This is a genomic window from Xenorhabdus cabanillasii (assembly GCF_003386665.1).
GTDB lineage: Bacteria > Pseudomonadota > Gammaproteobacteria > Enterobacterales > Enterobacteriaceae > Xenorhabdus > Xenorhabdus cabanillasii.
The window spans coordinates 115,344-346,029 of sequence record NZ_QTUB01000001.1; the positions used below are offsets into that span (position 1 = coordinate 115,344).

The 230,686-nt window shown below is 43.9% G+C and carries 201 protein-coding genes, 16 tRNA genes, 7 rRNA genes and 10 pseudogenes (2 of these 234 only partly in view); 158 read left to right on the top strand and 76 right to left on the bottom strand.

Going from position 1 to position 230,686, the window contains the following annotated elements; all coding sequences use genetic code 11:
- The 3 genes and pseudogenes from BDD26_RS00560 to BDD26_RS00570 all read right to left on the bottom strand — a co-directional run.
- Nucleotides 1-746: the 5' portion of an IS110 family RNA-guided transposase gene (locus BDD26_RS00560; protein ID WP_211305439.1), read on the bottom strand. Its footprint begins 16 nt before the window's first position; the window shows 746 of its 762 coding nt (coding positions 1-746); its start codon is at nucleotides 744-746; the stop codon falls past the left edge of the window.
- An 80-nt stretch (nucleotides 747-826) separates the two neighbouring features.
- A pseudogene (locus BDD26_RS00565) lies at nucleotides 827-1,258 on the bottom strand (transposase); the annotation flags it as partial.
- A 79-nt stretch (nucleotides 1,259-1,337) separates the two neighbouring features.
- Nucleotides 1,338-2,166 (bottom strand): annotated as a pseudogene (locus BDD26_RS00570) (IS110 family RNA-guided transposase); the annotation flags it as partial.
- A 110-nt stretch (nucleotides 2,167-2,276) separates the two neighbouring features.
- Here BDD26_RS00570 and trmL point away from each other — a divergent pair.
- Nucleotides 2,277-2,780 carry a tRNA (uridine(34)/cytosine(34)/5-carboxymethylaminomethyluridine(34)-2'-O)-methyltransferase TrmL gene (trmL, locus tag BDD26_RS00575; RefSeq protein ID WP_115825282.1) on the top strand — a complete coding sequence of 168 codons (504 nt, stop codon included), beginning with the start codon at nucleotides 2,277-2,279 and terminating at the stop codon, nucleotides 2,778-2,780.
- 67 nt (nucleotides 2,781-2,847) lie between these two features.
- Here the strand turns inward: trmL and cysE are convergent, their stop codons facing one another.
- The 4 genes from cysE to BDD26_RS00595 all read right to left on the bottom strand — a co-directional run bounded on the left by cysE (nucleotide 2,848) and on the right by BDD26_RS00595 (nucleotide 5,785).
- Complete coding sequence (gene cysE, locus BDD26_RS00580; protein ID WP_115827467.1) at nucleotides 2,848-3,669, bottom strand: serine O-acetyltransferase; 822 nt, start codon at nucleotides 3,667-3,669, stop codon at nucleotides 2,848-2,850.
- 58 nt (nucleotides 3,670-3,727) lie between these two features.
- Nucleotides 3,728-4,747, bottom strand: coding sequence for an NAD(P)H-dependent glycerol-3-phosphate dehydrogenase (gene gpsA / locus BDD26_RS00585; RefSeq protein WP_115825283.1), 1,020 nt, complete (start codon nucleotides 4,745-4,747; stop codon nucleotides 3,728-3,730).
- Nucleotides 4,747-5,217 (bottom strand): protein-export chaperone SecB, encoded by a 471-nt coding sequence (secB, locus tag BDD26_RS00590; protein ID WP_038263535.1) that lies wholly within the window; start codon nucleotides 5,215-5,217, stop codon nucleotides 4,747-4,749. Before secB ends, gpsA begins: the two co-directional genes overlap by 1 nt.
- Before the next feature lie 130 nt (nucleotides 5,218-5,347).
- A complete protein-coding gene (locus BDD26_RS00595; RefSeq protein ID WP_038263532.1) occupies nucleotides 5,348-5,785 on the bottom strand; it encodes a rhodanese-like domain-containing protein in 438 nt (145 codons plus the stop codon).
- Nucleotides 5,786-6,163: 378 nt separating this feature from the next.
- Between BDD26_RS00595 and envC the strand changes: the two genes are divergently transcribed.
- Together envC and BDD26_RS00605 are read left to right on the top strand one after the other, a co-directional pair.
- Nucleotides 6,164-7,471 (top strand): murein hydrolase activator EnvC, encoded by a 1,308-nt coding sequence (gene envC, locus BDD26_RS00600; protein WP_115825284.1) that lies wholly within the window; start codon nucleotides 6,164-6,166, stop codon nucleotides 7,469-7,471.
- An 83-nt stretch (nucleotides 7,472-7,554) separates the two neighbouring features.
- Complete coding sequence (locus BDD26_RS00605; RefSeq protein ID WP_115825285.1) at nucleotides 7,555-8,562, top strand: divergent polysaccharide deacetylase family protein; 1,008 nt, start codon at nucleotides 7,555-7,557, stop codon at nucleotides 8,560-8,562.
- A gap of 43 nt (nucleotides 8,563-8,605) precedes the next feature.
- Here the strand turns inward: BDD26_RS00605 and tdh are convergent, their stop codons facing one another.
- Nucleotides 8,606-9,631: an L-threonine 3-dehydrogenase gene (gene tdh / locus BDD26_RS00610; RefSeq protein WP_115825286.1), complete on the bottom strand. Its 1,026-nt coding sequence runs from the start codon at nucleotides 9,629-9,631 to the stop codon at nucleotides 8,606-8,608.
- Between the two features lie 25 nt (nucleotides 9,632-9,656).
- Nucleotides 9,657-10,853 (bottom strand): glycine C-acetyltransferase, encoded by a 1,197-nt coding sequence (kbl, locus tag BDD26_RS00615; protein ID WP_038263523.1) that lies wholly within the window; start codon nucleotides 10,851-10,853, stop codon nucleotides 9,657-9,659.
- A gap of 237 nt (nucleotides 10,854-11,090) precedes the next feature.
- On the opposite strand from kbl, the gene rfaD reads away from it, so the two are divergent.
- Genes rfaD through rfaC form a run of 3 tightly spaced genes read left to right on the top strand, consistent with a single transcriptional unit; the run spans nucleotide 11,091 to nucleotide 14,068 of the window.
- Nucleotides 11,091-12,029, top strand: a complete 939-nt coding sequence (rfaD, locus tag BDD26_RS00620) for an ADP-glyceromanno-heptose 6-epimerase (protein ID WP_038263518.1) — start codon at nucleotides 11,091-11,093, stop codon at nucleotides 12,027-12,029.
- A 9-nt stretch (nucleotides 12,030-12,038) separates the two neighbouring features.
- The gene (gene rfaF, locus BDD26_RS00625) at nucleotides 12,039-13,091 is read left to right on the top strand and encodes an ADP-heptose--LPS heptosyltransferase RfaF (RefSeq protein WP_115827468.1); all 1,053 of its coding nucleotides are present in this window, start codon (nucleotides 12,039-12,041) and stop codon (nucleotides 13,089-13,091) included.
- On the top strand, nucleotides 13,091-14,068 hold the full coding sequence (gene rfaC / locus BDD26_RS00630) for a lipopolysaccharide heptosyltransferase RfaC (protein ID WP_115825287.1): 978 nt from the start codon (nucleotides 13,091-13,093) through the stop codon (nucleotides 14,066-14,068). Before rfaF ends, rfaC begins: the two co-directional genes overlap by 1 nt.
- Here rfaC and BDD26_RS00635 read toward each other — a convergent pair.
- The 6 genes and pseudogenes from BDD26_RS00635 to BDD26_RS19865 all read right to left on the bottom strand — a co-directional run.
- The gene (locus BDD26_RS00635) at nucleotides 14,048-14,938 is read right to left on the bottom strand and encodes a GNAT family N-acetyltransferase (RefSeq protein WP_115825288.1); all 891 of its coding nucleotides are present in this window, start codon (nucleotides 14,936-14,938) and stop codon (nucleotides 14,048-14,050) included. The two genes, rfaC and BDD26_RS00635, sit on opposite strands and share 21 nt — an antisense overlap.
- 96 nt (nucleotides 14,939-15,034) lie before the next feature.
- Nucleotides 15,035-16,001 (bottom strand): annotated as a pseudogene (locus BDD26_RS00640) (polysaccharide deacetylase family protein).
- Nucleotides 16,002-16,037: 36 nt separating this feature from the next.
- Nucleotides 16,038-17,060 (bottom strand): glycosyltransferase family 9 protein, encoded by a 1,023-nt coding sequence (locus tag BDD26_RS00645; RefSeq protein ID WP_115825289.1) that lies wholly within the window; start codon nucleotides 17,058-17,060, stop codon nucleotides 16,038-16,040.
- Between the two features lie 110 nt (nucleotides 17,061-17,170).
- Nucleotides 17,171-18,275: pseudogene (locus tag BDD26_RS00650) on the bottom strand (glycosyltransferase).
- Nucleotides 18,272-19,402 carry a glycosyltransferase family 4 protein gene (locus tag BDD26_RS00655; RefSeq protein ID WP_115825290.1) on the bottom strand — a complete coding sequence of 377 codons (1,131 nt, stop codon included), beginning with the start codon at nucleotides 19,400-19,402 and terminating at the stop codon, nucleotides 18,272-18,274. The pseudogene BDD26_RS00650 and the gene BDD26_RS00655 overlap by 4 nt, the downstream one beginning before the upstream one ends.
- A pseudogene (locus BDD26_RS19865) lies at nucleotides 19,399-19,545 on the bottom strand (putative lipopolysaccharide heptosyltransferase III); the annotation flags it as partial. The gene BDD26_RS00655 and the pseudogene BDD26_RS19865, both read right to left, overlap by 4 nt.
- Nucleotides 19,546-19,688: 143 nt before the next feature.
- Between BDD26_RS19865 and waaA the strand changes: the two are divergent.
- The 3 genes from waaA to coaD are packed head-to-tail and all read left to right on the top strand — an operon-like array spanning nucleotide 19,689 to nucleotide 22,221.
- Nucleotides 19,689-20,966, top strand: coding sequence for a lipid IV(A) 3-deoxy-D-manno-octulosonic acid transferase (gene waaA, locus BDD26_RS00665; RefSeq protein ID WP_038263495.1), 1,278 nt, complete (start codon nucleotides 19,689-19,691; stop codon nucleotides 20,964-20,966).
- Nucleotides 20,966-21,742, top strand: a complete 777-nt coding sequence (locus BDD26_RS00670; protein WP_115825291.1) for a glycosyltransferase family 2 protein — start codon at nucleotides 20,966-20,968, stop codon at nucleotides 21,740-21,742. The genes waaA and BDD26_RS00670 overlap by 1 nt, the downstream gene beginning before the upstream one ends.
- Entirely contained in the window at nucleotides 21,739-22,221 is a 483-nt protein-coding gene (gene coaD / locus BDD26_RS00675; protein ID WP_115825292.1) for a pantetheine-phosphate adenylyltransferase, read from the top strand. Before BDD26_RS00670 ends, coaD begins: the two co-directional genes overlap by 4 nt.
- A 52-nt stretch (nucleotides 22,222-22,273) precedes the next feature.
- Here coaD and mutM read toward each other — a convergent pair whose 3' ends face one another.
- Nucleotides 22,274-23,083: a bifunctional DNA-formamidopyrimidine glycosylase/DNA-(apurinic or apyrimidinic site) lyase gene (gene mutM / locus BDD26_RS00680; RefSeq protein ID WP_115825293.1), complete on the bottom strand. Its 810-nt coding sequence runs from the start codon at nucleotides 23,081-23,083 to the stop codon at nucleotides 22,274-22,276.
- A 117-nt stretch (nucleotides 23,084-23,200) separates the two neighbouring features.
- On the opposite strand from mutM, the gene rfaL reads away from it, so the two are divergent.
- Entirely contained in the window at nucleotides 23,201-24,463 is a 1,263-nt protein-coding gene (gene rfaL / locus BDD26_RS00685) for an O-antigen ligase RfaL (RefSeq protein WP_115825294.1), read from the top strand.
- A 60-nt stretch (nucleotides 24,464-24,523) separates the two neighbouring features.
- Here rfaL and BDD26_RS00690 read toward each other — a convergent pair whose 3' ends face one another.
- The 7 genes from BDD26_RS00690 to radC all read right to left on the bottom strand — a co-directional run bounded on the left by BDD26_RS00690 (nucleotide 24,524) and on the right by radC (nucleotide 30,647).
- A complete protein-coding gene (locus BDD26_RS00690) occupies nucleotides 24,524-25,705 on the bottom strand; it encodes a glycosyltransferase family 4 protein (protein ID WP_115825295.1) in 1,182 nt (393 codons plus the stop codon).
- Nucleotides 25,702-26,808 carry a glycosyltransferase family 4 protein gene (locus BDD26_RS00695; RefSeq protein WP_115825296.1) on the bottom strand — a complete coding sequence of 369 codons (1,107 nt, stop codon included), beginning with the start codon at nucleotides 26,806-26,808 and terminating at the stop codon, nucleotides 25,702-25,704. Before BDD26_RS00695 ends, BDD26_RS00690 begins: the two co-directional genes overlap by 4 nt.
- Before the next feature lie 16 nt (nucleotides 26,809-26,824).
- Nucleotides 26,825-27,814 carry a glycosyltransferase family 9 protein gene (locus tag BDD26_RS00700; RefSeq protein WP_038263476.1) on the bottom strand — a complete coding sequence of 330 codons (990 nt, stop codon included), beginning with the start codon at nucleotides 27,812-27,814 and terminating at the stop codon, nucleotides 26,825-26,827.
- Between the two features lie 185 nt (nucleotides 27,815-27,999).
- Nucleotides 28,000-29,112, bottom strand: a complete 1,113-nt coding sequence (locus BDD26_RS00705) for a glycosyltransferase family 4 protein (protein WP_115825297.1) — start codon at nucleotides 29,110-29,112, stop codon at nucleotides 28,000-28,002.
- Nucleotides 29,113-29,276: 164 nt separating this feature from the next.
- The gene (rpmG, locus tag BDD26_RS00710; protein WP_010847629.1) at nucleotides 29,277-29,444 is read right to left on the bottom strand and encodes a 50S ribosomal protein L33; all 168 of its coding nucleotides are present in this window, start codon (nucleotides 29,442-29,444) and stop codon (nucleotides 29,277-29,279) included.
- An 11-nt stretch (nucleotides 29,445-29,455) separates the two neighbouring features.
- Nucleotides 29,456-29,692, bottom strand: a complete 237-nt coding sequence (gene rpmB, locus BDD26_RS00715) for a 50S ribosomal protein L28 (protein ID WP_038239873.1) — start codon at nucleotides 29,690-29,692, stop codon at nucleotides 29,456-29,458.
- Nucleotides 29,693-29,954: 262 nt separating this feature from the next.
- Entirely contained in the window at nucleotides 29,955-30,647 is a 693-nt protein-coding gene (radC, locus tag BDD26_RS00725; RefSeq protein WP_115825298.1) for a RadC family protein, read from the bottom strand.
- Nucleotides 30,648-30,904: 257 nt separating this feature from the next.
- Between radC and coaBC the strand changes: the two genes are divergently transcribed.
- From coaBC to slmA, 3 genes are all read left to right on the top strand, one after another.
- Complete coding sequence (gene coaBC / locus BDD26_RS00730) at nucleotides 30,905-32,134, top strand: bifunctional phosphopantothenoylcysteine decarboxylase/phosphopantothenate--cysteine ligase CoaBC (RefSeq protein WP_115825299.1); 1,230 nt, start codon at nucleotides 30,905-30,907, stop codon at nucleotides 32,132-32,134.
- The gene (gene dut / locus BDD26_RS00735) at nucleotides 32,112-32,570 is read left to right on the top strand and encodes a dUTP diphosphatase (RefSeq protein WP_038263464.1); all 459 of its coding nucleotides are present in this window, start codon (nucleotides 32,112-32,114) and stop codon (nucleotides 32,568-32,570) included. Before coaBC ends, dut begins: the two co-directional genes overlap by 23 nt.
- A gap of 154 nt (nucleotides 32,571-32,724) precedes the next feature.
- Entirely contained in the window at nucleotides 32,725-33,324 is a 600-nt protein-coding gene (gene slmA, locus BDD26_RS00740) for a nucleoid occlusion factor SlmA (protein ID WP_115825300.1), read from the top strand.
- A 269-nt stretch (nucleotides 33,325-33,593) separates the two neighbouring features.
- On the opposite strand, the gene pyrE is transcribed toward slmA, so the two are convergent.
- Together pyrE and rph are read right to left on the bottom strand one after the other, a co-directional pair.
- A complete protein-coding gene (pyrE, locus tag BDD26_RS00745) occupies nucleotides 33,594-34,235 on the bottom strand; it encodes an orotate phosphoribosyltransferase (RefSeq protein ID WP_115825301.1) in 642 nt (213 codons plus the stop codon).
- 85 nt (nucleotides 34,236-34,320) lie between these two features.
- Complete coding sequence (gene rph / locus BDD26_RS00750) at nucleotides 34,321-35,082, bottom strand: ribonuclease PH (protein WP_051502323.1); 762 nt, start codon at nucleotides 35,080-35,082, stop codon at nucleotides 34,321-34,323.
- 139 nt (nucleotides 35,083-35,221) lie between these two features.
- Between rph and BDD26_RS00755 the strand changes: the two genes are divergently transcribed.
- Nucleotides 35,222-36,085 carry a YicC/YloC family endoribonuclease gene (locus tag BDD26_RS00755; RefSeq protein ID WP_115825302.1) on the top strand — a complete coding sequence of 288 codons (864 nt, stop codon included), beginning with the start codon at nucleotides 35,222-35,224 and terminating at the stop codon, nucleotides 36,083-36,085.
- A gap of 136 nt (nucleotides 36,086-36,221) precedes the next feature.
- Here the strand turns inward: BDD26_RS00755 and BDD26_RS00760 are convergent.
- Nucleotides 36,222-36,430, bottom strand: a pseudogene (locus BDD26_RS00760) (IS1 family transposase); the annotation flags it as partial.
- A gap of 267 nt (nucleotides 36,431-36,697) precedes the next feature.
- Between BDD26_RS00760 and BDD26_RS00765 the strand changes: the two are divergent.
- From BDD26_RS00765 to BDD26_RS00780, 4 genes are all read left to right on the top strand, one after another.
- Nucleotides 36,698-37,339, top strand: coding sequence for a lysophospholipid acyltransferase family protein (locus BDD26_RS00765; RefSeq protein ID WP_038261706.1), 642 nt, complete (start codon nucleotides 36,698-36,700; stop codon nucleotides 37,337-37,339).
- Nucleotides 37,336-38,280 carry a phosphatidate cytidylyltransferase gene (locus BDD26_RS00770; RefSeq protein ID WP_115825304.1) on the top strand — a complete coding sequence of 315 codons (945 nt, stop codon included), beginning with the start codon at nucleotides 37,336-37,338 and terminating at the stop codon, nucleotides 38,278-38,280. The genes BDD26_RS00765 and BDD26_RS00770 overlap by 4 nt, the downstream gene beginning before the upstream one ends.
- 417 nt (nucleotides 38,281-38,697) lie before the next feature.
- Nucleotides 38,698-39,675: a 6-phosphofructokinase gene (pfkA, locus tag BDD26_RS00775; RefSeq protein ID WP_115825305.1), complete on the top strand. Its 978-nt coding sequence runs from the start codon at nucleotides 38,698-38,700 to the stop codon at nucleotides 39,673-39,675.
- Nucleotides 39,676-39,943: 268 nt separating this feature from the next.
- On the top strand, nucleotides 39,944-40,927 hold the full coding sequence (locus tag BDD26_RS00780) for a sulfate ABC transporter substrate-binding protein (protein ID WP_176551347.1): 984 nt from the start codon (nucleotides 39,944-39,946) through the stop codon (nucleotides 40,925-40,927).
- Nucleotides 40,928-41,011: 84 nt separating this feature from the next.
- On the opposite strand, the gene tpiA is transcribed toward BDD26_RS00780, so the two are convergent.
- Nucleotides 41,012-41,779, bottom strand: a complete 768-nt coding sequence (gene tpiA, locus BDD26_RS00785) for a triose-phosphate isomerase (RefSeq protein ID WP_115825306.1) — start codon at nucleotides 41,777-41,779, stop codon at nucleotides 41,012-41,014.
- A gap of 132 nt (nucleotides 41,780-41,911) precedes the next feature.
- Nucleotides 41,912-42,532, bottom strand: coding sequence for a DUF1454 family protein (locus BDD26_RS00790; RefSeq protein WP_115825307.1), 621 nt, complete (start codon nucleotides 42,530-42,532; stop codon nucleotides 41,912-41,914).
- Between the two features lie 79 nt (nucleotides 42,533-42,611).
- Between BDD26_RS00790 and BDD26_RS00795 the strand changes: the two genes are divergently transcribed.
- Nucleotides 42,612-43,058 carry a DUF805 domain-containing protein gene (locus tag BDD26_RS00795; protein WP_038261688.1) on the top strand — a complete coding sequence of 149 codons (447 nt, stop codon included), beginning with the start codon at nucleotides 42,612-42,614 and terminating at the stop codon, nucleotides 43,056-43,058.
- A 123-nt stretch (nucleotides 43,059-43,181) separates the two neighbouring features.
- On the opposite strand, the gene fpr is transcribed toward BDD26_RS00795, so the two are convergent.
- Nucleotides 43,182-43,928 carry a ferredoxin--NADP(+) reductase gene (gene fpr / locus BDD26_RS00800; protein ID WP_038261685.1) on the bottom strand — a complete coding sequence of 249 codons (747 nt, stop codon included), beginning with the start codon at nucleotides 43,926-43,928 and terminating at the stop codon, nucleotides 43,182-43,184.
- A gap of 380 nt (nucleotides 43,929-44,308) precedes the next feature.
- Between fpr and emrD the strand changes: the two genes are divergently transcribed.
- Entirely contained in the window at nucleotides 44,309-45,496 is a 1,188-nt protein-coding gene (gene emrD, locus BDD26_RS00805; protein WP_115827469.1) for a multidrug efflux MFS transporter EmrD, read from the top strand.
- Between the two features lie 139 nt (nucleotides 45,497-45,635).
- On the opposite strand, the gene glpK is transcribed toward emrD, so the two are convergent.
- A complete protein-coding gene (gene glpK / locus BDD26_RS00810; RefSeq protein ID WP_038259710.1) occupies nucleotides 45,636-47,159 on the bottom strand; it encodes a glycerol kinase GlpK in 1,524 nt (507 codons plus the stop codon).
- 62 nt (nucleotides 47,160-47,221) lie between these two features.
- Nucleotides 47,222-48,019: an MIP/aquaporin family protein gene (locus BDD26_RS00815; RefSeq protein ID WP_115825308.1), complete on the bottom strand. Its 798-nt coding sequence runs from the start codon at nucleotides 48,017-48,019 to the stop codon at nucleotides 47,222-47,224.
- A gap of 323 nt (nucleotides 48,020-48,342) precedes the next feature.
- On the opposite strand from BDD26_RS00815, the gene zapB reads away from it, so the two are divergent.
- Nucleotides 48,343-48,585, top strand: a complete 243-nt coding sequence (zapB, locus tag BDD26_RS00820) for a cell division protein ZapB (protein ID WP_038259707.1) — start codon at nucleotides 48,343-48,345, stop codon at nucleotides 48,583-48,585.
- A 93-nt stretch (nucleotides 48,586-48,678) separates the two neighbouring features.
- Here the strand turns inward: zapB and rraA are convergent, their stop codons facing one another.
- The 7 genes from rraA to priA form a co-directional block, all read right to left on the bottom strand.
- Nucleotides 48,679-49,188 carry a ribonuclease E activity regulator RraA gene (rraA, locus tag BDD26_RS00825; RefSeq protein ID WP_038259705.1) on the bottom strand — a complete coding sequence of 170 codons (510 nt, stop codon included), beginning with the start codon at nucleotides 49,186-49,188 and terminating at the stop codon, nucleotides 48,679-48,681.
- 108 nt (nucleotides 49,189-49,296) lie between these two features.
- Nucleotides 49,297-50,214, bottom strand: a complete 918-nt coding sequence (locus tag BDD26_RS00830) for a 1,4-dihydroxy-2-naphthoate polyprenyltransferase (RefSeq protein WP_115825309.1) — start codon at nucleotides 50,212-50,214, stop codon at nucleotides 49,297-49,299.
- 109 nt (nucleotides 50,215-50,323) lie between these two features.
- Nucleotides 50,324-51,655 carry an ATP-dependent protease ATPase subunit HslU gene (gene hslU / locus BDD26_RS00835; RefSeq protein WP_115825310.1) on the bottom strand — a complete coding sequence of 444 codons (1,332 nt, stop codon included), beginning with the start codon at nucleotides 51,653-51,655 and terminating at the stop codon, nucleotides 50,324-50,326.
- An 11-nt stretch (nucleotides 51,656-51,666) separates the two neighbouring features.
- On the bottom strand, nucleotides 51,667-52,197 hold the full coding sequence (gene hslV, locus BDD26_RS00840; protein WP_038259702.1) for an ATP-dependent protease subunit HslV: 531 nt from the start codon (nucleotides 52,195-52,197) through the stop codon (nucleotides 51,667-51,669).
- 128 nt (nucleotides 52,198-52,325) lie between these two features.
- Nucleotides 52,326-53,174 (bottom strand): cell division protein FtsN, encoded by an 849-nt coding sequence (gene ftsN, locus BDD26_RS00845; protein WP_115825311.1) that lies wholly within the window; start codon nucleotides 53,172-53,174, stop codon nucleotides 52,326-52,328.
- A gap of 74 nt (nucleotides 53,175-53,248) precedes the next feature.
- Nucleotides 53,249-54,274, bottom strand: coding sequence for a DNA-binding transcriptional regulator CytR (cytR, locus tag BDD26_RS00850; RefSeq protein WP_038259699.1), 1,026 nt, complete (start codon nucleotides 54,272-54,274; stop codon nucleotides 53,249-53,251).
- A gap of 308 nt (nucleotides 54,275-54,582) precedes the next feature.
- The gene (gene priA / locus BDD26_RS00855) at nucleotides 54,583-56,781 is read right to left on the bottom strand and encodes a primosomal protein N' (RefSeq protein WP_115825312.1); all 2,199 of its coding nucleotides are present in this window, start codon (nucleotides 56,779-56,781) and stop codon (nucleotides 54,583-54,585) included.
- 222 nt (nucleotides 56,782-57,003) lie between these two features.
- Here priA and rpmE point away from each other — a divergent pair, with 222 nt between their 5' ends.
- Nucleotides 57,004-57,219: a 50S ribosomal protein L31 gene (rpmE, locus tag BDD26_RS00860; protein ID WP_038259716.1), complete on the top strand. Its 216-nt coding sequence runs from the start codon at nucleotides 57,004-57,006 to the stop codon at nucleotides 57,217-57,219.
- A 242-nt stretch (nucleotides 57,220-57,461) separates the two neighbouring features.
- Nucleotides 57,462-58,022, top strand: a complete 561-nt coding sequence (locus tag BDD26_RS00865; protein ID WP_115825313.1) for a Panacea domain-containing protein — start codon at nucleotides 57,462-57,464, stop codon at nucleotides 58,020-58,022.
- A 476-nt stretch (nucleotides 58,023-58,498) separates the two neighbouring features.
- Here the strand turns inward: BDD26_RS00865 and metJ are convergent, their stop codons facing one another.
- Nucleotides 58,499-58,816 (bottom strand): met regulon transcriptional regulator MetJ, encoded by a 318-nt coding sequence (metJ, locus tag BDD26_RS00870; RefSeq protein WP_038259696.1) that lies wholly within the window; start codon nucleotides 58,814-58,816, stop codon nucleotides 58,499-58,501.
- Between the two features lie 291 nt (nucleotides 58,817-59,107).
- Between metJ and metB the strand changes: the two genes are divergently transcribed.
- The 3 genes from metB to ppc all read left to right on the top strand — a co-directional run bounded on the left by metB (nucleotide 59,108) and on the right by ppc (nucleotide 65,514).
- Entirely contained in the window at nucleotides 59,108-60,268 is a 1,161-nt protein-coding gene (metB, locus tag BDD26_RS00875) for a cystathionine gamma-synthase (RefSeq protein WP_115825314.1), read from the top strand.
- 2 nt (nucleotides 60,269-60,270) lie between these two features.
- On the top strand, nucleotides 60,271-62,706 hold the full coding sequence (locus BDD26_RS00880) for a bifunctional aspartate kinase/homoserine dehydrogenase II (RefSeq protein WP_038259694.1): 2,436 nt from the start codon (nucleotides 60,271-60,273) through the stop codon (nucleotides 62,704-62,706).
- 171 nt (nucleotides 62,707-62,877) lie between these two features.
- Nucleotides 62,878-65,514, top strand: a complete 2,637-nt coding sequence (gene ppc / locus BDD26_RS00885; protein WP_115825315.1) for a phosphoenolpyruvate carboxylase — start codon at nucleotides 62,878-62,880, stop codon at nucleotides 65,512-65,514.
- 187 nt (nucleotides 65,515-65,701) lie between these two features.
- On the opposite strand, the gene metF is transcribed toward ppc, so the two are convergent.
- Nucleotides 65,702-66,589 carry a methylenetetrahydrofolate reductase gene (gene metF / locus BDD26_RS00890; protein WP_115825316.1) on the bottom strand — a complete coding sequence of 296 codons (888 nt, stop codon included), beginning with the start codon at nucleotides 66,587-66,589 and terminating at the stop codon, nucleotides 65,702-65,704.
- A 340-nt stretch (nucleotides 66,590-66,929) separates the two neighbouring features.
- On the opposite strand from metF, the gene BDD26_RS00895 reads away from it, so the two are divergent.
- Together BDD26_RS00895 and BDD26_RS00900 are read left to right on the top strand one after the other, a co-directional pair.
- The gene (locus BDD26_RS00895; protein WP_038259689.1) at nucleotides 66,930-67,280 is read left to right on the top strand and encodes a type II toxin-antitoxin system RelE/ParE family toxin; all 351 of its coding nucleotides are present in this window, start codon (nucleotides 66,930-66,932) and stop codon (nucleotides 67,278-67,280) included.
- A gap of 1 nt (nucleotide 67,281) precedes the next feature.
- Nucleotides 67,282-67,581 (top strand): helix-turn-helix domain-containing protein, encoded by a 300-nt coding sequence (locus tag BDD26_RS00900; RefSeq protein ID WP_038259688.1) that lies wholly within the window; start codon nucleotides 67,282-67,284, stop codon nucleotides 67,579-67,581.
- Between the two features lie 37 nt (nucleotides 67,582-67,618).
- On the opposite strand, the gene argE is transcribed toward BDD26_RS00900, so the two are convergent.
- The gene (gene argE, locus BDD26_RS00905; protein WP_038259687.1) at nucleotides 67,619-68,776 is read right to left on the bottom strand and encodes an acetylornithine deacetylase; all 1,158 of its coding nucleotides are present in this window, start codon (nucleotides 68,774-68,776) and stop codon (nucleotides 67,619-67,621) included.
- Nucleotides 68,777-68,905: 129 nt separating this feature from the next.
- Here argE and argC point away from each other — a divergent pair, with 129 nt between their 5' ends.
- From argC to oxyR, 5 genes are all read left to right on the top strand, one after another.
- Complete coding sequence (gene argC / locus BDD26_RS00910; protein ID WP_115825317.1) at nucleotides 68,906-69,910, top strand: N-acetyl-gamma-glutamyl-phosphate reductase; 1,005 nt, start codon at nucleotides 68,906-68,908, stop codon at nucleotides 69,908-69,910.
- A gap of 37 nt (nucleotides 69,911-69,947) precedes the next feature.
- Nucleotides 69,948-70,721 (top strand): acetylglutamate kinase, encoded by a 774-nt coding sequence (gene argB / locus BDD26_RS00915; protein ID WP_115825318.1) that lies wholly within the window; start codon nucleotides 69,948-69,950, stop codon nucleotides 70,719-70,721.
- Nucleotides 70,722-70,785: 64 nt separating this feature from the next.
- Nucleotides 70,786-72,027, top strand: coding sequence for an argininosuccinate synthase (locus BDD26_RS00920; RefSeq protein WP_051502199.1), 1,242 nt, complete (start codon nucleotides 70,786-70,788; stop codon nucleotides 72,025-72,027).
- A 34-nt stretch (nucleotides 72,028-72,061) separates the two neighbouring features.
- A complete protein-coding gene (argH, locus tag BDD26_RS00925) occupies nucleotides 72,062-73,441 on the top strand; it encodes an argininosuccinate lyase (protein WP_038259683.1) in 1,380 nt (459 codons plus the stop codon).
- Nucleotides 73,442-73,627: 186 nt separating this feature from the next.
- Nucleotides 73,628-74,545 (top strand): DNA-binding transcriptional regulator OxyR, encoded by a 918-nt coding sequence (oxyR, locus tag BDD26_RS00930; RefSeq protein ID WP_115825319.1) that lies wholly within the window; start codon nucleotides 73,628-73,630, stop codon nucleotides 74,543-74,545.
- Here oxyR and sthA read toward each other — a convergent pair.
- Nucleotides 74,537-75,934, bottom strand: coding sequence for a Si-specific NAD(P)(+) transhydrogenase (gene sthA / locus BDD26_RS00935; RefSeq protein WP_115825320.1), 1,398 nt, complete (start codon nucleotides 75,932-75,934; stop codon nucleotides 74,537-74,539). The genes oxyR and sthA overlap by 9 nt on opposite strands.
- A 210-nt stretch (nucleotides 75,935-76,144) precedes the next feature.
- On the opposite strand from sthA, the gene fabR reads away from it, so the two are divergent.
- Together fabR and BDD26_RS00945 are read left to right on the top strand one after the other, a co-directional pair.
- Nucleotides 76,145-76,855 (top strand): HTH-type transcriptional repressor FabR, encoded by a 711-nt coding sequence (gene fabR / locus BDD26_RS00940; RefSeq protein WP_051502198.1) that lies wholly within the window; start codon nucleotides 76,145-76,147, stop codon nucleotides 76,853-76,855.
- Nucleotides 76,856-76,879: 24 nt separating this feature from the next.
- Nucleotides 76,880-77,254, top strand: a complete 375-nt coding sequence (locus BDD26_RS00945; protein WP_038259678.1) for a YijD family membrane protein — start codon at nucleotides 76,880-76,882, stop codon at nucleotides 77,252-77,254.
- Nucleotides 77,255-77,367: 113 nt separating this feature from the next.
- On the opposite strand, the gene trmA is transcribed toward BDD26_RS00945, so the two are convergent.
- A complete protein-coding gene (trmA, locus tag BDD26_RS00950; RefSeq protein ID WP_115825321.1) occupies nucleotides 77,368-78,468 on the bottom strand; it encodes a tRNA (uridine(54)-C5)-methyltransferase TrmA in 1,101 nt (366 codons plus the stop codon).
- A 204-nt stretch (nucleotides 78,469-78,672) separates the two neighbouring features.
- Here trmA and btuB point away from each other — a divergent pair, with 204 nt between their 5' ends.
- The 10 genes from btuB to birA all read left to right on the top strand — a co-directional run bounded on the left by btuB (nucleotide 78,673) and on the right by birA (nucleotide 89,215).
- Nucleotides 78,673-80,487 (top strand): TonB-dependent vitamin B12 receptor BtuB, encoded by a 1,815-nt coding sequence (gene btuB / locus BDD26_RS00955; protein WP_038259676.1) that lies wholly within the window; start codon nucleotides 78,673-78,675, stop codon nucleotides 80,485-80,487.
- Entirely contained in the window at nucleotides 80,432-81,295 is an 864-nt protein-coding gene (gene murI / locus BDD26_RS00960; RefSeq protein WP_115825322.1) for a glutamate racemase, read from the top strand. Before btuB ends, murI begins: the two co-directional genes overlap by 56 nt.
- Before the next feature lie 371 nt (nucleotides 81,296-81,666).
- Nucleotides 81,667-83,211, top strand: a 16S ribosomal RNA gene (locus BDD26_RS00965).
- An 82-nt stretch (nucleotides 83,212-83,293) separates the two neighbouring features.
- Nucleotides 83,294-83,369: transfer RNA gene (locus tag BDD26_RS00970), tRNA-Glu, on the top strand.
- Between the two features lie 189 nt (nucleotides 83,370-83,558).
- A 23S ribosomal RNA gene (locus tag BDD26_RS00975) occupies nucleotides 83,559-86,568 on the top strand.
- Between the two features lie 96 nt (nucleotides 86,569-86,664).
- Nucleotides 86,665-86,780, top strand: a 5S ribosomal RNA gene (gene rrf, locus BDD26_RS00980).
- Between the two features lie 51 nt (nucleotides 86,781-86,831).
- A tRNA-Thr gene (locus BDD26_RS00985) sits at nucleotides 86,832-86,907 on the top strand.
- Between the two features lie 34 nt (nucleotides 86,908-86,941).
- Nucleotides 86,942-87,057: ribosomal RNA gene (rrf, locus tag BDD26_RS00990) — 5S ribosomal RNA — on the top strand.
- The 16S, 23S and 5S rRNA genes sit together here with 2 tRNA genes alongside, the layout of an rRNA operon.
- 161 nt (nucleotides 87,058-87,218) lie before the next feature.
- Nucleotides 87,219-88,259 (top strand): UDP-N-acetylmuramate dehydrogenase, encoded by a 1,041-nt coding sequence (gene murB, locus BDD26_RS00995; protein WP_038263847.1) that lies wholly within the window; start codon nucleotides 87,219-87,221, stop codon nucleotides 88,257-88,259.
- Complete coding sequence (gene birA / locus BDD26_RS01000) at nucleotides 88,256-89,215, top strand: bifunctional biotin--[acetyl-CoA-carboxylase] ligase/biotin operon repressor BirA (protein ID WP_115825323.1); 960 nt, start codon at nucleotides 88,256-88,258, stop codon at nucleotides 89,213-89,215. The genes murB and birA overlap by 4 nt, the downstream gene beginning before the upstream one ends.
- Before the next feature lie 30 nt (nucleotides 89,216-89,245).
- Here birA and coaA read toward each other — a convergent pair whose 3' ends face one another.
- Nucleotides 89,246-90,196, bottom strand: coding sequence for a type I pantothenate kinase (gene coaA, locus BDD26_RS01005; protein ID WP_115825324.1), 951 nt, complete (start codon nucleotides 90,194-90,196; stop codon nucleotides 89,246-89,248).
- A gap of 426 nt (nucleotides 90,197-90,622) precedes the next feature.
- Between coaA and BDD26_RS01010 the strand changes: the two genes are divergently transcribed.
- The 37 genes from BDD26_RS01010 to BDD26_RS01190 all read left to right on the top strand — a co-directional run bounded on the left by BDD26_RS01010 (nucleotide 90,623) and on the right by BDD26_RS01190 (nucleotide 108,231).
- A tRNA-Thr gene (locus BDD26_RS01010) sits at nucleotides 90,623-90,698 on the top strand.
- Nucleotides 90,699-90,713: 15 nt separating this feature from the next.
- Nucleotides 90,714-90,798 (top strand) — tRNA-Tyr (locus BDD26_RS01015).
- A gap of 99 nt (nucleotides 90,799-90,897) precedes the next feature.
- Nucleotides 90,898-90,972, top strand: a tRNA-Gly gene (locus tag BDD26_RS01020).
- 6 nt (nucleotides 90,973-90,978) lie between these two features.
- Nucleotides 90,979-91,054: transfer RNA gene (locus BDD26_RS01025), tRNA-Thr, on the top strand.
- A 109-nt stretch (nucleotides 91,055-91,163) separates the two neighbouring features.
- Nucleotides 91,164-92,348 carry an elongation factor Tu gene (gene tuf / locus BDD26_RS01030; RefSeq protein WP_115825325.1) on the top strand — a complete coding sequence of 395 codons (1,185 nt, stop codon included), beginning with the start codon at nucleotides 91,164-91,166 and terminating at the stop codon, nucleotides 92,346-92,348.
- A gap of 265 nt (nucleotides 92,349-92,613) precedes the next feature.
- A complete protein-coding gene (bfd, locus tag BDD26_RS01035) occupies nucleotides 92,614-92,808 on the top strand; it encodes a bacterioferritin-associated ferredoxin (RefSeq protein ID WP_072022064.1) in 195 nt (64 codons plus the stop codon).
- Between the two features lie 76 nt (nucleotides 92,809-92,884).
- Entirely contained in the window at nucleotides 92,885-93,358 is a 474-nt protein-coding gene (gene bfr, locus BDD26_RS01040) for a bacterioferritin (protein WP_115825326.1), read from the top strand.
- 301 nt (nucleotides 93,359-93,659) lie between these two features.
- Nucleotides 93,660-93,971, top strand: coding sequence for a 30S ribosomal protein S10 (gene rpsJ / locus BDD26_RS01045; RefSeq protein ID WP_001181005.1), 312 nt, complete (start codon nucleotides 93,660-93,662; stop codon nucleotides 93,969-93,971).
- A 32-nt stretch (nucleotides 93,972-94,003) separates the two neighbouring features.
- Entirely contained in the window at nucleotides 94,004-94,636 is a 633-nt protein-coding gene (rplC, locus tag BDD26_RS01050; RefSeq protein ID WP_038269600.1) for a 50S ribosomal protein L3, read from the top strand.
- 16 nt (nucleotides 94,637-94,652) lie between these two features.
- On the top strand, nucleotides 94,653-95,258 hold the full coding sequence (rplD, locus tag BDD26_RS01055) for a 50S ribosomal protein L4 (protein ID WP_038269603.1): 606 nt from the start codon (nucleotides 94,653-94,655) through the stop codon (nucleotides 95,256-95,258).
- Nucleotides 95,255-95,557 carry a 50S ribosomal protein L23 gene (gene rplW / locus BDD26_RS01060; protein WP_038269605.1) on the top strand — a complete coding sequence of 101 codons (303 nt, stop codon included), beginning with the start codon at nucleotides 95,255-95,257 and terminating at the stop codon, nucleotides 95,555-95,557. Before rplD ends, rplW begins: the two co-directional genes overlap by 4 nt.
- 19 nt (nucleotides 95,558-95,576) lie before the next feature.
- Entirely contained in the window at nucleotides 95,577-96,401 is an 825-nt protein-coding gene (gene rplB, locus BDD26_RS01065) for a 50S ribosomal protein L2 (RefSeq protein ID WP_038269607.1), read from the top strand.
- 14 nt (nucleotides 96,402-96,415) lie between these two features.
- The gene (gene rpsS, locus BDD26_RS01070) at nucleotides 96,416-96,694 is read left to right on the top strand and encodes a 30S ribosomal protein S19 (RefSeq protein WP_011148791.1); all 279 of its coding nucleotides are present in this window, start codon (nucleotides 96,416-96,418) and stop codon (nucleotides 96,692-96,694) included.
- A gap of 14 nt (nucleotides 96,695-96,708) precedes the next feature.
- Complete coding sequence (rplV, locus tag BDD26_RS01075) at nucleotides 96,709-97,041, top strand: 50S ribosomal protein L22 (protein ID WP_115825327.1); 333 nt, start codon at nucleotides 96,709-96,711, stop codon at nucleotides 97,039-97,041.
- Between the two features lie 17 nt (nucleotides 97,042-97,058).
- Nucleotides 97,059-97,760, top strand: a complete 702-nt coding sequence (gene rpsC / locus BDD26_RS01080; RefSeq protein ID WP_038269612.1) for a 30S ribosomal protein S3 — start codon at nucleotides 97,059-97,061, stop codon at nucleotides 97,758-97,760.
- A 12-nt stretch (nucleotides 97,761-97,772) separates the two neighbouring features.
- Nucleotides 97,773-98,183: a 50S ribosomal protein L16 gene (rplP, locus tag BDD26_RS01085; RefSeq protein WP_012990491.1), complete on the top strand. Its 411-nt coding sequence runs from the start codon at nucleotides 97,773-97,775 to the stop codon at nucleotides 98,181-98,183.
- Nucleotides 98,183-98,374 (top strand): 50S ribosomal protein L29, encoded by a 192-nt coding sequence (gene rpmC / locus BDD26_RS01090; RefSeq protein WP_010847484.1) that lies wholly within the window; start codon nucleotides 98,183-98,185, stop codon nucleotides 98,372-98,374. Before rplP ends, rpmC begins: the two co-directional genes overlap by 1 nt.
- The gene (gene rpsQ, locus BDD26_RS01095; RefSeq protein WP_010847485.1) at nucleotides 98,374-98,628 is read left to right on the top strand and encodes a 30S ribosomal protein S17; all 255 of its coding nucleotides are present in this window, start codon (nucleotides 98,374-98,376) and stop codon (nucleotides 98,626-98,628) included. The genes rpmC and rpsQ overlap by 1 nt, the downstream gene beginning before the upstream one ends.
- 174 nt (nucleotides 98,629-98,802) lie before the next feature.
- Complete coding sequence (gene rplN, locus BDD26_RS01100) at nucleotides 98,803-99,174, top strand: 50S ribosomal protein L14 (protein ID WP_004246955.1); 372 nt, start codon at nucleotides 98,803-98,805, stop codon at nucleotides 99,172-99,174.
- Between the two features lie 10 nt (nucleotides 99,175-99,184).
- The gene (gene rplX / locus BDD26_RS01105) at nucleotides 99,185-99,499 is read left to right on the top strand and encodes a 50S ribosomal protein L24 (protein ID WP_038269614.1); all 315 of its coding nucleotides are present in this window, start codon (nucleotides 99,185-99,187) and stop codon (nucleotides 99,497-99,499) included.
- A 13-nt stretch (nucleotides 99,500-99,512) separates the two neighbouring features.
- On the top strand, nucleotides 99,513-100,052 hold the full coding sequence (rplE, locus tag BDD26_RS01110; RefSeq protein WP_038269616.1) for a 50S ribosomal protein L5: 540 nt from the start codon (nucleotides 99,513-99,515) through the stop codon (nucleotides 100,050-100,052).
- Nucleotides 100,053-100,064: 12 nt separating this feature from the next.
- Nucleotides 100,065-100,370 carry a 30S ribosomal protein S14 gene (rpsN, locus tag BDD26_RS01115; RefSeq protein ID WP_010847489.1) on the top strand — a complete coding sequence of 102 codons (306 nt, stop codon included), beginning with the start codon at nucleotides 100,065-100,067 and terminating at the stop codon, nucleotides 100,368-100,370.
- A gap of 33 nt (nucleotides 100,371-100,403) precedes the next feature.
- Nucleotides 100,404-100,796 carry a 30S ribosomal protein S8 gene (rpsH, locus tag BDD26_RS01120; protein ID WP_038269618.1) on the top strand — a complete coding sequence of 131 codons (393 nt, stop codon included), beginning with the start codon at nucleotides 100,404-100,406 and terminating at the stop codon, nucleotides 100,794-100,796.
- A gap of 13 nt (nucleotides 100,797-100,809) precedes the next feature.
- Complete coding sequence (gene rplF / locus BDD26_RS01125) at nucleotides 100,810-101,343, top strand: 50S ribosomal protein L6 (RefSeq protein WP_038269620.1); 534 nt, start codon at nucleotides 100,810-100,812, stop codon at nucleotides 101,341-101,343.
- A 9-nt stretch (nucleotides 101,344-101,352) separates the two neighbouring features.
- Entirely contained in the window at nucleotides 101,353-101,706 is a 354-nt protein-coding gene (rplR, locus tag BDD26_RS01130; RefSeq protein WP_038269622.1) for a 50S ribosomal protein L18, read from the top strand.
- Between the two features lie 14 nt (nucleotides 101,707-101,720).
- Entirely contained in the window at nucleotides 101,721-102,221 is a 501-nt protein-coding gene (gene rpsE, locus BDD26_RS01135) for a 30S ribosomal protein S5 (RefSeq protein WP_115825328.1), read from the top strand.
- Between the two features lie 5 nt (nucleotides 102,222-102,226).
- Nucleotides 102,227-102,406, top strand: a complete 180-nt coding sequence (rpmD, locus tag BDD26_RS01140) for a 50S ribosomal protein L30 (protein ID WP_008913894.1) — start codon at nucleotides 102,227-102,229, stop codon at nucleotides 102,404-102,406.
- Nucleotides 102,407-102,409: 3 nt separating this feature from the next.
- On the top strand, nucleotides 102,410-102,844 hold the full coding sequence (rplO, locus tag BDD26_RS01145; RefSeq protein ID WP_038269625.1) for a 50S ribosomal protein L15: 435 nt from the start codon (nucleotides 102,410-102,412) through the stop codon (nucleotides 102,842-102,844).
- 7 nt (nucleotides 102,845-102,851) lie between these two features.
- The gene (gene secY, locus BDD26_RS01150) at nucleotides 102,852-104,183 is read left to right on the top strand and encodes a preprotein translocase subunit SecY (RefSeq protein ID WP_115825329.1); all 1,332 of its coding nucleotides are present in this window, start codon (nucleotides 102,852-102,854) and stop codon (nucleotides 104,181-104,183) included.
- Between the two features lie 32 nt (nucleotides 104,184-104,215).
- A complete protein-coding gene (rpmJ, locus tag BDD26_RS01155; RefSeq protein ID WP_012768118.1) occupies nucleotides 104,216-104,332 on the top strand; it encodes a 50S ribosomal protein L36 in 117 nt (38 codons plus the stop codon).
- 147 nt (nucleotides 104,333-104,479) lie between these two features.
- Nucleotides 104,480-104,836 carry a 30S ribosomal protein S13 gene (rpsM, locus tag BDD26_RS01160; protein ID WP_038269629.1) on the top strand — a complete coding sequence of 119 codons (357 nt, stop codon included), beginning with the start codon at nucleotides 104,480-104,482 and terminating at the stop codon, nucleotides 104,834-104,836.
- A gap of 15 nt (nucleotides 104,837-104,851) precedes the next feature.
- The gene (gene rpsK, locus BDD26_RS01165) at nucleotides 104,852-105,241 is read left to right on the top strand and encodes a 30S ribosomal protein S11 (RefSeq protein ID WP_002919257.1); all 390 of its coding nucleotides are present in this window, start codon (nucleotides 104,852-104,854) and stop codon (nucleotides 105,239-105,241) included.
- Between the two features lie 34 nt (nucleotides 105,242-105,275).
- Nucleotides 105,276-105,896 (top strand): 30S ribosomal protein S4, encoded by a 621-nt coding sequence (gene rpsD, locus BDD26_RS01170; protein ID WP_038269632.1) that lies wholly within the window; start codon nucleotides 105,276-105,278, stop codon nucleotides 105,894-105,896.
- Nucleotides 105,897-105,921: 25 nt separating this feature from the next.
- A complete protein-coding gene (locus BDD26_RS01175) occupies nucleotides 105,922-106,911 on the top strand; it encodes a DNA-directed RNA polymerase subunit alpha (RefSeq protein WP_038269634.1) in 990 nt (329 codons plus the stop codon).
- Between the two features lie 40 nt (nucleotides 106,912-106,951).
- Entirely contained in the window at nucleotides 106,952-107,344 is a 393-nt protein-coding gene (gene rplQ / locus BDD26_RS01180; protein ID WP_038269636.1) for a 50S ribosomal protein L17, read from the top strand.
- A gap of 193 nt (nucleotides 107,345-107,537) precedes the next feature.
- Entirely contained in the window at nucleotides 107,538-107,951 is a 414-nt protein-coding gene (gene zntR, locus BDD26_RS01185; RefSeq protein ID WP_038269638.1) for a Zn(2+)-responsive transcriptional regulator, read from the top strand.
- A gap of 79 nt (nucleotides 107,952-108,030) precedes the next feature.
- Complete coding sequence (locus BDD26_RS01190) at nucleotides 108,031-108,231, top strand: alternative ribosome-rescue factor A (protein ID WP_115827470.1); 201 nt, start codon at nucleotides 108,031-108,033, stop codon at nucleotides 108,229-108,231.
- A gap of 47 nt (nucleotides 108,232-108,278) precedes the next feature.
- Here the strand turns inward: BDD26_RS01190 and trkA are convergent, their stop codons facing one another.
- From trkA to def, 4 genes are all read right to left on the bottom strand, one after another.
- Nucleotides 108,279-109,655: a Trk system potassium transporter TrkA gene (gene trkA / locus BDD26_RS01195; protein WP_038269640.1), complete on the bottom strand. Its 1,377-nt coding sequence runs from the start codon at nucleotides 109,653-109,655 to the stop codon at nucleotides 108,279-108,281.
- 97 nt (nucleotides 109,656-109,752) lie between these two features.
- The gene (rsmB, locus tag BDD26_RS01200; RefSeq protein WP_038269642.1) at nucleotides 109,753-111,042 is read right to left on the bottom strand and encodes a 16S rRNA (cytosine(967)-C(5))-methyltransferase RsmB; all 1,290 of its coding nucleotides are present in this window, start codon (nucleotides 111,040-111,042) and stop codon (nucleotides 109,753-109,755) included.
- Between the two features lie 103 nt (nucleotides 111,043-111,145).
- Nucleotides 111,146-112,093 (bottom strand): methionyl-tRNA formyltransferase, encoded by a 948-nt coding sequence (gene fmt, locus BDD26_RS01205; RefSeq protein ID WP_115825330.1) that lies wholly within the window; start codon nucleotides 112,091-112,093, stop codon nucleotides 111,146-111,148.
- Nucleotides 112,094-112,118: 25 nt separating this feature from the next.
- The gene (def, locus tag BDD26_RS01210; protein WP_115825331.1) at nucleotides 112,119-112,631 is read right to left on the bottom strand and encodes a peptide deformylase; all 513 of its coding nucleotides are present in this window, start codon (nucleotides 112,629-112,631) and stop codon (nucleotides 112,119-112,121) included.
- A gap of 131 nt (nucleotides 112,632-112,762) precedes the next feature.
- Between def and dprA the strand changes: the two genes are divergently transcribed.
- The 5 genes from dprA to BDD26_RS01235 all read left to right on the top strand — a co-directional run bounded on the left by dprA (nucleotide 112,763) and on the right by BDD26_RS01235 (nucleotide 116,159).
- Nucleotides 112,763-113,839, top strand: coding sequence for a DNA-protecting protein DprA (dprA, locus tag BDD26_RS01215; protein WP_115825332.1), 1,077 nt, complete (start codon nucleotides 112,763-112,765; stop codon nucleotides 113,837-113,839).
- 106 nt (nucleotides 113,840-113,945) lie between these two features.
- Nucleotides 113,946-114,506: a DNA topoisomerase family protein gene (locus BDD26_RS01220; protein ID WP_115825333.1), complete on the top strand. Its 561-nt coding sequence runs from the start codon at nucleotides 113,946-113,948 to the stop codon at nucleotides 114,504-114,506.
- On the top strand, nucleotides 114,499-115,068 hold the full coding sequence (gene tsaC / locus BDD26_RS01225; protein WP_038269652.1) for an L-threonylcarbamoyladenylate synthase type 1 TsaC: 570 nt from the start codon (nucleotides 114,499-114,501) through the stop codon (nucleotides 115,066-115,068). Before BDD26_RS01220 ends, tsaC begins: the two co-directional genes overlap by 8 nt.
- A 6-nt stretch (nucleotides 115,069-115,074) precedes the next feature.
- Nucleotides 115,075-115,893, top strand: coding sequence for a shikimate dehydrogenase (gene aroE, locus BDD26_RS01230; protein WP_115825334.1), 819 nt, complete (start codon nucleotides 115,075-115,077; stop codon nucleotides 115,891-115,893).
- Complete coding sequence (locus tag BDD26_RS01235) at nucleotides 115,890-116,159, top strand: DUF1488 family protein (RefSeq protein ID WP_038269656.1); 270 nt, start codon at nucleotides 115,890-115,892, stop codon at nucleotides 116,157-116,159. Before aroE ends, BDD26_RS01235 begins: the two co-directional genes overlap by 4 nt.
- Here BDD26_RS01235 and BDD26_RS01240 read toward each other — a convergent pair.
- The gene (locus BDD26_RS01240; protein WP_115825335.1) at nucleotides 116,126-116,680 is read right to left on the bottom strand and encodes a gamma carbonic anhydrase family protein; all 555 of its coding nucleotides are present in this window, start codon (nucleotides 116,678-116,680) and stop codon (nucleotides 116,126-116,128) included. The two genes, BDD26_RS01235 and BDD26_RS01240, sit on opposite strands and share 34 nt — an antisense overlap.
- Before the next feature lie 487 nt (nucleotides 116,681-117,167).
- Here BDD26_RS01240 and BDD26_RS01245 point away from each other — a divergent pair.
- The 6 genes from BDD26_RS01245 (at nucleotide 117,168) to BDD26_RS01270 (ending at nucleotide 122,395) form a co-directional block, all read left to right on the top strand.
- Nucleotides 117,168-118,712: ribosomal RNA gene (locus BDD26_RS01245) — 16S ribosomal RNA — on the top strand.
- Between the two features lie 82 nt (nucleotides 118,713-118,794).
- Nucleotides 118,795-118,870 (top strand) — tRNA-Glu (locus BDD26_RS01250).
- A gap of 189 nt (nucleotides 118,871-119,059) precedes the next feature.
- A 23S ribosomal RNA gene (locus BDD26_RS01255) occupies nucleotides 119,060-121,969 on the top strand.
- 96 nt (nucleotides 121,970-122,065) lie between these two features.
- Nucleotides 122,066-122,181 (top strand): 5S ribosomal RNA (gene rrf / locus BDD26_RS01260).
- Between the two features lie 53 nt (nucleotides 122,182-122,234).
- A tRNA-Asp gene (locus tag BDD26_RS01265) sits at nucleotides 122,235-122,311 on the top strand.
- A gap of 8 nt (nucleotides 122,312-122,319) precedes the next feature.
- Nucleotides 122,320-122,395 (top strand) — tRNA-Trp (locus tag BDD26_RS01270).
- Nucleotides 122,396-122,550: 155 nt separating this feature from the next.
- Here BDD26_RS01270 and hdfR read toward each other — a convergent pair.
- The gene (gene hdfR / locus BDD26_RS01275; protein ID WP_038268551.1) at nucleotides 122,551-123,387 is read right to left on the bottom strand and encodes an HTH-type transcriptional regulator HdfR; all 837 of its coding nucleotides are present in this window, start codon (nucleotides 123,385-123,387) and stop codon (nucleotides 122,551-122,553) included.
- Between the two features lie 116 nt (nucleotides 123,388-123,503).
- On the opposite strand from hdfR, the gene BDD26_RS01280 reads away from it, so the two are divergent.
- Nucleotides 123,504-123,842 (top strand): MaoP family protein, encoded by a 339-nt coding sequence (locus BDD26_RS01280; RefSeq protein ID WP_038268549.1) that lies wholly within the window; start codon nucleotides 123,504-123,506, stop codon nucleotides 123,840-123,842.
- Nucleotides 123,843-123,898: 56 nt separating this feature from the next.
- On the opposite strand, the gene BDD26_RS01285 is transcribed toward BDD26_RS01280, so the two are convergent.
- Nucleotides 123,899-125,425 (bottom strand): YifB family Mg chelatase-like AAA ATPase, encoded by a 1,527-nt coding sequence (locus tag BDD26_RS01285; protein ID WP_115825336.1) that lies wholly within the window; start codon nucleotides 125,423-125,425, stop codon nucleotides 123,899-123,901.
- Between the two features lie 562 nt (nucleotides 125,426-125,987).
- On the opposite strand from BDD26_RS01285, the gene BDD26_RS20705 reads away from it, so the two are divergent.
- The 6 genes from BDD26_RS20705 to ilvA all read left to right on the top strand — a co-directional run bounded on the left by BDD26_RS20705 (nucleotide 125,988) and on the right by ilvA (nucleotide 132,568).
- Complete coding sequence (locus BDD26_RS20705) at nucleotides 125,988-126,080, top strand: IlvGEDA operon leader peptide (protein WP_145956602.1); 93 nt, start codon at nucleotides 125,988-125,990, stop codon at nucleotides 126,078-126,080.
- Between the two features lie 138 nt (nucleotides 126,081-126,218).
- Nucleotides 126,219-127,865, top strand: coding sequence for an acetolactate synthase 2 catalytic subunit (gene ilvG, locus BDD26_RS01295; protein WP_115825338.1), 1,647 nt, complete (start codon nucleotides 126,219-126,221; stop codon nucleotides 127,863-127,865).
- Nucleotides 127,862-128,119, top strand: a complete 258-nt coding sequence (gene ilvM, locus BDD26_RS01300) for an acetolactate synthase 2 small subunit (protein ID WP_038268543.1) — start codon at nucleotides 127,862-127,864, stop codon at nucleotides 128,117-128,119. The genes ilvG and ilvM overlap by 4 nt, the downstream gene beginning before the upstream one ends.
- A 24-nt stretch (nucleotides 128,120-128,143) precedes the next feature.
- Nucleotides 128,144-129,070 carry a branched-chain amino acid transaminase gene (locus BDD26_RS01305; protein ID WP_038268541.1) on the top strand — a complete coding sequence of 309 codons (927 nt, stop codon included), beginning with the start codon at nucleotides 128,144-128,146 and terminating at the stop codon, nucleotides 129,068-129,070.
- Nucleotides 129,071-129,167: 97 nt separating this feature from the next.
- Nucleotides 129,168-131,018: a dihydroxy-acid dehydratase gene (gene ilvD / locus BDD26_RS01310; RefSeq protein WP_038268539.1), complete on the top strand. Its 1,851-nt coding sequence runs from the start codon at nucleotides 129,168-129,170 to the stop codon at nucleotides 131,016-131,018.
- 2 nt (nucleotides 131,019-131,020) lie between these two features.
- A complete protein-coding gene (gene ilvA, locus BDD26_RS01315; protein ID WP_115825339.1) occupies nucleotides 131,021-132,568 on the top strand; it encodes a threonine ammonia-lyase, biosynthetic in 1,548 nt (515 codons plus the stop codon).
- Between the two features lie 56 nt (nucleotides 132,569-132,624).
- Here the strand turns inward: ilvA and ilvY are convergent, their stop codons facing one another.
- On the bottom strand, nucleotides 132,625-133,521 hold the full coding sequence (ilvY, locus tag BDD26_RS01320) for an HTH-type transcriptional activator IlvY (RefSeq protein ID WP_038268537.1): 897 nt from the start codon (nucleotides 133,519-133,521) through the stop codon (nucleotides 132,625-132,627).
- Between the two features lie 185 nt (nucleotides 133,522-133,706).
- Here ilvY and ilvC point away from each other — a divergent pair, with 185 nt between their 5' ends.
- Nucleotides 133,707-135,185, top strand: coding sequence for a ketol-acid reductoisomerase (gene ilvC / locus BDD26_RS01325; RefSeq protein ID WP_115825340.1), 1,479 nt, complete (start codon nucleotides 133,707-133,709; stop codon nucleotides 135,183-135,185).
- Nucleotides 135,186-135,251: 66 nt separating this feature from the next.
- Here ilvC and BDD26_RS01330 read toward each other — a convergent pair whose 3' ends face one another.
- Nucleotides 135,252-136,367, bottom strand: coding sequence for a class II histone deacetylase (locus tag BDD26_RS01330; RefSeq protein ID WP_038268532.1), 1,116 nt, complete (start codon nucleotides 136,365-136,367; stop codon nucleotides 135,252-135,254).
- Nucleotides 136,368-136,699: 332 nt separating this feature from the next.
- Here BDD26_RS01330 and rep point away from each other — a divergent pair.
- A pseudogene (rep, locus tag BDD26_RS01335) lies at nucleotides 136,700-138,731 on the top strand (DNA helicase Rep).
- A 115-nt stretch (nucleotides 138,732-138,846) separates the two neighbouring features.
- Here rep and gppA read toward each other — a convergent pair.
- Nucleotides 138,847-140,346: a guanosine-5'-triphosphate,3'-diphosphate diphosphatase gene (gene gppA / locus BDD26_RS01340; protein WP_115825341.1), complete on the bottom strand. Its 1,500-nt coding sequence runs from the start codon at nucleotides 140,344-140,346 to the stop codon at nucleotides 138,847-138,849.
- A gap of 42 nt (nucleotides 140,347-140,388) precedes the next feature.
- Nucleotides 140,389-141,672: an ATP-dependent RNA helicase RhlB gene (rhlB, locus tag BDD26_RS01345; protein WP_038268526.1), complete on the bottom strand. Its 1,284-nt coding sequence runs from the start codon at nucleotides 141,670-141,672 to the stop codon at nucleotides 140,389-140,391.
- A gap of 119 nt (nucleotides 141,673-141,791) precedes the next feature.
- Here rhlB and trxA point away from each other — a divergent pair, with 119 nt between their 5' ends.
- The 19 genes from trxA to BDD26_RS01440 all read left to right on the top strand — a co-directional run bounded on the left by trxA (nucleotide 141,792) and on the right by BDD26_RS01440 (nucleotide 159,766).
- Complete coding sequence (gene trxA, locus BDD26_RS01350; protein ID WP_038268524.1) at nucleotides 141,792-142,133, top strand: thioredoxin TrxA; 342 nt, start codon at nucleotides 141,792-141,794, stop codon at nucleotides 142,131-142,133.
- Between the two features lie 689 nt (nucleotides 142,134-142,822).
- On the top strand, nucleotides 142,823-144,082 hold the full coding sequence (gene rho / locus BDD26_RS01355) for a transcription termination factor Rho (protein ID WP_038268521.1): 1,260 nt from the start codon (nucleotides 142,823-142,825) through the stop codon (nucleotides 144,080-144,082).
- Nucleotides 144,083-144,431: 349 nt separating this feature from the next.
- Entirely contained in the window at nucleotides 144,432-145,520 is a 1,089-nt protein-coding gene (gene wecA, locus BDD26_RS01360) for a UDP-N-acetylglucosamine--undecaprenyl-phosphate N-acetylglucosaminephosphotransferase (RefSeq protein WP_115827471.1), read from the top strand.
- A 33-nt stretch (nucleotides 145,521-145,553) separates the two neighbouring features.
- The gene (gene wzzE, locus BDD26_RS01365) at nucleotides 145,554-146,609 is read left to right on the top strand and encodes an ECA polysaccharide chain length modulation protein (RefSeq protein ID WP_115825342.1); all 1,056 of its coding nucleotides are present in this window, start codon (nucleotides 145,554-145,556) and stop codon (nucleotides 146,607-146,609) included.
- Between the two features lie 173 nt (nucleotides 146,610-146,782).
- Nucleotides 146,783-147,913 carry a non-hydrolyzing UDP-N-acetylglucosamine 2-epimerase gene (gene wecB / locus BDD26_RS01370; RefSeq protein ID WP_038268517.1) on the top strand — a complete coding sequence of 377 codons (1,131 nt, stop codon included), beginning with the start codon at nucleotides 146,783-146,785 and terminating at the stop codon, nucleotides 147,911-147,913.
- On the top strand, nucleotides 147,910-149,172 hold the full coding sequence (wecC, locus tag BDD26_RS01375) for a UDP-N-acetyl-D-mannosamine dehydrogenase (RefSeq protein WP_038268515.1): 1,263 nt from the start codon (nucleotides 147,910-147,912) through the stop codon (nucleotides 149,170-149,172). The genes wecB and wecC overlap by 4 nt, the downstream gene beginning before the upstream one ends.
- Entirely contained in the window at nucleotides 149,169-150,251 is a 1,083-nt protein-coding gene (rffG, locus tag BDD26_RS01380) for a dTDP-glucose 4,6-dehydratase (RefSeq protein ID WP_115825343.1), read from the top strand. The genes wecC and rffG overlap by 4 nt, the downstream gene beginning before the upstream one ends.
- Nucleotides 150,252-150,269: 18 nt before the next feature.
- Nucleotides 150,270-151,145 (top strand): glucose-1-phosphate thymidylyltransferase RfbA, encoded by an 876-nt coding sequence (gene rfbA / locus BDD26_RS01385; RefSeq protein WP_038268510.1) that lies wholly within the window; start codon nucleotides 150,270-150,272, stop codon nucleotides 151,143-151,145.
- Nucleotides 151,129-151,905 (top strand): dTDP-4-amino-4,6-dideoxy-D-galactose acyltransferase, encoded by a 777-nt coding sequence (gene rffC, locus BDD26_RS01390; RefSeq protein ID WP_115825344.1) that lies wholly within the window; start codon nucleotides 151,129-151,131, stop codon nucleotides 151,903-151,905. The genes rfbA and rffC overlap by 17 nt, the downstream gene beginning before the upstream one ends.
- Nucleotides 151,892-153,040: a dTDP-4-amino-4,6-dideoxygalactose transaminase gene (gene rffA, locus BDD26_RS01395; protein ID WP_038268506.1), complete on the top strand. Its 1,149-nt coding sequence runs from the start codon at nucleotides 151,892-151,894 to the stop codon at nucleotides 153,038-153,040. The genes rffC and rffA overlap by 14 nt, the downstream gene beginning before the upstream one ends.
- Nucleotides 153,040-154,320: a lipid III flippase WzxE gene (wzxE, locus tag BDD26_RS01400; protein ID WP_115825345.1), complete on the top strand. Its 1,281-nt coding sequence runs from the start codon at nucleotides 153,040-153,042 to the stop codon at nucleotides 154,318-154,320. The genes rffA and wzxE overlap by 1 nt, the downstream gene beginning before the upstream one ends.
- Complete coding sequence (locus tag BDD26_RS01405; protein ID WP_115825346.1) at nucleotides 154,317-155,402, top strand: TDP-N-acetylfucosamine:lipid II N-acetylfucosaminyltransferase; 1,086 nt, start codon at nucleotides 154,317-154,319, stop codon at nucleotides 155,400-155,402. Before wzxE ends, BDD26_RS01405 begins: the two co-directional genes overlap by 4 nt.
- Complete coding sequence (wzyE, locus tag BDD26_RS01410; protein ID WP_115825347.1) at nucleotides 155,399-156,814, top strand: ECA oligosaccharide polymerase; 1,416 nt, start codon at nucleotides 155,399-155,401, stop codon at nucleotides 156,812-156,814. The genes BDD26_RS01405 and wzyE overlap by 4 nt, the downstream gene beginning before the upstream one ends.
- Nucleotides 156,801-157,538: a lipopolysaccharide N-acetylmannosaminouronosyltransferase gene (wecG, locus tag BDD26_RS01415; protein ID WP_038268498.1), complete on the top strand. Its 738-nt coding sequence runs from the start codon at nucleotides 156,801-156,803 to the stop codon at nucleotides 157,536-157,538. Before wzyE ends, wecG begins: the two co-directional genes overlap by 14 nt.
- Before the next feature lie 251 nt (nucleotides 157,539-157,789).
- On the top strand, nucleotides 157,790-159,175 hold the full coding sequence (thrP, locus tag BDD26_RS01420) for a bifunctional threonine/serine APC transporter ThrP (RefSeq protein ID WP_038268495.1): 1,386 nt from the start codon (nucleotides 157,790-157,792) through the stop codon (nucleotides 159,173-159,175).
- Between the two features lie 148 nt (nucleotides 159,176-159,323).
- Nucleotides 159,324-159,400: transfer RNA gene (locus tag BDD26_RS01425), tRNA-Arg, on the top strand.
- 79 nt (nucleotides 159,401-159,479) lie between these two features.
- Nucleotides 159,480-159,555: transfer RNA gene (locus BDD26_RS01430), tRNA-His, on the top strand.
- Between the two features lie 15 nt (nucleotides 159,556-159,570).
- Nucleotides 159,571-159,657, top strand: a tRNA-Leu gene (locus BDD26_RS01435).
- A 32-nt stretch (nucleotides 159,658-159,689) separates the two neighbouring features.
- Nucleotides 159,690-159,766 (top strand) — tRNA-Pro (locus tag BDD26_RS01440).
- Between the two features lie 816 nt (nucleotides 159,767-160,582).
- Here the strand turns inward: BDD26_RS01440 and hemY are convergent.
- The 4 genes from hemY to hemC are packed head-to-tail and all read right to left on the bottom strand — an operon-like array spanning nucleotide 160,583 to nucleotide 164,713.
- Nucleotides 160,583-161,788 carry a protoheme IX biogenesis protein HemY gene (gene hemY, locus BDD26_RS01445; protein WP_115825348.1) on the bottom strand — a complete coding sequence of 402 codons (1,206 nt, stop codon included), beginning with the start codon at nucleotides 161,786-161,788 and terminating at the stop codon, nucleotides 160,583-160,585.
- A 2-nt stretch (nucleotides 161,789-161,790) separates the two neighbouring features.
- Entirely contained in the window at nucleotides 161,791-162,978 is a 1,188-nt protein-coding gene (gene hemX, locus BDD26_RS01450) for a uroporphyrinogen-III C-methyltransferase (RefSeq protein ID WP_115825349.1), read from the bottom strand.
- A gap of 20 nt (nucleotides 162,979-162,998) precedes the next feature.
- Complete coding sequence (gene hemD / locus BDD26_RS01455) at nucleotides 162,999-163,775, bottom strand: uroporphyrinogen-III synthase (RefSeq protein WP_115825350.1); 777 nt, start codon at nucleotides 163,773-163,775, stop codon at nucleotides 162,999-163,001.
- The gene (gene hemC, locus BDD26_RS01460) at nucleotides 163,772-164,713 is read right to left on the bottom strand and encodes a hydroxymethylbilane synthase (protein WP_115825351.1); all 942 of its coding nucleotides are present in this window, start codon (nucleotides 164,711-164,713) and stop codon (nucleotides 163,772-163,774) included. Before hemC ends, hemD begins: the two co-directional genes overlap by 4 nt.
- Before the next feature lie 670 nt (nucleotides 164,714-165,383).
- Here hemC and BDD26_RS01465 point away from each other — a divergent pair.
- Nucleotides 165,384-167,975: a class I adenylate cyclase gene (locus BDD26_RS01465; protein ID WP_038267184.1), complete on the top strand. Its 2,592-nt coding sequence runs from the start codon at nucleotides 165,384-165,386 to the stop codon at nucleotides 167,973-167,975.
- 86 nt (nucleotides 167,976-168,061) lie between these two features.
- Here the strand turns inward: BDD26_RS01465 and cyaY are convergent, their stop codons facing one another.
- Nucleotides 168,062-168,379 carry an iron donor protein CyaY gene (cyaY, locus tag BDD26_RS01470; protein WP_038267187.1) on the bottom strand — a complete coding sequence of 106 codons (318 nt, stop codon included), beginning with the start codon at nucleotides 168,377-168,379 and terminating at the stop codon, nucleotides 168,062-168,064.
- Between the two features lie 79 nt (nucleotides 168,380-168,458).
- Here cyaY and lptM point away from each other — a divergent pair, with 79 nt between their 5' ends.
- From lptM to BDD26_RS01515, 9 genes and pseudogenes are all read left to right on the top strand, one after another.
- Nucleotides 168,459-168,665: an LPS translocon maturation chaperone LptM gene (gene lptM, locus BDD26_RS01475; RefSeq protein WP_170140432.1), complete on the top strand. Its 207-nt coding sequence runs from the start codon at nucleotides 168,459-168,461 to the stop codon at nucleotides 168,663-168,665.
- A gap of 40 nt (nucleotides 168,666-168,705) precedes the next feature.
- Nucleotides 168,706-169,530: a diaminopimelate epimerase gene (gene dapF, locus BDD26_RS01480; RefSeq protein ID WP_115825353.1), complete on the top strand. Its 825-nt coding sequence runs from the start codon at nucleotides 168,706-168,708 to the stop codon at nucleotides 169,528-169,530.
- A 48-nt stretch (nucleotides 169,531-169,578) separates the two neighbouring features.
- On the top strand, nucleotides 169,579-170,283 hold the full coding sequence (locus BDD26_RS01485; protein WP_170140356.1) for a DUF484 domain-containing protein: 705 nt from the start codon (nucleotides 169,579-169,581) through the stop codon (nucleotides 170,281-170,283).
- Nucleotides 170,280-171,194: a tyrosine recombinase XerC gene (xerC, locus tag BDD26_RS01490; RefSeq protein WP_038267197.1), complete on the top strand. Its 915-nt coding sequence runs from the start codon at nucleotides 170,280-170,282 to the stop codon at nucleotides 171,192-171,194. The genes BDD26_RS01485 and xerC overlap by 4 nt, the downstream gene beginning before the upstream one ends.
- Nucleotides 171,194-171,910 carry a 5-amino-6-(5-phospho-D-ribitylamino)uracil phosphatase YigB gene (yigB, locus tag BDD26_RS01495; RefSeq protein ID WP_038267200.1) on the top strand — a complete coding sequence of 239 codons (717 nt, stop codon included), beginning with the start codon at nucleotides 171,194-171,196 and terminating at the stop codon, nucleotides 171,908-171,910. Before xerC ends, yigB begins: the two co-directional genes overlap by 1 nt.
- 65 nt (nucleotides 171,911-171,975) lie before the next feature.
- Entirely contained in the window at nucleotides 171,976-174,141 is a 2,166-nt protein-coding gene (gene uvrD, locus BDD26_RS01500) for a DNA helicase II (protein WP_483409847.1), read from the top strand.
- A 210-nt stretch (nucleotides 174,142-174,351) separates the two neighbouring features.
- Entirely contained in the window at nucleotides 174,352-175,302 is a 951-nt protein-coding gene (gene corA, locus BDD26_RS01505) for a magnesium/cobalt transporter CorA (RefSeq protein WP_115825356.1), read from the top strand.
- Nucleotides 175,303-175,524: 222 nt separating this feature from the next.
- Nucleotides 175,525-175,844 (top strand): annotated as a pseudogene (locus tag BDD26_RS01510) (type II toxin-antitoxin system RelE/ParE family toxin).
- On the top strand, nucleotides 175,834-176,139 hold the full coding sequence (locus BDD26_RS01515; protein ID WP_115825357.1) for a helix-turn-helix domain-containing protein: 306 nt from the start codon (nucleotides 175,834-175,836) through the stop codon (nucleotides 176,137-176,139). The pseudogene BDD26_RS01510 and the gene BDD26_RS01515 overlap by 11 nt, the downstream one beginning before the upstream one ends.
- A gap of 73 nt (nucleotides 176,140-176,212) precedes the next feature.
- Here the strand turns inward: BDD26_RS01515 and rarD are convergent, their stop codons facing one another.
- Entirely contained in the window at nucleotides 176,213-177,103 is an 891-nt protein-coding gene (gene rarD / locus BDD26_RS01520; RefSeq protein WP_115825358.1) for an EamA family transporter RarD, read from the bottom strand.
- 300 nt (nucleotides 177,104-177,403) lie between these two features.
- Nucleotides 177,404-178,210, bottom strand: coding sequence for a hypothetical protein (locus BDD26_RS01525; protein WP_115825359.1), 807 nt, complete (start codon nucleotides 178,208-178,210; stop codon nucleotides 177,404-177,406).
- A gap of 255 nt (nucleotides 178,211-178,465) precedes the next feature.
- Between BDD26_RS01525 and BDD26_RS19340 the strand changes: the two genes are divergently transcribed.
- Nucleotides 178,466-178,642, top strand: a complete 177-nt coding sequence (locus tag BDD26_RS19340; protein WP_147298993.1) for a SymE family type I addiction module toxin — start codon at nucleotides 178,466-178,468, stop codon at nucleotides 178,640-178,642.
- 117 nt (nucleotides 178,643-178,759) lie between these two features.
- Here BDD26_RS19340 and BDD26_RS01530 read toward each other — a convergent pair whose 3' ends face one another.
- The 5 genes from BDD26_RS01530 to BDD26_RS01550 form a co-directional block, all read right to left on the bottom strand.
- On the bottom strand, nucleotides 178,760-179,662 hold the full coding sequence (locus BDD26_RS01530) for a hypothetical protein (RefSeq protein WP_115825360.1): 903 nt from the start codon (nucleotides 179,660-179,662) through the stop codon (nucleotides 178,760-178,762).
- A 10-nt stretch (nucleotides 179,663-179,672) separates the two neighbouring features.
- On the bottom strand, nucleotides 179,673-184,112 hold the full coding sequence (locus tag BDD26_RS01535) for an RHS repeat-associated core domain-containing protein (RefSeq protein ID WP_115825361.1): 4,440 nt from the start codon (nucleotides 184,110-184,112) through the stop codon (nucleotides 179,673-179,675).
- Between the two features lie 13 nt (nucleotides 184,113-184,125).
- Nucleotides 184,126-184,545: a DUF1795 domain-containing protein gene (locus tag BDD26_RS01540; protein ID WP_115825362.1), complete on the bottom strand. Its 420-nt coding sequence runs from the start codon at nucleotides 184,543-184,545 to the stop codon at nucleotides 184,126-184,128.
- Between the two features lie 38 nt (nucleotides 184,546-184,583).
- Nucleotides 184,584-186,488, bottom strand: a complete 1,905-nt coding sequence (locus BDD26_RS01545) for a type VI secretion system Vgr family protein (RefSeq protein WP_115825363.1) — start codon at nucleotides 186,486-186,488, stop codon at nucleotides 184,584-184,586.
- Between the two features lie 530 nt (nucleotides 186,489-187,018).
- On the bottom strand, nucleotides 187,019-187,504 hold the full coding sequence (locus BDD26_RS01550; RefSeq protein WP_115825364.1) for a thioesterase family protein: 486 nt from the start codon (nucleotides 187,502-187,504) through the stop codon (nucleotides 187,019-187,021).
- A 205-nt stretch (nucleotides 187,505-187,709) separates the two neighbouring features.
- On the opposite strand from BDD26_RS01550, the pseudogene BDD26_RS01555 reads away from it, so the two are divergent.
- From BDD26_RS01555 to BDD26_RS01605, 10 genes and pseudogenes are all read left to right on the top strand, one after another.
- Nucleotides 187,710-187,858 (top strand): annotated as a pseudogene (locus tag BDD26_RS01555) (phospholipase A); the annotation flags it as partial.
- 68 nt (nucleotides 187,859-187,926) lie between these two features.
- Nucleotides 187,927-189,753, top strand: coding sequence for an ATP-dependent DNA helicase RecQ (gene recQ / locus BDD26_RS01560; RefSeq protein ID WP_115825366.1), 1,827 nt, complete (start codon nucleotides 187,927-187,929; stop codon nucleotides 189,751-189,753).
- 65 nt (nucleotides 189,754-189,818) lie between these two features.
- Nucleotides 189,819-190,814 (top strand): lysophospholipase L2, encoded by a 996-nt coding sequence (gene pldB, locus BDD26_RS01565; protein WP_038264613.1) that lies wholly within the window; start codon nucleotides 189,819-189,821, stop codon nucleotides 190,812-190,814.
- Nucleotides 190,815-190,868: 54 nt separating this feature from the next.
- On the top strand, nucleotides 190,869-191,669 hold the full coding sequence (gene yigL / locus BDD26_RS01570) for a sugar/pyridoxal phosphate phosphatase YigL (RefSeq protein WP_115825367.1): 801 nt from the start codon (nucleotides 190,869-190,871) through the stop codon (nucleotides 191,667-191,669).
- A gap of 154 nt (nucleotides 191,670-191,823) precedes the next feature.
- Complete coding sequence (locus BDD26_RS01575) at nucleotides 191,824-192,585, top strand: IS5 family transposase (RefSeq protein WP_115825368.1); 762 nt, start codon at nucleotides 191,824-191,826, stop codon at nucleotides 192,583-192,585.
- A 325-nt stretch (nucleotides 192,586-192,910) separates the two neighbouring features.
- Nucleotides 192,911-193,951: an IS630 family transposase gene (locus BDD26_RS01585; RefSeq protein WP_115825370.1), complete on the top strand. Its 1,041-nt coding sequence runs from the start codon at nucleotides 192,911-192,913 to the stop codon at nucleotides 193,949-193,951.
- Between the two features lie 471 nt (nucleotides 193,952-194,422).
- Nucleotides 194,423-195,796 (top strand): MFS transporter, encoded by a 1,374-nt coding sequence (locus tag BDD26_RS01590; protein WP_370700719.1) that lies wholly within the window; start codon nucleotides 194,423-194,425, stop codon nucleotides 195,794-195,796.
- Nucleotides 195,797-195,944: 148 nt separating this feature from the next.
- A complete protein-coding gene (locus BDD26_RS01595) occupies nucleotides 195,945-196,961 on the top strand; it encodes a LacI family DNA-binding transcriptional regulator (RefSeq protein ID WP_038268277.1) in 1,017 nt (338 codons plus the stop codon).
- 2 nt (nucleotides 196,962-196,963) lie between these two features.
- Nucleotides 196,964-197,942 (top strand): annotated as a pseudogene (locus tag BDD26_RS01600) (nucleoside hydrolase).
- 709 nt (nucleotides 197,943-198,651) lie between these two features.
- Nucleotides 198,652-199,005, top strand: coding sequence for a DUF805 domain-containing protein (locus BDD26_RS01605; protein ID WP_115825372.1), 354 nt, complete (start codon nucleotides 198,652-198,654; stop codon nucleotides 199,003-199,005).
- A 205-nt stretch (nucleotides 199,006-199,210) separates the two neighbouring features.
- Here the strand turns inward: BDD26_RS01605 and BDD26_RS01610 are convergent, their stop codons facing one another.
- The 4 genes from BDD26_RS01610 to rsgA form a co-directional block, all read right to left on the bottom strand.
- Nucleotides 199,211-200,416, bottom strand: coding sequence for an MFS transporter (locus BDD26_RS01610; protein ID WP_115825373.1), 1,206 nt, complete (start codon nucleotides 200,414-200,416; stop codon nucleotides 199,211-199,213).
- Nucleotides 200,417-200,470: 54 nt separating this feature from the next.
- On the bottom strand, nucleotides 200,471-203,815 hold the full coding sequence (gene mscM / locus BDD26_RS01615) for a miniconductance mechanosensitive channel MscM (RefSeq protein ID WP_115825374.1): 3,345 nt from the start codon (nucleotides 203,813-203,815) through the stop codon (nucleotides 200,471-200,473).
- A 24-nt stretch (nucleotides 203,816-203,839) separates the two neighbouring features.
- Entirely contained in the window at nucleotides 203,840-204,775 is a 936-nt protein-coding gene (gene asd, locus BDD26_RS01620; protein ID WP_244922627.1) for an archaetidylserine decarboxylase, read from the bottom strand.
- Between the two features lie 143 nt (nucleotides 204,776-204,918).
- On the bottom strand, nucleotides 204,919-205,989 hold the full coding sequence (gene rsgA / locus BDD26_RS01625; RefSeq protein ID WP_038268256.1) for a small ribosomal subunit biogenesis GTPase RsgA: 1,071 nt from the start codon (nucleotides 205,987-205,989) through the stop codon (nucleotides 204,919-204,921).
- A gap of 110 nt (nucleotides 205,990-206,099) precedes the next feature.
- Here rsgA and orn point away from each other — a divergent pair, with 110 nt between their 5' ends.
- The 3 genes from orn (at nucleotide 206,100) to BDD26_RS01640 (ending at nucleotide 207,296) form a co-directional block, all read left to right on the top strand.
- Entirely contained in the window at nucleotides 206,100-206,651 is a 552-nt protein-coding gene (gene orn, locus BDD26_RS01630; protein ID WP_115825375.1) for an oligoribonuclease, read from the top strand.
- Between the two features lie 383 nt (nucleotides 206,652-207,034).
- Nucleotides 207,035-207,110, top strand: a tRNA-Gly gene (locus tag BDD26_RS01635).
- Between the two features lie 110 nt (nucleotides 207,111-207,220).
- A tRNA-Gly gene (locus BDD26_RS01640) sits at nucleotides 207,221-207,296 on the top strand.
- Nucleotides 207,297-207,574: 278 nt separating this feature from the next.
- On the opposite strand, the gene BDD26_RS01645 is transcribed toward BDD26_RS01640, so the two are convergent.
- Complete coding sequence (locus tag BDD26_RS01645) at nucleotides 207,575-210,967, bottom strand: indolepyruvate ferredoxin oxidoreductase family protein (protein ID WP_115825376.1); 3,393 nt, start codon at nucleotides 210,965-210,967, stop codon at nucleotides 207,575-207,577.
- 354 nt (nucleotides 210,968-211,321) lie between these two features.
- On the opposite strand from BDD26_RS01645, the gene BDD26_RS01650 reads away from it, so the two are divergent.
- Nucleotides 211,322-211,397, top strand: a tRNA-Gly gene (locus BDD26_RS01650).
- Between the two features lie 275 nt (nucleotides 211,398-211,672).
- Here the strand turns inward: BDD26_RS01650 and BDD26_RS01655 are convergent.
- Together BDD26_RS01655 and BDD26_RS01660 are read right to left on the bottom strand one after the other, a co-directional pair.
- A complete protein-coding gene (locus BDD26_RS01655) occupies nucleotides 211,673-212,581 on the bottom strand; it encodes a DMT family transporter (RefSeq protein ID WP_115825377.1) in 909 nt (302 codons plus the stop codon).
- 320 nt (nucleotides 212,582-212,901) lie between these two features.
- Entirely contained in the window at nucleotides 212,902-214,182 is a 1,281-nt protein-coding gene (locus BDD26_RS01660) for a tetratricopeptide repeat protein (RefSeq protein ID WP_244922628.1), read from the bottom strand.
- 542 nt (nucleotides 214,183-214,724) lie between these two features.
- Here BDD26_RS01660 and BDD26_RS01665 point away from each other — a divergent pair.
- Nucleotides 214,725-216,158: a 4-hydroxyphenylacetate 3-hydroxylase family protein gene (locus BDD26_RS01665; RefSeq protein WP_038261356.1), complete on the top strand. Its 1,434-nt coding sequence runs from the start codon at nucleotides 214,725-214,727 to the stop codon at nucleotides 216,156-216,158.
- Nucleotides 216,159-216,778: 620 nt separating this feature from the next.
- On the opposite strand, the gene queG is transcribed toward BDD26_RS01665, so the two are convergent.
- Complete coding sequence (queG, locus tag BDD26_RS01670) at nucleotides 216,779-217,936, bottom strand: tRNA epoxyqueuosine(34) reductase QueG (RefSeq protein WP_115825378.1); 1,158 nt, start codon at nucleotides 217,934-217,936, stop codon at nucleotides 216,779-216,781.
- A 258-nt stretch (nucleotides 217,937-218,194) separates the two neighbouring features.
- Between queG and tsaE the strand changes: the two genes are divergently transcribed.
- The 10 genes from tsaE to BDD26_RS01715 all read left to right on the top strand — a co-directional run bounded on the left by tsaE (nucleotide 218,195) and on the right by BDD26_RS01715 (nucleotide 228,985).
- Entirely contained in the window at nucleotides 218,195-218,674 is a 480-nt protein-coding gene (gene tsaE, locus BDD26_RS01675) for a tRNA (adenosine(37)-N6)-threonylcarbamoyltransferase complex ATPase subunit type 1 TsaE (RefSeq protein ID WP_038261362.1), read from the top strand.
- Nucleotides 218,671-220,062, top strand: coding sequence for an N-acetylmuramoyl-L-alanine amidase AmiB (amiB, locus tag BDD26_RS01680; RefSeq protein WP_115825379.1), 1,392 nt, complete (start codon nucleotides 218,671-218,673; stop codon nucleotides 220,060-220,062). Before tsaE ends, amiB begins: the two co-directional genes overlap by 4 nt.
- Before the next feature lie 82 nt (nucleotides 220,063-220,144).
- The gene (gene mutL, locus BDD26_RS01685; RefSeq protein WP_115825380.1) at nucleotides 220,145-222,145 is read left to right on the top strand and encodes a DNA mismatch repair endonuclease MutL; all 2,001 of its coding nucleotides are present in this window, start codon (nucleotides 220,145-220,147) and stop codon (nucleotides 222,143-222,145) included.
- Nucleotides 222,138-223,079 carry a tRNA (adenosine(37)-N6)-dimethylallyltransferase MiaA gene (gene miaA / locus BDD26_RS01690; RefSeq protein WP_038261371.1) on the top strand — a complete coding sequence of 314 codons (942 nt, stop codon included), beginning with the start codon at nucleotides 222,138-222,140 and terminating at the stop codon, nucleotides 223,077-223,079. Before mutL ends, miaA begins: the two co-directional genes overlap by 8 nt.
- A 123-nt stretch (nucleotides 223,080-223,202) precedes the next feature.
- Nucleotides 223,203-223,505 (top strand): RNA chaperone Hfq, encoded by a 303-nt coding sequence (gene hfq, locus BDD26_RS01695; RefSeq protein WP_038261374.1) that lies wholly within the window; start codon nucleotides 223,203-223,205, stop codon nucleotides 223,503-223,505.
- Nucleotides 223,506-223,600: 95 nt separating this feature from the next.
- Entirely contained in the window at nucleotides 223,601-224,881 is a 1,281-nt protein-coding gene (hflX, locus tag BDD26_RS01700; RefSeq protein ID WP_038261376.1) for a ribosome rescue GTPase HflX, read from the top strand.
- Between the two features lie 138 nt (nucleotides 224,882-225,019).
- On the top strand, nucleotides 225,020-225,175 hold the full coding sequence (locus BDD26_RS19425; RefSeq protein WP_170140344.1) for a hypothetical protein: 156 nt from the start codon (nucleotides 225,020-225,022) through the stop codon (nucleotides 225,173-225,175).
- Nucleotides 225,176-225,201: 26 nt separating this feature from the next.
- Nucleotides 225,202-226,431 (top strand): FtsH protease activity modulator HflK, encoded by a 1,230-nt coding sequence (hflK, locus tag BDD26_RS01705; protein WP_115825381.1) that lies wholly within the window; start codon nucleotides 225,202-225,204, stop codon nucleotides 226,429-226,431.
- A gap of 2 nt (nucleotides 226,432-226,433) precedes the next feature.
- A complete protein-coding gene (gene hflC, locus BDD26_RS01710) occupies nucleotides 226,434-227,444 on the top strand; it encodes a protease modulator HflC (protein ID WP_115825382.1) in 1,011 nt (336 codons plus the stop codon).
- Between the two features lie 242 nt (nucleotides 227,445-227,686).
- Nucleotides 227,687-228,985, top strand: coding sequence for an adenylosuccinate synthase (locus BDD26_RS01715; protein ID WP_038261385.1), 1,299 nt, complete (start codon nucleotides 227,687-227,689; stop codon nucleotides 228,983-228,985).
- Between the two features lie 225 nt (nucleotides 228,986-229,210).
- Here the strand turns inward: BDD26_RS01715 and BDD26_RS01720 are convergent, their stop codons facing one another.
- Nucleotides 229,211-230,128 (bottom strand): LysR family transcriptional regulator, encoded by a 918-nt coding sequence (locus tag BDD26_RS01720; protein ID WP_115825383.1) that lies wholly within the window; start codon nucleotides 230,126-230,128, stop codon nucleotides 229,211-229,213.
- 192 nt (nucleotides 230,129-230,320) lie between these two features.
- Here BDD26_RS01720 and BDD26_RS01725 point away from each other — a divergent pair, with 192 nt between their 5' ends.
- Nucleotides 230,321-230,686, top strand: partial view of a hypothetical protein gene (locus BDD26_RS01725; protein ID WP_038261392.1) — the 5' portion only. It continues 357 nt past the right edge of the window; only the first 366 of its 723 coding nucleotides appear in the window; it begins with the start codon at nucleotides 230,321-230,323; the stop codon falls past the right edge of the window.

A 230,686-nucleotide genomic window follows, 5' to 3' on the forward strand; every position in this document is an offset into this window, starting at 1 on the left:
GCTTTTTTCATATCATAATCAACCTCATCTGTCAGAATACGCCAGATAATTCGGGTCAGCTTGTTAGCTAAAGCAACGATGGCTTTCATGGGACCACATCGGGTAATCCGTGTTCTTAGCCACTCGCCTAAAGGATCATCCCGTTTTTGCACGCCCTGCATCATCGCTCGGGCACCATGAATAATTAACGTTCGGAGATGACGGTTGCCATGTTTGCTCAGAGAAGAAAGACGGCTTTTCCCGCCCGAACTGTGTTGCCGGGGAACCAAACCACACCAGGCTGACAACTGCCGGCCATTAGTAAATTGGGATGCGTTGACGTCACTCACGAAAGCCGCCGCAATCAGGGGACCAACACCGGGAATAGTCAGCAAGTGCCCATACCCTGCTTGCTGACGGGAAAGTGCCGTAATTTCGTTATCCATTTCATGAATGCTGACGTTCAAATTCTGCAGATCTTCCCACAGCGTATGCAATAAACGACGCAGCACACAAGACAGAGCATTATCACCTTCTTCCAGAATATCAGGGAGGTGTTGTTGGAGTTTCTGAATCCCCACAGGCACAATTATTCCCTGCTCAGCGAGAAAGGCCCTGATTTGATTAGCAAGAGCAGTACGCTGTTCCACCATGAGCTGACGGGCACGGCGCAGTGCTTTGATATCTTGCTGTTCTACGGTTTTGATGGGAACAAAATGGAGACCGGGCCGACAGGCCGTTTCACAGATAGCCAAGATCGTACTCATGAGATGTTCTCCCGAAATTCAGTGCATCGGATAAAAGATGGCACTATTTTCCACTGAAAAAGGGGGCGTCCATCACATCAACCCATTGAGGTTTTTCCTCGTTTTGCGATTCCCTCAAACACCTTATGACGGGGAATACGGATGTTATGGCACACTTTCAAACTTGTGGAATCAATAAAAGCGATGCCTGTGGGGTCTCCTTTTAATTGAGTCAGATAACTGCATAGCGGTACCAAGACGGCAGGGGCGGCACTGATGAAACGGGTATAACTGAGCAAAGTGGGGAAATCCTGATGGTGATATTTCCAAATATGCTCCAGATAAAAATGCTTAAAATTACGGTAATGCGACAGGTGGAAGAGGATCAGAATGGTCATGATTTCACTGGGATACATATGACCTTGTCGGCGACGCAGACGGGAGCCATTATCAAGACAAAATTGCGTCCATTGTGGTATAAAAAAACGGCAAAAATCATCGACATCACAGAAGATTTCAACTAAGTTATTCATGGCCTGTTCCCCCTCGGAGCGGTTTTTGGTGGGCACCAAAACATTGCTCCGGGAACAGGCCTCTCGTCAACTTCTTATCCAGAATTCGGGTTAAATAGCTATCCCCGCGTTTTGTAATACCCAGTAACCTGACTTTGCCTGCTGCTATGTTCTCTTGGGACCAGCCCCAGATAGCTGGCAAAATGGCGGCCATTTTTGAAGTCATTGCTGTCGCCCAAGGCGACCATCAGAGCCGAGTCTCCCAGCGGACCGATACCCGGCAGTGTCAGTAACCGCCCGATATCTTCCTGTTGCGCATTCAGGTGGTCGAGACGCTTATCCAGTTCCTTCAGACGCGGCTGCTGTTCTTTGAGTTCAAACAGCAGTTCCTGAAACAGTTCGCGGCTCATTGGGGTCAGGTCATTTTCCACGTTTTCCAGATGGTCAGGCAAACATTGCTCCACCTTATGAGCGCTTTCCGGGATGGCAAGGCCATATTCCAAGCCCAATCCCCGGCACTGATTAATCAGCGCCGTTCTGTTTTTCATTAACTGCTGGCGAACCCGAGGCAAACACTGAATATCCTGTGGTGCCTGTGTTTTTTCCGGGACATAACGCATCCCCGGACGACTGTCTACTTCCACAATAGCCATAGCATCATTGTTATCATTTTTGCTGCCCATTCTGAATGGGGCGACATATTGGGGACTGATTTGTTTCACTTCGTGACCAAAGCGTTTAAATTGGCGACTCCAGTAGCTTGCACTGCCATACTCCTCCATCACAATTTTTGAAGGAGGCTGTTACGCAATAAAAGCGATCCGTTTATTGCGTGAAACCCCCGTATTTTTAATCACTTTGCCAAGCGGGGACGTAATATGTACTTGAAACACTCGCTTTGCCAGATCAATTCCGATAACTTGTTCCATTGGACACCTCTTCATATTTTTGCTGATGTCTTCAGCATGGCTCACTGAAGCCATTTTGAGGAGGTGTCCATTTCATTAATTCGGGTTATTTATAAAAATTTACTCAAACCATGCCATACATCGTCCTATTCGAACCAGAAATTCCGCCTAATACGGGTAATATTATCCGCCTGTGTGCCAACACAGGCTGTCAGCTCCATTTAATCCAGCCTTTAGGTTTCACATGGGATGACAAACGATTGCGTCGTGCGGGGCTGGATTATCACGAGTTCGCTAACATCAAACAGCACCACAATTACCAAGCATTTCTGGAAAGTGAAGGATTCAGTCCAATCAATTCACGATCTCCTTCCGGAGCACGTCTATTTGCTTTAACCACAAAAGGCACTCCAGCACACAGTAATGTGAGTTATCGTGATGGTGATTATTTAATGTTTGGTCCAGAAACCCGTGGATTGCCAGCTTACGTGCTAGATAACATGCCTCCTGAGCAGAAGATAAGGATCCCCATGCTGCCGGATAGCCGCAGCATGAATCTTTCTAATTCTGTGTCGGTAGTCGTGTTTGAAGCGTGGCGACAACTGGGTTATCCAGGTGCGCTGTTACGGGATTAAAATATAGCACTCAGCGCCATTAGACGCTGAGTGCTGTTAATTCTGTATTACCAAAAGAGAAGAGTTTTTAAATCCCATCTCCATTCTCAAACCCATTATTCATTCCGTTGAAATGCTGGTTCATATCCAGTGATGGCTTCTCGCTTTCCGGTTTACCAACAATTCGCGCTGGTACACCTGCCACGGTGGTATGCGGTGGCACTGGTCTTAATACAACTGAGCCCGCACCAATCTTCGCACCGCGCCCAATTTCTATGTTGCCGAGAATTTTTGAACCGGCACCAATCATCACCCCTTCACGCACTTTAGGATGACGATCCCCACACGCTTTGCCTGTACCACCGAGAGTCACGGATTGCAGGATAGAAACATCATTCTCAACTACTGCGGTTTCACCAATGACAATTCCTGTTGCGTGGTCAAGCATAATGCCACAGCCAATTTTCGCGGCGGGGTGGATATCCACGCCAAAAGAAACGGAGATCTGGTTTTGCATGTAAATCGCCAGAGCTTTGCGATCTTGCTTCCACAGCCAATGTGCGATGCGATATGCTTGCAGCGCATGAAAACCTTTCAGATAAAGCAGAGGGGTGGAGTATTTGTCGACAGCAGGATCGCGTAATCGGACTGCTTTGATATCACGAGCTGCCGATTCGATCATCTTTGGTTCACTGCTGTAAGCATCTTCAACAACTTCTCTGACCGCAATCGCCGGCATAATCGGTGTCGCCAGTTTATTTGCCAGCATATAGCTCAAGGCACTGCCAAGATTTTCATGCTTGAGTAATGTCGCGTGAAAAAAACTGGCTAACATTGGTTCACAATCCGCCAGAGCTCTTGCCTCATTTTTTATATTTTTCCAGACTTCACTCAGTTCTTCTCGAGACATATCAATCATTCTCATGTGATTGTTTTCTACCCTCTCTGAGGAGGCGATTTTAATCTAATTAAGCGCGGGAATTTTCTCCTTCATCCCTTGTAGCTCTTCCCAATAATGCCTGAGCTGCTTCGATTACATTTTTATTGCGATACAATATCTGGTAGATTTGCTCTGTGATAGGCATTTCAACCCCGACCCGTTTGGCTAATGCCCGGACTTCTTTTGTATTACGATACCCTTCAACAATCTGCCCTATTTCACGCTGTGCAGCGTCAACATTGATTCCCTGTCCCAACATCATACCGAAGCGGCGGTTGCGGGATTGGTTATCAGTACAGGTCAGCACTAAATCACCTAATCCAGCCATTCCCATGAATGTGGATGGATCAGCGCCTAAGGCAGCACCAAGGCGGCTCATCTCCGCTAATCCACGGGTAATTAATGCAGTGCGAGCGTTGGCACCGAACCCCATGCCATCTGAAATCCCGGCTCCAATAGCAATCACGTTCTTGATTGCACCACCCAGTTGCACGCCAATAAAATCAGGGTTTTTGTACACACGGAAGCTTTTACCACAATGGAAAAGCTGCTGGAGTTCTTCTCCAAATTCAGGAGTTGTCGCAGATACCGCAATTGCTGTCGGTAAACCAGCAGCCAGCTCTTTCGCAAATGTCGGGCCAGAGACTACCGCCAATGGGATTTCATTACCTAATATCTCACGCGCCACATCCTGCAATAAACGACCCGTTTCCGCTTCAAGGCCTTTAGTGGCCCAAACAATACGAGAGTCTGGCTGTAAATGCGGTTTTATCTGCTGTAAAACATCGCCAAAGACATGGCTGGGAACCACAATCAGAATATTACGGCTGGCTGATACAGCACTTTTTAGATCGGTTTCAAGCTGTAAGTTATCAGGGAAAGAAACATCCGGTAAAAATGCCTGATTACAACGGGCTTGTTGCAAGGCATGGACATGTGCGGGGTTATGGCCCCAAAGCACAACATTATGTCCATTACGGGCCAGTGTAATGGCTAAAGCGGTGCCGTATGAACCGGCACCGATTACTGTCATAGAAGCAGTATTCATTAAGCTTCCTGTGTTGCCTCATCAGACTGAGAATCAGCCTGCTGTTGCAGGTAATTCATGAACAAAGCATCAAAGTTAACGGGTGCCAGGTTCAATTGTGGGAATGTACCACGACCCACCAGGTTAGTGATGCATTCACGGGCATATGGGAACAAAATATTCGGGCAATATGCACCTAAGCAGTGCGCCAGTTGAGTTCCTTCAATACCATCAATAGAGAAAATACCAGCCTGCTGAACTTCGCACAAGAACGCGGTTTCTTCTCCTAGTGTCGCCGTGACAGTGACACGCAGAACAACTTCATAGACTCCCTGAACTAACTCACTGGAAGCGGTATCCAGATCTAATTTAACCTCTGGCTGCCATTCCTGTTGGAAAATTTGAGGTGCCTTAGGTGATTCGAAAGAAATGTCTTTCGTATATACACGTTGGATCTGGAAAGCCATTTCAGTATTGTTTTGTTCTGACATAATAATTTTTACCTTTTGATACGTCCTTATTAAACCTTGATAATGTAAGTATACTCTTCATCTTTCAGGTTGCAGCTTTGTTGGCCGCATCTAAAATCTATTGGGTATATACTGCTTACATCTCCATTCGTTATTTCTTGCCTCGGGATAATGGTAGGTTTTCACCTGTCCACCCGGCAATTCCCTCTTTCAGGGTATAAACTTGTTCAAAGCCTGCTTTCACCAGATTCTCAGCCGGTGTTTTAGATTCCAGTCCATTCGCTGAAACAATGATCACAGGCTGTTTTTTATGTTTTTCCAACTCACCCAGATTATTTTCTTTAATCTCAGATGGTGTCAGGTTAACAGAACCAATGATATGCCCTCTGCGGAAATCGTCACGAGAGCGTAAATCAACGACGATAGCATCTTCCTTATTGATTAAATGGATGACCTGTGTGCGAGTGATATCTTTACTCTTGGAGAATACACTTTTTACTGTCAGGACAATGACAGCCACCAACAGGGCGATCCAAACAAGGCTCAGGATCGTGTTCCGGCTAATAAATTGCATGATTTCTTGCAGCATGGAGGGCAACAACTCCCATTAGTTAATAACAAAAATCTAAGGTAACAGAGTATACCTGTGTGTTGTGTCAATTACAGCCAATTAGCATCAACCTAATGCAGATTTTGCGGAGAGTTTCGAGAAAAAATAAAAAATCCCCGCTAATCACTTGATTGTCATACATCATTAAAATATTTCATGCCAAACTGGACATATGCGGGATCTTCGATAATAAATGAGCTAAGTTAACTAAAATTTATATTATGGTTCGAAAAGATAAAAAAACAGGCCGTTCTCTGGTCAGAGGCAATTCCACATGAAATAATCGGACGCGACAGGCATATGCATATATAGGCAAGCACTATAAATATAGTAGAGCGTGGCAAGGTATTGAATCAAATGGCTGATAATAAGGATTTCAAAAGCTGTAATCATCGGCAGAAGCGGAAACAGTGGCAACCAAGAAACGGAGCTTTACTGTTCTGTGCCTTATTGTTTGTTTTTTTCTGCACGGAAGCCTTTGCCAATCAAATTTCAGAAAATAAAAACCAACTCAGAGATATTCAACAGGATATTGCTGAGAAAGAGAAAAGCGTCAAACAACAACAACAACAACGCACAGAGCTCCTCAACCAGCTCAAGGAGCAAGAGGGGACAATTTCAGAAGTCGGGCGTTCCCTCCATAGTACACAAGTCCACCTGAATAAGCTGGGGAATGAAATTTCGTCATTGACGAAAGGTATTAACCGTTTGCAAATGCAGCAAAAAGAGCAGCGTCAGCTACTTGCCAGCCAATTAGATGCCGCATTCCGGCAAGGGAATCATCAGGGTTTAGAATTATTGTTTAATGGCCCGGAAACACAGCGTAAAGAACGCATACTCGCTTATTACAGTTATCTGAATCAGGCTCGTCAGGAAACTATCACTAAACTGCAAAAAACAACCGACAGGCTTAACCAACAAAAAAAGCTGCAACAAGAAAAACTGATTGAACAACAAGCGTTACTCAGCAACAAAAAGCAACAAAAGCAAAAAATGGAAGTTGTCCGTTCTGCCCGGCAAAAAACGCTGACTGTACTTGAATCTTCATTGAAGAAAGATCAACAAAGTCTGGCTGAGCTTCGGCAGAACGAAACTCGCCTGCGTAACAAAATTACTAAAGCAGAACGGGAAGCCAAAGCCCGTGCTGAACGTGAAGCGCGTGAAGCTGCACGTGTCCGTGCGCAAATAGCAGTCAAACAGAAACAGGCTCAACAAAAAGGCTCCAGTTATAAACCAACAGAAGATGAACGCGCACTTATGGCGCGAACAGGTGGGCTTGGCCGCCCTGCCGGGCAAGCAACCTGGCCTGTACGTGGCCGAATTATTCACAGCTTCGGGGAAACAATACAAGGCGAGTTACGCTGGAAAGGTATGGTTATTGCCGCAGCCGAAGGCACGGAAGTTAAAGCAATTTCAGATGGCCGGGTATTACTGGCAGACTGGTTACAGGGCTATGGTCTGGTTGTCGTGATTGAACACGGTAAGGGAGATATGAGCATTTATGGCTATAACCAAAGCCTGTTGGTTAGTGTTGGTCAGCAAGTCCGGGCAGGCCAGCCGATAGCTCTGGTTGGTAGCAGCGGGGGGCAACAGCAACCTTCATTATACTTTGAGATCCGTCGTCAGGGACGTACTGTCAATCCATTACCGTGGTTAGGAAGATAAGAAAAGGAAATATAACCGTGCAATATCTGTTAATAAAGTACGTTAACTCATTCACTCTATTATTTGGGATATTGCGCTTTCGGATGCCAAAGTTATGGGTTCTGCCGTTTATCACTATCTTGTTATTTACTCTGAATGCCCATGCAACGCGTTTAGCCATTGTCATTGATGATTTTGGCTACCGTATTCACAATGAAAATAAGATATTGCAGATGTCTGCTGCAATTTCCATTGCCGTACTCCCTGATTCCCCATATGGCCGAGAAATGGCGCAAAAAGCCTACAAGCAAGGTAGAGAGGTCTTGATCCATCTGCCAATGGCGCCAATTAGTAAACAACCATTGGAAAAAAATACCCTGCACCCTTCCATGAGCAGTGAGGAAGTTGAAGATATTATTCACGGTGCCATAAAAAAAGTTCCTCATGCAATTGGTATAAACAACCATATGGGCAGCGCGATGACCTCCAACCTCACTGGCATGAAAAAAGTGATGAATGCATTATCTCAATATCATCTCTATTTTCTGGACAGCGTAACTATCGGTAATACTCAGGTCACTAAAGCCTCAATAGGAACACCTGTACAAGTGCTCCGCCGGAATATCTTCTTGGACGATATACAGACAGAAGCAGAAACGTTGCACCAACTCAACAGGGCTATTGCTCTGGCTCGTAAACAAGGCCATGCTATCGCCATTGGGCATCCTTATCCAACTACTATTCGGGCATTACAGCAAAGATTAGCGACTTTGCCAGATGATATTGAACTGGTAACACCCAGTATGCTGCTTAATCATTCCTTAACCAGTAAACGAAGCAACTCACTAACCAAACAAAAATGTATGAAATCTCCTGAAACCAAATCTGTAACGGTATTAGAATCCAAATTGGATTATTTCAGGATGGTTGGGGAAACATTGGTTCCCGGTGCAATTGTTGATGCCTTAAGTCAGAGGCTTGAAAAATTGCAGAACCGCACATCAAAACAAGAAAAGTTGCATAACACGGGTCATCTGAGACCACAAAAAGATAAGACAATAGAAAATAAAACAGACGCCCATAAAGAGATGAGCGTCTGCCCAGATTTTTAGCAACCTGTTTTAACAGCTTGCTTAAAATTTTTCAGATATTCAATTAATCCCAATTCAGGATAACTTTACCAGATTGCCCTGAGCGCATGATATCAAAGCCTTTCTGGTAATCATCTATCGGGAATTGGTGGGTGATAATTGGGGTTAAATCCAAACCGGACTGAATAAGTGTCGCCATTTTGTACCATGTTTCGAACATTTCACGTCCATAAATGCCTTTGATAAATAGTCCTTTAAAAATGACCTGACTCCAATCGATCGCCATATCTGAAGGAGGTATACCCAACAAAGCGATACGCCCGCCATGATTCATAGTGCTTAATAAGGTACGGAATGCAGGAGGAGCGCCAGACATCTCCAAACCAATATCAAAGCCTTCGGTCATGCCCAGTTCTGACATAACATCCGTCAGATTCTCCTTACTGACATTCACAGCACGAGTAACGCCCATTTTACTTGCTAAATCAAGGCGGTATTCATTCACATCGGTGATCACAACATGACGTGCACCGACATGCTGACACACAGCCGCAGCCATGATACCGATAGGACCGGCTCCCGATACCAGTACATCTTCTCCTGCTAAATCAAAGGAGAGTGCAGTATGAACAGCGTTGCCAAATGGGTCAAAAATCGCAGCCAGTTCATCCGGAATATTGTCTGGAATTTTAAAAGCATTGAATGCCGGAATAACAAGATACTCGGCAAATGAGCCGGCCCGGTTTACCCCAATTCCTGTTGTGTTACGGCACAAATGTGTGCGTCCACCACGACAGTTGCGGCAATAACCACAGGTAATATGACCTTCACCAGATACACGGTCGCCAATTTTGAATCCTTTAACTTCCTGACCAATTGCGACCACTTCTCCCACGTATTCATGTCCTACCACCATCGGCACTGGAATAGTTTTCTGAGACCAATCATCCCAGTTGTAGATGTGCACATCCGTTCCACAAATCGCAGTTTTACGGATTTTAATCATCACATCGTTATGCCCCAGTTCCGGTGTGGGCACATCCGTCATCCAAATGCCTTCTTCTGGCTTTAATTTTGACAACGCTTTCATAGTGATACCTTATGTAATAGATACCTTATACAATAACATTCAACTGCTTACCGATACGTGTAAATGCAGCCACAACACGTTCAATTTGTTCTTCGGTATGAGCAGCAGAGATCTGGGTACGAATACGTGCCTGACCTTTAGGAACCACAGGGTAGAAGAAGCCAATTACATAAATGCCTTCTTTCAGCAGCTCAGAGGCAAATTCCTGCGCCAGCTTTGCATCCCCCAACATAACCGGGATGATGGCGTGATCTGCACCCGCCAGTGTAAAACCAGCAGCCGTCATTTTTTCACGGAACAAGTTGGCATTTCTCCAGAGACGTTCACGCAGATCGTCTCCCTCTTTCAACATATCCAACACCTTGATGGATGCCGCAACAATAGCCGGAGCGAGGGAATTAGAGAACAGGTAAGGACGTGAACGCTGACGCAGCCATTCCACCACTTCTTTACGTGCGGCAGTATAACCACCGGACGCTCCACCTAATGCTTTACCGAGTGTGCCAGTGATGATGTCAACACGCCCCATGACATCACAATATTCATGAGTACCACGGCCGTGCTTGCCAACAAACCCTACCGCATGAGAATCATCAACCATGACCAGCGCACCAAACTCATCCGCCAGATCACAGATAGATTTCAGATCCGCAATGACACCATCCATTGAGAACACACCATCAGTCGCGATCAGGATATTCTGAGCACCTTCTGCTTTTGCCTTCTCCAACTGTGCTCTTAATTCCTGCATGTCATTATTGGCATAGCGATAACGTTTCGCTTTACATAGGCGAATACCATCAATGATAGAAGCGTGGTTCAGTGCATCTGAAATAATGGCGTCTTCTGGACCGAATAATGTTTCAAACAGACCACCATTAGCATCAAAACATGAGGAGTATAGAATGGCATCTTCCAGGCCTAAAAATTCAGCTATTTTGTTTTCTAATTCTTTATGGGAGTCTTGCGTACCACAAATAAAACGCACGGATGCCATACCAAAGCCGTGGCTATCCATTCCTGCTTTTGCCGCAGTGATCAGGTCAGGGTGATTAGCCAACCCTAAGTAGTTATTAGCACAGAAATTAATGACGTTGTTGCCATCAGCAACGGCAATATCGGCATTTTGCGCAGAAGTAATGATACGTTCACTTTTGAATAGCCCTTCCGCACGGGTTTGTTCCAACTGATCACTAATTTTCTGATAAAACAACGCTGTCATTTTTCTCTCCTGAGTACCTGAAGTAAGTGAAAGGCATGGTGTATCTTACTTATAGATCCTGCCAGTGACGACACAGTCACAAAGATAATATCAACTTTGTAAAGCTGATCACGGCTTTGAGACTATGATGCAGCAGGATTTCAGGATATTCCCCTATTTCACCTGCTGTCGTCAGTGGGGTTAAGTGATATGATACGCATTAAAATAAAGTGAACTGACTATTTAGAGGTGGGCCAAATGATTATTGTCACTGGCGGCGCAGGGTTTATTGGCAGCAATATTGTCAAGGCACTGAATGACGAAGGCTATAAGGATATTCTGGTTGTTGATAATCTGAAAGACGGTACAAAGTTCGTAAATCTGGTTGATTTGGATATCAGCGATTATATGGACAAGGAAGATTTCATTGCCAGTATCGTTGCAGGTGATGATTTGGGCGATATTGATGCTATTTTCCATGAAGGTGCTTGTTCATCCACAACTGAATGGGATGGAAAGTATATGATGGACAATAACTATCAGTACTCTAAAGATGTATTGCATTACTGCCTTGATCGTCAGATCCCATTCCTGTACGCCTCTTCTGCCGCAACTTATGGTGGCCGCAGTGATAATTTTATTGAAGAACGCCAGTATGAGAAACCTCTCAATGTTTATGGCTATTCAAAATTTCTTTTTGATCAGTATGTTCGCGATATTTTGCCACACGCAGATTCTCAAATTTGTGGCTTCCGTTATTTCAATGTATACGGGCCACGTGAAGGACATAAAGGCAGTATGGCCAGTGTCGCCTACCATTTGAACACCCAAATTAACCAAGGCCAGAACCCGAAATTATTTGCAGGCAGCGAACATTTCCAACGCGATTTTATTTATGTTGGTGACGTTGCAGCGGTAAACCTGTGGTTCTGGAAAAATAGTGTTTCCGGCATTTTTAACTGCGGTACAGGCCGGGCTGAGTCTTTCCAGGCCGTTGCTGACGCCGTTATTGAATTCCATAAGGAAAAATCCCCTGCCGTAGAATACATTGAATTTCCAGAAAAGCTAAAAGGTCGCTATCAGAGCTTTACTCAGGCTGATCTGACAAAACTTCGCGCAGCAGGTTATGACAACTCATTCAAAACCGTTGCTGAAGGTGTTACCGAATATATGCAATGGCTCAATCAGGATAATTAATTGACCTTTATGAAGATATTGGTGATCGGCCCATCGTGGGTGGGTGACATGATGATGTCTCAAAGCCTCTACCGCACCTTGAAAGCTTTGTACCCAGATGCAGAAATTGATGTGATGGCACCAGCATGGTGCCGACCATTACTGGCAAAAATGCCGGAAGTTAATCAGGCGCTGGCAATGCCGCTGGGACACGGGACATTTGCGCTTAGTGAACGTCGCCGTCTTGGGATAGCACTGCGTGAAAGTGAATATGATCGCGCTTATGTACTCCCTAACTCCTTCAAATCTGCTTTGGTGCCTTTCTTCGCCAATATCCCTCTGCGTACAGGCTGGCGTGGTGAAATGCGCTATGGTTTGCTGAATGATATCCGCGTCCTGAATAAAAGTGCTTTTCCACTCATGGTTCAGCGTTATGTTGCTCTCGCTTATGATGGGAAAACTGTACGCAGTGCTGAAGATCTTCCCCAACCATTGCTATGGCCTCAATTGGCTGTCAGTGATGAAGATATTGCAGAATCCACAACAGCTTTTAACATCGCCGATCATCGTCCTATTATCGGTTTTTGCCCCGGTGCAGAGTTTGGCCCGGCTAAACGCTGGCCACATTATCATTACGCAAAACTGGCTGAACAGTTAATTACTCAAAAAGGTTATCAAATCCTGTTATTTGGTTCAGCTAAGGATAATGAAACTGGTGAAGATATCCGGGCACTTCTGAGTGGAGAGGCACGGGAAAACTGCCTTAATCTTGCAGGCCAAACCTCTCTTGAACAAGCGGTCAATATTATCGCAGCGTGTGATGCCATTGTTACAAATGACTCAGGTTTGATGCATGTCGCATCAGCCCTGAACCGCCCTCTGGTAGCATTATATGGGCCGAGTAGCCCCGATTTCACTCCACCACTGTCAGACAAAGCCGAAGTGATCCGTCTGATTACGGGTTACCATAAGATCAGAAAAGGTGACAGTGCGGGTGGTTATCATCAGAGTCTTATTGATATTCAACCAGAGCAGGTTTTAGCCTCATTGGAAAAACTTTTACAGGCGGAGAACCAGAGTTAATGCGTGTTTTACTGGTAAAGACGTCTTCAATGGGCGATGTGTTACATACCCTGCCTGCACTGACAGATGCCATGCGATACATCCCGGGGATTCAATTTGATTGGGTCGTTGAAGAGGGATTCGCCCAAATACCCGCATGGCATAGTGTGGTTGAAAATGTTATTCCTGTTGCCATTCGTCGCTGGAGAAAAAATTGGTTCAGGAAAGATATCCGTGAAGAACGCGCACGTTTCAGGGAACAATTACAGCAACGAAAATATGATGCAATTATTGATGCTCAGGGGCTATTAAAAAGTGCCTTTTTGGTGACACGTTTAGCCCATGGCCCAAAACATGGCTATGACAAAAAAAGTATCCGTGAGCCACTGGCCAGCTTTTTCTACGATCAACGCCATTCTGTGAGCAAACAGCAACATGCTGTAGAACGAATTCGTGCATTGTTTGCAGAGAGTCTCGGTTATCAAAAACCGGTAGAATCAGGTGATTATTCTATCGCCCGTCACTTTCTGAACCAGCAGTCAGAACGTGGAAATGATTATCTGGTATTCCTGCATGCCACCACTCGTGATGAGAAACATTGGCCAGAAAACCACTGGCGGCAACTGATCGCAGAGATTCAACCAATGGGTATGCGCATCAAGCTACCTTGGGGAGCAGAACATGAATACCAGAGAGCATTACGGCTGGCAGACGGTTTTTCTCATGTTGACGTGTTACCAAAATTAACATTAGCAGAAGTCGCACAGGCTCTTGCTGGCACAAAAGCTGTGGTATCTGTTGATACAGGGTTAAGTCACCTCACTGCCGCCCTGGATCGTCCAAATATTACTCTGTTTGGCCCGACAGACCCTGGTTTGATTGGTGGGTATGGAAAAGAACAGCATACCTTGAAATCAGTGGATAATACGATGCAGAGTATTACTCCGGCAGAAGTCATGCTGTTCTTGCAAAATATATTAAATAAGAACCTTGCCTAGTGGGAATGTCTCACACCAACGGCTTTTATATTCAAGAGTAGGATTACCCAATGAGTAACGCATAGTCTTATCTGTTGCCTGACATAATGCTTTTGCTTCCTGGATATTAACCCACATCAAAATGCTACCAACACTGAGATGTGCATACTCAGGATCATATCCTCCATTAATAGCATCAAATGAAATCCATTCAGGACTATCGGCCCGTAATACAAAATCGTACGCACAAGGTGAACCATTAATAAGTAACACGTAACCAAATATATGCTCTCGAAGCTCTGTGTATATTTCAAGCAAACGCTGACGTTCTTCTGGCGAATGATTATAATCCCAACGCTTTTGATATAAATTGGTGTAGATATCGACCAAACTTTCAGCACTGAATTCACTTGAAGGACGAATTTCTCCGCCTGCGCGCGTGAATTTGTTTATCTCATTTTTGCGGTTCCGGCGGGTTTTGTAGGAGAAATTTTCTTTAATCAGGCAGATTTGACGCTTACTAAAAGGAGCATTATAGCTGGCATTTATAAAATTATTTTTATGAATAGGAGTTAATCTTTTTGATTTTATAGGTAAAAATAACTTCGCATCGGCTGCGACAGGGAAAATCACTTCATCATAAGGGAGTGGATATGTACCCTGGATTTTTTCTACTAATTTTTGGTTTTTAACAAAGAAGCAAGCTCCCTTAACGACAGTTCCTTTTTCTTTAAAATAGAAGGAGAGCGGGTTGCCTTCAATATGCCTAGTTAAAAAAGAGACGATGTTGGGATGTGTTAATACACAACCGCCAAAAAGAGCGTGAACTTCTTTATATTGTTCGAAATTACATTTTTTCCATCCCCAAAAAAATGATTTGATTTTTCCCATATCCTATTCCGTAAAATGGCTTTTTAATGTTAAGTTAATTTTTTTACTACTTTATAAAAAATGTTTTTTATTTCCAATAATAGTTTGGACTGTTAATTATAAAAATGCATTACTTTTATAGTTATAAAATTCCGACAATGTCATACCATGGACCAGTGGTTTCAAGAATCCAAACAATCCTTCTAAATCTTGGTAAAGCAAATCAATTTTTTTCTTCCGTCTGAAAAGTCGGACTTCCTCCCGGCATAAACTCTGATGAATGCAACATGAATTCAACATAGTCATTACCAGATGCCAAAGTTTGCCGGACGACAGCTTTCATCTGTTCCAGATTACCCCCTTTTGGGCGCAACCAATTAACTGATGGAGAGCGCTTTTTCCCTCGCACATGATCATATTTTTGTTTAATAAAATTCATGATCGGAGAATGCTTATACTGAATACTCATTGGTACTTGTAATAATGAAGAGTCGCCTTCTTTAGCAATATCCTGCAAATCCATAAAATAAGCATGAGATGGAAAACGGCTATAATCTGTTCCGCCATTTCCATTCGGATCTCCCTTGGTAAAACGCCAGTTAACCTTCGGAGTAACAGAGCAATCTACCTGATAACCATATTCGGCCAATAATTGAGCATAATATTCGTTAAATGCCCAGCGACCAGCCCGGTGACTCAGCATTTTGGTCTGAAGTTTTTCTTCAAGAAGATTTGTTATCAAATCAATTTTTGCTTTTATCTGATTTTTAGGATATTCAATCAGATAAGGCTTATAGTGCATATCATCGTCAGTCAGAGGAACAATAGGTGGATTGTTCCAGGCATGCAAATGCATACCGATTTCACCTGTGTTTCTGGCAATTACATCCTTGGCAAATTCGATATAACTATCATCCATCGCCATTTCATAGTTTGTTAGCCAGACGGGTTTGAATCCAAAACGCTCACATAGGCTTTGAAACCTGGGCAGATATTGCGTATTTTCGGTAGAAATTTTATCGCTATTTTGCCAAAGGTTATCACCTTCAGTATCAATTGTGATGATGAATGCTGGTTTGGTCATGAAAAAGATACCTTATTACAGAAACATGAAACATTATTACTCAGTGAAAGTATACAAGGATAAAAAGACATCTATCTTTTCTAAGATAACCTCCAGCGGTATTTCACTGATTTTACTATTGATATTTTCCTGTACTAATTGGACAGCATTTTTATTTCCCGGCCCCCACACATCATTGTTGATAAAATTGCCATGTTTATCATTACCATATAGTGCGATTGTATTTTTCTCATACGCCGCCGCAACATGCACAATTGAGGTATCTGGTGAAATAATCAAATCAGCATGTTTTATTATTTCTACAGCACCGAGAAAATTGCAAAATGGGTTGAAAATACAGTTATCCAAATACGAAATCATACTTATTTTTTCGGGGCTACCAATCAATACAATATTGACTGACTGATATGAATAACCAATATGAGATGTTATTCCAATCAATTGTTCTTTAGAAAGATCTCTCTTTTCATCAGCAGCAAAGGGATTAATAACAACAGTTACCTTTCCTGGCAAATGAGAGTAAAAGTCACGCACTTTATCCTTGATACCATCAGGAACACAGATGTCATACTGCATATTATAATTATAAATCTCCATATGATTCATTAAAGATTTATATCTTTCTGTAATATGTAAATTATAACCTAAGTAGGTTATGTTTTTGTTATAAATATTTATTTTATCTTTATTAAACCCAATTACATGATTAGAATTAATCAGTCTTATAAACAAAAGATAAATAACAGGAATTTGATCACCCATATCAATAATGAGATCATACTTTTCCTGTTTCAATTTCAATCCTAACTTAAGTATATCTGTATTTTTATCAGGATAGAAATATACCTTATCTATATGTGGATTATTTTCTATCACACAATAATTAGTTCGACCTGATAATACATGTAATTCATATCCTTGCTGAGACAATGCTTTTAAAACCGGTGTGGATACAATCATATCACCAATTTTATTATCATCTCGTAAAAAAAGAACCTTTTTGACACCTGTAAGAGAAAATTCTCTTTTATCCCATTTATCAATAAAAATTTTACTCATATTAAATCTTATTTTTTTTGAAAAAATAATTTTTTCTTCTATTTAATTCACGTAATTTTTTAAATTTTTTTTCAGTCATTGGAATATCTCAAATAATAACATCAAAAATTTTACTGCTTTATCAAGGAAAAATATTCACCAAGTACAACATCCAAATCAAATTTCTTATACATATTTTCCGTAATGAAAGGAGGATTCTGATAAACCAAACGCATTTTTTTCTGCTAATGATTCTGAAGTAAGTTCTGATTTATATTGTTCTAATTCTCCCACCATAATCTCACTGATCCCACCAGGGCAATTTGTGCTGACAACTGGAGTCTGGCAGATCAAAGCCTCAATTAATACATTGCCTAAACCTTCGCTATCTGAACTCAAAACAACAGCTTTAGCTTCACGTATCACGGGCAGAGGATTTGTTAAAAACCCAATTAGTTTAACTCTGGATTGTAAACCAAGTTCCACAATTTTCTGTTTAATTTTATCAGTCATTTTTTTATCGCCATGACCTGCAATTAATAAGTTGCAAGGAATAGCAGCCATGGCAAATGCTTCTAACAAACGATCATGGCGTTTCACCTCGTGAAATCGTCCAAGATGGAGAATATAATCTTGACCTGAATATGGATTGTTTTCCAATGAATTCAGTTTAATTTCAGTTATGTTGAATGGGTTGTAAATAGTGACCATTCTTCTGGCAGTAACAGATAGATTTTTCTGTAAATCCAAGCCAACTGCATCAGAAACACAAATTAAATTACGATCCTGATAAACACGCTGAATTTTATGTTTCTTAAGCCAACGTGCCAGACCTGTTTTATTTTCGAGGTAAGATTTAGAAAATACACCATGAATACAAAACCATACATTCAAATTTTCTAATACCTTAGATTTTGCAACTATACGATCGGTTTTGTGTAAATTGGATATTACCAGCGCAGGAATTCCTTTTTGCCGCAAGATTTTTTCCAAAACCTTATCCATTGATTTCGCTCTACGAAAAATTTCAGTCTGTCTTCTAAAAGGACCTGCATATTTATCAGCATCAATAACCAAGTCAACATGTTCAGGAATCGAATATTCGCATTTATCAGACAATGATAGTAATGTGATATCAAAACCTTTCTGTTGCAATCCACGGCACAGGCGTACTACGACATTTTCAGCACCACCACCCGGCAATCCATCAATGATAAACAGGATATGCCCTTTCATAAAGAAAGCACCCTGCTATACAGCTCAGTAAGCTGCTGAGATAAATAAGCCGGAGTATAACCCGTTATCTTTTCTTTTGCTGACATAGCGATTTTACTGGTCAAATGATCTGAAGGTATAAAGGAAATCCTCTCAGATAATCCCTTTATATCTAAAGCATCACATACAAAGCCATTTACTTCCGAGTCAATGAACTCAGCTCCGCCACAGGTTTTACTGGTTATAACCGGTAAGCCACATGCCATTGCTTCCAGTATGACATTCGGGAAAGGATCATATAACGTCGGTAGTAATAGACCATCAGCCATTTGATAAAATGGCAGTGTCTTTTTTTGTACGCCTAAAAACCTAATGCGAGTATAGCAGCCAAGAGAATGAGCTAGTTGTTTATATTTATTTTCTTCCTTGTCCTGCCCGATCACCAATAGATAGGCTTCTGTCTTGCTAATTGCTTCAATTGCAGCTTTCAGCCCTTTTCTTTCAAAACCCGACCCAACATATACGAGACATTTAGCCCGTGCTGGGATGGCATATTGCTGTCGCAAGATAACTCGTTCCTCTTCTCCGGCAGGAAAAAACTGTGATCGATCAATAGCATTATAAATCACAGAAATTTTCTCTTCTGGTAGATCAAAATCTTCCATAACTTCCTGTTTGACCATCTCAGAGTTACAGATAACTTTCTTCAACTCTGGAGACAAATACATTCTTTTTTCTGCATCCATGACATAACGGTGGTATCGGCTGACAAAAAGCAGTTTACTTTTCCAGGCTGGCAGAATTCTCGATCTTTGTTGCAACCACCGCTGATGTACACCATCGCCAGCCCGGTAAATATCACATCCCGCTATTCGTTCATGGCTTTGGACGATATCGAATTGTTCCTTTTGCCAAAGAGCTCTGGATGCTTCGGCAAACCCTTTCTCACGGCTAATGCGTCCCCATTTCAACGGATTGGCCAAGTGCACATGCCAGTTTGGATTTATACTTCCCTGCCAGGAGCGGGTAATAACATTTAATTGTAGATTTTCATTACCCAATGCTTCTAAAGCTCTGGAAATGAAACGTTCAGCACCACCATCAGGGCGATATTTTTGCCGGACAATGGCAAGACGAACAGGTTTCATGATAAATATCTCCGAGCAATTTCAATCACAACATTTGTCGCGATCAAACTTAAATAGCGATTATCTGTTTTAGTATCAATTTCATCAGGGTCCGGTAATTTACCGTAATTTCCTGCCCAGATCACTTCCCCATTGCCCTGCCATGCAAAGCATCATCCTTAATAGATACTAAATCCGTCAGACAGGTTCTTTTTAAGGGAATACGAACAACCTATCCGCATTTTGCACACTTTCTTCAAGCCGATGTGATACTATAGCCGCAATCTATTTCAGTGAATTTGATAGAATGTTGCTTCGCTTATATCAGGTACTTCTCTACCTTATCCAGCCTATTATCTGGTTGCGCTTATTACTGCGCAGCCGTAAATCTCCGGCGTACCGTAAACGCTGGAGTGAACGCTATGGTTTTTGTGCCCAAAAAGTTACTCCCGGAGGAATATTACTCCATTCGGTTTCAGTTGGAGAAACATTAGCTGCTATTCCTCTCGTCAGGATCTTACGGCATCACTATCCTTTTCTGCCAATTACTGTAACAACCATGACACCAACTGGCTCCGAAAGGGTACTTTCCGCACTAGGGGATGATGTTAACCACGTTTACCTGCCGTATGATTTGCCTGGTTCTATGAGTCGTTTCCTTGATAACGTTAATCCCAAGTTAATGATTATTATGGAAACCGAGTTATGGCCTAATTTGATAGCCCAATTACACCAACGTGGTATACCGCTGGTTATTGCCAATGCAAGGCTTTCAGCCCGTTCCGCCGCTGGTTATCAGAAAATTAACAGTTTTATTAAAGCCATTTTAAACAAAATAACGTTGATCGCTGCACAAAATCAGGAAGATGGCGAACGTTTTATTGAATTAGGGCTGAAACGTAGCCAACTGGCTGTCACAGGCAGTCTCAAATTCGATATTTCTGTTACACCTGAATTGGCCGCTAAAGCGGTGACTCTGCGTCGTCAATGGGCTGCTCATCGGCCCGTATGGATTGCAACCAGCACCCATGATGGTGAAGAAACCATCATACTGGATGCACATAAAAATTTATTGAAACAACATCCCGATTTGCTGCTGATTTTGGTTCCCCGCCATCCTGAACGTTTTGCTAAAGCGGAAGAATTAACCCAAAAAATAGGATTAAGCTCGGTATTAAGGAGTTCTGCTACCATACCCGATGCCAATGTTCAGGTTGTTATTGGTGATACTATGGGTGAACTGATGCTGCTGTACGGTATTGCGGATTTAGCCTTTGTCGGAGGCAGCTTAATCGAACGTGGTGGTCATAATCCACTGGAAGCTGCGGCTCATGCAATCCCTGTTATTATGGGGCCACATACTTTCAATTTTAAGGATATCTGTGCCAAGCTGGATAAAGCTGATGGGCTTATTACTGTGACAGATAGCCAATCTTTGAGTACCGCTGTTAATAGCCTGCTGACGGATGAAGACTACCGTCTTTATTACGGTCGTCATGCCGCGGAAGTCTTACACGAGAATCAGGGTGCACTACAACGATTGTTAAAATTACTGGAGCCCTATCTTCCACCACGGAGCCATTGATGAGCACGAGAAAACGTCTGTCCGTCGTCATGATTGCCAAAAATGCCGCCGACTTGATTGGTGATTGCCTGTTATCTGTCGGCTGGGCAGATGAAATTATCGTTCTGGACTCTGGTAGTACTGATGCAACTTGTCAAATAGCCAAAGAAATGGGAGCCAAAGTTTACACTAATACTCAATGGCCTGGTTTTGGCCCTCAGCGGCAACTCGCACAGTCTTATGCCAGTGGTGATTACATTTTCATGATTGATACAGATGAACGAGTCACTCCTGAGTTAAGGGCTTCAATCGAACAAGTTCTGGAAAATCCCGACGATAATAAAGTCTATGCCTGCGCGCGTCTTAATCTATTCATGAGCCGGTTTATGAAACACAGTGGCTGGTATCCTGATAAAGTTATTCGTCTCTATTGCCGTGAACGTTATCAATATAACGATAATCAGGTTCATGAATCACTGGATACCCGAGGCGGGCGTATCATGACATTGAAAGGTGATTTACGTCATTTAACTTGCCGCAATCTGATGGAATTCCAGCAGAAGCAATTGAATTATGCGAAAGATTGGGCCAAACATCGCTACGGGCAGGGTAAAACAACCCGTTATTCTTCCATTATCAGCCATACATTGGGAGCATTTTTCAAAACGTGGCTGTTAAGAGCGGGTTTCCTTGATGGTAAACAGGGGTTAATGTTAGCGATTGTCAATGCTCAATACACATTCAATAAATATGCAGCACTCTGGGAGCTGACCCAAGCAGAGAGTCAAAGACAATGAAAAAAAAAGCAATTTACCCCGGTACTTTTGATCCTATTACCTATGGTCATCTCGATATAGTGACCCGTGCCGCAAATATGTTTGATCATGTTTTACTTGCCATCGCCAGTAGTGACAGAAAAAACCCTATGTTCAACCTTGAAGAACGTGTCGCATTAGCAAAAGAAGTCACTGCTCATTTGGATAATGTTGAGGTTGCAGGATTCAGTGAGTTGATGGCTAATTTTGCTAAAAAACAACAGGCGACGATCTTAATTCGTGGGGTACGTTCAGTTTCTGATTTTGAATATGAGTGGCAACTCGCCAATATGAATCGACATTTTATGTCTGAGCTGGAAAGCGTCTTCCTGTTGCCTTCTCAAAGTCTGTCCTTTGTTTCATCATCCTTAATCAAAGATGTTGCTCGCCATGACGGTAATGTTTCATCATTCCTGCCAGAGCCTGTTGCTCTGGCAATGTTAAAGAAATTAGGTAAATAATACTCTTCGGGGGGCAATTAAGCCCCCAAAGAGACAAAGACAAGTTGGTAAGTTAATTCTGGCACTGCCGGCAAAAAAATGTACTGCGCTGCCCTAATTTTATACTCTCTATTTTTTCTCCACACATTGGACAAAGCTCGCCTTTCTTGCCATAAACAAATAATTCCTGCGCGAAATACCCTGGTTTTCCATCGGATTGCAGAAAGTCTTTCAGCGTAGTTCCCCCCTGTTCAATAGAACGACGTAAAATCTGCTTTATCGTATCTGCTAATAGATAAGCCTCTTCCTGTGTCAGGGAATGCGCAGGGCGTTCAGGCAAAATATGAGAAACATACAAAGCTTCATTGGCATAAATATTGCCAACACCAACAACCACTTTGTTATCCATCAACCAAGGTTTAATAGCCGTTTTCTTATTACGCGAAAGAGTGTAAAGGTATGAGCCATCAAATACATCAGACAGGGGCTCAGGGCCCAAATGAGCCAGTACAGAACATTTCTCAAGAGCATCGCTCCATAGCCAGGCTCCGAAACGCCGTGGATCTGTGTAGCGGAGAATTTTACCGTCTGTCATCACCAGGTCGATATGATCGTGTTTTGCAGGAGGAGTTTCATGCAGTAAGACACGTAAGCTACCGGACATCCCAAGATGAACAATGATCCATCCATCAGCCAATTCGAGCAACAAGTACTTTGCCCGACGCTGTACACTGAGCACTGGCTGATCGGATAATTTCATGATCTGTTCAGAAACAGGCCAGCGCAAACGTGAATTTCTCACTTCAACATATTGAATCACATTACCAGCCAAATGTGGCTCAATTCCCCTGCGACTGGTTTCGACCTCTGGTAATTCCGGCATATTGACTCCTTGAATAAACTATCTACAGCATCCTATTTCAGCAGATTACGATACCGTTTTCATGTATTATTTACAGTCAAATCCAGTCAAAATCATTGAAAGAGTAGGCCAGCCATCATGCTTCTTGATATCAGAAATAGGCTAAACATAATCGAAAATAAAAAGTCCCTGTGGAACTTATCTATTATTGGACTATATATTATTCTTGTTTATCTGCCAGATATAACAAGATATAAAAATCTTGTCATGATCCTCATCTGCATAACAGCACTGTGTTATCTGGTAAAGGATTTTCGCCAGGTAGTAAACTCACTACGAAATTCGCTTTGCTTATCCATTTTGCTGTTTATATTAGCAATGTTCTACTCTATTGGAATTTCCATTGATCCTGCATTGAGTTTCAAAGAGATGAACAAGCCTATTTTAAATGGCCTGCTGCTGTTCAGTTTCACACTTCCGATTGTGCTTTATCAGGAAAGTAAACAGCACATTGCAAAAATGATCCTGATTGCATTTATTATTGGTATGTTAGCTATTTCACTGACAGATATTGCGAAATACATTATTGATTACTATTCAACCGGTGAAATGCCATTTAGTAATTTTAATCACCGGGAGTTTTCATACGGATTTATTTTCTATTTCCCGGTATTGTTATGTACTTGGGCATTATGGAAAAAACATTCTTTACTGAGCTGGTTATTGTTGATTATCGCTTCAGCCATCAGCCTATTCTTACTACTTGGAACACTTTCTCGTGGAGCCTGGGTTGCCATCGTAGCAGCTACAGTATTTATTATTGCAATTAATAGAGAGTGGAAAATCACCATTGCTGCTGCAATATGTCTGGGATTATTGGCCGGGATCACTCATTGGTCGGCGGCATCGAATCCTGCCACAAAACTACTTTTTTATAAACTCACCCAAACTGATAGCAGTCACCGTTATAGTAATGGAGTGCAAGGCTCTGCGTGGCAGTTGATTATGGAAAACCCTGTCAAAGGTTATGGTTTCGGTAATAAGGTATATCACCAAGTCTATAATAGTCGTGTTGCCGATTATCCTGACTGGACATACAGAACTTCCATTGGACCACATAATGTATTTTTATCGCTTTGGTTTGCTGGTGGCATCCTGGGCCTGATAACCACACTATTAATGACATTCTCAGCAATATTTACCGGAAGCCAAATCATACGTCAAAATAGTGGCATAATCCGACAAGCAGGTATCATTATTCTTACCGCATTTATTGGTATTTTCGTCGTCAGGGGAATGTTTGAAAATGCTTATGTTAATGAAATAGGTATCTTATTGGGATTAATGATCGCTCTATACAGTGCCCAAAAAGAAACCAGAATAGAACAGAAAAACTACTAATTTCAGATACACCAGCCTATATCCAATAAATGAGACAGGCTGGTGTCCCATTATTTGCTTTCATTTATCAAAACATATTTTTTCTATCACTTGCATAATCAACTTTGCCCGTTGATCCCAATTAAAATGTTCCGCGACTAACCGCTGAGAGTGTTCTGCTTTAGCCATTATTTCAGCCGGATTATCAATCAGTAACTGAATCTGTTGTGCGAAACTTGTCGCATTTTCACTGTCTGCAAAGCTGACTGCGTTTTCATCAACCGCATCACGAATAGAAGGAAGATCAGAAATAACAACCGGTTTTCCCATCGCCATATATTCAAAAAGTTTAAGAGGGGAAGTATAACGGCTGCCAATACTGGTTTTTGTCAATGGCAGGATGCAGATATCATTATCGGCAATAACTTGGAAACGGTTTTTAGGATGGACAAACCCCAGAAAATTAACCCGATCGCTTACGCCAATTTGTTGAGCTACAGATTTGAGTTGTTCAATCTGCGTACTATTTCCACCTGCAATGTTCAATACAACATTATTAAGGTGACACATAGACTTCATAGCAGTAGGTACGCCTTTCCAGCGATGCAAACTGCCTAGATACAATACCTGTGTTGTTTCTCCTTTCTGGTATTGCTTGCCTGAAGATGCCATCTTTGTTGCTTCAACTGCTAATAAATCAACACCGTCAGGTGCAACGATAATCGGTGTTTTAACCCTATATTCAGTACAAATATCGTCACGTAGTAATGAAGTCAGAACAAAAACAGTCCGGGCACGATGATAAACCTGTTGTTCAATTTTTCTGAGCCTGGAATATTTGCGCTTATTAGCTCGTTTATTCAAGTCATGGGACTCTTTAAAAGATTGAGAAAAAATTTCATGACTTTCAAAAAAGTGCGGAATATCAGGATGCTTATGCAAGAGATAATTTGCTATTTTAATATTACGAGTAAAAATGGCATCGACCTGGTGTTCCTGCAACCAACGGGAAACCTGAAAATAAAATAATTTTTGTGTATTGATGGGAAAATACCATTTACGGCGCATATCACGTAAAGCGATCAATTCAACAGATGGTGGTAACTTTCTACCAAGGATTTCCTCAACACCATTTTGACCCGCAGGTGTTATCAGACAGACTTGGTGACCCTGACGGGCAAAAGCATCCACGTTCTGCAAAATTTGCAGTGAAGCAACACGAAAGTCAGGTACAGGATAAGGATCAATATAAGCAATCTTCATGACTTTTTTATAGTATCCAATAAACGGCCTGCCGAATGCTTCCAGGTATACATAGTTTCAATTCTCTGGCGAGCATGTTTACCCATTTCTTTTCCTCTGTCTGGTAAAGACAAGAGATGATTAACAGCTCCGGCAATAGCCGCTGCATTACCGGGCGTCACCAGAATGCCGGACTGATTCTCATTCCCTACCACTTCTGGTATACCACCAATATAACTGGCAATGACAGGTCGCTCACATGCCATTGCTTCCGCAATGGTAATACCAAATGCCTCATCACCAATGCTTGGGAAGATCCCGGCATCCCCGGCAGCATAAAACTCAGGTAACTGATCATGACCAACAGGAGGATGAAAAATAATTGATTGGCCTAACTTCAATTCCGCAGCTTTTTTTTCAAGCCGCTTTAGTTCTTCACCTGCGCCAATAATTAACAGTTTTACATCCTTATCACGTAACAAGGCCATCGCATCAACAGCAATTTTCATGCCTTTCCATCCGACTAGCCTACCAGCAAAAGTCAGTAAAAACGTATTTTCATGAATCCTCAGCCTGTTCCGGACATCAGAATTGGCAGGTTTGAACTTATCAATATCTACACCATTATAGATAACACCTGGAAATTGTTTGAAATGATGCTGGATCTGCCAGGCATTAAAATGGCTGCAAGCAACCCATGCCGATATTTTTTTCCCTAATATTCTGTCACCTTTAAAAAAGCTGGTCCCCCCACTCATATAGCAAAACTTAGTATGGGAGTTGGCTGGCATCGTTCTGGGCCAGAAAAAATCAAAAGGCTTAGTCAATATCACCCAATCAAAATTTTCAGCAATAACTGTTTCACGGGCATGACGGGCAAATGAGTAGCGTTCAACAATACGTTGAAAACGGCGACCAATATTGATTACTCGTTCTCTGGGGATAAATGGGAAAGTATGAACACGAATATCCCGATCTCCCAACTCAGGTCTGATATCACCTGTTCCGCCGAAAATATGGATCTCATGTCCTGCATCTGTCAAAGCTTTAGCCAGCTCCCAGACCGCCGTTTGAATACCACCATAGGACATGGTAACGGTGACATCAATAAACCCTATTTTCATCGTTTTCATTATCCTTTTATTGAGCTTCTAGTATATTTTTCACTGAATACCAGACTTGTTCCACTGATATATCTGACATGTTATCTTGACGGGTTGCCTGTTGATAATCTATTGGATGTTCAATCACAGCCAATTTCTCATGTTGTTGTGGAGCAAGAAAACGACCAGGATGAAAACTATGGTACATGGCAACCATTGGGATCCCCAATGCTCCTGCCAAATGTGTCGTCCCGGTATCAACACCGACGTACAAATTAAGTTGGCTCATAATCGCCGCATTTTGGCGCATCGTCGTTTTACCCGCCAGAGATGTACATCTCTGTACTCCCAACATTTCAGATAATCTTTCCGCAGCTACTGCCCCATCCTGGCTACCCAACAGTAAAATGTGGGCAGCAGGATAGTGAGCATAAATACGCCGGGCTAATTCATAAAAAGATTCTACTGGCCAATCACGGTAAGCTTTCGCAGGAAAACTCTGTAATTGAAAGCCAATCCTTAGTTTATCTTCCAACCCATGATGCCGGAGAAAAGAACTCGCATATTCTGCTTCATTTTGGCTCACACAATACTGCAACCGCCAGTCATGAATTTCAATCTCTAACGCATTGGCTAACAACGCCCTTTCCTGCTGAGCCTGCATAAGTTTTTGGGGTTTTTCTACAAACAATTCATTTGGGGTTTTGCGGGATGTATCAGAAAAGCAAACAACCCTATTTGCTTTTCGTCTGGCATATTGTAGGAAAGGTTTATCATGACTATATACTAATGCCAAATCATAACTACGACGAGAAAACCAACCAGCCCATTTCGCTTTTCCTTTTGAAAAAGCGCTTATTGAATTGATTTCACTAATATTCTCAAGGATCTCTTTTGTTCTTTTATGCGCCAATACATCAATATTGGCTTCTGGCCAGTTTAACTTTAAAGCCCGAATCACTGGTGTTACAAGTAAAGTATCGCCAAAACGCGCAATATTGATAATCAAAATATTTTTAGGTTGCATAATAATGAATTATAAAATTATCCACTCAGAGACTGGCTCACGAGAACATACATCAAAGTTACTTAAGATATCTTGATACAGATTGTTCCATGCAGAAGCCAAGCAAAAGTTTTATTTCACTTATAGTATATTAGTCCCATATTAGATAAAGCGATAATATGGGGGCAAAATAATATGATCTGTCACTAACAACTGTCACTGACAACAAAAATAGACTCCATTTTATCTAACATATTATCCATACCGAATAAACGTATGGCTCGGTTAAGTGAAGCATTTCCCATCTGCAAACGTACATCTGCATTTCTCATTAACAGATCTAATTTCTCAGTTAGCTGTTCAACACATTTAGGTTCAATAATATAGCCTGTCTCACCGTCAATCACAGCTTCAGAGATAGCGCCCACTGATGTAGAAACCACTGGTAATCCGCACGCCATTGCCTGCATGATACCTTGTGGAACCCCCTCATTTCCAAACGAAGGCAGTGCAAAAATATCCATCGCATTTAAACAGTCCGGAACATCCTGACGATTACCAAGAAAAATGACACTATCCGCCAGCCCTTCTTGTTTAACCCTGGGTTCAAGATTTTTTCGTTGTGGGCCATCCCCAACAAACAGTAATTGCCAATCAGGATAGCGTTGATGAAGTATTTTCCAGCTATCCAACAAATAACGATGTCCTTTCCAGGTTCTCATTGTTGCCACAATACCTAGCGTCGGTTTATCTGCAATTCCAATACGCTGGCGGCACTGTTGTTTGTTTTCAGGCTGAAAACGTGTCAAGTCGATACCTGTCGGTACAGATGTCATATGAGATAATGGATAGCCATTATTCGTATGTAGATATTGGCGTAACTTTTCCCCTGTTGTGACAATATGCTGGCAGGATTTCAAATAGAGCCAACGGGTCGCTATGGAGGTTGAAACATTAGTGGAAACATGGCGGGTTCGGACTATTGGTGGCATTCCTCTTAATGTGGAACATGCCGCAGCCACCAGCCAAGAATCAGTAGAACTGTGGGTATTAATGATGTCAAACCGATGGCCTTCAGCCTTCAACCAACGGCGCATTGCTGTAAAGCATGGAAGGCGCTTTTTTTCAATTGGCAACGCAACGACAGGAACACCATAATGGTGAGCTTCACGATAAAGTGTCGAAGTTGGGCAACAAACGATAACAACATGATGCCCACGACGCATCATCCCCTGAGATTCCGTCAGAATACGGATCTCTTGCCCTCCCCAACCACGCGACGATTCCGTATGTAAGATGTTCAAGGTCTTTCTAGTCATTTTCTGAGCCACGCCTGACGGTTCATATATCAAAAAGCGTTAGTATAACTGAACGTCATATTACGTTCACGGGTAACTGATAACCAGGTTTAAGATAAGGAGAGATTGGTGTATTTCAGGCATAAAAAAACCCAGCTTTCACTGGGTTTTTTAATCCACTAAAATTATTTGATTTTAGCTTCTTTGTACATTACATGCTGACGAACAACTGGATCAAATTTTTTCATTTCCAGCTTTTCAGGCATAGTACGCTTGTTCTTCGTAGTGGTATAGAAGTGACCAGTACCAGCAGAAGAAACCAGTTTAATTTTATCGCGAATACCTTTAGCCATTTTTCAGCTCCTTAGTATTTCTCACCGCGGGCACGCAGTTCAGCAAGAACTGTGTCGATACCCTTTTTGTCAATCACACGCATACCTTTAGCAGATACACGCAGAGTTACAAAACGCTTCTCAGACTCAACCCAGAAACGGTGAGAGTGCAGGTTAGGCAGAAAACGACGCTTGGTCGCATTTAATGCGTGAGAGCGGTTGTTACCACTCACAGGACGCTTGCCAGTAACTTGGCAGACTCGGGACATGTCTATTCTCCAAAAATCAAATCAGCTCGAGCTTTGTATTGGGTATGGCCGCCTCGTCAGGCTTAGGAGCCCATCTCAGCAAATTTTCTTTACTGATAAAGAACGCTACTGAAAAGAATCACATTTTCTCAACAAAAAACTCACTGAGATAGGCTCTTCTCGCCAAGCCCAAGATCCTCAAAGGTGGCGTAGTATACGCCCTCATTCGCTGATGCTCAAGTCCCGAACAACTAAGATCTGACTGGTTCGTGAAAAAACCGTATTAAATCCAACCTCTTTCCATAAAAGAGACGCAATATTGTTTGCCTATGACAATATGATCCAAAACCTTAACACCGACTAAATTACACGCATCAATGATTTTTTCTGTCACCAGTTTATCTGCCAGACTAGGTTCTGGGTTACCGGAAGGGTGATTATGGGCAAGAATAATAGATGCTGCATTAACTTTAACCGCCTGTCTTACAATTTCACGCGGATGAACTTCAACTTTGTTTATCGTTCCCTTGAACATTTCATCGTGACAAATCACTTTATTCTGATTTGTCAAAAACAGCACGACAAAAACTTCCCGATCCTGCCAGGACAATAAATCCTGCAAATAACTTTGAGTCGCGGCAGGGCTACTCATAACATCTTCATGGATAAATTGGCCGGAGAAAAAACGCTTTGCCAATTCAGAAACTGCCTGTAACTGAACATATTTGCACACTCCCATTCCTTTATGTGCACAAAAATCAGCATAATCGGCAGAAAGCAAATGGTACAATGAGCCAAATGATTGCAGCAGATGTTCCGCCATTTTCACAACAGGCACACCTCTGGCTCCTGTGCGTAAAAATATGGCCAACAACTCCGCATCCGTCAGAGCAACCGCACCATACGCCAGCAATTTCTCTCGGGGAGCAAGATCTGAATGCAATTCATCGTCTTTTTCCACTATTGTGATATCCATTCTACTCCCTCCCTTAAATATCTTTTGCTGGCTGGCTAACAGCCATAGAAGATGACACCCCATAGTTCCGATATCCACATCATTAATATCCCATGATGGAAAAATCACCGCCAGTCTTGTGCGTATGGTTTGCGTAGCGCTTCGCAAACTTGGTATTTCTCAGTGACGGAACGAGAGCTCTCAACGCCATATTCTCAACACCATATTTTCTTATGATAGAATCTTGAGTAATTGTAACTTACAGGTGGACAATCAGAATGGCAGAACTTTCCGGTAAACGGCTTTCTGGTAAGCATATCGTGCTCGGCATCAGTGGAGGTATCGCCGCTTATAAAACAGCAGAGTTAGTACGGCGTTTACGTGATCATGGTGCCCAGGTACGCGTCGTGATGACCCCGGCAGCAGAGGCTTTTATTACCCCATTGACATTACAGGCTGTATCAGGTTATCCGGTTTCTGATAATCTTTTAGATCCGGCAGCGGAAGCAGCGATGGGGCATATTGAGCTGGCAAAATGGGCTGACTTGATTATTCTCGCTCCTGCGACGGCAGATCTGTTAGCTCGGTTAAGTAGTGGTATGGCAAACGATTTAGTCACAACTATCTGTTTAGCTTCAGCAGCCCCCCTGGCGGTCGTTCCTGCAATGAACCAGCAAATGTACCGTGCACAAGCTACCCAACATAACCTCAATATACTGAGAGAACGTAATGTGTTGATTTGGGGACCGGATGAGGGAAGCCAGGCCTGTGGCGATATAGGGCCGGGAAGAATGATTGAACCCATGGCGATTGTTGAACTGGCAACGCAACATTTAAACCCTGTTCGAGATTTAATGGGCCTGCAAATAACAATTACCGCCGGGCCAACTCGTGAAGCCTTAGATCCTGTCCGTTTTATTACCAACCATAGCTCCGGTAAAATGGGATTCTCCATCGCACAGGCAGCCGCAGAACGTGGAGCTGAAGTCACACTGATTGCAGGCCCTGTCAATCTGACTACTCCTCAAAATGTTAAACGTATTGACGTAACCAGCGCATTAGAAATGCACGAGCAAGTGCAGGCAATCGCAGCTTCACAACATATTTTTATCAGCTGTGCTGCCGTCTCTGATTATCGATTCAAACAGATATCAGTTGAAAAAATCAAAAAACAGGGTGATGAAATCACCTATACATTAGTCAAAAATCCTGACATCGTAGCGAATGTTGCGGCAATGGAAAAACATCGTCCCTTTGTCGTTGGATTTGCAGCCGAAACCCAGAATGTGGAAGAATACGCCCGCGGAAAACTCAAGCAGAAGAATCTGGACTTGATTTGCGCGAATGATGTATCTCTGGCTGAACATGGCTTCAACAGTGATACTAATGCATTACATCTGTTCTGGCATGATGGCAGCATTAATTTACCGCACAGTGGTAAATTACAACTCAGCCACCGCTTATTAGACGAGATATTCAAACGCTATGATGAAAAAAATCGACGTTAAAATCCTTGACCCCCGCATCGGGCAAGAATTTCCTTTACCGACCTATGCTACTCCTGGTTCTGCGGGCTTAGATTTACGTGCTTGTCTGGATAACGCAGTGGAACTGGCACCTGGTCAGACCGAACTTCTGCCAACAGGGATTGCTATCCATATCGCGGATGAACAATTGGCTGCGGTCATTCTTCCCCGCTCTGGTCTGGGCCATAAACATGGTGTGGTGCTGGGTAATCTGGTAGGACTCATCGACTCTGATTATCAGGGGCAACTGATGATTTCTGTTTGGAACCGTGGTGATAAGACATTCACCATTGAACCGGGCGAACGTATTGCCCAAATGGTTTTTGTGCCCGTTGTACAAGCTGAATTTAATTTGGTTGAAGATTTCGAGAGCACAAAACGCGGAGCAGGTGGTTTTGGTCATTCCGGTCGTCAATAATTTTCCATAAAGCCTGATACCGTCAACCAACTTTTATATTTTTGCCCATCATCAGCATGGGCAAAATGTATGCCCATAAATTCTGAGTCAAGACTTGGAAGATAAAGGGTATGGCTGGATTTGTTTTGCTGTCTTAGCAGGGGTATTACCACACATGGCAGAAAAAGAACGTACAAAAAAGAAAAACAGACGTGAAGAAATCTTGCAGGCACTGGCACATATGCTTGAATCCAGCGATGGCAGCCAGCGTATTACAACTGCAAAGCTTGCCGCCAACGTTGGGGTTTCTGAAGCTGCTCTTTATCGTCATTTTCCAAGCAAAACCCGGATGTTTGATAGCCTGATTGAGTTTATTGAAGACTCTTTAATTTCTCGCATCAACCTGATTTTGCAAGATGAAAAAGAGACCATCCCTCGAATTCGGTTAATTCTGATCCTCATTTTGGGTTTTGCAGAAAAAAATCCAGGTTTAACCCGTATCATGACAGGCCATGCCCTGATGTTTGAACAGGACAGATTGCAAAACCGTATCAACCAACTGTTTGAGCGTATTGAGGTACAGCTTCGCCAAATCTTAAAAGAGAAAAAAATACGGGATGGACAAGGGTTCAGTTATGACGAAACTATACTAGCATCACAATTACTGGCTTTTTGTGAAGGAATGCTCTCTCGTTTTGTTCGCTCTGAATTCCGCTATCGACCAACGAAAGAATTTGAAGTACGCTGGCCCTTGATATTGACCCAACTACAATAAATTTCCCAAACCTGTTATGAACATTTTTTATTCTGGGGATCTTTTCATTACAGGATATGGAAATAACAACATGCGTTTTTCACTAACGTTTTTTGTATAAATTTGTGTTAACATGCTTCGGCTAGCTGAGTTGACTACCCAATCGCTCAGTAATGACATTCCTTCCATATTATCTGTGGGATGTCATTTCTACTACTCACCCCGCCCACCATTGGGCGAGGGTTTTTTTAGTCTGTAATTTCTACAGAACAATCAACCAGAACGAATTATCAAATACCGTATTCTCTGCGATAAGCTTCCACAGCCTCTAAATGAGACTGCATTTCTGGGTTTTCACGCAGATAGGTAATCAAATCATTCAAGGTAATGATAGAGAAGACCTTACAGTGATAATCACGCTCAACTTCCTGGATTGCCGAAAGTGTTTCCCGTCCACGCTCCTGACGATCCAAACACAAAATAACTCCAGACAACGTTGCACCATGTTGTTTGATAATTTCCATTGATTCACGAATAGCGGTTCCTGCTGTGATCACATCATCAACTACTACAACTCTTCCTTGTAATGGGCTGCCGACCAGTGTTCCTCCTTCCCCATGATCTTTTGCTTCCTTACGGTTAAAGCAATAAGGCATATCAATATTGTGATGTTCCGCCAGCGCCACTGCGGTTGTAGTTGCGATTGGAATACCTTTATAAGCTGGCCCAAACAGCAAATCACATGGAATACTACTATCCTGCAATGCCGCAGCATAAAAACGACCAATCAACGCTAAATCACGTCCGGTGTTAAATAACCCTGCGTTGAAAAAATACGGACTCTGGCGACCGGATTTCAGCGTAAATTCGCCAAATTTCAGCACCTGTTTTTCCAGTGCCAGTTCAATAAATTCGCGCTGATAGGCTTTCATGGGGTTCTCCTCTTGTACATCATTATGATTCTTATCGCCATTATCGCAGATATAAAAAAGGCGACTCTTTAGCCGCCTGATCCATTTATTTTTTTAATTCATCTTGTTTTAGAGAATCTTCTTTTGAAGAATCTTGCTTCAGCGCATCTTGCTGCGCGGCAAAAATAGTTGTCAATCCTTCTTTCGCAAGGGAAAGTAATGAAAGCAATTCATCATGGCTGAACGGTTCACCTTCTGCCGTGCCCTGAACTTCAATCATTCGGCCATCATCCATCATGACGACATTCATATCAGTCTCAGCCGCAGAGTCTTCTACATACTCTAAATCACAACGACCTTCACCATTAACGATACCAACAGAAACTGCGGCTACCATTGATTTAAAAGGGCTTTTTTTCAGTTTTCCATCGGCAACCAGCTTATCCAGCGCATCTACCAGAGCTACACATGCGCCGGAAATAGCGGCAGTACGTGTACCTCCATCTGCCTGAATAACATCACAATCTAACGTGATGGTATATTCACCCAGTTTTTTCAAATCTACTGCTGCGCGCAGTGAGCGGGCAATCAGACGCTGAATTTCCATGGTACGGCCAGTTTGCTTGCCTTTAGCGGCTTCACGGGCGTTACGGGTATTTGTCGCTCGTGGCAGCATACCATATTCTGCCGTGATCCAGCCCTGCCCCTGGCCTTTCAGGAAACGTGGAATTCCTTCTTCAACGGAGGCATTACATAACACTTTGGTATCCCCGAACTCAACCAGCACCGAACCTTCCGCGTGTTTAGTGTAATGACGGGTTATTTTAATAGGACGAACCTGCCCTGCCGCTCTTCCTGCCGGACGCATTCCTACCAGGCTCATAGTGTTCTCTCCGCTGTTAATACTTTATTGGGGGCGCATTATACGGCCTAACGCGGCGAATGCCTATCCTGCATCTGCATGGAGCGTTATAATCGTTCATCATTTTATAAATTGGGAATGAGTTATGATCCGTAGCATGACCGCTTTTGCGCGGCGAGATATCAAGGCAGATTGGGGAAATGCAGCCTGGGAACTGCGCTCTGTCAATCAACGTTACCTGGAAACTTATATACGTCTGCCGGAGCAATTCAGAAGTCTGGAGCCAGTCATCCGTGAGCGTATCCGTTCCCGCCTGACTCGCGGTAAAGTGGAATGTAACCTGCGTTTTGAACTGGATACCCGCACTCAGGGCACACTGATTCTTAATGAAAATCTGGCCAAACAACTTGTTGAAGCAGCAGGCTGGATTAAGCAACAGAGCAATGAAGGGGAAATCAACCCCGTAGATATTCTGCGCTGGCCGGGTGTAATGGCTGCCGAAGAGCAAGATTTAGATGCCATCAGCGCACAACTGCTTGCGGAGCTCGATCTGGCACTGGACGCCTTTATCCAAAGCCGAGAAACTGAAGGGCAGGAGCTTAAGGCACTGATTGATAAACGTTTGGATGCTGTAACTGAGGAGGTCAGCAAAGTCCGTGTACAGATGCCAGCCATCCTGCAATGGCAACGCGAACGGTTACAAACCAAGCTGGAAGAAGCCCAGATTCAGTTGGAAAATAACCGTCTTGAGCAAGAATTGATCTTGTTGGCTCAACGTATTGATGTAGCAGAAGAGCTGGATCGTCTGGCTGCCCATGTCAAAGAAACACGCAATATTCTGAAAAAGAAAGAAGCTGTCGGCCGCCGGCTGGATTTTATGATGCAGGAATTTAACCGCGAATCGAATACATTGGCGTCAAAATCAATTAATGCAGATGTGACAAATTCTGCGATTGAACTGAAGGTATTGATTGAGCAGATGCGGGAACAGATTCAAAATATTGAGTAACGTTTCTCAGCATTTCAGAGAAAATCATAAAGCCAGATATACATTGTTATATCTGGCTTTTTTACTATCAGAACATTGCAGAGCTAATCACAGTAGCGCATGATTAGCGTGTATCACTAGCGAAATCGAAACCTAATTAGTGGTACATGGCTATTTTTTTGTTGTACATTTCCGGCGATGTTGAATAACCGAGTGTTTTCCGGTTCAATCGCTTAATTCGATCACGTAGGGTCAGATTTTCACGTTCGATACCCTGCGTAAAAGTTTTTCCCAAACATACCATAACCAACGTTGTTACTTTTTATTTCCAACAAAAGACCTCATTTCGTCAACTTCGCAGAAGATGGAGTTTCTCAGGAAGGTATATCATAAGTTGTTTTCCTACTGACAATTTATGAGAAATTGCTTGCGGATTTACTGGATTTAATTGAATTTATTAGCTGTTTACACATCATGTACAGGCTATCTGGAGCCTTGTCATACCTGAATAAGCTATAGGCCTGTTGTTATCTCAAACAATCTTGATTATCTTACTTTCTTGCAAGCCTTTAATTAAACAAATCTTATCACTGTTACTCTACATAAAAATAAATAGGGATAGGGATACCCTGTATGAAAAAAACTCATAAAATTAGCTTCATGTCAAAATGCATGGGAGCAATGTTATCGGGTCTGTGTCGTATCTTGACTGGTGTGCGGGTGCGATGGATAGGCTGTCAGCCTTCGACCAAAAGTCGTATTTATTATGCTAATCACACCAGCCACCTTGACGGATTAGTAATTTGGTCCGGGCTTCCTTCTGCGTTGCGTCATCTGGTTCATCCGGTTGCCGCCCGTGATTATTGGGATAAAACCCGTCTACGTCGTTATCTGATGCATAAGATATTTTGTTCGGTTTTAATCGAGCGCCAAGGTGAGAATACTCACAAAGAAGAAGTTCTTGCACCGTTGGAGGGGATTCTGGAGCGAAAAGAATCTTTAATTTTCTTTCCAGAAGGGACTCGCGGAGATGGTGAACAAATCAATCCATTCAAGAGCGGTTTGTATTATTTGGCCCGTAAGTATCCTGATGCTGAACTCGTTCCGGTTTATCTGGAAAATTTAAATCGCGTTTTACCAAAAGGAAAGATATTGCTGGTGCCAATTATTTGTTCGGCCAGATTCGGTCAGCCATTGGATAAATTGGCTGAGAATGAAAGTAAAGCCGCATTCTTGCAACGTGCCCAGGCTGCTTTGGAGGAGTTAATGTTATGATGGGGGTAGGCTATAATTTGATGCTGTTGTTTGGCGGTATATTTGGTGCATTAATTATTGCCAGCGTGATTGGTGGGATTTTGTCATTCCGTTATGCGGGAGAAAAGCGTAATGCGACTATCGATAACCTGATTGCCCGCATTCGTGGCTGGTGGATGTTGTGTATCGTTTGTGTACTGGCTGTGGTTGTTGGGCCTGTCGGGTCAGTTATATTATTTGCTGTTATGTCTTTTTTTGCCTTGCGCGAATTTATCACTTTAACTCCGACTCGCCGTGGTGACCATGAGGCTTTATTCTGGTGCTTCTTCTGCTTTATACCTGTGCAGTATGTTTTGGTGGGCATGCAGTGGTATGAGCTGTTTTCAGTATTTATTCCTGTTTACGTGTTTCTGTTTTTACCTGCCCGCATTGCTGTGGTCGGTGATACCACTCGTTTTTTGGAGCGCACCGCAAAAATTCAGTGGGGTATGTTGGTAACTGTATTTGCCATTAGTCATGCACCCGCTTTGTTGATGTTGGATATTCCTGAGTATCACGGTCAAAATATTGAGTTATTGTTGTTCCTGATGATCGTGGTGCAGATGTCTGATGTTTGGCAGTACGTGTTCGGGAAATTATTTGGTAAGCGGCCAATTGTGCCGAAATTAAGCCCCAAAAAAACGGTTGAAGGGTTTATTGGCGGTATTTTGGTTTCGGTATTGCTGGGGATGTCACTGTATTGGGTGACGCCATTTTCTCCGTGGGAAGCCGGGCTGATGTCATTGGCTATTACACTGATGGGGTTTATCGGCGGGTTATGTATGTCTGCAATCAAGCGTGACAGCGGAGTGAAAGACTTCGGTGAAATAATTGAAGGTCACGGCGGCATGCTGGATAGAATCGATTCTCTTTGTTTCTCTGCTCCTATCTTTTTCCATCTAACGCGCTATTTTTATACCTGAAATAGACCATTCTGAATGATCCTAAGAACTGTCGCAGATAAGCATAAATTATGATTGATGGTTCAGTACTGCTGCATTGGCTGTGACAGTACTGGACTGTGTTGTTGATTGAAAAAATTTTTGCGGGATAAGTGTTTCAGGGCCGATATTATTTATTCACCAGAATCCTTGCCTATTGTGCCGGTGGCACGTAAAAATTGTTGGGATTGATGGGAGAATTTATTCATAATCAAAAAATCGTCAAAAAGCAGACAAAATATTAATGCAGACTGAGTATTTTTCCGTATCATGGGCGCTGTTGAATCAATTCAGCTAATGAAGTGACAATCAGGTTTGGTAAAACCACCGTAAATCTTCCCGTCAGGGAAGGCAGTCAGCAGATTGGCAAATATTACACCTATAAAATCAGAGGTCATCATGATCAACAAGATTAAAAGAATCGGAGTCTTAACGAGTGGCGGAGATGCGCCGGGTATGAACGCCGCTATTCGTGGAGTTGTTCGTGCCGCTTTAACCGAAGGGTTAGAAGTTTATGGTATTTATGATGGCTATCTGGGGTTGTATGAAAACAGGATGAAGAAGCTCGATCGCTTTAGCGTTTCCGATATGATTAATCGTGGTGGAACGTTTTTAGGATCAGCGCGTTTTCCTGAGTTCAGAGATGATAAGGTGCGGGAAATTGCTATTGAAAACATGCGCAAAGGTGAAATTGATGCGCTGGTGGTGATTGGTGGTGATGGCTCTTATCTGGGAGCGAAAAAGCTGACTGAGGCAGGTTTCCCATGTATCGGTCTGCCCGGTACGATCGACAATGATGTGGCGGGAACAGATTATACTATCGGTTATTTTACGGCACTGGAGACGATTGTTGAAGCGATTGACCGTCTGCGCGATACCTCAACTTCCCACAAACGTATCTCTATTGTTGAGGTAATGGGACGTTATTGCGGTGATCTGACACTATCCGCAGCGATTGCCGGTGGATGTGAGTTTATTGTCCTGCCTGAACGTGAAATTCCTTTTGATCGTGAAGAATTGTTAGCAGAAATTAAAGCTGGTATCCAGAAAGGCAAGCGTCATGCCATTGTCGCTATTACTGAACATGTTTGTGATGTAGATGAGCTGGCAAAATATATTGAAACAGAAACACGCCATGAAACTCGTGCAACGGTATTAGGGCATATTCAGCGTGGTGGTGCGCCAGTGGCTTATGACCGCATTCTGGCATCACGTATGGGGGCTTATTCTGTCCAGTTGTTACTGGAAGGTTATGGTGGTCGCTGTGTTGGTATCCAGAATGAGAAACTTGTCCATCATGATATTATTGATGCGGTGCAAAATATGCAGCGTCTATTTAAGAAGGATTGGCTGGAAACAGCAAAAAAACTCTACTGATTCCGGCTACTCTTCTTCCTTACTAGTAAGTTCATTTTTCAGATACAGCCATATGATGTCTATATGGCTGTTCTTTTTGTTTGTTCGTCATATTCCTGTTGTGAATAAGTGGAAATTTTAAATTATTTCTGCGTCAGAACGCTTTCTGTCAGTTTTTATGGAGAAAATCATAAATAATTTAGGAGAGCATTTTACGATGATTACGCAATGGGAGATTATGAAATGGAAGATAATGAACTGGAGCACGAAAAGGTATTTTGCTCTGATAATGTTATTGCTGGTCATGCTGACAGGAGGAAAGTCGTGGGCGAAAGATGTGCAACTCCTGAATGTTTCTTATGATCCGACGCGTGAGTTGTATCAGCAATATAATCAGGCATTCAGTCAATACTGGCAGCAGAAAACCGGGGAACAGGTAACGATCCGACAATCACATGGTGGTTCAGGCAAACAGGCAACTTCGGTTATTAATGGCCTTAAGGCAGACGTCGTGACATTGGCGTTGGCATATGATGTGGATGCGATTGCAGAGCGTGGCAGTATTGCCAAAAACTGGCTCCAGCGTTTACCGGATAATTCCGCGCCTTACACATCAACGATTGTTTTTCTGGTGAGAAAGGGGAATCCCAAACAGATTAAAGATTGGTCAGATTTGATCCGTCCTGATGTTTCTGTTGTAACACCGAATCCCAAAACGTCCGGTGGTGCACGTTGGAACTATCTGGCTGCCTGGGGATATAGTTTGGTGCACAATAATCAGGATCAAGCTAAGGCAAAAGCGTTTGTGAAAGCGCTGTATAAAAATGTCGAAGTATTGGATTCTGGCGCTCGTGGAGCAACCAATACTTTTGTCGAACGTGGGATCGGTGATGTACTGATTGCATGGGAAAATGAAGCATTGCTGGCGATTAATGCTTTAGATAAGGAAGGTGAAGGAAAATTCGAAATTATCACTCCAGGCACTTCTATTCTGGCAGAGCCAACGGTGGCTGTTGTCGATAAAGTCGTTGATAAACGAGGTACACGCGAATTGGCAACTGAATATCTGAAATACCTTTATTCACCGATTGGACAGGAAATTGCCGCAAAAAATTATTATCGTCCCCGAGATAAAGCCATTGCAGAAAAGTACCGTGCTGTTTTCCCTGAGTTGGAATTATTCACAATTGATGAGGTATTTGGTGGCTGGAAAAAAGCACAGAAGGAGCACTTTGTTACTGGTGGCATATTTGATGAGATTATCCGGCGCTAATAATGGCTGGAAGAAATAAGAATTAAAAGAATAACCGCGACCAGATAACTCGGTGGCGGTTATTTTGTCACTGTTTGAGGCGTTTTAAGCTTTTTTCGCTTCCGCAGCCGCTTTCACGATAACAGCAAAAGCATCAGCTTTCAGTGATGCACCACCAACCAGAGCACCGTCGATGTCTGGTTGGGTAAATAATTCAGCCGCGTTGCCAGCGTTAACAGAGCCGCCGTATTGGATGATAACTTGCTCAGCAATGGCTGCATCTTGTTTTGCGATGTGATCACGAATGAATTTATGGACAGCCTGGGCTTGCGCAGGTGTTGCTGATCTGCCGGTTCCGATTGCCCAAACTGGCTCGTAAGCAATGACGGCACTTTTGAAAGCTTCTGCTCCCAATGTGTTAAGAACAGCATCAATTTGGCGTGCACATACTGCTTCAGTCTGGCCCGCTTCGTTTTCCTGTTCGGTTTCACCAATACACAGAACCGGGATAAGACCTTGTTCTTTCAGGACAGCAAATTTTTTTGCAATGAACTCATCTCTTTCTTTGTGGTAAGTGCGGCGTTCAGAGTGGCCGATGATAATATATTTTGCGCCCACGTCTTTCAGCATTTCTGCGGATGTTTCGCCTGTGAATGCACCAGAAAGGTTAACGCTAACATCTTGTGCACCCAGAGCGATACGGCTGCCGGCCAGTGCACTTTTTGCCAGAGAAACATACGCAGTTGGTGGTGCGATAGCGACGTCACAGCCGTCAACGTTGCTCAGTTCTTTACGCAGGCCTGCAATCAGGTCGTTAACCATGTGGGTACTGCCATTGAGCTTCCAGTTACCCATAACTAATGGATGTCGCATATTTTTCCCTCCAACCAGAAAATAATCAAATTGCGAACTGAATTAATATTCTTCAATGAATGGCTTCATGCCATTTAAGTGGAAGGCCGACAGTATAAAGATCATCGGCCAGAATAGCTCTGCGCTATGTCACTAATTTTCATTTACTGGCACGTCAGATAGCGATAGCTTAATCGGTTCAATAGCGAAGGTCATTATATTTTCGCTGCTTTTTACGATGATATAGCGTATTGCTCCCATTTTCCGGCTGTAAAATGACTGTTTTTCTGCCGTCTTAAGGAGTTTCTCTGTTTGTTCTTTAATTTGTTCTGGAGAAAGTGTTGGTTCAAATTGGCCGATCAAGGCAACGATATACTGTTTGGTCAACAAAAGGTTCCGTTCTTTTTCCTGCTCATTTTGGGATGGCAGTAAAGTAATTTGCAGGCTTTTGATTTTTTCACTGCCTCTCTCCAATACGGCTGAAGAGTAGATTTTTTCATTGATCTTACTGGCTGCGCGGATAAAAGGCAGTGAGATATCTTTGCCCGCAATGACTTTATATTCATGCAGAAGAGTTTCAGGGTGTTTTTTGTTGTATTTTTCCCGGAATGTCGGGATGGTATCTTCAAAAGCCGGGGAATCTGGCAAGAGATACATTAGTTGCGGGTGCACATCTGATGTGACAGAAGGCTCACCCGCAGTGGTTGAGAATGGTAAACCGATGCTAAAAGCGATTAATATTGTCACCAGAAGTTTATTTATGTCTGTTTTCATGTTGTTACTCGCCGAGTGTCAAGCGCGGAAATAAAGTGTAAATAGCAGAAAAACAGCATCCACAATTGGAAAAGAGTATATGACATTACAACAATGGGGATTCTCATTCAAAGGTCGTATTGGGCGACGGGAATTTTGGATCGGAATCGGTATCTGTTTCGCTCTGATTTTTATGCTCCTGACTTTGCATGGAATGAATGTTCTCCCCATGAATTATGCAGCGGTAACCACGGCCTTGATATTGTATCCGACAACAGCAATTTTTTCGAAACGCCTGCATGACCGCAATAAACGTGGTGGATGGACGTTACTGCTGGCATTGGCCTGGGTGTTACTTTCCCTTGATTGGGGCGCAATGGCACCGATATGGCAATGGGGGATTGGCCGTTTTATTCCGACGCTGATTTTTGTCATGATTATACTGGATTGCGGTGTATTCCGTGGAACAGAAGGGCCAAACCGTTTTGGCGAATCGGCAGAAAGGGTTGATCACATTTCTGCTGACAATCCGGTACAAAAACGTTAATTAACTGTTTATATCTAATAGATTTATATACCCAACAGATTTCAAGATACCGCTAATGAAGCGGTGTCTTGAAAGATGAAGATCATTGAAGAGATTATTAGAAGTAAAAGCCATGGTTGGTCGTTACCAGTATTGTTCGCTGGTAACATGGCCCGGTTTACGGCGCAAGTGTTTTTCCATACCGCGTTGTTCTTTCAGAAGTTGCCGGGTATCTCTGACCATCTGAGGGTTTCCACACAGCATCACGTGGCTGTTTTCTGCCTGCATTGATAAACCGACGGCTGCTTCCATTTCACCATTTTCAATGAGTGCCGGGATCCGCCCCATCAATGAATTCTGGCATTTTTCCCGACTGACGATAGTTTGAATCCGCAGTTTTCCCTGAAAAGATTCTTCTAATTGCTGCATGAGTGGTAAATAACTTAAATCCTGCTCCAGCCTGACGGCATGCACCAGAACGATATTTTCAAATCGTTCCAAATCATTCCCTTGCTGAAGAATGGAAAGATAAGGCCCGATGGCTGTCCCGGTCGAGAGCATCCACAGGTTTCGGCAGTCAGGTATTTCATCAAGGATAAAAAAACCTGCCGCTTGTTCTGTGACCAGCAATTCATCACCTTTCTGCAAGGCAGCAAGTCGCGGACTGAGTTTTCCTTCCGGCACTGTGACTAAATAAAACTCAAGATTATCGTTATTGGGAGAATTGACGTAAGAATAAGCCCTCTGGATGCGCTCCCCCTCAACTTCAAGAGCAAGTTTTGCAAATTGGCCAGCAGTGAATTTTTCTATTGGTGCGCGTAGCTTGATACTGAATAACGAGTCTGTCCAATTGATTATATCTGTGACTTTTCCTGTAACCCAGTTTGCCATTGCATTTAGCCTCTCTACACGATACGGAGTGAATAACAAGACGGAGTGAATTGGCGCTCCTTTGGCGAGATTTTACGTGATTGAGAGAAATAGCCTTATCGATTACGTGTCACAGTCCAATTGACTATATTTTTGCTGTATTATCGGGTTTATATGTACACTTTTATTGACATTTATGGAGAATATGACTGTCATTTTTTCATATTATAAAATTGTATACTGCTAAGAAAAAATATAAATTGACCGGGAAAATTCAATCTAATGAAGTCAGTACGTCAGGTTTGTTTATTAACAACCTGGGGGCTTTGTTATTGCTGTTATTCCTTAAATGAAACAGGATACACGAGTATTTTGTTTAAATAACATTGTATGTGAATGCGATGAGAAAAATATTACATTTTAATTTATTGCTGATGTTAATTGTGTTGGCCGCTGTCGGGCAGATGACCCAGACAATTTATGTTCCAGTTATTGCAGATATGGCGAATTACTTCGGGAAACCGGCGGGCGAAGTACAGCGTGTCATGGCGGCGTACTTATTCTCTTATGGGTTCTCACAGCTCTTTTATGGGCCATTATCGGATAAAATTGGCCGTCGTCCCGTTATTTTGACAGGAATATCAATTTTTCTGGTTGCCACAGCTTGTGCACTGTTTTCCTCCAGTTTATCAGTGCTGGTAATAGCCAGTGTATTTCAAGGCCTGGGCACGGGGGTCGGAGGGGTAATGGTGCGCACTATGCCAAGAGATTTATACACGGGAGCAGAGTTGCGTTATGCCAATAGTCTGCTGAATATGGCGATATTGGTCAGTCCTTTATTAGCGCCGATGGTAGGCGGTATCGTAGGCCATTATTTTGGTTGGCGTGCTTGCTATTTGTTTTTATTGCTGTTAGGGGCAACTGTAACTTTGTTTTTATTCCGGCATTTGCCGGAAACCCGCCCGGAGCAAACAAAACAGAGCACGATGCTGGTCTCTTTCCACCAATTGTTATCCAATGGAGTGTTTGTTTCTTACCTGATTATGTTGGTTGGTAGTCTGGCGGGTGTGGCTGTTTTTGAGGCTAGCAGCGGGGTTTTGATGGGCGCTGTTTTAGGGTTGGACAGTTTAACTGTCAGTATTCTGTTTATTCTGCCGATCCCTGCTGCATTTCTGGGCTCATGGTATGCAGGGCGTGAAAACAAAACGTTTTATCAATTAATGTGGAATTCCGTCATCTGTTGTTTGTTAGCAGGAGCGTTGATGTGGTTGCCAGGATGGTTGGGGATTATCAATATCTGGACGCTGTTGATCCCGGCTGCATTGTTCTTTTTTGGCGCTGGTATGCTGTTCCCGCTGGCAACGACGGGGGCTATGGAGCCATTTCCTTATCTGGCTGGTGCAGCGGGGGCGCTGGTGGGAGGATTACAGAATGTGGGTTCTGGCGTGGCTACATGGTTATCGGCGATGTTGCCACAAAACAGCCAGTTTAGCGTTGGTATGCTGATGTTCTTTTTGGCTCTGCTTATTCTATTGTGCTGGTTGCCAATTTCTCAGCGGATCCAGCATCAGGAACATACAGTCGGATAAAGCCGGGCAACATCGGTAGGCAAATATCGAGGTTAAAAAGCTCTGACAGAGCAGTACTGCCACGTCAGAAGTATTGTAATGTCAGAGCTTCATGTTTCAGTGCGGGATTTATTTCACCTTAATGGAATGGCTTGTTTTTTTAAGCGCGGTCTTCCCATTCTTGAGCGCGGGCAACCGCTTTTTTCCAACCGTTGTATTTGTGATTACGTTCTGTAGTTTCAATACTTGGACGGAATTCTTTTTCGATGGTTGCCTTACTCTTCACTTCGTCAAGATCTTTCCAGAAACCAACGGCTAAACCAGCAAGGAAGGCGGCTCCTAAGGCTGTACTTTCGCGTATTTCAGGGCGTTCGACACGGGTGCCGAGGATGTCAGCCTGGAATTGCATCAAGAAGTTATTGGTAACCGCACCACCATCTACGCGCAGTGCTTGCAGACGTGTACCAGAATCGGCCTGCATTGCATCCAATACATCACGGGTTTGGTAAGCGATGGATTCGAGTGTGGCACGAATAATATGGTTGCTGTTTGCTCCACGGGTCAGGCCGAAAATGGCACCTCGGGCGTAAGGATCCCAATAAGGGGCTCCAAGACCGGTAAAGGCCGGAACAACATAAACGCCATTACTGTCTTTTACTTTTTTAGCGAAGTATTCGGAGTCTGCTGCATCTGCAATAAGTTTCAGTTCATCACGCAGCCACTGAATAGATGCACCACCTACAAATACGGCACCTTCCAGTGCATAGTTGACTTCACCTCGTGGCCCACAAGCGATGGTAGTCAGCAGACCATGATTGGAGCGTACGGCATCGGTTCCTGTATTCATCAGCAGGAAGCAGCCTGTGCCATAAGTGTTTTTTGCCATGCCAGGATGGACACATAACTGTCCATAGAGCGCAGCTTGTTGATCTCCTGCGATTCCTGCGATAGGAATACGAGTACCGCCTTTACCACCGATGTTGGTCTGACCATAAATTTCAGAAGATGTTGCAACTTTTGGCAACATAACGCGAGGAATACCCAACTCATCAAGGATTTTCTGATCCCAGTCGAGATTATGGATGTTAAATAGCATAGTACGGGAAGCGTTGGTGTAATCGGTGACATGCACGCGACCTTGTGTCATTTTCCAGACCAGCCAGGTATCAACTGTGCCGAATAACAGTTCGCCATTTTCAGCACGCAGGCGGACACCTTCAATATTGTCCAGGATCCATTTTATTTTTGTACCGGAAAAATAGGGATCGATCACCAGGCCAGTGTTATGACGGATATATTCTTCCAGACCTTCTTTTTTCTTCAGTCTGGTACAAATATCTGCTGTCCGGCGACATTGCCATACAATGGCATTGTAAACAGGTTTACCTGTCTCTTTTTCCCAGATAATAGTTGTTTCTCGTTGATTAGTGATGCCAATACCGGCAATCTGATCTGTGTGGATATCTGCTTTTGCCAGCACTTCGACCAATGTTGAGCTTTGGCTGGCCCAGATCTCCATTGGATCGTGCTCTACCCAACCTGGCTTAGGGTATATTTGTGGAAATTCACGTTGTGAAATACAAACAATATTAGCGTCGTGATCAAGTACTACTGCCCGTGAACTGGTTGTCCCCTGATCCAAAGCAACGATATATTTTTTATCAGTCATATTTTCTGTTGTCATAACTAGAACCTGGTCTTATTCAATAATTTTTTATCTGTTATCATCTGCCAAGGGTAGCAAAACTAAGCTCCACGGGGTAAATGGCAGGTAATCAGTTTGCGGTAACCAAATGCGCCCAGAATTGCACCAACAATGGGGGCTATCAACGGAACAAGGAAATAAGGGATATCCCGACCACCAGTCAGGGCAATATTTCCCCATCCGGCTAAATAAGCAACTAATTTAGGGCCGAAATCACGCGCAGGATTCAGGGCAAATCCGGTCAGGGGGCCAAAAGAGCCACCGATAACAGCAATCAAAATACCGATAATCAGTGGCGCCAAAGGGCCACGCGGAATGCCATTTCCATCGTCTGTTAGTGCCAGAATCAGGCAAAGCAAAACAGCCGCGATGACAACTTCAACGATAAATGCATGGAATACGGAAATTTGTGATGCAGGGTAAGTGGAAAATACTCCAGCCGTGAAAAGACTTTCTTGTGATCCACGAACAATGTTGTGAACTTGCTCATAATCAAGGAAAAGGTTGTAATACATCATATAGACGATAGCTGCGGCGACAAAACCACCTAACATTTGGGCAATGATGTAAGGAAGTACTTTTTTTCTGTCAAAACTGGCAAATAGGCATAGAGCAATGGTTACTGCTGGATTCAGGTGTGCACCAGAAATTCCGGCTGTAAGGTAAACAGCTAGGGCAACACCAAAGCCCCAGATGATGCTGATTTCCCATAGACCCAGTTGCGCTCCTGCAAGACGGGCAGCAGCAACACAGCCTAAACCGAAGAAAACAAGCAATGCAGTACCCAGAAATTCTGAAATACATTGACCTGATAATGTTGGAGTGGTGGTCCGACTCATTTCTATATCCTATAAAAAGTACAGAGAGGAGATTAATTATTAGTCCTTTCTTGCTGCGTTCTGACTACGCAGAGAAAGGCGATGTGAATTTATCGTTAATGAGCGGAAACGAGAAATAGCGAAATTGAAATCTGCGTGTTGCGTCAACAAAATGAGCGAATTCGCATTTAATTGTGGTTTCATTGATCGTTGAAATGTGATCTTATCTCTATTTAGGATTAGTCACTATATTTTTCGCTATGCCACATATTGGAAGTATGAAACTAGACAGTCGTTAACAGGCTAAATACAATCAAGGCATTGCTTATAAGAGGGGCTCGAGAATGTCATTTGAAGTTTTTGAAAAGCTAGAATCTAAAGTTCAGCAGGCAATTGATACCATCACTTTGCTGCAAATGGAAATTGAAGAATTAAAAGAAAAGAACGCAGCGTTATCTCAGGATGTCCAAAATGTGACAGATAGCCGTGATTCGCTGGTACGTGAAAATGAACAGCTCAAACAAGAACAATCAGCATGGCAAGATCGCTTACGTACCTTGTTGGGTAAGATGGAAGATGTGCAGTAAAGTATCCGATTGTTTTGCGGAAAAAGGGCGATAACTGCGCCCTTTTTTATGTATCGTGGAGATTGATGATAGGGCTATAGGTTTATGCGGATATTACACTTCATCATCGTCGCTATCGTCATCCATCTCCAGCGGAACTTCTGATAGGATCATCCCTGTATTATCTGCATAAAGATAATCGCCGGAAAAGAAAGTAACTCCACCGAAATTCACCCTGATATCACTTTCTCCGATGCCTTCGCTGTTAGAGCCAGCAGGAATAGCAGCCATTGCCTGAATGCCAATATCGAGTTCAGCAAGGTGGTCTACCTGACGCACGGCGCCGTAGACGACGATACCTTCCCATTCGTTATTGACAGCAAGTTGAGCCAGCTCGGCATCGACAAGAGCCTTGCGTACCGATCCACCACCATCGGCGAGTAAAATGCGTCCACGTCCGGGTTCTTCCAGTAAATCATAAAGCAATCCATTGTCTTCAAAGCATTTCACTGTGATGATTTGACCACCAAATGAAGTACGCCCACCAAAGTTGGAGAATAATGGCTCTACCACGTTTACATCTTCTTGATAGATATCACAAAGTTCGGAAGTATCATATTTCATGGGATTTACGTCTGGTTTATGCAAGGAATGAACAGTATATCCTTTTAAGGCCAGTGTTGGCAAAATCATCAATCTTAAAACGTGTGTATAAAATTGATATGTAATCGCCTAATTAAGTATCAATCCAATGGAAAACAGGATATTAGTCAATAACGCAGCCTTGACCATTTGTACCAGCTTGGGGCGCATACCTTCGGCAGTTGGATCGCGCAGTACCTGTAACATATGCTGAAATAACAAGGGGAAAGACAGTAAAAATAACCAGTTATACCAGTTATTTAGATAAAAAAGAGTAAAGATGACAAAGCAGAGCATGGCACCTGTAAGCAGTGCCGCATGATAGTAACGGGCTTTTTTTCCACCTAGTCTGACCGCCAGTGTATTTTTACCGTTTTGGCGATCTATTTCGATATCACGTAAGTTATTAATATTCAACACCGCCACGGAGAGTAAGCCACAGGCCGTTGCGGGCAGAACGGTATCCAGAGAAAAAGTCTTGGTTTGCAGATAGTAAGTACCAAGGACACTGAGCCAACCAAAGAAAATAAGGACGGAAAGGTCACCCAACCCCATATAACCATACGGCTTAGCGCCCACCGTATAAGTAATCGCAGCGATGATCGCCAGTAATCCCAGGCCCAGAAAGCCGATAATATCGTTTGGGCTATGACAAGCAACGGTGATGAGAGAAATTCCTGACAGACAAGAGAGCAACACGGTAATTTTCAATGCGGCTTTCATTTGTTGTGCTGTGATCAAGCCCTTTTGCATGCCGCGCATTGGGCCAATGCGTTTTTCGGTATCACTACCTTTAGTGACATCACCATAATCATTGGCAAGATTGGACAGAATTTGTAGCAGAGAAGCAGTTAATAAGGCCAGCAACGCCACCGGCCATTTGAAATGACCCGCCCATGATGCAAGAGCAGATCCGGTCATAATGGCTGCTACGGCAAGTGGAAGGGTTTTGAGGCGTAAGCTTTCCAGCCATGCCTGTATTTGATTGCCCATTGTTATTGAACTCATATTGCTATCAAATATTTCAGTGTAATAGATTTTGATTTAAGAAAAAGAGAAATGGGAGGTAAGCCTCCCATTCCATTTTTCACTGCTGTTGAGTCAGGCTCTAAACCGGTTATAAGATAAAACGGCTCAGATCTTCATCAGCTACCAGCTCATCTAAGTGTGTTTTGACATAGTCAGCATTGATTTCAACAGACTGCCCCTGACATTCGCTGGCTTCGAAAGAGATATCTTCCATCATGCGTTCAAGCACAGTATGCAAACGGCGGGCACCAATATTTTCGGTTGTCTCATTAACCTGCCATGCAGCTTCTGCGATTCTGCGAATACCGTCAGCGGTGAACTCAATATTCATGCCTTCAGTGGCCATCAACGCTTTGTACTGTTCTGTCAGTGAAGCATTCGGTTCAGTCAGGATGCGCTCAAAGTCTTCAGTTGTCAGTGCCTGCAATTCAACACGGATAGGCAGACGTCCTTGCAACTCTGGGATCAAATCGGAAGGGCTGGCAACCTGGAATGCGCCTGAAGCGATGAACAGAATGTGGTCGGTTTTTACCATACCGTGTTTGGTGGAGACAGTACAACCTTCAACCAATGGCAGAAGGTCACGCTGGACGCCTTCGCGGGAAACATCCGGGCCGGAGCTTTGGCCACGTTTACAAATTTTATCAATTTCATCGATAAAGACGATACCATGCTGTTCAACTGCATCAATTGCTTGCTGTTTCAACTCTTCAGGGTTAACCAGTTTCGCAGCTTCTTCTTCTACCAGCAGTTTGAACGCATCTTTGATCTTCAGCTTACGACTTTTTTGACGCTGACCAGCCAGGTTCTGGAACATAGACTGTAATTGATTGGTCATTTCTTCCATACCCGGAGGTGCCATGATTTCAACACCAACAGGAGCTGCCGCAACTTCGATCTCGATTTCTTTGTCATCCAGCTGGCCTTCACGCAGTTTCTTGCGGAATGTCTGGCGGGTTGAGGACTGCTCTGGTTGAGTTTCAGGTTGGCCCCAGTTATTTTTTGCTGGTGGCAACAGAACGTCCAGAATACGCTCTTCAGCCAGTTCTTCGGCACGATGGCGGTTTTTCTCAATAGATTGCAGGCGAACCATTTTCACGGCAGCGTCAGTCAGATCACGAATAATGGAATCGACTTCTTTACCGACATAACCGACTTCAGTGAATTTTGTTGCTTCAACTTTGATAAAAGGTGCATTGGCCAGTTTTGCCAGACGACGGGCGATTTCGGTTTTACCAACACCGGTTGGGCCAATCATCAGAATATTTTTCGGAGTTACTTCATAACGCAGTGATTCATCCAACTGCATACGACGCCAGCGGTTACGCAGCGCAATGGCAACAGCACGCTTTGCTTTATCCTGACCGATGATATGATTGTCAAGTTCGCTGACAATTTCGCGAGGAGTCATTTCAGACATACTATCTATCCTTACGCTTTTGAGGACAATTCTTCGAAGTTATGATTTTGGTTGGTGTAGATACAGATATCGCCAGCGATAGTCAGGGCGCGTTCTGCGATTTCCCGGGCGCTGAGTTCGGTGGTTTCCAGCATTGCGCGAGCAGCTGCTTGTGCATATGAGCCACCGGAGCCAATAGCGATAAGATCATTTTCCGGCTGAATCACATCACCGTTACCTGTAATAATCAGAGATGTATTTTCATCTGCAACGGCAAGCAAAGCTTCCAGCTTGCGGAGCATTCTGTCTGTCCGCCAATCTTTGGCTAGTTCAACTGCTGCTTTAGTCAAATGCCCTTGATGCATTTCGAGCTTACGTTCAAACAGCTCAAACAGGGTGAAGGCATCTGCAGTACCGCCAGCAAAACCCGCGATGACTTTGTCATTGTAAAGGCGGCGTACCTTACGGACATTGCCTTTCATAACGGTATGACCCATTGTTGCTTGTCCATCACCACCGATGATGACTTGGCCATTACGGCGAACACTTACGATTGTAGTCACGAGTTAGCCCCTGGTTACAAAATAGAAGATGGCACACACGGTACTTTGGCTGGACAATGCCACGATTATTTATCAAAAGCACCGTATGTTTGTTATTAGAGATCAAGATGGGGGAAGTTTTTGATTTTTCAACCCCCAGCAGGGCGGAGAATACAGTTGGAAATCCCGGTATTGGCAATGCGATTGCGCATTTTTTCTGCACCATCTTTGCTCTTATACGGTCCCACTACAACCCGGTTCCAACTGTCTTTTGTTGTAATCTTACTCTCAATACCGACTAACGCGAGGCTGGCACGGACGGATTCTGCCTGCTCTATAGTACGGAATGAGCCACATTGTAGCATTAATCTGGATTCATTTAGCGCTGTCTTTGGCTTACTGGTCTCATTGGATGTTTGAGACCGAGGTATTTGAGCCTGAGGTGATTGAAATTGCACCGATGGTTTATTCTCCTGTTGAAGTACCGGATTTTGCTGTGGAGTATATTCTGGAGATGGTTTTTGTACCGGTGGATTCACAAGGACGTGTGAGCGAGGAACTGGCTCACTGTTATATGGTACTTCAGCTAATTGTGTTGGAGGCTGGCGCATATCTGCCTGCATTTGTTCAAGTAACTGGCGCTGTTCTGGCGTCAGTTCCGTTGGCCTGTTGTTCTGTTGGTTGGGCGTTGAAGAGGGGTCCTGCATTGATGGCAGGCCAACAGGTCGGTTTTCCAGCTCTTTGATATAACTCCAGCGTTCTTCTGGTATTGGTGGCAGACCATGGCCTTTAAGCTGGTGAGTGATTGGTGGTGTATTTTGTACACTTTCATTTTTAGTATGTACGATGAAATAAAGTCCACCAATGAATGTGACCACCAAAGTGACGGCGATAGCTAATGTCGTCTTAGGTAGCCCTTGAGCCTGATTTTTTTTCTTACCAGTACCTTTCCGACGGGGATTGGAATGCCCGCGACTCACATAATCTCGTTGTGCCACTGTGTTTAATTCGCTGAGTTATTTAAAAAATTAAGGAGCAGATACCTAATGTTACTGAACATGTAGTTATTTGCCTAGCTTTTAGGCGAACAAGTACTCTCACGAATAAGCAATTCTGCATCTAATAATTGTGAACCTTTCGAAACCATACGGCCCTGGAGCTGTTCCAGCAACAAAAGCATTGAGTTATGTCCAATTTCATAACATGGCTGTGCCACAGTTGTCAGCGGCGGTTCGCTGTATTGCGCCATGTTGATGTTATCAAAACCAACAATGGACAGGTCTTCTGGTAATTTTAATCCCATTTTTTTAGCTTGCCACATTGCACCAATTGCCATGACATCACTATGGCAAAAAATAGCGCTGGGAGGTTCCGGCAGGGTAAGCAGGATTTTTGCTGATTCAGCGCCACTTTCATGGGTGAAGTCACCTCTGACTATATATTCATCACGGATAGGAACGCTGGTACGACGTAATGCCTGAATATAACCCTGAAGCCGATATTGGCACAGTGGCATTGTATCTGGCCCGGTGATACAGGCGATGCGTTTGTGCCCGATTTTTTGCAGGTGATAGGTGGCATTGAAAGCGGAGGTCAGATTATCGATATGGACAGTAGGAAGCCCTAGTTCAGGTGCAAATTCATTAGCCATCACCATGGGAGGCATATTTTTCTGCTCTTCTTTAGAGACATCGAAAGGAACATTTGAGCCAAGTAATATCATGCCATCAATGCGTTTGGTAATGAGCAGATTGATAAAAGCATGTTCTTGCTGTTGTTGATGTTTACAGTCACCAATCAGAACCAAATAACCATGTTTTGCCGCAGTTTCTTCAATGCCGCGGATACTTTCATTGAAGAAAGGATCGCTGATATTCGGAACGATAACCAGGATGGCTCTGGACTCATTTCGCCTCAAATTTTTGGCGAGATTATGCGGATAGTAACCTACTTCCAGTACGGCATTTTCGACTTTCTGGCGGGTGTGCGCAGAAACTTTATCAGGATTCATAAGTGTTCTTGATACAGTTGCGGTAGAAACACCAGCTACTTTTGCGACATCTTTCATTGTCGCTAATGCGCAATTCTTTTTTTCCATAGTTCACTCCTCATGTTCTACAGGTAGCGAAACGATTGCTATCCGAAATGAAAGTAAAAAAACTGAAAGTAAAAAAACGCCAGTCATTCCTGTGGGGAAGCACTGGCGGCTCGTTTTCTACAGTCATATTAATAAATTCATTTTAAACCGATTAACAGTTCAACCCGTTACTTTGTTTACATAAAAAATGTGATATGCATCATTTCTTAGAGCTACTTCGCAAATTAAGGAAATAATTGTCACTGTTTTTTCATCGGCTTCTGCTCAATTTGGAGTTTTTACTGCAATAAACAATTGACTGTTTTTTATCAACCTTCTGTGGGATCAACATCAATATTCCATTTTACTTTACGTGCTTGTGGCAACGCTGTGATGTATGGATAGAGCTCTGCCATCATTTTCTGTAGAAAAATGCGCGAAGAGTGTTGCACCAGTAATTGCCAGCGATATCGGCCACCCCGTTTGGCCTGTAATGCGGGCACCGGTCCCATAATCCATACATGTTCATCATGTTGTGGATAATGTTCAAACAGTTGGCGCATTTGTTGTAAAAAAGCAGGAGCCTGCTGATTATCGTGATCTTCCGACCGTAGCATGATATGGCTGACAAAAGGGGGCAGAAGTACTTGCTGACGTTCTTCCATAGCCTGCTGAGCAAATGCGTCATAGCCTTTCTCCAACAACACCTGTAAAAGTGGATGTTCTGGATGGTGGGTCTGAAGGACAACTTCTCCACGTTTGCCGGCTCGTCCAGCTCGACCGGAGACTTGAGTATACAATTGCGCGAACCGTTCAGCCGCCCGGAAATCGGCAGAAAACAGGGCACCATCGACATCCAATAAAGCGACTAGTGTGACATCAGGAAAATGGTGGCCTTTTGCCAACATTTGAGTGCCAATCAAAATACGGGCCCCCCCCTGATGAATGTCGGTGAGTTGTTGTTCCAGTGCTCCTTTGCGACTGGTGGTGTCTCTGTCGATACGGGTAACCGGGACGTTGGGAAACAGTTGAGTGATGCCATCTTCAAGTTGCTCAGTACCTAGCCCCACAGGGATTAGATGTGTTGTTCCACATTGAGGGCATTGACGAGGAATGGGGCGCTGGCTATCACAGTGATGGCAGCGCAGATAGCGATGATTCTGATGCAGGGTATAGTAGTGATCACAACGCTGGCATTCTGCTATCCAGCCACATTCATGGCAAAGCAGAGCAGGAGAATAACCACGGCGGTTCAGAAATAGGATGACCTGATTATCTGCTTTCAAATGTTCGCCAATGCGGTTAATGAGAGGTTGAGATAAACCGACGGTCAGCGGCAATCCTTTCATATCCAGCAGGTGTTGGGTTGCTGGCAGGGCATGACCGGCTCGTTTCGTCAAAGTCAGTTGTCTGTATTTTCCATGTGTTACATTGAATAGTGTTTCCAGTGCCGGTGTTGCTGTTCCCAGAATGATAGGAATTTTCTCTTTTTTGGCGCGGAAGACCGCCAGATCACGAGCGTGATAGCGCCAGCCATCTTGTTGTTTATAAGAATTATCATGTTCCTCATCAATGATGATGACACCTAAGTGAGCGAAGGGAGTGAACAGTGCTGAACGAGTACCGATGACAATGGCGTTTTCCCCTTGTTTTGCTCTTAACCATACTGATAATCGTTCACTGTTATTTAAGGCTGAATGCAGAACATCAACGGGCGCATTGAAGCGTTCTCTGAATCTGCGGATAGTCTGGGGGGTCAGACCAATTTCGGGAACTAAGATCAGTGCTTGTTTTCCCTGTGTCAAAATGTTTTCCAGGATACTCAGGTATACTTCGGTTTTACCTGAGCCAGTGATGCCGGCAAGTAACCAGGGAGAAAAAGTCTGATCTTCTGCGCGAACGGCTCCAACTGCGGCGGCTTGCTCTGTATTAAGTTTTAGTCGTTCCCCGATGATCCGAAAATGTTCATGCCAATTTTCAGTTTTCGGTTGTACCGGATGTAAATCAATTAATCCCTTTTTTTTCAGTGATTGCAGCGCGCTTTCACTCAATTCCAATTCAGAGACTTGATGGCGATAAATGGATGTTTGGCGCAGTTTGGCTAAAGCCTGTTGCTGTTTGGCAGAGCGTTTAAGTTGTTCCAGAGGCAATGTACTGCCTGTCTCTGTCACTTGCCATTGCCAGAGAGGTGAGAATTCTGCGGGTTTGCCTTGTCGCAGCAAAACAGGTATGGCATGAAAAAGGACTTCGCCAAGTGGATAGTGATAATAGCAGGCAGACCACTGGAGCAACTGCCAAAGATCCTCAGAAAAAAGCGGGGATTCATCAAGCAGTTCGGTAATTGGTTTGAGTTGTTCAAGGGGGAAATCACTGTTGTCTGTAATCCCTGTAACTATACCTATTGCATTGCGTTTGCCAAATGGCACACGTACCCGGATCCCAAGGGCGGGGATCGGCAGTCCTTCAGGTAACAGATAATCAAAAGAACGAGCTAAAGGGACAGGTAAAGCAACCTGAACAACTGTCATAAGGCGATTTCCGAATGAATATTAATGGCAAGACTAAAGCAACATATAATGACAAAGAGTATCATAGCAAATCCGCGGATTTCATTGCGCAATAAAACGATATTCTGTATGATCCGCCGCCTTTGGTATAAAAATTACCGAACTTATTTTAATCAACACGACGTGTGGTGTCTGGCGGCGATAGGGCTGGATAGCGACGCGACCTTAACAGAGGTTTTCCCCATGAAACAAGGTATTCATCCTAAATACGAAGAAATTACTGCATCTTGCTCTTGTGGTAATGTTATCAAAATCAAATCTACCGTAGGTCACGATCTGAACCTGGACGTTTGTGGTGAATGCCACCCGTTCTACACCGGTAAGCAGCGTGACGTTGCGACTGGTGGTCGTGTTGATCGCTTTAACAAACGTTTCACCGTTCCAGGTTTCAAGAAGTAATAAAACTTCCTGCCTGTTATCCGGAATGCCACAAGCTTCTGTCCTTTAGGTCGGGAGATGTTAAGGAAAAAAGGTAATCTGGTAAAAGCGAAAACGCCCGGCGTATAAGCTACGGGCGTTTTTTTGCTATTAATATTGGTTGCATTTTAGTCTCAGAAACAATCGAGAATCATTAAGCTCTGAGGTATACTTCCTCATAATGCGTTATCAATTTGATAACAATGGAGCCATAGGCGATTGCTATGTTTTGTGAAATAAAAGTAGCCCAAATGGCTGCATACCTGCTGTCACAAGAGGGCGGGCGCATGGCATATCTGAAACTAATGAAACTTATGTATCTGTCTGATAGGGAGTATATGAGGAGATACGGTGAATCAATTAGTGGTGACCGTATGGTCTCTATGCCTCATGGACCAGTACTTTCAAATTCACTCGATTTCATGAATGGCACTGTGCAAGGTTCGGATGCTGGCTGGGAAAAATGGATTATTGCTGCTGATAATAACGAGCTGGTTACAAAACTTCTTTTAGCTGACCGTGATGAATATGACGAATTAACAGATGCTGAAATAGAGGTTTTGAATAGTGTTTTTTCAGAATTTGGTCATATGACAAAGTGGCAGATAAGAGATTACACTCACACGCACTGTCCTGAATGGGTTGACCCTCACGGCAGTTCGTATCCGATTGATCCAAAGAGTATTTTCCTTGCGCTTGGCAAATCAGCCGAAGTTGCGATAATGCTTGCTGATAGAATGCGTGAACAGAACCAGTTATATCAGATCGTTAGCAGGTTAGTATGACAGTTAACTTTGCGCCTGTTAAAAAGGGAACCATTATGATACTTACAGGCGCGAAAGACACCTATTTTTTATCTGTAGCGATCCTATATTTTATCCCTCGTTAATGAAATAATGCTTTCTCGCTGTTAATCTAACGACTATTTATCCGGATATTCAGTATGATGATACCTGTATTTTAAATATTGGTGATCACCCCTTTGTTAAGCACAAAAGTTATATTTTTTATAAAAAAGCTGAATTATTGGGAGTCGGTACAGTAACAAGTCAAATTATTGCTGGAGATATTAGAGTATCAGAACCCTGCTATGACGATGTATTTGACAGAATACTGAAAGGATTTAATATCTCATCTCACGTAGCGCCTAAAATAAGAAAATTTTACAACAAATACCTTGTATGATTTTGGGCTATGTACTCACATGAAAATGCTAGCCTGAATGGTATGTTACACCTGCCTTTCTGGCTAACATTTCTGTTCAATATTCCCAAGTCTCAGGATCGATCCCATGCTCACGCATTATGGCTTTTGCAGCTTCAGGGATTTCATCATGACGTTCTTTACGTAAATCATTATCGTTGGGCAAGGGTTGTCCAGTGAACGCATGGAGAAATGCTTCACACAGCAATTCGCTATTTGTTGCATGACGCAGATTGTTTACCTGACGACGAGTACGCTCATCTGTCAGTATTTTCAATACCTTTAATGGAATTGAAACCGTAATTTTTTTGACCTGTTCACTTTTTTTGCCATGTTCAGCATAAGGGCTGACATACTCACCATTCCACTCAGCCATGAGATACCTTAAATATTTTTAAATCAAGCAACTGAAATCAGAAACAAAAGGAATTATTTCTGAGCTATGTTCGTGTCGATAATTCGGCATTTTAGCATATTTCCCCTATCGACTATATCGCTATGGTTAATCAATTCACAAAATATGCCCTAATCTGGCATAAAAAGCGGGGGGAATGATTGGATTATGTTATTAAACCGTAAATTATTTTGGATGTCTAGATGTATTGACGTCTATCTTTCTGGAGGGTATTCTTTTGTGACTCCGAAAACAAGATAACGGGTAAAGATTATGGGGTGTAAACAAGCTACGGTCGCAGTACAAAGCGGTACAAATATTGATGAACAATATGGTTGTGTTGTCCCGCCTATCTATCTTTCCAGCACGTACAGTTTCACAGGGTTTAAGGAACCGAGAGCGCATGATTACTCACGGCGTGGTAATCCCGGTCGTGATGTTGTCCAGCAGGTTTTGGCTGAACTGGAGGGCGGAGCAGGTGCTGTTATGACCAGCAGTGGTATGTCAGCCATTCACCTGTTGTGCACCGTTTTCTTGCAACCGGGAGATTTATTGGTAGCACCCCATGATTGTTATGGTGGGAGTTACCGCCTGTTTGATAGCTTAAGCCGCCGTGGCGCTTATGATGTTATTTTCGTTGATCAGGCGGATGATTCGGCACTGAAGCAGGCAATTGCTCAAAAGCCTAAATTGATCTTGATTGAAACACCAAGTAATCCATTGCTGCGTATTGTGGATATTGGGTACATCTGTGGTCTGGCTCGTGAAGCAGGTGCATTGACGGTAGTTGATAACACGTTTTTAAGCCCTGTGCTGCAAAAACCATTGGATTTGGGAGCAGATTTAGTTGTCCATTCCTGCACAAAATACCTGAATGGGCATTCTGATTTGATTGCCGGTGCAATTATTGCCAAAGATCCCACTCTGGCTGAAGATTTGGCATGGTGGGCGAATAATATCGGTGTGACCGGGGGAGCTTTCGACAGTTACTTGTTGTTGCGAGGCATTCGTACTTTGTCTGCGCGGGTACTTCTACAGCAAAGCAACACGGCTGCCATTGTGGAATATTTACAGCAACAGCCACAAGTGAAAAAACTTTACTACCCAGCGCTGAAAGATCATCCAGGGCATGAAATAGCTCTTCAACAGCAAACAGGCTTTGGCGCGATGTTGAGTTTTGAACTTGATGGTGATGAACAAACAATGCGTCGCTTTTTATCTGCGTTAAAATTATTTACTCTGGCAGAATCGTTGGGTGGTGTGGAGTCATTGATTTCTCATACAGCTACGATGACACATGCTGGTATGTCGGCAGAAGCAAGGAAACAGGCAGGGATTACGGACTCACTTCTTCGTGTCTCTGTGGGAATAGAAGATAGTCAGGATTTAATTGCTGATTTGGATAATGCATTTCAGGCAGCGGCAACGAGGTAATCATGATTGAACTGGCAACAGCAGGGGCGGAATCTGGCCGCCAGTTACATAAATTTGGCGGCAGCAGCCTTGCAGATGTGAAATGTTATAAGCGGGTTGCGGATATTATGGCGAATTATAGCCAGCCGGGTGACTTGATGGTGGTATCAGCAGCAGGCAGTACGACTAATCAACTGATTGATTGGCTGAAATTGAGTCAGAGTGACCGTATTTCAGCTCATCAAGTTCAGCAATCCTTACGGCGCTACCAGCAAGAGTTGATCCGCGGATTATTGCCAGAAACCGTTGCTGAAACTCTGATCGCACATTTTATTGCTGATTTGGAAAGGTTGAGTGCGCTGTTGGATAAACCAATTAGTGACATTACCTATGCTGAAGTTGTTGGTCATGGCGAAATATGGTCCGCTCGCCTGATGGCCGCAGTACTTGAATCACAAGGTATTCCTAGCACCTGGCTGGATGCGCGCCAATTTCTGCGAGCAGAACGGGCAGCCCAGCCACAGGTTGATGTCAATCTTTCCCAGCCTTTGCTGAGTCAGTTATTAGTCCAGAATTCCAATAAGCGCTTAGTAGTGACAGGTTTTATTTCCAGTAATAAGAAGGGTGAAACCGTGCTATTGGGGCGCAATGGCAGTGATTATTCTGCAACACAGGTTGGTGCATTAGCTGGTGCCAGAAAAGTGACAATCTGGAGTGATGTGGCCGGGGTTTACAGTGCAGATCCGCGCAAAGTTAAGGATGCGTGTCTCCTGCCATTATTGCGTCTGGATGAGGCCAGCGAACTGGCTCGTCTGGCAGCTCCTGTACTTCATACCCGTACATTACAGCCCGTTTCCGTCAGTGATATCGATTTGCAATTACGTTGTAGTTATCAGCCTGAGCAAGGCTCTACTCGCATTGAACGAGTTTTGGCGACAGGAACAGGTGCTAAAATCGTTACCAGCCACGATGATGTTTGCCTGATTGAGTTGCACTTTTCTTCTGCCCATAACTTTAAACAAACTTATAAAGATATCGACTCGTTGTTAAAGCGTGCTCAAATCCGTCCTTTGGCGACGGGGTTGCATGCTGACTGCAATCTGATCCAGCTTTGTTATACCTCTGAAGTTGTTAATAGTGCCCTTGATGTTTTGCAGGATGCATCTTTGCCAGGAAAACTTTCCTTGCGTGAAGGATTATCATTGGTGGCTTTGGTGGGAGCAGGCGTAGGCAAAAATCCGCTACATAGCCACCGTTTTTATCAACAATTGAAAGACCAACCAGTTGAATTTATCTGGCATGCAGAAGATGACATCAGTCTGGTTGCTGTATTGCGTCTGAGCCAGACATCGCACTTGATTCAAGGATTGCATCAGAGCCTGTTCCGGGCAGAAAAACGTATTGGATTGGTTCTGTTTGGAAAAGGAAATATCGGGTCACGTTGGCTGGAATTGTTTGCTCGTGAACAGAAAAATATCTCTGCACGCAGTGATTTTGAATTTATTTTGGCGGGAATTGTCGATAGCCGCCGGAGTCTGCTGAACTATCAGGGCATTGACGCAAGTCGGGCACTGGCATTCTTTAATGATGAAGCCACCATACGTGAAGGTGATGAACTGTTTTTATGGATGCGGGCACACCCTTATGATGATTTAGTGGTGCTGGATATAACGGCAAGTGAAGAATTGGCGAGTAACTATATAGATTTTGCCAGCTATGGTTTTCATGTGATCAGCGCCAACAAAGCCGCTGGCTCATCTGACAGTAACACTTACCGCATGATCCGGGATGCTTTTGCAAAAACAGGCCGTCATTGGTTATACAATGCGACCGTTGGTGCCGGGTTACCAATTAACTATTCCGTCAGGGACTTGCGGGAAAGCGGGGATACTATCCTGTCTATCAGTGGCATTTTCTCCGGTACTTTATCGTGGTTATTCCTGCAATTTGATGGCACAGTTCCTTTCAGTGATCTGGTAGAACAAGCATGGCAACAAGGGTTGACGGAGCCTGATCCTCGTATTGATCTTTCCGGTCAGGATGTGATGCGCAAATTGGTTATCCTGGCTCGTGAAGCAGGTTATGAGATAGAGCTGGATCAGGTAAGGGTAGAATCACTTGTGCCGACAGAAGCCAGTGTTGGTTCTATTGAAGAGTTCTTCGAAAACAGTTCTGCTATTAATGAGCAGATGCTAAAACGGTTGAAAGCTGCGCGTGAAATGGGAATGGTATTGCGTTATGTTGCGCGTTTTGATGCTAAAGGTAAGGCGAAAGTCGGGGTGGAAGCTGTGCGTTTAGAACATCCTTTAGCTTCGTTATTACCGGGAGATAATGTCTTCGCCATAGAAAGCCGTTGGTATCGTGATAATCCATTGGTTATCCGTGGCCCTGGAGCCGGGCGAGATGTAACTGCCGGAGCAATCCAATCAGATCTGAACCGCTTATCACAACTCTTATAAAATACGACGCTTTCGGTCGGGATATTTCGCTTTCTGTCCCGACTAAACCTCCCAATTTGTTTGTTTCTGATATGACCAAATTGCTTGTTTTCTGGTATGAATAGTGTGTTTAGAAATAATGTGTTAGAAACAAACAAAACATGCATACAGCAACACAAGGTCAGGAATCACATGAATCAGCAATATTCCGCAATGCGCAGTAATGTCAGTATGCTTGGTAAGATACTGGGAGACACGATCAAAGAGGCTCAGGGAAAAGATATTCTTGATAAAGTTGAAACAATAAGGAAGTTATCTAAATCATCTCGTGCCGGAAACGAAGCTAATCGCCAGCAACTTTTATCAACACTACAGAATTTATCTAATGATGAATTGCTGCCAGTTGCCAGAGCGTTTAACCAGTTCCTCAATCTGGCCAACGTTGCTGAACAATATCACAGTATTTCACCGCATGGTGAAGCTGCCAGCAATCCTGTGGCATTGGCTGCATTATTTGATCGACTGAAAAGTAAAAGTTTTAATAATGATGATCTGGTTAAGGCAGTTAATGAACTTTCCATTGAGCTGGTGCTGACAGCACATCCAACAGAAATTGCCCGCCGTACTCTGATCCATAAACTGGTTGAAGTGAATGCGTGTCTGGCGCAGCTCGATCATGATGATTTAGCAGATTATGAGCGTAATAATATTACGCGTCGTTTACGTCAGCTTATTGCCCAGTCATGGCATACCGATGAAATCCGCAAAATTCGACCCACACCGATTGATGAAGCTAAATGGGGTTTTGCAGTGGTGGAGAATAGCTTGTGGGAAGGCGTTCCGGCATTTTTGCGTGAATTTAATGAGCAAGTAGAAGAATCTATTGGTTACAGTCTGCCAGCAGAAGCTGTTCCTATCCGTTTTACTTCCTGGATGGGGGGAGATCGGGATGGAAATCCTAATGTTACAGCAGAAATCACCCGCCATGTGTTGTTACTCAGTCGCTGGAAAGCGGCGGATCTGTTCCTGAAAGATATTCAGATTTTGGTATCAGAGCTTTCCATGTCGGAATGTACGCCAGAACTGCGTCAGATGGCAGGAGGTGATGAGGTTATAGAGCCTTACCGTGAAATTGCTAAGCAGTTGCGGACACAATTAAATAGTACACTGGCATATCTGGAAAAACGTCTGAAAGGTGAGCAAGTTATCCCCCCTGCGGATTTATTGCTGCATAACGAACAATTGTGGCAGCCACTCTATGCTTGTTATCAATCGCTGAAAGCCTGCGGTATGGAAATTATCGCTAACGGCCAATTACTGGATACTTTGCGCCGTATTCGTTGTTTCGGCCTGTCATTGGTGCGTATTGATATTCGTCAGGAAAGTACCCGTCATACTGATGCTATCGCAGAACTGACCCAATATCTGGAAATGGGGAATTATGCGAGTTGGTCAGAAACAGAAAAACAGGTATTTTTACTGCGTGAACTGAACTCCAAACGTCCGTTGATCCCCCATGACTGGCAACCAAGTGCCGAGACTCAGGAAGTTTTAGAAACCTGTAAAGTGATTGCAGAAACACCACAAGATGCGATTGCGGCATATGTCATTTCCATGGCAAAAATGCCTTCAGACGTGCTGGCAGTGAAGTTATTGCTGAAAGCTGCGGGCTGTCCGTTATCATTGCCTGTTGCACCATTATTCGAAACCCTTGATGACCTGAATAATGCAGAACGTGTGATCCAGCAATTGCTCCGTATCGAATGGTATCGTGAACTGATTCAGGATAAGCAAATGGTTATGATTGGTTATTCTGACTCAGCAAAAGATGCGGGAGTAATGGCTGCATCCTGGGCTCAATACCGGGCTCAGGATGCGCTTATCAGATTGTGTGAAAAAGAGGGTGTGAAGCTGACGCTGTTTCACGGACGGGGAGGTACAATCGGTCGTGGTGGTGCTCCGGCGTATTCGGCATTACTTTCTCAACCGCCGGGAAGCCTGAAAGGGGGATTGCGTGTCACGGAGCAGGGTGAGATGATCCGCTTTAAATTTGGTTTGCCGCAAGTGACGATCAGCAGTCTGGCGATGTACGCCAGTGCCATTCTGGAAGCCAATTTACTGCCGCCACCGGAACCAAAAGCTGAATGGAAACAAGTCATGAACACACTCTCTGATGTTTCCTGTGACATGTATCGTGATTACGTTCGTGAACAGCCGGAGTTTGTGCCTTATTTCCGTTCGGCGACACCTGAGCCGGAACTGGCGAAATTACCATTAGGCTCGCGCCCGGCTAAACGTCGTCCTACAGGCGGTGTTGAAAGCCTGCGGGCAATCCCGTGGATCTTCGCGTGGACACAAAACCGTCTGATGCTTCCGGCATGGTTGGGGGCGGGGGCAGCACTGCAACACGTAATAGATGCGGGAAAACAGGATATTTTGTCAGAAATGTCCCGTGATTGGCCTTTCTTCACTACTCGTATTGCGATGTTGGAAATGGTTTTTGCCAAAGCGGATTTATGGCTGGCGGAATATTATGATCAACGTTTGGTTGATAAAAAACTGTGGCCACTGGGGAATAAACTTCGCAATCAACTTGTAGCGGATATAGAAACGGTTCTGATGATCTCACAAGATGAGCAGTTGATGGCAGATTTGCCGTGGATAGCCGAATCTATCGCATTGCGTAATGTATATACCGACCCATTGAACGTCCTACAGGCAGAATTATTACAACGCTCCCGTCAGCAGGAACAACCCGACCCTCGTGTGGAACAGGCGCTGATGGTAACAATCGCAGGCGTTGCCGCAGGAATGCGTAATACAGGTTAGCTTTTCTCTTACTGAATAATGAAGGCCGAATGGGAAACTGTTCGGTTTTTTATTTATTGGTAAAAAGAAAACGAGGTAAAAACATACAATTTTTTTCTCTTAAGATGATGAGTTGAGTAACGATAATGAATTGAATACAATCATGCCGAACTACCATCTAGTCCGGCTTTTCTTTTGGGAGAAAGAATCAACAAGGACGAACACCTAACGTATGGCAAATGGCGTAACTCAATTCCGCGCGATTCAGTGTATAAAAATGAAAATCCTTCACTCCTTCACGACTCAGAATTTTCACCATATCCATCGCAATAGACGCGCCAACTAAATTGCGGCTTTCAGGATCATCATCCAAACCCTCAAACATTCTGGTCATCCAGCTTGGAATGCGAACATTAGTGATAGCAGCAAATCGCTGTAACTGACGGAAATTCGAGACAGGCAAAATCCCAGGTACAATTTCCACATCAATTCCTGTCGATACACAGCGATCACGAAAACGCAGATAACTTTCCACATCAAAAAAGAACTGGGTGATAGCGCGATTTGCTCCAGCATCAATTTTTCTTTTCAGGTTAATGAGGTCAGACTGTGCACTTTTTGCCTCTGGATGCACTTCCGGATAAGCCGCGACCGAAATATCAAAATCTGCCTCACTCTTTAAAAGTTCTACTAAATCAGTGCCATACATTTCCGGTTTACAGCTACCATCGGGTAAATCACCACGCAGGGCCACAATATGACGAATACCGTTTTTCCAGTAATCGCGAGCGATATCACGTAATTCTTCACGGCTGGCATCAATGCAAGTTAAATGCGGAGCTGCATCAAGACCAGTTTTGTCCTTGATTCCTTTAATAATGCTATGGGTGCGGTTACGTTCGCCGGAATTGGCACCGTAAGTCACGGAAACAAAATTAGGTTTCAGTTTGCTTAGTCGGTCAATGGATTTCCATAGAGTTTGTTCCATTTCAGTGGTTCTGGGGGGAAAGAATTCAAAGGAAACACGGATCTGGCCTTCAAGTTCAGCCAGATTCTGATTTAGTGCCTCTTGATGATTTGCATGAAAAAAACTCATATCCTGCGCCCTCCTGAACAAACGGAACCTATATCCGTCTACGTTTAGATGTTTAAGTGTTTATATGTCTATCCATTTAGATGTCCAAATAGAATGAGCGAAGCAGGATTTTTAGTCAATTGGGAAATGGCTTATTTCCGATGAGGAATATTCAAAGTGATCAGGAAAGAAATTCATGTTGGAAGAACGAGTTTATGAAAAATGCGTTGCCCCTATTAACGAACATGGATTGTTTTTTGTACAAAATGGTTGAGTTTTATAGACTATAGTCTATGATATTTTTGTAGGCTACAGTCTATGGTTAACCTTGGAAATTATAACTGTATAGGGAGAGCAGAATGTGTGGGAGCTAATAACAACAGAATTGTTTGACCAGTGGTTTGATGAACAACCTGATGAATTGCAGGAAAGTGTTTTGGCAGTAATGCATGTGTTAGAACTAAAAGGACCGATACTGGGCCGACCATTGGTTGATACACTGAATGGTTCCCGGTATCCGAATATGAAAGAGCTACGAATCCAACATAATGGAATGCCAATTCGTGCTTTTTTCGCATTTGATCCAAAACGTCAGGCAATTATTCTTTGTGCAGGTAATAAAGCAGGGAAAAATCAACGATTGTTCTATAAAGAGATGATTGAGATTGCTGATGAACAATTCAGAATTCATCTAGAGGATCTGGAGAGATGATATGGCTACATTAAAAGAACTGATGGAAAAGCGCAGCCCCGAAAGCCAAGAGAGAATTAAAGAAAAAGCAGCAGAATTGCTGCTTGAAACACAACTTTACCAAATTCGTGAAGCGTTAGAGCTTTCACAAACTCAGGTCGCAAAAAATTTAGGTATTGCACAATCATCAGTTGCTGCGATCGAGCAACGGGGAAATGAATTAAAAATTTCCACACTTAAAAAATACATTGAGTCTATGGGGGGAGAAATGACCCTTGGTGTTAAATTACCCAATGGTAATTCAATGAATTTTTCTATTTAAAATAAGTGGGACCGTGGTCCCACTCAGAGAATAGGTTTTAAATCTCACTCAAACAAAAATGTTCCACAATCTGAGAAATCAATTTCTTCGTTGGTTCAATCATCGACACTTCTAAATACTCATCAGGCTGATGAGCCTGTTCAATTGAACCCGGTCCCAAAACCAATGTTGGGCATAGCTCCTGAATAAAAGGGGCTTCGGTACAGTAATTGACGGTTTCTGCTTTTGTTCCCAGCAGTTTTTCGATGACACCCACCAGCTTGTGATTAGTCGGACACTCATAACCCGGAATGGGAGAATGAGGCGCTGTAACATTCAGGCGTCCCGGCCAGCGCTGTTTTACAGGCTCCAGTGCCTCATTCAGTGCTTCATTCAAATCCTGCAAAGTGAGTCCGGGGAGCGGGCGGATTTCCATATGCAGTTCGCAACAGGCACAGATACGGTTTACCGCATCTCCACCGTGGATATAGCCAAAATTCATTGTGGGATAGGGAATAGCGAAAGCCGGATTGTGGTAACGCTCCTGCAAGGTATTGCGTAGCTTCATCAACTGAGTGATGGATTCGTGCATCAAGTCAATGGCATTGACGCCTCGGGCAGGATCGCTTGAGTGTCCGGATTTACCTTCAATGCGGATAGCGTGGGCAACATGCCCTTTGTGGGCACGGATAGGTTGTAATGACGTAGGTTCGCCAATGATGGCAAAATCAGGCCGGATAGTAGAATTGGCCGCAAAATAGCGTGCTCCCGCCATTGATGTTTCTTCATCTGCGGTAGCCAGAATATAAAGAGGATGAGATAGTTTGCTGGTGTCGATATTCCGCAATGCATCAATAATAAAGGCAAAGAAGCCTTTCATATCAGCAGTGCCCAGTCCATATAATTTGCCGTCGCGTTCGCTCAGTGTGAATGGATCCTGGGTCCAGCGCCCGTCGTCAAATGGCACGGTATCTGTGTGACCACATAATAGTAAACCTCCAGTACCGCTTCCCAATGTTGCCAGCATATTGAATTTGCGGCGGGTTTCCGGAACAGGCTGGATCTCAATTTCAAAACCAATCTCTTTCAGCCAATCAGCCAGTAGATTGATAACCACTTCATTGCTTTGATCCAATTCTTCATCCACTGCACTGATAGAAGGCGCAGCAATAAGCTGGTGATATAACTCAATAAATGTTGGTAATTTAATATTCACTGTTGACAGCCCTTATTCAAGATAGTATCAATATTAATGCAATATTTTTGAATATAAATTCAATTGTATATTTGGGTTACTACATTGGGTTAATACATACATCGGGTTAATACAAGGTGAATAAATCCCATGCTTAATACGTTGATAGTTGGTGCCAGTGGCTATACCGGAGCAGAGTTAGCAGCATATCTGCAACGTCATCCTCATGTCCATCTTTCCGGTCTGATGGTTTCTTCTCAAAGTGCTGATGCAGAGAAATGTTTTTCAGAGCTTTATCCACAATATAAAGGGATCGTGGATTTACCCTTACAGCCACTGATGGATGTTGCTGAAGCTGCGGATGGTATTGATGCCGTTTTTCTTGCTACGGCTCACGAAGTCAGCCATGACATTGCACCGATATTTTTGCAAGCGGGTTGTATCGTATTTGATTTATCTGGTGCTTATCGCGTACAAAATACACAGTTTTATTCAAAATACTATGGATTTGAGCATAAAAATACCAACTGGCTTGAGCAGGCAGTATATGGATTGGTGGAATGGCAGGCGGAAGAAATCAAGGCTGCCCGGCTTATCGCGGTTCCCGGCTGTTATCCCACGGTTTCACAGCTTTCTCTGAAGCCTTTGTTGGAAGAAGGTTTGCTGGATACAGAACAGTGGCCTGTGATTAATGCTGTCAGTGGCGTAAGTGGTGCTGGGCGTAAAGCTTCATTGAATAATAGTTTCTGTGAAGTCAGTTTACAGACTTATGGGGTTTTTAATCACCGTCATCAACCTGAAATCGCGACACATTTAGGTACAGAGGTAATCTTCACACCTCATTTAGGCAATTTTGCGCGGGGGATCCTTGCCACAATTACCTGTAAGCTGAAATCAGGCGTGACAGAGGAACAAATCAGGCAGGTATATCGGCAGGCTTATCACAATAAGCCACTGATCCGGTTATATGAAAAAGGCTTCCCTGCGTTGAAAGCAGTTGTGGGATTGCCATTCTGTGATATTGGTTTTGCTGTACAAGGGCAGCACCTGATTATTGTTGGGGCTGAGGACAATTTGCTGAAAGGTGCAGCATCACAGGCTGTTCAGTGTATGAATATCCGGTTCGGATTCGAAGAAACTCAGGCATTGCTTTAATTCAACAATCATTTAATACCGACAGAGGATAAATCTGATGGAGCCGTTAGTTATCAAGTTGGGTGGTGTGTTATTAGATAGTCACGAAGCGCTGGTGCGGTTATTTTCTACATTACAGTCATATCGAAAAACGCATAAGCGCCCACTGGTAATTGTACACGGAGGGGGTTGCTTGGTTGATGACCTGATGCAGAAATTACAGTTACCGATTATGAAGAAACAAGGTCTGCGTGTAACGCCAGCTGATCAGATCGACATTATTACCGGGACACTGGCAGGTACAGCCAATAAAACTTTGCTCGCCTGGGCGACAAAGTACCGTTTGCCTGCTGTTGGCTTGTGTTTAGGGGATGGCGGTGTTGTGAAAGTTTCTCAGCTTGATGAGGAGCTTGGTCACACTGGCAGAGCTTATCCCGGTAATCCGGATTTACTGAAAATTTTACTGGATCTCGGCTACATCCCTATTATCAGTTCCATTGGTATTACTGAAAAGGGCGAGTTAATGAATGTCAATGCAGATCAGGCTGCTACAGCTATTGCGCAGGTATTGCATGCGGATCTGGTTTTGTTGTCGGATGTCAGTGGCATTCTGGATGGAAAGGGACAAAGAATTGCTGAAGTTACGGAAGAAAAAATAAAGCAGCTTATTGAGCAAGGAGTCATTACCAACGGCATGATTGTGAAAGTTCATGCAGCATTGGAAGCCGCAAAAACATTAGGGCATCCGGTAGATATTGCAAGTTGGCGTTATGCTGACCAACTGATCGCACTATTTAATGGTATACCCGTTGGCACTCGCATTCTGGCATAACAAGATAGAACAGATTTGGTTTAGCGTTCAACTGAGATAAATAAAAAAGTAAAAGGCTATATCTATGACAATTACCTCAACGACTGTTACCTCAAAGAAAGACAGTATTAAAAAAATTGTTCTGGCATATTCTGGTGGTTTGGATACCTCTGCCATCATTCCGTGGTTAAAAGAAAACTATGGCAATTGTGAAGTTATCGCATTTGTTGCGGATGTTGGCCAGAGTCGTGAAGACTTGGATGGTATAGAACAAAAAGCGTTACGTTCTGGCGCTTCGGAATGTCATATCGTCGATCTACGTGAAGAATTCATCAAAGAGTATGTTTATCCGGTGCTGAAAACGGGGGCATTGTACGAAGGCAGTTATTTGCTCGGCACTTCAATGGCACGTCCCATTATCGCCAAAGCACAGGTTGAATTAGCACTGAAAGTGGGAGCTGATGCTGTTGCTCATGGTGCAACAGGCAAAGGTAATGATCAGGTTCGTTTTGAGAGTACTTATACCGCGTTGGCTCCACACCTGAAAGTAGTTGCTCCGTGGCGGGAATGGGATTTGCGTTCCCGTGAAGCTTTACTGGATTATCTGAAAGTTCGTGATATTCCCACAACCGCAACACTGGAAAAAATCTACAGTCGTGATGAAAACGCATGGCACATCTCGACCGAAGGCGGAGTATTGGAAGACACGTGGAATGCGGCCAATAAAGATTGTTGGGTATGGACTGTGGAGCCAGAAGATGCACCTGATGAACCGGAATATGTCTCTGTCACGGTTGAAAAAGGGGAAGTGGTTGGAGTGAATGGTAAGGTATTGTCGCCATATCAATGCCTTAATGAGTTGAATACACTGGGGGCTAAACACGGTATCGGCCGGATCGATATTGTGGAAAACCGTTTGGTGGGAATGAAATCCCGTGGTTGCTACGAAACTCCGGGAGGAACCATCATGATGGCTGCACTGCGTGGTATTGAACAGCTAGTGTTGGATCGCGATAGTTTCAAATGGCGTCAGCAATTGGGGCTTGAGATGTCCTATGTTGTCTATGATGGTCGTTGGTTTGTACCATTGCGCCAGTCCATTCAGGCTGCGGCGGAAACACTTGCTGAGAATGTCAGTGGTGAAGTGATCTTGACGCTGTATAAAGGGCAGGTAACAGCAATACAGAAACAATCGCCTCATAGCCTCTATTCTGAAGAGTTCGCCACCTTCGGAGAAGATGAAGTTTATGATCATAGGCATGCGGAAGGGTTTATTCGCCTCCATTCGCTTTCTTCCCGTATCCGTGCGTTGAACAGCAAAAAATAATTTCCGGGCAATCAGAGAAAAGAGGTACGCAATTATGGCACTTTGGGGTGGACGTTTCAGTCAGGAAGCCGATCAGCGGTTCAAGCAATTTAATGATTCTCTGCGTTTTGACTATCGCTTGGCGGAGCAGGATATTATCGGCTCCGTTGCGTGGTCAAAGGCGTTGGTTACAGTCGGTGTTTTGACGCCAGAAGAACAACAAAAGCTGGATTTGGCGCTGAATGAGTTACTGGATGAAGTACGGGCCAACCCCAAGGCTATTTTGCAAAGTGATGCGGAGGATATTCATAGCTGGGTGGAAGGGCAACTAATTGCAAAAGTGGGGGATCTGGGCAAAAAACTGCACACAGGACGCAGCCGTAACGATCAGGTTGCTACAGATCTGAAATTATGGTGTAAAAGTCAGATAGCGGATATTCAGCAAGCGCTTATAAAGTTACAACAAGCGCTGGTGATTACCGCTGAAAGTAATCAGGATGCAGTAATGCCGGGTTATACCCATTTGCAACGGGCGCAACCAGTTACTTTCGCCCATTGGTGTCTTGCTTATGCAGAAATGCTTAGTCGTGATGAAACTCGTTTGCAAGATACTCTTAAACGGTTGGATGTCAGCCCATTGGGATGCGGTGCGCTGGCAGGAACGGCGTACGATATTGATCGGGAGCAATTGGCGTCATGGCTTGGTTTTGCTTCAGCAACCCGCAATAGTTTGGATAGTGTTTCAGATCGTGACCATGTTCTGGAACTGCTATCCGATGCCAGTATCAGCATGATCCATCTTTCACGTTTTGCTGAAGACCTGATTTTCTTCAACAGTGGAGAAGCAGGCTTTATAGAATTGTCGGATCGGGTAACTTCCGGCTCATCCCTGATGCCCCAAAAGAAGAATCCTGATGCACTGGAATTGATCCGTGGTAAATGTGGTCGGGTACAAGGTGCATTAACAAGTATGATGATGACGCTGAAAGGTCTTCCCCTTGCTTATAACAAAGACATGCAGGAAGACAAAGAGGGCCTGTTTGATGCATTAGATACATGGCGGGATTGCCTGCATATGGCAGTGTTGGTATTAGATGGCATCCAGATAAAGCGTGATCGTTGCAAGGAAGCTGCACAACAGGGCTATGCCAATGCTACTGAACTGGCAGATTATCTGGTGGCAAAAGATGTTCCATTCCGTGAAGCCCATCACATTGTTGGTGAGGCAGTGATTGCTGCAATAAAGAAAGGTAAGGCGTTGGAAGAACTGTCATTATCTGAACTGCAACAATTCAGTGAAACTATTTCGATAGATGTATATGACATTTTATCGTTACAGTCTTGTCTGGATAAACGTTTGGCAAAAGGTGGCGTAGCACAGAAACAGGTGAAATTAGCTATTGCTGAGGCGAAGCAGAGGTTGCATATCAATTAATTTTCTCTGACTGGGCAGCCTGTTTATTATGACAGGCTGGTTTGCTGCTCCGTTGTAATAACTTTTGTTTTTTTATTTTTCAATAAAAAACACCAGAGTTCACAAGCATTTGATAGTTCTATTACCTCGTGCATATAATGTCTTACTAAACAATTCTATCATTGATATAAGACAATGAGGTTGGGAATGAATATCCGCGATCTGGAATATCTTGTGGCTCTTGCTGAGTGTCGGCATTTCCGGCGAGCCGCTGATTCTTGCCATGTTAGTCAACCAACACTCAGTGGGCAGATACGTAAACTTGAAGATGAATTGGGTGTGATGCTGTTGGAACGCACAAGCCGTAAAGTTCTGTTTACACAACAAGGTATGTTGCTGGTGGAGCAAGCCAAGACGGTATTACGGGAAGTAAAGGTCTTACAGGAAATGGCTGCCCTGCAAGGTGAAAGCATGTCTGGGCCACTGCATATTGGTCTTATTCCTACAATCGGCCCTTATCTCCTGCCACTGATTATTCCTGAGTTGCATAAATTATTTCCCAAACTGGAAATGTATCTACATGAAGCTCAAACTCAGAATTTGTTGGCGCAACTTGATAGTGGAAAACTTGACTGTGCTATTTTGGCTTCGTTGAGAGAAACAGAATCATTCATCGAATTGCCACTCTTTGAGGAATCAATGAAACTTGCAGTCTATGAAGAGCATAAATGGGCTAACCGGACTGAGGTCAAAATGGGAGATCTTGCAGGGGAAAAATTATTGATGCTGGAAGATGGTCACTGCCTGCGTGATCAAGCAATGGGGTTTTGCTTTCAGGCTGGAGCCAAAGAAGATACTCATTTCAGGGCAACCAGTTTGGAAACCTTGCGTAATATGGTTGCGGCGGGAAGTGGCATCACTTTATTACCCGCTCTGTCTGTTCCTAAAGAGAGAAAACGGGATGGTGTTTGTTATCTGGAGTGCCACAAACCCGTACCTGAGCGTTCTATCATTTTGGTTTATCGTCCTGGCTCACCTCTGCGTGGTCGCTATGAGCAATTGGCAGAGGCGATTCGGGTCAGAATGGGAAATTATTTTGAAGTCAACGGAACAGCATCAAAATAATCGGTTTAGCCCATTGAGAGCTGCAACACGGTATGCTTCAGCCATAGTGGGATAGTTGAAGGTAGTATTAACGAAATATTCGATATTATTGCCTTCACCTTTTTGCTCCATAATTGCTTGGCCAATATGGATAATCTCTGCGGCTCGTTCGCCAAAACAGTGAATACCCAGTATCTGTTTTGTCTCGCGGTGGAATAGTATCTTGATACTACCTACATTCATTCCTGCAATTTGTGCTCTGGCCAGATGTTTGAATTGGGCTCGTCCGACTTCATACGGGATTTTCATCGCCGTCAATTGCTGCTCAGTTTTACCCACCGAACTAATTTCCGGTATGGTGTAGATGCCTGTTGGGATATCTTCCACCAGATGCATTTCAGCATCTCCGGTCATGATGGCTTTTGCTGCAATACGCCCTTGATCGTAGGCAGCGGAAGCGAGACTTGGATAACCAATCACGTCACCAACCGCATAAATATTCTCATTGCTGGTTTGGTAGACCCGATTCACTTTCAATAAACCACGGTTATCTGTTTCCAGCCCGATATTTTCCAATCCGAGTTTGTCTGTATTACCTGTTCGGCCATTGGCATACAGTAAACAGTCTGCTTTAACTTTTTTCCCTGATTTCAGATGGATAATCACGCCATCATCAAGACCTTCGATCTTTTCATATTCTTCATTATGACGAATGACAACACCGCTATTCCAGAAATGGTAAGACAAAGCGTCAGACATCTCTTGATCGAGAAATGACAGCAGATAATCACGGGTGTTGATCAAATCTACCTTAACGCCTAATCCACGGAAGATAGAAGCATATTCACAGCCAATCACGCCTGCACCATAAATAATAACGTGACGTGGTTCATGCTCCAGTTGCAGAATAGTATCGCTGTTATAAATACGAGAGTGAGTAAAATCGACATCGGGTGGACAGTAAGGTCGGGAGCCTGTGGCAATAACTATTTTGTCTGCGCTTAATATGTCAACACTATCATCGGCATAACGTACACTGACATGGTGTTCATCAATGAAAGTTGCTTCACCTGCAAACATCCGGCACCGATTACGTTCATAAAACCCCTGCCGCATTTTAGTCTGCTGATTAATGACAACTTCTGCATGACGTAAAATTTCTGAAAATGAGGAGCGGAGAATGCGGGAATTATCACTATAGAGGGGATTTTGATTAAATTCGATAATACGACTGACAGCATGACGTAAGGCTTTTGATGGGATAGTGCCCCAATGGGTACAGCCACCGCCGATATTATTATAACGTTCTATAACTGCAACGTTTTTTCCTTGTTTTGCCAATCCCATTGTTGCTCCTTCTCCACCGGGTCCGGAGCCAATTACAATGGCATCAAAATGAGTATATTGCATAGAGGAAAGACCTATTTTTACACAAAATAACAACTCTATATTAACATTACTTGGCATAATAACCTAATGAGCATATGGCTTTTATTTTCTGAATAAGGAATAAAACAGGGAAATATGGGTTAATATCTTTAAGAGAACAATCACAGCAAATACAGCAGAATCTGATATATTTGCTCCATAATATAGTCGAGCAGATATATCAGGATTGTTGTGAATAATGTAACTGGCGTCAGAGCGAAACAGAAAGAGAAAACCCGTCGTTCCCTGATTGAGGCTGCATTTAGCCAACTAAGTGCTGAGCGTAGTTTCACCAGTCTGAGTTTGCGGGAAGTGGCGCGAGAGGCGGGGATTGCACCGACTTCATTTTACCGTCATTTCCGTGATGTAGATGAATTGGGGCTGACCATGGTGGATGAAAGCGGGTTAATGCTGCGTCAGCTAATGCGTCAGGCACGTCAGCGTATCGAAAAGGGTGGTAGTGTCATCCGCACCTCTGTTTCAACCTTTATGGAGTTCATTGGTAATAATCCTAACGCATTCCGGTTATTACTGCGTGAACGTTCCGGAACATCAGCTGAGTTTCGTGCTGCTGTCGCACGGGAAATCCAACATTTTATTGCAGAGCTGGCAGACTATCTTGAACAGGCCAGTCATATGCCGCGTCATTTTACCGAAATACAAGCAGAAGCGATGGTAACAATTGTGTTCAGTGCTGGTGCAGAAGCGCTGGATATTGATGAAAAGAAAAGACGTCGTCTCGAAGAACGTTTGGTATTACAACTCCGTATGATTTCCAAAGGCGCTTTTTATTGGTATCGGCGAGAACAAGAAAAAACGGCTAATTCAAAAAGTACTGCCCTAAAAACCGCTGTCTCTAAAACAACTGTCTCTAAAACAACAACAGCCCCTAAAACCTCTTAAATAGTCTGAAAGGAGAAGAATACGATGGAACAATACCGCCAAGATAAAAGCACAATGTTGCTGGCTCTTATCGTTGGACTGGCAACACACGGAACTTTCTCGGCATTTTTTAATTCACTGGTGCCTTTTTCAATCTTCCCGATTATCTCATTAGCCTTATCTCTGTATTGTCTCCATCAACGTTATTTGACCTATCCAATGGCAGAGGGATTACCAAAACTGGCTATCGGCTGTTTCTTCCTGGGGATTCTTGCTTATAACGCCATCATTCGGGTTAAGCACCCGGAAATTGGCTCTAATTTCTTATCTGTTGTGATTGGAACTGCATTGGTATTTTGGATTTACAGAAAGGTGAAAGTGCGCAGACAGCAGGCTATGCTTTCAGAAAAGCAAAACTAATGACTTTTTGATAATGATTTCATGAAAACGCCATTAAGGATTGATTATGGCGTTTTCTGCTTTCTGGTCTGGAAAGATTCAGTAACGTGAAAGGCGTGTTATAAACGAACTGATTAATCGCGTCTTTCCAGTAATACACCACATTCCATATGGTGGGTATATGGAAATTGATCAAAAAGCGCCAGCTTGCTGACTTTATGAGTTTGCGTCAACGTTTCTAAATTCTGGCAGAGAGTTTCTGGGTTACAGGAAATATACAGAATACGTGGATACCCCTGTACCATTTTGACAGTTTCTTCATCCAAGCCGCTGCGAGGCGGATCCACAAAAATAGTTTCACATTGGTAGCTCTTCAGGTTAATTCCCTGAAGACGGTTGAATTCCCGTTCTCCATTCATTGCCTGAGTAAATTCTTCCGCTGACATACGGATAATCTGCACATTATTAATTTGATTTGCTTCGATATTAAATTGCGCAGCAGCAACGGAAGGTTTGGCAATTTCTGTTGCCAGCACGCGCTCAAAATTTTGAGCTAATGCCAGAGAAAAGTTGCCGTTACCGCAATATAGTTCAAGCAGATCGCCTTTGGCATCTTTGGTAATATTTATCGCCCATTCCAGCATATGAATATTGATACTGGCATTTGGCTGAGTGAAACTATTTTCAACCTGACGATAAATTATTGTCTTACCTGCAACGGGTAACTCTTCATCTATATAATCATGATCGAGTGTAATTTTGGTTTTTGATGCTCGACCAATAAGTTGGACATCAAAGCCCTCTGTTTTTAACTGATTGCGTAAAGAGATTGCATGCTCGCGCCATTCATCCCCCAGTTTTTTGTGGTAAAGCAGAGAAACAATGATTTTGTTGCTACGAGTAGAAAGATAATCCACCTGAAACAGTTTATGACGCAATATCGGGTTGTTTTTTACACCAGCAATGATTGCCTGCATCATGCTATTAATCAGTTGGTTGGCAACTGGAAATTGGTCAACACGGATACGCTGTTTCGTCTGTTGATCAAACATAACGTGATAGAGGTCGTCTTCCTCATGCCAGATACGGAATTCTGCTCGCATCCTGTAGTGAGATGCGGGGGAACGGAAAACTTCAGGCTCAGGTGCGCTAAAGGGGGTTATCATCCCTTTCAGGCGACAGACCTTCTCCATTAATTGATTTTCATAATCTTCCGTTGGCAAGACATTCTGCATTATCTGGTTCTCGTATAATCACGTTAAGAAAAATTTCCGGGCGGCGTTTATTTTCGGCAAGGCATTGTAGGGAAAGTACAAAGGATGTCCAGTTTTCTGGTTCATCAATTCTCTTTTTTGATGGAGAGGCATTCTGGACATGCTATTGCCTTCATCGTAGCATGACTCTTAATAGTTAGACTCACGACGAAATCCCATTCTCTCATGATAAATAAAAAACGTATTTTTTTACCAACTGTTTCGGTAATGATGCTTTTTTGTTGGAGTGATTTCTCCGTTGCTAATAATCAAGATCCGTTGGTGGTAACGGCAAATCGTTTTAAACAACCTATTTCTTCTGTTTTAGCACCGATGACCGTAGTTACACGTGAAGAAATTGAACAATGGCAATCTAATAGTTTGGTTGATGTACTACGCCGTTTGCCGAGTGTTGATATTGCACAAAATGGTGGGCTCGGACAGAATGCTTCTTTGTTTGTTCGTGGCACAGAATCTCGCCATACTTTAGTGCTGGTGGATGGGATCCGATTAAATCAGGCAGGTATCACGGGAGCTGCGGATTTTAGTCAGATCCCAATTTCAATGGTGCAAAGAATCGAATATATCCGTGGTGCGCGTTCTGCGGTATATGGCTCTGATGCTATCGGTGGCGTTATCAATATTATCACCAGCCGGGAACAACAGGGGACGACATTGAATGCAGGGATCGGTTCATATGGATACCAAAATTACAATGGTTCAACACAACAAAAAATTGGTAAAAATACTTTCCTGAATGCCGCAGCAGGATATACCTATACCAGAGGATTTGATGTTGTAGCGGGTAATGGAACTAATGAGCCGGATCGCGATGGGTTCATGAGCAAAATGTTGTGGCTAGCGCTTGATCATAAGTTCAATGACCAGTTCAACGGGTTTATACGTACATATGGCTACAACAATAGAACAAATTATGATGGAGCCTTTACTGATACCCGAAAATTATTCAGTCGAAGTTATGAAACTGGAGTTCAGTTCAATCAGGGCGTTTACTCGTCTCAATTCATAGCCAGTTATAGTCACGTTAGAGATTACAATTTTAAGCATAAGATTTATCAGGGAAACACTACGTTAAGCGATTCCGAGCAATACAATGTCCAATGGGGAAATGTATGGCAGATTGGTCATGGCGCAATTAGTGGTGGTGTCGACTGGAAAAGAGAATCTGTCGCGGCTGGCTCTAACAATATCCCGGTACAAAAAGATGTTGATAATACCGGAGCATATTTAACTGCTCAGCAAAAAATTCATGACTTCATTTTGGAAGGAGCTGTACGCTCAGATCGCCATTCTGAATATGATTGGAACACAACTTGGCAAACCGGAGCGGGTTGGGAGTTCATTGATGGTTATCGTTTTATCGCTTCCTATGGAACCGCGTTTAAAGCACCGACGCTTGGGCAATTATATGGTTGGGGAGCAAACCCAAATTTGAATCCAGAGAAAAGTAAACAGCGAGAAGTGGGTGTTGAGGGAGTAACAGGAGCGCTTAATTGGCGTTTATCTATTTATAAAAATAACATTGAACAATTGATAGATTTCTCCAATAACCGTTACTTGAACATAGGACAGGCAAAAATCAAAGGTGTCGAATGGACAGGAACTATAGATACCGGCATTTTCCAGCACCAACTGACATTACAGTATGTTAATCCACGTGATGGCAATAACCAGCAATTAACCCGCAGAGCTAAACAGCAAGTGAAATATCAATTAGATTGGGAAGCCTTCGATATCGATTGGGGAGTCACTTATCAATATATTGGGTCGCGTTATGATCAAGACTTTAATATGTTTCCTCCGAAAAGATTGAAATTAGGCGGTGTTAGTTTATGGGACATCAACATGTCTTATCCAATCACTAACCGCCTGACAATACGTGCTAGAATAGCTAACCTGTTTGATAAAAATTATGAGACAGCTTATGGCTATCGCACCCCAGGACGAGAATACTCCCTCATCGGCAGCTACAACTTCTAATTTGAATACAACTGACCGCCCAACCATTCTGATTTTTGATTCCGGGGTGGGTGGGTTATCTGTATATCAAGAGATTCGACAATTGCTGCCGGATCTCCACTATATATATGCTTTCGATAATGAGGCTTTTCCTTATGGAGAGAAAACTGCGGAAGTGATCATTGAGCGAGTTGTCAAAGTTGTCGATGAAATCCAGAAAAGGCATTCTTTGGCTGTTGTCGTGATTGCCTGTAATACAGCCAGTACGGTCAGCTTGCCGATACTACGTGGACGTTTCTCCTTTCCCGTTGTAGGCGTTGTACCAGCGATCAAGCCTGCGGCAAAACTAACTTGTAATCATGTAGTAGGATTATTGGCAACGCGGGCTACTGTTAATCGTGGTTATACAAAAGAACTTATTACACAATTTGCCAAGGACTGTCAGGTTCATGCTATAGGTTCTGCTGAACTGGTGGAATTAGCAGAAAGAAAGCTCCATGGCGAAACTATTCCATTGAGGGAAGTAGAAAAAGTATTAAAGCCGTGGCTGAGAATGAAAGCACCACCAGATACCGTCATTTTAGGGTGTACTCACTTTCCTTTACTTGCAAAAGAGCTGTCACAAATCCTGCCCGATGGAACACGACTGATTGATTCAGGTGCGGCGATTGCGCGTAGAACAGCATGGCTGATTAAAAATCGAGAAAATTTACCTTCAACAACAGAAAGTAGCTTGGCTTATTGCACCAAAATAGATCCTAATAGCGAATCTTTGCGACCGGTTTTACATGGTTATGGCTTCCTAACGCTGGAAAAACTACCAACTTAAGTCAAATTTGGTGCAATAACCAGCAGTTGATAAAATTTTTCAAAAAAACTATTGTCAGCGCCGGAAAACGCCCTATAATGCGCCACCACTGACCGACGCAGCGCTGAGACAAGCCGCTGAGGAAAGTCCGAGAAAAGCGAAAATAAACGCTTGACTCCAGAGGCAAAAAGCGTAAGATACGCCGCCTCGCAACCCGGAGCGAAAGTTCGGTTGCCCATGCTCTTTAACAAATTAATCAGACAATCTGTGTGGGCACTCGCAGGACACGATCAACGCCGCAAGGCGAAAAAGATTCAAGTCTTGAAGAGTGACTGAAACAGTTAATTCATTGCGATACTGAACAGTGAAATTCTTTGAGCATCAAACACTTTTAATTGAAGAGTTTGATCATGGCTCAGATTGAACGCTGGCGGCAGGCCTAACACATGCAAGTCGGGCGGTAACAGGAAAGGGCTTTTGCACTTTTGCTGACGAGCGGCGGACGGGTGAGTAATGTCTGGGGATCTGCCCGGTAGAGGGGGATAACCACTGGAAACGGTGGCTAATACCGCATAACCTCTTTGGAGCAAAGTGGGGGACCTTCGGGCCTCACGCTATCGGATGAACCCAGATGGGATTAGCTAGTAGGTGGGGTAAGGGCTCACCTAGGCGACGATCCCTAGCTGGTCTGAGAGGATGACCAGCCACACTGGGACTGAGACACGGCCCAGACTCCTACGGGAGGCAGCAGTGGGGAATATTGCACAATGGGCGCAAGCCTGATGCAGCCATGCCGCGTGTATGAAGAAGGCCTTCGGGTTGTAAAGTACTTTCAGCGGGGAGGAAGGCGTGAGTCTGAACAGGGCTCACGATTGACGTTACCCGCAGAAGAAGCACCGGCTAACTCCGTGCCAGCAGCCGCGGTAATACGGAGGGTGCAAGCGTTAATCGGAATTACTGGGCGTAAAGCGCACGCAGGCGGCCAATTAAGTTAGATGTGAAATCCCCGGGCTTAACCCGGGAACGGCATCTAAGACTGGTTGGCTGGAGTCTCGTAGAGGGGGGTAGAATTCCACGTGTAGCGGTGAAATGCGTAGAGATGTGGAGGAATACCGGTGGCGAAGGCGGCCCCCTGGACGAAGACTGACGCTCAGGTGCGAAAGCGTGGGGAGCAAACAGGATTAGATACCCTGGTAGTCCACGCCGTAAACGATGTCGATTTGGAGGTTGTGCCCTTGAGGTGTGGCTTCCGGAGCTAACGCGTTAAATCGACCGCCTGGGGAGTACGGTCGCAAGATTAAAACTCAAATGAATTGACGGGGGCCCGCACAAGCGGTGGAGCATGTGGTTTAATTCGATGCAACGCGAAGAACCTTACCTACTCTTGACATCCACGGAATTTGGCAGAGATGCTGAAGTGCCTTCGGGAACCGTGAGACAGGTGCTGCATGGCTGTCGTCAGCTCGTGTTGTGAAATGTTGGGTTAAGTCCCGCAACGAGCGCAACCCTTATCCTTTGTTGCCAGCACGTGATGGTGGGAACTCAAGGGAGACTGCCGGTGATAAACCGGAGGAAGGTGGGGATGACGTCAAGTCATCATGGCCCTGACGAGTAGGGCTACACACGTGCTACAATGGCGGATACAAAGAGAAGCGACCTCGCGAGAGCAAGCGGAACTCATAAAGTCTGTCGTAGTCCGGATTGGAGTCTGCAACTCGACTCCATGAAGTCGGAATCGCTAGTAATCGTAGATCAGCATGCTACGGTGAATACGTTCCCGGGCCTTGTACACACCGCCCGTCACACCATGGGAGTGGGTGGCAAAAGAAGTCGGTAGCTTAACCTGCGGGAGGGCGCTGACCACTTTGTGACTCATGACTGGGGTGAAGTCGTAACAAGGTAACCGTAGGGGAACCTGCGGTTGGATCACCTCCTTAACCGAATGATGGTAGCTTGTGAGTGTTCACACAGATTGTCTGATGACTGTAAGACGAGCAAGCGTCTGCGAAGAGACTGACTGTCCCCTTCGTCTAGAGGCCTAGGACACCGCCCTTTCACGGCGGTAACAGGGGTTCGAATCCCCTAGGGGACGCCACTTTGCTCAGGCCCCGGGTGAAAGCCGGCGCCAACCGATATTGTTAAGCGTGACTTGCGAGTCAGTTTAGCAATATTTGCTCTTTAACAATCTGGAACAAGCTGAAAATTTGAAACCATCAATAGGGTCCTTGACGATATTGATGCGTCTCTCAACATACTCCAATTCGAAGACACCTTCGGGTTGTGAGGTTAAGCGACTAAGCGTACACGGTGGATGCCTAGGCAGTCAGAGGCGATGAAGGACGTGCTAATCTGCGAAAAGCGCCGGTGAGCTGATATGAAGCCCTATTAGCCGGCGATATCCGAATGGGGAAACCCAGTGCAATCCGTTGCACTATCATTCACTGAATCCATAGGTGAATGAGGCGAACCGGGGGAACTGAAACATCTCAGTACCCCGAGGAAAAGAAATCAACCGAGATTCCCCCAGTAGCGGCGAGCGAACGGGGAGCAGCCCAGAGCCATCAACAATATCAGCGCCAGGAGAACGGTCTGGAAAGGCCGGCAGTAAAGGGTGACAGCCCCGTATCCGAAGGCGCCGGTATTGCGAGCTCGAAGAGTAGGGCGGGACACGTGGTATCCTGTCTGAACATGGGGGGACCATCCTCCAAGGCTAAATACTCCTGACTGACCGATAGTGAACCAGTACCGTGAGGGAAAGGCGAAAAGAACCCCGGCGAGGGGAGTGAAAGAGAACCTGAAACCGTGTACGTACAAGCAGTGGGAGCCCCACCACTAAGCCAGTGGTGAACTCCGCAGCGCATCTTTTGTTTGATGCCGGTTGGCGAAGCGACGCGCCGCCCAACCGACAAAATCAGGCAAAGGGGGCTTAGTGGTGGGGTGACTGCGTACCTTTTGTATAATGGGTCAGCGACTTATATTCTGTAGCAAGGTTAACCGTTTAGGGGAGCCGCAGGGAAACCGAGTCTTAACTGGGCGTTAAGTTGCAGGGTATAGACCCGAAACCCGGTGAGCTAGCCATGGGCAGGTTGAAGGTTGGGTAACACTAACTGGAGGACCGAACCGACTAATGTTGAAAAATTAGCGGATGACTTGTGGCTGGGGGTGAAAGGCCAATCAAACCGGGAGATAGCTGGTTCTCCCCGAAAGCTATTTAGGTAGCGCCTCGTGAATTCATCTCCGGGGGTAGAGCACTGTTTCGGCTAGGGGGTCATCCCGACTTACCAACCCGATGCAAACTGCGAATACCGGAGAATGTTATCACGGGAGACACACGGCGGGTGCTAACGTCCGTCGTGGAGAGGGAAACAACCCAGACCGCCAGCTAAGGTCCCCAAGTCATGGTTAAGTGGGAAACGAAGTGGGAAGGCTCAGACAGCCAGGATGTTGGCTTAGAAGCAGCCATCATTTAAAGAAAGCGTAATAGCTCACTGGTCGAGTCGGCCTGCGCGGAAGATGTAACGGGGCTAAACCATGCACCGAAGCTGCGGCAGCGATATAAATATATTGTTGGGTAGGGGAGCGTTCTGTAAGCCGGTGAAGGTGGGTCGTGAGGCCTGCTGGAGGTATCAGAAGTGCGAATGCTGACATAAGTAACGATAAAGCGGGTGAAAAACCCGCTCGCCGGAAGACCAAGGGTTCCTGTCCAACGTTAATCGGGGCAGGGTGAGTCGACCCCTAAGGCGAGGCCGAAAGGCGTAGTCGATGGGAAACAGGTTAATAGTCCTGTACTCGGTGTTACTGCGAAGGGGGGACGGAGAAGGCTAGGCCGGCCGGGCGACGGTTTGTCCCGGTTGAAGCGTGTAGGTGGGGTGACCTGGCAAATCCGGTCATCCATAACACTGAGGCGTGATAACGAGCCACTACGGTGGTGAAGTGGTTGATGCCCTGCTTCCAGGAAAAGCCTCTAAGCATCAGGTAACATTGAATCGTACCCCAAACCGACACAGGTGGTCAGGTAGAGAATACTCAGGCGCTTGAGAGAACTCGGGTGAAGGAACTAGGCAAAATGGTGCCGTAACTTCGGGAGAAGGCACGCTGGCATTAAGTGAAGGGCCGTGCGCCCGGAGCTGAAGCCAGTCGCAGAGACCAGCTGGCTGCAACTGTTTAATAAAAACACAGCACTGTGCCAACACGAAAGTGGACGTATACGGTGTGACGCCTGCCCGGTGCTGGAAGGTTAATTGATGGGGTTAGCGGCAACGCGACGCTCCTGATCGAAGCCCCAGTAAACGGCGGCCGTAACTATAACGGTCCTAAGGTAGCGAAATTCCTTGTCGGGTAAGTTCCGACCTGCACGAATGGCGTAATGATGGCCAGGCTGTCTCCACCCGAGACTCAGTGAAATTGAACTCGCTGTGAAGATGCAGTGTACCCGCGGCAAGACGGAAAGACCCCGTGAACCTTTACTATAGCTTGACACTGAACATGGAGCCTTGATGTGTAGGATAGGTGGGAGGCTTTGAAGTGTGGACGCCAGTCTGCATGGAGCCATCCTTGAAATACCACCCTTGAATGTTTGATGTTCTAACGTGGACCCGTTATCCGGGTTGCGGACAGTGTCTGGTGGGTAGTTTGACTGGGGCGGTCTCCTCCCAAAGCGTAACGGAGGAGCACGAAGGTTGGCTAATCACGGTCGGACATCGTGAGGTTAGTGCAAAGGCATAAGCCAGCTTGACTGCGAGCGTGACGGCGCGAGCAGGTACGAAAGTAGGTCTTAGTGATCCGGTGGTTCTGTATGGAAGGGCCATCGCTCAACGGATAAAAGGTACTCCGGGGATAACAGGCTGATACCGCCCAAGAGTTCATATCGACGGCGGTGTTTGGCACCTCGATGTCGGCTCATCACATCCTGGGGCTGAAGTAGGTCCCAAGGGTACGGCTGTTCGCCGTTTAAAGTGGTACGCGAGCTGGGTTTAGAACGTCGTGAGACAGTTCGGTCCCTATCTGCCGTGGGCGCTGGAAGATTGAAAGGGGCTGCTCCTAGTACGAGAGGACCGGAGTGGACGCACCACTGGTGTTCGGGTTGTCATGCCAATGGCATTGCCCGGTAGCTACGTGCGGCAGAGATAACCGCTGAAAGCATCTAAGCGGGAAACTTGCCTTAAGATGAGTCTTCCCTTGTCCCAGAGAGGACACATAAGGAACGTTCGAGACGAGGACGTGGATAGGCCGGGTGTGTAAGCGTAGCGATACGTTGAGCTAACCGGTACTAATGCTCCGAGAGGCTTAACCTGACAACACCGAAGGTGTTTTGGGGTTGAGAGACGAAAACAGTTTCAGAGAAAGACACATAGCGTCATCAGCTTGTTCGGGATTGAAGACAGGATTTGTCTGGCGGCAATAGCGCGGTGGTCCCACCTGACCCCATGCCGAACTCAGCAGTGAAACGCCGGCGCGCCGATGGTAGTGTGGGGTCTCCCCATGTGAGAGTAGGGCACTGCCAGACATCAATTTATAAGTATTTCCAAAATGGCAATACTTTTTATTCTAGGCATCTGCTGATATGGCTCAGTTGGTAGAGCACACCCTTGGTAAGGGTGAGGTCCCCAGTTCGAATCTGGGTATCAGCACCATGAATAATATGTTCGGCAAATAAAACAGAATTTGCTTGGCGGCAATAGCACGGCGGTCCCACCTGACCCCATGCCGAACTCAGTAGTGAAACGCCGTAGCGCCGATGGTAGTGTGGGGTATCCCCATGTGAGAGTAGGGAACTGCCAAGCTTTAATATCCAGTCAAAAGGCCACTCAGATGAGTGGCCTTTTGCATTTCTGGTTATTTTCTTTTTTCTATGTCTTCTATAGTAGGCCAGACACTACTGGTTTATCTTTCAAAGGTAGAGTCTGCTAGACTACAGGCAAATTATTTATCGAGTTCGAAATGAATGTCTGTCTGTCAACCAACTCAACTAAAGGTGTTCAACACGTTTGGCATTTCAACCAATGCTGAACGTATTTGTACGGCAACCTCAACTGAATCACTTTTATCCTTATGGCAAGAAGCTGAGAAGAATGGTCATCCTGTCCTTATACTGGGAGGAGGTAGCAATGTTTTATTTACTGAAAACTTTAAGGGAACAGTAATTTTAAATCGCATTCTTGGTATCGAGATACAAGGATCTGATATTGCATGGCATATTCATGTCGGTGCAGGCGAAAATTGGCATGAGTTAATTAAATATTTACTAAATCGGCAAATTTTTGGTCTGGAGAATTTGGCATTGATTCCTGGGAATGTTGGCTCTGCTCCTATTCAAAATATTGGAGCCTATGGAATTGAGTTTAAACAAGTCTGTGAATATGTCGACTTAGTTGAGCTGAAAACAGGTAAACAAATTCGTTTGATGGAAAGAGAGTGTCAATTTTCTTATAGGGATAGTATCTTCAAACATCAATATAGAGAAGGATATGCAATTATTTCTGTCGGTTTGAGGCTAAATAAAACGTGGCAGCCTATATTAACCTATGGTGGTTTAAATCAGTTCTTGGGTGGTGATGTTACACCAGAACAAATATTTCATGCAGTCTGTGAAATGCGCCAGAGTAAGTTGCCAGATCCTGCTGTTATAGGCAATGCAGGGAGTTTCTTTAAGAACCCTGTTATACCGATTGAATTGGCGCAAAAAATTAAATCGAAATACCCTGAATGTCCTCAATATCATCATAATGAGCATAGTGTAAAAATAGCTGCGGGCTGGTTGATAGATCAATGTCATTTAAAAGGGTATCGTGTCGGTGATGCTGCTGTTCACATGAAACAAGCATTGGTGTTAATCAATCAAGGGAATGCCACAGCGCAGGATGTTATTGCTTTGGCTGCTTATGTACGTAAGCAAGTAGCTAAAAAATTCAATATTTCTTTAGAACCTGAAGTCCGTTTCATTGGTAGTAAAGGTGAAATAGACGCAGTGGAATGTATTTCATGAAAGATATTAGTATTCCATTAAAATTAATTAATGTGCTATCAGATGGTGAAACTCATTCAGGACAGCAGTTAGGTCAGGAATTAGGAATGAGTCGGGCAGGAATAAATAAACATATCCAGACTATTCGTGAGTGGGGAGTGGAGATTTTGACGATCCCCGGTAAAGGTTACCGCTTTCCTGCCCCAATGAATCTTCTTAGTAAAAGAATGATTGAAAGCTACCTGCCAAATAATGGCATTGAGGTTATTCCTGTTATTGATTCCACAAATCAGTATTTGTTAGATAAATTAGAGGAACTTACTTCGGGGGATTCTTGCGTCGCAGAATACCAATATGCAGGGAGAGGCCGTCGTGGAAGACAATGGGTGTCTGCTTTTGGCCGGAATTTATATTTATCTATGTTCTGGCGTTTAGAACAAGGGCCTGCTGCTGCAATTGGATTAAGCCTGGTAGTCGGTATTGTAATTGCGGAAGTTTTGAATCGCCAGGGGGCAGAAAGGGTAAAAGTAAAATGGCCTAACGATTTGTATATGGATGATAAGAAACTGGCCGGTATATTAGTTGAATTAATGGGGAAGACAGGAGATGCAGCTCAGATTGTCATCGGAATTGGTATGAATATTTCAATGAGCAGTGAGCAGCAAAAATTAATAAACCAAAGATCGACTAATCTACAGCAGGCAGGAGTAACTATTGAACGGAATAAGTTAGTTGCTGAAATCGTTGTTGAACTTAAGAAGGCGTTGATCCAGTTTGAAAAGGAAGGATTATTACCATTTATTTCCAGATGGTTTAAATTAGATAATTTTATGAATCGTCCGGTGAAATTGATTATTGGTGATCAGGAAATTTATGGGATCTCCCGTGGAATTGACCAACAAGGTGCTCTATTGCTTGACATTGATGGTGTCATTACGCCTTATATTGGCGGTGAAATTTCTCTGAGAGGATGCTGAGTATAAAGCCGGAGATTTCCGGCTCTTACATTATTTTCTTAATCTGACGCTTTCAATAGCGTGGTTAGCACCTTTAGTCATAATTAAGCTGGCTCGTTCTCTGGTTGGTAAGATGTTCTGCCGTAGATTTAATCCATTAATTTCTTGCCAAATGCCTGATGCGACTTTTATTGCTTCTTCAGTTGTTAATTTAGAATAACCGTGGAAATAAGAGTCTGGGTCAGCAAAAGCGCCTTGGCGGAATTTAAGAAAACGGCTGATATACCATTGTTCGAGTAATTGTTCTGATGCGTCAACATAAATAGAAAAGTCAACAAAATCAGAAACAAAGACATGGTGTGGTTCATGGGGATAATCCATGCCACTTTGCAGCACATTTAGACCTTCTAGTATCAGAATATCTGGTCGTTCTATAACAAGCTGTTCGTCAGGTACAATATCATAGCTAAGGTGAGAATATACTGGCGCTGTAACCTTTTCGACACCTGATTTTATATCAGAGACAAATTTGACTAAACCGCGCATATCATAGGATTCAGGAAATCCTTTTTTCTTCATTAAACCGCGCTCATTTAGCACATTATTAGAGTGTAAAAAGCCGTCTGTTGTCACCAGTTTCACGCGACGATGTTCAGGCCAGCGGCTCAATAATGCTTGTAATAAACGTGCCGTTGTACTTTTTCCAACCGCAACGCTACCAGCAATACCAATGATGTAAGGTATTTTTTGTCCACCAGTTCCTAAAAATTGTTCAAGAACAGCTTGGCGCCGTAGATTAGAACTAATATAAAAATTAAGTAGGCGTGATAATGGCAAATAGATCTCAACTACTTCATCTATTGAAATTTCTTCATTAATTCCTTTTAAAGCAGCAACCTCCTCTGCTGTTAATGTTAAAGGCACTGAGTCACGCAAAGTTGCCCAATGTTCACGATCAAATTGTAAATAGGGAGTCGTTAAAAAAGATTCTTTCTTATTCATAAGCCAACATCTGCCTGTCTATGCAGGTTGGACGGGTTGTTGTGCACACCCGTATCCGACAAAAAATAAATCTCATCATATCGGCTGAACTATCTTAGGCGTAGAATTTTTTATTATTTTAGTAATTTTTTTGATGGAAAATACAAAATTGCGAAAAAATGAGTAGTTTTTTGTTTGCCTCTGATAAGTATTTAAGGCTTTTTTTAAGAAAATGGCTCTGATGTGATAAGTAATTTTTCAAAATAATCTATTAGATTGTTTATTGAAGTTTTCATTTTGCGAATTTTTGTTTGCCATTTGTACTGTATCTTTTGAAAAAATCACCAAAACAACCTTGATTGAATGTAATGTGAGCGAAAAAACAAAAAAAGATAATTTTTTTGTTGCATCATAGGCGAATACTACCTAGAATGCGCAGCACTTGATGCCGGCATAGCTCAGATGGTAGAGCAACTGACTTGTAATCAGTAGGTCCCGAGTTCGATTCTTGGTGCCGGCACCAATAACAATTTGGAAAGGTGGGGTTCCCGAGCGGCCAAAGGGAGCAGACTGTAAATCTGCCGTCACAGACTTCGAAGGTTCGAATCCTTCCCCCACCACCATGGACCAGTTTTCATCTTGAGTATTCTGCTCGAGTTACTACTTCAGAAAAAATACTTAAGATATAATACAGTTGATTAAAGTCAGGTAGCCGAGTTCACGCGGGCATCGTATAATGGCTATTACCTCAGCCTTCCAAGCTGATGATGCGGGTTCGATTCCCGCTGCCCGCTCCAAGATGTGCTGATATAGCTCAGTTGGTAGAGCACACCCTTGGTAAGGGTGAGGTCGGCAGTTCGAATCTGCCTATCAGCACCACTTCCTTAGTTCTTGCCTCCTGGTTTTCTTCCTGCTGATATCTAAACAAGCACAATTGCTTGGTTGATGTGGTGAAACCACCGATTCCGTGTCTTAGAGGGACAACCTGATGTCTAAAGAAAAGTTTGAACGTTCAAAACCGCACGTTAACGTTGGTACTATCGGCCACGTTGACCACGGTAAAACTACCCTGACTGCTGCCATCACTACCGTTTTGGCGAAAACTTACGGCGGTAACGCTCGTGCATTCGACCAGATCGATAATGCACCAGAAGAAAAAGCACGTGGTATCACCATCTCTACTTCGCACGTAGAATACGATACTCCATCTCGTCACTATGCACACGTTGACTGCCCAGGCCACGCCGACTACGTGAAAAACATGATCACCGGTGCGGCTCAGATGGATGGCGCGATCCTGGTTGTTGCTGCCACTGATGGCCCAATGCCACAGACTCGTGAGCACATCCTGCTGGGCCGTCAGGTAGGTGTACCATACATCATCGTGTTCCTGAACAAGTGTGACATGGTTGATGACGAAGAGCTGCTGGAACTGGTAGAAATGGAAGTCCGTGAGCTGCTGTCTCAGTACGATTTCCCAGGCGATGACACGCCAATCATCCGTGGTTCTGCTCTGAAAGCGCTGGAAGGCGACGCAGAGTGGGAAGCGAAAATCATCGAGCTGGCTGAAGCACTGGATTCTTACATCCCAGAACCCGAGCGTGACATTGACAAGCCATTCCTGCTGCCAATCGAAGACGTATTCTCCATCTCCGGCCGTGGTACTGTCGTTACTGGTCGTGTTGAGCGTGGTATCGTTAAAGTGGGTGACGAAGTTGAAATCGTTGGTATCAAAGAAACCACCAAAACAACTTGTACTGGCGTTGAAATGTTCCGCAAACTGCTGGACGAAGGCCGTGCGGGTGAGAACGTAGGTGTTCTGCTGCGTGGAACTAAGCGTGATGACGTTGAGCGTGGTCAGGTTTTGGCGAAGCCAGGTTCTATCCACCCACACACTCAGTTCGAATCGGAAGTGTACATCCTGAGCAAAGATGAAGGTGGCCGTCATACTCCATTCTTCAAAGGTTACCGTCCACAGTTCTACTTCCGTACAACTGACGTAACCGGTACTATCGAACTGCCAGAAGGCGTAGAGATGGTCATGCCAGGTGACAACATCAACATGAAAGTGACCCTGATTGCCCCAATCGCAATGGACGAAGGTCTGCGTTTCGCAATCCGTGAAGGTGGCCGTACTGTAGGTGCTGGTGTTGTTGCTAAAGTTATTGCTTAGTCTTTGATTAGAAAAATATTATGAAAAAGAGGAGCCAAGCGAGGCTCCTCTTTTTTTATGCCACCGAAAATGGTGGCTTTATTTTGCTTATAAACAAAACAGAAACAATAATTGAAATGAGAGTTATTTCTATTTACTATTTGTCGGTATCCTTTATTTTATAGCTATAACTGTTCTTTTAGCCATCTCTATTGTGTATCTAATTTGGGTAATTAATAAGAATACAAGTAGTTATAACCATTATTAATAGTTAAAAGAGTGCTCCATGTATATCTGTCTCTGCAACGCGATAAATGATAAAACCATACGTAATGCTGTTCGACAGCAGCATGTCCGTTCTATCAGAGAGCTGAAAAGCCTTGTGCCTGTAGGGAATGATTGTGGAAAATGCGTGCGCCAAGCCCGTGAGATAATTAACGAGGAGATTTCTTTACTACCCCCTATGATTAATGTTGCCTAAAATAAGCACAATTTTCTTGCAATTACTCTGCTTAATTAGTACTACAATGTAGGTACTGGAAGCGGAGGAATTAGTTATGAAAGGTGATAAAAAAATAATTGCCAATTTTAATAGACTTCTTGGTAATGAGCTTGTTGCTATCAACCAGTATTTTTTACATGCTAGGATGTTTAAAAACTGGGGATTAATGCGCTTGAATGACGTTGAATATCGTGAATCTATTGAGGAAATGAAACACGCTGATAAATATATTGAGCGTATTTTATTTCTGGAAGGCATCCCTAATTTGCAGGATCTGGGTAAACTTAATATCGGTGAGAATGTTGAAGAAATACTGCAATCCGATTTGGCACTAGAGTTACGTGGAGCGCAGGATATCAAGGAAGCAATAGCATATGCTGATTCAATTCATGACTATGTGAGCCGGGACCTGATGATTGAGGTTCTTGCAGATGAAGAAAATCATATAGACTGGCTGGAAACACAACTCGATCTAATTAAACGAATGGGAATACAAAACTACATTCAGGCTCAGGTAGTAGAAGAGTAGAATCATACTAACGCCCTGTAAATTTATTATGGGGCGTTCATTCTCTCTCGGTTTTTTTGTTCACCTTTATTATTTCTCTGAATAAATTTCATCCTTAATCTTGCATTGTCAATAGATTCACGTATAATGCGCGAGCCTACTTAGTAGGCTGATTTTTATCAGTATGAGCGGTCAATTACTGCCATATTAAAATACTCCCGATATGGGGGTTATACACAGAACGATTACACTCCCCTATCAATCGAAATGGGTGCGAGGAGTAATTATTTACGTTTATAAAAATAGTTGGAGCTCTGGTCTCATGCAGAACCAAAGAATCCGTATCCGCCTGAAAGCATTTGATCATCGTTTGATCGATCAATCAACCGCGGAAATCGTAGAGACCGCTAAGCGCACTGGTGCGCAGGTTCGTGGTCCGATCCCGCTGCCGACTCGTAAAGAGCGTTTTACTGTTCTGATTTCTCCGCATGTTAACAAAGATGCGCGTGATCAGTATGAAATTCGCACTCACAAACGTCTGGTTGACATCGTTGAGCCAACCGAGAAAACCGTTGATGCACTGATGCGTCTGGATCTGGCTGCCGGTGTAGACGTGCAGATCAGCCTGGGTTAATCAGGTCATTGAACGATTGAGAGGTTGAAACAATGATTGGTTTAGTCGGTAAAAAAGTGGGCATGACTCGCATCTTCACTGAAGATGGTGTTTCAATCCCTGTAACTGTTATCGAAATCGAAGATAACCGTGTAACTCAAGTTAAAAACAACGAGACTGACGGTTATCGTGCAATTCAGGTAACGACTGGTAGCAAAAAAGCAAACCGCGTTAACAAGCCTGAAGCAGGTCATTTTGCTAAAGCCGGTGTTGAAGCTGGCCGCATCCTGCGTGAATTCCGCCTGTCTGAAAATGATGCAGAATACACTGTAGGTCAAAGCATTAGTGTTGAAATTTTCGCTGACGTTAAAAAAGTCGACGTTACTGGTACATCTAAAGGTAAAGGTTTCGCGGGTACTGTTAAACGCTGGAACTTCCGCACTCAGGATGCTACCCATGGTAACTCCTTGTCTCACCGCGTTCCGGGTTCTATCGGTCAGAACCAGACTCCGGGCAAAGTGTTTAAAGGCAAGAAAATGGCAGGCCAACTGGGTAATGAGCGTGTAACCGTTCAGAGTCTGGATGTAGTACGCGTTGACGCTGAGCGCAACCTGCTGCTGGTCAAAGGTGCTGTTCCAGGTGCAACTAACAGCAACCTGATCGTAAAACCGGCTGTCAAGGCGTAACGTCGAGGAGATAGGAATGGAATTGGTAATGAAAGACGCGCAAAGCGCGCTGACTGTTTCCGAAACTACCTTCGGGCGTGATTTCAATGAAGCGCTTGTGCATCAAGTAGTTGTTGCATATGCAGCTGGTGCTCGTCAAGGTACTCGTGCTCAGAAAACTCGTGCTGAAGTTTCTGGTTCAGGTAAAAAACCATGGCGTCAGAAAGGCACTGGTCGTGCGCGTTCTGGTTCTATTAAGAGCCCAATTTGGCGCTCTGGTGGTGTAACTTTTGCAGCGAAACCACAGGACCACAGTCAAAAAGTTAATAAAAAGATGTACCGTGGTGCTCTGAAAAGCATCCTGTCTGAATTGGTACGTCAAGATCGTCTGATCGTTGTCGAGAAGTTTTCTGTTGAAGCACCTAAAACTAAGCTGCTGGTACAGAAACTGAAAGAAATGGCTCTGGAAGACGTGCTGATCGTCACTAGTGAAGTTGATGAGAACCTGTTCTTAGCAGCTCGTAACTTGTATAAAGTTGACGTTCGTGATGCTGCAGGTATCGACCCAGTAAGCCTGATTGCTTTCGACAAAGTGGTTATGACTGCTGAAGCTGTGAAGCAAGTTGAGGAGATGCTGGCATGATCCGTGAAGAACGTCTGCTGAAAGTACTGCGCGCGCCGCACGTATCTGAAAAAGCTTCCACAGCGATGGAAAAAAGCAATACCATCGTTCTCAAAGTTGCGAAAGACGCGACTAAAGCAGAAATCAAAGCTGCTGTACAGAAACTGTTTGAAGTCGAAGTTGAGGGCGTAAACACTTTGCTGGTTAAAGGTAAAGTAAAACGTCACGGTCAGCGTATTGGTCGTCGTAGCGACTGGAAAAAAGCTTACGTCACCCTGAAAGAAGGCCAGAACTTGGACTTCGTTGGCGGCGCTGAGTAAGTCGGAGGAGTAAAGAACAATGGCAATTGTTAAATGTAAACCTACGTCTCCGGGCCGTCGCCACGTTGTTAAAGTGGTTAACCCTGAGCTGCATAAGGGTAAACCTTATGCTCCGCTGTTGGAAAAAAACAGCAAAACTGGTGGTCGTAACAACAATGGTCGTATTACCACTCGTCACATTGGTGGTGGCCATAAACAGCATTATCGTCTGATTGACTTCAAACGTAATAAAGACGGTATCCCTGCTGTTGTTGAGCGTCTGGAATATGATCCAAACCGCTCAGCAAATATCGCGCTGGTTCTGTACAAAGACGGTGAGCGTCGTTACATCCTTGCGCCTAAAGGCCTGAAAGCTGGTGATCAAATCCAGTCTGGTGCTGATTCAGCAATCAAGACCGGTAACGCTCTGCCAATGCGTAATATCCCAGTTGGTTCTACTGTACACAACATAGAAATGAAACCAGGTAAAGGTGGCCAGTTGGCTCGTTCAGCAGGTGCTTATGCTCAGATCGTTGCACGTGACGGTTCTTATGTAACCCTGCGTCTGCGTTCTGGTGAAATGCGTAAAGTACTATCTGACTGTCGTGCTACTTTAGGTGAAGTTGGTAACGCAGAACACATGCTACGAGTTCTGGGTAAAGCTGGTGCAAATCGCTGGCGTGGTATCCGTCCTACCGTTCGTGGTACGGCGATGAACCCAGTAGACCATCCACATGGTGGTGGTGAAGGTCGTAACTTTGGTAAACACCCTGTAACTCCATGGGGTATTCAGACCAAAGGTAAGAAGACCCGTAGTAACAAACGTACTGATCAATATATCGTACGTCGCCGTTCTAAAAAATAATTAGAGGATAAACCATGCCACGTTCTCTCAAGAAAGGTCCATTTATTGACCTGCACTTGCTGAAGAAGGTAGAGAAAGCGGTGGAAAGCGGAGACAAAAAGCCTATTAAGACTTGGTCCCGTCGTTCAACGATCTTTCCTAACATGATCGGTTTGACCATCGCTGTCCATAATGGTCGTCAGCATGTTCCAGTTTTTGTTTCCGACGAAATGGTTGGTCACAAGCTGGGTGAATTCGCGCCGACCCGTACTTATCGCGGCCATGCGGCCGATAAAAAGGCTAAAAAGCGCTAAGGTAGGAGGAAGAGATGGAAACTATCGCTAAACATCGCCACGCTCGTTCTTCTGCTCAGAAGGTTCGCCTTGTGGCTGACCTGATCCGCGGTAAGAAAGTGTCGCAAGCTCTGGAAATTCTGACCTTTACCAACAAAAAAGCTGCTGGTTTAGTGAAGAAAGTACTTGAGTCTGCTATTGCTAACGCAGAACACAACGATGGCGCTGACATCGATGATCTGAAAGTTGCGAAAATTTTCGTAGATGAAGGTCCAACCATGAAGCGTATTATGCCTCGTGCCAAAGGCCGTGCAGATCGTATCCTGAAGCGCACCAGCCACATTATTGTGGTTGTGTCCGATCGCTGAGACTCTGGAGACTAGCAATGGGTCAGAAAGTACATCCTAATGGTATTCGTCTGGGGATTGTCAAACCTTGGAACTCTACCTGGTATGCGAATACCAAAGAATTCGCTGACAACCTGGACAGCGATTTTAAAGTTCGCCAGTACTTGAATAAAGAACTGGCTAAAGCATCTATTTCACGTATCGTTATCGAACGTCCTGCGAAAAGCATCCGTGTGACTATCCACACTGCTCGTCCAGGCATTGTAATCGGTAAAAAAGGTGAAGACGTCGAAAAACTGCGCAAAGCTGTAGCGGATATCGCTGGTGTTCCTGCGCAGATTAATATTGCCGAAGTGCGTAAACCTGAACTGGACGCAAAACTGGTTGCTGACAGCATCAGTGCACAGCTGGAACGCCGTGTTATGTTCCGCCGTGCTATGAAACGTGCTGTACAGAATGCAATGCGTCTGGGCGCTAAAGGCATCAAAGTGGAAGTAAGTGGCCGTCTGGGTGGTGCTGAAATTGCACGTACTGAATGGTATCGTGAAGGTCGTGTACCTCTGCACACTCTGCGTGCAGACATCGACTACAACACTTCAGAAGCGCACACCACTTATGGTGTAATCGGCGTTAAGGTATGGATCTTCAAAGGTGAGATCCTGGGTGGTATGGCTGCAGTTGAACAGGCGGAAAAACCGGCTGCACAACCTAAAAAGCAGCAGCGTAAAGGCCGCAAGTAAGGAGAGTCGCTGATGTTACAACCAAAGCGTACGAAATTCCGTAAAGTGCACAAAGGCCGTAACCGCGGTCTGGCTGCAGGTGCGGATGTCAGCTTCGGCACTTTCGGTCTGAAAGCTGTGGGCCGTGGTCGTCTGACTGCTCGTCAGATCGAAGCGGCACGTCGTGCTATGACCCGTGCAATTAAGCGTCAAGGTAAAATCTGGATCCGTGTGTTCCCAGACAAACCAATCACCGAAAAGCCACTCGAAGTGCGTATGGGTAAAGGTAAAGGTAACGTAGAGTATTGGGTTGCCTTGATCCAGCCTGGTAAAGTCCTGTATGAAATGGACGGTGTGCCTGAAGAGCTGGCTCGTGAAGCATTCAAGCTGGCGGCAGCGAAACTGCCTATCAAAACCACCTTTGTAACTAAGACGGTGATGTAATGAAAGCACAAGAGCTGCGCGAAAAAAGCGTTGAAGAGCTGAACACTGAGCTGCTGAACCTGTTACGTGAACAATTTAATCTGCGTATGCAGGCGGCAAGTGGCCAGCTGCAACAGTCTCATCTGTTGAAACAAGTGCGTCGTAATATTGCACGCGTTAAGACTTTACTGACTGAGAAGGCGGGTGCGTAATGACCGATAAAATCCGTACTCTGCAAGGTCGTGTTGTTAGCGACAAAATGGAAAAATCTATTGTTGTTGCTATTGAGCGTAAGGTGAAACACCCTCTGTATGGTAAATTCATCAAACGTACGACTAAGTTGCATGTACATGACGAGAACAATGAATGTGGAATTGGTGACGTAGTGGAAATCCGCGAAACCCGTCCATTGTCTAAGACTAAATCTTGGACCTTAGTTCGCGTTGTAGAGAAAGCGGTTCTATAATAGAACGTTATCTCGTAAGAAATAAACGGCTCAAAACATAACGGGCCGTTTATTTTTCTGTCCATCACGAAGATGTGGTGTTATAATGCCGCGCCCTCGTAGTATGGGATATTGAAACGGCCTCTTTAGAAATAAAGTGGCTCAGTAGTAGTTGACATTTAGCGGAGCACTAACATGATCCAAGAACAGACTATGCTGAACGTGGCCGACAACTCCGGTGCACGTCGCGTAATGTGTATCAAGGTTCTAGGTGGCTCGCACCGTCGCTACGCAGACGTCGGTGATATCATCAAGATCACTATCAAGGAAGCAATTCCTCGCGGTAAAGTGAAAAAAGGTGATGTCCTGAAAGCGGTAGTGGTGCGCACCAAGAAGGGTGTTCGTCGCCCGGACGGTTCTGTCATTCGCTTCGATAGCAATGCTTGTGTATTGTTGAACAACAATAGTGAGCAAGTTATCGGTACGCGTATTTTTGGGCCGGTAACTCGTGAACTTCGTAATGAAAAGTTCATGAAAATTATCTCTCTGGCACCTGAAGTACTCTAAGGAGCAGGCAATGGCAGCGAAAATCCGTCGTGATGACGAAATTATTGTGCTGACTGGTAAAGACAAAGGTAAGCGCGGTAAAGTAAAACAGGTTCTTTCTTCTGGTAAAGTCATTGTTGAAGGTATCAATCTGGTTAAAAAACATCAGAAGCCAGTTCCGGCTCTGAACCAACCAGGTGGCATCGTTGAAAAAGAAGCAGCTATCAATGTTTCTAACGTTGCAATCTTTAATACAGCAACCGGCAAGGCTGACCGTGTAGGTTTTAGATTCGAAGACGGTAAAAAAGTACGTTTCTTCAAATCTAACAACGAAACTATCAAGTAATTTGGAGTATACGATGGCGAAACTGCATGATTACTACAAAGACGAGGTAGTCAAAAAACTGATGGCTCAGTTTGGTTACCATTCTGTCATGCAAGTCCCTCGGGTCGAGAAGATCACCCTGAACATGGGTGTTGGTGAAGCAATCGCTGACAAAAAACTGCTGGATAATGCAGCAGCTGATCTGGCAGCTATATCTGGTCAAAAACCACTGATCACCAAAGCACGCAAGTCAGTTGCAGGCTTCAAAATCCGTCAGGGCTATCCAATCGGCTGTAAAGTAACCCTGCGTGGCGAACGCATGTGGGAGTTCTTTGAGCGCCTGATTTCTATTGCTGTACCACGTATCCGTGACTTCCGTGGTTTGTCTGCTAAATCATTCGATGGTCGTGGTAACTACAGCATGGGTGTTCGTGAGCAAATCATCTTCCCTGAAATCGATTACGATAAAGTGGATCGTGTACGTGGTTTGGATATTACCATTACCACTACTGCGAAATCTGATGATGAAGGCCGCGCACTGTTGGCTGCGTTTAACTTCCCGTTCCGCAAGTAAGGCAGGGTATTCATGGCTAAGCAATCAATGAAAGCACGTGATGTAAAACGTGCGAAATTAGCTGAGAAATTCTTCGCAAAACGCGTTGAACTGAAAGCGATCATCTCTGATGTTAACGCATCTGATGAAGACCGTTGGAATGCTGTTCTCAAGCTGCAAACACTGCCACGTGATTCCAGCCCTTGTCGTCAGCGTAATCGCTGCCGTCAAACTGGGCGTCCGCATGCATTTTTGCGGAAGTTTGGGTTGAGCCGTATTAAAGTCCGTGAAGCCGCTATGCGCGGTGAAATCCCGGGCCTTAAAAAGGCTAGCTGGTAATTGTCACCAATTGAATCACGGGAGTAAAGACAGATGAGCATGCAAGATCCGATCGCGGATATGCTGACCCGTATCCGTAACGGTCAGGCCGCAAATAAAGTTGCGGTCACCATGCCTTCCTCCAAGCTGAAAGTGGCAATTGCCAAGGTGCTGAAGGAAGAAGGTTACATTGAAGATTTTAAAATTGAAGGCGACACCAAGCCAGAGCTGGAAGTTACTCTGAAATACTTCCAAGGTAAGGCTGTTGTAGAAAGCATCCAGCGTGTAAGCCGTCCAAGTCTGCGCATCTATAAGAAAAAAGATGAGCTGCCACAAGTTATGGCTGGCTTGGGTATTGCTGTTGTTTCTACCTCTAAAGGTGTAATGACTGATCGTGCAGCTCGCCAGGCTGGTCTGGGTGGCGAGATTCTCTGCTACGTAGCTTAATCGGGAGGAAAGAATGTCTCGTGTTGCAAAAGCACCCGTCGTCATTCCTGCCGGCGTAGAGGTTAAACTCAACGGTCAGGTTATTTCGATTAAGGGTAAAAACGGCGAATTGAGTCGTGAAATTCACAGCGCAGTTGAAGTTACACATGCAGATAACCAACTGACTTTCGCTCCACGGGAAGGTTTTGTAGATGCTTGGGCACAGGCAGGTACAACTCGTTCTCTGCTGAATGCAATGGTTATTGGTGTTAACGAAGGCTTCACTAAGAAGCTTCAACTGGTGGGTGTTGGTTACCGTGCAGCAGTTAAAGGCGACACTGTTAGTTTGTCTTTAGGTTTCTCGCATCCGGTTGAGCATCAACTGCCAGCAGGCATTACTGCGGAATGCCCATCACAAACTGAAATCGTACTGAAAGGTGCTGATAAGCAGGTGATTGGTCAGGTTGCGGCAGATCTGCGTGCCTATCGTCGTCCTGAGCCATACAAAGGCAAGGGTGTTCGTTACGCCGATGAAGTCGTGCGTACCAAAGAGGCTAAGAAGAAGTAAGGTAACACTATGGATAAGAAAGCAGCTCGTATCCGTCGTGCGACCCGCGCACGCCGCAAGCTCCAGGAACTGGGTGCAACTCGCCTGGTGGTACACCGTACCCCTCGCCATATTTATGCGCAGGTTATCGCACCAAATGGTTCTGAAACTCTGGTGGCAGCTTCTACAACAGAAAAAGCTATCAGTGAACAATTGAAATTCACTGGAAACAAAGAAGCCGCAGCAGTTGTTGGTAAAATCATTGCTGAACGTGCTCTGGAAAAAGGCATCAAAAACGTATCCTTTGACCGTTCTGGTTTCCAATATCATGGTAGAGTCCAGGCACTGGCAGATGCTGCCCGTGAAGCTGGCCTTCAGTTCTAAGGTAGAGGTGTAAGATGGCTCACATCGAAAAACAAGCTGGCGAACTGCAGGAAAAGCTGATCGCGGTAAATCGCGTATCTAAAACCGTTAAAGGTGGCCGTATTTTCAGCTTTACAGCACTGACTGTAGTTGGTGATGGCAATGGTCGCGTTGGTTTTGGCTACGGCAAAGCACGCGAAGTTCCGGCAGCGATCCAGAAAGCGATGGAAAAAGCACGTCGCAATATGAAAACCGTCGCACTTAACAGCGGCACTTTGTACCACCCAGTGAAAGGCACACACACCGGTTCCCGCGTGTTCATGCAGCCTGCTCACGAAGGTACAGGTATTATCGCAGGTGGTGCGATGCGTGCTGTTCTGGGAGTTGCTGGGGTTCGTAACGTGCTGGCTAAAACCTACGGTTCCACTAACCCAATTAACGTGGTTCGTGCAACTCTGGACGCTTTAGATAGCATGAAGTCTCCAGAAATGGTTGCAGCTAAGCGTGGCAAATCCGTTGAAGAAATTCTGGGGTAATGACCATGGCTAAGACTATTAAAATTACTCAGGTTCGCAGCTCAATTGGTCGTTTGCCTAAACACAAGGCAACTCTGACTGGTTTAGGTCTGCGTCGCATTGGTCATACTGTTGAGCGTGAAGATACACCAGCGGTTCGCGGTATGGTCAACTTGGTTTCCTATATGGTTAAAGTTGAGGAGTAACAGATGCGCTTAAATACTCTGTCTCCGGCTGAAGGTGCCAAGCACGCACCTAAACGTGTAGGTCGTGGTATCGGTTCTGGTCTGGGTAAAACTGGCGGCCGTGGTCACAAAGGTCAGAAATCTCGTTCTGGCGGTGGCGTACGTCGCGGTTTTGAAGGTGGCCAGATGCCTTTGTACCGTCGTTTGCCAAAATTTGGTTTTACTTCACGTAAAGCAATGGTTACAGCGGAAATCCGTTTGTCTGACTTTGCTCGCGTAGAAGGCGATGTTATCGATCTGAATGCACTGAAAGCTGCTAACATTGTTGGCCCTCAAATTGAGTTCGCGAAAGTTATGCTTTCTGGCGAAGTTAATCGTGCAGTAACTGTGCGTGGCTTGCGTGTTACTAAAGGCGCCCGTGCTGCAATTGAAGCTGCTGGCGGTAAAATTGAGGAATAAGTAACAGATGGCTAAACAACCGGGATTAGATTTTCAAAGTGCTAAAGGCGGATTAGGTGAGTTAAAGCGCAGACTTTTGTTTGTTATTGGAGCTCTGATTGTTTTCCGTATTGGCTCTTTTATTCCAATCCCTGGTATTGATGCCACTGTGCTTGCCAAATTGCTCGAACAGCAAAGAGGCACCATCATTGAAATGTTTAATATGTTCTCTGGTGGTGCTTTAAGCCGTGCTTCTATCTTTGCACTGGGTATAATGCCGTATATTTCTGCATCTATTATTATCCAGTTGCTGACAGTGGTTAACCCCCGTTTGGCAGAGATTAAGAAGGAAGGGGAATCTGGTCGTCGTAAGATCAGTCAATACACCCGTTATGGCACATTAGTGCTGGCAATATTCCAGTCAATCGGTATTGCTACTGGGTTGCCGAATATGCCTGGAATGCAAGGGTTAGTTATTAATCCGGGTCTTGCATTTTATTTCACGGCTGTTGTAAGTTTGGTCACGGGAACTATGTTCTTGATGTGGCTAGGTGAGCAGATTACTGAACGAGGTATTGGTAACGGTATTTCAATCATAATCTTTGCTGGTATCGTTGCGGGCCTTCCGCCTGCGATTGGTCACACTATCGAGCAAGCTCGGCAAGGCGATCTGCACTTCCTCCTGTTGCTGTTGGTTGCAGTTTTAGTGTTTGCGGTAACTTTCTTCGTTGTTTTCATGGAGCGTGGTCAACGTCGTATCGTTGTTAACTATGCCAAACGTCAACAAGGTCGTAGAGTTTATGCAGCGCAAAGTACACATTTACCGTTGAAAGTGAATATGGCCGGGGTTATCCCTGCAATTTTTGCTTCCAGTATTATTTTGTTCCCTGGTACTATAGCCTCTTGGTTTGGTAGCGGAGCAAACTGGAACTGGTTGACAACTATTTCTATGTATTTGCAGCCAGGTCAACCGCTTTATGTGTTATTATACGTATCTGCAATCATCTTCTTCTGTTTCTTCTACACGGCGTTGGTATTCAATCCAAGAGAAACGGCAGATAACCTGAAGAAGTCCGGTGCATTTGTACCAGGAATTCGTCCGGGAGAGCAAACGGCTAAGTACATCGATAAAGTAATGACTCGTCTAACCTTAGTTGGTGCGTTATATATTACTTTTATCTGCTTAATCCCGGAGTTCATGCGTGATGCAATGAAAGTTCCATTCTATTTTGGTGGTACTTCCCTACTGATTGTAGTCGTCGTCATCATGGACTTTATGGCTCAAGTGCAAACTCTGATGATGTCGAGTCAATATGAGTCTGCATTGAAGAAGGCAAACCTGAAAGGATATAACCGCTAATTGGTTTGCTTGAGAAGTTACGGAGAGTAAAAATGAAAGTTCGTGCTTCCGTCAAGAAATTATGCCGCAACTGCAAAATTGTTAAACGTAACGGTATCGTTCGTGTAATTTGCAGTGCAGAGCCTAAGCATAAACAACGCCAAGGCTAATTAATCGCATATTTTTCTTGCAAAGTTGGGTTGAGCTGGCTAAATTAGCCAGCCAATCTTTTTATCTGACAGCAACATTATTTGAGTATCCTGAAAACGGGCTTTTCAGAATGGTGTTGCAGTGAATAAATATTGTAGGAGTGCATAGTGGCCCGTATAGCAGGCATTAACATTCCTGATCAGAAACATACTGTGATCGCATTAACTTCGATCTACGGTATCGGTAAAACCCGCTCACAGGCTATCTGTGTAGCAGCGGGCATTGCTGAAAATGTTAAGATCAGTGAGCTGTCTGAAGAGCAAATTGACAAGCTGCGTGACGAAGTTGCTAAATACGTTGTAGAAGGTGATTTGCGTCGTGAAGTGACCCTGAGTATCAAACGTCTGATGGATCTTGGTTGCTATCGTGGTTTGCGTCATCGTCGTGGTCTGCCTGTTCGCGGTCAGCGTACTAAGACCAATGCACGTACCCGTAAGGGTCCGCGTAAGCCGATCAAGAAATAATCGGGGTATTGAATAATGGCAAAAGCACCTATTCGTGCACGTAAGCGTGTAAGAAAACAAGTCTCTGACGGTGTGGCTCATATCCATGCTTCTTTCAACAACACTATCGTTACTATTACTGATCGTCAGGGTAACGCTTTGGGTTGGGCAACTGCCGGTGGTTCCGGTTTCCGTGGTTCTCGTAAATCTACTCCGTTTGCAGCTCAGGTTGCAGCAGAACGCTGTGCTGAAGCCGTAAAAGAATACGGAATTAAGAACCTGGAAGTTATGGTTAAAGGACCTGGTCCTGGCCGTGAGTCAACTATCCGCGCACTGAACGCGGCTGGTTTCCGCATCACTAACATTACTGATGTGACTCCGATCCCTCATAACGGTTGTCGTCCACCGAAGAAACGTCGCGTTTAATACGGTTCGTTTTTAGGATTGTTGGAGAAAGAAAATGGCAAGATATTTGGGTCCTAAGCTCAAGCTGAGCCGTCGCGAAGGTACAGACCTTTTCCTGAAGTCTGGTGTTCGCGCGATTGACACCAAGTGTAAATTAGAACAAGCACCAGGCCAGCACGGCGCTCGTAAACCGCGTCTGTCTGACTATGGTGTTCAGTTACGTGAAAAACAAAAAGTTCGTCGTATTTACGGTGTTCTGGAGCGTCAATTCCGTAACTACTACAAAGAAGCTACTCGTCTGAAAGGCAACACAGGTGAAAACCTGCTGACTTTGCTGGAAAGTCGCTTGGATAACGTCGTTTATCGTATGGGTTTTGGCGCGACTCGTGCTGAATCACGTCAGATGGTAAGCCATAAGGCTATCATGGTAAATGGTCGCGTTGTTAACATCGCTTCTTATCAGGTATCCCCGAATGACGTAGTCAGCGTTCGTGAAAAAGCGAAAAAGCAGGCTCGTATAAAAGCAGCTTTAGAGCTGGCTGAGCAGCGTGAGAAACCAACTTGGTTGGAAGTTGATGCTGCGAAGATGGAAGGTGTGTTCAAACGTATTCCTGAACGTACTGATCTATCCGCTGACATTAACGAACACCTGATCGTCGAGCTTTACTCTAAGTAAAGCTTAGCACCAAAGAGAGGACACAATGCAGGGTTCTGTGACAGAGTTTCTAAAACCGCGCCTGGTAGATATCGAGCAAGTCAGTTCGACGCACGCCAAGGTGACCCTTGAGCCATTAGAGCGTGGCTTTGGCCATACTCTTGGCAACGCACTGCGCCGTATTCTGCTTTCGTCTATGCCGGGTTGTGCGGTGACTGAGGTTGAGATTGATGGTGTACTGCATGAGTACAGCACCAAAGAAGGTGTACAGGAAGATATCCTGGAGATTCTCCTCAATCTGAAAGGGCTGGCGGTGAAAGTTCAGGGTAAAGATGAAGTCATCCTTACCTTGAATAAATCTGGCATTGGCCCTGTGACTGCAGCCGACATCATCCATGATGGTGATGTTGAAATCGTCAAGCCGCAGCACGTAATCTGCCATCTGACTGACGAAAGTGCTTCCATTAGCATGCGTATTAAAGTTCAGCGCGGTCGTGGTTATGTGCCGGCTTCTGCCCGAATTCATTCGGAAGAAGATGAGCGCCCTATCGGTCGTTTGTTAGTAGATGCTTGCTATAGCCCAGTAGAGCGTATCGCCTACAATGTTGAAGCAGCTCGTGTAGAACAGCGTACTGACCTGGATAAGCTGGTTATCGAGATGGAGACTAACGGCACAATCGACCCTGAAGAGGCGATTCGCCGTGCAGCTACTATTCTGGCTGAACAACTGGAAGCTTTCGTTGACTTGCGTGATGTACGTCAACCAGAAGTTAAAGAAGAGAAGCCAGAGTTTGATCCGATACTGCTGCGCCCTGTTGACGATCTGGAATTGACTGTCCGCTCTGCTAACTGCCTTAAGGCAGAAGCTATCCACTACATCGGTGATCTGGTACAGCGTACTGAGGTTGAGTTACTTAAGACACCTAATCTGGGTAAAAAATCTCTTACTGAGATTAAAGACGTACTGGCTTCACGTGGTCTTTCTCTGGGCATGCGTCTGGAAAACTGGCCACCAGCAAGTATTGCTGATGAATAACTAGATCACAGGTTAAGGTTTTACTGAGAAGGATAAGGTCATGCGCCATCGTAAGAGTGGTCGTCAATTGAACCGCAACAGCAGCCATCGCCAAGCTATGTTCCGCAACATGGCAGGTTCTTTGGTTCGTCATGAAATCATCAAGACGACTCTGCCTAAAGCGAAAGAACTGCGTCGCGTCGTTGAGCCGCTGATTACTCTTGCCAAGACCGACAGCGTAGCTAATCGTCGTCTGGCATTCGCCCGTACTCGTGATAACGAGATCGTGGCAAAACTGTTTAATGAACTGGGCCCACGTTTTGCGAGCCGCGCAGGCGGTTACACTCGTATTCTGAAGTGTGGCTTCCGTGCTGGAGACAATGCACCAATGGCATACATTGAGCTTGTTGACCGTGCCGCTGAGTCTAAGACAGAAGCAGCATCTGCAGAATAATCTGTAGAAGCGTAAAAAACCGGGTATTATCCCGGTTTTTTATCGATCTTTACTTTTTCTATCCAGTCTAATGTTTTTTCCTTCTAATTTCTTTTGGTTATCCTTTAGCGAATAGTAAACACCATCTGGCATGGTGATTTATTGATCTATTCTGGTAGTATTGATTTTATTTCCTGTTTGATTAGAGGTTGCTATGTATCGTATTGGGCAATTAGCTAGATTAGCAAATGTTACACCTGATACTGTTCGTTTTTATGAGAAACAGGGATTGATGGAGCATGAGGAAAGAACAGAGGGGGGATATCGGCTTTATACAAAGCAAGATTTGCAGCGGTTACGGTTTATTCGTTATGCAAAACAGTTAGGCTTTACATTAGAGGCAATTGTAGAATTATTATCTATTCGAGTTGATCCTGAGCATCATACTTGTCAAGAATCTAAGCAAATTGTTGATTCCAGATTACAAGAAATAGAAGAAAAAATACTGGAAATGCAGAGAATGCGCGATTCTCTAAAAATGTTGAGTGATGCTTGTTGTGGTAGCGCACACACTAGTACATATTGTTCTATATTGGAAATTTTAGAAGAGGGAGCAACAGGTAGGTAAATTTTATTTATTATTCTGAGTAATTGGAGTACAATTTTTGTCTTGGAATTTAATTGAAAAACTACATTTTGAGGTCAGTATGACGACATATCGCCATAAAAAGGGTGTTATCAAAGATAATGCTATAGAAGCTCTTCTCCATGATCCTCTGTTTAGACAACGGGTAGAAAAAAATAAAAAGGGTAAAGGAAGTTATCGTCGTAAAGAAAAACATGATAAAAATAGTGGTTGGAAGGCCAATGATAATAATTTTTTCAAGTTGTTATCATTGGCCTTCTAACTTTTTGAGCAAAAATATTTTTTTGAGTCTGTAGAAATGGAAACCGTTTATAGGAAGAACGGGCTTGGCTGGAATAACTTTTCTACTTCGGGAACGAATTTCTTATCAGTAATAAACATGATCACATGGTCGCCTTGTTGAATGACACTGTAATCATTGGCAATTATGACTTCTTCTCCACGGACAATAGCGCCAATTGTTGTTCCTGTAGGGAGTTTTATGTCTCCTATTTTACGTCCAACTACTTTGGAAGTATGTTCGTCACCATGAGCAATGGCCTCAATAGCTTCGGCGACTCCTCTTCTTAATGAAAATACGCTGACGATATCTGCTTTACGGACATGACCAAGCAGCGCAGATACAGTAGCTTGTTGTGGGGATATAGCAATATCAATAACTCCACCTTGTACTAAATCAACATATGCGCTGCGTTGAATAAGTACCATGGCTTTTTTGGCTCCCATTCGTTTTGCGAGCATAGCTGACATGATATTGGCTTCATCATCATTAGTTAATGCAATAAAAACATCAACTTGTTCAATATGTTCTTCTGCTAGTAACTCTTGATCTGAAGCATCACCATAGAACACGATAGTATCGTGCAATAGTTCTGCAAGCTCAGTAGCCCTTTCTTGATTATGTTCGATAAGTTTGACGCTATAATCTTTTTCAAGACGTAACGCTAAGCCTGCTCCAACGTTGCCGCCTCCGACAATCATGATTCGCTTATAGGGTTTTTCAAGGCGCTGTAATTCACTCATTACAGCTCTGATATGCTGTGATGCGGCAACAAAAAACACTTCATCTCCAGCTTCTATAACGGTAGAACCTTGTGGCCTGATTGGGCGATCTTGTCGAAATATCGCAGCAACTTTACTATCGATATGTGGCATATGTTCGCGGAGGGAAGATAAGGCATTACCTACCAGTGAGCCACCATAATAAGCCTTTACTGCGACAATACTGACCCGTCCTTCCGAAAAATTAACAACTTGTAAGGCTCCAGGATATTGAATCAATTTATAGATATAATCAATGACTAACTGTTCTGGGGATATCAGATAATCGATAGGGATATCATCAGGTTGAAATAATTTTTCTGATTCACGGATATATTCAGATGAACGGATACGGGCGACTTTATTAGGTGTGTTAAATAGAGAATAGGCAATTTGGCAGGCAATCATGTTGGTTTCATCCGAGTTGGTGACAGCAACCAACATATCAGCATCTTCTGCTCCGGCTTCCCTCAGAACTCTAGGGTGAGATCCGTGACCATTCACAACTCGTAGATCGAATTTGTCCTGTAACTGGCGTAAACGATTTGTATCGGTATCAACGACAGTAATGTCATTGTTCTCATCAACTAAGTTTTCAGCTAATGTTCCACCAACTTGGCCAGCACCCAGGATAATTATTTTCATAGCTATTCTCTTTGTGTGTTAGAAGCCACATTTTATTTTTGTTATTTTAGCAAAGCCATCATATTCTCTCTCGTCCGGTAGGGACGAGAGAGAATTATTATTGCTTAGTCAATCGGGCATAAAAGAAACCATCACCACCAATTGTTTCTGGAGTAATTTGTATTCCTGGTGTTTCCAATGTGCCTGTTCCATAGAGTTGAGCATCTGCGTGTCGTTCTAAGAATGCTTTGATTTGCTCACTATTTTCGTTTGGTAAAATGGAACATGTTGCATAGATCAGCGTGCCATTCTTTTTTAAATATGGCCAAATAGCGTCAAGAATTTCAGATTGTAGTGTGACTAATTGATCAATATCTTCATTTCTTCTCAGCCACTTTATATCAGGATGGCGACGGATTACACCTGTAGCCGAACATGGTGCATCAAGCAGAATACGATCGAATTGCTCTCCGTCAGCCCATTCATGCGGAAGACGTCCATCGCCTGTTTTGACGACAGCATGTAAACTAAGACGTTGTAAATTTTCTTTTACACGCTTAATTCTTTGCTCATCAATATCGATAGCAAGTACTTTGGAGTTTGGCGCTATCTCAAGTACATGGGTTGTTTTTCCGCCAGGAGCAGCGCAAAGATCGAGGATCTTTTCTTCATCACGTGGCATTAATAATTCAGCACATCCTTGAGCAGAACGATCTTGAATGGTGACCCAACCTTTATCAAATCCAGGTAGGATGTTCACAGGGCAAGGGGTTAGCAGGCGAATTGCATTGGGATAATTTTCATCCAGCTCTGCTGCTATATTAGCTTCTCGTAATAAGACAATGTATTGATTTGCAGAGTGATGGAGCTGATTAACACGTAGCCACATAGGTGGTTTTTGATTATTTGCATCTACAATATTTTTCCAATCTTGTGGATAAGCTTTTTGGATGCGAGCCAACAGCCATTTGGGATGTAAATGGTTACTGACATTATTATTGGCTTGTTCGACTAACTCTTGTTGTTGGCGCTGAAATTGTCGGAGAACACCATTAATCAATCCTTTTAATTGTGGGCGTTTTAAGCTGATTGCACCATTAACAGTTTCAGCAAGTGCGGCATGTGCAGGTATGCGTGTATACGTAAGTTGGTACATTCCAATCATAATCAAGTAGTGAAAAATGCGTTGTTTACCTTTCAATGGCTTTGCCATCAATTGGGTGATAAACCACTCCAGTTGAGGTAATACTCTCATTACGCCAAAACAGAGTTCTTGGAGAAGAGCTTTATCTTTGTCAGACACTTTTTGTTGGAGTTCAGGTATGACAGAGCTGAGAGACTGCCCTTGCTCCAGCACTTGGCTAATCGCTTTTGCAGCGATGCTTCGCAGGTTATATATATTTTCCATGATATGAATATGGTCAAAAGTATGGTTAAGAAGCTGAATATCATCAGCATAATAGTAAAGAAGGAAGATGCCTGTATGGTGCCAGCATACAGGCAAATGAATATCAGTTGATTTTGTTACCTGGAGTGAACCATTCGCTTTTAGAGTTTAATAAATCGGCGACTGACATTGCTTTCTTACCAGAGGGTTGCAGCTGAGTAATATTCAATATCCCATCAGTAGTAGCAACTTGAATACCTTTCTTATCCGCGTGAACAATTGTTCCTGGAGCTTGGTTAGTTTGTTCTTCAATGACATTGGCTTGCCAAACTTTAATAGGTTGTTCATCAATAAAAAAGTAACTCATTGGCCAAGGATTGAAGGCACGAATGCAGCGTTCAAGTTGGACTGCCGACAAATTCCAATCTATTTTTGCTTCATCTTTGCTGAGCTTTTCAGCGTATGTTGCTAGAGTATTATCCTGAATTTCAGGCTGGCTCTTTCCCGATGTGATGAGGCTTAATGTATTGAGTAATGCATCTGGGCCGATATTAGCAAGTTTTTCATACAGACTTGCGCTAGTATCTTCACTAGTAATTGGACACGTTGCTTTTAACAACATATCACCAGTATCAAGGCCTGCATCCATTTGCATGATCGTTACACCTGTCTCTTTATCACCAGCCCAAATGGCACGTTGGATAGGTGCTGCTCCGCGCCAGTGAGGTAACAAAGAACCATGAACATTAAGGCATCCCAGGCGTGGTATATCTAATACTGCTTGAGGGAGGATCAAACCATATGCAACGACGATCATGATATCAGCCTGTTGATCTATGACCCACTGTTGACTTTCTTCTGTACGTAGCGTTTTGGGTTGGAAAACTGGAATATCGTGTTTTTCTGCCAATACCTTTACAGGACTTGGTGTTAATTTTTTACCTCTTCCTGCCGGTTTATCAGGACGAGTGAGTACTCCAACAACTTGGAGTTGCGATTTTAATAAAGCAGCCAAATGGTTAGCCGCGAAATCAGGTGTTCCGGCAAAAATAATGCGTAAAGAATCAGACACTGTTATTTCCTGCAATGATTAAAGTTTACTTAGCCTTGGCTTTCAGTCGGTCAATTTTTTCGACTTTCTGACGAATACGTTGGCGTTTCAGTGGTGACAGGTAATCAACAAATAGTTTACCGACCAAGTGATCCATTTCGTGTTGAATACAGATTGCTAACAGACCATCAGTTTCCAATTCAAATGGTTGGCCATGATAATCTAGGGATTTAATTTTGACTTGCTCGAAACGTGGTACAAACGCACGTTGTTCAGGAACAGATAAACAGCCTTCTTCAATTCCTGTTTCTCCAGATTCATTAATTAATTCTGGGTTGATAAGTACAAGTCTCTGGTCACGGCTCTCTGAAACATCAATGACAATAATGCGTTGATGAATATTAACTTGGGTTGCTGCTAGGCCGATGCCTTCCTCTGCATACATAGTTTCAAACATATCATTGATGATACGCTGGATTTCTGCATCAACTTTTTCAACTGGCTTTGCAATTGTGCGAAGCCGCTCGTCTGGGTAATGTAATACTTGTAAAACTGACATATGTGTTTAGAACTGCATCCAAAAAGTGAGTGATAATTGAAGCCTATTCTAGACATTTCCTGATTAGATTGACAGTATTGACTACAAATTAGTCATGTAAGTGTGACAGCTTATTGAGTCAGGATGACAATATGGAAGTGATGGAAATATGGTTGCGAATGAGAATGGTCTCTCATCTGTCAGCAGTAAAAGCAGTGCTCATTATCGAGCGACTTCTACGAACAAAAAATGTTAATTATGCTGTTATCAAAGATTGTGGTTTATCACCTTCACAGTGTACACAGTTTCTAAAGGCCAACCCTTCTGTGTTGGTTTCGAGTCTCAATTGGTTGGAACAACAAGGAAATCACTTATTGACTTTTTCTCATCCGGAGTATCCTGCCTTATTGAAGCAAATTTATTCTCCTCCACTTGTACTTTTTGTCTCGGGTGATTTGACCACTTTATCTGAGAAACAAGTTGCGATGGTAGGTAGCAGGTCAGCAAGTTTCTATGGTGAAAAATGGGGAAAGATATTTGCGGGTGGATTGGCTGAAAATGGAGTGGTGATAACCAGTGGATTGGCGATTGGGATTGATGGTATCTGTCATCAGGCGGCTGTTGATGCAGGTGGAAAAACCGTTGCTGTATTGGGTAGTGGGCTTAAGAATATCTACCCTAGTCGTCATCAAACATTAGCTCACCGTATTAAAGAAAACGGTGTTCTGGTTTCTGAATTTTTTCCCGATACACCACCTAAAGCCAAAAATTTTCCAAGACGAAACCGGATTATTAGCGGATTGAGTTTAGCGCTTATTATCGTTGAAGCTCATCAGAATAGTGGTTCACTGATTACGGCACGCTGTGCACTTGAACAAGGAAGAGACATTTTTGCATTACCCGGTCCATTGGGAATGAATTCAAATGAGGGTAATCACTGGCTGATCAAACAGGGAGCTTATTTAGCAACCAATGTGATGGATGTTATGGAACATATCCAGACTAACTTTCAATGGGTTAATCTGGAAAAAGAAGATAATAAACAATTTGAACAAACTGAGTTGCCATTTGCTGATGTGCTGGTTAATGTAAGTGATGAAGTCACACCAGTTGATATAATTGCCCAACGTTCTTCTCTTCCTATTACAGAAGTTATGACCCAGTTATTGGAGCTTGAGCTGATGGGAAAAGTCGCTGTCGTTGCTGGTGGCTATGTTCGAGTGAATTGAGGGATTGAGTTTTCCCTTTTACTGAAAGTCATGGTTTTCCGATATTTGTATTTTTCTAATAAATATAGTTTTCCAGTTATGGCGGCTAATATTCAGCGAGTAGGATATGTCTAAAAAGATGCCTTTTGCGATAAAAGAAATAGAACATTGCTTTGATTGTGGTGCTGAATTAGTAATCCGCAACGGAGTTCATGGCCCATTTTATGCTTGTTCTAATTATCCGTCATGCTGTTATGTTCGGTCGCTAAAAGCATCTTCAGATGGACATATTGTCAAGGAATTAGAAGGACAAACTTGTTCGAAATGTGGTTCTACCTTGGTCTTACGGCAAGGGAGGTACGGCATGTTTATTGGCTGTAGCAATTATCCTGAATGTGATCATACGGAAATTATCGATAAACCTGATGATATTTCAATTAATTGCCCTCAATGTAAGCAAGGCAAATTACTTCAACGTAAGTCACGATTTGGTAAAACATTTCATGCTTGTAATCGATATCCCGAATGTCAGTTTACACTGAACAATAAACCAATATCTGCGGAGTGTGAGTTTTGTCATTATCCCTTGTTGATAGAGAAGAAAACAGCTCAAGGCATTAAATTGTTTTGTGCCAGTAAATTGTGTAGCAAGCAGCAATTCATTAGAACCGAGAAATACAATGAGTAATGAAGTCTCACCTGAATTTGATGTAATTATTACTGCTTTAAAAGAAGAAAAAGTGATTGCTTATCCGACAGAAGCTGTGTTTGGGTTGGGTTGTGATCCTGACAGTGAAACAGCGGTTAACAAACTATTATTGCTGAAAAATAGGCCTTGGGAAAAAGGGCTGATCCTTATTTCTGATAGCTATGAGCGGCTATGTCCTTATATTAATGATGAACAGTTAGATGATGAACAAAAAAAGATAGTTTTTTCTTTTTGGCCGGGGCCGGTGACATGGGTTATTCCAGCCAAAGTGACAACACCAAAATGGTTGACGGGGAAATTTTCAACATTAGCTGTTCGAGTTATAGATCATCCTTTAGTTAAACAATTATGTTCCCTTTATGAGAAACCTCTTGTATCAACCAGTGCAAATTTAAGTGGATTGGAACCGTGTCGGAGTGCAGAAGAAGTTCGTCGACAATTTGGAAACGATTTTCCTGTCTTAGCAGGGGAAGTTGGCGGACGTAAAAATCCATCAGAAATCAGGGATGCTTTAACAGGTAAACTATATCGGCAAGGCTAGAGAATAATGGATAATTTTGCGGTTTTTGGTAATCCGGTTGCTCACAGTAAATCCCCTTATATTCATCGATTGTTTGCTGAGCAAACAGGTATTGAGCATCAATATGGGCGGATACTTGCTCCAATAGAACATTTTGAAAAATTGTTGGAGCAATTTTTTGTGCGGGGCGGTTTAGGAGCGAACATTACCGTTCCTTTTAAAGAACGTGCTTATGAATATGCACATAAATTGACTAAACGCGCAAAACTCAGTGGTGCAGTTAATACCTTAAAAATGGTTGAAGATAACCAGATTCTTGGTGATAACACTGATGGTGTCGGATTATTGGCGGACTTGCAACGACTTAATTTTATTAGCCAAGGGCAGCATATACTGATTATAGGGGCTGGTGGTGCAGCAAAAGGGGTAATTTCTCTTTTATTAGAGTCAGGCTGTAAGATTACTATCACTAATCGTACGTTTGCACGTGCGCAAGCAATAGCAGATAAATTTTTTGTATTAGGTCATATCCAAGCCGTTGATATAAAGTCCCTCCTGTCTCCGGATTTTGATCTTATCATTAATGCAACAGCTTCTGGTCTTAGTGGGAGCATTCCCGGAATATCACCATCGATTTTCTATAATAATAGTGCTTGCTACGATATGTACTATCAACAGGGATTCACTCCTTTCCTTGATTTTGCTAAGAGAAATAATGTATCACGTTTGGCTGATGGGTTAGGAATGCTGGTGGGACAGGCGGCACATGCTTTTGAGCTTTGGCACGGTGTATTACCAAAAGTAGAACCTATTTTAACTACTTTAAGGAAAGAGTTACACACATGAATCAAGCTATTCAATTTCCTGATCGCGAAGAATGGAATGAGCAGGAAAACAAAGTTATCTTCCCTGCTATGGTTGATGGTTTATTGGTACAGTGTATGATTAGCACCGATGAGTTAATTCATCGGTACGGTAAAGAGCTTCATCCACTCGATTTATTTCGCCAACATCGTTGGGATCTGGAGGAAGAATTTGAAAAAGTCATCCTGAGTGGAATGGATGATCAATTTGGGTGTTATTCTTTACCGTCTGATGTATCTGCTAAGTAATCATCTTTCCAACGGACATAGTTATTAGCAGAATAAAGAAGCCCTTCCAGTTCTTCAGGTTTAAGTTTTCTTACTTGTTTGGCGGGGCTACCTATATACAGATATCCACTCTCTAATGTTTTTCCTGGTGGAACAAGGCTAGCCGCTCCAATAATGACATTGTCTTCAATGACCGCCCCATCCAATATAATTGCACCCATTCCAACTAACACTCGGTTTCCGATCGTACAACCGTGTAAGATTGCCTTATGACCGATAGTGACTTCTTCACCTATGATTAGAGGGAAGCCATTGGGATTATTAGATGATTTATGGGTAACATGTAAAACAGAGCCGTCTTGGATATTTGTACGTGTACCAATAGAAACATAATTTACATCACCACGGATGACCACCAGTGGCCAGATACTTACATCATCCGCTAGTTTGACATCTCCAATCACGATAGATGTAGAGTCTAACATGACTCTTTGACCAACTTGAGGCCGTAATTTTAAGTATTGACGTAAAACAGTAGACATAAAAAATCTCAATGGTAGTAAAAGAGGGTAACAATTATATGAGATGTTATTGAGGAAAAGATCACCATGCAATGGAAGATTAGCGTTAATTTTATACTGGTTAGGTGGTTTTTATACTGATTGGTTTAAAAACTGTGCACTTGATAATAAAATTGCAAAAAAACTATTGTCAGCGCCGAAAAACACCCTATAATGCGCCACCACTGACCGACGCAGCGCTGAGACAAGCCGCTGAGGAAAGTCCGAGAAAAGCGAAAATAAACGCTTGACTCCGGAGGCAAAAAGCGTAAGATACGCCGCCTCGCAACCCGGAACAGAAGTTCGGTTGCCTATGCTCTTTAACAAATTAATCAGACAATCTGTGTGGGCACTCGCAGGACACGATCAAACGCCGCAAGGCGAAAAAGATTCAAGTCTTGAAGAGTGACTGAAGCAGTTAATTCATTGCGATACTGAACAGTGGAATTCTTTGAGCATCAAACACTTTTAATTGAAGAGTTTGATCATGGCTCAGATTGAACGCTGGCGGCAGGCCTAACACATGCAAGTCGGGCGGTAACAGGAAAGGGCTTTTGCACTTTTGCTGACGAGCGGCGGACGGGTGAGTAATGTCTGGGGATCTGCCCGGTAGAGGGGGATAACCACTGGAAACGGTGGCTAATACCGCATAACCTCTTTGGAGCAAAGTGGGGGACCTTCGGGCCTCACGCTATCGGATGAACCCAGATGGGATTAGCTAGTAGGTGGGGTAAGGGCTCACCTAGGCGACGATCCCTAGCTGGTCTGAGAGGATGACCAGCCACACTGGGACTGAGACACGGCCCAGACTCCTACGGGAGGCAGCAGTGGGGAATATTGCACAATGGGCGCAAGCCTGATGCAGCCATGCCGCGTGTATGAAGAAGGCCTTCGGGTTGTAAAGTACTTTCAGCGGGGAGGAAGGCGTGAGTCTGAACAGGGCTCACGATTGACGTTACCCGCAGAAGAAGCACCGGCTAACTCCGTGCCAGCAGCCGCGGTAATACGGAGGGTGCAAGCGTTAATCGGAATTACTGGGCGTAAAGCGCACGCAGGCGGCCAATTAAGTTAGATGTGAAATCCCCGGGCTTAACCCGGGAACGGCATCTAAGACTGGTTGGCTGGAGTCTCGTAGAGGGGGGTAGAATTCCACGTGTAGCGGTGAAATGCGTAGAGATGTGGAGGAATACCGGTGGCGAAGGCGGCCCCCTGGACGAAGACTGACGCTCAGGTGCGAAAGCGTGGGGAGCAAACAGGATTAGATACCCTGGTAGTCCACGCCGTAAACGATGTCGATTTGGAGGTTGTGCCCTTGAGGTGTGGCTTCCGGAGCTAACGCGTTAAATCGACCGCCTGGGGAGTACGGTCGCAAGATTAAAACTCAAATGAATTGACGGGGGCCCGCACAAGCGGTGGAGCATGTGGTTTAATTCGATGCAACGCGAAGAACCTTACCTACTCTTGACATCCACGGAATTTGGCAGAGATGCTGAAGTGCCTTCGGGAACCGTGAGACAGGTGCTGCATGGCTGTCGTCAGCTCGTGTTGTGAAATGTTGGGTTAAGTCCCGCAACGAGCGCAACCCTTATCCTTTGTTGCCAGCACGTGATGGTGGGAACTCAAGGGAGACTGCCGGTGATAAACCGGAGGAAGGTGGGGATGACGTCAAGTCATCATGGCCCAGACGAGTAGGGCTACACACGTGCTACAATGGCGGATACAAAGAGAAGCGACCTCGCGAGAGCAAGCGGAACTCATAAAGTCTGTCGTAGTCCGGATTGGAGTCTGCAACTCGACTCCATGAAGTCGGAATCGCTAGTAATCGTAGATCAGCATGCTACGGTGAATACGTTCCCGGGCCTTGTACACACCGCCCGTCACACCATGGGAGTGGGTGGCAAAAGAAGTCGGTAGCTTAACCTGCGGGGGGGCGCTGACCACTTTGTGACTCATGACTGGGGTGAAGTCGTAACAAGGTAACCGTAGGGGAACCTGCGGTTGGATCACCTCCTTAACCAAATGATGGTAACTTGTGAGTGTTCACACAGATTGTCTGATGACTGTAAGACGAGCAAGCGTCTGCGAAGAGACTGACTGTCCCCTTCGTCTAGAGGCCTAGGACATCGCCCTTTCACGGCGGTAACAGGGGTTCGAATCCCCTAGGGGACGCCACTTTGCTCAGGCCCCGGGTGAAAGCCGGCGCCAACCGATATTGTTAAGCGTGACTTGCGAGTCAGTTTAGCAATATTTGCTCTTTAACAATCTGGAACAAGCTGAAAATTTGAAACCATCAATAGGGTCCTTGACGATATTGATGCGTCTCTCAACATACTCCAATTCGAAGACACCTTCGGGTTGTGAGGTTAAGCGACTAAGCGTACACGGTGGATGCCTAGGCAGTCAGAGGCGATGAAGGACGTGCTAATCTGCGAAAAGCGCCGGTGAGCTGATATGAAGCCCTATCAGCCGGCGATGTCCGAATGGGGAAACCCAGTGCAATCCGTTGCACTATCATTCACTGAATCCATAGGTGAATGAGGCGAACCGGGGGAACTGAAACATCTCAGTACCCCGAGGAAAAGAAATCAACCGAGATTCCCCCAGTAGCGGCGAGCGAACGGGGAGCAGCCCAGAGCCATCAACAATATCAGTGCCAGGAGAACGGTCTGGAAAGGCCGGCAGTAAAGGGTGACAGCCCCGTATCCGAAGGCGCCGGTGTTGGGAGCTCGAAGAGTAGGGCGGGACACGTGGTATCCTGTCTGAATGTGGGGGGACCATCCTCCAAGGCTAAATACTCCTGACTGACCGATAGTGAACCAGTACCGTGAGGGAAAGGCGAAAAGAACCCCGGCGAGGGGAGTGAAAGAGAACCTGAAACCGTGTACGTACAAGCAGTGGGAGCACCCTTTGGGGTGTGACTGCGTACCTTTTGTATAATGGGTCAGCGACTTATATTCTGTAGCAAGGTTAACCGTTTAGGGGAGCCGCAGGGAAACCGAGTCTTAACAGGGCGCTCAGTTGCAGGGTATAGACCCGAAACCCGGTGAGCTAGCCATGGGCAGGTTGAAGGTTGGGTAACACTAACTGGAGGACCGAACCGACTAATGTTGAAAAATTAGCGGATGACTTGTGGCTGGGGGTGAAAGGCCAATCAAACCGGGAGATAGCTGGTTCTCCCCGAAAGCTATTTAGGTAGCGCCTCGTGAATTCATCTCCGGGGGTAGAGCACTGTTTCGGCTAGGGGGTCATCCCGACTTACCAACCCGATGCAAACTGCGAATACCGGAGAATGTTATCACGGGAGACACACGGCGGGTGCTAACGTCCGTCGTGGAGAGGGAAACAACCCAGACCGCCAGCTAAGGTCCCCAAGTCATGGTTAAGTGGGAAACGAAGTGGGAAGGCTCAGACAGCCAGGATGTTGGCTTAGAAGCAGCCATCATTTAAAGAAAGCGTAATAGCTCACTGGTCGAGTCGGCCTGCGCGGAAGATGTAACGGGGCTAAACCATGCACCGAAGCTGCGGCAGCGATATGAATATATTGTTGGGTAGGGGAGCGTTCTGTAAGCCGGTGAAGGTGGGTCGTGAGGCCTGCTGGAGGTATCAGAAGTGCGAATGCTGACATAAGTAACGATAAAGCGGGTGAAAAACCCGCTCGCCGGAAGACCAAGGGTTCCTGTCCAACGTTAATCGGGGCAGGGTGAGTCGACCCCTAAGGCGAGGCCGAAAGGCGTAGTCGATGGGAAACAGGTTAATAGTCCTGTACTCGGTGTTACTGCGAAGGGGGGACGGAGAAGGCTAGGCCGGCCGGGCGACGGTTTGTCCCGGTTGAAGCGTGTAGGTGGGGTGACCTGGCAAATCCGGTCATCCATAACACTGAGGCGTGATAACGAGCCACTACGGTGGTGAAGTGGTTGATGCCCTGCTTCCAGGAAAAGCCTCTAAGCATCAGGTAACATTGAATCGTACCCCAAACCGACACAGGTGGTCAGGTAGAGAATACTCAGGCGCTTGAGAGAACTCGGGTGAAGGAACTAGGCAAAATGGTGCCGTAACTTCGGGAGAAGGCACGCTGGCATGAGGTGAAGGGCCGTGCGCCCGGAGCTGAAGCCAGTCGCAGAGACCAGCTGGCTGCAACTGTTTAATAAAAACACAGCACTGTGCCAACACGAAAGTGGACGTATACGGTGTGACGCCTGCCCGGTGCTGGAAGGTTAATTGATGGGGTTAGCGGCAACGCGACGCTCCTGATCGAAGCCCCAGTAAACGGCGGCCGTAACTATAACGGTCCTAAGGTAGCGAAATTCCTTGTCGGGTAAGTTCCGACCTGCACGAATGGCGTAATGATGGCCAGGCTGTCTCCACCCGAGACTCAGTGAAATTGAACTCGCTGTGAAGATGCAGTGTACCCGCGGCAAGACGGAAAGACCCCGTGAACCTTTACTATAGCTTGACACTGAACATGGAGCCTTGATGTGTAGGATAGGTGGGAGGCTTTGAAGTGTGGACGCCAGTCTGCATGGAGCCATCCTTGAAATACCACCCTTGAATGTTTGATGTTCTAACGTGGACCCGTTATCCGGGTTGCGGACAGTGTCTGGTGGGTAGTTTGACTGGGGCGGTCTCCTCCCAAAGCGTAACGGAGGAGCACGAAGGTTGGCTAATCACGGTCGGACATCGTGAGGTTAGTGCAAAGGCATAAGCCAGCTTGACTGCGAGCGTGACGGCGCGAGCAGGTACGAAAGTAGGTCTTAGTGATCCGGTGGTTCTGTATGGAAGGGCCATCGCTCAACGGATAAAAGGTACTCCGGGGATAACAGGCTGATACCGCCCAAGAGTTCATATCGACGGCGGTGTTTGGCACCTCGATGTCGGCTCATCACATCCTGGGGCTGAAGTAGGTCCCAAGGGTACGGCTGTTCGCCGTTTAAAGTGGTACGCGAGCTGGGTTTAGAACGTCGTGAGACAGTTCGGTCCCTATCTGCCGTGGGCGCTGGAAGATTGAAAGGGGCTGCTCCTAGTACGAGAGGACCGGAGTGGACGCACCGCTGGTGTTCGGGTTGTCATGCCAATGGCATTGCCCGGTAGCTACGTGCGGCAGAGATAACCGCTGAAAGCATCTAAGCGGGAAACTTGCCTTAAGATGAGTCTTCCCTTGTCCCTGAGAGGACACATAAGGAACGTTCGAGACGAGGACGTGGATAGGCCGGGTGTGTAAGCGTAGCGATACGTTGAGCTAACCGGTACTAATGCTCCGAGAGGCTTAACCTGACAACACCGAAGGTGTTTTGGGGCCGAGAGACGAAAACAGTTTCAGAGAAAGACACATAGCGTCATCAGCTTGTTCGGGATTGAAGACAGGATTTGTCTGGCGGCAATAGCGCGGTGGTCCCACCTGACCCCATGCCGAACTCAGCAGTGAAACGCCGGCGCGCCGATGGTAGTGTGGGGTCTCCCCATGTGAGAGTAGGGCACTGCCAGACATTCATTTAAAGATGTTGCTGGTACAAAAAGCAGCATAGAAAAGCAATTCGGTGGTGCGGTAGTTCAGTTGGTTAGAATACCGGCCTGTCACGCCGGGGGTCGCGGGTTCGAGTCCCGTCCGCACCGCCACCGTATTTAGGGGCGTAGTTCAATTGGTAGAGCACCGGTCTCCAAAACCGGGTGTTGGGAGTTCGAGTCTCTCCGCCCCTGCCAGTTAATAACTAAGTAATAATTGAATAGTTTTCAGATTAATAGCCCAGCTAATTTTAGCTGGGTTTTTCTTTTTTATTCGTGGCATTATAAAATCGCTATATTTCTCCGCTTAGATCTCCGGTACGCATTTCCTTAAAGCTCTTTATAGAACGCAATCAGCTTGTTGCAGGTGCTTTTTCAACAGGTATTTTTAATAACTGTTGGATGAATGCATGCTGGTCACTATTTTGCAGCCAGACGGCATATAGAGGCCGTTTGATTGGCTCATTATTGGGAGCCGTGATAAGGTTAGGGTAATCATCAAGCCAGTGTGTAGGCAGAAATGTCGCAGCATTTACACTATCTAACAATTCTCTGGCGATATGAGCCGAAGTGGTTGTAATGATCGGTGGGTGATCATTTTTCAAAATCTGTTGTTCTTGGTGGTGAAAATCAGCTCCCCACTCGAGTTTGATGTAATTTTCTATACCTTGTTCGAGATTATGTTGGGTTGTTAATAAAACAAGTTGGATACTACCGATCACCTGACTTTGGAATTCATCCATTTTTGGGGGTTCTGTTGTGATTAAAAGATCTAATTCACGCGAGTGCAGTTGTTTGACCAGAGACTGACGTGTAGAGACTCTTGATTCAATTCTCATTCCTTGGTTATCCCGATAAAACATATTTAACCAAGGAGTTAGGTAGGCTTCCCATAGGGATGCTGTAGCACCGATAGAGAGCTCTGTATGTTGTGAGACATAGTTGATCTCTTTCTTCGCTAACTGCCAAGTATTCATTAACGATTCTGCATAAGGGACAAGGCGCTCGCCAGCCGCAGTTAGGCGAATATTATTGCGATGTCGGGTGAATAAATTAGCACCTAACTGATTTTCTAGTTGTCGTATCCGAAAGCTAACTGCGGATTGTGTTAGATAGAGTGATTCAGCTGCCCGACCAAAGTGACGAGTCTTACTGACTTCCAAAAAGGTTTTCAGTAATTCGGTGTCCACATGCATCTCCAATAGTTTTTATCGTTAAGATTTAAATATTTTGTTTTACAGAATGTCAAGCCTCCCTAATACTCCGCGCCATAATTAGTATGACTGTAGAGTTAGGAGTGTGTCAGATGGCTGAAAGCTTCATCACGACTAATCGTTTTTTTGATAATAAAAATTATCCACGCGGGTTTTCTCGTCACGGGGATTTCACCATCAAAGAGGCCCAATTGTTAGAACGTCATGGTCATGCGTTCAATGAATTGGATCTTGGTAAACGTGAACCACAAACGGACGAAGAAAAATTGTTTGTCGCCGTTTGCCGTGGTGAACGTGTCCCTGTAACAACAGAGGAAAAAGTATGGGCTAAGTATTTGGCGAAAATTAGCCGTCCAAAACGTTTCCATACTCTTTCCGGCGGAAAACCACAGTTAGATTCTTCTGAGGACTATACTGATTCTGATGATTAATATCATCATTGGGATGACAGATCCATTAAGAGGGGCGAATGAGCCCCTTTTCTACGTCATCCAACCTGTTTTTGTAGCTGAATAAGTAACCTATCCATGCTCCGGTAACTAAGAGCTTCCATAATATCCGGTCTTTCTATTCTCTTTTGCTCTTTCAAATCTGCAATCGTACGTGAAACCTTTAATATCCGGTGCCAGGCACGTACAGACAGCCCTAATTTTAATAAAGTGTTTTCCAGAAAAACGGCATCTTCCATTTTTAGTTTACAAACACATTCAGTTTGTTGGCGATTAAGATGAGCATTTACATGCTCACACCGCTCTATTTGTATGTTTCTGGCATTTTGTACTCTCTTTTTGACTTCATGGCTACTTTCACCATGTTTTGTTGATGATTGACTCAAGATACCCGGAGGGAGTAGAGGAACTTCAATGGAGAGGTCAAAACGATCTAAAAAAGGACCTGAAAGTTTGGAAAGATAGCGCAATATTTGTTGCGGACTACTGCGATTGTGTAATCCCTGATGATATCCTGTCGGGCTTGGATTCATGGCCGCAATCAATTGGACTTGGGCAGGAAAACAAACTTTTGCCCTTGCACGAGATATGATAATTTCGCCAGATTCTAGTGGTTCACGTAATGCATCAAGCACACTTCGATTAAACTCGGGCAATTCATCCAAGAATAAAACGCCATTGTGTGCAAGTGAAATTTCTCCAGGTTTAGGGATTGAGCCTCCACCAACGAGAGCGGCCATTGATGAACTGTGATGAGGCGCCCTAAACGGTCGTATATGCCATTTTTTGGGATTAATTGACTGACCAGCCAGACTATTGATGGCCGCGACTTCCAGCGCTTCCTGATGCGTTAGAGGCGGTAATAGGTCGCATAACCGACTGGCTAGCATTGTTTTACCTGTACCGGGAGGCCCAAGTAGCAGAAGATTGTGGCCACCTGCGGCAGTGATCTCCAGAGCACGCTTGGCTTGCTCTTGTCCAATAATGTCTCGTAGATCTAACAGTGGTGGCTCATTTTGTGGAGCAACTGGGGAAGGAGAGGATAATATTGTTTTTTCGCCATGCAAAAAATGGCAAACTTGTAGTAAGTGATTAGCTAATAACGTTTCACTTTGGGATAAGATAGCTAATTCAGTTTGATTTTCTGTGGATAAAATCAATTGCCTACCTGCATTTTTGGCACTTAGTGCTGCGGGAATGGCACCCATAATCTTACGTATCTCACCTGAAAGTGCTAACTCTCCCAAAAACTCATAATTATGCAATTCATTTGGCGGAATTTGCTCTGAAGCGGCCAAAATTGCAATAGCGATAGGTAAATCATATCTTCCTCCTTCTTTGGGAAGGTCTGCCGGAGCCAGGTTAACTGTGATTCTTTTGGGTGGATAGGTAAAACCACTATTGATCAAAGCACTTCTGACACGATCTCTGGCTTCTTTAACTGTTGTTTCCGGCAAACCAACCAGTGTTAAACCAGGTAAACCATTACTGATGTGTGCTTCTATTGTGACGATGGGAGAATCAATACCTATTGTTGCCCGTGTATAGATGATGGCGAGTGTCATGTGCTCTCCTTAGCAAGAAAGCAATTATCATGAATTGATAAAAAATAATAAAAAGTCTCCTTTTGTTATTTTGCGAAGACACTCGAAAATATATTTATTTTTAATTGTTTCTTAAACTTATTCATTGACAATGTATTGTTATTTCTTGTTTTTTTGTTTGGTGATAATCTCTGTGGTATATGTGAAATAAAATTATACGGTATTATTATTGAGTTGATTATTTTATTGTTTAGATGAACTAATTAGCTGTTTTTATTTTTTGTTTATAATGATACTGCCGCATAAAATGCCTCTTTTAGCATTTATATCTTGCAATTAGGTTATTAAATTGTATTTATGTAATTTATCTTATTAATTATTTTATAAAACATATAGATAGTAATTGTTTATCCTCATTAAAGGAATGAGTGCTGTTAACTTTGCTAGTTTTTTGGTTATCTGGATGAAAAATATAAATAAAATTATTTTTCAAATAAAAAATCAAAATAATCATTGTCAACAATTATAGAAAGTGATACTTGTAAAATATACGTCGAACATGTGAATGAGAACGAAAAGAATTATGAGTAAATTTGTTCTAGTGATTAGCCTAATTATTAGCGTGGTAGTGATTATTCTACCGTGCGGGGCTGCACTTGAACGAAGGAAGGCGTAGACAGAAAGATAGCCAGATTTCACGAAGAAGCCCCCGCACCGAAAAGGAGCGGGGGCTTTTTTTTACACATATCAAAAAACGAACATAAAACAACACCAAAACAGGCCACTGACAGAGTAAACGCAATAGGAGGATGGTATGAACGGTGCTCAATGGGTTGTACAAGCATTACGAAAGCAGGGAGTTGAAAAAGTTTTCGGTTATCCAGGCGGAGCTATCATGCCTGTGTATGATGCTTTGTATGATGGCGGTATTGAACATTTGTTGTGCCGACATGAACAAGGAGCGGTTATGGCTGCCATTGGCTATGCGAGGGCAAGTGGTAAGCCTGGAGTTTGTATCGCGACATCAGGACCTGGCGCAACAAATTTGATTACCGGATTGGCTGATGCTTTGTTGGATTCTGTTCCCGTCGTTGCTATTACTGGTCAAGTAAGTTCTGAAGCTATCGGCACAGATGCTTTTCAAGAAATCGATATGTTGGGACTTTCTCTTGCCTGTACCAAACATAGTTTTCTGGTGGAATCGCTGGAAAAATTGCCTCAAGTTATGGCTGAAGCCTTTGCCATTGCCATGGAAGGCCGTCCTGGTCCCGTTTTGGTGGATTTACCGAAAGATATTCAGTTAAAACAAGGTGAATTCGCACCTTACTTAATGCCTGTCGTTGCCCTGTCTTCTCTGCCTGAGCGTGAACTGGAACAAGCTCGCCATATGATGGCTTGTTCTAAAAAACCTATTTTGTATATCGGGGGAGGCGTTGGAATGTCAGATGCGGTGCCTGAATTACGCCGTTTAGTGGCAGAGACGGGGCTGCCTGTTGTCTCTACACTCAAAGGATTGGGGGCTGCGGATGCTGAGCATGAATGTTATTTGGGAATGCTGGGAATGCATGGCACAAAGGCTGCCAATTTCGCGGTTCAGTCCTGTGATTTGCTTATTGCTGCCGGAGCTCGTTTTGATGACCGCGTAACCGGGAGACTGAATACCTTTGCTCCGCACGCCAAAGTCATCCATTTGGATATCGACCCTGTCGAATTAAATAAGTTGCGTCAGGCACATGTTTCATTATTGGGGAATTTAAAAACGTTGTTGCCTCATTTACAGCAGCCTTTGTCGATCAAGGCATGGCAACAAGAAGTTAAACAGTTAAAAAACGAACATGCATGGTGCTATGACTATCAGGGGGACAGTATTTATGCTCCCGCACTGTTAAAACAGATATCTGAGCGCAAGCCATCAAATACTGTTATTACCACCGATGTGGGACAGCATCAGATGTGGACTGCCCAACATATGACATTTGATGGGCCTGAGAATTTCATTACTTCCAGTGGGTTGGGCACGATGGGATTTGGCATCCCGGCGGCGATTGGTGCACAAATGGTTCGCCCGGAGGATATGGTCATTTGTATATCCGGTGATGGTTCTTTCATGATGAATGTTCAGGAATTAGGCACTATTAAACGCAAAAAATTACCTATCAAGATGGTCTTGCTGGATAACCAACGTCTGGGGATGGTTAAGCAATGGCAGGAATTATTTTTTGATAAACGCTATAGCGAAACGATCCTAACTGATAACCCTGATTTTATTACCTTAGCAAAATCCTTTGATATTCCAGGCCAACACATCACAGACAAGTCGCAAATCAATACGGCGTTAGACGCCCTTTTCAACAGTGAAGGTCCCTATTTACTACATGTATCCATTAATGAATTAGAAAATGTTTGGCCATTGGTTCCACCTGGCGCAAGTAACGCAAATATGTTGGAGAGATCATTATGATGCAGCATCAACTTGCTATTCAGGCACGATTCTGTCCTGAAATTCTTGAAAGAATTCTGAGAGTTACCCGCCATCGCGGTTTTCAGATATGCGCATTGAATATGGATCATACAATAGATAGTGATAATGTAAGTATTGAACTCACTGTCGCTAGTCAGCGTCCTGTAAATTTGCTTTTTTCCCAGTTGATGAAGCTGGTTGATGTTGCTGATGTTGAGATACAACACAAAAAATCACAATTGATAAGCGCATAGTGCGCATTTGAAGGAAACAGAAGAATGACAAAGCAAGCTGATTATATTTGGTTCAATGGGGAAATGGTTCCCTGGGCTGATGCAAAAATACACGTTATGTCCCACGCTCTGCATTACGGAACGTCCGTATTTGAAGGTGTCCGTTGTTACAACTCGCACAAAGGGCCTGTTGTTTTTCGTCATCGTGAACATATGCAGCGCTTACATGATTCAGCCAAGATTTACCGTATGCCCGTGAGCCAGAGTGTCGATGAATTAATGGAAGCTTGTCGTGAAACACTCCGTAAAAATAAATTAGTCAGCGCTTACATTCGTCCACTGGTTTTTATTGGTGATGTGGGCATGGGGGTAAATCCTCCTGCGGGTTATAAAACAGATGTCATTATTGCCGCTTTTCCGTGGGGAGCGTATCTCGGAGAAGCAGCACTGGAACAAGGCATTGATGCGATGGTTTCTTCATGGAACCGTGCTGCGGCAAATACAATTCCAACAGCGGCAAAAGCGGGTGGTAATTACTTATCTTCTTTGCTGGTGGGTAGTGAAGCCCGGCGCCATGGTTATCAGGAAGGGATCGCTTTGGATGTTCATGGCTATATTTCAGAAGGTGCGGGTGAAAACCTATTTGAAGTCAAAAATGGTGTTTTGTTCACCCCGCCATTCACTTCCGCTGCGTTACCGGGGATCACACGAGATGCCATCACCAAACTGGCACAGGATCTCGGTCTGGAAGTTCGTGAGCAGACCCTTTCCCGCGAATCACTCTATCTGGCTGATGAAGTCTTTATGACCGGAACAGCAGCAGAAATTACGCCAGTCCGTAGTGTAGATGGTATTCAGGTTGGAATTGGTAGATGTGGGCCTGTCACCAAAAAAATTCAGAGTGCATTCTTCGGTCTATTTGATGGTTCGACAGAAGATAAACGGGGCTGGTTAGATCCAGTCAATCCTTAATAACCTGATTCCTTTATAACTAAGACAAAATTTAACAGGCGGCTCGTTCCCCGCTTGTTTTCTGATGCTGATTAGATAGACACGGGAGTGAAAAGTAATGCCGAAATACCGTTCTGCCACGACAACTCATGGCCGCAATATGGCTGGGGCACGTGCTTTATGGCGTGCCACGGGGATGACTGATGCGGACTTTGGTAAGCCCATCATCGCCGTTGTGAACTCATTTACTCAATTTGTGCCCGGGCATGTTCATTTGCGGGATTTGGGCAAACTGGTGGCTGAACAGATTGAGGCATCCGGTGGAGTCGCAAAAGAATTTAACACCATCGCAGTTGATGATGGCATTGCAATGGGGCATGGAGGAATGCTTTATTCTCTGCCTTCCCGTGAGCTGATTGCCGATTCGGTCGAATATATGGTGAATGCACATTGTGCGGATGCAATGGTATGTATTTCCAACTGTGACAAGATCACACCGGGCATGTTGATGGCATCACTGCGTTTGAATATTCCGGTTATTTTTGTCTCCGGAGGCCCGATGGAAGCGGGTAAAACGCGTTTATCCGATCAGATCATCAAATTGGATCTGGTTGATGCGATGATCCAGGGAGCCAATCCGAATATTAGCGATGAACAGAGTGAGCAAATCGAACGTTCTGCTTGCCCGACCTGTGGTTCCTGTTCCGGTATGTTTACTGCGAATTCAATGAACTGTTTGACAGAAGCACTGGGGCTTTCGCAACCGGGTAATGGATCGCTACTTGCTACACATGCAGATCGTAAGACCCTATTTATCAATGCGGGTAAGCGTATTGTTGAATTAACCAAACGTTATTATGAACAAAATGATGGCAGCGCTTTGCCACGTAATATTGCGACCAAAGCTGCATTTGAGAATGCCATGACACTGGATATTGCGATGGGAGGGTCGACAAACACTGTTCTGCACTTATTGGCAGCAGCGCAGGAAGGTGAAGTTGATTTCACTATGGCAGATATTGATCGTCTGTCTCGCCAGGTGCCCCATTTATGCAAGGTGGCGCCAAGTACTCAAAAATACCATATGGAAGATGTACATCGAGCGGGTGGAGTGATTGGTATTCTTGGTGAGCTGGATCGTGCTGGATTGTTGCATCGAAATGTGAAAAACATTCTGGGCTTGGACTTGTCACAAACGTTGACTCAGTACGACATCATGCTGACAGAGGATGACGATGTTAAGAGCATGTACGCGGCGGGGCCAGCAGGAATTCGTACTACCCAAGCGTTCTCGCAGGATTGTCGTTGGCCGTCTTTGGACACAGACCGGAAAGAAGGGTGTATTCGTGAACGTGCTCATGCTTACAGCCAAGATGGGGGACTGGCTGTTTTGTATGGTAACGTTGCCGCGGATGGTTGTATCGTGAAAACAGCGGGAGTGGATGAGAGTATTCTCACTTTCCGTGGCCCTGCTAAAGTTTATGAAAGTCAGGAAGATGCAGTAGACGCGATTCTGGGTGGAAAAGTTGTTGCGGGGGATGTTGTGGTTATTCGTTATGAAGGCCCGAAAGGTGGTCCTGGTATGCAGGAAATGCTCTATCCAACCACTTACCTAAAATCAATGGGATTGGGAAAAAGCTGTGCTTTGATCACTGATGGGCGTTTTTCAGGAGGTACATCTGGGTTATCGATTGGCCATGTTTCTCCTGAAGCAGCTAATGGTGGCTTGATTGGATTGGTGCATGACGGCGATATCATCAATATTGATATTCCAAACCGTAAAATCCAGTTGAATGTCAGCGAAAAAGAGCTGACTGAACGGAAACAAGCTGAATTATCTCGTGGCGATAATATGTGGACACCTAAATCCCGAAAGCGTCAGGTTTCTTTTGCATTGCGGGCTTATGCTTCATTAGCGACCAGCGCTGACAAAGGTGCTGTACGTGATAAGACTAAGCTGGGGAGTTGATTGTGGCGGTTTATCCTCTTAATACTGAACCCAAGGGAGCGGAATATCTCAAAGCCGCACTGAGTGCACCGGTTTATGATGTTGCTCAAGTCACCCCATTACAGGAAATGAAAAAAATCTCTGCTCGTTTAGATAACACTATCTTGGTTAAACGAGAAGATCGTCAGTTGGTACACAGCTTCAAATTGCGTGGTGCTTACGCGATGATTGCCAGCTTAACGGAAGAGCAAAGAGCTAAAGGCGTGATCACCGCGTCTGCGGGCAATCATGCACAAGGTGTTGCATTATCGGCCAGTAAGGTTGGTGTTAAAGCCACTATAGTGATGCCGATAGCTACAGCAGATATTAAAGTTGATGCAGTACGCAGTTTTGGTGGTGAAGTGCTATTACATGGCGCAAATTTCGATGAAGCGAAAGCAAAAGCGATTGAGATGTCAAAAGAACATAGTTACACCTTCGTACCACCATTTGATCACCCTGCTGTGATTGCTGGTCAGGCAACTTTGGCGATGGAGCTTTTACAGCAAGATGTTCATCTTGATCGCATTTTTGTTCCTGTTGGTGGAGGTGGATTGATTGCTGGTGTTGCAGTTCTCATCAAACAACTCGTACCAGAAATGAAAGTCATTGGTGTGGAAGCTGAGGATTCTGCCTGTTTGAAAGCTGCGCTGAAAGCCGGGTATCCCGTTGACTTACCCAGAGTCGGGTTATTTGCGGAAGGTGTTGCCGTTAAACGTATTGGTAATGAAACATTCCGTTTATGTCAGCAATATGTTGATGATGTGATTACGGTAGATAGCGATGCCATTTGTGCAGCCATGAAAGATATTTTCGAAGATGTCAGAGCGATCGCAGAGCCTTCCGGGGCTTTGGCGCTGGCGGGATTGAAGAAATATGTCCAGCAGCACCAGATTAGGGGAGAGAGACTCGCACATATTCTTTCTGGCGCTAATGTGAATTTTCATGGTTTACGTTATGTCTCTGAACGTTGTGAACTGGGGGAGCAGCGTGAAGCTTTGCTAGCGGTAACTATTCCTGAACAAAAAGGCAGTTTCCTGAATTTCTGCCAGATACTGGGTGCCCGCTTTGTGACAGAATTCAGCTACCGTTATTCAGATGCTGCCGCTCCAGATAAAGCCTGTATTTTTGTCGGGATACGATTGGGGCGTGGAAATGCTGAACGCATTGAAATCATTGAAGAACTAAAAACTGCTGGCTATCAGGTATCTGATTTTACTGATGATGAAATGGCGAAACTGCATGTTCGTTATATGATCGGTGGAAGACCACCCAGACTATTGCAGGAGCGGTTATTTAGTTTTGCTTTTCCCGAATCACCGGGAGCATTGCTGAAATTTTTGCAAACATTAGGAGCACACTGGAATATCACACTGTTTCATTATCGTAGTCATGGCACAGATTATGGGCGTGTACTGGCCGCTTTTGAATTGTCAGGGTCGGAAGTCTGTTTTGATCGGCATCTAAATGAATTGGGTTATGAATACCATGATGAAACTGATAATCCCTCATTTAATCTGTTGTTGAAATAGAGACAGTTAATATTATGAGAAATAGCACCTTTTGGAGTGCTATTTTTTTCATGGGATCAGGTTATTTCATAGGATAATAATCCCCAGAATGCTTTTATCAGTGGTTCATGCAGCCGCTTGCCAAGAGCACAAACCCCTAATTCAAACGGTTCAACCAACGAAATATTTTCCAGCAATAATATACGGTTGCGTACCGGCTCTGGGCTATTTTCAACGACAACCGCAGGGATTAACGCAATACCACAACCTAAAGCGACCATGGAAACAATCGCTTCATGACCAGAAACTGTAGCATAAATCTGTGGATGGTTAATTTTGTGCCGGCGGAACCAAAGTTCAATACGCTTACGGGAAGGCCCGTGTTCCGGCAAAATGAATGGGATTGCGTTCCAGTCTGGTTGCTCTTGTGTAGCAAACGATCGTACTGCACAAGGCAAAGAAGGAGCGATCAGTACTAGCGGAATTTCACCAATCTTGGTAAAGCGGACATTATCAGGCAGCTTTTCTGGTTTACCTGCAATGCCTAAATCTGCTTCTTCAGATTGCACCTTATAAACAGCGTCTGCGGCATCCCCCGTTGTCAGTTTAATTTCCACCAAAGGATGTTCAGCCCGAAATTTATCCAGAACCTGCGGAAGATGGCTATAAGCGGCAGTAACCGAACAAAAAAGGCGTAATTCTCCCGTTAAAGATGGGCTTTGGTGATTCAATGAATGGAGCAATTGCTGATATTGCAGCAAAGTTTGTTGGGCAAATTGCTTTAATTGCTCCCCTGCGGAGGTCAGTTTCACTGTCCGATTGTCTCGCAGAAATAGTGAATGCCCCAATTGTTCTTCAATACGTTGAATTTGGCGTGAAAGCGTGGATGGACTGACATGCATAGCTTTGGCTGTGCGACCAAAATGACAACTTTCTGTAAGATGTAAAAATAATTTTAGATCACGTAAGTCCATCGTTCTTTTGCCTTTTACTAGGTTTTTTTGCTATATATCCGCCGTATGGTGGGAGATTGTCACAAAAAAGACATGTTGCATAAATTGCAATATAGTCTTGTCAATATATCAATTTAAGCAATGGATTTCATGTCATATATTGGCTTTATGTAAACAACATCACACCTAATTATATCGGAGTCACCATGGCTAATTATTTTGATACATTGAACTTACGCCAGAAATTGGCGCAGTTAGGCAAATGTCGTTTTATGACGCGGGAAGAATTTGCTGACGAGGCAGGGTATTTAAAAGGCAAGAAAGTGGTGATTGTCGGCTGTGGTGCGCAAGGATTAAATCAGGGGCTGAATATGCGTGATTCTGGCCTGGATATTGCTTATGCTCTGCGTAAAGAAGCCATTGCAGAGAAACGTGCATCATGGCGTAAGGCAGCTGAGAATGGTTTCAACGTCGGCACATATGAAGAATTGATCCCACAAGCTGATTTGGTCATTAACCTGACTCCGGACAAACAGCACTCTGCGGTTGTACAGGCTGTTCAACCGTTAATGAAATCAGGTGCGGCTTTGGGATATTCCCATGGTTTTAATATTGTCGAAGTGGGTGAGCAGATCCGTAAAGACATTACGGTTGTGATGGTTGCTCCGAAGTGCCCGGGAACCGAAGTGCGTGAAGAATATAAGCGCGGATTTGGTGTTCCGACACTGATTGCCGTACATCCAGAAAACGATGCAAAAGGCGAGGGCATGGCAATTGCAAAAGCATGGGCAGCCGCAACCGGAGGCCATCGTGCAGGGGTTCTGGAATCCTCTTTTGTGGCAGAAGTGAAATCTGACTTAATGGGTGAGCAAACTATTCTGTGTGGGATGTTACAGGCGGGTTCTCTGTTGTGTTATGACAAGCTGGTGGCTGATGGCGCAGAGCCGGGTTATGCGGGTAAATTGATCCAGTTTGGTTGGGAAACCATCACAGAAGCCCTGAAACAGGGTGGCATTACATTGATGATGGACAGGCTTTCTAATCCAGCAAAACTGCGTGCTTATGCTCTTTCTGAACAGTTGAAAACCATTTTAACTCCACTATTCCAAAAACATATGGATGACATTATTTCTGGTAAATTCTCTTCCACTATGATGGCTGACTGGGCGAATGATGACAAAGATCTGCTGACCTGGCGTGCAGAAACAGGTCAAACGCCATTCGAAAACTATCCTGATTATAACGGTCACATCAGTGAGCAAGAATATTTTGATCATGGCGTACTGATGGTTGCTATGGTTAAAGCCGGGGTAGAGCTGGCATTTGATACAATGGTAGATTCAGGCATTATTGAAGAATCCGCTTATTATGAATCACTACATGAGCTGCCATTAATTGCGAATACCATTGCTCGTAAGCGTCTCTATGAAATGAACGTGGTGATTTCTGATACGGCAGAATATGGTAACTACCTGTTCTCTTATGTTGCGGTGCCATTATTGCAAGAAAAATTCATGCCAACCCTACAGACCGGGGATTTAGGTAAGGCCGTTGTTGATAAAGGTATCGATAATGCTCAATTACGCGATGTTAATGACGCTATCCGTAACCATTCAATTGAGGTTGTAGGCCGGACTTTACGTGGTTATATGACAGATATGAAACGTATTGCTGTCGGCGGATAATACCTACTGACAATGCCAATCTATTGTATGCCCGATATTGTGTATCGGGCATAATTTTAATCTCAGTTACAGGTTAAATCTTTGCTTCAGCTCATCAATTTCCTGGCGCTGGAACGCATCAAAACGTTCTCTCGGTTGTTGGGCCTTAACCATGTTCAGTAAAGGATCCTGAACTTTAGTGCGGATGCCGCTCAATTCTTCCAGCACGGCCAAGCCACAGAACGGCACATAGAGTTCGGAATAACCACCTTCATGTACGACAACCAGCTTGCCATCGCATAATTCATCTGCTGCTTGCTGTATTTTACGCGTCATTTCCCGGAAACTCTCACTATGGAGCTGCATTCTGGCAAGTGGATCGAAGGAGTTGGCATCATATCCACAGGCGACAATAATCAATTCGGGTTGATAACGCTGTAATGCGGGAAGAACGATTTGATCCATAGCATACATGTAACTATTGTGCCCGGTTCCTGCCATGAGTGGAATGTTGATATTGAAGCCTTCTCCTTTACCTGCACCGATATCATCTTCACCACTGTACCCTTCGGGGTAACAACCATCCTGATGCAATGAAATTGTCAAAACATCATCACGTTCCCAAAAGATATGTTGTGTTCCGTTACCGTGATGGACATCCCAGTCAACGACTGCGACCCGGCCAAGCCCAAACTGCTTTTTGGCCCGCTCAATGGCAAGGGAGATATTGGCAAGGTAACAAAATCCCATGGCTTTATCTGGTAGACAGTGGTGTCCGGGCGGACGGGACAGGCTATAAGCGTTGTCCAGTTTGCCATGCAGAACGGCTTCCACTGCCGCACAGGCTAATCCGGCAGATAATTTGGCGATTTCATAACTGCCTGGTCCTACAGAGGCTTCAGAGCCAAGCATACCTGTACCACCATCGCTCAGCGATTTAAAATTCTGTAAATACGCTTCTGGATGGATAAGTCTTAAGGTTTTTTCATCAATAGGATCAGCCCCTAACAGTTGTAATGAGCGGCTTAAACCAGAAACATCCATTAAATTTTTCATTCTGCGCTTAGTTTCTGGTGACTCGGCATGACCCGCTCCGGATGGTGGTTGTACCCATCCGCCAACTGGAAGCGTTACGACATGTTGTAATCCGGTCGTGTGCCAGAAACAGCTTTCATCAAAGAAAAAACCTGTTTTGCGTAACATATTGTATCCTCTTTAGCTGACTAATATGAAAATAAAAAATTTATTATTGCTATACCAATCAAACAGATAAAACAAGTGTTATTTTTACAATGCATTGATAGCTACTATTACATATAGAAAAATAATAAATCTATGGTAGAACTGTGAATTTAATAGCTACTAAAATAATTATTTTTGATTGATAGATATCATGATTAATGAGCAATTGAGAAATACCAGGATAATTAATTGGATAGGATTTATGACCCTGTAAAGAAAATCTCCTCCCGGTGTTGCTTTCTGCTACAATTTCATCCCTCGATCTTTCATCCTGACATAATCTTCAAAACAGTATGCGATTAAATCCTAGCCAACAACAAGCGGTTGAGTTTGTAACAGGGCCTTGTTTGGTTCTGGCGGGTGCAGGCTCCGGTAAGACCAGAGTTATCACCAATAAAATAGCCTACCTGATCCGCACTTGTGGTTATCAAGCCCGTCATATTGCGGCTGTGACTTTCACCAATAAGGCGGCACGCGAAATGAAAGAGCGTGTAGCACAAACATTGGGTCGTAAGGAAACTAAGGGATTAATGATCTCAACATTCCATACGTTAGGGCTGGAGATCGTCAAGCGTGAATACAAAGCACTTGGAATGAAGAGTAACTTTTCTCTGTTCGATGATCAGGATCAAATGGCATTGTTGAAAGATCTGACAGCGGATTTATTAGAAGAAGATAAGGATCTGCTGCAAAAACTGATCTCAAATATCTCCAACTGGAAGAATGACCTGATATCACCGGAACAGGTGATAAGACAAGCTCGTTCAGCGCAGGAACATCAGTTTGCGGAGTGCTATCGCCGTTACGACTTACATCTGAACAGTTGTAATGTTCTTGATTTTGATGATCTGATTACCAAACCAACCTTGTTGTTAATGTGGGACGAAGAGGTCAGGGAGCGTTGGCAAAACAGAATTCGTTACTTGTTGGTGGATGAATATCAGGATACCAATACCAGTCAGTATCAACTGGTGAAGTTACTGGTAGGCAACCGGGCGCGTTTTACCGTTGTCGGTGATGATGACCAGTCAATTTATTCATGGCGCGGTGCTCGCCCGCAAAACTTGATCCTGTTAAAGGAAGATTTTCCACAGCTCAATGTGATCAAGCTGGAGCAGAATTATCGCTCATCAGGGAGAATACTGAAATCGGCAAATATCCTGATTGAGAATAATCACCATGTATTTGAGAAGAAACTTTTTTCTGAACTCGGTTATGGCGATCCTCTACGTGTGATCGAAGCAAATAATGAAGATCATGAAGCTGAGCGCGTCGTAGGGGAACTGATCGCCCACCACTTTATCAATAAAACCGAGTATAAAGATTACGCTATTTTATACCGTGGTAATCATCAATCCCGTATCTTTGAAAAGATGTTGATGCAAAACCGTATTCCTTACCGTATTTCTGGTGGAACGTCGTTTTTTTTCCCGGCCGGAAATTAAGGATTTGCTCTCTTATCTGCGAGTAATGACGAATCCTGATGATGACAGTGCATTTTTACGGATCGTCAATACACCACGCCGGGAAATAGGGTCAGTGACGATTCAGAAATTGGGAGAATGGGCAAGGCAGCGTAACAAAAGCTTGTATCATGCCAGCTTCGACCTTGGTTTGGAACAGAATTTGTCCGGTCGCGGATTGGCTGCTCTACAGCGTTTTACCCATTGGATGGATGAAATTTCCCGTCAAGCAGAGAGTGAACCATTACTGGCTGTAAGGGATTTATTGCACGGTATGGATTATGAAAGTTGGCTGTATGAGAACTCCCCCAGTCCCAAAGCTGCTGAAATGAGGATGAAAAATGTCAATCAGCTTTTCACCTGGATGAGTGAAATGCTTGAAGGCGATGATCTGAATGAACCCATGACACTCTCTCAGGTTGTGGCTCGCTTTACTTTACGGGATATGCTGGAGCGTGGCGAAGAAGATGAGGAATTGGATCAGGTTCAGCTTATGACGTTGCATGCTTCCAAAGGCTTGGAATTCCCTTATGTTTTTCTGGTAGGAATGGAAGAAGGGTTATTACCACATCAAAGCAGTATTGATGAAGATAATATCGAAGAAGAACGGCGTTTGGCTTATGTCGGTATTACTCGTGCTCAACGGGAACTCTTTTTTACCCTTAGTAAAGAGCGTCGCCAGTATGGGGAACTTATCCGCCCTGAACCGAGCCGATTTTTGTTAGAGTTGCCACAAGATGATCTGGATTGGCCGCAAAGTAAGAGAGTCGTCAGTGCAGAAGAACGTATGAAACGGGGGCAATCACGTCTTGCCGATATCAAATCCCGTTTTGGCCTTGGGCAAAAAAATGGTAGTAACTAAGCAGGTTAATATCTTTACCCCAGTTTCATCACCAGTGATGTAGCTGGGGAGCCTTTCCTTCGTTTTTTCTTATAATTTAAGAATTATTAGAATGAATAATTATCCTAACTTGTAATTATTCAATAGCTTTCTCTTCAATAATTAGTGGCCGTTGAATATAACTTTGCCACTTGACTTCTTGATGTAATGTTTCGGCACTGAGTGGGTGTTGTGTTTGCCATTGATGAGGGAGAGTAATAGTAAGTATGTCATTTTCTGCCCGCAAACGCAGAGGTGCTAAAGAATCATCCCGTCGATGGCTGGCAAAGATAATGGCAAGGCGCAGTAAACGGCATAACCGCAGTGCCAGTAATGCTGGTAACGCATTTTGTTGACTTAATGATGCCAGATTGATGGATCCACTTTGATTTTTCAACAATGTCGCTAGTAAGCGTTTTTGAGCAGGAGTATAGCCGGGTAGGTCTAAATGGCTGATCAGATAAGCAGAATGGGCTGGCCCTTGGCGAAAATCGATACACAAGCCGATTTTATGGAGCAAACAAGCGCTGACTAACAGTTCCCGACATCGCTCATCCAACTCCCACGTTTTAGCGATTTGTTGAAAAAGATACTCTGCCAGTTGTCTGACTCGCTGTGCTTGTTCAGTATCGACCTGAAAACGTTGTTGAATATCTTGCAAGGTTCTGGCACGGATATCTCGCTCGACAGGTAGTTCCAGCATGCCATAAACCAGCCCCTCACGCAGCGCACCTCCTGCCAGAGTCATACTTTTGATACCCAAGGCCTGAAAGATAGCAATCAGGATTGCCAAACCGCTTGGAAAAACCAATGCTCGCTCTAGTGTCAGGCCATCTATCTCCAGCTCTTCCAGTTTTCCGCATTCAATCGCCTTAGATTTAAGCTGTTGCAATTTGGACAGGGTGATAAGCTCATCCATACCTTGGGCAATCATGATCTCCTGAAGAGCTTGCACTGTACCCGATGCTCCGACACAAATCTGCCAGCCTTGTTCCAGAAGTGTTGTGATAACAGGAGCAAGGATATGGTGAGCGGCCGTTTCTGCTTTAGCAAAGTTCTCTTCTGTCAGACTGCGATCATTGAAATAGCGTTCGAGCCAGGTAACACAGCCCATTTCAAGGCTGAATAACTGTGTAGCCTTTGCACCAGTACCCGTGACGAGTTCTGTACTGCCGCCGCCAATATCCACCACGAGACGTTTTTCCGGCCCGCCTGTAGTATGGGCAACCCCTTGATAAATCAGCCGAGCTTCTTCTTCACCTTTGATGACTTTAACCGGAGTACCTAATATTTTAGAGGCTTTGCCAATAAATTCATCGGAATTTTCGGCAAGTCGCAATGTTGCTGTAGCGACAATGCGGATCTGTGGAGCAGGGATATCCTGCAAATATTCTGCAAAAAGGCGAAGACATTGCCATCCCCGCTCCATTGCCTGCTGTGATAAATGGTTATTTTTATCCAACCCAGCGGCCAGCCTGACTTTACGTTTAATGCGGGCGACCACTTGAATACTATCGGATACTCTGCGGACAACCAGCATATGAAAACTGTTTGAGCCTAAATCGATAGCGGCATAGAGCGAAGAAGAACTCAGCATTTTGTTATTCCAGAATTATATTAATCAGCCTGAACATTACGGTTACGAATTGCGTTTACGATTACGAACAGTATTACCACGGCGCGTCATATTGGTACGGCGCGGATGCCCTCCTGAGCGTGCGCGATTGTGGCGTTTGGGCACTGGTAAATCTTTCAGTAATGCATCGCTGTTATATTTGCTCACAGGGATCTGATGCTGGATATATTCTTCAATGGCTGGCAGATTCAGCGCATATTCTTCACAGGCCAGACTGATTGAATGGCCGCTTTCGCCGGCACGGCCAGTTCGGCCAATACGATGGACGTAATCTTCACAGTCATCCGGTAAATCATAGTTAAACACGTGTGTTACGGAAGGAATATGCAGCCCACGTGCAGCAACATCGGTAGCGACCAAAATATCCAGATTGCCCAGACTGAATTCTTCCAATATGCGCAGGCGTTTTTTCTGTGCTACATCACCGGTCAGCAGACCGACACGATGTCCATCGGCAGCCAGATGAGCCCAGACATCTTCGCAACGGTGTTTGGTATTCGCGAAAATAATGCAGCGGTCGGGCCACTCTTCTTCCAATAAAGTCTGTAACAGACGCATTTTTTCTTCATTAGAAGGATAAAAAAGCTCTTCCCGGATGCGGTGCCCTGTTTTCTGCAATGGTTCCACTTCCACATATTCAGGATTATTCATCTGTTCGAAGGCCAGTTCACGCACCCGATAAGATAAGGTGGCGGAGAACAGCAGATTCATACGTTCAGTTGCAGTAGGCATCCGACGGAATAACCAACGGATGTCCTTTATAAAACCAAGATCGTACATACGATCGGCTTCATCCAGTACAACAACTTGAACAGCACCGAGATTGATATACCCCTGCTTGGCGTAATCAATAAGACGACCTGTTGTGCCAATGACAATATCAACGCCAGATTCCAGCACCTTTAGCTGTTTATCATAGCCATCTCCACCGTAGGCCAGACCCATTTTTAACCCTGTGACTTCAGCTAGTTCTCCTGCGTCAGAATAGATCTGAACGGCCAGCTCACGGGTCGGAGCCATAATCAACGCTCTTGGTTGATTGGTTTTATGCTCCGCCTTGGCGGGATGAGTCAGTAAATAATGAAAAGTAGACGCCAGAAATGCGAGCGTCTTGCCCGTTCCGGTTTGTGCTTGCCCCGCAACATCTTGGCCTTCGACAGTAAAAGGCAATGTTAGCGCCTGTATCGGTGTACAGTTGGAAAACCCCTTTTTATTAAGGGCTTCAATGACCTTGGGGTGCAATGCGAAGTCGGAAAACTTCTTTTCTGTCAAATGTGTTTTGCTCATAGTGTGGTAGAATATCAGCTAACTGTTGCTTTAAGAAAGTGTATCCGCTGAAATAAAGACACCTTATATTGGTTAATGTACACTGATAACGTAAAAGATTTTACTTTGGAGTCCAAATAATGAGTGAAAAGATTGTGAATGCTGGTGTTATTCATCTGGCTGACAGTGACTTTAATGGAGATAAACTAAAATTAGAAGGTGTCGTCTTGGTTGATTTCTGGGCTGAATGGTGTGGCCCTTGTAAAATGGTTGCGCCTATTCTGGATGAAATCGCTGTTGAGTACACAGGTAAACTGACCGTTGCTAAATTGAATGTTGATGATCATACCGAAACTGCACCGAAATTCGGTATTCGTGGTATTCCGACGATGATTTTGTTCAAAGACGGCGAAAAAGTTGCGGTGAAAGTGGGAGCTTTGTCAAAAACTCAACTGAAAGAATTTTTGGAACCACACTTCTAATTTAGAGTTAGCTCACAGTAATTATGGGCGTTTAGCAGATAAAGCGATTTATCTTATTGACAGCTAGACGTCCGCAACGAAGCATGGTAAGTTAGCTGCCACGTGCTTATATGAAACATGCATTAGAAAGATTTTCATAATTTATATGAAGAATTGACACCAGGCATGTTACATACTAAACAATCTATAGTGTCTGATAAATCTGTTATCTCTGGATCACCTTGAAATATCTGATAGCATATCGTATTTAGTAGAGTATCTGAAAGCATATATAGTGAGCCATTCAGTATATAGCTTGGTGCTGAAGACGTCTTTATGCTGTACATCCCGATGATGTTTTCGTACTGGGCGTTTTATGTCGAGGTCTTCTTTTACTGAATTTTTTTGCTGAGATAGTGTTTACTAAGACAATATTGTTAAACAGTATTTGCTGAAACAGTATTTACACTGAGATAGCTTTTGTATTGAGATTAATCACATTTCGTTATTGTCATCTCGGTTGTATTTTAACAGTTTGTTAGCCTTATTTTGAAATCAATTAGTGTACTTTAGACTATTGCCTTGTAATATAAATTAATATGTTAAAAGGTTGTATTTGTTTTGGGTACAAATAAACAGGCACCGATAACGCTGCCATACCATTCACGTTCATAGTTCGAGATATACCCCGAGTTAAAGAACCCACCATTATGAATCTTACCGAATTAAAGAATACGCCGGTATCAGAGTTGATCACTCTCGGCGAAAATATGGGGCTGGAAAACCTGGCTCGTATGCGCAAACAAGACATTATCTTCTCTATCCTCAAACAGCATGCGAAGAGTGGAGAAGATATTTTCGGCGATGGTGTGCTGGAGATATTGCAGGATGGATTCGGCTTCCTCCGTTCAGCAGACAGCTCCTACCTTGCAGGTCCCGATGATATCTACGTTTCTCCTAGTCAAATTCGCCGTTTTAATCTCCGTACCGGTGACACCATTTCAGGTAAAATCCGCCCACCAAAAGAAGGTGAACGTTATTTTGCTCTGCTGAAAGTTAATGAAGTTAACTTCGATAAACCTGAGAATGCCCGTAGTAAGATCCTGTTTGAGAACTTGACTCCTCTCCATGCTAACAGTCGGTTACGTATGGAACGTGGTAATGGTTCTACTGAAGATTTGACTGCCCGAGTTCTGGATTTGGCGGCACCTATTGGTCGTGGGCAGCGTGGTCTGATTGTTGCTCCACCAAAAGCAGGCAAGACCATGTTGCTGCAAAACATCGCTGCTAATATTGCCCACAATCATCCAGATTGTGTGTTGATGGTGTTGCTGATCGATGAACGTCCGGAAGAAGTCACCGAGATGCAGCGTCTGGTAAAAGGTGAAGTTATCGCTTCTACTTTTGATGAGCCTGCTTCCCGCCACGTTCAAGTGGCTGAAATGGTGATCGAAAAAGCAAAACGTCTGGTTGAACACAAAAAAGACGTTATTATCCTGTTAGATTCCATAACCCGCCTGGCTCGTGCCTATAACACCGTTGTTCCTGCTTCCGGTAAGGTATTAACCGGTGGTGTGGATGCAAACGCGCTGCATCGTCCAAAACGCTTCTTCGGTGCGGCACGTAATGTTGAAGAAGGTGGTAGCTTGACCATCATCGCGACAGCGCTGGTTGATACCGGTTCTAAGATGGATGAGGTTATTTACGAAGAATTTAAAGGTACAGGTAACATGGAGTTACACCTGTCCCGTAAGATTGCGGAAAAACGTGTTTTCCCTGCTATCGACTACAATCGCTCCGGTACACGTAAAGAAGAGTTGCTCACTGCGCAAGACGAATTACAGAAAATGTGGATATTGCGCAAAATTATTCATCCGATGGGTGAAATTGATGCAATGGAATTCCTTATCAACAAGCTGGCTATGACAAAAACAAACGAAGAATTCTTCGACTTTATGAAACGTTCGTAGTCTGTAAACAAAAATTCGCACTCCATAAATAAAAAATAGTTAAGCGATCACTTCTCCAAAACGCCACTTTTTGTGGCGTTTTTTATTAATAGTTTAATTTAATCGCAAAGATGGCATGTATTTTGCTTTTCTATTTTTAGGTACGTGTTCCCTGACGGTGCTTCATAGATATTCCGCAAATAATGATTGATCACGATCTATGACTGGCTTTACCAATGTGTAAATTTCCTACATTGTAGGCATCTTTTTGTTGACTAGATACTTATTGAGTGAGTTTGATGTTAAAGGAAATATAAGAGGTCAATGAATACTAGATGACCTATTGTTATTTTTGCAGAGAGTTATTATTGTGAATATTCCCAGCATAGCTGCCGAAATCTTATGCGTATTTATATTTTCATTTATATTTTTGTTTGTGGCGCGTAAGTTAGCACAGCAGATCGGACTTGTTGATAAGCCTAATTATCGTAAATGTCATCATGGAGTAATACCTCTGGTAGGGGGAATATCTATCTTTTTTGGGGTTTGTTTTGGTTTTGCCATAACAAAAGAATTTATCCCTCATAAATGGGTGTACTTATCTTGTGCGGGGGCATTAGTTTTTGTTGGTGCATTGGATGATCGCTTTGATCTTAGTGTAAAAATCCGGGCAACAATCCAAGCTTTAGTAGGCATTAGTATGATGTATTTCTCTGGGCTTAAGTTAGAAAGTTTGGGGGATGCGTTTGGACCATGGGAGATGGTGTTAGGGCCATTTAGCTATGTGGTTACACTGTTTGCGGTTTGGGCTGCCATTAACGCTTTTAACATGATGGATGGTATTGATGGTTTATTGGGAGGATTGTCCTGCGTCTCTTTCGGTGCATTAGGTATTTTGCTTTATGAAAGTGGCAATACTGCTTTGGCATTTTGGTGCTTTGCGTTTATAGCTGGGATATTGCCTTATATTTTTCTTAATCTGGGCCTGCTTGGTAAACGCTTCAAAGTCTTTATGGGGGACGCCGGAAGTACACTGATTGGTTTCACCATCATCTGGCTGTTGACTGAGGTGTCTCAAGGGGAAAATCGTTCTATTAACCCGGTGACAGCATTATGGATCATTGCTATCCCATTGATGGATATGGTTGCGATTATGTACCGCCGACTGCGCAAGGGCATGAGTCCATTTTCACCGGATCGTCAGCATATTCATCACTTGATCATGCGCTCAGGTTTTACTTCCCGTCAGGCATTCGTCTTAATTACCGTGGCGGCAGCTTTGCTGGCTGGAGTGGGCATTATAGGTGAAAGGTTAAGTTTTGTGCCTGAATGGGTAATGTTGGCATTATTTTTGCTTGCATTCATATTGTATGGTTGTTGCATCAAAAGAGCATGGCGGGTCGCTCGTTTTATCAAACGGTGCAAACGTCGGATGCGTCGGGTTGCAAGCCATCATTAAAAAATAATCGGCTTATCAAAGAGGTTTGGCGCAGTGAAAAACTCAGAAACGAAATCTAATCAGGATCAGGCGGCTATAGAGCATGAACTGGATATTCGTGCACTATGTTATGCTCTGTGGCGTGGAAAGATATGGATTATCGCACTGGCAATTATTTTCGCTGCTGTCGCTCTGGCTGCATCGTATCTGATGCAGCAAAAATGGAGTGCAACCGCTATTGTAGATTTACCGACGACGAATAATTTGGGGAGCTATTATTCACAACAGCAATTTCTGCGCAATTTAGATACTCACATCAATGCTTCGCCGGAAGCTCAGTTACCGACTATTCCCGACGGTGCATATAAAGAGTTCATGACGCAAGTTGAGGCATATGATACCCGTCGTGAATTCTGGCTTCATTCCAATTATTATAAACAGCGCCGAGATGGCAATAGTAGAGCGGATGCCGTGTTACTGGAAGAATTGATTAACAATATTCAGGTGACACGCCGTAATGAGAAAAATGTGCAGAATGAACACATTAAATTAACGGCAGAAACAGCAATAGAAGCCAACCGACTGCTGCGGGAATATATTGCTTTTGCTAATCACCGCGCAAGCACCCACCTGAACAATGAAATTAAAGGTGCATGGGCTACACGTACTCAATCAATGAAAGCATTGGTCAAACGACAAGAAATGGTGGCCAAAGCAATGTATAACCGTGAGTTGAATGTCTTGCAGCAATCATTGAAGGTTGCTGAAAAACAGGGCATTCAGCGTAATCAGACGAACATTCCTCTTGATGAACTGCCTGAATCCAAAATGTTCATGTTGGGAGTACCATTGCTGCAAGCCCAGATTGAAACTTTGCAAGCTACAGGCCCCAATTACAGCATCGATTATGATCAAAATATAGCAATGTTAGCGACATTAAATGTTGGCCCTACTTTGCAGAATATTTTTCAGACCTACCGTTATCTCAGAACACCTGAAGAACCTGTCAACAGGGACAGTCCTCGCCGTGCATTTATGATGATTCTGTGGGGAGCTATCGGTATGTTGGTGGGTGCTGGAGCCGCGTTAGCGAGACGTTCGCGCACATAATTTTATGTATATGATAACTATGTGAATTTCATTTATCGCAAGAAAAAATGAATGACTGTTTCAGATGGTCTGTATTTTGTATACATATATATTGGAAGCAGGGATGAAAGTAACCGCAACAAATATCCCTTTGTGGAATGACCAGCGATGATTGACAAAATAAGAGAGCCACTGTGAAAGTGTTGACTGTGTTTGGTACTCGCCCGGAAGCCATCAAAATGGCACCATTGGTACATGCTTTGGCCAGGGATAATGCTTTTGAGGCAAAAGTTTGTGTCACTGCACAGCATAGGGAAATGTTGGATCAAGTACTGCACTTATTCGGGGTCAAGCCGGATTTTGATCTCAATATTATGAAACAAGGGCAGGATCTCACCGATATTACCTGTCGGATACTTGAATCCATGAAGCCTGTATTAAGTGAGTTCAAGCCAGATGTGGTGCTGGTGCATGGTGATACGACAACGACAATGGCAACCAGTCTGGCCGCTTTTTACCAACGTATTCCGGTAGGTCATGTTGAAGCCGGATTAAGAACCGGCGATTTGTACTCTCCGTGGCCGGAAGAGGCCAATCGTAAAATTGCTGGTCATCTGGCGACGTACCATTTCGCGCCGACGGAAAACTCTCGCAACAATCTCTTGCAAGAATCAATTGCAGATAACACTATTTTTGTCACGGGAAATACGGTCATTGATGCTTTGCTTTGGGTACGGGACCGCATTATGAATGATGCAGTGTTGAGTGAGCAATTTGCTGAGCTTTATCCCTTTATTGATCCCAATAAGAAAATGATCCTGGTGACAGGCCATCGCCGTGAGAATTTTGGTGGTGGGTTTGAGCGGATTTGTGAAGCGCTGGCGCAAATTGCCAGAATGCACCCTGATGTGCAGGTCGTTTATCCTGTTCACCTGAATCCTAATGTAGGAGAACCAGTAAAACGCATTCTGCATGATATTGATAATGTTATTCTTATCAATCCACAAGATTATCTGCCATTTGTTTATTTGATGGATCATGCTTATCTGATACTCACCGACTCAGGCGGGATTCAGGAAGAAGCTCCCTCTCTTGGAAAACCCGTACTGGTCATGCGCAATACCACAGAACGACCGGAAGCAATTGATGCTGGTACAGTGCGATTGGTAGGAACAAAAACCCAAACTATCGTTGATGAAGTCACACGTTTATTGACGGATGACTCTGCCTATCAACAGATGAGCCGAGCCCATAATCCTTACGGTGATGGTAAGGCTTGTCAGCGAATTCTGGAAGTATTGAAGAAAAATCAGGTGACATTATGAGCTTTGAAACAATTTCTGTTATCGGTCTTGGTTATATTGGCTTACCTACTGCGGCAGCATTTGCGTCTCGCCAGAAAACGGTTATTGGGGTTGATGTTAATCAACATGCAGTAGAGACGATTAATCGTGGAGAGATCCATATTGTTGAACCTGATTTGGATAAAGTAGTCAAAACCGCTGTTGAAAATGGCTATCTGAAAGCAGTATCTTCTCCTCAACCCGCCGATGCATTTTTAATCGCGGTTCCTACGCCCTTTAAGGAAGCTCACGAGCCTGATATGGCTTATGTTCGTGCGGCGGCAGAATCTATTGCTCCGGTTTTGAAAAAAGGGGATTTGATTATTCTGGAATCAACATCACCTGTTGGTGCGACTGAACAGATGGCGGAATGGCTGGCAGAAGTTCGTCCTGATCTTTTGTTTCCACAGCAGGCAGGGGAAAATTCAGATATTGATATCGCATATTGCCCTGAGCGGGTACTACCGGGGCAGGTCATGGTGGAACTGATAAAAAATGATCGCGTTGTGGGCGGCATGACACCAAAATCGTCTTCCAGAGCAAGCGAACTGTATAAAATTTTCCTTGAAGGCGAATGTGTTATCACCAATGCCAGAACTGCGGAAATGTGTAAGCTGACAGAGAACAGCTTTCGGGATGTCAACATCGCATTTGCTAATGAACTCTCGCTTATCTGTGCCGAACAGGAGATTAATGTCTGGGAATTAATCAGTCTGGCAAATCGGCATCCTCGCGTTAATATCCTGCAACCAGGTCCAGGGGTTGGTGGTCACTGCATCGCCGTAGATCCATGGTTTATTGTGTCACAGAATCCTGCACAATCCCGTTTGATTCATACTGCCCGCCTTGTGAATGATGGCAAGCCACTTTGGGTTGTTGATCAAGTAAAAGCTGCGGTGGCAGACTGTTTAGTTGAAAGTGGCAAACGGGCAAGTGAAATAAAAATCGCCTGTTTTGGTCTGGCATTTAAATCAAATATTGATGATTTACGGGAAAGTCCGGCAGTTCATATCACCAAAATGGTCGCACAGTGGCATGCTGGCACTACTCTCGCAGTTGAGCCGAATATCCATAAACTTCCTCATTCACTAAAGGGGATAGTGGAACTGGCAGATTTGCAACAGGCACTGAAAGAGGCCGACGTTGTGTTAATGCTGGTGGATCACAGCCAGTTTAAGGCCATTAATGGCAATCAAATAAAACAAAAATGGGTTGTTGATACCAAAGGAGTTTGGCGTTGAAACGTATTCTGATTACTGGTGGTGCAGGCTTTATAGGCTCAGCGGTGGTTCGTCATATTATTAATTACACCGAAGACAGCGTCGTTGTTGTCGATAGCCTAACTTATGCTGGCAATCTTGAGTCACTGGCCTCGGTTACCGGGCATCCTCGTTATGCGTTTGAGCGGGTGGATATCCGTCATCGTGATGCTTTAGATCGTATCTTTCAGCAATATCAACCTGATGCAGTGATGCATCTGGCGGCAGAAAGTCATGTTGACCGTTCCATTGATGGGCCTGCGGCTTTTATTGAAACCAATATCATTGGAACTTATACCTTATTAGAAGCTGCCCGAATGTTCTGGCAGCAATTGGATCAGGATAAGCAGGCTGCATTCCGTTTCCACCATATTTCAACCGATGAGGTATATGGTGATTTGCATGGTGATGAGGGCTTTTTCACAGAAACGACACCTTATGCACCGAGCAGTCCTTATTCTGCATCGAAAGCATCCAGTGATCATCTGGTCAGAGCGTGGCGTCGCACCTATGGTTTACCGACAGTGATCACTAATTGTTCAAATAACTACGGGCCTTACCATTTCCCGGAAAAACTGATCCCTTTGATGATTCTGAATGCACTGGCAAGCAAACCTTTGCCCGTTTACGGTAAAGGAGAGCAGATCCGTGATTGGCTGTATGTAGAAGATCATGCACGAGCATTACATCTGGTGGTTACCAGGGCAAGACCTGGTGAAACCTATAATATTGGCGGCCACAATGAGCGCCGGAATATTGATGTTGTGGAAACTATCTGCGAATTACTGGAAGAGTTGTGTCCCGAAAAGCCAACAGGTGTTGCTTTTTATCGTGAGCTTATCACATATGTCACTGACCGTCCCGGACACGATATGCGTTATGCCATTGATGCAACCAAAATTGAGCGCGAATTGGGGTGGACACCACAGGAGACTTTTGAGTCAGGTATTCGTAAAACTGTGCAGTGGTATCTGGAGAATAAGAGTTGGTGGCGTAGTGTTCAGGACGGTTCTTATGCAGGAGAGCGTCTTGGTTTGGTTGATCACTGCGGGAATGAATAAACCCGTCTGGGGGATAGCATGAAAGGAATTATACTGGCAGGTGGCTCTGGTACTCGTCTCTATCCAATAACACGTGGCGTATCAAAGCAGTTATTGCCTATTTATGATAAGCCAATGATCTACTATCCGTTGTCAGTCTTAATGCTGGCAGGAATACGCGACATACTGATTATTTCTACTGCGGAAGATCTGCCTGCTTTCAAACGGTTATTGGGTAATGGTGATCGTTTTGGTATTCATCTGAGCTATGCAGTACAACCTTCGCCGGATGGTTTGGCACAGGCATTTCTGATCGGTGAGGAATTTATTGGCGATGATACCTGCTGTCTGGTACTTGGTGACAATATCTACTTTGGTCAGGCATTCAGTCCGAAACTGCAAGGTGTTGTGGCTCGCGGGCACGGAGCAACAGTATTCGGCTATCAGGTTATGGATCCTGAACGGTTTGGGGTTGTGGAATTTGATGAGCAGTACCGTGTACTTTCCATTGAAGAAAAGCCAGCGCAGCCAAAATCAAATTGGGCAGTAACCGGACTCTATTTTTATGACAATAAAGTTGTGGATTTTGCTAAACAGGTGAAACCTTCCGCCCGTGGTGAACTGGAAATTACCAGCATTAATCAGATGTATCTGGAGTGCGGAGAACTGAATGTTGAACTACTGGGACGCGGGTTTGCCTGGTTGGATACTGGCACGCACGACAGCCTGATTGAGGCCAGTATGTTTGTTCAGACTGTCGAAAAACGGCAAGGTTTCAAAATTGCTTGTCTGGAAGAGATAGCATGGCGCAATGGATGGATGGATGAGGAACAGGTAAGAGCCTCTGCGACAGAGCTGGCAAAAACAGGTTACGGTCAATATTTGCTGGATTTACTCCATGTCTATTCACGTTGAACCTGTTTACGCTGATATTGAGCCTTTGGCATGGGATAGCCAGTTTTTTGGCTTATCTACTGCCCGTCTGAATTTTGTATCGGAGTTTTCGTCTGCTAAGGGGCGGATAACAGCAGCTCAGTTGGATGAATATGCTTTGGTGCAGGCGAAAATTCCTGCGCAACAACTCCATTTGGCTGATCAGTTATCTGCTCTGGGTTTTTCTCTGGTGGAAGGCGAAGCGGATTTACTGCTGTCTGTTAATTCATCATCTGTCAGTTCGTTACCTGCCGGTTCAGAAGGATGTGATAAATACCAGGCATTGATAACCGCAACGCCATCGGATATTCCGTTATTGAAAGCGGCAGCGACCCGTGTGTTTGCAGCCAGCCGCTTTCGTGCCCCCTGGTATCAACCGGATGACAGTGGCCGTTTTTACGCGACTTGGGTTGAAAACGCGGTTCTGGGAACCTTTGATCACGAATGTTTGCTCGTCAATGATGAATATGGCGGTCTTGCCGGCTTTGTCACTATGAGAAACATCGGTTGCCATGAAGCACGAATAGGTTTACTGGCGGCATTACCGGGAAAATATCACCAGGGAATTGGAAAGAAATTGATGTCGGCGGCGCAGCAGTGGTGTCAGAACCATAGGATACAACGGCTGAGAATTGCAACACAAATCAGTAATATCACGGCTTTGCGCCTTTATACACGTAGTGGTGCGATAATCGAAAGCACCGCATATTGGTTATACAGAGGACGAAATGATTCCATTTAACAAACCACCGGTAGTTGGCACTGAACTGGAATATATGCAACAGGCGATGGCCAGTGGAAAATTGTGTGGTGATGGCAGTTTTACCAAACGTTGTGAAGAGTGGATAGAAAAGCGTTTTAATTGTTCAAACGCTCTTCATAGTTCAAAAGTGCTGCTGACACCTTCTTGTACCGCTGCATTGGAAATGGCAGCAATACTGCTGAATATCCAGCCGGGTGATGAAGTTATCATGCCCAGTTACACGTTCGTTTCGACTTCCAATGCGTTTGTGCTGCGTGGAGCGACAATTGTTTTCGTGGATATCCGTCCGGATACGATGAATATTGACGAAACCAAGATTGAAGCAGCTATCACGGATAAAACCCGTGCTATCGTGCCAGTGCATTATGCAGGGGTAGCGTGTGAAATGGATACCATCATAGCGCTGGCGGAAAAATACAATCTGTATGTCGTGGAAGATGCGGCACAGGGTGTAATGTCCACTTACAAAGGCCGCGCGTTGGGAACCATTGGTCATATTGGTTGTTTCAGCTTTCATGAAACTAAAAATTACTCTTCCGGAGGTGAAGGCGGGGCAATACTGATCAACGATAATTCCATGTTCTCCCGCGCAGAAATTATTCGTGAAAAAGGGACTAACCGTACGCAGTTCTTCCGTGGACAAGTGGACAAATACACATGGCGTGACATTGGCTCCAGCTATCTGCTGTCCGACTTACAGGCTGCTTTCCTGTGGGCACAGTTGGAAGTTGCTGAGGAAATTAATCAGCGCCGCCTGACTTTATGGGATAACTACTATCAGGCCTTGAAGCCATTGGCTGAGAAGGGGCTTTTAACTCTGCCGATTGTGCCAGAAAATGTAGAGCACAATGCGCATATGTTCTATATCAAACTGAAAGATGTGGAAGAGCGTAGCGAGTTTAATAGTCATATGAAAGCGGCTGATATTCTGACAGTGTTCCATTACGTAGCGTTGCACACCAGCCCTGCCGGTGAGAAATGTGGTCGTTTTCACGGTGAAGACCGTTTTACCACCAGCGAAAGTGAACGTCTGGTGCGTTTGCCGATGTTTTACAATATTACTGATGAAGAGCAGCAGATGGTCATCAGCCGCATTAAGGAATTTTTTGCCTGATGTCACTTGCCAAAGCCTCAGTCTGGACGGCTGGCTCTACACTAATCAAGATTGGCGTCGGGTTGCTGGTCGTAAAACTTCTGGCCGTCTCCTTTGGTCCGACAGGAGTGGGGCAGGCGGGCAATTTTCGTCAACTCATTACTGTTCTGGGTGTACTGTCTGGTGCGGGGATCTTTAATGGGGTTACCAAATATGTTGCGGAACACTATGTTGTAGAACACCATGTTGTAGAACACCATCAGCAACCGGAAAAGCTCAGAGCAGTATTGGGAACATCATCCTCAATTATTTTAGGGTTTTCTACCCTGCTGGCGGTAATTTTTCTCTTATTCAGCGACACCATCAGTATCAGTTTGTTTGGTCACAACCATTACAAAATGGTTGTGCAGGCGCTCGCATTTATTCAAATGGGAATCGCTTATGCCAACTATTTTCTGGCTATTTTGAAGGGATTTCGCGATGCTCAGGGAAACGCACTGGCAATAATACTGGGTAGTCTGGTCGGTGTAATTGCCTATAGCCTTTGCTATTGGTTAGGGGGTTATGAAGGCGCTCTGATAGGATTGGCTTTAGTACCTGCTTTGGTCGTATTGCCGGCAGTGGTTATCCTTTTGCGTCGTAAAGTTATTGCGTTTTCGGCATTGAAACCCATCTGGGATCGTGCCATTGCCAGCCATTTGGGGAAGTTCACTCTGATGGCGTTATTGACTTCCATCACTCTGCCAGTTGCCTACATCATGATGCGAAACCTGATGGCAGAACGTTATAGTTGGGAAGAGGTTGGTATCTGGCAGGGAGTGAGTAGTATTTCAGATGCTTATTTACAATTTATCACGGCTTCTTTCACGGTTTATCTACTGCCGACCCTTTCCCGATTGGAAAATAAAAACGAGATTGCCAGTGAGATAGTGAAGGCGTTGAAATTTGTCTTACCGGCCGTGGCTGTTGCCAGCTTTTCAGTCTGGTTATTGCGTGATTTTATTATTTGGTTACTGTTTTCTGATAAATTTACCGCAATGCGGGATCTCTTTGCATGGCAGTTGGCAGGTGATGTTCTGAAAGTTGGTGCTTATGTTTTTGGTTATCTGGTGATAGCGAAAGCAGCACTGCGTTTTTATGTATTGACTGAAGTCAGTCAATTTCTGTTGTTGACCAGTTTTTCTCATTGGCTGATCCCTGTTAATGGGGCGCTGGGAGCAGCTCAGTCATATATGGCTACTTATATTGTTTATTTTATTCTTTGTTGTAGCGTATTTATTATTTATCGCGGACGAGCATGACAACCTTAATCCACGTTTTGGGATCGGATATCCCACATCACAATCAAACGCTACTGCGTTTTTTTAATGACGTCTTGGCACAGGAAATAAATTCTCCAGCCAAACCGTGTTTTATGGTGGTGGCGAAAGAGCACTCATGGATAACAGCGAATTATCCTGCTTTAACCATCTCTGTTTATGAGAGTAAAACGGCACTGTCGAAGGCTGTAATAGCGCAGGCACAAGAAGACAGAGCCAGACGTTTCTTTTTTCATGGACAATTCAATACAGGATTGTGGATGGCTTTATTGATTGGAAAAATCAAAAGTCATCAATTCTGGTGGCATGTATGGGGAGCCGATCTGTACGAGGATTCCCGTCAGCTTAAATTTCGTCTTTTCTATCTGTTACGTCGTTTAGCGCAGAAACGGGCAGGAAAGGTGTTTGCTACCCATGGTGATCTCAATCATTTCGCAGCGTTCAACCCTAATATACCGGCTTCACTGCTGTATTTCCCAACGCGTATGGCACCTTCACTGGTGGTGAAGGAAAAATCCTTTTCATCTGAAGGGATCACTATTCTGTTGGGAAATTCAGGAGATAAATCCAACCGTCATATTGAAGCATTGCACAAAATTCATCGTCAATTTGGCACAGAAGCCCGTCTCATTTTGCCAATGGGTTACCCTGATAATAATCAAGCCTATATCCAACATGTAGAACAAACTGCATTGTCGTTGTTCCGGGCTGAGAATATCCGGATATTGAAAGCAAAACTGGCTTTTGACGATTACTTGTCATTGCTGCATCAATGCGATTTGGGCTATTTCATTTTTAAGCGCCAGCAGGGGATAGGAACTCTTTGCCAGTTGATCCAGTCAGGTATTCCATTTGTTTTGAGTCGTCAGAATCCATTCTGGCAAGACTTAACCGAGCAGCAAATCCCCGTTCTGTTTGATGGTGACGAGCTGAATAAGCACTGGGTGCAGGAAGCACAGCGTCAGATGCTGTCTCTTGATAAAAAGGCGATAGCCTTTTTTGATCCTAATTTTGTAGAAGGGTGGAAAATTGCCCTGTTGGAAGCATCTGGAGAGTTTCAATGACCTTGGCGCAATTCGGTGGGTTATTTGTTGTTTACACCATCTCGCTGATCTTCATTCTTACATTGATGTATCGGGAGTTTCGGCGTGTTCGGTTTAACTTCAATATCTTTTTCTCATTACTTTATTTACTGACATTTTATTTTGGTTTTCCACTGACGAGCATATTGATCTTTCAGTTTGATGTACAGGTAGTGCCGGTAGATTCATTGCTACATGCGATGCTGGCGTCGGGCTGTTTTTATGCCATTTATTATGTCAGTTATAAAATACGGCTCAGGTATCGAATTCCTGACAATGATACAGCATCCGGTAATGTTGTATCTCGTAAGCCTTTGTTTACCATGAATCGGGTAGAAACCAATCTGACCTGGCTGCTGTTGGCAGGTATTGCGCTCTTCACTGTTGGCGCTTTCTTTCTGCAAAACGGTTTTCTGCTGTTCAAGCTACAGTCCTATAGCCAGATATTTTCCAGTCAAGTTTCCGGGGTGGCACTTAAGCGCTTTTTCTATTTCTTCATCCCCGCCATGCTGGTGGTGTTTTTTCTGAAGCCGACTAAGATCCGCTGGCTATGCTTTTTAGTGGGAACGGTTGGGTTTGGTATTCTGACTTATGTCATCGTCGGAGGAACGCGGGCCAATATTATTATTGCGTTTGCATTATTCCTGTTTATTGGAATTGTTCGGGGCTGGATCACCCTATGGATGTTGCTTGTGGCAGGAGTCATGGGGATCATTGGTATGTTCTGGCTGGCATTGAAGCGTTATGGCCTTGATGTGAGCGGTGAGGAAGCCTTTTATACCTTCCTGTATCTGACCAGAGATACCTTTTCTCCGTGGGAGAATCTTGCTCTGTTATTGGATAACTACCGTAAAATTGATTTTCAGGGCTTGGCTCCGATAATCCGTGACTTCTATGTCTTTATTCCAGGCTGGGTTTGGCCGGACAGACCTAATCTGGTCTGGAACACAGCCAACTACTTTACGTGGGACGTACTGGATAATCACTCTGGTCTGGCGATTTCTCCGACTTTGATCGGTTCATTGGTTGTCATGGGCGGGGTGTTCTTTATACCGCTTGGTGCAGTTGCCGTTGGTATGATTATCAAGTGGTTTGACTGGATCTATGAAGCAGGAAAACAGGAAACAAGCCGTTATAAAGCAGCCATTTTACAGGCATTCTGCTTTGGGGCTATCTTCAACATGATAGTTCTTGCCCGTGAAGGTGTGGATTCTTTTGTCTCCCGTGTTGTGTTTTTTGGTATCGTCTTTGGTCTGAGCCTGATAGCTGCGAAATTGCTGTATTGGTTGTTCGACAGTGCAGGCGTTGTCCGAAAGTTTGTCAGCAATAATTTGTCTGTATCACAAAAAATGCCTGTTATGGTGGATGTAAGGAGAAAAAATGGCGATGAATAACATTCCTAAATATCGTATCCGCGGGCTCAGCCTGTGGGGATTTCGTGGAATGCCACATTTTCTTGATCACCTTTTTCAGGATGGGCAGGTAAAAACAGGAATATTGGTGGCAATCAATGCGGAAAAAGTGCTCACTGCGGAGAAAGACAATGCGCTAAGCGTGTTGCTGGATGAAGCGGAATATCTTTATGCGGATGGTATCAGTATCGTACGTGCTATCCGGCGTAAGTATCCTGATGCACAGGTGTCCCGTATTGCAGGAGCTGATTTATGGGAATCTTTGATGGAACGCGCCGGGCGCGAAGGTACACCAGTATTTCTGGTGGGTGGAAAATCTGAAATTCTTATCCAGACAGCAAATAAACTTCGCAAGCAGTGGGGCGTTAACATTGTTGGCAGTCAGGATGGTTATTTTACTGCTGAAGAACGAGATGCGGTATTTGCACGAATCCATGCCAGTGGTGCGCAGATAGTCACGGTAGCGATGGGATCACCAAGACAGGAGATTTTCATGCGTGATTGTCGAAAAGTGTATCCTGGTTCACTGTATATGGGGGTTGGAGGAACGTATGATGTGTTCACCGGACATGTTAAACGTGCGCCGAAAATCTGGCAGAATTTAGGTTTGGAATGGCTCTATCGTTTGCTATCACAGCCCAGTCGTATCCGCAGGCAAATCAAGTTATTGAAATTTTTGGGGTATTATTACAGCGGTAAACTGTAAGTTACGATTTGATCGCTATAACCCACTGTGTCCGGCTTAATATTGCTGCCTGATACAGTGGATTGTCTTATCCTGGCTGCGTAATTTGACCATCTCCATTGACTCTAATTTACAATTTTCTATTTCACTGATGGGCAAAACGTGTTTTGATCCCTGCCTTTTTACGACTGATCTTCACAACCATTGATTATCAATTCCTGTATTTTTTCTATTTGCAAATATAGACATCATAAAAATGGATAGGGAGTTTTATGAGTGATTCAAAACAGAGTCTGCAAAGGGGACTTGAGGCGCGCCATATTGAGTTGATTGCACTAGGCGGCACAATCGGTGTTGGGCTGTTCATGGGGTCCGCCAGCACACTGAAATGGGCTGGCCCATCGGTATTACTGGCTTATATTATTGCTGGTCTTTTTGTCTTTTTTATTATGCGGTCAATGGGAGAAATGTTGTTCCTTGAACCTGTCACCGGCTCATTCGCTGCTTTTGGACATAAATATCTTAGCCCTTACTGGGGATGCTTGACAGCCTGGGGCTACTGGTTTATGTGGGTTTCAGTAGGAATTTCAGAAATTACCGCGGTGGGGGTTTATGCTGAACTCTGGTTCCCTGATTTGCCCCAATGGGTTTCTGCACTGATTGCTGTTGGTCTGGTAGCGTTGGCTAACCTGGCTGCCGTGCGATTGTATGGGGAGTTGGAATTCTGGTTTGCTATGATCAAAGTCACCACGATTATTGTGATGATCCTGGTCGGTATCGGGCTGATATTCTTTGGGTTAGGTAATAATTGGCAAGCTATTGGTTTAGATAACCTGACTTCTCACGGTGGTTTCTTCTCTGGTGGCTGGCAAGGTTTCCTGTTTGCCCTTTGTATTGTGGTTGCTTCATATCAAGGGGTAGAGTTGGTTGGTATTACCGCAGGTGAAGCCAAGAACCCACAAATTACGCTGAAAAAAGCGATCAACAATATTCTGTGGCGGATTTTGATCTTTTATGTCGGAGCGATTTTCATTGTTGTAACCTTGTTCCCGTGGACAGAAGTGGGAACGCATGGCAGCCCGTTTGTGATGACTTTTGCTAAAGTTGGTATTACTTCTGCGGCAGCAGTAATCAACTTTGTTGTATTGACTGCGGCGCTTTCGGGATGCAACAGCGGAATGTACAGTGGGGGCAGAATGCTGTATGCCTTGGCTGCAAACCGTCAATTGCCGGCTTCATTGCTTAAGCTTTCGAAAAACGGTGTACCTGTAAAATGTATCGTGATCACTATTGGTTGCCTGATTGCAGGCTCCAGTTTGAATTATTTGATCCCGGAACCACAGGCTGTTTTTGTTTATGTTTATAGTGCCAGTGTACTGCCGGGAATGGTGCCGTGGTTTGTTATTCTGGTGAGCCAGTTGCGTTTCCGCCAACACCACCAGGAAGCGCTGAAACAGCATCGGTTTAAGTCGATACTTTTCCCTTACGTTAATTACCTGACATTGGTTTTCCTGTCTTGTGTATTGATTGGCATGGCGATTAATCCGGATACCCGTTTTTCATTGATCGTTGGTGGGGTCTTTTTGCTGATCGTGTCACTCATTTATTGGGGGGCAAAGTTTATCCGGGGAAGAAAACAGATAGAAAATGTAGTTTGATTTTTCATCAATGAAACAATTTGCGGTGGAAAAACGCTGGCTTTATCAACTAAGTGAATAAAGCATAATCAAACGCATCATTTCTTTAAAAAAAGCACTGGACAGTTGGAGATTAAATCCGTACTATCCTCCACCGCAACGGCGTTAAGCGCCCGTAGCTCAGCTGGATAGAGCGCTGCCCTCCGGAGGCAGAGGTCTCAGGTTCGAATCCTGTCGGGCGCGCCATTTAAAGCGTGCAAGAGCAGTGACGCTGAGTTATCGTGGTCAGCGGCATTGTCGTTAGTAAGAAAAGATAGTTGTTATGGTGGCTATAGCTCAGTTGGTAGAGCCCTGGATTGTGATTCCAGTCGTCGCGAGTTCGAGTCTCGTTAGCCACCCCATCTTTTTTATGATATGCGAGGGTGGCGGAATTGGTAGACGCGCTAGCTTCAGGTGTTAGTGTCCTTACGGACGTGGGGGTTCAAGTCCCCCCCTTCGCACCATAAAAAAGAGATAGATGTATTAAAAATATATTCGGCGAGTAGCGCAGCTTGGTAGCGCAACTGGTTTGGGACCAGTGGGTCGGAGGTTCGAATCCTCTCTCGCCGACCAGATTATGAAGAAACAGCCCTGCCGAAAACAGGGCTTTTCTCGTTGTACCCAACAGAAAATCTTCTCTTTTTCTTGCCATTTCTTGCCATTTCTTTCCTTTCTTGTAATTAATTATTTTGAAATTAATTGTTTCTATATGGTTAAAATTATATTAACTTTTTGTTTTTAAGGTTATTTAATTTTCAGTGTTGTATTTCAACGACAATCCATACCCTCATGTGTCTCCAATAAGAGACATTTAACTAATTGATTAAACTTATCTATGTCTAACATGTGGAATGGGTGTCTCAAATAAGAGACGGTATTTAGCGTGCTTTATGAAAAGGTGGCATATCAGCCATACTTCGGCCATATAGTCTGGGAGACATTCTCTTATGATTGTTGCTGTAACTTGATATTAGGTTAGGAAGTTAGTGATATAAGAAAATTGGCATGAAAAGTGCATTATTAAATTTGTAGATACTCATCCTACTCCTTATGACAGCATAGCTTCATAAACCTCAGGATGATGTAGAGCTAATTGCCAGTGCCTATGGTCCACGTTATAGATGAGTAAGCGTATGGTCTTTTCATCACAAACCGGACACGACGTTGAGTGAGGCACTATACCGTCTGTAGACCTGATTGTATTTATACACCTGTCTTATTTGACAGGTGTTTTTTTTATCTCTTGTTTAGCGTTTTCTTACTCAGTCCCTTCATTTACTTCCTTAATATCTCTTTTGTCTTTGTATGTATCGAAATTTTTACCATGATTAACAATTCGGATTAAGAATTATTGTTAACCATGGCTAATTTTAATTTAAAGGAAAATATTTATGCTTCTGTGCCACTCTCACGTTTCAGTGTCAGCATAAAGCCTTTAGTGCGTATTTGAGCGGCTTCTTCGCGTTTGTGCAGTCTGTCCAGTGCATCGGCAAGCCAGGCGTAATCGTGAGCATCAGGACGTTGTGCGAGAGCTGCTTTAAAGGCGCTTTCTGCTTTTGCCCATTCGCCATGGCGCAATGCCACTTGCCCCAATGTACTGTTAAGTAAAGGTGTTGCACCGTGTTGTTTCAACAAATGTGAAAGCGATTTTTGCACAGCCTCAGCATTATCCGCCTTTAAGTGAGGGAGTAACAGTAACAGTCGTTCATCGTATTGCTGTTTTAGCCCATTGAGAATAATTTGCTGTGCAGTTTCATGATCGTTACATTCAATCAGATGTTCAGCCATGGCAACCTGTAATGCAATGTCATTACGAACTTTGCGGCTTTGATCTTTCCACCATTCTTTCAGTCCAGCACTGCCTTTTTCTGCCATGATTTGATTCATCAAGCCGATATAAGCTTGCTGACGCAATTGAGCCACATGTTCTTCATCATGCAGATCAATTTTTGTTATTGAAGGTAAAATATCAATCAGGGATTGGTAGGCACCTGAACGTGTATATGCCTGCTCAGCCAGCCGCAATACTTCTGTATGTCGTGGCGCTTGATTGAGTAACTTATCCACACCGTTACGGGCTGCATGAACTTCTCCCTGTGCTAATTGGATGCGCACACGGGTAATATCGACAGGTAGTTGATCTTTATCGGCTACTTCTGCGGCACGCTCAATATATTGATTGGTGCGAAAATAATCACCACGTTGTTGGGCAGCTTCAGCAGCAAGCAGATAGTTAACGACAGGGTTTTCCGCATGATCAACATTGCGGGTCATTAAGTGTTCAACCTGCTTAAAATCCCCTTCAGCAAGCTTGAGCAATGCCTGCTTGGTCTGTAACCGAGCCCGGTTGCGCTTATATCCACCAAAGATCCAGCTATGGGTAAAAGTACCGGTACGTTTTAATCTGCGGTAACACCAACCGATGAAAATCAGCAGGAATTGCAGCAAGAGGAACATAATCACCAAACCGGTAACGCTGGTAGTGATATCGTAATTGTCTGTCTGGATAAGAACATATCCCTGATGCCCGGATAACAAAGGGCCAAGCACAACACCTATGATAAGGATGATGAACAGCAATAATATTTTTAGCATGTTCAGCCCTCCTTAGCGGGTGTTTCAGTCTGATTAGAGCCTTCTTCAGATTGCGGCTGAGGCTGAATTTCTGGTTGAACTTGGGACTGATAAAGCGGCTGGTGTGGCAAGTTATAAATACGTTTGCGCATTAAATCTGCTAGTACGGTCTGGCTACTTAACTGTTCTGGTATGTCAATGGAAAGTGGCCGTTTTTCCAGTTTATCTACCTCATTCAGAAAAGTTGCCGTATCTGGCATCGATGTATCAAAATAAGCCCTTACCCAGGTTGAAACAGATTTTAGTGATTCCTTATAAGTATCAATTTGTCGGCGAGGAGCTGCCTGGGCTGCTATCAACAGTTTGGAGCGGATATTTTCCCGTAGATAGATTTCTTGTTTTGGTGCCAACAGAGGTTCTTTAGAGCCATCACGAGGTTTGATGGTAATGAAATTATCCATAAAGCTGTGCCAGCTTTTGCTCAGATTTTCGCGCCAGTCAGAGAGTGAAGCACTGATCCCTTTATCGTCACCATCCATCGGCTTCCCTTGTTCCACACTATCAACCAGCGGTAAGTTATCTACCTGATTTGATAGCTGATTCAAGGTTAGAATGATGCCATCTATATCTACCTGATTGATTTTGGATAGCATGTCGATATCTTGCATAATCGTTGAGCGAGCATACAGTAAGCTAGGATCATTCATTTCTGTAAGGCTGCTGTCTGCGTCTTTCAGCAGAGCGATAGCGGTAGCAATGTCCTGATCACTCCAGATCTTGCGGCTTGCCATTTTTACGAGAAAATTTGCCTGTGCCAACCGCCAGTTTTCGATGTCAGAATTTGTCATTGCGGATATTCGATCCTGAAGTTCTGCCATGCGGTTGTCTAATTGTTGTCTTTGCGTATTGGCCTGCTCCAGGGCATTTTTTATTGCTTCAATTTTGTCATCCGCATCTTGTTTATCCGCAGACTGTTGTTGCACAAGAGCAGCAACTTGCTGTTGCAGCGTGAGGTTTTCGGCTGCTAATGCTGCATTCTGTTGTTTACCATGATAAAAAAGACAAATTCCACCCGCACCGATTGCCAGCGTGATAGCAATTGAGAGTGTACTGCCCACCCATCCGTAACTTCTGGATTTACGAGGAGCCTTTTCAGGCTTCTGAGGGAGTGTTGTCTCAACCGCATCAGTGGATTTCTTTTGTTCCGTCATAATGGACATCCCATATTGGTTTATTCCAGCGCCTGCATTAAGGCGTCATTATCTGCACTCTTAGCGACTTTTATTTCTTGCCAGCCCAGTGTTCGGGCAATATTGGCGAGGCGTTCGCTGACCACAATCAGTCGGCAACCTAATAACCACGCTTTGCCATTACCGCTACTCTCAGTGCTACCATCTTCACTGTTATCACCTTCAGTAACTAAGTTATATAACAGTTGCAACATTTCGCCACTTGTAACAACGATGGTTCTTATACCACATTGTTGCCAATGATGATTGAACTCAGTTGTACGATACTTGACTGGCTGACGTGAATAACATTCACAATAATCGATTGCTCCTCCGCGCATCCTTAAGGTTGAAGCAATCACCTCCCGACCACCATTGCCGCGAAGTAATAAAATCTTTTTATTCTCCATTTTTTGTAAAGTAGGGAGTTGCAGGAGATCTTCACTTGTTTCTCCTTGCTCTGACCAGAGAATGTCTTTTCCCGTTTGTTGATGAAAGAGCAAGGACGTCGATTTGCCGATACCATAATAGGATAGTTTGTCAGGCCATGAGAGGCCTTCTTGTACAAGTTGTTCGTTGGCATAATGCACGGCATTTTTGGATAGCAGAAAAACGAAATCACCCGCCGATAGCTGTTGCAGTTTTTGTGCCAGCAAGGGCAATTCAGCACCAGGGTAAATTGCAATAAGTGGCGCACTGAATGCTGTTTTACCGATGGCCCTTAACTGATTGACCAATGCTTCTCCTGCGTGGGCAGGACGGGTGACTAAGATGCTCATGCAGGTGGGTTCCTTTGATATACGTCAGCCAGGATCTGGCGTGCACCTTTCTCTAATAACTCTTCTGCCAATGACACACCCGCCTGGCGGGCTTCTTCACTACGAATAATTCTTTCGCCACGAATAATGGCACTGCCATCAGGTGCACCAACAAGGGCACGCAACCAGATATTACTGTCCTGCCAGATGGCATAACTGCCAATGGGAACCTGGCACCCTCCTTCAAGGCGGGTATTCATGGCACGTTCAGCGAGGACACAAATTTCTGTTCTTTGATGATTTAAAGGAGCAAGCAGCTCACGAGTCTGTGTATCATTCAGGCGACATTCAATACCAACAGCACCTTGCCCCACAGCAGGAAGCAGTAATTCCGGTGCCAATGACATTCGGATACGCTCTTCCAACCCTAGTCTCTTAAGGCCCGCAGCTGCAAGGATAATGGCGTCATAATCACCATTATCGAGTTTGCTCAAACGGGTGCCGACATTGCCACGTAAGTCGCGGATCACAAGATCAGGACGCAACTGGCGAAGCTGGCACTGGCGGCGTAAGCTGGATGTTCCAATAATACTGCCTGCGGGCAGTTCATCAAGCGAGGCGTATTCTACTGAAACAAAAGCATCTCGTGGATCATCCCTTTCACAGATTGTGACCAATCCCAAACCCTCAGGAAATTCGATAGGGACATCTTTCATGGAGTGAACAGCAATATCTGCCCGGTTTTCAAGCATTGCTAATTCCAGCTCTTTCACAAATAACCCTTTACCGCCAACCTTTGCGAGTGGCGTATCAAGGATGACATCTCCGCGAGTGATCATTGGAACTAATACAACTTTTAATTCAGGATGGAAATGTTCTAGTTGCTTTTGAACGTATCGAGCTTGCCACATAGCTAAAGGGCTTTGGCGAGTTGCAATGCGAATGGTTTTCATTGTCATGGGTAATTATCTTGGATAATTGTATTAATTAACGGCAATTGGAGATTTTTATCTCCAAAGAGTGAAAAAATAGAACAGTAAAAATGGCTCAGTTTTAACACTTCAATAATTTTTTTTCCAGTTAAGAAAAAGCCAGAATAGTATATAAATATACAGCCCGAAAAGATAAAAATAATTTTAAACATTAAAATAATGTTTTAATTAAATGGAGTAAATAAACAAAAAGATTGAATTAAAATCAAATTGCTATTTGAAATTTATCTTTTTCGAAAAAAGAGAAAGATATTTATCAATTAAAAGTAATATTAATGAAACAGTTATGCAAAATTCGGCATTTACAATACCTTACAGCAATGATACAGAAAATGGTCAGTTATAATACCTGTTTCAAAAAAACATATTTTAGTATCAAATTTGTGATTAACTTAATACTTTACAATGGGTTAATTGTATTTTAGGTGTTGTATGGAAGGTGAAAAGATGATATTGCGGACTTTACGCCTTGACTGCAAGGTGTTAAATTGATCACGTTTCCAATAATAAGTTTGTAAAAAAATTCTAAAAAATAGTCTTGTAACACGACCTGTTAACGAGTATCAGACGTTAACGGTGGCTGAGCATTAGCGGAAACTGGCGATTGTAAGCACTGAAACTGAAGCAGGCGAAACTCTTGTATCTTTATATTGAAACGCTGAAGCAGCGACTGGATGCAATTAATCAGCTTAGGTTAGAGCGTGCGACTAACTCAATGAGCGCCGCATTTAAGCAGGTTTATAATTTAATTCCAGTATTATTACACTACCATCATCCAATGATGCCGGGTTATATCAAAGATGACGTTCCTCATGGTGTCTGTTTTTTTGTGCCTGATGAAACCCAACAATTTTGGATTAATGATCTGGAATACCAGTTTACTGGTGTTTTCTCACCCTCCTTTAATGGTGAACTGCCAATTACGGGTATTTACTCAATGGGCAGTACTTCTTCTATCGGGCAGAGTTGTTTTTCTGATTTAGATATTTGGGTTTGTCATCAATCCTGGCTGGATAGTGGTGAAAAAGCGTTACTGGAACAGAAATGTATTTTAATAGAACAGTGGGCTGCTTCACTGGGTATTGAAGTAACCTTCTTTTTGATTGATGAGAATCGCTTTCGCCATAATACCTGCGGCAGCCTGAATGGTGAAGATTGTGGCTCAACTCAGCATATCCTTCTGCTGGATGAATTTTATCGCACTGCGGTCTGCATGGCAGGTAAACGCCTGTTGTGGGCGATGGTTCCTGTGGAAGAGGAAGGAAATTACGATGAATACGTGCTTTCTTTATATGCACAGGGTGTTTTAACCCCGAATGAGTGGTTGGATCTGGGCGGCTTAGGTGAGTTGTCAGCAGAAGAATATTTTGGTGCCAGCCTGTGGCAGCTTTATAAAAGTGTAGATTCTCCTTATAAGTCGGTATTGAAAAGCCTGTTGCTGGAAGCCTATTCGTGGGAATACCCGAATGGCAAGTTGCTGGCGATGGAGATGAAACAGCATTTCCATGATGGCTCGATTGTTTCTTTTGGCCTTGATGCTTACAGCATGATGCTTGATCGTGTTACCCGATACCTTACTGATACTAATGACATGACGCGTTTGGATTTGGCGCGCCGCTGTTTTTACCTGAAGGTTTGTGAAAAAATTCAGGAAGGCGGTGACGATAAAGGGTATTCAGGATGGCGACAGCAGATTATCTCTCAGTTAGCGCAGGAATGGGGCTGGAATAGCGATAAACTGGCAATGTTGGATAACCGTAATTCATGGAAAATCGAGCAGGTACGCGCAGCTCACAATGAACTGCTGGATACCATGATGCAGAGTTATCGCAATCTTATCCGTTTTGCCCGGCGTAACAATTTAAGTGTGAGTGCTAGTCCACAAGACATTGGCGTATTGACCCGTAAATTGTATGCTGCGTTTGAGGCTCTGCCCGGTAAAATCACGTTGGTAAACCCGCAAATTTCGTTGGATTTGTCAGAACAAGATTTGACATTTATTTATGTCCCACCAGGGCGGGCAAATCGTAGTGGCTGGTATCTTTATAATCGAGCGCCTGCAATAGAATCCATCATTGGCCATCAACCGCTGGAATATAATCGTTATTTGAACAAATTGGTGGCATGGACATATTTCAACGGATTGCTGGCGGAAAAAACCCGTATTCATATTCATCATGGTGAGTCTCAGACTGACAAGAAGAAGCTGCGCAATTTGGTGAGTGATATTTCTACTCATTTCCCCATCCGCTTGCCAGCCCCGACACCAAAGGCATTATACAGCCCTTGTGAAATCCGCCACCTGGCAATTATTGTGAATCTGGAAACTGATCCAACCATAAATTTTTCCGATCAGATTGTACATTTTGATTTCAGAAAATTAGACGTGTTCAGCTTCGGTGAGTTACAGCAATGTCTGGTGGATAGTATCGATCTGCTTTACCGTAATTCATGGAATGAAGTGAGAACACTGCATTTCAGTGGCGAGCAATCCATGCTGGAAGCGTTGAAAACGATACTGGGAAAAATGCACAGGGATGCAGCACCGCCAGCCAGTGTTGAAGTTTTTTGTTATAGCGAGCATTTGTGTGGATTGATTCGTACCCGCATCCAGCAGTTGGTTTCAGAGTGTATCGGGTTGCGTCTCTCCAGTAACCGGCAGGATCCTAACCGCTTCAAGGCACTGCGCATTTCTGGTCAAACCTGGGGGCTGTTTTTTGAACGGCTCAACGTTTCAGTGCAAAAACTGGAAAATGCGGTGGAATTCTATGGTGCAATTTCAAATACTAAGCTACATGGTCTGCCAGTTAAAATTGATGCTAAAGAAAAACATCTGCCCTCTGTCATTGATGGATTTGCCTGTGAAGGGATCGTTCAGTTTTTCTTTGAAGATATTGACGGTGATCAAGGGTTCAATATTTATATTCTGGATGAATCAAACCGGGTAGAAATTTATTTCCATTGTGAAGGAAGTAAAGAAGAATTGGTGCGTGATGTCAGCCGTTTTTATTCTTCATCGCATGACCGTTTTACCTATGGCTCCAGTTTTATCAATTTTAATTTGCCACAGTTCTATCAAATCGTTAAGAAAGGCGAACGTACCCATGTAGCGCCATTTATGGATGGTAAGTCACCGTTGGATAATGAGACAAGAAGTATTATTGATTTGGAGCTGGATGAAGTATTCAGGGCAAATAATGATCCGTTTCATTCTTTGTACCACTATTGAGGGGTCATCGTTGTAGTAAGTAAAAGTGCCGTATTTTGGATACGGCACAAGATGTCGATTATTTCAGTAAGGGGATAAAAACTTCACTAAAACTGAAATGGCTCGCCACTCTGTTCTGTGATTGCTTGTGCCAGCATGGAAAGAAAATCATTACCGCTACGGTCGCAAACCCACTTGTTATCCCGGTAATCGAAGTGATAACCGCCATTTTTAGTTGCCAGCCAGATTTGGTGAAAAGGTTCCTGGCGATTGATAATGATCTTACTGCCATTCTCAAAGCTTAGTGTCATTACACCACCATTGGTTTCACAGTCAATATCTGCATCACCCGCATAATTATCCAGTTGTTCTTCAAGATGAAGCATCAATTGATCTGCTAATTGATGAAATTCGCTATCGTTCATATTCATTTCCTATTTGCTTTTCAGGGCCTAACTGCGATTATAGAGAGTATTGGCGTATGAATCACAGGCATTAATTATGATGAACAAACAATTCCGTTGGTCACTTGCTATCATAACATTACTCTCTATTGCGGGATGTGGCTTGAAAGGCCCTCTTTATTTCCCGCCAGCAGAATCCGTTGTACCCCAAACTTCATTGAATAAGGCGCAACCGACGGGCAATATTTCTCAAAATCACATCTCTAAAAACGATATTATTAAAAACAATACCTCAGCGAATGCTTAATAAGCGTAAGCAGATGATGGAATTTCACTTGGAGTAGTATATGCAATTCTCCAAAATGCAAGGTCTTGGCAATGATTTTATGGTCGTTGATGCAGTGACCCAGAATGTTTATTTTTCACCGGAATTAATCTGCCGGTTATCGAATAGACATACTGGTGTGGGGTTTGATCAACTGCTGGTTGTTGAAGCGCCCTATGATCCTGACCTAGACTTCCACTATCGTATTTTTAATGCGGATGGCAGTGAAGTTTCTCAATGTGGTAATGGGGCTCGTTGTTTTGCTCGTTTTGTCCGTTTAAGAGGGTTGACGAATAAACGTGACATTAAAGTTAGTACGCGGTCTGGTCATATGACGCTGAGCGTGACGCACGATGATCAGGTCTGTGTCAATATGGGCGAGCCAGTCTTTGAACCGCAGTCCGTTCCTTTCCGCGCTAACAAAGCAGAAAAAACCTATATTATCAGGGTCATGGATCGTACGGTGCTCTGTGGTGTTGTATCAATGGGGAATCCTCACTGTGTTATTCAGGTTGAGAATGTGGATACCGCAGATGTTGAGGTGCTTGGCCCCATTTTAGAGCGTCATGAACGTTTTCCTGAGAGAGCGAATATTGGTTTTATGCAGGTCGTGAATCGTAACCATATCCGATTGCGTGTCTTTGAGCGAGGTGTTGGAGAAACGCAGGCATGTGGTAGTGGTGCTTGTGCTGCTGTTGCTGTTGGCATCCAGCAAGATCTGTCAGATAAGCAGGTTCGTGTTGATTTGCCAGGCGGTTCCCTGAATATTCGCTGGGATGGGCCAGGGCAGCCACTTTATATGACCGGGCCTGCAACTCACGTTTATGACGGCACAATTCATGTGTAATTGATTCAGTGTGGCTGGAGTTATTTTTGAAATATGGGGCATTGGAAAATGGGTAAAGAAAACAAACCATTGCACACCGAAAACGAATTGGATGATCAGATAGTGGTGGATTATCTGCTGAATAACCCCAATTTTTTTATCCGCAATGCTAATGCGGTCGATAGGATAGAGGTTCCTCATCCAGTACGTGAGTGTGTTTCTCTGATGGAATGGCATATGAACCGTCAGAGAAAACGAATCCGCTATCTGGAAGAAGATCTGATACATCTGGTGGAACAAGCAAAACAAAATGAAATATTGTTTAACCGTCTGTTGCAATTGCTTGCTGAACTTTCTGCTGCCGACAGTTTGCAGGATTTTCTTTCCCGTTTAAGCTTATGGTCAAAAACACTGGGTCTGAGCAACTGCTATATCCGGTTATTTTCTGACAAGTGGTTTCTTGGTGCCCCATTGAATACGCCGGATTTAGCGATATCCCGCAATGCTTTTGAGCCAGTCCGGATCCAACGATTCAGAGACAATAACCATTATTTTGGTATGTTACACGGCCCGGAAATTTTATTGTTGATGCCTCAGGCTCGTCATGTCGGTTCAGTTGCTGTGTCTCTTTTAGGAGAACAGGGAGAGTTGGGCATGGTGATCTTCAATAGCCATGATAAACAACATTATCACGAAGGAATGGGAACTGACCTGTTGGATCAGTTAGTGAAATTGCTGCCGGGGTTACTGTCCCGTTGGATTGAACGAGTATGAGCCAGCCAATCGATTTACTCCTTGAGCCAGTAGAAGCTTTTTTGCACCATCTGCGGGTTGAGCGTCGTCTAAGTCCGGTGACAATAATCAATTATCGTCGTCATCTCACGGTATTGGCAGAAATGTCACTGGAAATGGGAGTAACAGAGTGGCAGTCGCTTGATGCGACTAAGGTCAGAATGTTCGCTACCCGTGGACGTCGTGCTGGGTTGCAGTCTGCCAGCCTTGCACTGCGTCTTTCTTCCCTGCGCAGCTTTTGTGACTGGATGGTGACACAGGAAAAAATAGAGGCTAATCCTGCTAAAGTCGTCAGTACTCCACGCAAAAAGCACCACTTACCCAAAAACATAGATGTGGACGGAGTCAACCAACTACTCAATATCAACCTGAATGATCCTTTGTCTGTGCGTGACAGAACAATGATGGAAGTCATGTATGGTGCGGGCTTACGCCTATCTGAACTGGTTGGCCTGGATTGTCAGCATCTGGATTTGGAAAATGGTGAGATCTGGGTGCGGGGTAAAGGCAGTAAAGAGCGTAAAGTCCCGGTCGGGAGGATTGCATTGGAATGGCTGCAACGTTGGCTGGAAATGCGGGAGCTGTTTGAACCGGAAGAGAATGCCGTTTTCATTTCCACTCAAAGTGGGAAACGGATCTCAGCCCGCAATGTACAGAAACGATTTGAACAGTGGGGAATTCGTCAGGGGATAAACAATCATATTCATCCCCATAAACTGCGCCATTCGTTTGCGACACATATTCTGGAATCCAGTGGTGATCTCCGGGCTGTACAAGAATTGTTGGGTCATGCAAGCTTATCGTCTACCCAGATCTACACCCATCTGGATTTTCAACACTTATCCAAAGTCTATGATGTGGCTCACCCTAGAGCAAAAAGAGGGAAATCATAATGCGTTTTTATCGGCCTCTCGCGCCATTTGTTGCGATGACATTCGATCTGGATGATACACTTTACGATAACCATCCAGTCATCGATAAAACCGAAAAAGAAGTATTGTGTTTTATCAGGCAGTACGATGCCAAATTCAGCCATTTTGACAGCGAAGATCTGTATGTATACCGTCAGGCTGTTCTTGAGATGGAACCAGAAATTTACCATGATCTGACAGCATGGCGACGACAGTCCGCAGAACTGATGTTCAGCTACCACGGTTTTGACCGTGAAGCAGCCATACGTGGCGCGGATGAAATTATGTCATGTTTCACCTATTGGCGTAATCAGATCACCATACCAGAATCGACCCATAACATCTTATCAGTACTGGCAGAAAAAATGCCGCTGGTGGCGATCACCAATGGGAATGTTGAACCTGCTGAATGTGGTCTTGCCCGTTATTTTAAATTTGTTCTGAAAGCAGGCGTGGACGGACGTTCCAAGCCTTGTCCGGACATGTATTATCTGGCGGCTGAACGATTGGAGCTGCCAACAAATCAAATTCTGCATGTTGGTGATAATCTGAAGACAGATGTCGAAGGGGCGCTTTGCAGTGGTATGCAGGCTTGCTGGATTAATGTTGAAAATAAAAACCTGTTACAAGAACCAGAAGGTCGGCTGGTTCCACATGTTGAGATTTCTGACTTGGATTCTTTGATCGCACTGATATAATTTCAGACTGTAATTCTGTATAAAAAAACAGTGACAAAAGTCATTGTTAACAACTGATGGTAATTATGGACGTCTCTTATCTACTCGAAAGCCTGAATGATAAACAACGTGAAGCCGTTGCTGTACCTCGTACCAATATGCTGGTACTGGCAGGTGCTGGCAGCGGTAAGACTCGCGTATTGGTGCACCGTATCGCCTGGTTACTGTCAGTTGAACATGCCTCATCTTTCTCCGTGATGGCAGTAACATTTACCAATAAAGCAGCGGCAGAGATGCGCCACCGCATTGAAAATCTGATTGGCACCAGTCAGGGAGGCATGTGGATTGGAACGTTTCATAGTCTGGCTCACCGTTTACTGCGCGCCCATCATCTGGATGCTAACTTACCGCAGGATTTTCAGATCCTGGACAGTGAGGATCAGCACCGTCTGATTAAACGTATCATCAAGGCGATGAATCTGGATGACAAACAGTGGCCTGCACGTCAGGGTATGTGGTACATCAACGGCAAAAAAGATGAGGGATTGCGCCCTCAGCACATTGAAAGCTACGGCAATCCGGTGGAAGCAACATGGCTGAAAATTTATCAGGCCTATCAGGAAGCTTGTGATCGTGCCGGATTGGTGGATTTTGCTGAGTTATTGTTGCGTGCCCATGAGCTGTGGTTGAATAAACCACAAATATTGCAACATTATCGTGATCGTTTCACTAATATTCTGGTAGATGAATTTCAGGATACCAACAGCATTCAATATGCCTGGATCCGTTTGTTGGCTGGCGATTCCGGTAAAGTGATGATTGTCGGGGACGATGATCAATCTATTTACGGCTGGCGGGGAGCGCAAGTAGAAAACATTCAGCGTTTCCTCAAAGATTTCCCGGCTGCGGAAACCATCCGTTTGGAACAAAATTACCGTTCCACCAGCAATATACTCAAGGCAGCTAATGCCCTGATTGCTCATAACAATGATCGACTGGGTAAAAACTTATGGACAGAAGGCAGAGAAGGAGAACCGATCTCACTTTACTCTGCTTTTAATGAATTGGATGAGGCACGTTATGTTGTCAGCCGCATCAAGCATTGGCTGGACAACGGCGGAGCCTTGAAAGAGTGTGCGATCTTGTACCGCAGTAATGCCCAGTCCCGCGTATTAGAAGAAGCTTTATTGCAGGCTTCTATACCTTACCGTATTTATGGCGGTCAACGTTTCTTCGAACGTCAGGAAATCAAAGACGCTTTGTCTTACCTGCGTCTGGTGGCAAACCGTAATGATGATTCCGCCTTTGAACGTGTGGTTAATACACCTGCGCGTGGGATTGGAGACAGAACACTGGATGTTGTGCGTCAGATGGCGCGGGATCAGCAGAAAACACTGTGGGAAAGCAGTCTGATGCTGATCCAGGAAAAAGTGCTGGCAGGGCGGGCCGCATCTGCCTTACAGCGTTTTATTGAGTTAATTGATGCGCTGGAAACTGAAACACAAGAGATGCCATTACATATACAGACTGACCGGATTATCCGTGATTCTGGCTTATGGGTGATGTATCAGCAGGAAAAAGGCGAAAAAGCGCAAGCACGTATCGAAAACCTTGAGGAATTAGTCACGGCGACCCGCCAGTTCAGCTATCAGGATGAAGACGAAGATTTGATGCCATTGCAGGCTTTCTTGTCCCATGCTGCGCTTGAAGCAGGTGAAGGGCAGGCAGATGCCTATCAGGATTCTGCCCAGTTGATGACTCTGCACTCGGCGAAGGGATTGGAATTCCCGCAAGTTTTTATTGTCGGTATGGAAGAGGGTATGTTTCCAAGCCAAATGTCCATTGAAGAAGGGGGGCGTTTGGAAGAAGAGCGCCGTCTGGCTTACGTGGGTGTGACAAGGGCGATGGAAAAACTGACCCTGACCTATGCCGAAAGTCGTCGCCTGTACGGAAAAGAAGTGTATCACCGCCCATCCCGTTTTATCGGGGAGCTACCGGCAGAATGTGTCACTGAAGTTCGCCTGCGGGCAACAGTGTCCCGTCCGGTGAATCATAAACGGCTGGGAACACCGATCAGCACTAATGACAGCGGTTATGCCCTGGGGCAACGCGTCCGCCATCCTAAATTTGGTGAAGGGACGATTATCAATATTGAAGGCAGTGGGGAGCATTGCCGTTTGCAAATCGCGTTTCAGGGTGAAGGCATCAAGTGGCTGGTGGCTGCTTATGCCAGACTTGAAACCGGCCAATAATAATCCGGTCGAATGTTGACAGGTTTTTTCTTCTATACCCAATGGATTTCAAGTTGCGTCGCGGTGGCAAGGGAATGACAAATTCGTCGGGAACGAATTTGCCCAGCCAAACGCTGGCCTCCTGTGAGAGGTAGTTTGAAATACAACGGGTATGAGCGTAACATTCGCGCCTTACGATAAACGTAGGGAGTATAAGGAGACTTATGGTACATGCTGAACGCATTTAAATTAGAGAATAATCGCCTGCTCCGTCTCGAACTTGAAGAAGGTGATAAGTTATCCGACTCCATGTGGGTGGATTTGGTTGGACTGGGAGATAATGATCGGCTCCGGGTCCAGAACGAATTAGGACAAGCCCTGGCGACCCGCACTGAACTGGATGATATCGAGGCTTCGGCTCGTTTTTTTGAAGATGAAGATGGTATGCACGTCCACTCATTCTTCTATTTTGAAGACGCTGAAGACCATGCTGGCAACTCGACAGTCGCATTTACCATTCGTGACGGTCGTCTCTACACACTGCGAGAGCGTGAACTCCCTGCATTCCGATTGTACCGAATGCGCGCCCGTAACCAGACTATGGTTGACGGGAATGCTTATGAATTGTTGATGGATTTGTTCGAAACCAAGATCGAACAGTTGGCTGATGTGATTGAAAATATCTACAGCGTACTGGAATCCCTGAGCCGGGTGATTATGAACGGTAAACAAGGGGATGAATTTGATTCCGCTTTGTCTAACCTTGCTGAACAGGAAGATATTGGCTGGAAAGTGCGCCTCTGTCTGATGGATAGCCAGCGCGCCCTGAACTTTCTTGTGCGCCGGGCCCGTTTGCCTGCCAACCAGTTAGAACAGGCGCGTGAGATCCTGCGGGATATTGAATCCCTGCTGCCACATAACGAATCCCTGTTCCAGAAAGTTAACTTCCTGATGCAGGCGGCAATGGGCTTTATCAACATCGAACAGAGCCGGATTATCAAAATCTTCTCTGTTGTTTCCGTGGTCTTCCTGCCACCAACGCTGGTAGCTTCAAGCTACGGTATGAACTTCGAATTTATGCCGGAGTTGCACTGGACATTCGGCTATCCTGGAGCCATCGGTCTGATGATTGCAGCGGGACTGGCGCCTTACCTCTACTTTAAGCGGAAAAACTGGCTGTAATCATTCCGATCCTCATTCTTTCTTTTAAGTAGCAGCTTTGCTGGCTACTTCAACTGTCCCCCAGTTACATAGTCAGCTATGTTTCTGGGGGCTGTCTCTCGTTATACTGCGATTTGAAATCTATTAGAGTGGTATCTGTATTCAGTAATTTCACTTAATACAGATAGTTGTTGTGGGAACTATCAAATTTGGCAGAGCGCTTATGCTTAATTGAGGGGGAATATGTTCCAACTAGAGTTTCACCTTGAAGTGCTGAATGAAATTTCCCGGTTAAATAAAATAATAAAAGCTAAAGTTTTGAATGCACTGGATAAGCTGGAAATGCGAGGTTATGAATTGCGTTACCCAGATACGAAACCTATCCAAGGACAGCTTCTTGAATTAAGGACAAACGGGAAAGATGTATCGAGGACTTTTTTGCATTTAAGAAAGACAGAAAAATCTATATTCTTCGTACCTTTATCAAGAAAAGTGAAAAAACACCAACCTCAGAAATTGAACTGGCATTAAAACGACTGAAGGAGTTACTTGATGAAAGTTAAAGGTATTCCATACTCTGACGTTAAAGCTACACTGCTTCAAGATCCTGATGTTTTATCAGCGTATTTGGCTGAGAAGAAAAAAGAAGAGATGAGAGAGTTTCTCATTAATATGAGGAAGAAAGCAGGTTTAAATAGTAGCCAACTTGCTGAAAGGATGGGAATTAGTCAACCAGCAGTCAGCAAATTGGAAAACAACGCAATCAACGCGAACTTATCCCGACTTGAACGCTATGCTAAGGCGTGTGGTACTTCATTGAAAATAAGCTCAGAAGATGGCGAACTTCGCCTATTTTGAATCTATTCTTCTTTTTCAACAAGAACTGACCCTATACCAAGACAGTTTCGGGTCAGTTCAGTAATAATACGATTTATTTCCGCAAACGACGCTGTGTATAAAGCGCATCCAGCGTAAACAGAATCAGGGCAGCCCAGATAAAACCAAAAGTGATCAAACGATCTGGCCCAATCTTCTCACCATAAACTAGGGTCGCTAACAAGAACATTATGGTTGGGCCAAGATACTGGAAGAAACCTAGCGTGGATAAACGCAGATGTGCAGCTGCTGCGGTAAAGAACAACAGTGGCACAGTCGTAATAATACCGGCAGCAATCAGCATCAGGTTCAAGGAATAGGTATTATCCAACATATTACTGGTTGGGCTGTCAGTGAAGAACAGCAGGTAACTCAGAGCGACAGGGAATACCCAGACTGTCTCAATTAACATGCCCGTTTGTGCATCCACCCCCAGCTTTTTGCGGATCAAACCGTAGACGGCAAATGTTGTCGCTAAATACAGACCAACCACAGGTACAGAGCCAAATTGCACGACTTGGATGAGTACTCCTGTAAAGGCTAAAGCCACGGCAATCCACTGCATACGCCGGAACCGCTCACCAAGAAACATCATACCAAGTAACACACTCACCAAAGGGTTAATAAAATACCCCAGACTTGCTTCAATGAGATGGTTATTATTGACTGCCCAAATATAAGTTAGCCAGTTACTAGTAATCGTGAAGGCAGTAAAACCTAACAATAGCAAGAGCTTTGGTTGACGGATAACTACCCGGACCTGACGCCAGTGACGAGTTACTGTCAGCATCAGCACCATAAAAAATACAGACCATATAACACGGTGCGATACGATTTCATCGGGAGGAACATATTGTATGCTCTTGAAGTAGATGGGAGCTAACCCCCAAATCAGGTAGGCACCTAAGGCATACAGGATACCTTTGGCTGTCTGTGGTTTGTTCATAATATCCTTGAATGTTCAGAGAGTGTTCAGAAAACGAGAAGAGCTTGTTAGATGTTAGCCCATAGAGCCGTACAATGTGTCATTGGGTTAAGCAATTTACAAGAAGTTAATGATGTAAATAATCAATAAAATTTTTCCATCCATATTATCAGGTTTTTATGCTGATTTAATATTTATTTTTGAAACAATACTCTAAATTAGACTGAATAATGTATTTTTTACATAAGTAATTTGAATATCAGATAGGATATAAAAATGTTCTAACTTGGTAAGTGAAGTTTACACATTTACATCATCAAATTACCTGAATCCCATTATCGTTCTAATTGGTAATTCAGATTTATCAGGGCAATCCAGTCCTCGTATTTTGACCGCAAGATCGTTATTTCTCAATTCATTACATAGTTGTGCAATGTCTTTTGGAGTCCAGTAGATGTTTTTTCCATATCCTATTCTCTGAATTGGGTTTAATAAACTTTCCACACCACCCGCTTTTAATATTCTGGCAACGATTGTTGCGCAATTTTTACTGAAAGTACTATAACTATGGCTCACATGGTAATTGCCATATGTTTTCCCAATATAGATTTCATTCTTTTTTTCCTGCATTTTTTCAACATCTAAGTTGATAAGCAAATATTCCAGATGGGGTTGTATTATAAAATCTTTCTGAATATTAACGAAGGTTCCTGCAAATGATAAACCTCCCCGAGGCCTGTTGGGGTCAGAATAGAAACTGACATAATTATTATCTGTTGGGCGCAGTGCAGATGTTGAAGGCCAATCTCTTTCGGTAACGTTGTAAGGAACAGGAGAGCCGGCACCCCGTGAGAAGATAGAACCCCCTGAAGGGCTTCTTTCATGTCTTGAAAAAATGGAAGAAGCTGAACGTCTTCTTTCATTTGGTGGTATGGGGCTTGCTGGAGTGGAATTTGACGGCGTTGAATCTTCTGTAACCCCAATTGGCCAGGGGCATTTTGGGACTCCACCGATATAAATAGAGGCGTGTCCTACAACAAATCTGTGGCAGGGATACCAGATATAGACAACGGCAGAGACGGGTTTCCCTGCGAGGATTTCTTGTTCTGCTTTGGTTCTTGGGATCATGGCTAGTTCTCTGGTTGGTGTTTCAATAAATGACTTTATAAAACAAGTTGTTGTGGTTTTTTGTATTGCCGGAATTGTGGTTATTGAAATGAGTGCTGTGTAACGGCTGATGCAGCACGGTTTGTTATAAGTAGGGGTATCATATACCCAGAGTGAAAGGGTGTTAATAGGTGATTTGGGTTATTTGTGGTTGGAATACGTGCCGCAAAACGGCAGGCCAAACCAACCCGCCGCCTGCGAACACCTTAAGAGGTAGTGGCTAAACAGGCAGGGTTTGATATTGGCGGCACACTCATCGTTAAAATTATGGACGACTGTCTGGTACTGATTCCTGACAGCGACGACATACGCGGCTATCCAGCAGCAGTACAGCGCCAAAAAGACCAGCTCAGTGAAATTAAACTTAGGATGCGGGAGGTGATTGGAGTATAATTAAAAGGCCAGAATATCACGTGGATCGGGTTTTTCTGGTTTTTTACTCATAATCATTAAGCGATATTTTAAATAGTAATTTATTAAATAACCCGAATTCCTTATCCAGAATTCAGGTTAAATAATAAAAGGAAATTTCATGCCATAATATTTTCCTATATTATCTCTTATTTTTTTATGTTCTATTATAGAGTTATGATCTCCATTGATTATTTTAGTAACACTAAAAAATTCAAGATTAGGTAGTTCATTTAAAAAGTAAATATTTTCTGCTTTCTCGACATGAAGAGATTTTAATTGTTGCATTTCTTTTATGAACCCCCAATCAGAATTTTTAATATGAGAGCCAAACCAAAGATGCTTTATATTTTTAATTTTAATAACTCCTTTGAGATCGCTCAAAGAGCGGGCTTTATCTATGTATAGCATTTCAAGGTTTTCTAAAGATTCTATTCCGTCAAAGTTTTTTATGGAAGTGTTTATTATAGCTAATTTTTTTAGTGAGTGAATTTTACTAATTTTTTCAAAATTAGACTCTTTAAAATCAAACAATTTTAGGCGTGATAAGCTATACATATCATTTAAGTCAAGGCCATTTATCTTGTATTGACAAATAAACCTATCTAAGTTTCTGAGAGATGAGAGATCTATGCTAGGAAAAGAATCAAATGAAAATATTGACAAAGATTTTAGATTTATAAAATTTTCTAAATCAAAAAGATTCCAGCCTTTATCTATAGAGTCATTATTCTCAGATGATATACTGATATTATATATTTTCTCTATTTGAGGTATTTTTTCATATATAAATCTAAAGTTTTCTGAGTCCAGACCTACAATATTAACAATGTCACAATTATAGTCAGCTATTAGATGAGCATAATCATGGAAAATACCAGCAGCACAGGTAAATTGTATTTTACCATAATATTCAGGTATCCTCATTATATTATAAAAGCCTTGATAAGGGAATTTATGATGATTGTTATCAATCAGACCAGAGAGTAATAATTCGCTCATAATAGATATCCTACCTCCCAATACCTGAATTAAGCCCAAGAAAGTTATATAAAATATCACAAGCTTCTGTGTTAACTGCATGCTGTACTGTTGGACTAGAAATTTTAAATTTAGTTGCACCAGGTGAGTTTTTTTCATTCAATAGATTAAAATTATTATGAAAACGGAAACCATGTAACTCCATCAGACGATATTCAACCATTTCTGCAAAATCTTTCGCTCTGACTCCATGTTGAGAGGCTATGCTCCTTAAATCTTTGTGCATTCCTTTGTCAATAGCTGCATCATAATAAGACTGTTGTGTTTTACCATTACCTAAATTAGTCTGTGTTGCACTGTAGCTACCATCCTGTTTTGTACGACACCGTGTAGACTTCATATAACGACGACGATCTCCCATGCCAATATACCGATTTCCCAGTTTCGTTATAAAGATATAAACACCACTTAATCCTAGGGAATCAATCCAAATTAGCGGATTAGGTACATATTGGTAGAGATTAACTCCACCCATTAATTTGATTGGATCTGGCGTCAGGTAACATCCTGCAACCGGCGAGTAATACCTGAACCGATTGTAGACCAGCCCACTTTCTTCATCCCGCCACTGCCCGGCGAACTGGTTCCCCGGATTCAGTTCCGCATTTTCCCCCAACACCCCCAGACGCAGCCCGTACAGGCTCTGCGGCGGCTGGCGCCAGACCCGGTGCCCGGCGGTATCAAACAATGCCAGCGGCTCGCCGGTCGGGGCACAGACCGCGTACTGGGTCTGGATGTCTCCGGCGACCAGCTCGTGGCGGTTTTCCGGGTTCAGGCTAAAAAACTGCACCTGCTGCGCCAGCAACTGCCAGCCATCAAAAACTAAATGCCGTATGCTGTACAGCCGGTTGTGCCGGTATTCGCGGATTTCCGCCGGCACATCGCCGTCCCACAGATAGGTGGTGCGCATATTGCCCTGTTCATTCACTTTCTCGGTGCGCCGCCCGAAGGCATCATAGCGGTAGGTCCAGTGCTGGCCGCCCGGGGCCATCACCCCAATCAGCTGGTTCTGGCTGTTCCAGCGGAACTTGGTCAGTTGCGGCCGGTGGCCGTCCTGCCACAGCTGCATGGCGGTCATCCGGCCGGCGTCGTCATACTCAAACAGGTGTTGCCCGAGCTGGCGCAGCCGGTGCCCTTTCTGGTACAGCCGCTCCCCGTCCACCTCGTTGACGCCATCGAAACGTCGGGCTGGATAACCGCAGGTGTCATATTGATAATGTTCCCGTAATCGATCACCGTCACTGACTGAGGTCACTTGTCCATTACCATTAACCATATAACGCAGCCACTGCCGTTCATCATTCGCTGCCACCAGATTAAGTGCATCATCGTAACGATATTCGCGATCTAACCCCGCCAATGTGGGTTGCGGGATATCGGCCACTTCATGAGCAGCAAAAAACTCGGTGTTACGTCCGGCACGTTGGGAAGTGAGCAGCCCCATTAACGAGTGTTCCTGTCGCAGGATAAAACCCTTATCGGACTGGCGATGCCATTCGTTTCCATCCTTATCCCGCTCAACGGTCAGAGAATGGTCTCCGTTGATTGCCAGTAAGCTGAGTTCCCCAACTTTATTAACCGCGGTTTTTGCCTGCCAGAGCCGGCCATCGGGTGTGTGGAGCTGCCTTTCTGTTGTAGTGTTGTCGGGATACTCGCGGCGAATTTCCCCGTGTGGCTGGGTTTCCCGGATAAGGCGGCCTTGTTCATCGTATTCGAATATTAAAGGAAGGATGTCAGGTGCAGTGACTTCCAGCAGACGGCCAATAATGTCATAGCGGTAACGGGTAGTTCCTTCCGGCGTATGTACGGCTGTCAGCCGTTGTGCGGCATCGTATTCATAGCGAGTGATATTGCCCAGCGCATCGCGTTTTTCAGTGCAGTTATCGTTGAGGTCATAAGCGTAGTGCCATTGGGTATCCGCATAGTCGGTTTCGGTAATCACCCGCCCGTCTGCATCCAGCGTATAGCGGTAGCTTTCGCCTTGTGGTGTGATAACTTCCAGCAATTGCAGACTGTCGGGGTCATAACGGTACTGCCAGCGGTTTCCTTCTCCATCCACACGTGCGAGAGGTAAATCAAATGGCCCGTATTCAATCTGCCATTTTACTCCATGAGCGTCCGTCCATTCGGTCAGATTACCGTGGCGATCATGGCGGAAACGTTCGATACTGTTATTGGGACGGTCACTTAAAGAAATGCGGTGATGGCGATCGTAATCCCAGCGCCAGAGTGCGCCGCCACCCGTGGTCATGCGTCGCAGGCGATCCTGACTGTCATAGCCCAGTTGCAGGCTGCGGTTCTCTTCATCAAACAGTTTAGTCAGGCGTTGATGACGGTCATATTCCCAACTGCGCTTGTTGCCGTCACTGTCTTCTATGGCAGTGACCAGACCAAATTCGTTCCGCGTCAGAGTGGTTTTGTGTCCATCCGGTGCGATAAAACATTCAGGGTTGCCTTTATCATCATATTGCTGCCACCAGACTTGTCCGAGTGGGTCCGTCATGCTGATAAGGCGATCGGCATCATCATAGTGATAACGCCATGTTGCGCCGAGGGCATTAGTAAAGGCAGTCACTAATCCGGTATCAGCAAGATAGTCGAAGGTAAGAATTTCACCTTTCGGTAAAATCTGGCGGCGCAAATTTCCCCATTCATCGTATTCATAGCGAGTGATGCTGCCGCACGGTGTTTCCACCTGTGTTACTTGTTGCTCATCATTGTAATGCCAGGTTGTCGTGTGACCTTGTGGCGTGGTTGAATGGGTGATGCCCGGTTCATAGGAGAGATGAACCGGATAGAACCCTCCAGAACCCACGCTATAGATGCAGCGCCCCTGTTGATCGTAGACGTAATCCACCGCCGTTTGATCATGATCAGACCAGCGGCTGATTAGTCCTTGCTCGTTGTATTCATAAAACAGGTGATAGGTCTGTGTACTGTCTGCATCGGCCAGCCAGCCGTTATCGTGATAGCCGTAACGCGCCAGCATTTCATTCAGGCCATTATCGGTACGACGGATCTCTTCCAGTAATCCATCTTCGCGATACAACAACGCTAATTCAGGGCCATCGCTATGGGTAACTTTTATCAGTTGATTCCGTTCACTGTAATGGAACTGGATGGTGTTATCGTTATGGTCGCGATATTCGCTCAGCCACAAACGTTGGGTACTCTCTTTGTCTGGATCACTTTCCGTGGTTGCAGGGAAGACAGTAGCGGGGAAAGTAAAATACTTACTGATTAAGCGGTCGCGATCACTCAGGATAAGCCCTTGCTTATATCGGCTCAGTTTGAAATTGGGGTGTTCAGGGTTAATGCTGTGGTCGTAACTGGCTGGCAGGGCAAAGAGGAGTGAGGCGCCTTCTGTCGTCAGAATTTCTATCCGATCGCCTGTGATAAGCACACATTCCGAGAAGTTATCCAGCCAGTTTTCCCCCAGCAATCCGCGATGGCCGGGAGACCAGCTGCGGATAAATTGCAGCGGTATTGTCTGCCCTAACTCGATATCAATACGTTGGTCAAACAGAGTGCCGGTGGTCACGTCTATCGGATCACCTGTAAAGAATTTCTTGACGCTTTCCGTATAACGCTTCAGGCCTTTATTCTGCTTGAAAGCGTTTTTGGCACAACTGATGTTGTTAGTGATTTTTCCGGGGAGATTTTTGATTTTTTGGGCCGCTTTTTCAGCACCTGCTTTGGCACCGTCAATAACAGCTTTCCGGCCCGTTTTAGTCAATAGTTTTGCAAAGCCTTTTATGGCGCCTCGTGATGGTGGGATAATAAACTCCACCGCAACGAGCAAAGCCCGCTGCCAGGCTGGAAACTCTTCCTGTATTTCAAGATAGGTGCCTTGGCCTGAGCCGATAAAGACTTTACTTGCACCACCTTTGATAGTTGAGCCACACTCCAGTTTATCTTTGATCCGCGCGGCGGGCTTTTCGTTGATAAATACACTTTCACTGCCCTGAGCGATGCGGGGTGCTGGATGATTTTTGCAAGCTGCTGTGTCTGACTCCACCCGTGCCGCGGGTTTGCCTTCAATAAAGACATTAGGTGAACCCGTGGCAATCACCCCGGCTGGCGGGTTACAACTCTCGATAGCATCTGTGACTGCCGAGCTGGCTTTACTGATGAGATCACCAAAAGCAAATGTGGCCAGAGTGCCAACAGCTATCACAGCCAAGCCGCCTGTTGCGCCGATCAAAAATGCCGCCGCACCAAAAATCGCGGCACCGATCAACGCTCCCACAATGACACCCACAAGTGCTCCTAAAAAACTTTTGTGTTGAATAGGATCTCCCATACGTGCAGCCGCAGGGCCTAATTCTCGTGCCGCTGGTTGCAGTTGCTTGCCAGCATGGGTTGCACCCACCCGCGCAGTGCGAGTGACAATTTCATCCATCAGTCCCATAACTGACCCCCTGTCAGGTCGCCTGAAAACTACTGACTATTGCCAGCAGAGCGTTACGCTGCCCTTCTTCAAACGGCTGTGGAGAAGTCAGGTTAAAAGCCAGCAGCAAATTGCCCCGTATTTGCAGTACTACAGTCTGGTGCATCTCACCTTCCGGGCTTTGCCATTGGTAGTCCAGCCGCCAGGCGGGTGCACCGCTGAGTTCTATCTCCAGCCTTTGGTGCTCTTTATAGCCGGGGAGATGGGTTTCAAACTGAGTCAATGTCTGGGCGTAGTAGGCGGTGTGGTCAGAGCCCATCGGCACGGGTGTGCGGTTAATCACTAAATTGACGCCACTGTCATCCGGCAGAACAAATACCTGCATTGACTCATCACGCCAGCCAGCGGGTATAGCTAAGGTTCCTTCATTCATCTGGTAGATTTGTTTACTCATGGGTGCTTCCTTTATCACTCTGTTTTTATCGTCATGGTTTAGTTCAGCTGAATCTGATCCTTACCGTTGATAATGATGTTTTTGCCGGTGATATGAATGTTGCCCTCTTTATCCAGCGTGATACTGGCACCGCCTGCGCTGACTTGGATGCCACCGTTGACAGACTGGATAGAAATGTCTTCTTTGGCGCTTAACTGGCTGCTTTTCTCCACCGTAACTTGCCGCTTGCCGTGAATGGTGCTGGTTTCTTCGCCGGTCACTTCCTTGATGCGATCTTTACGCACCGATATCACCTGATTGTTGCCGATGCTTTCGGTGTGATCGTGTTTCACCTGCATGGTACAGTCGTTGAGGACAGTGGTGCACATATTGTTCAAAACGGTAGTATTCATATCCTTCTGCGCATGCAGGGCAAGTCGTTCACTGCCTTTCGCATCCTCAAACAGCATCTCGTTATAGCCCTCTCCCTTATGGGTTTTGGAGCGAAATGACATCTGGGTTTTGCTGCCGGGTAAGCCGCCGGGAGGGATATTGCTGGCGTGATAGGTTCTGCCGATAACGATAGGCTGGTCTGGATCCCCATGTAAGAAATCAACCACCACCTCCTGACCGACACGGGGAATGGCGAGCATCCCCCAACCCTGTCCTGCCCACGGGTGGGTAACACGTATCCAGCAAGAACTTTGATCATCACTGCGGCCATAACGATCCCACGGAAACTGGAGGCGGACACGGCCATATTGGTCACAGAAAATTTCCTCTCCGGCAGGGCCGACGACTTTGGCGATTTGCGGCCCATCGACGATGGGTTTTGGCAGTGGAGAAGGGCGCCAGGTCTGGGTCTGGCGGATAAAACTAAACTGGCTGTTCAGTGTCGTACCGCTGCCACTGATTTCCTGTTCTAACGCTTGTGGTTGATAACCAGTATGGCTGGCGGAAATCACCTGCCACGGTTGATTCCATTCTTCACGCGGATGGTTGGTCAGGGTGAAGAGCCGCCCCGGTTGGATGGCGATGGCATAGCCGTTGCCATGTCCTGTCATCGCATCGTTGCGCAGTGCTTCGAGCCGGTAGCGGGTAAAAGCCGCACCATGCTGTTCATCTTTGAAGCGTCCGGGATAATCGTAATGCTCGTAATAGAGCTTCTGGAGATTGTCCTCTTTCATTTGCTGGCTGAATTCTGCTGCCCAGGCCGGATTCTTAAAGGTGTAATCCTTAAGTTGTACCTGTGCCGGCCGGACCTGCGCGCGGTTGGTGATACTACTGACAGAAACATCACCGGTAGAGCTTTGTTCACTGGGTTGGTAGGGAAGTTCGATACCCAACGGTACTGAGCCAGCATCATCGGCAAAGACCAGCGTATTACGCCCGTTGCCACACTCAAAAAAGTAGAAAATGCCCTCTTCTGCCGTTAAACGCTGAATGAAAGTGAAATCGCTTTCCTGATATTGCACACAAAATTCACGCTCTGGATGTGGCTGGCGCAAACTAAATACCACATCACGAATGCCGTGTTCCTTTAAAATGGTGGTGATAATGGTCACGATATCCCGCTGTTGGAAGATACGTGAATTTTGGCGCAGTGTTGTACGCCATAAATCCGGACGGATAGTCATCTGATAGGTGGTCTGATGTAATCCGGTACTTCCCTGTTCAAAGCTGGATACCATGCCACTGATGTTGCGCTGTTCGGTTTCTCCCTGCAAAATCGTGAGGGTGGCCGTGTGATCGAGCACAGTAGAAAAATCGATAGCCGGATCAGCACTTGCCAGACCAATATTCAGTTGAAAAGGTTGTGAAAAAACCTCTGTCAGCGCGAAATCAGTGACCACAAAAGTTTGGGGTGGCAGGCTGCCTGCGGTCAGAGTGAACAGAAGTCCGCCGGATGAATTACCGCCAGTTTGCCGGCTCTTCTGAGAAATAATGCTCTTTTTCAGTGACATAATTTTTCGTCCTTATTTAATGTCGCTATTGGTGCGATATTTGGGTAGCTGTTATCCTTAATTTCTCTTTTAACCAACGATTCGCCGGGAATATTTAATGTGGGAATATTGAGGGCGATCAGGAACTGTATTGTTTAAACTTTTGTCGCTCAGATAATAATCTACAAGATATAGCAGGTGTTTATTTAGTATGAAAAATAGTCACTGCAATGTGATTGCAATCACTCAATAATTTATATAAATCAAATAATTAAAAACAAAATATGGTGTTGAAAATCAAAGTGCTTGTCTGCGGGTAGTGAGATAGGAATGTGTTATTTATTCAACATGATGGAATTATAAAATAACTGAAAAATGACACGAGTATTTCTAAATAAAGTGATAAATTGACAAGAAATTAGTGGGAATTAATATTTCAGGTTCAATCATAATTTAATAATTGGCGGGTTTATCTTGCAAAAAAGGAATGTGTTTTTTATCACATCCCCCTATTTCAGAATTCAGAACATTATATTTAAGAATATTGAATATCACCCAATCAGATAAGTCCCTGTTGCACTGGCGATATGTACCTGTTTTTCATTGTGCAATTCTATTCTGGCGACAGATACTTTATTTCCGGCACGAATGATATTACTGCTGGCAGTAAATACTTCACCACGTCCGGGACGCAGGTAATCAACACGCAGATCTATAGTACCTATTGTAGGCAGGCGCTTTTGTAGCTCTTCCATCGTAATGACTTTCATCGTGGACAATGCACAGCCAGTACAGACCAAGCCTCCAGCAACATCAAGTATTGAAGCTATAACGCCACCATGCAGGATCTTCTGGATTATATTACCCATCAGCTTATCTTGATTGAAAAACTGAAGCTCTGCGTAGTCTTCTTCAAAACGAACCAATTCAAGCCCCAAGAGTTGGTTGAATGGCATATGATAAACAAACACCTCACCTATAAATTTACGCGCCTCTTCTTGTGTTAAAGGTTGGGTTGGTTGCTGTATCGTTTCCATATTGGATTTCCTGAAAATTAAAAAATAAATTTACTGATATTAGATAGTTATTTTTGGTTAATAACTTGTTAAGTTTATGCTTTTATTTTCCAGCTTGCCAGTCTGAGAAGCGCTTCGAAAAAACAATTTTCTGAAGAAAAAGTTGCTATAAAAAATGCTCATTTCGTGTTTAGAATGTCTCAGCAATAAACAAGCAGTGGTTAATGGTGGTGGAGAGCGGGGTTGGATTACCTATTGTCGAAACATGTTCGCTTTTATACACAAGTATTTAGTGGGCATGGTGAGCCGATAATTGATGACAACTTCAAGCAGACCCAATTTGGCATCAATGCCATGCTGAATGATATACTGTAATAGCTTCTATATGTAAATCGTTTAAATAAATAGCTTTGAATAAATAATTTCAATAATTGAGGAAAGGCGTGTCTACCGCAGAAGTCATCAGCACGGCATCGCTGGCTGAACAAATATTACGAAAAACATTCGGATATCAGCAATTTCGTCCCGGACAGCAGCAGGTAATAGACGCCGTTCTTGATGACCGTGATTGTCTGGTTATTATGCCGACAGGTGGCGGTAAGTCGTTGTGTTATCAGATCCCTGCTTTGGTCAAAAATGGGTTGACGCTGGTCGTTTCTCCATTGATCTCATTGATGAAAGATCAGGTTGATCAATTGAGAACAAATGGCATAGAAGCGGAGTGCTTAAACTCAACTCAAAGTCGTGAGCAACAATTCGATATTATCCGGCGTTGCCGTCAGGGAAATATCAAACTGCTTTATATTGCACCGGAACGGATGGTAACTGATAACTTTCTCGATCATTTACATGACTGGCATCCGGCTTTGCTGGCAGTTGATGAAGCGCACTGTATTTCTCAGTGGGGACATGATTTTCGGCCGGAATATCGTGCGCTTGGACAACTGCGCAGACGCTTGCCTGATCTTCCTGTTATCGCACTGACAGCCACAGCAGATAAGACCACCCGACAGGATATTGTTCGCTTGTTGGAGTTGCGTGATCCCATCATTCATATCAGCAGCTTTGATCGCCCTAACATTCGCTATACATTGGTTGAAAAATATAAACCTCTTGATCAACTCTGGTCATTTGTTCGTAGCCAGCAAGGAAAAAGCGGGATTATTTACTGCAACAGCAGGAACAAAGTGGAAGAGACCGCAGAACGACTACAAAAACGGGGATTGAGTGTCGCTCCTTACCATGCGGGGCTGGAGAACAATCAGCGTGCCTGGGTGCAGGATGCTTTCCAGCGGGATGATTTGCAGGTAGTTGTTGCGACAGTTGCGTTTGGTATGGGGATCAACAAACCCAACGTACGTTTTGTCGTGCATTTTGATATTCCCCGTAATATTGAATCTTACTATCAGGAAACGGGGCGTGCAGGGCGGGATGGTCTGCCAGCTGAAGCAGTACTGTTCTACGACCCGGCAGATATGGCGTGGCTACGCCGTTGTCTGGAAGAAAAACCCGCTGGCGAACAGCAGGATATTGAGCGCCATAAACTTAATGCCATGGGGGCGTTTGCTGAAGCGCAAACCTGCCGACGCCTGGTATTGCTCAACTATTTTGGCGAAAGCCAGCAAACCGCCTGTGGCAACTGTGATATCTGCCTTGATCCACCGAAACGTTATGATGGTTTAGTCGATGCGCAGAAAGCCTTGTCCTGTATCTACCGCGTTGGACAACGATTTGGTATCGGCTATATTGTAGAAGTGTTGCGCGGTGCTAATAATCAACGTATCAGGGAGTTCGGGCATGATAAATTGCCCGTTTACGGTATTGGCAAAGAACATAGTCAGGAACACTGGATGAGCATCCTGCGTCAGCTTATCCATCTGGGGTTAATCAACCAAAATATTGCCAATTATTCTGCATTACAACTGATGGAAGCGGCACGGCCTGTTCTGCGTGGCGAGGTGTCTTTGCAGCTTGCTGTGCCTCGAATTCAAAGTCCAAAAAGCAGAAATCAACAAAACAAATCATACAGTGGAAACTATGATCGTAAGTTATTCGCTAAGCTGCGGAAATTGCGAAAATCCATTGCTGATGAGAACAATATTCCGCCTTTTGTCGTTTTCAATGACGTAACGCTGATTGAAATGGCAGAACAGTGTCCAATAACACCCAATGAACTTCTGCTTATTAACGGGGTCGGGCAGCGTAAACTGGAACGTTTTGGTGATGCCTTTATGGCACTGATCCGTGATCATTTCGAAGGATTTGAATAACCGCAGTCAACCGTAGTCAACAAATAAAAAATAACTGGAAAGACGACGGATATAGAGGATGATAAATGCCGCCTGAGATATTGAAAGCAAGCTGGTTAAACCGCGAACCTCAGTTCTCTGCGTTTACGAATGGATTATTACTGGATTTTTGGAATACCAGAGACGAACGGGAATTTATAGGCGTTGATAATATTCCTATCCGTTATGTCTCTTTCTGTTCGCCCCATCATGATAAGACATTGGTGATATCTCCGGGTCGTAGTGAAAGCTATATGAAATACCCGGAAGTGGCTTACGATTTTTACCATCTGGGCTACAACATCCTTATTATTGATCATCGCGGTCAGGGGCTTTCAGGCAGAATGCTGACAGATCCTCAAAAAGGACATGTTGAAGCATTTGAACACTATGTGGATGACTTAGCAAAATTCATCGAATTAGAAATCGTTCCACTTCAATCGCATCGCTGTTATGCCCTCGCTCACTCAATGGGCGGGGCCATACTGAGTTCTCTTCTATTACGCCAAGAATCAATATTTTGTGCTGCGGCACTGTGTGCACCCATGTTTGGTATTAACTTACCAATGCCTCGCTGGTTGGCAAATTTTCTGGTCAACCAGGCAGAACCTTACCCTAAAAGACGTAACAGATATGCGATATCAACAGGGCATTGGCGACCATTGCCCTATTTTATCAACCTGTTAACTCATAGCTATGCACGTTATCAGCGGTATCTACGCTATTATGTTGATTATCCTAAGTTACGCCTTGGAGGGCCGACTTACCGTTGGATGCGTGAAAGCATGCGAACGGGAGATAACTTAATTGAAAATGCAGGAAAAATTCAGACACCACTTATTGTTTTAGAAGCTAGTGAAGATAAGGTAATTAGTAATCGGGAGTTATTGGCTTTTTGCGAAGCGCGTCAAAAAGCCGGAGCGGGAAAAGAAGAACATAATCCTCTGGTTATCCAAGGGGCACACCATGAAATCCTGTTCGAAAAAGATGTATTACGGGCGCAGGCCCTTAATGCGATTTGTGATTTTTTTGATCAACACTGATTTATACCCAATAGATTTCAAGAAAGATGCGGGTATCGCTTAGGAATTTGAACCATGTACTATGTTGTTGCTTCAGACTTAGATGGCACACTGTTATCTCCCGATCACGTATTAACGCCGTATACTAAGAAAATTTTGAATCTTCTGACAGATAAAGGGATTCATTTTATTTTTGCGACAGGGCGTCATCACATTGATGTAGGGCAGATCCGCGATGGATTGGGCATTAATGCTTACATGATCACATCGAATGGGGCGAGAGTGCATAATACGCAGGGAGAATTGGTGTTCAGCCATAATCTGGCACCGGAAATTGCCCGTGATTTATGTTTGCTGGAGTTTGATAACCCAAACGTTTTGACCAACTACTATAATAATGATGAGTGGTGGGTTAACCGTGAAAGCTCGGAACAAACTGAATTTTTTAAGGTGTCTGATTTCCATTATCAGCTTTTCCAACATGAGAATTTTCCTGTTGATGGTGTGTGTAAGGTCTATTATACCAGTGAAGATCATGATTATTTGATTCAGCTGGAAGAGAGAATTGAAGCGCGCTGGGGAGATAAAGTAAACGTGAGTTTCTCTCTAAGAAATTGTCTGGAAGTAATGTCAGGAGGCGTATCCAAAGGGGAAGCATTGGCGCAGGTCTGCCAATCCATCGGGTATCAATTAAGTGACTGTATTGCTTTTGGTGATGGAATGAATGATCTGGAAATGCTGAGCGTCGCGGGTAAAGGTTGCATTATGCAGGGTGCCCATCAGCGCCTGAAAGACATTTTGCCGGACATGGAAGTGATAGGCTCTAATGCCGATGATGCGGTTTCGTGTTATTTGCAGAAAATGTATCGGGTTTGATATTCATTTAAGTAATCAATTGAAAACAGCACCCTGATGGGTGCTGTTTTTTTGCATTCATATTAGGGCGTGTTGACATTTGATGAAGGGAATTTGAACGGCATGATAATTTGGTATCCTTGTTTGCGCTAAAAAACCCTTAACCAGAACTATCATGCTACGACGAATGTTATCAGATCCTGTGTGGGATAAGCTATCCCTATTCATGCTACAAAGCAGGCTCGTCTATCATAAACCAGAACATCGCCTGGCTCTTGAAGGTATCCTTTTTCGAATGAGAACCGGGATCCCTTGGCGCGAACTGCCTTCTGAGTACGGGAAATGGAATACGGTCTTTAAGCGTTTTAATGAATGGTCAAGGAAAGGTATTTTTGATTTATTATTCAAAGAATTCTCTAAAGACTCTGATACGGAATGGCTGTTCATTGACAGCAGTATTGTCCGCGCTCATCAACACAGTTCAGGCGCAGCATCAAAGAAAGATGAAGCGATTGGGAAAAGCCGGGGAGGACGCTCAACTCAAATCCATTTGGCCGTAGACAGTTATGGACTGCCGGTTGATTTTGAATTGTCCGGGGGGCAAGCTCACGATATTGTTCATGCGGAAAATTTGGTGGTGCAGTCACCGCCTTCGGACTTTGTGATAGCTGACAAGGGGTACGATAGTCAGGCATTCAGAAATGATATCGAACAACAAGGGGCAACAGCGGTTATTCCCTACCGAAAAAATAATCGAAAATCGGATAAAAAGATTGATAAGGGTTTATATCGTTATCGTCATTTAGTCGAAAATGCGTTTGCCAGAATCAAACATTTTCGTGCAATCGCAACAAGATACGATAAATTGGCGCGAAATTACGCCAGCACATTGGCACTGGCATTTGTCATGATATGGCTACCCATGTGGGTCGAGTAAATGATGAATACAAAACGTCAACACGCCCTAGTAACGATAATTTTTTGTTTTGATATAAGAATACCCACTGATTTTAACATTTTATCTATGCTCTACAAATAATAGTGTTGTTAATTTATTTAATTTTAGGAAAAATTTCTTATTTTTAAACATATTTTTTTCCTAAATATAGTTTTTAATTTGGCTTTGGTATCTTTATTAGAAGAGAATTCTAAAATATGTATAAATAAGCTTTCAAAATAGTAGATCACTTGAAGGGAACTCAGCCCGGTTTTTGCGATCTGATTAATCGCCAAATCAAAAAAATCCCAAAATGGACTGAGTAATGCCAATCATAGCACCCATACCCCGAAGTGAACGACGTCAGATGAAAAAATTTATTCATAAAACCCGGGATAAAGATTATGCACGCCGACTCATGGCACTCTTAATGTTACATGAAGGCAAGACCGTTTCTGCCATCTCCAGAACCCTTCATTGTTCACGTTCTTCGGTTAATCGTTGGATAAATTGGTTTACATTATATGGGCTGGAAGGATTAAAAAGTTTACCGTCAGGAAGACCTGCTATCTGGAATTTAGCACCACTTTTTAGTTTGCTGTCGTTCTTATTACAGCACTCCCCACAGGATTTTGGCTGTCTGCGTTCACGTTGGAGCATTGAGCTGATTACTCGAATAATCAATGAATTATTCTGTTTGTCGCTTTCGCAAAGTACGTTCTATCGTTATTTCTGTCAGGTCGGTATTGTCTGGCGAAGGGCAGCACCTACCGTAAAAAAGCCTGATCCTGAGTATGACGAAAAAATGGCAAAAATCACTGAAGCTTTATCCAACGTGTCAGAACCACATCCTGTTTTTTACGAAGATGAAGTCGATATTGACCTTAACCCAAAAATCGGGGCGGACTGGTGTCTGAAAGGGCAACAAAAACGGGTCATGACGCCGGGAAAAAATCAAAAACACTACCTCGCGGGCTGCCTTGACGCCCAAACAGGCCAAGTGACTTATGTCAGCGGTATAAAGAAAAATTCTGATTTATTTATCAACATGTTAAAGGAACTGAATGGCCAATATCGCCATGCAAAAAACATCACGTTGATTTTAGATAACTATGGCATTCATAAAAGCCGGAAAGTCAGGGCATGGCTAAAACAAAATCCTAAATTTAATTTGTTGTTTTTACCGGTCTATTCGCCATGGATAAATAAGATTGAACGCCTATGGCAATCATTGCATGAAACCGTCACACGGAATCATTGTTGTCAGTATATGTGGCAACTCTTGAAATGCGTTGAAGCGTTTATTAACGCATTTTCATCAGGGCAACAACCGGGAATGAGAAAAATGGGTGTATCACTATTATGAAAACTTATTTATACGCATAAAGATAATGTCATATGTTTTTTTTGGTTAAAAATTGCTCAAATGAGTGTGTTGGAGGATGGGTTTATTAAAATAATCTAATTTTTGATTAGTTAGGTTTTAATGTTTTATTCTGATTTTTTTAGAATGTTTTCTATTGGTAAATGGGAGTTATTATATTTTTATAAATATCTTTTTTTTATGTTTTTTCATTATCATTAAATAAATTTTAATATAAGATGTCTATTTTTTGTATCTTGCAAAAAATAATTTTTATCTTAGTATTCTGGATTATAAAAATAATTATAATTTTTAATTTCCATAATAAATCTACTCGAGTAGATAAAATGAAGCTCGATATAAAAATATAACTATGAAAAAATAATTTTCCGATTTATAACATCGGCATTGATAAATTACTGTTCCAACATTCAGGGAACATTTATGCAGTTTGAAAATGTAGTTTCGCCCTTTATGGGAAAACGACATGCATCCGAAGTGTGTTTGTTGACTCAAAAAGGGCGAAAAGATTTTTGTCGAGCAGTTTTTTCTTGTTGGTTAGGTACAGCAGTAGAATATGCTGATTTTGCACTTTATGGGTTAGCTGCGGGGATGATCTTTAGTGATGTATTTTTTCCTAATATGACACCAGCAGTAGCATTGCTTTCTAGTTTTGCAACGTATTCTGTTGGGTTTATTGCAAGACCAATTGGGGCCTTATTGTTTGGATGGTTGGGAGATCGTAAAGGGCGAAAAGTCGTTATGGTTGCGACAATAGCGCTTATGGGAGGTTCAACAACACTTGTTGGTGTGATCCCGAGCTACGCTCAAATTGGTATTTGGGCTCCAATTTGCCTAGTTATTTTGCGCTTGACCCAAGGGTTGGGTGCGGGAGCTGAACTTTCTGGTGGAACTGTGATGCTAGGAGAATATGCACCGTCGAAAAAGCGTGGCTTAGTGTCTTCTGTTATAGCTATTGGTTCAAATAGTGGAGTGTTAGTAGCATCACTAGTTTGGTTGCTGATACTAACTATGGATCAAAAGGACCTCTTAGAATGGGGGTGGAGAATTCCATTCTTATCTAGCTTCTTACTTGTGATGATTGCACTGTATATCCGTAAGTACTTAAATGAGTCGCCAGTATTTCAACGTCATAAGATGGAGTCCGGCACTCGAAGTGTACAGTTAAAAGTATTTTCAGAGGAATTTAGCTACAAAACTGAATACAGTCATCGAAATTTTTGGAGACGGACAAAGGCATTTTGGATCATGGTTGGTCTGCGTATTGGTGAGAATGGCCCATCCTATTTAGTTCAAGGTTTTATCATTGGTTATGTTACTAACGCACTGATGATAGATAAATCCATACCTACAATTGCAGTGTTTATTGCTTCAATCTTAGGCTTTTTGATCATTCCATTGTCGGGATATTTATCTGATCGTTTTGGGCGTCGAATCGTTTATCGTTGGTTTTGCTTATTAATAATTTTGTACGCGGTACCTGCTTTTATCTTGTTGGAAAGCCGAGAACCTATTGCTGTTATTTTGACTATTATAGTGGGCATGGGGTTAGCTTCCCTCGGCATTTTTAGTGTTCAAGCCGCTTGGGGAGTTGAACTGTTTGGTATGACGAATCGTTACACTAAGATGGCTTTTGCAAAGGAAATTGGATCCATTTTATCTGGTGGCTCTGCACCATTAGTTGCATCTGCTTTGTTATCTTTTACTGGGCATTGGTGGTCTATCGCAATTTATTTTGTATTTATGGCAGGAATTGGATTTATAACAACGTTCTTTGCGCCAGAAACTCGTGGTAGAGATTTAAATTTGCCTGAAGATGCTATTTAATGCTTTAGTAACCTATCCCATCGTTAATAACTTTGGCATGAATTAACATTATTTGATTCGTGCCAAGTGTTTATTACATTTCAAATCATGGTATTTAACTCCTAAATTATTTAAATTATTACTTTCTCCTATACGTAAATTAAATATCATGAAGTTACATGTTAAAAGAGTGACTCGTACTGATGTTGCTAAAGAAGCAGGGACATCAGTAGCTGTAGTTAGCTATGTTGTTAATAATGGTCCAAGACCCGTTGCGGAAGCAACTCGGAAGCGTGTGTTAGAGGCTATAAAAAAAACAGGTTATCGTCCAAACGGTATTGCGAAAGCTCTTGTCTCTGGAACTACACAAGCTTATGGGCTTGTTGTACCAAATATATCTAATCCTTTTATTTCGTCTATAGCTCATGCCTTGCAACAAGAGGCTTTTAAGCATGGTCAGGTATTGCTATTGGGAGATTCAGGAGACGATAGAAAACGTGAAAAAGAGTTGATCAATAATTTGTTGCAACGTCAGGTTGATGGGTTGATATATGTCAGTGTTGATCGCCATCCTTGTATTGAGCTTATCCAAGAAAGTGGAACACCATATGTCATGTTAGATCGCGTTGATACGAATCTAAATGTTAGCGCGATTATTGTGAATGAGCGTCTTGCCGCGTTTAAAATTACTCAACATCTGGCTCAACATGGTTATCGTGATATAGCCATTATTTGTGGACCATGTGATATGTTGAATACACAGGACCGTATTGCTGGTTGGCGGGATGCATTACAACACGCCAACTTGGCTGTACATGAAGAGTGGATTTTTTCTACGGATTACACTCGCATGGGAGGTTATGAAATGACATTGAAGATGTTGAAAGGAAAGCGGCCGCGTGCTTTGTTTGCAACAAATGAGCTACAAGCGTTCGGATGTCTTCGAGCACTATCTGAGCAAGGAATAAAAGTACCGGATGATATGGCGCTAGTTTGTTTCAATGCTACACAACAATCGCAGTTTAACGTACCGTCTTTGACAGCAGTTCGTCAGCCGATTGATAGAATGGCAAAAACAGCTATCGAAATGTTGAAAACATGGAATGGAGAAGCTCGTGAGTGTGAATTTGAGTTTGATTTACAGATCGGTGAGTCTTGTGGTTGTACATCTATCGTAAAAGAATAAATATGCGTTTAATTATTGATTGTGATCCAGGGAATGGTATAGCTGGAGCTAATGTTGATGATGGTCTTGCATTAGCACTTGCCATAGCAGCACCGCAAATTTCTCTTGAATTAATTTCTACAGTAACAGGTAATACCCCCAGTGAAGTTGGTTATTCTGTAGCCAAATCTCTTTTGCAGAGACTAGGTAAAGATATTCCGGTGACATGTGGGGCCTCCCAAGGACTATTAGAACCTATGGATGTTTGGCGTGACAAGCTTGATCATGGTGTTGATCGGAACGGACTACGTTATCTATGGAAAGATGTTGTTCCTCCTAAATCATTTCCTTTAGTGGCATCATCAGCGGCTCAAAGTATAGGAGAACTTGTATGTCACAATCCTGGGGAAGTGACAGTTGTAGCGATTGGACCTTTGACTAACATTGCCCATGCTATGCAGTTATATCCTGATTTTCCGGAATCGGTAGCTGAAATAGTCATAATGGGGGGAGTGTTTGATGTCTCTGGTTATCAAAAGGATACCAATTTTGGAATTGATCCAGAAGCAGCACATATCGTATTAACAAGTGGTGCAAATATTACTTTGGTACCTATGGATGTCACGACACAAACTCAGATGCTACATTCTGATTTGGATTATTTATCCACATTTGATAATCCTCTTTGTGAATTTTTAGTTGAAACGATTCGCCCTTGGATGGACTATGCAATAGAAACAAGGGGATTAAAAGGTTGCTGGATCCATGATGCTTTAACAGTTGCATGGCTTATTGATAGAACAGTAGTTACTAGCACACAAAATTATGTGGACGTTGTTTTAGAAGGGAAAGATCGTGGAATGACGTTCATTTATGAGCCAGGATCATCATATTGGGATACAATTATCTCAAATAAGAAAAAAAAAACCTATCACAATATTGAAGACAGTGGATAGTGATCGATTCTTATCAATAATTTTCCACTACATTCAGAATTATTGATTTTTTCTTCTTTCATAATAAACTTTGTTATTAGATTTGATCTTTTAGAACAATTTCTTACATTAAATTAGTCAGTAGGCAGTTTGGAGTAACTGCCACTAACATTCCTTTTTATTGGGTTCAGGCTGGTCAAAATATCTCCTAAGCACTAACTAAAACCAACCTGGATTGCACCACAGCCATAAGATGATGCCGTATTGCTGATATACTACGGAATAAGATGCATCCCAATAGAGACGACAATTGAAGGAAAAAGATTTGATATCAGAAAAAAGGTTATCAGTAACCATGGCCTGCCGGATAAAAATTTCATATTATCTCGATCGCACTTTTTGAGTATTTGTGCTCTGAAATAGCTAATTGATATATTTTTAAGAGGGTTAATCTATTTTTAAATAACTTAATTTAATTATAAGGTTGCTAAATGAAAGTTGTTTTTATTGGTGGTTAATAATGAATTAAATGGCTTTTTTTTCCTGATAGATTTATAGATAACTTTGGTATGAAATAGATGAATATATATTTAACCCACTTTAAATTTTATCTTTGGAAGATTTTCTTAATCCATTATCTAATAATTACATTGTTAATTTCATATTCTTTCTTTAAGAATAGAGCGTAGACTTCAAGAGATGAGTGAGTATAAAATTCGGTATCCTTTATAGTTTGTCTCCTTTTTTATATAATTTGACCTTAAAGAGAAAATATCATGAATTGGTATTTTCAAGTTTTTAAAAATTATGCTGATTTTTCAGGGCGTGCGAGTCGTAAAGAATATTGGATGTTCTATCTGTTCAATATAATTATTTTTTTCGCAATCTGTATATTAGGTGCGATAATCGGTAATACCATTGGCTCTATAGTGATGCTTATTTATGCACTAGTTGCTTTTATCCCATTTCTTGCAGTGACAGTACGTCGTCTCCACGATACTAATCGTTCTGGCTGGTGGTTCTTACTGGTTTTTGTTCCAATTGGAGGCATTGTAGTATTTATATTCACTCTTTTAGAAGGCACTGAAGGCAGTAATGACTATGGTACTGATCCGAAAGCCATGCGTTAATACTTTAAAATTTCTTTGATTTTATTTAGTTTGCCATCGTCTCAAAAACGTCGTCTATTATTTTATAGCGGCGTTTTTTATAAATAAACACCGAATTTATTCTTAATATCAATGGGTTGCCTCTCTTTTGGCAAAATTACCATTGTCATGAATCAAAAAACTAATCTTGTCCCTTGTAATTGATTAATCGAAGAACGCATTGTTTTCATTGATTTCTCCCGCGAAGAAGTAAATAGCTCAATAAACCCCCCAGAACCATTACTGCCATAATTATCGGTGTCTGCCGGGCGATTCTGGATTCCAGTACAGCGCCGAAACAGACATATCCAAGAGGAACACTAAGAAAACGTGTGGAGGTAAATAGGGTCATTATCCGGCCAAATAAATTTTCTGGTACTCGGCGCTGAATTAAAGTGACTTCTACCGGTGCTGCAAAACCAATACCACAGCCGATGGCAAAAAGTTGGATAAATAGTACATACTGCTCACTGAATAGAGACAAAGATATGAAGCTTAATCCGAGCAGGCTGTAACCGGCCAAAATAATTCGGTAACTGGAAAAATGTTTGCCACAGATACTGTAAAGCAGAGAGGAAAGCGTTGTGCCTATACCAAAACATGTCATCGAAATGCCAAGACTGACAACGGAATTAAATTCGGTTTTATTTATGTAAGGCAGATAAATGATCAAGAATGGAGTGATAACAAAATTGATTATTGCGCTGAGGATCAGAACAGAAAACAGCTCCTTTTCTGACCTGATATAGCTGAATGCTTCAAGGAAATAACGATGCGGCAGAGAAGGTGATTCAGTCATTTGTTCTATATCGGCGATAAAGTGTTTTTTCAGAATGATGATCCCCAGTGCAACCACTAAAAAACTGACTGCATCAAAATATAAGGCGTTTATTGTACCGAGCATTGCGATGATCAGTGAACCAAAAACAGGGCCAATAAGATCACAGATATTTTCAATAGTGCTGTTTATTCCGTTAATTAACTCATTCTCTCTTTTATGCTGTTTTATCTCTTTTGCCAGCATGACATCTTTTGCCAGACGTCCTGGAGAATCCAGAATGGTTGAAAATATTAGCAGGATAGCCAATAGATAAAAATGCAGGATATCCATTGTATAAAACACAGGAATTAATAATACACTCAGGAAATTAACTAAATCAGATAGCATTGAGATGCGAAACGCACCATATTTATCCACCAACTGCGCGCTAAATAAAATAGAAAGTATCAATGGCACTATCTTGGCTGACATGACGACAGCAACCAGCAATGGGCTGCCTGATATTTCCAGAATCAACCACGGAATGGCAATTTCTGTAATGGTATTTCCCAGAATAGAAACACCATTTAATGCCAGTAAGCCACTTATTTGAAAAGGGATACGTCTTACCATATTTGAGTTTCTTCTTTCCTTAATTTCCTTCCCTAGTTTAATTAAGCCCTCACCTTACAGATCTCCTGGTTTACGGGGAGGATTACGGCCTGATGTATTGGTAGTCGCACTGCGAATTTCCTGTCCAAAAATATCAACACGTGCCTGAAATGGCGGGAACGGCAGGGTAATATCATGTTTGCGGAATTCCTGCAAAATATACTGATGCACTTCATGGCGGGCAGGCATACGGTGCCCCATTTCTGCGGCATAAGCACGCAGTTCATAGATCTGAATCCCTTGTTGCAGGTCAACCAGATAGGCTTCAGGCATCGGGTTATCGAGAATTAACGGGCACCGTCTGGCGGCAGTTATTAATATATCGGTTGCTTTCGCGGACTCTGTTTCCACGGGGACAGGAATAGTCAGGACAATACGGGTAATTGTATCTGACAATGACCAGTTGATAAATTGCTCAGTAATAAATGCCTTATTAGGAACGATAATCTCTTTTCTGTCCCAATCGGAGAGAGTGGTTGCCCGTGTGTTGATTTTCGTAATACTACCAGTCAAGCCACGAATAGTCACAGTATCGCCAATGCGGATTGGCTTTTCGAACAAGATCATCAGGCCAGAAATAATATTGCCAAAAATTTCCTGTAATCCAAAACCAAGCCCAACCCCCATTGCTGCAATCAGCCATTGCAGTTTCGACCATTCAATGCCCACTAATGAGAAACCGACAATCCCACCGATCAGGGTAATACTGTATTTGGTTAATGTTGTGATGGCATAACCTGTGCCCGGTGTCAGTACCAAATGCTGTAACAGTGCCAGCTCAAGTAGCGCGGGGAGGTTGCGGATAAGCTGTGCAGTGATAACAATAACCAGGATCGCGATCAGAACGGAACCCATTGTTATTGGCTGGACGGTATCAACACCGTTGATGGTTGTGGTGACATCCCATAGCCGGATATTTTCAAGGAAAGAGAAAGCAGAATGTAATTCTGACCACAACAGGATCAATGAAACCAGCGCAATCATGGTCAGGATAGAACGCATCAATCCCAGAGACTGGGCGCTGATTGCATCTAAATCGATAACGGGTTCTTCGACTTCAATAGAGCCTTCAACGCTGCTGTTAATATTGGAAGAATCTTCCTCACTTTTGGCACGTTGGGCAAGGATATCGGCACGACGCTGCTTCGCCCTTTCGAAAGCAATTTTACGACGTTGGATTAACATCCATCGACGAATAATGTGGTAGATGACCAGCAGGGAGAACCAGATGGCAACCGAAGTTTCTAGCCGGGCCAGCAATGCTTGTGACGTTTGCAGGTAGCCGAGCACGGATGCCAGTGCCGCCAGAATAGGTGCAGAGAGTAATATCCACCACAACACAGAGTTTATGATGTTTTCACCCGAACCATGTTTATTCATGTACAGTGGAATACCTGCACGTTTTAGCGTAATGGTAACCAAGCTCAGGAAAACACAGAGCATCAGGAAGCATAATCTGCCGAGTGTTGCGGCAAATTCACGCTCACTGTAATTGTTGAATGTGATAAGTGCCATCATAAGGGGCACAATCAGGAATATCGATAAACGATAAAACCGCATTGCCCGTTTTACCCGTTCTTCTGGCCAACGGAAATGGGCAATAAACAGGCCATTAGGATGGGCAAATGCTGCACTGAGCATGAAAATCCACAGGACAGGCGTTGTTTCACTGACACCGTTGCCAATTGCTGTCGCCATTGGGTACTGCCACGCATTTTTCAGGCCGTAGCCAATGGCTGACCAAAGCATCGGCAGAGGGAGAGCGGCGACAATCGACCAGAATACTGTACGCAGAGTAAGGGTGAAGTGATCTTGGGTCACTTTGCCAATACGGTTACTGGAACGTTCAAGGAAAGCATGGTACTGGCGATGTGAACTGATGCTGAAAATCACCAGCAATAATGTCCCAAGCAAATAAAGCAGCGTATCCTGCGTAGTCAGCATAACATGAATGGCGATGCCCAATTGGGAGAATGTGTCCAGAGAGATCAGACGGGTTAGATCCTTTACTACCCGCAGCGGGTAATCCAGTGAAATAGGGTCGACATCCGCAACCCAAAACAGATAACGGTGAGTTGCATCTTTAACTTCTTTCAAAGCATCATTTAACTGGCTGGTGGATACTTTGAGTTTTGTCAGCTCCAATATTTCGCTGTCATAGCCTGAAAGCAGAGAATTCAGTAACTCTTTTCTGGTACGGATAAGGGAATCATAAACCTGTTTTTGTGCCGGGGTCAGATTATTATATGCAACGGGAGTTTGCCCGCTTTCCCGTTGAGAGTTTTCCTGCATTTCTTCATATTTCAGCCTTTCGACCCGTAACTCCACTATGCTTCGGTCAAGTTGTTGGGATTTCGGAACATCCGGGATGTGGGTTAACTGTGTCCTTAAAGCTGCGCCCAGTGCTGTTGAATCACCTAGCCATTGCGCCTGTTCACGAATGGTATTGAGTGTCTGGCGTACCCGCAGAATATCATCGGCTGCTTTGCGTTGCTGTGAGCCAATGGAATCCATACGTTGGGTTTGCTGGTTAAGCATTTGTGACAAATGGCGGTTCTGCTGAAGTTCATCTAATAAAAATTGCGGCAGTTTCCCTCCATTCTGTCCCGCCAGCATTTCAGTATGTTCAAGGGCTGACTCTGCTTTTTGTTGCCGCTGAGCGTTTAATTGGCTGCGTAATTGCTGGAGTTGGAGATCCAGCCGTTGATAGCGTTTTTTGAATAATTCTGCCCGTAACCGGGCAATTTCCTGTCGGTTATTGGCAGAAAGTTGTGCCATCTCCAATTCATTAGTCACCGCTTTGCGGGCATTAACTTCCGCTTGTGCAAGGGTTAATTGGGCTTCACCCAACAGCGTGGGAGTAGGACTCAATGATTGAAGCCGGGAAGTTGCCTCGGTTAGCAGGCGCCTTGCTTCAGCTTGTTGTTGAGGTAAGAGATTGACTGAGTCATTGATTTCGCGGATTTTATCCTGTTCTTGTTGTAATTGCCGCTCTTGCTCCAGCAACTGGCTGCTGAGCTGGGTAATTTGCTGCTCTAAGCTGCTGATTGGCTGATTAGCCGGAATTGCAGGAGGAGGCTCACTTGCAGCCAGAATTTTCTGGCGCAACTCTTTAATGATTTTAGGGAAATCATCGATGGCTTGTTGATATTTCTCAATTCTTTCTTTAGAGGACTTGGTATCATTAACCCAGTTGATAGCCCCTTGAAATGCTTGCGCAACTTCCGCATCCTGTGGATTTTTACTGCCTTCAACCTGTTTTAGATTTTGTTTCAGTTGATTTTCATCCAGCTGTATTGTGGAAGCAAAAGCCAGATTCGCAATTAACAGGCTAAGAAGTAAACTGATAATCAGGCGCACAATAAGGGGCTCCTTGGTAATAAATTAACTGGCGTTATTTTGGTTCATGGAAACATCAGCGTGCTCAGTTTGTTCTCTCTCTTTGGTGATAGTTTGGGTGATAGTTTGTGCCAGTAAGTCACCCATCTGGGTTTGTGAACCACTGTATAAATTATTAGCAAACTGAATCTGATTAGGAGCAAACAGGTTGATCACGGTTGAACCAAGTTTGAAACGACCCATCTCTTCTCCTTTCTTGAGGGAAACGGCACCTTCTTCACCTTCTGCCGGATAAATCCAGCGTTTGATAATGCCTTCACGTGGAGGCGTCACACAGCCACTCCAGACGGTTTCTATGCTACCTACAATAGTTGCACCGACCAAAATTTGTGCCATTGGGCCGAAGGCGGTATCAAACAGGCAGATAACGCGTTCATTGCGTGCAAACAGATTAGGGACATTTGTAGCCGTCAATGGATTGACGGAAAACAGATCTCCCGGAACATAAATCATCTCTTTCAGTACGCCATCACATGGCATATGGACACGGTGATAATCTTTTGGTGATAAGTAAGTCGTGACAAACTGGCCATTGCGGAATTGTTCGGCAAGTTGGTATTGACCGGCCAGCAATGCTTCTACAGTGTAGTAGTGGCCTTTAGCCTGAATAATTTGTTCTTCCCGGATGGCTCCTAACTGGCTGATAGCACCGTCTGCGGGAAGAGCCAGTTGGTGAGTTTCATTGACAATAGGGCGGATACCCTCTTTTAATGGGCGGACAAAAAATTCATTGAATGTTGAATAAGCTTTAAAAGAAGGCTCTTGGGCCTCATTCATATCAACTTTATAAATTTTGGCAAAAGCCTGAATGGCTAGTTGTGTCAACCAACCCGCCTTTTTATTAGCAAACCAACCTGCTAAGTGAGTAATACATTGCTTTGGCAGTAAATATTGTAGTCTGATTTTAATATTGTCTGGCACATTAACCTCTTGGATTTTTTATACCCTTCTTTCAGGTTCGCAGTCTGAAATCCATAGGGTATATAGGTAAATTGGGCAAAAGTCAGCTATTGTACCTGCCCTTATGCTGAATGTCAGGGCAACGTATTGCTAATTATTGTGTCTCATTTTTGACCTTCAGTGAAATTTTTGCGTGGCTTTACCTGAGCCATGCTTTCCAGTATGCGGTGGTAATTTTCAAAACGCTCTTCCGCGATAGATCCTAGTTCCAGAGCTTCCCGTAAAGCACAGCCGGGATCATCCAGATGCTTACAATCACGGAATTTACATCCACCAAGATAATCACGGAATTCAATGAAACCTTGTGCTACCTGTTCTGGGGTCAGGTGCCATAACCCGAATTCCCTCACACCGGGGGAGTCGATGACATCTCCTCCCTGTGGGAAATGATAGAGGCGTGCTGTTGTTGTTGTATGCTGACCAAGGCCGGAATTGTCCGAGACTTCATTGACCAGAATTTCTTTTTCGTTGTCCGGGAGCAGGGTGTTAAGCAGGCTGGATTTCCCGACCCCGGATTGACCAGCGAAGATACTGATTTTATCAGTCAGCAAGTTGATCAGTTCTGGTATACCTTCTCCTGTATAGCTGGAAACTTCCAGCACCCGATAGCTGATATGACGGTAAATATCCATGACACTGTTGACCCATTCACGGCTTTCGTCATCCAGTAGATCAATTTTATTGAGCACAATCAAAGGTTCAATATTGAGTGTTTCACACGCAACCAGATAGCGATCGATAATATTCAGTGAGAGTTCAGGCAATATGGCAGAAACAATCACAATTTGGTTGATATTGGCTGCAATGGGTTTAATGCCATCGTAATAATCGGGGCGGGTGAGAACGGAAGAGCGTTCATGTACCGCTTCGACAATCCCATTGATCTTCACATCAGACTGGAGCTGTAACGGGGGCCGCCATACGACACGGTCACCGGTTACCAGTGAACGGATGGTCCTGCGGATATTACAGCGTTGTATGGAGCCGTCTGCGGCTTCAATGTCTGTATGTTGGCCGAATCGACTGATAACCAGCCCTTCTTGTGGCTCACCAAGCTGGCTGTCATCCAGTTCTGGTTTTTGGGCAGCAGCCCTGTTGAGCGGCTGTTTCAGCCTGCGCTGATGATTGGCCTGCACACGGCGTTGCTGTCCTTTGGAGAGTTTACTTTTAGCCACCGAACCTCACTTATTTCATCTATCTTGCTGATTATCGCTGTGGGTGATCAAAAACGTTATGATACACCTCTGATACAGATTACCTGTTTTGAAGGAACCTAGGATATATCATGTCAAAAAGTGAGAACAATCTTATCTGGATAGATTTAGAGATGACGGGCTTGGATCCAGAGCGTGATCGCATAATTGAAATTGCGACGATCGTTACCGATTCAGAACTGAATATCCTCGCGGAGGGGCCAGTTATCGCGGTACATCAGTCAGATGAACAACTGGCACTGATGGATGACTGGAACGTTCGGACACATACCGCCAGCGGGTTGGTGGAACGTGTAAAGCGCAGTTCATTTGATGAGGCTGAAGCTGAAAAAGTGACTGTTGCTTTTCTGGAGCAGTGGGTGCCGGCAGGAAAGTCACCTATCTGTGGTAACAGCATAGGCCAGGATCGCCGTTTCTTGTTCCGTTACATGCCTGAACTGGAAAAATATTTTCACTATCGTTATTTGGATGTGAGTACGCTTAAGGAGTTGGCACGTCGTTGGAAACCTGAATTGCTGGCCGGATTAAGTAAGAAGAATTCCCATCAGGCATTGGATGATATCCGGGAATCAATTGCTGAACTGGTTTATTACCGCAAGCATTTTATCCATATCCAGAAATAGGGAGCAGTATTTCACTGAGTGTCAGTTGATTAAGTGGGATTTTATCCCACTTGAATCAAAGTTTATCGTCGTTACCAGGATTTGCGTACTTCAAAATAGGTCGGAGTAAGTTCCTGTTAGCCCGAATCGAAGCTGGTCACTAGTGTCTTTTACCAGTTCCTTATTCTTCTCATCCTGAATGATGGCATTTGGAAATATCGTTAAGATTTGTACATAGGCTAATCATTGTATTGATGATTAAGCAGATAATGCGTCGAATTAATCCTCAATCAGAGGGGAAATGCAAATTTTTATGTTTTGGAGCTTGCCAGAAGAAGAATTCTTCGTATAATACGCTCCCCGTACTGGTGAGGAATTTCGACAGTACAGCGCTTAAAGATTAAGCGGGAATAGCTCAGTTGGTAGAGCACAACCTTGCCAAGGTTGGGGTCGCGAGTTCGAGTCTCGTTTCCCGCTCCAAATTCAGGATGGTAGGCTTATAATAGTCTGCAAGTCAGAAGAAGAATTCTTCGTATAATGCGCTTTCTGTACTGGTGAGGAATTTCGAAAGAACAGTACATCAAAATTAAGCGGGAATAGCTCAGTTGGTAGAGCACAACCTTGCCAAGGTTGGGGTCGCGAGTTCGAGTCTCGTTTCCCGCTCCAAATTCAGGACAGTAGATTTATAATAGTCTGCAAGTCACAAAAAAGCGCCTTTCGGCGCTTTTTTGCAATTCCATCCTGACCAATCCATAAGGTTCGATGTTGGTCGATACTCGATCCCTCTGCTAAATTAAATTCAAATTGGTATAATCACTTTTGGAAACAAATAAAGCAGATAACAAAGCGATTACGTGCTGACTACAATTGTTGGAAATAATAAATTTATTGAATAGGATAAAACTGTTGGATATCACGGTTATTCGTGATGTTCATGTGTATCATCATACAGTTTTTTCCAGCTCTTTTAGCAAAGCTGCCTTGCGTTCCTGCATATTTTTTATCGTTTTTTGTTTTACATGCCCGAAACCTCGTACCTGATCAGGCAGAGTTGCAATTTGTTGACAAATTGCCAGATTATTGCGATTCAATTTTTCTATCAGAAAATCAATCAATCGCTCATATTCGAGTAGTAAACTTCTTTCCTGTTTACGCTCTTCCTGATAGCCGAAAATATCAAAAATTGTACCGCGAAATAGTTTACATGCTGCAAGAAAACGAAAAACCGGAATGATCCACGCACCATATTCCTGTTTTCCTCGCTCACCTGTTCGGGGATCTTTGCGATTGAAAAAAGGAAGGCTCAGATGAAAGCGGATCTTACCTGCGTTATCAAATTGTGAACGAAGTTTATCAAAGAACCCTGTTTTGACGTAGAGACGGGCAACTTCATATTCATCTTTATACGCCATTAGTTTGAACAAATTTTCAGCAATAGACTTGGTCAGGTCTTCTGCATCAATTTGTTGAGCAGTTTGTTGGACTTGTGCAACACGGCTCAAATAGCGGAGTGCATATTTTTCATTCTGGTAATCAATCAGAAGTCTATATCTATGCAAAATAAGATCATCCAACGTCTCGATAGTCTGTTTCGGTTTAACATGCAGAAAATTATCCAGAAGTTCGGGCTGTTCAGCAGCAATGCGGCCGAGATGGAAGGCGCGTTGTGCATTATTTGCAATGTTATCTATTGGATGGGACATTGTCTGAATGGCGCGCTCTATAGAGGATAGTTTGATTGGGATCTGACCAAGTTGCCAGGCATAACCAATTAAGACGATATTAGTCTGATTTCTGTCACCGACCAAATCTGCGGCAATTTGCTCTGTGTCAACAGATCGCAGTGTCCGGCAATGTTGGTGAAGAGTATCCAGCATTTTGGTATGATCCAATTTCAGCATGGGATCTCTCAACATAGTGCCGATTTGCGTCTTGTGGGTATTAAGCACGCAGTTGGTTCCTGTTTTCGACATCACTTCCAGTGAGTTTTGCCCCGTTGCAGCAACTAAATCAGCTGCAAGGACGAGATTGGCGCGTCCCCGGTCAATTCTGACCTGATGCAGTTTATTGACATCCCGGCTGAATCGAATATGGGTTATTGCTTCTCCGCCTTTTTGGGCAAAACCAGTAAAATCAAGCAAGCTGACGGCGCAGTTTTCTATTTCGGCAGCGATACCAAGCAGGTGGCCAGCGGTGATAATACCAGTACCACCTACACCAACGAATAAGATTTCATAAGGAATGTCTGTGGAATTTAAGGCTGGTTGGGGAAGTTTATTCAGTAGCTTATCAAGCTCTTCTTGTGGCAATGTCTTGCTGGTGTCTTGGCGTAGTTCCGTGTTTTCTATAGTGATAAAGCTCGGACAAAAACCTTTCAGGCAGGATAGATCTGAATTACAAACATGCTGATCTATCGCGCGCTTAGTGCCCAGGGATGTCTCGGTTGGGATCACTGCAAAGCAATTGGATTGTATCTGGCAATCACCACATCCTTCACAGACGAACTCGTTAATCACTGCTCGTCTTGTTGTTTTCGGTACTAATCCTCTTTTTCTTTTACGTCGTAGTTCTGTTGCGCAGGCTTGATCATAAATGATGACAGTCACGCCATCAGTGTCTCGAAAGCGTTTCTGTATATCTTCAAGAAAATCCCGTTGATAAGCATTCACTCTGGCAGGAAGGCTGTTTTTACCTTTATATTTATCAGGCTCATCGGTCACAATTGCGACATATTTCACGCCTTCAGCCAGCATTAAAGACGCAATCTGCGTTATGGTAATATTCCCGTCCAGCGGTTGTCCACCTGTCATTGCTACTGCCTCATTAAATAGCAGCTTATAAGTAATGTGGCTTCCCGCAGCGACTGCCTGACGAATAGCTAAATGTCCAGAATGGAAGTAAGTGCCATCCCCCAGATTTTGAAAGACATGAGAACGATTAATAAAGAGGGAATGACCTACCCAATCGGCACCTTCGGCTCCCATTGGTGTTAGGCCGTAACCTGTATTGCGATCCATCCATGCGGCCATGATATGACACCCAATGCCGACCTGAGCCTGACTGCCCTCTGGTAAACGGGTCGAAGTACTGTGAGGACATCCCGCACAGAAATAGGGAGTACGTTTGGGAAGCGTAATATCGTGCAATGCAGTTTGGGTTGACCATTCCAAAGGAACAGAGAGAAATAAATTGAATTTCTTCAGCCATCCTGCAAGCAGAGGAGCAAGTCGTGAAGGGCGTAACTCTGTGTCTGTGGGCACAAGTTTTTGGCCAAGATGATTATGCTTACCTATCAGGTTGATATGTTGTGGGAAATTAATGAGATGCCGTGCGAGTAGCATTTCGACTACAGAGTTTTTTTCTTCAATGACAAAAATATCAGTAACCTGTGATGCGATCTCGCTGAGAAGCGGGGATAAAGGATAAACCAGACGTACATGGACAAGAGCAATACCGTGTTTTGCTAATTCAGAAGGAGGTAAGCCTCCGGCACGCAGGGCTTCTAAAACATCCCGATGGGCTTTGCCGACGGTAACTAATAAAGCTCGTGGATGTGAACATGGAGCAATGAGTTGATCAATTGGGTTAAGTCTGGCGAAGTCTTGAACAGCTTTAAGTTTATAAGATAAACGCTGTTCTATTTGAGGGCCGGGGAGATCAGGCCAACGCCAATGAAGCCCACCTGGGCCGGGATCAACTTGAGGTATTTCATATTGAGGAAAAGGCTTACGCTCCCTGATAGCACTACTTTCCACGACTTCACTGATTGCTTTAAAGCCAATCCAAGCCCCACTTACCCGGGATGCAGCCCAACCCCATAATCCCACATCAAGATAATCAGAAACGGAGGCTGGATGTAAGATTGGCATACTCCACGCCATCAAAGCGAGATCAGATTGATGAGACATGGAAGAAGACACACAGCCATGATCGTCACCAAGGATAACCAGCACACCGCCATTGGGAGAAGAGCCATAGGCATTACCATGCCTGAGCGCATCTCCGGAGCGGTCTACTCCCGGCCCTTTACCGTACCACATGCCAAAAACGCCAGTAACATTGCGATCAGGGTCAGATTCAACTTTTTGAGTACCATAAATCGCAGTAGCCGCAAGATCTTCATTGATTGCGGGCTGAAAATGAATATTGGCCTGAGCCAGCTTTTTATTGTTCTGCCATAATGTCTGATCTAAACGGGCTAATGGTGAGCCCCGATATCCTGAAACAAATCCTGCTGTATTAAGATTACGACTTCTATCCAGCTCAGCCTGAGCCAGAAGAAGTTCGATAAGAGCATCGGTGCCAGTAACAAATTTAGGTGGATAATATTGAGTCATATGTTCGAGCCTTACTGAAGGGCAATCACCGTGTAAGATACGACTAAAAAATGGTTCTAATCTATTTCCAGTAAATTATTCCGACAAGTACAAATCTTATTAGGGGGATAGTTGTATATATAATGTTAAATTTTAAATACCCCTTCACTTATCAAATTGCAGCTTTGTTGGCTAAGTTTTTGAAATATATTGTAATAATGCTTTTATAATAAACAGTTATGAAGTCTTATAGCATCATATTTGCTTAGTATATATGCTCTGTTGGATGTCTTTTAAGCGTTCAGTCTTGGTGTGCGAGTAAATGGCTTGCCATCTTTGTTGAAGGCGTTCATAATGGCGTCCGTTCATTGGGGTGCGGGAATAGCTCAGTTGGTAGAGCACAACCTTGCCAAGGTTGGGGTCGCGAGTTCGAGTCTCGTTTCCCGCTCCAAATCATATATCCTTTCTTTAGTAGTATTCACTTAGTTTAATCCTAAACTTAATATAATAGGCAAAGTAATAACAGCAATAATTGTTTGTAACGTGATGATCGCTGACATCAATTGGCTGTCTCCATTATCCCGGCAATTAATGGCATTAATAATAATCTGGATAGTCTATTGATAATAATCGAATTTTTCTCAGATCTTAGTGTTAATGGTTGTAAGGATGCACCGATATAAATTAACCCCAATAGAAGGCTTGTACTTGCCAGGATTTTTAATATTATGTTTTTATCTCTTTATTGGTCATTACAATACCTGTGATAATAAAAATACCACCAATACATATAGATATAGTGAACTTCTCCTGTAAAAATAATACGCCACCTAATATCGCAGTTAAGGGGTTTAATGCTATAAATACCCCCGCTCTTGTGGCACCAATTTTACCAATACCATCATAATATAAAACATAAGCGATAGCTGAGCCTATGACTCCCAAATAAATCAGGCTGATTAAGTCATTCATTGATAAAGAAATGAAGGCTGATGGCGTCATATCATTTGTAACCAGAGCCGTTATTGTTAACATCGCGGTTCCGGCAATGACTGAGTAAGCGACAGTATGTAATGCTCCAATTTCATTGACTGTTTTCTTACCAAAAATACTGTAAACTACCCAACTAATTACACATCCTAATATAGAAATATCGCCAATTAGATTTCCTTTTGTATTCAATAAAGTTGATAAATTATTTCCAACAATAACAATACCTGCACCAAATAAACAACATGAAATGCCGATGATTTTTATGGCAGACATTTTCTCCTTAAATAGGAAATAAGAGACGGTTGCTATCACTGCCGGATTTATTGCAACAATAAGAGAGGCTCTTGATGCATCAATATACTTCAATCCATAAAAAAAACAGATGTTATAAACAAAAATGCCAAAGAAGCCCAACGTCACTATATTTGCCATTTGTGCTTTATCGACTTTGACAAACCCTTTTTTAGAAAAAGCAATAATTATTATCAACACAAATGCTGCAAGAATAAATCTAACAGTAGCTAATAATAAAGAACTGATATCAGATGAAATAAACCTTCCAGCGATAAATGTTCCACCCCATATAGCTGAAACAATAATGAGCTTAATGTAGCTTGAGTAATCGTTTGATTTTGTGTTCATTTTTATTATCGCCTTGAAATATTTTCCAGCTCCAACATTTTAATAAGGAAATGGTAATAACGATTTGTTAGTACTATTTTTTTATTAACTATACCATGGCATCTGAGTTGTGATTTCAGCCCTCTTTATACTAGCAATGCCATCATAAAATACAAAGCAAGAAAGTCGTATTGTTCTCATAAATTGTTTTAGGTAGCTGTAAATTTAATGCGAAACGGCTTTTGCTATTAATTTTAAATTGATGTAATTACTTATCTCAGTCACATAGTTAACTATTTGACTGAGATAAAGAAAATCCTTACTGTGAAGTGATTCGAAATCTATTCGGTATATGTTTCTGGCATTATCAGATTATTTGGTATTTTGTTTTCATTACTCTCAGCTAGTCCTGGCTTAGATTTAGAATCAGATAATATTTCATTTATAATACTTCGTTGAATACGGCTTCCGCCCATAAATTGATAGTTAATTGGCCCATTTAAAATTAAAACGACTTTATCATAATTTTCTTGACTGTAATTTTTTATGACCTCAAGCAGGTTTCTTTTAGTATTGTAATAACCGATAGGGTTACTATTTTCCGTTTTTTCGATGAGATAATCTATCATATCGAATTTTTTATTGATGCCGAACGCTAAAGCTGCGTGGAAATCATTGAAAAAATAAAAACCAAGTTCTTCCTTATTGTTCCATGATTCAAAAAGTAAATCTGAGTGTCTTTGTATATGCTGATCATTTTTTCCATATATGAATTTCAACTTGAATAATAAAGAAGTAGCATCTAAATCTTCAAGCCCATTGCTATCATTTTTATGGCGAATCTGATGGTATATATTAACTACCTGATCGATTTCATTCATCTCCATAAGAAACATAGCGTAATGCCAGAATAGATGAATTCTCATACCATAATTATCTTGCCATATGTCTTTCAGGGTATCCATCCAGTATTTCCCTTCATTAAAGCGTTTTTTGTCATAAAAATAATGGCAAATGGCATGAATCGCATAAATATCAAGGTTGTTTATTTTCAATGAGCTGGATGCACTTTCATAAGATTCATCATAGTATTTATTTTCGTTCAGAATGAATGCTTTAATACCTTGAAAATAGCTATAAAATTCATCGTTAATATCCCAGTGTTTATTAACCAGATTGAGCGTTTCAAGCATGGTTTCGGTCATGCCATTATTGAACTCAATCATATGACATATGTAAAAACTGAATATGTCTTTAGGATTTTTTAATAAGCATTTATAAAAATAATTTCTGGCCTGATAATAATTATTATTAATTAAAGAAATTATTCCTGAGTTGATGAGTTCAGCACGTTTATCTGATTCTTTTTCACTTATCATTATTAGTGTATCAAGAAGTGATTTAGCTTGCTCATATTTGCTTTTTTCCATTGAAATAAGCAAGTCAGTCATATGTATCTGTAATATTGAAAGAGAGAGGTTACTTGAATGGAACCAATTTATATTTGCAAGTTCTTCGTTCCTTTTCATTCCCAACATGCAATGATAACATTCGTATATAAACAATAAGTCATCACTTTTGTTTACAATATGCGGTACGTTTGATTTATCATTAACAATCATAGATAACAACCTCATTTATAATTGATTATCCAATATGTTATTTTTGTATTAGCTTATAGCTAAACGATATAAATATACAGTAAAGGCAAATGAAAATTAATGAGTTATCTCACAATAAGAAATTCGTGGTGAGTCGGGGTAATATTTTATATTCTTGAGTAATAAATATAATGGAGGGTAAATTCATATAATAGATGAAACAGTGTTATAAAACTATAATATCCACTGATTAAGCTAATTCTATTATTATTCATTATTATGATGACATCGTAATTTGATATCGCTTTTCTGGTTAATCCGCATGAATATATCTCATTGCCTTGAAAAGTATATTCTTTTTTGTGCTGGAAAGAGTAATCACGACCGGTGTCGGTGCAGCTAATAGGCTGCTGTTTTCTGCGATATTTTAATGAAATGTATCGTAGTCATATTATTCTCAATTGAGGACAATTATCTTTGTATATTGGATCTCCAGTGCTGATTAAAAAGATTTCTTTTCTTGACCTTTAGAAATCGTCGTAATCGATAGGAGCATAGAAAAGATGATAAGAACCGGAAAACAATATATGGAGGATTTACGTGATGGACGCACTATTTTTATCAATGGTGAAAAGATCACAGATCACGTGGATCATCCGGCATTCAGGAATGCGATTAGATCTGTAGCGAATTTGTATGACTATAAAATTCAGCATGCGGATAAAATGACTTTCACAACAGAAGCTGGCGAGCAGATGAGTCTGTACTGGCAGTTGCCTTCTACCCATGAACAGCTAATTGCACGTGGTTATGCAGCCTATGAATGGGCCAGGCAGACAGTAGGCTGGCTTGGCAGAAGCCCTGATTACACATCATCGGCACTAGCAGGAATGCTGACACATATTGAGTTATTCGAATCTTACTCTCAAGAACGCGCTGATGCTTTGCGAAATTATTTTGCCTATGCGAGTAAGAATGATCTTTATCTGGCTTATGCCCTGATTAATCCGCAGGGCGACCGTTCAAAAACACCCGGTGGACATGATAAGAATATCTATCATGCCCTTGGTGTAGTGGAAAAGAATGCCGAGGGCATTATTGTCCGAGGTACTAAAATGTTCGCTACAGGCGCAGTATTGGCTGATGAAGTATTGGTCGGTACGACTAAGCCGCTGAAAAAAGATCTTGATGAACGCTATGCGCTCTCTTTTGCTATGCCACTCAATACGAAAGGCATAAAAATTATATCCAGACGTTCCTACGAGTTTGGTGCTCATCCCGCAGATTATCCATTGTCATCCCGGTTTGATGAAAATGATTCAATGCTCTATTTCGATGATGTTCTGGTGCCTTGGGAAAGGGTGTTTATCTTTGAAGATATCGATATGTGCACTAAGCAGATGGAGTCAACGGCTACGGAAATCTTGATGGATATCCAAAGTCTGGCCCGTTATGCAGTAAAATTGCACTTTTTAGCAGGATTAGCGCAGGCAATGGCTGAAACCAATGGTGTCTGTGAGTATCCTGCCGTGAAGGAATCACTCGCACAGCTCGCCTGCTATGCCATGAATATTGAAGGGCTGTTTAAGAGTGTGCTCCATTGCCCAAAAGTTCATAATGGATTCTGCTTGCCTGATAAGACCATGCTTTATACGTATCGGGTGATCTCGCAGTCAATGTATCCGAATGTATTGGAGACAATCAGAAAACTGGCAGGGGGAGGCGTTTTGATGTTGCCGTCAAGTGCGGCTGATTTAGAGGATGATGAAATTTTAAGTGTTATTGAGAAAACACAGTATTCATCCATTGCTTCACCTGTCGAAAGGGTCAGATTGATGAAGTTGGTGTGGGATGCGGTAGGTTCAGAGTGTGCTTCAAGACACCATCAGTATGAAGTGTTTTATGCCGGAGCTCCTTATCAAACGTTGGGGCGTCTTTACGGTCAATACGACTGGGAGTCATCAAGAGAACTGGTTGAAAGGATAAAAACGCTTTAAATTAATTTTTACCCTGCTGCTATGTTCGTCCTGTTGTCACGTTAAATTTGCCGGATAATAATGAATAGCAATAGTTGGTAATGAAACAGTCGGTAAGAAAAAAGTGTCAGCATTGAGTGTTGGCACTTCTTATTCCGTATCAGTATAACTTGTCAGAGTCCGGCCAAAAATAATTTATTGAAAGCGCTTGCCATCCTGCTTCAACAAGTCCATAATGCCGCCTCATTTTTGGGTAGGCAGAGGAAAATTTCTCCAATAGCATCTAAAATGGGGGAGTGGATTCCTTTTTTATTGCCAATGCCTAATACTTTTCCAACGAAGTGCAATCTCTATTTTTTATCCACAGTATTTAACGTAACTACCATATTGAGTTGCTCGGTATTGCTTTGATTGTTACACAGAGTTATCCACAGGCAATACGATTACATTTAAGCTTTGTAACCCATTATTTAAAATAATATCCATTAATTAACTAATTGATAAATTAGAATAATTGTCTATAATTCAAAATTATTGAATTAATATTTACCCTTTCTTCGCTTCTTGATCAGCAAAGCGTTTTTATTTTATTCACAAGGAAACAGACGGTTTTTTTAATAAGAAATTAAGCTGATTGTATATTAAGCATCTCTGGCTAATCCTTTGGTAATTGCCCGTATTAACCGTTTCTGTTGTGACGTTTGAATTTCAATTGCATTAGCACTCCGACGAGATATCTGTTGAGCAATGGCCCAGTGGATATGTTCATCTAATACATCACTCAAACCGATTCTTTTTTCCAGAGTTAGTACAATTTCATCCCGGTAAGGTGCGTTACCTAACGCAACTGAAATATTGCGCAGCCAACGTAGATAACCGATACGTCGTATAGCTGAGCCTTCCGTTATGCGCAGGAACTTTTCTTCGCTCCAGCTGAACAGATCAAGTAATTCAGGCGTATGTAGTGCCGCACGAGGGCTAAAATCATCTTCATCCGTTAATTGTGAGAAACGATTCCAGGGGCAAATCAGTTGGCAATCGTCACAACCATAAATCCGGTTTCCCATCAATGGACGAAATTCTTCTGGGATAGCTCCGTCGAGTTCAATCGTCAGATAAGAAATACAGCGGCGGGCATCAATCGTATAAGGTTCTATAATTGCTCCTGTCGGGCAGGTGGTCATACAGGCGACACAACGTCCGCATTGTTCTTCTTGAGGAGTATCGATAGGTAAGGGAAGGTTAATCAGTAATTCTCCCAGAAAGAACCAAGAACCTGATTCCCTGTTTAATATAAGTGAGTGTTTACCAACCCAACCAAGTCCGGCTTTTGCTGCCAACGGGCGTTCCATAATGGGAACAGAATCGACGAAGGGACGAAAATTCAGAGTCCCTTGGTATTCATGGGTGCTGCAATAGTCCTGTATTTGTTCACCTAGCTTTTTAAGCCGTTGGCGTAGCAGTTTATGGTAATCTCTGCCCAGTGAATAACGGCTAACATAGCCCAGTTCAGGGTTATTCAATGTACTGGCAAAAGCAGCTTTGGTGGGCAGGTAATTCATGCGTACACTAATAACCCGCAACGTGCCGGACAGTAATTCATGGGGCCGCGCTCGCATCATGCCGTGACGTGCCATCCAGTCCATTTCACCATGGTATTGTTTATCGAGCCATTCCTGTAATCTCGGCTCTTCTGTGGATAAATCAGTATCACAGATGCCAACTTGCTGGAAACCGAGGGAAAGCCCCCATTGCTTGATATTTGTTGCCAGAAGATTCAGATCGAGAGGAGTTGTCATTAAATATTAAGTTACTGCTGTAATAGGGGCGTAGAGTAACACAGGATAGATTGAATACAAAAAATGTGGTATCTGGCTTGATGTCAGCACAGAAGATGCTAAATGATAATAGCTGAGTTATGTTATGGTTATTGGTTAAGCTATTACTATTTGGCTGATATGCCTTTTATATACCTTATGGATTTCAGGTCACGACTTGAAAGAGGATGTGTATATTTCAACATTCTCCAATTCAATAAATACAATAGATAATTTTCGATGAAAGAACTCGTTTTATCACTCCCAGATGAAAATGCTACGGTTGCACTGGGCAATGCAGTGGCGGCAGCTTGCGAACGCGGCTATGTTATTTATTTATACGGTGATCTTGGCGCAGGAAAAACGACATTCAGTCGTGGTTTCCTGCAAGCTCTCGGTCATCAGGGACATGTAAAAAGCCCTACTTATACGTTGGTTGAACCTTATACCCTGCAACCACGCTCTGTTTATCATTTTGATTTGTACCGTCTGGCTGATCCGGAAGAATTGGAATTTATGGGGATCCGGGATTATTTTCATCAGGATGCCATTTGTTTGGTGGAATGGCCGCAGCAGGGGGCAGGTTTTTTGCCTGAAGCTGATATTGAGTTGCATTTGACCTATAACCATTTGGCCGACAAAAGCGAAGGTCGACAAGCGCGTTTTGTGGCGTTATCTGAATATGGTGAAAATTTACTGGATAATCTGAAATCCTTATGAAGGAATCTCTGACCATGATGAATGCCTTCTTCGTGAAGACGATACAAAAATGGCAAACCCATTGGCTGATGGTTTGTGTGCTGCTTGTGATGTTAAGCCAACTGGTTATGACAACAGCGGTGGCGTCTACGTTGTCAAATGTGCATGTGAGCAATCGTCCATCTGAAGCGACTGTGACGTTGGGATTTACCGACGGGCATCCTGAGTATCGTTTTTTCCCTCTGCATAACCCTGAAAGACTGGTGGTGGATATTCGTCAATCCGCTAATTTCACAGGGCTGCCAATGCATTTATCAGGCCAGGGTCAGGCAAAACAGAATTTGGTAAAAGTCGTCCGAACCAGTCAGCCACCTGATTTACTTCATAAGCGAATTGTGCTGGAGTTGGCGCAGAAGGCAACAGCAACTTCCGTTGTGAAGCGATCAGGCCATCAATACCAGATTATCTTTACTCTGAAAGTAGATGGTACTGTGAGTCGTTCATCGACATTGAAAGAAAAACCTGCATTCAGAGAAAATCCAGTATCAAATGAAGGTAAGCAATTACTAACAAATAAGCCAACTTCTGGTACAATGCCGACAAAACAGGATGCTAAAATTACGTCTGCTCATGGTGAACAATTTGCTCATGGTGAACAAGTAGTGAAAAAACAGCTAACCAAGGCAGCTAAAGGAAAATATCCAATTGTTATTGCCATTGATGCCGGGCATGGGGGACAGGATCCGGGGGCAATCGGGCAGCGGGGATTGCGGGAAAAAAATGTTACCATCAGTGTAGCGCGTAAACTGGAAGTACTTCTGCGCAATGACCCCATGTTCAAACCTGTTCTGACACGGAATGGTGATTATTTTATTTCGGTAGCAGGACGATCTGAGGTCGCCCGTAAGCACAAAGCCAATATGCTGGTTTCCATTCATGCGGATGCTGCACCTAATCGTCGTGCCAGAGGAGCTTCTGTCTGGGTACTGTCCAATCGTCGTGCGAACAGTGAACTGGGGAATTGGCTGGAACAGCATGAGAAACAGTCTGAGTTGTTAGGTGGTGCGGGAGATGCTCTTGCCAATGGCACTGATCCTTTTTTGAGTCAGGCTGTGCTGGATCTGCAATTCGGGCATTCACAGCGGGTAGGCTACGACGCTGCTGTTCAGGTTTTGCATCAGTTAACTCAGGTTGGTTCTTTGCATAAACGTACACCAGAACATGCCAGTTTGGGGGTTCTGCGTTCACCGGACATTCCTTCCATCTTGGTAGAAACGGGTTTTATCAGTAACTCGTCAGAAGAAGGGTTGTTGAGTTCCGATCAGTATCAAGAAAAATTAGCGCAAGCCATCCATTTGGGGTTACGGCACTATTTTCAGACTAATCCGCTGCAAACAGCACCAAAGTAATTTTAAACCGTGAGCAAGAAACTATACGTAAGCATTAACATGTAAGAATTAACACCTAAGAAACAGTGAATAAGGTCGAATGATGGCTATCAGGATATTACCCCCACAATTGGCAAATCAGATTGCTGCTGGTGAAGTGGTTGAACGCCCTGCATCGGTAGTGAAAGAGTTGGTGGAAAATAGCCTTGATGCTGGCGCTACCCGCATTGACATTGATATTGAGCGTGGTGGTATAAAATTGATCCGTATTCGTGATAATGGCTGTGGTATTAGCAGGCAAGACCTCACGTTGGCATTGGCTCGGCATGCTACCAGTAAAATAGCTTCTCTGGATGATCTGGAAGCCATTGTTAGTATGGGATTCCGAGGGGAGGCACTGGCCAGTATCAGTTCCGTTTCACGGTTGACGCTGACATCTCGTCCTGAAAATCAGACCGAAGCATGGCAGTCTTATGCTGAAGGCCGTGATATGCAAGTAACGGTAAAACCAGCTGCTCACCCTGTTGGAACGACGGTTGAGGTTTTAGACCTGTTTTATAACACGCCTGCTCGTCGAAAATTTCTGAGAACGGAAAAAACGGAGTTCAGCCATGTTGATGAAGTCGTGCGCAGAATCGCACTTGCCCGGCTGGACGTGGCGATCAATCTGAATCACAACGGAAAATTGGTTCGTCAGTATCGTCCGGCCAAAGAAGAATCTCAGCATGAACGTCGATTAGCAGCAATTTGTGGTGCGGCATTTGTGCAGCAGGCACTTGCACTATCATGGCAGCACGATTCTTTATCTATCAAGGGTTGGGTGGTTGATCCGATGAATACCGCTGTGGCAGGTGATACTCAGTATTGCTATGTTAATGGACGTATGATGCGGGATCGGCTGATTAATCATGCTATTCGTCAGGCCTACCAAGATCTGCTGCAAGGAGAGCAGCAACCTGCTTATGTTCTGTACCTGGAGATCGATCCGCATCAGGTTGATGTCAATGTGCATCCGGCCAAACATGAAGTGCGTTTTCATCAGGCGCGTTTGGTGCACGATTTTATTTATCAGGGCGTAGCAGCAGTATTGAAACAGCGGGGCAATGGCGCTGAACTGGCACTTGATTGTCAGGAGAATACCGCCAATTGGATACCGGAAAATCGGCCTTCTGCGGGAGAAAACCATTTTCTCCGACAAACAAAGGCGTTATCGGGAGAGCCGCCTTCAAATACATCATCATCTTCTCGCTCTGTATCTTCATCTTCGTCCGGGCAGCATGATAAGCAAAGGCAGGAACCACTCAACAATCCATCTTCAGGCCAGCGTCCAGAGCATGGCTCTACCCGGCAGCCTTATCATGGGGAAAATTATCAGAAAAAACAGGGGGAGTTGTATCAGAAACTGATGCAGTTTGAGTCAGAGGAAAAACAACCATTATTTCCTGAAAAGGCAACGCCTGAGAAACGAGATTCTGGAAAACCAACTCCTGACGCGGAAAAAACGACATTAACACCAACTCGTTCAACTGTCGTACAAGGGAAAAGTAGTAGTTATAGTTTCGGCAAGGTATTAAGTATCTATGCCTCCCATTACGCCTTGTTTGAGTCGGCATCAGGCATTGGGTTGTTGTCTTTACCTGTTGCGGAGCGTTGGCTGAGGCAGGCACAGTTAACTCCGGGAGAACAAGGGCTAAAATCACAACCACTGCTTATCCCATTGAAACTGTCTCTCGATCAGGCAGAAATTAGTGTCTTAAAGCAGAATAGTGAGCTATTAAAGACTTTTGGCATTGAATCTACTGTCGCGCATGGAAAAGTAACCATTCATGCGGTATCGTTGCCTCTTCGCCAACAGAACCTGCCAAAACTGTTTCCGGCCTTGTTGGGTTATCTGATAGAGCAGCCACCGGCTTCTGTAGAACAGGTGGCAATCTGGCTTTCCCGTCACTTGGGGAGCGAACACGAAACGTGGAACGTTGCGCAGGCTGTTCAGCTTTTAGCTGATGTCGAGCGCCTTTGCCCTCAGCTGGTGGAATCTCCGCCTGAGGGATTATTACAATTAATTGATTTACAAGCAGTGGTGGCACTTTTTAATCATGAGTGATTTAAAAACTCAACAATTGCCCACAGCCATTTTTATCATGGGGCCGACTGCCTCAGGAAAAACGGCATTATCAATCGCTTTACGTCAGCATCTTCCGGTTGAACTGATTAGCGTTGATTCTGCATTGATTTATCGTGGCATGGATATTGGTACAGCGAAACCTTCCGCAGAAGAACAGGTACAGGCACCTCATCGTTTGATTGATGTTTTGGATCCTGCCGAAGTTTATTCTGCTGCTGATTTTCGTCGTGATGCGTTGAAACACATGGCGGAAATTACGGCTGCCGGGAGAATTCCACTCTTGGTTGGTGGAACCATGCTATATTTCAAAGCATTACTAGAAGGATTATCGCCATTGCCTTCTGCAAGTCCTGAAGTGCGGGCACAGATTGAGCAGCAGGCAGAGGAAGAGGGGTGGGATGCATTGCACCGGCAGTTGCAGGAGATTGATCCGGTTGCTGCTGCAAGAATTCACCCAAATGATCCACAACGTCTTACTCGTGCACTGGAAGTTTTTCGGATTTCGGGTAAAACTCTAACTACATTGACTGAAACGTCTGGAAATGTATTGCCTTATCATGTTCATCAGTTTGCGATTGCGCCTGCAAGCCGTGAAGTTCTGCATCAGCGCATCGCTGCCCGTTTTGAACAAATGATCAAAACAGGGTTTGAAGATGAAGTTAAAGCGCTTTATGCTCGTAACGATTTGCATACAGATTTACCTTCCATTCGTTGTGTTGGTTATCGTCAGATGTGGTCTTATCTCGCAGGCGAAATCTCTCATGATGAGATGGTTTATCGTGGTATCTGTGCGACTCGCCAGCTAGCGAAACGTCAGATCACATGGCTCAGGAGTTGGGACAATGTGACTTGGTTGGACAGTGATCAACCTGAACAAGCACTAAATACAGTCATGCAGGTTATTAGTACATAAATTTATTGATTGTGTACAATTGATCAGTACCAAGTTGATCAGTAAAAAGTGTCATTTTTGAGTAGTTAATTTTTCGAACCAACGGGTTCTTAGTTAAAAACAACAAAATAAGGAAAATATAGAATGGCTAAGGGGCAATCTTTGCAAGATCCATTCCTGAACGCATTACGACGTGAAAGGGTCCCGGTTTCTATTTATTTAGTCAACGGCATCAAATTGCAGGGTCAAATTGAATCTTTTGACCAATTTGTCATTTTGCTGAAAAACACAGTCAGTCAGATGGTTTATAAACACGCCATCTCTACTGTTGTGCCTTCCCGCCCAGTGTCTCATCATGGTAGCAATGCAAATATGGGATCCAGTGTAGGAAATTATCAGGCTAATACTAGCTCGGCGGTACAGCAGGAAAATGATATCGCTGAATAAATCAGTGATAGTGCCTGACGTAAATAAAAACATAGGTAGGGAGACTTTACCTATGTTTTTCCTATGGATTCTACTTAGCCTGAGGGGTTGCGACGTTGTTTGATCGTTATGAAGGCGGAGAACTAGCCGTTCTGGTGCATGTTTTTTTCTCACAGGAAAAAGATACGGAAAATCTCAGTGAATTTGAATCATTGGTGACTTCCGCAGGTGTTTCTCCTGTGCAGATAGTGACAGGAAGCCGTAAAGCTCCGCATCCGAAATATTTTGTCGGGGAAGGCAAAGCAGAAGAAATTGCTGAAGCAGTCAAAAACAGCGACGCAGATGTGGTGCTGTTTAATCACGCACTCAGTCCTGCTCAGGAACGTAATCTTGAACGCCTGTGTCAATGTCGTGTTGTTGATCGCACTGGCGTGATCCTGGATATCTTTGCCCAGCGGGCAAGAACGCATGAAGGTAAGTTGCAGGTAGAACTTGCACAATTGCGTCACTTATCCACCCGTTTAGTTCGGGGTTGGACTCACCTTGAACGCCAGAAAGGGGGGATTGGTTTACGTGGTCCGGGAGAAACTCAGCTGGAATCAGACCGCCGTATGCTGCGTGACAAAATCAAGCAGATTCTGGGGCGTCTCAATAAAGTAGAAAAGCAACGCGAACAGGGGCGTCAGGCACGTAATAAAGCAGATATTCCTACTGTTTCCCTCGTCGGTTACACCAACGCAGGAAAATCAAGTTTATTCAATAGAATAACCTCGGCTGAGGTATATGCTGCTGATCAGCTTTTTGCTACTCTCGACCCTACATTGCGCCGGATCAATGTGAATGATGTTGGTCCGGTTGTCTTGGCTGATACCGTTGGTTTCATTCGTCATTTGCCTCATGATTTGGTTGCAGCGTTTAAGGCTACTTTGCAAGAAACCCGGCAGGCAAGATTGCTGCTTCATGTTGTTGATGCGTCAGATAATCGTTTGGATGAAAATATCCTTGCTGTTGATAGTGTCCTGGAAGAGATTGAGGCGCATGAGATCCCTTCTCTATTGGTGATGAACAAAATCGATATGTTAGCTGATTTTGTTCCCCGTATTGACCGTGATGAGGAAAATCGTCCGGTGAGAGTCTGGCTTTCTGCTCAGACTGGAGAAGGCATCCCTCTGTTATTACAGGCGCTGACTGAGCGTCTTTCAGGGGAAATTGCACATTATGAATTGCATCTTCCACCAGAAGCAGGGCGTCTGCGTAGTCGTTTTTACCAGCTTCAGGCGATTGAGCGTGAGTGGATGGAAGAAGATGGCCAGTTAGGGCTTGAAGTCAGGATGCCGATGGTTGACTGGCGTCGTCTGTGCAAACAAGAGCCAAATTTACCAGACTATGTTGTCTGATTGATTGGCGCAGGACGACAAACAAGGTATTATTTTGTCTGCCATTTCAAGGTGCTTAAAGTCATGGAGTAGCGGTGATGGAATGGTGGTGATGAAATGACTGTGCCAGAATTGCAGTGACAGAATCAGCACTGTCAAATGTATCACCCAAAAATATTGGTTGCTTACGAAACGATGAAAGTTATCGTTTCTGCCCATGGAGGCCGCTGTCAGACCTGTCAGGGACAGGCAACGGCCTGTGAAGTGGGAAGCCTCACCCGTCTGGGTGGAGAGCAGTCACCTCTGAAAAACTAGTGAAAAACTAAAAGTGGAGCTAAAACATGGCGTGGAATCAGCCCGGTAATAACGGACAGGACCGCGACCCGTGGGGAAGCAGCAATAATAATGGCGGCAACTCCGGCGGCAACAATAAAGGTGGTCGAAACCGTGGGGCAACTGATCTCGACGATCTGTTCCGTAAACTGAGTGAAAAACTCGGTGGTCTCGGTGGAAACAAAAGTGGAAATGGTTCTGGACAGAACTTTAAATTTGGTGGGCGTCTTATTAGTCTTGCCGTTGCTGCTGCAGTTGCTGTTTGGGTTGTAAGTGGTTTCTATACAATTAAAGAAACAGAACGTGGCGTTGTTACCCGATTTGGTAAATTTAGCCATATCGTGCAGCCCGGCTTGAACTGGAAGATGACATTTATCGACCGGGTTCGTGCAGTTAACGTTGAATCTGTTCGTGAATTGGCAACATCGGGTGTCATGTTGACATCGGATGAAAACGTAGTACGTGCTGAAATGAACGTTCAGTATCGTGTTACTAACCCTGCCGCCTATCTTTTCAATGTCACTAATCCTGATAACAGTCTGCGTCAAGCAACCGACAGTGCTGTGCGCGGGGTTGTTGGCAAATACACAATGGAAAAAATCCTGACTGCGGATCGTACTATTGTGCGTAACGATACCCAAAAGGTACTGGAAGAAACCATCCGTCCGTACGATATGGGGATCACTTTGTTGGATGTTAACTTCCAGACTGCACGTCCACCTGAAGAAGTGAAAGCGGCGTTTGATGACGTTATCGCAGCCCGCGAAGAAGAGCAGAAAACGATTCGTGAAGCAGAGGCTTATAAAAACTCTGTCTTGCCGATTGCTAAGGGTGATGCTCAACGTATTATCGAAGAAGCTAAAGCCTATAAAGTCAGCGTGGTATTGAATGCACAGGGTGAAGTAGCAAGTTTCGCTAAAATTCTGCCAGAATATAAAGCTGCACCGGAAATTACCCGTGAGCGCCTTTATATTGAGACAATGGAGCGTGTTCTGAGTAATACCCGTAAAGTGATTGCAAATGAAAAGAGCAACAATATGCTGGTATTGCCACTGGATCAGGTTCTGCGTAGTCAGGCTGAAGCAGCAAAGGTTAAGCCATCAGAAGTGAAGGTAACATCAGGGCAGCGCAGTACGACACATACTGCACCAACACACGGGCCATCTGGTTATGGCAGTTCTGGCTATGATGATTCAAACAACCTGCGTGGTGATACGACAAGACAAGGGAGACCATAATTATGCGTAAGTCGTTCGTCTTTGCTATTGCCGCCGTATTGGTTGTGCTGTATTCATCAATATTTATCGTATATGAAGGTCAGCGTGGTATTGTGTTGCGCTTTGGCAAAGTGGTGCGTGATGCTGAAAATAAGGCAATGGTTTATCAGCCCGGCCTGCATTTTAAAATTCCATTTATTGAAACTGTCAAAACACTTGATGCCCGTATCCAGACTATGGATATCAAGGCTGACCGCTTTCTGACAAGTGAAAATAAAGACCTGATTGTTGACTCTTATCTGAAATGGCGGATTAAAGATTTCAGTAGCTATTATCTGGCAACGGGGAATGGTTCAATTTCTCAAGCTGAAGTGCTGTTAAAACGTAAGTTCAGTGACCGCCTGCGTTCTGAAATTGGTCGTCTGGATGTTCGTGGCATTGTGACAGACTCCCGTGGTCGTTTGACGACGGATGTGCGTAATGCCCTGAACCTGGGTACAGGTGATGATAATTCTTCCGCAGACAGCGCAATCGTCTCTGCCGCTGCCCGTGTGAAGAAAGAAACTAAAAGTGAACAACCCGCTTTTAACCCGAACAGCATGGCTGCGTTAGGGATTGAAGTTGTGGATGTCCGTATCAAGCAAATCAACTTGCCTGATGAAGTTTCTGGTGCAATCTACCAGCGTATGCGTGCAGAACGTGAAGCGGTAGCACGTCGCCATCGTTCACAGGGTATGGAAGAAGCTGAGAAGGTTCGTGCTGCGGCTGACAAGTCGGCTACTGAGGTTAAAGCAGCGGCATATAGTCAGGCACTGGTTTTACGTGGTGAAGGCGATGCAGAAGCCACTAAACTGTTTGCTGATGCTTTCAGTAAAGATCCTGATTTCTACGCTTTCATCCGTAGCTTGCGTGCTTATGAGAAAAGCTTCAAGAATGAGGGGAATATCATGGTTCTCAGCCCGGATACTGATTTCTTCCGTTATATGAAAGAGCCGACGAAACAGCGTGGCCATGTTAACCGTGCTGATAACTAATGAGTTCTGATAGGTGAACTGTTTTATATTCGCCTGAATTGAAAAAAGAAATCTCATCTGAGCCACTGTAAGAAAACTTACAGTGGCTTTTTCATACTAGTTTTTTGTCTGCCATCATTACCAATGTTTACTTAGCAGCCCATTAATATGACGAAACGAAATAACAGAAGTGAGAAAAAATACTGAAAGGTGCTAAATGAGATGTTAGAATCCATTTTTAAGCAACCGAGTGAACTTTTGAAATGGGTAAGAACGTTGTCGTATTGGGCACCCAATGGGGTGACGAGGGCAAGGGTAAAATCGTCGACTTGCTGACTGAACGGGCTAAATATGTGGTTCGTTATCAGGGCGGCCATAATGCAGGCCATACACTAGTCATCAACGGTGAAAAAACCGTTCTCCACTTAATCCCATCTGGGATCTTACGTGAAAATGTCATTAGCATTATCGCAAATGGGGTCGTTTTAGCACCAGATGCTTTGATGAAAGAGATGAAAGAGCTTGAATCACGTGGGGTTCCTGTACGTGAGCGCTTGCTTATTTCCGAAGCTTGTCCGTTGATCCTGCCTTATCATGTTGCATTGGATAATGCCCGCGAAAAGGCGCGCGGTGCTAAGGCAATCGGTACAACTGGCCGTGGTATCGGGCCTGCATACGAAGATAAAGTGGCTCGTCGTGGCCTGCGTGTGGGCGATCTGTTCGATAAAGAAACTTTCGCAGTTAAGCTGAAAGAAATCATCGATTACCATAACTTCCAATTGGTTAACTATTACAACGAACCTGCTGTTGATTATCAGAAAACGCTGGATGATATTCTGGCAGTTGCGGATATTCTGACTGGCATGGTAGTTGACGTTTCTGACCTGCTCTACAAAGCAACTCAGAAAGGTGAACTGGTAATGTTCGAAGGTGCGCAGGGTACATTGCTGGATATCGACCACGGTACTTATCCTTATGTAACCTCTTCCAATACCACTGCTGGTGGTGTTGCAACTGGTTCAGGTCTGGGTCCGCGTTACGTTGATTACGTATTGGGTATCATCAAAGCTTATTCCACCCGTGTTGGTGCAGGCCCATTCCCAACTGAACTGTTTGATGAAACCGGTGAATATCTGCGCCAGAAAGGTCAGGAATTCGGTGCAACCACAGGGCGTAGCCGTCGTACTGGTTGGTTGGATATCATTGCTATTCGTCGCGCTATCCAAATCAATTCCCTGTCCGGTTTTTGTATGACTAAACTGGATGTACTGGATGGCTTGAAAGAAGTGAAAATCTGCGTTGGTTATCGTCAACCTGATGGCACTGTCATTGAGACTACGCCATTGGCCGCAGAGAACTGGGAAGGTCTGGAAGCGGTATATGAAACTCTGCCAGGTTGGGATGAAAGCACTTTCGGTGTTAAAGAGCACAGCCAGTTGCCAGCAGCAGCATTGAATTATATCAAACGGGTTGAAGAGCTGACCGGCGTTCCTGTTGATATTATTTCTACTGGCCCAGATCGTTCTGAAACCATGATCCTGCGTGATCCATTTGATGCTTAGTTGATGATTTTAAATCTTTAAAGTATCTGTAACCGGGCCTTATGCCCGGTTTAATTTACTGGCAAGTCAGCAATACGTGCCTACTCATCCCCGTCGCCTTGCTCTTCCCAAGTTAATGACCTCTTTTCCAGCAACAATTTTGTGTTCAGCTATAGCTTCGCGAAAATATATGCGAGTTTATATGATTTGGTTTTGACTAGTTCCAATTTACATACATTGCAGCGATCATTTAATAGTTTTAGTGGATTGGCTACATGTCAATATAGCTTGACGTAGCCAGCGATGTGCTGCATCTCTTTCTCGCCTAATGTGCCAGGCTTGCTGATATGTAAATTCGGGAAGAACAAAAGGCGGCTTGAATTGTCGTAGTGTCTTGTACCGACACATTGGTTCTAAGATTCGGCTGGCAACGGTCAAAATGAGGTCAGTGCCAGGCAATAACTCCACCGCCACACTCCAGTGAGGTAAAGCTAAGGCGATATGACGCTTTAGCCCTAATGATGTTAAGGTTTTTTCGATTTCATCATTCGCATCGGGTCGTAAGGCCAGCATCACGTGAGGACGTTGTAGCCATTCCTCTAGTGACAATTCTCCTTTGGTTGGTAGCACCGCTTTATCTGCCAGGCTGACGAATTCTTCAGGAAAAAGTTCCTGAACCTGAATATATTCTGGTGCGTCAGGAAAGATCCCTAAAGCAAGATCAAGTTCACCATCTGCAAGTTGTGCGAGCATCGTTTCCCTGCTTGCCTGGCTAATTGCAAGATCAATCCCTGGTGCCCATTTGCGAACATACCGTACTAGCGGGGGGAGTATGAGCCGTGCCGCATAATCTGATAAGGAAAGCCGGAAACACCTATGGGCTTGCGATGGATCGAATTCAGATGTGCACAGCAAGCTGTTTAGGCTGCCCAGGGCGTCATTGAGTGGTTGTATCAGCGCCTGGGAGCGTGTTGTCAAGGTCATTCGACCATTACGTCGTATCAATAAAGGGTCATTGAAGTGTGTTCGAAGCTGTGCGAGTGCGTGGCTGATAGCTGGTTGGCTCTTATGCAATCGTAAAGAGGCTCGGGTGACATGTTTCTCTGTTAGTAAAGCATGCAATGTCAGTAGCAGGTTAAGGTCGATTCTGCGAAGTTCATCCATACGGCGAATAATTAATATGTATATAAGTGATTTCCATCAATTTACCAGATGAACGATGATTCAGATATCGTCATTAGTGCGTTTTTGCAAAGGAGCCATGTATGCAGCATAACTGCGATTTTTGCTCTTTTTTCCGCGCTTATTTTCTGAGTTCAATTTTTCTAAGTTCAATCCAGATTAGGAGGGTAAAAAATGGGTATCGTAAAACTTCAATTCAGCAATGGTCGAAGTGAAGTAACAGGTGTTGAAAATGTCAATGCTATTTTGCGGAGTATCGGCGTGCGAATCAGCACATTGCCTATTCCCGAAGAAGTTAAGCCAATAATTAAGTCTTCTCAGACTCGTGCAATCACCGAAGAGGAACAGCACAAGTTGATTTCTATTTTCAACTTAAACCGTGCGGATTTACTGGAGCAAATCCGTCTGGCAGGACGTACACCTGAAATTCACCGTGGGGGCTATTTATCAATTTCGGAAGCAGGTGTGGCTCCTTATCCCAAAGTGTATGATATGAGGGCAATGACGCCTGAAACTCAAAGAGCTGTATTGAATAAATTT

Excerpts from the sequence above, each read along its gene's own strand:
- BDD26_RS01285 (WP_115825336.1), bottom strand. The coding sequence starts at position 125,425 with ATGACACTCGCCATCATCTATACACGGGCAACAATAGGTATTGATTCT.
- birA (WP_115825323.1), top strand. The coding sequence starts at position 88,256 with ATGAAAGATATTAGTATTCCATTAAAATTAATTAATGTGCTATCAGAT.
- lptM (WP_170140432.1), top strand. The coding sequence starts at position 168,459 with ATGAACAAACAATTCCGTTGGTCACTTGCTATCATAACATTACTCTCT.
- rplQ (WP_038269636.1), top strand. The coding sequence starts at position 106,952 with ATGCGCCATCGTAAGAGTGGTCGTCAATTGAACCGCAACAGCAGCCAT.
- BDD26_RS01595 (WP_038268277.1), top strand. The coding sequence starts at position 195,945 with ATGAAGTTACATGTTAAAAGAGTGACTCGTACTGATGTTGCTAAAGAA.
- pyrE (WP_115825301.1), bottom strand. The coding sequence starts at position 34,235 with ATGAAAGCCTATCAGCGCGAATTTATTGAACTGGCACTGGAAAAACAG.
- amiB (WP_115825379.1), top strand. The coding sequence starts at position 218,671 with ATGAAGGAATCTCTGACCATGATGAATGCCTTCTTCGTGAAGACGATA.
- rplE (WP_038269616.1), top strand. The coding sequence starts at position 99,513 with ATGGCGAAACTGCATGATTACTACAAAGACGAGGTAGTCAAAAAACTG.
- rpsD (WP_038269632.1), top strand. The coding sequence starts at position 105,276 with ATGGCAAGATATTTGGGTCCTAAGCTCAAGCTGAGCCGTCGCGAAGGT.
- rfaF (WP_115827468.1), top strand. The coding sequence starts at position 12,039 with ATGAAGATATTGGTGATCGGCCCATCGTGGGTGGGTGACATGATGATG.
- BDD26_RS01280 (WP_038268549.1), top strand. The coding sequence starts at position 123,504 with ATGGCTGAAAGCTTCATCACGACTAATCGTTTTTTTGATAATAAAAAT.
- BDD26_RS00645 (WP_115825289.1), bottom strand. The coding sequence starts at position 17,060 with ATGAGTAAAATTTTTATTGATAAATGGGATAAAAGAGAATTTTCTCTT.
- BDD26_RS01655 (WP_115825377.1), bottom strand. The coding sequence starts at position 212,581 with ATGAACACAAAATCAAACGATTACTCAAGCTACATTAAGCTCATTATT.
- pfkA (WP_115825305.1), top strand. The coding sequence starts at position 38,698 with ATGATCAACAAGATTAAAAGAATCGGAGTCTTAACGAGTGGCGGAGAT.
- BDD26_RS01235 (WP_038269656.1), top strand. The coding sequence starts at position 115,890 with ATGAATCAAGCTATTCAATTTCCTGATCGCGAAGAATGGAATGAGCAG.
- rffC (WP_115825344.1), top strand. The coding sequence starts at position 151,129 with ATGTCTATTCACGTTGAACCTGTTTACGCTGATATTGAGCCTTTGGCA.
- murB (WP_038263847.1), top strand. The coding sequence starts at position 87,219 with ATGTCTGTCTGTCAACCAACTCAACTAAAGGTGTTCAACACGTTTGGC.
- rho (WP_038268521.1), top strand. The coding sequence starts at position 142,823 with ATGAATCTTACCGAATTAAAGAATACGCCGGTATCAGAGTTGATCACT.
- radC (WP_115825298.1), bottom strand. The coding sequence starts at position 30,647 with ATGGATATCACAATAGTGGAAAAAGACGATGAATTGCATTCAGATCTT.
- mutM (WP_115825293.1), bottom strand. The coding sequence starts at position 23,083 with ATGCCGGAATTACCAGAGGTCGAAACCAGTCGCAGGGGAATTGAGCCA.
- rpsK (WP_002919257.1), top strand. The coding sequence starts at position 104,852 with ATGGCAAAAGCACCTATTCGTGCACGTAAGCGTGTAAGAAAACAAGTC.
- BDD26_RS00655 (WP_115825290.1), bottom strand. The coding sequence starts at position 19,402 with ATGAAACCTGTTCGTCTTGCCATTGTCCGGCAAAAATATCGCCCTGAT.
- BDD26_RS00900 (WP_038259688.1), top strand. The coding sequence starts at position 67,282 with ATGGCTACATTAAAAGAACTGATGGAAAAGCGCAGCCCCGAAAGCCAA.
- ilvG (WP_115825338.1), top strand. The coding sequence starts at position 126,219 with ATGAACGGTGCTCAATGGGTTGTACAAGCATTACGAAAGCAGGGAGTT.
- ilvY (WP_038268537.1), bottom strand. The coding sequence starts at position 133,521 with ATGGACTTACGTGATCTAAAATTATTTTTACATCTTACAGAAAGTTGT.
- BDD26_RS00945 (WP_038259678.1), top strand. The coding sequence starts at position 76,880 with ATGGAACAATACCGCCAAGATAAAAGCACAATGTTGCTGGCTCTTATC.
- rfbA (WP_038268510.1), top strand. The coding sequence starts at position 150,270 with ATGAAAGGAATTATACTGGCAGGTGGCTCTGGTACTCGTCTCTATCCA.
- BDD26_RS01585 (WP_115825370.1), top strand. The coding sequence starts at position 192,911 with ATGCCAATCATAGCACCCATACCCCGAAGTGAACGACGTCAGATGAAA.
- BDD26_RS00880 (WP_038259694.1), top strand. The coding sequence starts at position 60,271 with ATGATTGAACTGGCAACAGCAGGGGCGGAATCTGGCCGCCAGTTACAT.
- murI (WP_115825322.1), top strand. The coding sequence starts at position 80,432 with ATGGCTATCGCACCCCAGGACGAGAATACTCCCTCATCGGCAGCTACA.
- thrP (WP_038268495.1), top strand. The coding sequence starts at position 157,790 with ATGAGTGATTCAAAACAGAGTCTGCAAAGGGGACTTGAGGCGCGCCAT.
- cyaY (WP_038267187.1), bottom strand. The coding sequence starts at position 168,379 with ATGAACGATAGCGAATTTCATCAATTAGCAGATCAATTGATGCTTCAT.
- BDD26_RS01530 (WP_115825360.1), bottom strand. The coding sequence starts at position 179,662 with ATGAGCGAATTATTACTCTCTGGTCTGATTGATAACAATCATCATAAA.
- rph (WP_051502323.1), bottom strand. The coding sequence starts at position 35,082 with ATGCGTCCGGCAGGAAGAGCGGCAGGGCAGGTTCGTCCTATTAAAATA.
- tsaE (WP_038261362.1), top strand. The coding sequence starts at position 218,195 with ATGAAAGAACTCGTTTTATCACTCCCAGATGAAAATGCTACGGTTGCA.
- BDD26_RS00920 (WP_051502199.1), top strand. The coding sequence starts at position 70,786 with ATGACAATTACCTCAACGACTGTTACCTCAAAGAAAGACAGTATTAAA.
- rplD (WP_038269603.1), top strand. The coding sequence starts at position 94,653 with ATGGAATTGGTAATGAAAGACGCGCAAAGCGCGCTGACTGTTTCCGAA.
- BDD26_RS01610 (WP_115825373.1), bottom strand. The coding sequence starts at position 200,416 with ATGGTAAGACGTATCCCTTTTCAAATAAGTGGCTTACTGGCATTAAAT.
- gpsA (WP_115825283.1), bottom strand. The coding sequence starts at position 4,747 with ATGAATACTGCTTCTATGACAGTAATCGGTGCCGGTTCATACGGCACC.
- secY (WP_115825329.1), top strand. The coding sequence starts at position 102,852 with ATGGCTAAACAACCGGGATTAGATTTTCAAAGTGCTAAAGGCGGATTA.
- hflK (WP_115825381.1), top strand. The coding sequence starts at position 225,202 with ATGGCGTGGAATCAGCCCGGTAATAACGGACAGGACCGCGACCCGTGG.
- BDD26_RS01720 (WP_115825383.1), bottom strand. The coding sequence starts at position 230,128 with ATGGATGAACTTCGCAGAATCGACCTTAACCTGCTACTGACATTGCAT.
- BDD26_RS01220 (WP_115825333.1), top strand. The coding sequence starts at position 113,946 with ATGTCTAAAAAGATGCCTTTTGCGATAAAAGAAATAGAACATTGCTTT.
- btuB (WP_038259676.1), top strand. The coding sequence starts at position 78,673 with ATGATAAATAAAAAACGTATTTTTTTACCAACTGTTTCGGTAATGATG.
- rpsN (WP_010847489.1), top strand. The coding sequence starts at position 100,065 with ATGGCTAAGCAATCAATGAAAGCACGTGATGTAAAACGTGCGAAATTA.
- rpsS (WP_011148791.1), top strand. The coding sequence starts at position 96,416 with ATGCCACGTTCTCTCAAGAAAGGTCCATTTATTGACCTGCACTTGCTG.
- BDD26_RS00865 (WP_115825313.1), top strand. The coding sequence starts at position 57,462 with ATGTTTTGTGAAATAAAAGTAGCCCAAATGGCTGCATACCTGCTGTCA.
- hfq (WP_038261374.1), top strand. The coding sequence starts at position 223,203 with ATGGCTAAGGGGCAATCTTTGCAAGATCCATTCCTGAACGCATTACGA.
- rraA (WP_038259705.1), bottom strand. The coding sequence starts at position 49,188 with ATGAAATATGATACTTCCGAACTTTGTGATATCTATCAAGAAGATGTA.
- rplN (WP_004246955.1), top strand. The coding sequence starts at position 98,803 with ATGATCCAAGAACAGACTATGCTGAACGTGGCCGACAACTCCGGTGCA.
- BDD26_RS01605 (WP_115825372.1), top strand. The coding sequence starts at position 198,652 with ATGAATTGGTATTTTCAAGTTTTTAAAAATTATGCTGATTTTTCAGGG.
- rfaL (WP_115825294.1), top strand. The coding sequence starts at position 23,201 with ATGCTTCTTGATATCAGAAATAGGCTAAACATAATCGAAAATAAAAAG.
- rsmB (WP_038269642.1), bottom strand. The coding sequence starts at position 111,042 with ATGGAAAATATATATAACCTGCGAAGCATCGCTGCAAAAGCGATTAGC.
- BDD26_RS19425 (WP_170140344.1), top strand. The coding sequence starts at position 225,020 with ATGTATCACCCAAAAATATTGGTTGCTTACGAAACGATGAAAGTTATC.
- coaA (WP_115825324.1), bottom strand. The coding sequence starts at position 90,196 with ATGAATAAGAAAGAATCTTTTTTAACGACTCCCTATTTACAATTTGAT.
- rpmE (WP_038259716.1), top strand. The coding sequence starts at position 57,004 with ATGAAACAAGGTATTCATCCTAAATACGAAGAAATTACTGCATCTTGC.
- BDD26_RS00765 (WP_038261706.1), top strand. The coding sequence starts at position 36,698 with ATGAAAAAAACTCATAAAATTAGCTTCATGTCAAAATGCATGGGAGCA.
- tdh (WP_115825286.1), bottom strand. The coding sequence starts at position 9,631 with ATGAAAGCGTTGTCAAAATTAAAGCCAGAAGAAGGCATTTGGATGACG.
- BDD26_RS00770 (WP_115825304.1), top strand. The coding sequence starts at position 37,336 with ATGATGGGGGTAGGCTATAATTTGATGCTGTTGTTTGGCGGTATATTT.
- hemC (WP_115825351.1), bottom strand. The coding sequence starts at position 164,713 with ATGACAATGAAAACCATTCGCATTGCAACTCGCCAAAGCCCTTTAGCT.
- uvrD (WP_483409847.1), top strand. The coding sequence starts at position 171,976 with ATGGACGTCTCTTATCTACTCGAAAGCCTGAATGATAAACAACGTGAA.
- waaA (WP_038263495.1), top strand. The coding sequence starts at position 19,689 with ATGTTGCTTCGCTTATATCAGGTACTTCTCTACCTTATCCAGCCTATT.
- rpmC (WP_010847484.1), top strand. The coding sequence starts at position 98,183 with ATGAAAGCACAAGAGCTGCGCGAAAAAAGCGTTGAAGAGCTGAACACT.
- BDD26_RS00755 (WP_115825302.1), top strand. The coding sequence starts at position 35,222 with ATGATCCGTAGCATGACCGCTTTTGCGCGGCGAGATATCAAGGCAGAT.
- rplV (WP_115825327.1), top strand. The coding sequence starts at position 96,709 with ATGGAAACTATCGCTAAACATCGCCACGCTCGTTCTTCTGCTCAGAAG.
- BDD26_RS00795 (WP_038261688.1), top strand. The coding sequence starts at position 42,612 with ATGACATTACAACAATGGGGATTCTCATTCAAAGGTCGTATTGGGCGA.
- BDD26_RS01175 (WP_038269634.1), top strand. The coding sequence starts at position 105,922 with ATGCAGGGTTCTGTGACAGAGTTTCTAAAACCGCGCCTGGTAGATATC.
- metF (WP_115825316.1), bottom strand. The coding sequence starts at position 66,589 with ATGAGTTTTTTTCATGCAAATCATCAAGAGGCACTAAATCAGAATCTG.
- BDD26_RS01485 (WP_170140356.1), top strand. The coding sequence starts at position 169,579 with ATGGGTAAAGAAAACAAACCATTGCACACCGAAAACGAATTGGATGAT.
- zapB (WP_038259707.1), top strand. The coding sequence starts at position 48,343 with ATGTCATTTGAAGTTTTTGAAAAGCTAGAATCTAAAGTTCAGCAGGCA.
- coaBC (WP_115825299.1), top strand. The coding sequence starts at position 30,905 with ATGGCAGAACTTTCCGGTAAACGGCTTTCTGGTAAGCATATCGTGCTC.
- BDD26_RS01405 (WP_115825346.1), top strand. The coding sequence starts at position 154,317 with ATGACAACCTTAATCCACGTTTTGGGATCGGATATCCCACATCACAAT.
- tpiA (WP_115825306.1), bottom strand. The coding sequence starts at position 41,779 with ATGCGACATCCATTAGTTATGGGTAACTGGAAGCTCAATGGCAGTACC.
- rpmB (WP_038239873.1), bottom strand. The coding sequence starts at position 29,692 with ATGTCCCGAGTCTGCCAAGTTACTGGCAAGCGTCCTGTGAGTGGTAAC.
- miaA (WP_038261371.1), top strand. The coding sequence starts at position 222,138 with ATGAGTGATTTAAAAACTCAACAATTGCCCACAGCCATTTTTATCATG.
- BDD26_RS00705 (WP_115825297.1), bottom strand. The coding sequence starts at position 29,112 with ATGACTAGAAAGACCTTGAACATCTTACATACGGAATCGTCGCGTGGT.
- BDD26_RS01330 (WP_038268532.1), bottom strand. The coding sequence starts at position 136,367 with ATGTTACGCAAAACAGGTTTTTTCTTTGATGAAAGCTGTTTCTGGCAC.
- BDD26_RS00780 (WP_176551347.1), top strand. The coding sequence starts at position 39,944 with ATGTTATTGCTGGTCATGCTGACAGGAGGAAAGTCGTGGGCGAAAGAT.
- rplR (WP_038269622.1), top strand. The coding sequence starts at position 101,353 with ATGGATAAGAAAGCAGCTCGTATCCGTCGTGCGACCCGCGCACGCCGC.
- oxyR (WP_115825319.1), top strand. The coding sequence starts at position 73,628 with ATGAATATCCGCGATCTGGAATATCTTGTGGCTCTTGCTGAGTGTCGG.
- BDD26_RS01515 (WP_115825357.1), top strand. The coding sequence starts at position 175,834 with ATGAAAGTTAAAGGTATTCCATACTCTGACGTTAAAGCTACACTGCTT.
- kbl (WP_038263523.1), bottom strand. The coding sequence starts at position 10,853 with ATGACAGCGTTGTTTTATCAGAAAATTAGTGATCAGTTGGAACAAACC.
- fpr (WP_038261685.1), bottom strand. The coding sequence starts at position 43,928 with ATGGCAAACTGGGTTACAGGAAAAGTCACAGATATAATCAATTGGACA.
- emrD (WP_115827469.1), top strand. The coding sequence starts at position 44,309 with ATGAGAAAAATATTACATTTTAATTTATTGCTGATGTTAATTGTGTTG.
- rplC (WP_038269600.1), top strand. The coding sequence starts at position 94,004 with ATGATTGGTTTAGTCGGTAAAAAAGTGGGCATGACTCGCATCTTCACT.
- rffA (WP_038268506.1), top strand. The coding sequence starts at position 151,892 with ATGATTCCATTTAACAAACCACCGGTAGTTGGCACTGAACTGGAATAT.
- BDD26_RS01190 (WP_115827470.1), top strand. The coding sequence starts at position 108,031 with ATGACGACATATCGCCATAAAAAGGGTGTTATCAAAGATAATGCTATA.
- rfaC (WP_115825287.1), top strand. The coding sequence starts at position 13,091 with ATGCGTGTTTTACTGGTAAAGACGTCTTCAATGGGCGATGTGTTACAT.
- BDD26_RS01645 (WP_115825376.1), bottom strand. The coding sequence starts at position 210,967 with ATGACTCAATATTATCCACCTAAATTTGTTACTGGCACCGATGCTCTT.
- tsaC (WP_038269652.1), top strand. The coding sequence starts at position 114,499 with ATGAGTAATGAAGTCTCACCTGAATTTGATGTAATTATTACTGCTTTA.
- wecG (WP_038268498.1), top strand. The coding sequence starts at position 156,801 with ATGGCGATGAATAACATTCCTAAATATCGTATCCGCGGGCTCAGCCTG.
- wzxE (WP_115825345.1), top strand. The coding sequence starts at position 153,040 with ATGTCACTTGCCAAAGCCTCAGTCTGGACGGCTGGCTCTACACTAATC.
- rpmJ (WP_012768118.1), top strand. The coding sequence starts at position 104,216 with ATGAAAGTTCGTGCTTCCGTCAAGAAATTATGCCGCAACTGCAAAATT.
- hslU (WP_115825310.1), bottom strand. The coding sequence starts at position 51,655 with ATGTCTGAAATGACTCCTCGCGAAATTGTCAGCGAACTTGACAATCAT.
- pldB (WP_038264613.1), top strand. The coding sequence starts at position 189,819 with ATGCCGCCTGAGATATTGAAAGCAAGCTGGTTAAACCGCGAACCTCAG.
- BDD26_RS01525 (WP_115825359.1), bottom strand. The coding sequence starts at position 178,210 with ATGATCCCAAGAACCAAAGCAGAACAAGAAATCCTCGCAGGGAAACCC.
- gppA (WP_115825341.1), bottom strand. The coding sequence starts at position 140,346 with ATGCTGAGTTCTTCTTCGCTCTATGCCGCTATCGATTTAGGCTCAAAC.
- priA (WP_115825312.1), bottom strand. The coding sequence starts at position 56,781 with ATGACAGTTGTTCAGGTTGCTTTACCTGTCCCTTTAGCTCGTTCTTTT.
- rpsH (WP_038269618.1), top strand. The coding sequence starts at position 100,404 with ATGAGCATGCAAGATCCGATCGCGGATATGCTGACCCGTATCCGTAAC.
- BDD26_RS00690 (WP_115825295.1), bottom strand. The coding sequence starts at position 25,705 with ATGAAGATTGCTTATATTGATCCTTATCCTGTACCTGACTTTCGTGTT.
- rplO (WP_038269625.1), top strand. The coding sequence starts at position 102,410 with ATGCGCTTAAATACTCTGTCTCCGGCTGAAGGTGCCAAGCACGCACCT.
- envC (WP_115825284.1), top strand. The coding sequence starts at position 6,164 with ATGGCTGATAATAAGGATTTCAAAAGCTGTAATCATCGGCAGAAGCGG.
- dapF (WP_115825353.1), top strand. The coding sequence starts at position 168,706 with ATGCAATTCTCCAAAATGCAAGGTCTTGGCAATGATTTTATGGTCGTT.
- rpsQ (WP_010847485.1), top strand. The coding sequence starts at position 98,374 with ATGACCGATAAAATCCGTACTCTGCAAGGTCGTGTTGTTAGCGACAAA.
- hflC (WP_115825382.1), top strand. The coding sequence starts at position 226,434 with ATGCGTAAGTCGTTCGTCTTTGCTATTGCCGCCGTATTGGTTGTGCTG.
- corA (WP_115825356.1), top strand. The coding sequence starts at position 174,352 with ATGCTGAACGCATTTAAATTAGAGAATAATCGCCTGCTCCGTCTCGAA.
- BDD26_RS00635 (WP_115825288.1), bottom strand. The coding sequence starts at position 14,938 with ATGGGAAAAATCAAATCATTTTTTTGGGGATGGAAAAAATGTAATTTC.
- trkA (WP_038269640.1), bottom strand. The coding sequence starts at position 109,655 with ATGAAAATAATTATCCTGGGTGCTGGCCAAGTTGGTGGAACATTAGCT.
- rpmD (WP_008913894.1), top strand. The coding sequence starts at position 102,227 with ATGGCTAAGACTATTAAAATTACTCAGGTTCGCAGCTCAATTGGTCGT.
- glpK (WP_038259710.1), bottom strand. The coding sequence starts at position 47,159 with ATGACAACAGAAAATATGACTGATAAAAAATATATCGTTGCTTTGGAT.
- rpsJ (WP_001181005.1), top strand. The coding sequence starts at position 93,660 with ATGCAGAACCAAAGAATCCGTATCCGCCTGAAAGCATTTGATCATCGT.
- coaD (WP_115825292.1), top strand. The coding sequence starts at position 21,739 with ATGAAAAAAAAAGCAATTTACCCCGGTACTTTTGATCCTATTACCTAT.
- orn (WP_115825375.1), top strand. The coding sequence starts at position 206,100 with ATGTCAAAAAGTGAGAACAATCTTATCTGGATAGATTTAGAGATGACG.
- rarD (WP_115825358.1), bottom strand. The coding sequence starts at position 177,103 with ATGAACAAACCACAGACAGCCAAAGGTATCCTGTATGCCTTAGGTGCC.
- yigL (WP_115825367.1), top strand. The coding sequence starts at position 190,869 with ATGTACTATGTTGTTGCTTCAGACTTAGATGGCACACTGTTATCTCCC.
- wecC (WP_038268515.1), top strand. The coding sequence starts at position 147,910 with ATGAGCTTTGAAACAATTTCTGTTATCGGTCTTGGTTATATTGGCTTA.
- argH (WP_038259683.1), top strand. The coding sequence starts at position 72,062 with ATGGCACTTTGGGGTGGACGTTTCAGTCAGGAAGCCGATCAGCGGTTC.
- rhlB (WP_038268526.1), bottom strand. The coding sequence starts at position 141,672 with ATGAGCAAAACACATTTGACAGAAAAGAAGTTTTCCGACTTCGCATTG.
- BDD26_RS00670 (WP_115825291.1), top strand. The coding sequence starts at position 20,966 with ATGAGCACGAGAAAACGTCTGTCCGTCGTCATGATTGCCAAAAATGCC.
- BDD26_RS01545 (WP_115825363.1), bottom strand. The coding sequence starts at position 186,488 with ATGTCACTGAAAAAGAGCATTATTTCTCAGAAGAGCCGGCAAACTGGC.
- ilvM (WP_038268543.1), top strand. The coding sequence starts at position 127,862 with ATGATGCAGCATCAACTTGCTATTCAGGCACGATTCTGTCCTGAAATT.
- BDD26_RS01590 (WP_370700719.1), top strand. The coding sequence starts at position 194,423 with ATGGGAAAACGACATGCATCCGAAGTGTGTTTGTTGACTCAAAAAGGG.
- dut (WP_038263464.1), top strand. The coding sequence starts at position 32,112 with ATGATGAAAAAAATCGACGTTAAAATCCTTGACCCCCGCATCGGGCAA.
- rplB (WP_038269607.1), top strand. The coding sequence starts at position 95,577 with ATGGCAATTGTTAAATGTAAACCTACGTCTCCGGGCCGTCGCCACGTT.
- sthA (WP_115825320.1), bottom strand. The coding sequence starts at position 75,934 with ATGCAATATACTCATTTTGATGCCATTGTAATTGGCTCCGGACCCGGT.
- rpmG (WP_010847629.1), bottom strand. The coding sequence starts at position 29,444 with ATGGCTAAAGGTATTCGCGATAAAATTAAACTGGTTTCTTCTGCTGGT.
- dprA (WP_115825332.1), top strand. The coding sequence starts at position 112,763 with ATGGAAGTGATGGAAATATGGTTGCGAATGAGAATGGTCTCTCATCTG.
- BDD26_RS01550 (WP_115825364.1), bottom strand. The coding sequence starts at position 187,504 with ATGGAAACGATACAGCAACCAACCCAACCTTTAACACAAGAAGAGGCG.
- bfr (WP_115825326.1), top strand. The coding sequence starts at position 92,885 with ATGAAAGGTGATAAAAAAATAATTGCCAATTTTAATAGACTTCTTGGT.
- hemY (WP_115825348.1), bottom strand. The coding sequence starts at position 161,788 with ATGCTAAAAATATTATTGCTGTTCATCATCCTTATCATAGGTGTTGTG.
- BDD26_RS01540 (WP_115825362.1), bottom strand. The coding sequence starts at position 184,545 with ATGAGTAAACAAATCTACCAGATGAATGAAGGAACCTTAGCTATACCC.
- xerC (WP_038267197.1), top strand. The coding sequence starts at position 170,280 with ATGAGCCAGCCAATCGATTTACTCCTTGAGCCAGTAGAAGCTTTTTTG.
- BDD26_RS00790 (WP_115825307.1), bottom strand. The coding sequence starts at position 42,532 with ATGAAAACAGACATAAATAAACTTCTGGTGACAATATTAATCGCTTTT.
- BDD26_RS01715 (WP_038261385.1), top strand. The coding sequence starts at position 227,687 with ATGGGTAAGAACGTTGTCGTATTGGGCACCCAATGGGGTGACGAGGGC.
- argC (WP_115825317.1), top strand. The coding sequence starts at position 68,906 with ATGCTTAATACGTTGATAGTTGGTGCCAGTGGCTATACCGGAGCAGAG.
- metJ (WP_038259696.1), bottom strand. The coding sequence starts at position 58,816 with ATGGCTGAGTGGAATGGTGAGTATGTCAGCCCTTATGCTGAACATGGC.
- BDD26_RS00695 (WP_115825296.1), bottom strand. The coding sequence starts at position 26,808 with ATGAAAATAGGGTTTATTGATGTCACCGTTACCATGTCCTATGGTGGT.
- bfd (WP_072022064.1), top strand. The coding sequence starts at position 92,614 with ATGTATATCTGTCTCTGCAACGCGATAAATGATAAAACCATACGTAAT.
- BDD26_RS00830 (WP_115825309.1), bottom strand. The coding sequence starts at position 50,214 with ATGAGTTCAATAACAATGGGCAATCAAATACAGGCATGGCTGGAAAGC.
- BDD26_RS20705 (WP_145956602.1), top strand. The coding sequence starts at position 125,988 with ATGAGTAAATTTGTTCTAGTGATTAGCCTAATTATTAGCGTGGTAGTG.
- rplX (WP_038269614.1), top strand. The coding sequence starts at position 99,185 with ATGGCAGCGAAAATCCGTCGTGATGACGAAATTATTGTGCTGACTGGT.
- tuf (WP_115825325.1), top strand. The coding sequence starts at position 91,164 with ATGTCTAAAGAAAAGTTTGAACGTTCAAAACCGCACGTTAACGTTGGT.
- ilvC (WP_115825340.1), top strand. The coding sequence starts at position 133,707 with ATGGCTAATTATTTTGATACATTGAACTTACGCCAGAAATTGGCGCAG.
- zntR (WP_038269638.1), top strand. The coding sequence starts at position 107,538 with ATGTATCGTATTGGGCAATTAGCTAGATTAGCAAATGTTACACCTGAT.
- BDD26_RS01305 (WP_038268541.1), top strand. The coding sequence starts at position 128,144 with ATGACAAAGCAAGCTGATTATATTTGGTTCAATGGGGAAATGGTTCCC.
- mutL (WP_115825380.1), top strand. The coding sequence starts at position 220,145 with ATGGCTATCAGGATATTACCCCCACAATTGGCAAATCAGATTGCTGCT.
- cytR (WP_038259699.1), bottom strand. The coding sequence starts at position 54,274 with ATGGAAAAAAAGAATTGCGCATTAGCGACAATGAAAGATGTCGCAAAA.
- BDD26_RS00595 (WP_038263532.1), bottom strand. The coding sequence starts at position 5,785 with ATGCTGCAAGAAATCATGCAATTTATTAGCCGGAACACGATCCTGAGC.
- slmA (WP_115825300.1), top strand. The coding sequence starts at position 32,725 with ATGGCAGAAAAAGAACGTACAAAAAAGAAAAACAGACGTGAAGAAATC.
- rfaD (WP_038263518.1), top strand. The coding sequence starts at position 11,091 with ATGATTATTGTCACTGGCGGCGCAGGGTTTATTGGCAGCAATATTGTC.
- BDD26_RS00815 (WP_115825308.1), bottom strand. The coding sequence starts at position 48,019 with ATGAGTCGGACCACCACTCCAACATTATCAGGTCAATGTATTTCAGAA.
- trmL (WP_115825282.1), top strand. The coding sequence starts at position 2,277 with ATGCCATACATCGTCCTATTCGAACCAGAAATTCCGCCTAATACGGGT.
- metB (WP_115825314.1), top strand. The coding sequence starts at position 59,108 with ATGGGGTGTAAACAAGCTACGGTCGCAGTACAAAGCGGTACAAATATT.
- BDD26_RS01575 (WP_115825368.1), top strand. The coding sequence starts at position 191,824 with ATGCTACGACGAATGTTATCAGATCCTGTGTGGGATAAGCTATCCCTA.
- rplW (WP_038269605.1), top strand. The coding sequence starts at position 95,255 with ATGATCCGTGAAGAACGTCTGCTGAAAGTACTGCGCGCGCCGCACGTA.
- wzyE (WP_115825347.1), top strand. The coding sequence starts at position 155,399 with ATGACCTTGGCGCAATTCGGTGGGTTATTTGTTGTTTACACCATCTCG.
- BDD26_RS00605 (WP_115825285.1), top strand. The coding sequence starts at position 7,555 with ATGCCAAAGTTATGGGTTCTGCCGTTTATCACTATCTTGTTATTTACT.
- BDD26_RS01240 (WP_115825335.1), bottom strand. The coding sequence starts at position 116,680 with ATGTCTACTGTTTTACGTCAATACTTAAAATTACGGCCTCAAGTTGGT.
- aroE (WP_115825334.1), top strand. The coding sequence starts at position 115,075 with ATGGATAATTTTGCGGTTTTTGGTAATCCGGTTGCTCACAGTAAATCC.
- hemX (WP_115825349.1), bottom strand. The coding sequence starts at position 162,978 with ATGACGGAACAAAAGAAATCCACTGATGCGGTTGAGACAACACTCCCT.
- rpsE (WP_115825328.1), top strand. The coding sequence starts at position 101,721 with ATGGCTCACATCGAAAAACAAGCTGGCGAACTGCAGGAAAAGCTGATC.
- ppc (WP_115825315.1), top strand. The coding sequence starts at position 62,878 with ATGAATCAGCAATATTCCGCAATGCGCAGTAATGTCAGTATGCTTGGT.
- hemD (WP_115825350.1), bottom strand. The coding sequence starts at position 163,775 with ATGAGCATCTTAGTCACCCGTCCTGCCCACGCAGGAGAAGCATTGGTC.
- rpsC (WP_038269612.1), top strand. The coding sequence starts at position 97,059 with ATGGGTCAGAAAGTACATCCTAATGGTATTCGTCTGGGGATTGTCAAA.
- yigB (WP_038267200.1), top strand. The coding sequence starts at position 171,194 with ATGCGTTTTTATCGGCCTCTCGCGCCATTTGTTGCGATGACATTCGAT.
- BDD26_RS01535 (WP_115825361.1), bottom strand. The coding sequence starts at position 184,112 with ATGGGACTGATGGATGAAATTGTCACTCGCACTGCGCGGGTGGGTGCA.
- trxA (WP_038268524.1), top strand. The coding sequence starts at position 141,792 with ATGAGTGAAAAGATTGTGAATGCTGGTGTTATTCATCTGGCTGACAGT.
- secB (WP_038263535.1), bottom strand. The coding sequence starts at position 5,217 with ATGTCAGAACAAAACAATACTGAAATGGCTTTCCAGATCCAACGTGTA.
- ilvD (WP_038268539.1), top strand. The coding sequence starts at position 129,168 with ATGCCGAAATACCGTTCTGCCACGACAACTCATGGCCGCAATATGGCT.
- argB (WP_115825318.1), top strand. The coding sequence starts at position 69,948 with ATGGAGCCGTTAGTTATCAAGTTGGGTGGTGTGTTATTAGATAGTCAC.
- BDD26_RS01660 (WP_244922628.1), bottom strand. The coding sequence starts at position 214,182 with ATGATTGTTAATGATAAATCAAACGTACCGCATATTGTAAACAAAAGT.
- rplF (WP_038269620.1), top strand. The coding sequence starts at position 100,810 with ATGTCTCGTGTTGCAAAAGCACCCGTCGTCATTCCTGCCGGCGTAGAG.
- rplP (WP_012990491.1), top strand. The coding sequence starts at position 97,773 with ATGTTACAACCAAAGCGTACGAAATTCCGTAAAGTGCACAAAGGCCGT.
- BDD26_RS00700 (WP_038263476.1), bottom strand. The coding sequence starts at position 27,814 with ATGCAACCTAAAAATATTTTGATTATCAATATTGCGCGTTTTGGCGAT.
- queG (WP_115825378.1), bottom strand. The coding sequence starts at position 217,936 with ATGACAACTCCTCTCGATCTGAATCTTCTGGCAACAAATATCAAGCAA.
- def (WP_115825331.1), bottom strand. The coding sequence starts at position 112,631 with ATGTCAGTTTTACAAGTATTACATTACCCAGACGAGCGGCTTCGCACA.
- cysE (WP_115827467.1), bottom strand. The coding sequence starts at position 3,669 with ATGTCTCGAGAAGAACTGAGTGAAGTCTGGAAAAATATAAAAAATGAG.
- BDD26_RS01665 (WP_038261356.1), top strand. The coding sequence starts at position 214,725 with ATGATAAGAACCGGAAAACAATATATGGAGGATTTACGTGATGGACGC.
- trmA (WP_115825321.1), bottom strand. The coding sequence starts at position 78,468 with ATGCAGAATGTCTTGCCAACGGAAGATTATGAAAATCAATTAATGGAG.